This window comes from Dethiosulfatibacter aminovorans DSM 17477, from assembly GCF_900142005.1.
Taxonomy (GTDB): Bacteria; Bacillota; Clostridia; order Tissierellales; family Dethiosulfatibacteraceae; genus Dethiosulfatibacter; species Dethiosulfatibacter aminovorans.
This window is the reverse complement of sequence record NZ_FQZL01000007.1, coordinates 57,672-248,233: the sequence shown is the minus strand read 5'-3', so window position 1 is coordinate 248,233 and position 190,562 is coordinate 57,672. Positions and strand designations below refer to the sequence as shown.

The window sequence follows — 190,562 nt, the reverse complement described above, 5'->3', positions numbered from 1 at the left end:
AGGAGCTGTCCCTAGTACGAGAGGACCGGGATGGACAAACCGCTGGTGTATCAGTTGTTCCGCCAGGAGCATAGCTGAGTAGCTAAGTTTGGAAGTGATAAGCGCTGAAGGCATCTAAGCGCGAAGCATCCCTTAAGATAAGATTTCCCATCCTTTATGGAGTAAGACCCCAGGAAGACCACCTGGTTGATAGGTCGCAGGTGTAAGCGCAGTAATGTGTTCAGCTGAGCGATACTAATAGGTCGAGGTCTTGACCAGAAATATTTTCTTTCTTGTGTAGTTTTGAAGGTTCTATACCTTTTATATATAAAATAAGCAAAGTAATTTGCTTAGAGATCTGGTGACAATAGCGAAGAGGTCACACCTGTTCCCATACCGAACACAGAAGTTAAGCTCTTCAGCGCTGATGATACTTGGTGGGTGACTGCCTGGGAAAGTAGGACGTCGCCGGTTCTGAAAAAAGAAACATCGCAGGATGTTTCTTTTTAATTGATTATCTCTTTTTAGAAAATATTATTTCAATCAAATTTGTTAACTTCAAGTAAAAAAACGTTGAATTAATATTTCTTTTATGTTAATATACTTTATGGACATGCGGATGTGCCGGAATTGGCAGACGGGCTAGATTCAGGTTCTAGTGTCTTAACAGGCGTATGGGTTCGACTCCCTTCATCCGCACCAACTCCTTAAAAAACGTTGGGATTTCAACGATGAGAATAGAAGAGAATAAATATTAACCACTATTTAACCACTAGGTTTTTGTGAAGAGAAATTAACCACTTAGGTGGTTATTTTTATTTTATGAAAAGATTCAGTTTGTCGATTGCTTTCTGCTTTTGGTCCTGGTCCACATGGGTATAGATCTTTGCTGTAGTGTTTATGTCAGTATGTCCCATAAGTACGCTGGCGGTTTTAATAGGTACTCCTTCTTCGGCCAGCAGGGTGCAGAATGTGTGCCTCAATGCGTGGAAATTGGTACCTGATATATTTACTTTGTCCTGATAATCTCTCCAGCGAGAGGTCAATCTGTCAGCTCTGAGTGCTGTGCAAGTGTTAGATGTAAATAGAAGATTATCGTTAGAAAATGGCAGGCCTTGTTTCAGATGCTTAAGCTTCTCCTGATTTATATGCTTCTTCATGTAATTTACCAGGTTTACAGGCAATGGAACTATTCTGTTGCTTTCTTTGGTTTTCGGATTGTTAACAACTACCTGTATTTTATCATCAACCTTCATCCTTCTGAGGCTCTTGTTTACATCAATCAGCCTGTTGTCCAGGTCCAGATCACCGTGGGTTAGTGCACATATTTCTCCCTGGCGTAGACCGGTGAAAAGCGCAAACACATATATTAGAAGATTATCATTATCCTTGAAGTCGACCATGAGCTGGTCTATGTCCGTTTTGGTTAAGAATTCTTTCTTCCTTGTTTTTTCATGTACCGGTCTGGTGATAGAATCCATAGGATTGTGGATAACCAGGCGTTCCTTTTTGCAATATTTGTAGAAAGATGTGAATAAAAGGTAGACGCGCATAGCTATATGGCTGCTATCTATGTTATTGAGGTGCTTTTGTATGTCTATACTTTTGACAGATAAGAGCTTGTTACTGTAGAATTCAGCACTTTTGATGTGTAGCCTATGTTGTATCTCGTACCTATTGTATGAGGAAATTGCGAGTGTAGGGCGTAGCACGATCTCAAACCAGTTCTCAAACATCTTTTCAAATGTAACCTTATCATAGTCTACACCAAGGCCTCTTTTTATACCTTCTAGGTACTTGTCCCTTTTCTCTTCTGCTTCTTTCTTGCTGGATCCGTAGAAAGCTTTCATGATGTTTTTGCCTTCCTTGTTCATTCCAACTTTTGCTCTAACACGGTAGTAATTATTGTTGTTAATGGTCGTATTAGTTTTCTTTGCCATTGATTTCATCTCCTTTTTTATTCATTAATATCTCACTCCTATCTTTTCTACTGCTCTGCCATAAGCTTGCATAAGGGAGCTTCCTTTCTTGTAAGAGCTTTCAGGGTATCTTTTATTCCATATTTCCAAAGCGTTGTTCCAATATTGATTGGTACCGGTTTTCTCACCTGTCTTACTTCGCTTCTCTGGCGGTTGTCCAAGTTCCTGTACAAGCTGCAGGATTTGTTGCTGTTTATTAGTTACTTTATTTGTCCTTAGAGTATGTAATGCCATCCTATTTTCTCTATAAATGCTGCGTAGCTCATCAAGCGATAGATCTGAAGTATTGATTGTAATGGTAATCGTAGAACGTTTTAATGTCTTGCAGCCAACAAGAGGCATGCCTTTAATCGAAGTTTGTACCTGGTATCGATAAAGTATTGGTTTTAAGCCAGCAAGAATATAAAGAGGAACTTCATTTTCAGGAAAGCCAGTAGCAGCAGCAATATATTCAGAGTGTTTAATCAGCTTATCAAGTGTTTCATCAAAATCAGAATATATTGAATACGTTTCTTTAGTGACATTATTATAGATGGGGAAAACAGTGAACTTATCATCTCGCTTCATGTATAAGTGGTTTTTATCTTGTGATTCCTTTTCTAATATTTTGTTATTTGTTCTCTTAAGCCAGTCTTCTGCTTCTTTTATAGATTTGAATGGCACTTTTTTAGAACCGAATAGATCCTTACGAACATATTCAATGTGTGGCTGGATTTGCGAGAGTATCGTATCTCTGGTAGTAGGATCGACATTATCTGTTCTTTTCCTTTTGTCCTCATTCAATTCAGCCAAGTGTTTCGCTGTTTTTAAGCATGATTTATAACGCTCTTCTTCACTTATATCATCATGTATACCTGATTCAATCATACGCCGAAAGCAACTAATGAATTCTCCTTTTAAGTCATTTCCATACGATTGTTCCTTTACTTCTTCTGAATTGTTCCAAAAATCTTCAATCCAGCTTCTTGCATTATCAATCATTTGATTTTGTATATTTGTCATAAATCCTCCAACTTTCAAGTAATATTAGTTGCGCGCAACTTATAGTTTTATATTATCATAGTCTTAAGAACAAGTCAAGTTGAAGAAAAGAAAGGATGTTGTGAATTATGAAAGTACATGGGAAGATGTTTTCAAACAATCTTAAAGAAATCAGAGAGAGAAAAAAAATAACGCAATTCGAACTCAGCAAAAAAGCAAATGTAACCCCAGCTGATATTAGTAGAATAGAAAATGGTAAAATATATGCTTATCCTGGCTGGAGAAAACGGATTTCAGATGCACTTGAGGTGGAAACGTCGGCGATTTGGGATGACGAGAGGTGAATGTATGAGTATTAAATGGATCAGTATACCAGAATATATGAAAGAGACCGGTTTAAGCCGTGATAATGTTAAAAAGCTTATTGAACAGGAAAGGCTTATATGTGTCATAACTGAGGGCGGTCAAACAAGGATTAAGATGGAAGACAATACCGAATTCATCGAACTAAAGGAAGAACTCAAGACACAGAGACAAATGCTTGAAGAATTATCTCAACATTTAGGGTTGGGGAAAAAATAACAGATGTCCCTAAAAAAATATATAGAAAAAGGGAGGTGTAAATGGCTTGAATGCTTATAATAGCTTTAAAAACATACCTGAAGAACTAAAAATGCGCCCACAGTGGGTCCTTTGGAAACTGGAAACAGTAAAAGGTAAAGAAACAAAAATACCATACCAAATAAATGGCTGGAAAGCATCAACAACTAGACCTAGAGACTGGACGACCTTTGAAAAAGCATTGGTAGCCCTAAATAATTGGAAATATAGTGGTCTGGGTTTTGTTTTCTCCGGTGACGATCCATATATAGGAGTTGACTTGGATCACATCGTTGCTGAAACCGGAGTTTTTTCAAAGGAAGCTTTAGAAATAATTCAGAAGCTTGACAGCTATACGGAATTTTCCCAAAGTAAAACCGGAGCGCACATCATTTTAAAGGCAAAAAACACTCTTGGTAGCGGGCGCAAGTCAAAGGACAAGATGCTGGAAGTATACTCAGAAAAGAGATTTTTCGTCATGACAGGCAATATTGTGCCTGAAACTCGAAAGGAAATAATCGAATGCCAGGAGGCTTTTGATAAACTGGCATATAAATACTTAACTTCAAAGCAGAAGCCGAAAAAGCCTGTGATTTCACGAAGCAATCTAGAGGACAGAGTCATTATTGGAAAATTAGAAAAAAATCCAAAATTTAATGCCCTCTATTATCATGGCGATTTGTCATCATACAGAGATGACTGGTCAGCTGCTGATATGGCGCTTTGTAATCTGATTGCTTTCTACACAGAAGATACTGCTCAAGTTGACAGTATCTTCAGGAAATCGGCATTGTATCGTGAGAAGTGGGACCGTGAAGACTATCGACAGCGGACTATTGATAAAGCTTTCGCAAACCGGACGGCTTGTTATGACCCGTACCATGGACGTAATACAGATACAGAAGATTTTAATGATCTTAGCGATAAACCAGAAATTAAACAGTTGCCTTTTTTGGTACTGAAGAATATAAATAAGCCAGATAATGGGCTTAAGGTAGATGTAGCACGACTAGCAATTTACATGAAAAATGTTTACCGAGTCAAAATACATAACGGGATATTTCGATCTTGGCGTAAAAATTATTATGCTAGTATGGATGATATAAAAGTTCTGATTTATGAAGCAATACCGGAGCTTTATAGGAATCCCAGGGATATAAAAGCTTGCGAGGAGCTTTTACGGATGGACGGTACTATTATATTGAAGGACCAGGATCTTGCACCTCCGAAGTATTTTCTATTTTTAAATGGAGTTCTGAATATTGAAAATATGGAATTTTATCCACATGGGTCTGAAAATGTAAAAAATCTAATATTCATATACTGCGTGGATTTTAATTGGAATCCTAATGTAGAAGACGATGTTCTTGTCGATAAATTCTTTGAAGATATTACAGGAGGGAAAGATGAAGATACGAATTTTTTATATCAAGTTCTTGGAGTTGCTATGTCAAATTATCGAGATTTCAAAAACATTCTCTATTTTAGCGGCGAGAAAGATTCGGGAAAAAGCCAGTTTATGCATGTTGTTGAAAAGTTACTTAAAAACCCCGACGGTTCGGCAGATTATTCATCAATTGGTTTAAAGACATTGACTGATGAAAATTCGAAGGAATTCTTTCAGATAGCAGGAAAACGTGCAAACATCTGCGGAGAAACACCGGAACTTAATATAACTAATGACGTACTGCTAAAACAGCTTTCAGGGGGAGACACAGTAACGGCTAATCGAAAATTTCTGCCTCCGGTGTCTTTTGTAAACAGGGCGATGTTAATATTCTCTGGAAACCGCGTTCCTAAATTTTTCGTTGGAGACAAATCGGCGATTGCGGATCGTTTAATGGTTTACGAATTTAAACAGGCAATACCGAAGTCGCGGCAGATCAAGAACATTTACAAACAATTTGATTTTGAATATATCATAAAAAAATCCATAGATAATCTCAAGTTGTTTGTTGATAGTAACCAGGAATTTTTACAGATTTCTGAACTTTCATCGAATAGGGAAAGGCTACTTAAGGATTCGGATTTTATCTACAAATTCTACAAGGAAGCTTGTATATCGACAGAAAACAGAGAAGACCGATATTCGTCGGAAGATCTATGGAAATGCTTTCTTGGTTTCCTCGTAGAAGAAGGGCACATTGAGCGAAATGCCTTAGGCAAACCTGATATTCAGAGACTTAAAGTGAAAAAGCACAATTTCATAACAGAGATGAAAAGACTTCACGGTGAAAGTAATTACGCTAGAAACGTTTCATATAAAGGTGGAACAGCGACTTGCCTGCTTGGTTTACAAGTCATTAGGACAGGAGAAGACACAACAGGCAAGACGTCAATGTAATTGACAAGATATTTTGATTTCTACTTTTATAAATGTAGATTCTACACTTCTTTTTCTGTAAGTGTAGAGGGCATAGGTAAGAAATATCAAAGGCTTGAGGATAAATTCTACACTTCTACACTTCTATTCTGTATTATTAAATATATTATATATGTGTGTATATGTGTTTATTGTTTAGAATATCATTTAGAAATGTAGAAATGTAGAATTTTAATAAAAATGCTGTGATATTAAGGGCTAGAGTTTCTACGTTTGTGTTTTAAGAAGGGTAGAATCTAAAGAAGTAGTGTAGAATTAAAGGAGGTAAATTGACTATGTCAAGCAAACTAAATAGACTTTGTGCTTATCCATGGTGTAGTAAGATTGTGGAGAGCGGATATTGTGATAAGCATGCTAAGGCAAAGAGACAGGCAAGTGATAGGTTATTAGGGGCGTTGTACAGTAGGGTGCATAATAAATGGTGGCAGAAGTATAGGGTTGTATTTATACAGCGAAATCCTCTTTGTATCAGATTTAGTGCTGAGGATATAAACAGTATCGACAACCGTAGTCGACCATATTTGCATGGGCAAGAGGTTTTAATCTTTGGGTTAATGAATATGCCCTAAAAAGTCGGAAAAGATGCCTTATTAAGAATATAGAGGGGTGGACTGGCACAAATAGAGGGATAGCTCAGTCAGTAGAGTGTCCATGGCGATTTGCACGTGTCTTGTCGGTGAGATGCGTCATTAAAAGGAGGAATAATGGAAAGAGTTGTCGTTGATTTGCGCACAGGAGAGGTTATGAAAATATTACAGGACGGTGATAGTAGTATGAAAAAAAACTCAATTGAGTATTTAGACAATTTTGATACCTGGGAAAAAGAAAACTGCTACAAGGCAAACATTGACGAGCTTAAAAAAGTCACGAAGGAATTAACAGTCAGAGAAGCCGGCGTTCTTATGAAGATAAGTCCATATGTAAGCTATATAGATTGTATGTTGATGCATCCTGATGGAAAAGAGATAAACCTTGATTCTTTGTCAACTATTACCGGAGTCTCAAGGGCAACAGTCGCGAGGATCATGGAAAGCCTTATCAAGAAAGATATTATATATAAGGGCCGTAAATCTAGGAATGTAATATACCTTGTCAATCCATGGCTGTTTGTTAAGGGTGATTATGTCAATAAGGTATTAAAAACGATGTTTAAAAATTACAAAATACGAGTGCTTAACAAAAAATGGAAAGACCTTTAAGACATTTAAGTATGTATCGAATAAGACAAAGCATAAAAGGCACAAATATGGAAGGAGGATTACTATGCCGAGAAAACTGAAGAGCTTATGTGCCTATCCTGGATGTAATAAGATAAAGATATGAACCATAAAAGGGGATGGGTATATAAAAATCCATCCCAAATATGACGGAAAAATAATTTCATAAGGCAGTAATTTCATACTGGGACCATGCGGTTTATTACATATAACAGATGTTTTTTATGGGAATTTATGTACCCTACAAGAGTATATTTTCATAACTTGTTGTAGATAGGAAAAATAGTTGAAAAAAATGTATGATCTAATGAATTCTCAACCGGTTAAAAGTGATAGAACTGTTAGTATAATTGGGATGGGGAGGGGGGAGCAAATAGCTGGAGGAAAAGGCTAATTGAGCGAGGCTGCTCAATCGCACGAAATTTTTTCCCTAAACGGTAATTTTTAAAAATATAGGAGGTATATTATGGCAAGACCATCAAAATCTATAGAATTAGTTGAAGGACATCGTACAAAAGCTGAGATAGAAAAAAGACAGCAAGCTGAAAAGGCATTGCTCACAAATGTAGAAATGAAGGAATGGCCGACAACGAAAGCGGATCCTGTAGCACACAATCATTTTTTAAGAATCAGCGAACTGTTTAAGGCAATAGAGAAAAATGACGCATTATCAGAACCAACGTTCAACAGATATTGTTTGATGTTGTCGGAATGTGAAGGTTATGAAGTCCGGGATAAGAAACTGAAAGTGATTATTGACGATTTGGAAAGAAGATGGCAGGGTGAGATGGAGTATGCTGAATACATAAAAATGGTAATCAACTTGAACAAGCAGATCCAAACCAATGACCGACTTCTAATGAGTAAGAGAAGACTATTGCTTAGTATCGAGAAAGAAAGCCTTATGACTTTAGCTTCGCAGTTAAGATCAATACCGAAGAAGGAGGATGAAGATTACAAATTAGATCCTATGTATCAATTATTGAATACATAGAATCAAGAGTATAAAGGTGAGACATAAGGAGAAATTATAAAGAGTCTTATAAGCGAATTTATATTAACAAAACCAGAACAGTGTGATGACCCGAGCAAGTCGTAAAAAGGCTCAATTTTTGCGATAATATTTTAGATATGTTTCCACAAATAGGACATTTACGTTAATATTGATTTTTATATTTGTAGGTTTGTTGATAACGAACCCACTACATAGAGCATAACGACATTCAATAGCTTACTATGAAGGAAATATTGGAACTAACTTAGCTTTGCTGTGGAGTATATTAGAGAACGTCCGGTATAGAAAATTTTTTGTTTATCAACAAACTAAGACTTTTTACCTTTTGCTTCTGTATGGGAGGTTAGTGATCTAAGGATGCAGAAACGTGTTTTGTTTCCAATCGCCTTTACTATATTTGTACATAAAATTTGCATCAATACAAACCTATTGATGTTAAGGGATTTTGTTATTCTTTGAGGTTAGACAAGGTTGGAATATCTGAAGATTAACAACATAATGATAATAATTTTGTACCTATGTGCATTTTTTGTATGTGGGTGCATACTTTTTGGTGATAATATTTTAATACGATTTTCATACGGGATCTATGTTGAAAGTGTTAGTGTTCTTCGAAGGAGTTGATGTGGTTGGGTTGGTGGTTTGATTAGAATATAAATAAGAATTTATCCTCTTGTAGAAAAAGCAAGAGGATTTTTTATGTTTAGATGTTTTAGTGAATGCTATAATTGTGTTCATATGATATTCGAGAACATAAGAACCGATACTGCAAGATAAACAAAATAGCGGGGGTTAGGTCGGTGTGCTTTTTATTTTGGTGTTTAAAGAAAGTGAATGAAAAGGTACGAAATAGTTCTAAATTCAAGAATTGAAGTACATAAGTGTTTGCTAGAGACTGGAAAGATCAATAAGATAAATGCAGAAATAGTAAGGCGGGTACTTGATCATATAGTAGTTGGGGATGATGGGGAGATAAAGGTAGTGTTTTTAAGTGGGGCAGAAGTTAAGATTGGAGATTAGACCGTAGGGGTTTTGCTTATTGATGAGTATGAGCCTCTACGGTTATTTTTTATTTGGAGCAATTGTTAAATAAATCTTTGATTTCTGTTGAAAAATAGTTGGTAGGAGTATAATTGTGTTAGGTGAGTATTTGGAAATGAGATTATTGGGTTTTGGCTTGTTTTTTATCATTGTTGCAAATGCAGTGAAAATAGGAGTGACAGCATTACAAGAGTTCAAAGATGAATTAGCAGTGGAATTTGATATGCGGAAGAAAGAATAGTTTCTCGCAAAACACAGTATAGAGAAGTGTTAAAACGAAATGTTGGTAAAGAATGAGAAACAGCGAAACAATTACAAATTCAGTAATCAGGTTTGCAAATAAATTGAAAGATTATTAAAATGAAGATTTGTCGAAAAATATAAAAAAATATAAAATTTTAGAAAAAAAGTATAAAATTTTAGAAAAGAGTATGAAGTTTTATGCTTTTTTTCTATTTTTTGTGGGAAATCATCAAATTTCGTTGATAAAAATGGAAAAAGAGTTGGCATGATTTTTGCTTTAATTTAATTAGTAATTAAAAAAGGAAAAGGAGGGAAATGGTTCCTACATTTTTCGGAACCATTCAAAAATCAAAAATGAAAGAAGTAGTAATTATTGATGGATTGCGTACTGCCTTTGGAAGGATGGGAGGAACGCTAAAAGATGTTACGTCTGTTGAATTGGCAGGAAATACAATCAAAGCGCTTTGTGATAAAACAGGTATTTTAAAAAAATGGAAAGTAGATTCCGTTTTTGCAGGTAGTGCTTTTGGAGATGTGAATACCAATAATTTTGCAAGATATGCATCAATGTTGGCGGGATTGCCGTATGAAACATCAGCATCTTTTATAGAAATGCAATGCGGTTCTTCTATTGCATGTATAAATAATGCAGCTTTACAAATTCAAGCTGGACTTATTGATGTAGCAATTTGTGGTGGTGCAGAATCTCATAGTCAGACATATTATAAGTTCCCAACTACGCTACAACCATACAAGGGTATCGCACCTACAGCAGCCATGAGTCGATTAGCACCGGAGGATATAGACAATATTAGTATGATTGAAGTATCGGACCTAATGGCAAAAACATGGGACATTACAAGAGAACAATGTGATGAATTTGCCTTGAGAAGCCAGAATTTAGCCGCAAAGGCCATCGAAGAAGGCTATTTCATAGATGAAATTACGCCAATTGAAATTCACCCAAAAAAGGGAACTCCGATTATATTCGACACAGATGAACACCCAAGAGGAAAAACCGATTTAGCAAAGCTGGAAAAACTAAAGCCAATAATGGACGGAGGTGTTACGACTGCAGGAAATTCATCAGGAAGAAATGATGGAGCAGCCTTTGTGTTGATGATGAGTGCAGAAAAGGCTGCCGAACTTGGATATAAACCCATAGCAAAATGGATTATGGGCGCAGATATAGGTGTGGATCCGAAAGTGATGGGCATCGGAGCAGCTTATTCAAATTGTAAGATTTTAGACAAGATGAATCTAAAGATAAACGATGTAGATGTTTATGAATGTAACGAAGCGTTTGCTGCGCAGAACTTGAGCGTAATCAAGCAGATGGAAAATATGACTGGCGAAAAGATGAATATGGACAGTTGGAACCCCAACGGCGGAGCCATTGCTTTTGGACATCCAAATGGAGCCTCCGGTGCAAGAATTTGTATATTCACTATGAATGAACTTGCTAGAAGAGGTGCAAAATATGGTATGTTCTCATCCTGCTGCGGTGGAGGATTAGGAGTATCTTGCTTAATTGAAAATACTTATGAAAGATAGGGGGAAAAAATGAAAAAAGTAGCAGTTATTGGCGCAGGTATGATGGGCAGAGAAATCGCTATCGTTTTTGCAAAAGCTGGATACCAGACAGCCATTGTAGATGCAACCCTGGAACTTGCGTTTCAGGCAAAAGATAAACAGGCAGGGATTTTGGACAGGGAAATCAAAAAGGGTAGATTAGAAGCAGACAGGAAACAAGAAATTTTAGCGAGAATTACACCAATCGCTGATAAAAAACTTTTGGCTGATTATGACTATATTACCGAGGCAATCCCAGAAATTTATGAATTTAAAGAAGGATTATTTAAAGAATTGGACGAAATCTGTAAGCCAGAGACCATATTCCTTACAAATACATCAACCTTCTCAGTGACAAAGCTGTCTCTGGCCGTAAAAAGAGAACGAAAAGCAAGATTCCTTGGAACACATTATTTCTCACCGGCATCAGTTATGAAGCTTGTAGAAGTAATTCCAGGACATCTTTGTGAAGACGAAATCGTAGAAGATGTGATTGCTTTAATGACAGAGATGGGAAAAGAAGCCGTTAGAGTAAACGATGTAACAGGATTTGTGGTCAATAGAATCTATCATGCAATTATGATTGAATCCCTGAAGTTGCTGGAAGAAGGGGTTGCAAATGTAGAGGATATTGATAGAGCATGTAAATTTGGCATGGGTCATCCAACAGGGCCTTTTGAGCTATATGACAACACTGCATTAGACTTAAATCTGCAAGTTCAGACAGAGCTTTTTGAAAACTATGGAGAACGCTTTAGACCAGGAAATCTTCTAGGAAAAAAAGTAAATGCAGGGCAACTTGGAAGAAAAGTAGGGGAAGGTTTCTATGTTTGGACAGACAATAAGAAATCAGGTATTGCAAAATAGCATGTGTTTTAAGAAAGAGGAAAAGAAAAATGGATTATTCAAAAATATATTTTAAAAAAGATAATTCAGTTATGAAAGTTGTCTTTAATAACCCAGAGAAATTAAATGCATTAACCGCAGAATTCATCAAAGAAATGAATTGTTTGCTGGACGAAATTGAAGCGGATGAAAACCTGCAAGTGATAATTCTTACTGGCGAGGGCAAGGCTTTTATTGCTGGAGCAGATATTTCAGCAATGAAAACTATGACACCGGCAGAAGCAATAAAATATGCTTCAGATACAACTGAGATATATAGGAGAATGGAGGAAAGCAAGAAAATATTTATTGCAGCAATCAATGGATATGCATTAGGAGGGGGATGTGAGTTAGCTTTAGCGTGTGATTTAAGAATTGCATCAATGAAGGCAAAATTTGGACTTCCGGAAACAGGATTGGGTATTTTCCCTGGAGGTGGAGGAACGCAAAGATTGCCTAGACTAATAGGAATGGCAAGAGCAAAAGAGCTGGTTTATACAGGAAAAACCATTTCAGCCAGCAAAGCTTACGAAATAGGGCTCGTAAACGAAGTTATTGAACATGATGAACTTATGCATGAGGCAGAAAATCTCGCATTTGTTATTTTGAAAAATAGCAAAAGCGGGGTGAGCCTGGCTAAGGAATCCCTTAATAAGGGTATGCAGATGGACATTGTTTCAGCTATAAACCTTGAAAAAAATTTATTTGGATTATGTTTTGCAACAGAAGATCAAAAAGTGAGAATGTCAGCTTTCTTTGAAAAAAAGAATGCAAAATCTAAGTAAAACAACGAAATGGAGAAGAAAATGAGTTATACAATCAATGAACTATACGTCGGGCAATCTAGCAGCTTCTCAAAAACTATTACAGAGTCGGATGTATATCTTTTCGCAGGAATCACGGGAGATTTCAATCCAGCACACTTGAATGCAGAGTATGCGAAAAATACTGCATTTCAAGAAAGGATTGTACATGGTATGTTATCCGCAAGTATGATATCGACAATATTGGGGACAGGATTGCCGGGGGAAGGCACAATTTATACAGGACAGGAAATCAAATTCTTATCGCCGGTATACTTTGGTGACACAATTACCGTGACGGCAGAAGTAAAAGAAATTATATCTGAAAGGAATCGTGTCATTCTTCACACATATGCAGTTAATCAAGATGGAAAGACTGTTTTAGATGGTGAAGCAACGGTAATGCCCCCAAAGACAAAACAATGATACCTATAATTTAAAATTTACATGAAGAAATGAAAGGATAGTTTGAAATGAATGGAAAAAAGACAATGAAGGATGGAAATAACTATTGCCTAGAGTACTCAACATTTGAGTGCGAAAAGCAAGGAGCAATCTTAACGGTTAAATTAACTAATCCTGAGAAGCTCAATGCCTTAACAGCAGTTTTCTTAAAAGAGTTCAGCGATATGGTTGATTTTATTGCTTTGGATGATGAAATTCTAGTTGTAACTATAACAGGGCAGGGCAAGGTATTTATTGCAGGCGCCGATGTGGAGTTAATGAGCACAATGAATCCAAAGGAAGCCGCCTTATATGCATATAACACAACTGAAATGTATCGCAAGATGGAAAATGTAGATAAGATTTTTATTGCATCTATTAACGGATATACATTTGGGGGAGGTCTTGTGGTCGCTTGTATTTGCGATTTGAGAGTAGCCTCAACCAAGGCTACATTTGGATATCCTGAAGTCGGCCTTGGGATTTTTCCAGGCGGTTGCGGAACAGTTAAATTATCTCGTCTTATTGGTATTGGTAAAGCAAAGGAACTTAGTTATACAGGTAGGAGAATTAGTGCAGAGGAAGCTTACAGAATAGGTTTATTAAATGTTATAACTGAACCAGAAAATCTAAAAGAAGAAACCGATAAGCTGGCACAGGAAATCGTTAAAAACAGTAAAAGTGCAGTAAGGCTTGTTAAGGAAGCCTACAATTACGGTGCTGACTTACCAGAGGATGTTGCAGTTAATCAGGAAAAGAATCTATTTGCGATGTGCTTTGCGACAGAAGACCAGAAGGAAGGCATGAGAGCATTCTTGGAAAAAAGACCTCCAAACTTTAAATAATAGAAAGATTTGAAAGGAGAAGGAAAATGAAAAAAAAGGGACTAATCTTAAACAGAAAGAATTGGCGAGACGTCTATAAAGATAAGATTATTACTACTGAAGAAGCCGCTAAAATAATTAATAACGGTGACAAAATAGTCGTACAACAGACACACCTGATTTCTCAGGGAATCCTGGATGCAGTTGCAGCAAGGGCACATGAACTGAAAGATGTTGAATTCTTTGGTTCTACAACAGTTGGCAGAGCAGATTATTTGAAACCTGAGTACAAGGATAGCTTTAAATATAGGTGTATTTTTCTGGATGTAAACTCCAGAATCGCGTATCCGGAGGGAAGAGCATCTTTAGTTCCATGCCATTACTCACAGTTAAATAAATACCTGGAGCAAGTATTTAAACCAAATGTCTTAATAGTAACATTGTCACAACCTGACGAAAATGGAATGACTTCAATGTCACTGAACGTTGACTATACGGAAAAATGTATTGAGTTATGTGATGTTATTATTGGCCAAATCAATCCATATGCACCAAAGACAGTTGGGAGTGAAATTTCTTTGGATAAGATTACTTGGCTTGTTGAACACGCAGAGCCGTTGCCTGAACTTCCACCTGGAAAAATGACAGAGGTAGAAGAAGCTATCGGAAGCTATATTGCACCATACATCCATGATAGAGACTGTATTCAAGTGGGCATCGGAGGTGTTCCGGATGCTGTTTTAGCAAGCTTATATGATAAAAAGGATTTAGGTGTACATTCAGAAGTATTTGGTGATGGAATTGTTGATCTTTATGAAAGAGGTATTATCAATGGCAAGTACAAACAGCTCGATGTAGGTAAAATTGTAGCCAACTGTGTATATGGTACTCGTAAAGTAATAGATTTTGTTGATAATAATCCTGATGTAATGCTTAAGTCAGTAGAATATACAAACAATCCTTATATTATCTCACAAAATGACAATATGGTTTCTATTAATGCTGCTCTCCAACTTGACCTGTTTGGACAAATAGTAGCTGATACCCTAAATGGAAAACCATATAGCGGAATCGGCGGGCAAGTGGATTTCGTCCGTGGTGCAACAATGTCTAAAAATGGAAGATCTTTCATAACCCTTCCATCCACAGCTAAAAAAGGTCAAGCGTCTCGTATCATTCCAGCATTACCGGCAGGAACTCCGGTTACAACATCCAGATATGATGTACAGTATGTTGTAACCGAATTTGGCGCTGTAAACCTTTGGGGACTAAGCACTAGAGATCGTGCGGAAGCGATTATTAGTATTGCGCATCCCGATTTTAAGGAGGAATTAAGAGCCCAAGCAAAACAAATTGGACTTGTTTTATAGGCAATATAAAAGTTTTATTGTTTAGTATAAAAATATTTCATGATTTAGGAGGGGAAAAATGAAAACTAACAAATTTGATTTCACAGGAAAAGTGGCAGTAGTAACCGGTGCATCCCGTGGTTTAGGAAAGTCTTTTGCCATGGCATTAGCTGAGGCTGGAGCAAATATTTGCATTGTAAATACAAGAATTGAAACAGGAACTGCTGCTGCGGAAGAAATTGCTGCAAAGTATGGTGTTAAAACTATGGCGGTTCAAGCGGATGCTTCCAATTATGAGCAAATAAACGCTATGGCAAAACAAGTAGTCGAAAAGTTTGGAAGAATAGACATTTGCGTTGCTAATGCAGGAATAGCAACTCGTGCAGCTGGAAAAGATATTGATCCTGACGAATGGAGACGCATTATTGATGTAAACTTAACAGGTGTATTCTTTACAAATCAAGCTGTCGGAAGAATAATGATTGAACAGAATGCTGGAACAATCATTAATCTCGGCTCCATTCGTGCGCATACAGCAAGTCATCCCCATACAGGTTGCGTTTATCCTGCAGCGAAGGCAGGTGTTATCATGTTGACAAAGAGCTTAGCAAAAGAGTGGGCTCCATACAATGTAAGAGTAAACGCAATTTCGCCAGGTTATATGAAAACGGAGATCATTCAAGATGTAGCCGATAAGGCTGATGAATTGAGCGCGGGGACTGCTATGGGAAGAATTGGAGAGCCGGAAGAGCTTCAAACTGCATTGCTTTATTTGGCTAGTGATTATAGTAGCTTCACAACAGGTACAGAAGTTTTAGTTGATGGCGGATTTATGACATTCTAAAATTTTATAAGAGAAATATGTTTATCTATGTGAAAGAAAGGTATCTTCAAACCACCAAATAGATCAACAATATTTTCTGCAATTTGCTTAGTTATGTCGACATTATTGTTTTATCACCTATATATAAGGGTGTGACGACACTAACAGAAACCTTTTAATAGTATATAATGATTAGCTGGTATTGTAGCAGAACTATTAATGGTTTTTAAAATTACAACGGTTCCAGAATATTTTAGAAATAAGAACCATAACCCTTTCTTAAAAATTCTGGAACCATTTATTATTATCGCAACCATGACAGTATATTTAATTGAGCAGATGAAAGTCGGCGATATATTTGTGAAAAGATTTTGGTTAATATACAGTGATTATGTAAATATTCTTGAAGCAGTGATGACAGGTGATTTAGGCGTGTTGTATTATTATATCTGTTAGCAAACTTATCATCATATGGTTCTACTGTATTTACCATTCTTATTTCTTTTATCTTTTGCATAGTGGCATACGTGAATGCATTTATATTTTGATAAAGAATTGCAATTGAACATAATCGTCAATTATGAGCTGATGAAATAAATAAAGATGAATCAAATTTTCATGTGATTTCATAAATCGAAGTGACAAGACCACTATCATAAGTGACGATTTGTTGGATTTAGCAAAGATATATTTATTGAATAAAAGAGGTGAAAATATGAATTGGGAAAAGAACTACATGTCAAAACTGGTTACTGCGGATGAGGCTGTTAAGTACATTCCCTCAAATTGCAGAGTGGTTTTGGGGCATGCAGTTGCAGAACCTTTTAAGCTGGTGGAGGCAATGGTTAAAAACAAGAAAAATTTTGAGAATGTGGAAATAGTACATATGGTGACTTTGGGGAAGGGAGAGTACACAAAGCCTGAGATGGATGGTCATTTCAGAGATAACACCCTCTTTGTTGGAGGCAGCACCAATGAAGTGGTAAATCTGGGATGTGCAGATTATACTCCATGTTTTTTTTCGGAGGTACCTAAGCTTTTCAGGGAAGGCTATATGGATGTGGATGTTGCCTTGTTGCATTTGAGCAGACCCGGTGAAAATGGATATTGCAGCTATGGTGTCTCTGTGGATTACACTAAGCCTGCAGCTGAAGTTGCAAGGATTGTAATAGCTGAAGTGAACGACAAGATGCCAAGAACCCTTGGAGACTCCTTCATTCATGTGTCAGACATAGACCTTATAGTTGAAACTTCATACGATCTTGTGGAACTGCAGTTACCAAAAATTGATGAAATCGAAAAGTCAATCGGTGAGAACTGCGCCAAGCTTATAGAGGACGGAGATACCCTTCAGCTTGGAATAGGATCCATACACGATGCAGTCCTAATGTTTTTAAAAGACAAGAAGGACCTAGGAATCCATTCCGAAATGATCTCCGACGGAGTTGTGGATCTTGTAGAATCAGGAGCTGTAAACAACAAGAAGAAGACACTACACAAGAACAAGATAGTTGTGACATTTTTGATGGGGTCTAAAAAGCTTTATGATTTTGTGGATAACAATGAGGATGTTGAATTTTATCCTGTTGACTATGTTAATGATCCAAAAGTCATAATGCAAAATGACAACATGATATCAATCAATTCATGCATACAGGTGGACTTCATGGGACAGGCCGTATCGGAAAGCACAGGTTTTAAGCAGTTCAGTGGTGTCGGCGGACAGGTTGATTACGTTCGGGGTGCAGCCATGGCAAATGGAGGAAAGTCCATCATAGCAATGCCCTCAACGGCTTCAGGGGGAAAGTTTTCAAGAATAGTACCTTTGATTACTGAAGGCAGTGCTTTAACAACTTCAAGAAATGATGTCCATTATGTAGTTACAGAGTATGGAATTGCCAACCTAAAGGGTAAGACGCTTAAAAACAGGGCAAAAGCACTCATTGAAATTGCGCATCCGGACTTCAGGGATGAGTTGCAGAAACAGTTTGAAGATATGTTTTAATGTTGATAACTCCTAACAAGTTATTATATACAATATCAGAGACAAAAGCCCGCAATCCAGAAGCGGGCTTTTGTACATTCAATTTTAAAAATTTCGGATTTTATATAAAGCCACTGTCGAAAGCAGCATGATCAAGGAAATCGCTGTTAAAGAACGATATATTTCTGTTAATTCCTAATCTATTAGGAATAATAGCGAACATGGACTTTAGTACAGGTAAGAAAACTTGTTTGAAGCGGGTGAATTTAGAAGTATCTGAAACTTTTAGAAAATAACAAAACTCTCTAAGTTACTTGGAAAAGGTAAGGAATCAAATAAGAGTGAGTCTTCAGAAATGGAAAGATGCTTTGTAGAATAATAGTCCACTTAATCTTGTAATTACGAGGTTTCCAGTGGGAGCGGAAGTTTGTTCCGGAAAGTAATCGGAATAAATATCTGCCGAAGGAAGCTGAGTTTGTGTTATCATACCTGTAATATAAATTTTTTTGGGATTTTATATCAGATGATTTTAATAATCCATAATAAGGTGAGGTATTAAGTTTTGCCATTGTACAAAAGTTCTTCATTTTACGAGTTGTTGCGTTTAGAAAAACGCATAATTTTTTAGAGAGAGAGGGAAAAAATTCCCCCTCATAATTGGGTTTTTATTTAGAAAATAACTATATTACCTCAATTTTGACATGTTGAGTATCACAATTTTCTGCACTGATAGTCACCAAAATTTCGCCTGGGTTCATTCCAGAACGTACAACTGCTAAGAGACGTCCGCGATAAGTCGTAAATTCAACATCATAATAATTTTCCAAAGATTTAGGATGAGCACTTCCAAATCCCTGTAATGTACCCTCGCCTTCTACTTTTATAGAGACTAATTTCTCTGCACCAGCATTTAATCTTCCTTTGTGGTCTACGATACCAATTTCAAGAAATGCAACATCACATCCGCCAGATTTTAGTTTTTCCCCTTCCACATGAACTGCAATATGTGTATCATCTACTGCACTTCTTAATACAAACTCTTCACCATTACTATCTACAACTTTCAATTCACCTGGCTCGTAAAGCGTTTCGAAAATTGCACATGCCGTAAGCTCTTCACCTGTCTTTTTCTTACCAACTGATTTCCCGTTCAGAAACAATTCCACTTCTTCAGCAGGTGATAAAACTTCAATAGTGACAGGTTTATTCTCACAATCTTTCCATGTCCAATTCGCATGTGCATCTGAAATCCAAGCCCAATTGGTTTTGTAAATTTTCTCCCTATAATGCTTAGGATCTCTTACTGCAATATATGGTTTCATGCGTCTTCCCCAGATCATTTCTCTCCAATAAGAAATTGTTTTTCTATCACCGATAATGTCTATCGCGCCACTGCAGGCAAGTCTCCACGGCCATTTAGCATAGAAATCAAGTTCGCCAAATTCTTCATAGTCTGTTCTTCCAACACCTGCTTCGCCAAGATAATCCCAAGCACTCCAACAAAAATCACCTAAGACATGATTGTACTTATTGGTATACTCCCATGTTTTTTCTAAATCCAACATTGTGCATTCTGTAGCCATTAAGATGCGATTTGGGTATTTTTCAGTATCATGTTCGTAACGATTTAACGCATAATTGTATCCAAAAACATCTAACTCATTTACACCCTCTTCGAGTCTTTCATCAATACGCGGATCCAAGGAAAGCATATTTAACATTTCACCAAAATTGTTCATTGTAGAATTTACTTCAGCTTTTGAATCTAGAGGATTATTTGCCATTAATTCAGCCATGTTTTCAATAACAATCAACATCATGTTAACATCATTGGTTATATATCGGGTTGTATCAAAGCTTTGAACAGTATCTTTCATCTTTTTAATAAGTCTTTTATCAATACGGTTTGCAATCTGGGGATTTTCACATCCAAGAGAATACATGATTACACTAGGATGATTGTAATCTCGTTTAACCATATTCATTAGATCTATCTCCCAAAATAAATCAAATCTACTTCCATAATCAAAATCTACTTTGACATTGTTAAAGACATCCGTAAATTCGTCTATTACTAAAAGACCTAATTCATCACAAGCCTCGAGCATCGCTCTACTCATTGGATGTGCACCCGAACGTAGTGCATTAAATCCTGCTTCTTTCAATTTTCGAACTCGTCGGTACTCTGCACGATCAAATGTAGCAGTACCAACCACACCATTATCATGATGAACGCAGCCTCCACGTAACTTTATTGTTTCACCATTTATTCTTAAGCCATGATCAATGTCTAACTGAATTTTTCGAATGCCAAAACGCGTCTCATACTCATCTATTATTTCTTCACCTATAGTTACAATTGTTTTGCAACTATATAAGTACGGCGTATCAGTATTCCACATTTTAGGTTTTCGAACGTACAATCTTTGCTTTAATGTTGTGTTTTCATTACCAAGTATTGTAATTGGAGCTTTGTCTGATGTAATCATATTTCCATCTGCATCATAAATAGTATGTAAGACAGTACAAGAAACCAATTTGGCACCTATATGATTTAACGGTGTTTCTATGTTAATTACTGCTAAATCCTGCTCTACATCTGTAGGCGTGATTTTTGTTCCTTCACAAGCAATGTAAAGCTGATTTCCCATCATGATATTGATATCTCTATAAATCCCGCCACCAGTGTACCAACGTCCACTCCGGCCTTCATTTTTTACCACTACAATAATCTTATTAGTTTTTCCAAAAAAGACAAAATCTGTCAAATTTAAATAATAATTACCATATCCATAGTTGCATCTTCCAACAAAAGATTCATTGACATAGACAAATGCATCTTGATAAACACCTTCAAACTCCATCCAAATCACTTTATCTGAATCTTCTTCAGATAATTCAAATTCTTTAGTATAGTTGTAGTTCTGCCCTTTATAAAATCCCAAAGAAGCTCCCTCTTTAGAATTTTTTCTTTCAGTCAAAATCATTGCATCATGCGGAAGAGTCACCGATTTCGGTTCGATATCTGACCCGATTCCAAATAAATGGTCCATTGAAGTTCCAGTACCGATTCCAAATACCCAGTTTTCATTAAAAAGTTTTCTTTTCATATTAGATACCTCTTTTCTAATTATTTTATTTTTTGTTTCTAACTGCCCAAAGTATTATACTGATTAAGAAAAATTACCAAGATCAGGTGCAATAAAAATGTAATAATGTAAAAGGTACAGCGTTGAGGGTATATATTTTTATGCCCTCAATGCTGAAATTACTACACTATTTATATAAAATGTTACAAAAATTGAAACCACAATTTTTATAATAAAATTCCTAATTTTCGAATACCATAAACATTCTTTCTGGGAGTATTGATTTCATATTTTTCTCATAAATAAAATTCACCTTACCAAGATGTCTGTTCATTTCTTCTAATAATATCTATCTGACAAGCTTCATTTAGATCAGTAAAGTTTGCATTATAACTTGCAACTCGAACAAGAAGTCCTTTATGCTTTTCCGGATGTACCATTGCATCTCTTAAAATATCTGTAGAAATAATGTTAAACTGTATTTCAAACATATCCAAATCTCTGCATGATTTGATAAATGACACAAATCGATTGATATCCTCATCAGTCTCTACTAATTGTGGGGAGATTCTTTGATTTAAGCAATTACCTAAAGCATTTCTATGAATTGGCAATTTTACATTTGAAAGAATTACAGCAGATGGTCCTAAACGGTCTGCTCCCATGGATGGAGAACTTGTATCAGACAATGGCTCTCCATCTTTTCTACCATTCGGAAGAGCTCCTGTTATTCCGCCCAATGCTGTTGGACTAGAAGAAACAATAGATGAACAAACATATTTACCACCATATCTTGGAAGCAAATCTTTTTTACCATTGATATACTCTATGCTATCACACCATACATCCATCACATAAGCAGCAAAGCTATCGGCATAGTCATCATCATTACCGTATTTTTCTACATCATTCATACACATTTGACGAAGTTCTTCATAGCCTTCCCAGTTATTCTTAAGAGCATCTAATAACTGGTCCCACTCAATATTCTTTTCTTTATATACCAAAGTATCGACAGCGGAAAGTGAATCGGCTGCGTGTGCTAAACCAGCATACCAAATTCCAAAACTATTTTCCCAACATCCACCTTCAATAAGGTCCTTGCCTTTATCAATTGGACCATCCAACAAAATAGAACTGAATGGTGCATGCATATGATCTGCTTGAGCATTCATCTGGACCGTAACACTTTTTGCCACGAGCTCCATCCACCAGAACATTTGCTCCTCGAAAGCGTTTTTGAATTGTTCCATCGATTTGAAGGATTGAGGCTCTCCTGTTTGCGGTCCTAACTGTTCACCAGTGAGTGCACATTTTCCATTATGAATAGTTAATTCTAGCACTTTCGGTACATTTATAATGGAGCAATATGAATGACACATTGTAATATGTGGCAAGAAAGATTCTGTACACCCTGTCGCAACATAGTCTCGCAACTCTTCAATTGGAGCCTCTGGATATGCAACTTTTAGGCATTCCATTTCTTTTTTGTCAAAGAAAAATTTTGGCTTTCCTCTACCTAAACGAACAACTTCAGTTGCTCTTCTTATAAATTTATCATCTGTGCCTTCGTAAATTCGGATACCAATATCTGGATGTTGTAATCCCACCTGTTCTTCTGCATCTAAAACTAGGTAACTAACTTCGTTAACAGCATCTTCTCCTGTTCTTGTCTGTCCACCGATATTAATCTGAGTTGCAAGAGCAAAACCCATCTGAGTGCTTGTATTTGCAAAATTATATAATTCGACGTGTTGATTTGCCTTAACTAAAAATAATTCCATCAATTCCAAAGCAGATTCTCTAGACATTGTTTTATCTTCTAAAATGGTTTTTTGATAGAAAGGCATCATATACTGATCAAAACGCCCCCAACCATTTGATACATTTCGCACATCGCAGAACATAATTACGTATATCATAAAAACAGACTGCAAAGCTTCATGCCATGTTTCAGCAGGTTCTGCTGGAACCTTGGCACAAATTCTTGAAATTTCTAACAATTCTTGTTTGCGTTTTTCGTCTTTTTCAACTTCTGCCTGTTCCTTTGCCAATTTAGAATATCGTTTTGAATAATCAATGGCTGCATCTATTGAAATCAAAGCAGCTTCATAAAAATCTAAACGTTTTTGTTTATTATTCAGAACGTAATCTTTTTCAATTTTTTCTTTATGCCATAAAACCTCTTCTCTGATTCCTTTCAAACCAATCTGAAGTACTTTATTATAGTTATGAACCTGATGTCCACTATCTGTCTGAATCATCAAGTTTGTACAATTTGGTATTGTTGGGGTTTTAGAAACCATTGGACAAGTTTTTTCTCTCACATAATCTTCCATAAGTTCATTCAAAACTAGATTCTGATAAGAATGCTTCTTGAAAAACGGGATAATGACATTCCTCAATTCTTTTCGAGTTTCATCTGGAATAATGAGCTTATCAAACTCTCTTATAGCGTAGTCCATCACAGGATCATCTAATTCTTGATCCACAAAATCAACATATAGTTCTCCCACAAAAGGTGCATAACGAACTCCCTTTGAGATATTCCCTACTAATAATTCATCTGGATTAATGTAAATAGTCTTTTTCTTTAAATAATTCGCAAAAGTTCTAGCTCGCTTAATCACTTGAGCTTCTTCCTTGTTTTCGTTGATAATATCCATTTCTACATAAGCATGTTCCAAGTCGATTCTCGGAATTGTAGATAATGTCAGGTCTATTGCATCCTTAACCCTCTTGGAATACGATTTTTTCAACTTTTCTTCCCATGTGCCGACATTTATTGCACTCATTCAATGTACCTTCCTTTCATTTAATATTCCTTTCTTCTTAATAATCCTAACTTCTAAATAATCTTATATGGTAATTTATAGCTATCCATAACCTCCTTTATAAAATTTAATGTTTTTATTTCCAATTTCAGGTCTGAATTCAAAGGATATTCCAGGCCTAATTTTGCATAACGGTTTGTACCATAATGATGTAATGGTATTATGTGAATTTCTTTCAAAGAGCCTAATTGTTTTGCGACTTTACATATTCCATTTATGTGTTCAGCATCATCATTACATCCAGGAATAATGGGGCAACGCAAATAAAGATCAATTCCGTAATTGTCAACTTTTTTTAAGTTCGTAAAAATTATTGAATTATCTACACCTGTATATTCCTTATGTTTTTGTGAATTGATTTGTTTTAAATCCCATAAAAAGAAGTCAACAAATGGGAGAACTTTCAAAAGATTCTTCCAAGGTACGTATCCTGTAGTATCAATCCCAATAGATATACCATTTGATTTTAATATTTTAAATAGACCTATCATCGAATCATTGACACGATATAATGGTTCTCCACCTGAAAAAGTAACACCACCATCTGAGTTTTTAAAAAACACTTTATCTCTTAGTATGATTTTTGCTAATTCTTCTGAAGTGTAATGCTTTCCTATGATAGTCAATGCATTAGCTTGACATGCAGTCACACAGTCTAAAGTATTTTTACACTTTTCCCAGCAAAGAGTTGTCACCCCATTTTGTATAGTAATCGCACCCTGCTCGCATTTTTCTATACACTTCCCGCATTGAATACATTTTACTGGGTCAAACATTATTTGAGGATTTTCTAATTGAGATTCGGGTGTTGAACACCAAATGCAACTCAATGGGCATCCTTTTAAATGCACCATTGTGCGTAATCCTGGTCCATTTTTAGTCGCAAATTTTGATATTTCAAATACATTTAAGGTACTCACAATATGTTTATCACTCCTTTATTCTGCGCTATATACATTGTTTGGTTGCAAATATTATGCCAAATCTTACACCCTGATTTTCAACTCTTTTAGAAATCTTATTAATGTTTTTTCTATTTTTTTAGAAAAACACTATAAAAAAATAGAATTTAATTGAGGGTGGACGAGCCAAGTTGAATATAAGATTGTATTTTGGTGCAAAAAAATAGCGAGATGGTAAAAACCAATTCGCTATAATAGTTAATTATCGATATCTTTTTAAAATATTTATCTCTTATTTATCTATATCTTCTGTTTTTGTTAAGTTATAATCTTTTAGCTTTTGATATAATCCCGATTGATGGACTTCCAATAACTGAGCAGCCTTTTTTATATCCCAATTGATCATATTAAAGACTTTTTCTAAATATGCTCGTTCCATATCTTTAATTGCACTTTTTAAAGGAAGTATTTCTCTTTCTTGGTTATCAATGAAATATTCTTGAAACATGATATCAGTAGAAAGTAGGCTATTTTGAGATATAAGCACAGTGCGTTCAATGAGATTTCTCAATTCTCTGATATTTCCAGGCCAAGAATACTCCTTCATTTTCTTACGTAAACTAGTTGAAAACATTTTATCAGTTCCATATTTTTTGTTATATTCTTTTAGAAATTTCGATGCAAGTGGTTCAATATCAGCTTTTCGATGACGAAGTGGAGGAATAAACAGTGGTAATACATTTAATCGATAATATAAGTCCTCTCGGAATTTTCCTTCTTTTACCATTTGTTTCAAATCCCTATTTGTAGCACATAGAATTCTCGGATTTACGTTAATTGTTTTACTTCCACCGACTCTTGTAATCTGTTTATTCTCTAGAACGCGAAGAATTTTTGCCTGAATTTTCAAAGATAGTTCTCCAATTTCATCTAAAAACAATGTACCGCCATCTGCTGCTTCAAAATATCCAATTTTACCTTTGTTATTTGCTCCTGTGAAGGAACCAGGTTCATATCCGAAGAATTCTGATTCGGCAATTTCTTCTGGTATAGCAGCACAATTGATTGCAAGAAAAGCGTCATCACTCTGATTACTACATTTATGGATGTAATTTGCAAGAACCTCTTTTCCACACCCGGATTCTCCGTATATAAGAATAGTGCCGTTTGTCGGTGCGATTCTTTTCGCTATACTTAGGAGATTTTTCATCTCTTCACTTTCTGCAATTATAGATAAATCGGAAGAAATATATTCTTTAATGATAGTAAGCATAGTTTTTCGTTCATCATTTACCCACTCTAAAAAAGCATCCATCTTATCATTATTCTGTCCAAAAGAATAAACATACTCTACTGTACCATCCGGATTTAACTCTGGTACGGAATAGATATACATACCTTCTTGCTTGTAATTCTGACAATATAAGTTTACTTGCTCCCCAGTTTCGAGCGCATGCAAACCAGCACTCTCTGTCATTACGCCCTGTTCTATTAAATGATAATAATTGGATTGTAATAATTTTTCCTTTGCTATTCCTAATGTTTCTGCTGCAAAATCATTAGCATATAAGACATCAGCATTTTTGTCTATGATGACGACAGTTCCAGAGTAATGTTCTAAAGCCTTTCGATATAAATCATTTTTTTGAGTATTCGACATAATATATTCACCTCGATTTTAATATTATCATCATATTCTAATATTTTCAATAGACTTTCTAAAATTTTAGACTATAAATCACCTTTTTCCATAAATAGCATCAATTATTCTGATAATTACGCATGAAAGTGTATGGCATGATACTTGCATTATAAAATATTAAATCTATTAATGCTGCTAAAAAAAGCAACCGATTGGAGGACATTATGATGATCAATTATAACTCAAAGTACATTAGCAAGATTCCTGACATCGATTCTGAAGGAAGAGCTGCGAAAGAATATATCCAGTTTTATCGGGATATCGGAAAAGCTTTCTCAGATCCTACTTTGGATATGGCAGAATACCGAAGACTTTTTGAAAAATGGGGTGACTGTAGCAAAGAACCCGGGCAAGTAGACTACATCGATACATCAATAGATGGTGTCAAATGTTTGTGGGCCGTTCCACATAAGTGTGCTGATGATAAAGTCATTATTTGCATACATGGTGGAGGTTATATTTATGGAAATAGATTTTCGCACAGAAAATCTTATGCTCACTTAGCGAAGAAATCAGGGTGCAAAGGACTCATTGTAGACTATAGAAACACTCCTGAAAATGCTTGGCCAGCTCCAGTAGAAGATGTTATCAAAGTTTATAAGTGGCTGTTGGCAAATAATTATAAACCGGAAAATATAGCCATAACTGGAGATTCATGTGGTGGCGCAATGGCACTTACTATACCGCTTTATCTTAAGGAACAAAATTTGCCTATGTTAGCAGCATCAATGCCGATTTGTCCTTGGTGTGATACTATGGCAACTACTCCAATTTATAACCATAATGATAAGGATGTTATGAACACAAAGGAAAGTGTTATATCTTTTGGTATGAGTCTCAAAGATGATGGTTTAGATGTTGAAGATCCACATTTAGCACCAATTCATCTTACGGCAGAACAAATGAAAGGTTTTCCACCTATCTATATTCAGGTTGGAGGTTATGAAAATTTTGTAGATGAATCGGTTATTGTTGCTGATACTGCTTATAAGGCTGGGTTAGATATAAAATTGGATATAGTTGGACATATGCAACACAGCTTTACACAATTAGCTGGAAGCTGTAAGGATGCTGATATTGCTATTGATCGATACGCTGCATGGATAAAACCAATTCTAAAGGTAGAATAAATCTCTGGGAGGATATTATTGTGAACTATTTTTCGATAGAAGAAAATATGAATGGAAAAATTGCATTTGTTACCGGTGGAACCAGTGGTATTGGAAAGACCTGTGTAGAAATGTTTTGTGAAGTTGGCATGAATGTAGTTACCATTGGACGTAGGAATTTACTAGGCAAAAAACTTGAGGAGGATATCAACTCAAAAGGTAAAGGAATTTGTAAGTTTTTAGAATGTGATGTATGTGACGTTAATCGTTTACAAGAAGTTGTTGATGAAACGGTAAAAATATTTGGGAGAATAGATGTCCTTGTTAATTGTGCAGGGATTAATCCTCTTCAAGCAAGGATTGATGAATGGTCAGAAGATGATTTAGACAATATAATCAACGTAAATCTAAAATCCTATCTACTTGCAAGTAAATATGCGATGCCTTATCTCCGTGCATCAAAGGGTAGTATTGTTAATATTGGTAGCGTTCATGGAACGACCTCTGTACAGGGCGCTGTAGGATATGATGCAACAAAAGGTGCTATTGATTCCATAACACGAACAATGGCAATTGATGAAGCATTAAATGGTGTTCGAGTAAACAATGTTAAGCCAGGCTTAATTTCAACTGAAATGCTTGATACATTTGTAGAACAACAATCTGATCCTAAAAGTTACATTAAATGGAATAATGAAATCCAATGGATGGGAAGAGCTGGAAAACCTGAAGAAGTTGCTTATGCTGTATTATTTCTTGCTAGTGATCAAGCTAGCTTTATTACCGGTGCTGAATTGTTTGTTTCTGGCGGCTATGAATATGGAGAAGGGAAAAAAATATTAAATCCTTTTACTAAATGGGATGACCCAAACATTCAATAAAAACCAAAATAAATTTCTTAAAAATTGATTATTCGAATGGTTGAATATTTTAACGGTGTCAAGACTTTAATTAATATTTGATGATAGTTGAGTGATTAAGTCAAGGACTATATCCTTGCTAAAACGAATCAATTGTTCTAACCAAATTATCGCTGCTTGAAAATTATTGAATATTTCAAGTATTATTGCGTGAAAATAAGTAATTCAAATAAACAAAATTAATAAAATATTATATGGAGGTAAATAAATGAATACTAATGAAAAATCTCTTAAAGGTTTCAGGGTGGTAGCAATACTAATGATCTTTTTACAATTATGCAACATGATTGCATATTTATCACCGGCAATTTTGATGGGTGATATTATTGAATCACTAAATATTGATTATACAGTTGCTGGTTTTACAATTACAATTGTTGTAGCAATGTGTGGTGTATGTATGTTTATAGGTAGCTTCGTTCAAGACCACATTGGAACATGGAATACGATTTTTATTTCCCTGATCTTAATAGCTGCAGGTAATTTGCTGACTGCTACATCGACAACTATACTTGTCCTAATGGTTGGACGCGCGGTACTAGGCATTGGTTATGGCTTCAGTCAAACCTCCGCTATTCCAAACATAACCTACTGGTTCAAGGGAAAAGCACAGACGTACATGATTACTATAAACCTTATTGTAACCAGTATTGGTCTTTCACTTGCATATTTGCTTCCTGGCTGGATTAAAACAGCTTTTGGCAGTTGGGAGAGCGTTTACTATGTAATTGCAGTTTTTGCAGCGATTGTTACAGTGCTTTGGTTCATTGCAGGTAAATTATTGCATGCTCCTGGCTTTCCTGAGCGTAAGATGGCAGAGCCAGGGAAGCAGAAAGCGCACGGACAGAGTTCGCTCTTCAAGGCAATTCGCGTAAAACAATACTGGGCAATAACAATTATCTGTGTTTTTATGATGTTTATTAATGTTGTAAACGGTACCTATATGCCCACAATCCTTACTATAGAAAGAGGCTTTTTGCCTGAGATGGCAGTAACCGTAACAAGTATCGTATGCTTTGTTGGCATGTTCGGTTCAATGCTTGGTGGTTTCATAGCCACGCAGACTGGTCGACGAAAGCCAATTATGATTGCAAGTATTTCGATTATGTGGGTGAGTTTGTTTGGGATGCTCATTGCAAATAACACAGTTCTACTTATTGTTGCCGCATCAATCTTCGGTATGTCTGCTATGATGTTTTACCCGCCTCTTACGAGTATGGTAATCGAGACTCAACCTGATTACTCGATTCTTGGCGGTGCTTTTGCACTAACAAATGGTGTAGGTATGATTATATCTCTATTCATACCATCTATTTTCACTAAGCTTTCAGTAGTTACTGGAAGCATGACATCCGCATTTAAAATCTTGTCCGTTATTCTTTTTATTGCTCTTTCGATCGCATTTGCTTTGAAAGAGACGGGTCAAAAAGTTAAGGCAGAAACTGAAATTAGTGAAATATCATAGTACAAAATCATTTAAATCATGTATCTTACGTGACTATTTTTTAAAATATTAATATTACTCTTTGTATTACGAGTTATATGAATTATATATTAGCAAAGAAGGTAGAGAATACAAACCGAGAAGAAACTTTCTTCAGACATCCTATCATAGTCAAGTAGAACTTGCTCCTCTAAGGAGGTATAAATTACTCAACTTCAACAAATTTCAAGAATTATCAAAAGGGATAGGCGCTAAAAAATCAGTGCCTATCTCTTATCTTATTTTCATTATTATGCCCGAATTATTAATAGAAACATAAAAACTAGAAAATTTCATATTGAGTAACATGTTGAATCACAACGTTTCTTACGTTCTATGAAATTCTTATGAATTGTTCTAGGTTAAATAATCTGTTTTTTTACGCATGCATTATGAGGATTCAATTGAATAATGATACAATTAAATTTGATGAAATAGAAGATGAAATTTGTGTTGAATGTATTTTTGATATGGAAATGCAATTGGAAAATAAAATTCATAATGCTTATTTAATTATGACGAATGATGAAGTTATACATTTGCTTACAGAAATAATTAGACAACTCACTTGTTAGAACTACAAATAGTATCACCATATTTTGTAGATAAGCTAACAGTTGAAGAAATTTGCGAAGTAATGAATATTGCTACACCTGATATGTTTTAGCATATTCAGGTGTATTATTAAATATTAACGTTAGAATTGAAAGGAGTTAACGATGGTTTATAATGAACATATAATAAGGAATGGAATTTCAGAATTAAAGAATTCCGAACTATTACTTAGTAGTTTGGATAGAAAAATAAATGATAGCAACACAGATGAATTTTACCTGTTAGCAATTGAAATTGCTAACTTTAATGAAATAAAAAGATACCTTGGTTATTCATATGGCGAAAAATCAATGCAGTATGTTATAGAAAGAGCAAAGGAAATATTCAAAGGATGTGAGTTGTTCTCGGTATATACAAGTGAAGTTTTTATAATTCTTGACGGCATTAGTCTAGAGGAAGCCTACAAAAAAGCAAAGAAACTCATTGGATATTCAAAAATTCCCGTCTTTATTAAAGAAATACCATTAGATGTAAAGATAAACTGTGGCATTGTGAATTATCCATCTGATGGTACAACTTCTGATGTCTTATATCAAAATATTGGAAGGACATTATCACAATGCACTCAAAACAATGGAGAAATATCCATATACAATGAAAATATTACTAAAAAAGTAAAGAGTGACTATATTACAAAGTTGAAATTGTATAGTGCAATAAAGAAAAATGAGTTAAGATTGGTATACTTGCCCAAGTATTGTATTAGAACACAGAAGATAGTAGGTGCTGAGGCTCTATTGAGATGGGATAATATTGACATGAATATAGCTGAAGTTATTGACATCATAGAGCGTAGCAACCTTATAACTCAGCTTACCAGATGGGTTACAAAAAAAGTGATTGAGCAGATGGAGGAATGGATTACAGCAGGTCTTTATACAAAAGTATCGATTAATGTATCACCTAAGGATCTTGAAAATGATGAGTATTTCGATTTTTTAGTAGAATGTATTGAGAATTCAACAGTTGAAGCAAATATGCTTGAGATTGAAATAACAGAAAGGTGTGTATTGGAGAATCAGAAGTCTATAATTGAATTGTTAGGTAAAATGAAGGAATATGGATTTGATATTTCTATAGATGATTTCGGTACAGGATATAATTCCTTTAAAAACTTTTTTACTTTGCCTTATCACAACATCAAAATCGATAAATCTATAATTGAAGATCTTTACAGTGTCGAGAACCTTGCCTTGGTAAAAGAAACTATAAACATATCAAACAAAATGGGTATCGAAGTCATTGCTGAAGGAGTTGAGAAAGAGACAGAGTACAATTTACTTAATGGACTTGGTTGTAACCTAATTCAGGGTTACTACATAAGTAAACCTATTAGTCCAGTTGAATATAAATATATGCTTGTAAAGTATATTGAAGATGTCTGTTAAGATACAGAAATGTATTCATATAAATTTCATAGAACCGAAGAAACGTTATTAATTCAACATTTAACTAAAAAGGTAACGTCCAATAGTGGGTGAAGTAAATCTTCATCTAATTATTAGATTGAAGACAATTGGAAGTACATGTCAATATACGATTGATAACTCCTAATGATATAATATTCAAAAATAAGAGCTAGCCATTCTAAAAGCTGGCTTTTGTTTTAATTACTGACTTGTTAGAGTTTTACAATTGGCATTTTATGAAACCGTTGAAAAATGTGTAAAAAACATTTATGGCATGTTTTGAATGATGATTATTTGGCTTCTACCACCTCTCTAAATAAATCCTAATTGAGAATGAATTCAGTATGATTATTAATTTTAGGCATGCTGATTTTTTATGTGGAAAAGAAGGGTTAATCACCTAGATAAATTTAGATTTATCGGGGAGCTTGTCCTGATGCAATGTAGTCATATGCAATTTCTGATTTGTTATTGTGGATGTATATGATTAGTGGTACAATAGTTATTGGGATATGTTGAAAACGGGGTTGAAGTAGTATTAATATTCTTTAGTGGTATAGTCGCCCTGTTCAGAAATGAGCGGGGTTTTGTTTTTGATATAAAAATAGATTAATGAGTGGAATTTCAACTTATGACATAATAGTAATTTCCGCTTCATTATACGTAGTAAAGTATAGTGATGAATTGGAAAAGTAATGTAATGATAAATCATTTTATCAATAATAAATAATACAAATGGGAGGTAAGTGCGTGAAGTTACAAATTTTGCATTTGAGTGATTTACATATTGATGGATTAAATGCTGCACATGAAATTAAGGTGGATAAAATAGAGAATGCATTGAATTCCACAGAAAATGCAGATGAATTCATAGTTTTAATGAGTGGTGATTTGGCAGCCAACGGAAAAAATTATGAATATAAATGTGTGGGAAGTTTGTTGGGGGCAATATTCAAAAGATTTGGAAGAGGTAAGTTTTATGGAAAACATTTTGAATTTGTGTGTACTCCAGGAAATCATGACATGAATTTTAATCAATTGACTAGAGGATATAAAGAAATTACGGAAGCTACAGAAAGTGATAGTTTAAGCGCTATAATCAATAAAGACATTGACGCAATGGATGCTTTTTGGAAATTCTCTAAAGATAGAAAATGTTTTGTAGATAATAAAAGTGTATCAAAACAGGTATTTGAATATGATAAACATAGAGTGGGATTCATTATGGTTAATAGTGCTCCACTCTCATTATTGGGTGGAAATGCTCAAGATATGGGTATACATTATTTGACAGAAGATCAATTAAAAGAGATAGAAGATGCTACAGAAGCAGAGATTAACATTCTTGTAATGCATCACAGTATAGAATGGTTTACAAGTTCCTGTAAAGAAAGATTGAGAAGTATAATTTCAAGAAAATATGCTCTTTTGCTGACAGGTCATGAGCATGAGCCAGTTGGAGAAAGTAGAATGATTAATGTAAATGGAAGTATTCAATGTGTTCAGGGAAATGCATTACGTGGATATAGTAAAGAAGGTAATGGATTTTGTGAAGTAACTATGGATTTAGCTGAAAACACAATGAAGGCACAATCATTCATATGGGAAGAGGATTTATACATTTCTAAGACAATATTAAACAGCAATATAAAGAAAACATTTCATGGAGATATTCAGATTTCACCTGAATTTTTAACTGAATTAGAATATGATAATAATAAAAATAGAATTGATGAGTATTTCGTATTCCCGAGCTTAACATATAACATATATACTGAAGCAGAAGAGATTGAAAAGCACGATATTGAAAGAGAAGAGGAATTAATAGAACTTATTGAAACAAATAATAGAATAGTTATTAGAGGTGAACAAAAGTCAGGGAAGACAATATTGGCAAGGAAAATATTTCAGAAACTATTTTATTTAGGAAAAACTCCATTATTGTTAACCGCTAGTGAAATAACAAAACTGAAAATGAGTAAGGCAGTATTGAATGCTTTCAATGAACAATATTTATCAGAAAAGAATGCATATGAAAGATTTTTACAATTACCAAAGGGGAAAAAAGTAGTATTGTTAGATGAGGCTGATTTGATTAACAAAAAAACTTTCAACAGATTGATGCAGTATCTTGAAAATAACTTTAGTACAATTATTGTTTTTTGCGAAGAAAAGATAAATTTTGACATCCGAAATCAAGTAGTAGATGCTCTAGTGGATGAAAAAACTATACAAATGTCAATAAAACCGTTCTTGTATCTTAAGAGAAAGGAATTAATTAGTAATGTTTTACATAACGGCTCTAGTGGTATTGAAAATATTGATAAAGAAGTAAGAAAAATTAATGAGTTGATTAATGTGCAAGTTAAGTATTTCAATTTAAGTCCAGAATTCATAATTCACTTTGTTCGTCAATACGAAAAAGATTATCGATTTCAGTTTTCATCAGGAATGAATGTTTTTAATATTGTTTATGAAAGTTCAATAAAAAACAAAATTATTAACAATTCGAAAAGTATTAACCCAACACTGGTGCTGAATGTATTACGTGAACTTGCATATTATATGCATTTTAATAAAATTCAGTTTGTGAAGTATGAAGAAATTTTAAATGTTATTAAAGAATACAATGAAGCATATAGGCAAAATATCAGTGTTCGATTATTTGTTGACGCTGCATTGAATTCAAAGATACTGGTTGAAACAGTTAATGAGTTTAGATTTAAAGATCATGCTTTAGTGGCATATTTTGTTGCTCAAGCGTTAAATCAAAAATATAATCATGGAGAGCATATAGATGACAATTTGGATTCGCTATTAAAAAATTTATGCTTTAGTATAAATAGCGACATAGTTTTATTTTTAGCACTTATTACTAACAATCCCAAATTTATTAATGTAATAATTGAAGGTGCAAAAAATCATTTTAACGAGCAAGAAGAATTAAGTTTTGATAAGGAGAATGTTAAATTTCTTTTGAATACTAATATTCCAGTCAAAAAAACATTACCTACAGAAGAAGAAAGGATAGAGAGAGAAGCTTTAATTACAAAACAAGAGGAGGAGGTTCGTCTTTCAGATTTAATAGAATTAGTAAATGAATATGATTATACAGAAGATGATTTGCTTAAAATTGAGAATCAAGTTATGATATCTTTTAAATATTTGGAAATTTTATCTAAAGCATTGCCTGCATTTTGCCAAAATATGAAGGTGAATCAACAAGATAGACTTGTAGAATTAATTTACAAATGCCCAAATCAATTTTTATTCATGTTGTTAAAAGATATCGGTGAGAATTTTGATGAATTTACGCAAATGCTTTATGATGATGTATCTGAATTAAGACGTGAAAAGAATATAGCTAAAGTTAATATTGAAAGCGTTAAGCAGATGGTAGAACAGATTTCATCAGGGCTAGTAGTTACACTATATCAATTTATTGCAGGCATAAGCGTTTCAGAACAGAGTATTAGTGCATTAAATGCCTTTGATTATAAAGAAAATTCAAATTATCAATTAATGAATTTAATTATGCAATCATCATCTGATAATGTAAATTTGTTCTCTAGAAGAGCTCAAAAACTTGATAAAGAATTAGATAAAAAACTTGAAAAATCTATAATAAAGTATGCTGTTAGGAATTTCTTTCTTAGAAATAATGTAGAGATATATGGAGAAGCACAATCCTTATTAGATCACTTTTTTAGGGGACAATATAAACAAAAAATAAAGATGGAAATGGTGAAAAAAAGACTAACTGACAACTAAATATCTTTCAGTAAGCTTCTATAAATAATGAGAGGCATCGGTACCCATTAAAATGATAGTATGAGTTATTTGTAATCGAACATTTGGAGGATGGAATTACCCATATAAATTGAAAGCTGTATTGTGTTTTTTAAAAAAACTATTAACAGAATTAATAAATAAATTGAAATGGAAGGTAAAATGGGATCATATTGCGAATTATCAATCAATGGAATTGAACTTTATGCAAATAAAAATTATTTCGATGAAGTAATTTTGAATATGTTTTCACCTAATGAAATAGTAACTGAGAGAATAGAAATAGATGGTGAATTTATAGACATTCATTTATTAAGAACAACCGTAAAAAAAGCAAAAAGACGTTTTGAAATATTAGGTTGCAGTGAAAAGAAATTAAAAGAGTATTTTGTTAAAGGCGTTGATTATATGAAATATGAATATGACTCCTCTAAAATTGATTTAAATAAATTAGATCCAATAGAATTAGAAGAATTTAATTACTATAAACAATTAACCTTTGATAATTATAATGATGCTATAAAAAAAGTATTAAGTTATGAAAATTTGGACTATTATGAAACTGGAATTTTCAATAAATTTATAGAATTAGAGACTAACATATTAACGAAACATATAATTAATAAATTAAAAAGTGGCCACTATCTTAATCCCTTTTTTTGGAATGGTATTTATGAAAATGAAGAACATATAATAAATCCCATGCTAGATTTATATATTTGTTTATTTAATTCAAAAGAACAATATATTGTAGAATTTGATTTGACAAGTATAATAAACGGAGGTTGGATTGAAGAATCAGATATAACTAATTATTATAAAAATTTTGATAATACTACAATAATAATGGCGGAAGGAAAAACAGATATTAAAGTAATTTCAAAAAGTCTTGAAATATTATATCCAGAATATAAACACCTGTATTCATTTTTTGATTTTGAAAATTCAAAATCTGAAGGAAGTGCATCCAACTTAACAAGAATAATAAAAGCATTTTCCGCAGCAAAGATATATAATAATAGAATTATTGCAATTTTTGATAATGACACAGCCGCTGAAGTAGAAGTTCAACACCTAAAAGATATTCGACTTCCGAGTAATATTTTGATAATGAAATTACCAATACTTGATTTTTGTAAACTATACCCAACTATTGGACCAACTGGAAATGCAGATATTGATATTAATAATTTAGCGGTGAGCATAGAATTATTTTTTGGAGATGATATCATAAAAACTGATACAAAATATTCTCCGATTTTATGGTCTAATTACGTACATAAATTAAAAAGATATCAAGGAAGTATTTCAAATAAAGATGAAGTAATTAAAAAAATGTATGAAAAACTAAATAATCCTAATCCTGAAAAACAGGATTGGAGTAAATTAGTGATACTTTGGGAATCTATTTTTAAACAAAAGTTTTAAAGCCCTGGTGCCTGTTCAATGACTTTTTGAGTTGTTTTGTCATACCATTAATTGAAAAGCTTCATGGAAATTGTTTATTAGATTTAAACGAACAAGTTAGTTTATAATCGTTATTATAATTTAAATAAGGATGAGGTAGAATTATGAGTTTAAAGTATAAGGATCTAGTTAATAAATCAGATGATGAGATTATCAAATTGTATGATGAAACTGCTCTACATACAAGTGTTGGGTTGAATTATTTTACAGCTGAATTAGAAAGGCGTAGTAATGACAAGAAGGATAAAGTCATGATTAAGTGTACTAAACAGATAACTATAATGACTTTTGTTATGACAATTGCAACATTAGTTAATGTATACATCGCTATTATCAAATGATACCGTGTACTAATAGTAGATAGTATACTGGTGATGTTTACTACCTCCACGACAAATTGAAATTTAGATGAAAATAAGCTTTTAAAGCAAATTGTATCTAAATATCCGAAGAGAGAACAGATGCAGGTATTAGAGTTAATACTTGAGGATATTAAATGATATAAATTTTAATTATTGATGCGAGGCTACGGATTGTAATAATATTTAAATTATTGCTATTAGAAAATTATGGAGAGAATAATGCTTTATTCTAACAAAGATGATATTAAAAACTGTAAAGAAATTGTTCGCAGCGAGATAAAGAATCGAGGATTAGATCAACTTAATGGGATTATAGAAATAATTGTTGAAGACATTATGAATATTACATATGCAAAAGGTGGAGGGTATTCAAAAGACACGCTCAAGTCTTTTGCAGAAGTTTACTTTGATGAATACATGTATAGTAATTTATTATAGTATCAATTTACTAAGAGGATGTATTTACATTCCATAATAGATAGTAGATAGTGATTCGCGATACAATTATTATAACGAAGGAAGTGGCTAAATACGAAGATGCATTTAACCACTTTTTAACCATTGGGTTTTATATAGAAGCAATTAGGACAAATAGTATTCGCTTTATATATGTTGAAATATCAACAAATTTGAATGTTTGACAATCTCTTAATATGGAATGTTCGACTCCCTTCATCCGCACCAAAGAATGAGCATCTTCTACAAATAGTAGGAGATGCTTATTTATTTACAATAAATGGAGTCGAACGACGAAGAGCGCCGACCGAATAGGGAGGAAAAAGCGATGAGACCGGCCCTGAGAGTGAAGCGCAGCGAAACGGCGGAGGACTCCCTTCATCCGCACCAAGAAATCAGTATCCTAATCTCAATGATCAGGATACTTTTTTATTGCACAAAAAGGAGTCGGACGACGAAATAAATACGACCTATTCGACCGCGAGCGAACGCAATCGAAAATATAGTATAATTGAAAATATAATAATTTGAATTATATTATATAGGATGCAGTGAAACAATACATCAAGAAGTGATTATATCTTTCAATTATGGTAAAATGAATATATCTAGTTGTAAAACATAAATCCTTAACATATGAAAGGTGTGCAATTATGGGAAACAGCAGAAAAATTAGAAATATCTTCATGATAAACATCATAGCAGTATTCATGGGACAGTTCTACATAGGGCCGTCGAGCACAGGCTTCAGGCTGACCCTTGCAGTCCTTTTCATGTCGCTGTTCCTTTTGTATTTCAGGGACTACAGCATAATGGCCATTACTCTGTCAATAGGTGTTTCGACCTTCCTTTTCAGGTCTGTAATATATTTTCTGGGTCATGATGCACCTTGCCGGGCAGTTCTGATGCTGTACCTTCCGGTTATTTCATATTACCTTTTCTTCGGTGTGCTCTTCAAGGTACTTGCCATAAGAAAGATTGCAGGCAACCCTGTAAGCCTTTTTCTCAATCTGTGGATATGTGATGCCATACCCAATATCATAGAAGCGTCGTTAAGGAAATCCTGGCAGAGCGTTTCCTTCAACGAGCTCATAATAACCATAGTACTTGTAGGTCTTGTGCGTACCTTTATTATAGTAGTGGTATACAATGTGGGGAATAGGTACATTTCCAGACTTCAAAGGAATGAGAGGGAAAAATACTACAGGGAAATCATCATATTCATTTCAAAGCTGAAAACTGAGCTTTTCCTGTTGAAGAAGTCAAGGCAGGATATAGAAGATGCGGTATCATATGTACACAATCATTACGATTCCATTGAGGACGAGGAAGTCAAGGGTCCCCTCCTTAAGGTGGCAAAGGATCTCCATGAGATAAAAAAGGACTATCTCAGGGTAATTGCAGGAATGAACAGCATATTCACCATGGATTCCAAGGAAAGGTATATGAGTATAAAGGACATATTGTCAATTGTGAAAGACAACCTTGAAAAGCTCAGCGCTGAAAGGAACAAGAAAATTGTTGTCAGCACGAATTACGATAAAATATTTCTGACATCGGAGTACTACACGCTGATTTCAATGCTCAACAACCTTACCGTCAACAGTCTTGATGCCATATCTTCATTCGGTGCCATAGACATTAAGTGTCGGATGGATGAGGGCTGCATAACAATGGAAGTTAGGGACACGGGAGAAGGAATCAAACAGGAGAAGCTGGAGCTCATATTCGATACGGGCTACACCACGAAATACAACAAGGAAACGGGGGAAATGTCGACTGGATTGGGACTTTCCCATATTAAGAGCCTTATGGATGAATATTACGGAGGCACAGTGGAAGTGGAATCTGAAAAGGGAAAGGGTACCTGTTTTATTCTGAAATTCCCGAAGGATAAAATAATGAAAGAAGGTGGCTAGATGAACAGCATTTGCATAGTGGATGATGATTCCAGCATCGTTAATATTCTAAAGGATATAATCACAGATCATTTTGATGATGTTACTATATATACGGCACAATCAGGTGCTGAAGCAATTGAGACCATCAATGAACATAGACCCGACATACTTTTGCTTGACTATCTAATGCCTGATTATGACGGTCTTCAGGTCTTGAGGAATATAAAGCCTGAAAGCAGGCCTTTAGTAATCATGATATCGGAAGTCTCGGACAAGCAGATGATTGGCAAGGCCTATGATGAAAAGATATCTTTCTTCATTACAAAGCCTATAAATGTAATAGAGGTTGTTTCGGTTCTAAAAAAGGTTATGGAGCACTACAATCTAAGAGTAGCCTTCAGCCAGTTCGAATCGGTAATCAAGGGAATAAAGAAGCCGGAGGTTGTCAAATCTAGAGGAAAGAACGATGTTCAAAAGCTTAAGTCTTTATACAGCAAGCTTGGCCTTTCGGGGACCAGCGGATACGACGACTTGATCCAGGCGGTCATCTGGGCGAAGAACCAGAATGATGACTATACCTTGATGGAGCTATACATGGCTCTCTTGGAAGATGAAGAGGACCAGAACCTCTATGCCCTTAAGAAAAGGATAAGACGGATAGTAACCAAGGCCTTTAAGTCCATGGCGGCTCTTGGCATAGAAGACAACTTGAATCCTGTATATGACGAATATGCCCTTCAGCTTTTCGACTACGGCGAGCTGAGGAAGGAAATGCAGTACCAGCAGGGTCTTGGAAAAGACCAGGGAAAGATAAACATCAAACAGTTCATTGAAAGCAGCATAGTATTGATTCAGGAGATGCAATAATCGGCGATATAATGAATATTTGTCTTTATTTGTCTCTTTGTGTCTCAATCTGTCTTGTTCCTCCTAAAATAAGCTAACGATATTTTGAGGAGGAATTTTTTAATGAAGAAATTGCAACTAACAACTAAAATTTTTATCGGACTTATACTTGGTGTCATCGTTGGAATGCTGCTTCAGGGTAATCCCGACATAGCAGTGAAATTTATAAAGCCATTCGGAACTCTATTCCTGAATCTGATCAAGATGATCATCGTTCCCTTGGTATTCTCGTCTCTAATAGTAGGAGCAGCCAGCATAGGCGACCCGAAATCGCTGGGACGAATTGGAGGAAAAACACTTGGCTACTATATGGTTACAACGGCAATAGCCGTAACAATAGGCCTTGTTCTATCAAAGGTGTTCACTCCTGGCGCGGGACTAACAATACCTGTAGATGCAACTGCTGAAGCGGTTGAAGCACCGGCACTTGTTGATACATTGATCAATATCATACCAAAGAACCCTCTTCAGGGAATAGTAAGCGGAAACATCCTTCAGGTAATTGCATTTGCACTGTTCATGGGAATCGGATGTACTGCCCTTCCTGATGATAAGTCAAAGCCTTTCATAGCTTTCTTCGACAGTGTTGCTGAAATCATGTACAAGATAACTGCATTCATAATGATGCTTGCACCTTTCGGCGTATTTGCACTTATAGTGCCTGTTGTTGCCACTTACGGACTTGATGTATTGCTTCCCCTTGCCAAGGTAATTGTAGTTGTATACATTGGATGCATCCTTCATGCATTAATCACTTATTCAACTGCTGTCAAGCTGTTTGCTAAAATCGGTGTTTCCAAGTTCTTCAAGGGAATCGCACCTGCTGCAGTAACAGCCTTCAGTACTACGAGTTCTTCGGGAACACTACCTGTTACAATAAGTTCGACAAGAGAAAACCTGGGTGTATCTGAAAGGATATCATCATTTGTACTTCCTCTTGGAGCGACAATCAACATGGACGGAACAGCTCTTTATCAGGGTGTATGCGCACTTTTCCTTGCACAGGTATATGGAATCGATTTGACACTTGGCCAGATGATGACTATCGTATTGACTGCAACACTGGGATCAATCGGTACTGCAGGGGTACCGGGAGCAGGATTCATCATGCTTACACTTGTACTTCAGTCGGTAGGACTTCCACTTGAAGGTCTTGTATTGATTGGCGGAATCGACAGAATACTGGATATGGCTAGAGCATCACTGAATGTAATAGGAGATGCTTCTTGTGCAGTGGTTGTAGCTGCAACTGAAAACGAAATAGACTTTGATTTGGCATCCGAAAAGGTTGCACTGGCTGAATAATCATGGAACCCATCATAGGCATCATAGGAGGAATGGGGCCAAAGGCAACACTGGATTTTTACGGAAAGCTCCTGAAAAATTTTGGAGCCACTACTGACCAGGGGCACCCTCGCGTACTCATTGACAGCAATACAAAGGTTCCCGATCGAACGACATATATTCTTAATGGAGGACAGAATCCTCTGCCTGAGCTTGTAAAATCCGCCAAGGTTTTGATAGATGGCGGAGCGACCATACTTGCAATGCCCTGCAATACTGCCCATTATTTCTATACGGGGATAGTGGAGGCTATTGACAACGAAAGCATAACCTTTATTCACATGATTGATGAAACCGGAAGATACCTTAAGAGAAACAATATTGACAGGGTGCTTCTATTGGCAACCCAGGGTACATATTCCACCAATCTGTATCAGAAGGCTCTTAAAAACCATGAAATCGAAGTTGTGGTGCCAAATGAATCGATACAGAATGATTTGATGAAAATGATCTATGACCTTAAAAAGGGCAGGGACAGATTCGAAAAGGAAGAGCTTGTACATATAATTGAAGAAGCAAGGAGACTGGAACTCAAGGGAATAGTCCTTGGATGCACGGAACTGCCTCTGATCTTCGAATCGGCGGGAATGTCCGACCAGGCAGTGGATGCAACAAGTGTACTGGTTCAGGCAACCATAGATGAATTCTACAAAAAATCAATGACCGTCAAAAAAATTTAAATCTGCAGTCGGCAAAGATAATCCCCCATCATGATTCATATAAAAATTGTGCCGACTGATAATCAGGCTGCGGAAAACATGGAAACGTGTTTTCCGCAGCTTTTTGTCTTTAAACTCTTGAAACAATGTTTCTAAAAAAGCCAAACTTATGTTGACATTTGGCTGTGATGCAGTAAAATGTAGATAAGGTTGCCAGTAGAGCAGCTGTAAAAAATCAAATTTTCAATAAAATTCAAGAGGTATAAGAAAATGATAAAGAGACCGGCATGGGTTGAGGTGAATCTGGACAATGTAGTCCACAATCTCAACGAAGTGAAAAGAGTTGTAAAAGAAGGTACAAAGATATGTCCCGTAATAAAGGCTGATGCCTACAAGCAGGGAGTAATGGAGATAGCGAAGACATATATTGACGAAGGCGTTGATATGCTTGCAGTGGCAGTTCTTGATGAAGCACTGGAAATCAGGAAGGAACTTAAGGATATTCCGGTTCTGGTTCTTGGATATACTCCCGAGGAAGCTTACGGGCTTGCAATTGAAAACGATATCATCCTGACCATTTATACATATGAACAGGGTGTGAAAATTAATGAAAAATGTGAAGAATTGGATAGATATGCAGCTCTTCATATCAAGGTTGAGACCGGAATGAACAGGTTGGGATTCCTTCCTACAGAAAAGAGCAGGGACGAGATACTGGAGCTTAAGAAGCTTCAAAGGCTTGGAATTGAAGGCATATACACCCATATGGCAAGGGCCGATGAATTTGACAAGACTATAGCAAAAAGCCAGCAGAAGAGATTTAATGATTTCTATGACATGCTTGTTGACAAGGGTCTTGAAATACCGACGAGGCATATTTCAAACAGTGCTTCAATTATAGATCTTCCGGATTTCAACTATGAAATGGTAAGGCCGGGCATAATGCTTACTGGACTCTATCCTTCAGATGAGGTGGATAGGTCTGATGTGAAGCTTAAACAGACAATCACTCTAAGGGCAAAGATAGCTCTTGTGAAGACGATAGAAATGGGTGAAGGAATCAGCTACGGTCACACGTTTGTCACCCACAAGGAAATGAAGGTGGGAACATTACCTCTCGGATACGCTGACGGCTTTTCAAGACTTCTTTCTGGAAAGATGGAAGTTTCCGTCAATGGTGTGAGGTGCAGGATTCTGGGACGAATCTGCATGGACCAGTGCGTCGTTGACCTTACGGACGTGCCGGATGCCAGGATAGGCGACGAGGTGATCATCTACGACGACAACAGGGCAAACGGCCTCAACATAGACCAGGTGGCAGAGCTTCTCGGCACAATAAACTACGAGATAGTCACAATGCTTGACAGAAGGCTTCCAAGGGTTTATACGAGGAATGGAGAGGAAGTTGGACTTAGGAATTATCTGGTGTAGCTGAGATTAATCAAAAATAATGAAATGGAAACCGGGTTGGGCATGATTTTAGCATGCTCCGTCCGGTTTTTTTATTTGTGGACTTCTATGTAGAAACTAAAACAAACCCTGGGAACATCAATGAAGTCGATTTGCAAATACAAATATGGTATAATAAACAGAAAAACATCAGGAGGAGACTATGGGAATAACAGCTGCTTTTTTTGATATAGATGGAACCCTTTACAGGGAGGGGCTAATAACCGCTACCTTCAAGAAGCTTGTGAAGTCGGAACTCATTGACCAGCACAGGTGGTTCAACGAGGTAAAGGAGAAATACGACAAGTGGGACAAGAGAAGGGGAAACTATGACGACTATCTTCTCAAGATAGCCGAGATATACATGGATGCAACCATAGGACTCCACAGATCACAGATTGAATTCATAGCCAAGAAGGTCGTTGAGCAGAATGGAGACAGGGTATACAAATATACGAGGGACAGGATACGCTGGCACAAGGACATGGGTCACAAGGTCATTACAATATCGGGTTCCCCCGAGGAGCTAGTGAAGGAAATGGCAGAGATGCACGGCTTCCACGACTATATAGGAACAAAATACGAAAAGGACGAAAACGACTGCTTTACTGGCAAGATAATGCCAATGTGGGACAGCAAAAACAAGATACATGCCATTGAGGATTTCATTGAAAAATATGACATTGACCTGTCAAAATCCTACGCCTACGGAGATACGGCAGGGGACTACTCCATGCTTTCAATAGTAGGACATCCCACGGCTGTAAACCCCACCAAGGAGCTCCTTTCAAAGCTGAGGTCCAACGAGGAAACAAGGGACAAGACCGACATAGTAGTGGAGAGGAAGGACATGGTTTATCGCCTTGATTTCACCAAGGTTGATTTTTGAAAATAGTACAAAAATAATTAAATATAGTCAAGTAATACAAAACGCTGAAAAGAATTATGGATTTTAGTGAGGTCTCGACTTGGAGGCTCGAAAATTATCATTATTAAATCGCGAATTTTTGTGCCGACGGAGTAGGGAACTAAAATCCATAATTCTTTGGTACGACTTGAATCAATCCGTATATACCATTGTGAAATAGCTCGTCGTCCCTTCCTTTCCCGGGTAAACATATTCAGCCGAATTTTTGTTCTCCAGAAGGTGTTTGCGGCATCCCAAAGAATCCACATAGGTGAGAAATGCCATGAGGGTCTCGGGAGAATCGAGGTTGTCGTTTGAGTATCTTGATATCTTTTCGAAATCCCTGTCGCAAATTGAACTGAAGGTTTCAACGTCCCGGAGGCATGCCTCCCTGTATGACAGATAGTGGCTGAAGTCTATGGAGGCCAGCAACAGAGTGTTTTCAGAATCCAGTGTTTCTGCAAGAAGATTGCCGAAATCAGTGGATTCTTTTATTGTGAGGGTTGTGGGCAGGGCTATTGTGTTGATTTTTGCATCTGGGAAATAATACTTTATAAACGGAATCAGTGCCGAGTTTGAATGTTCCGTCTCCATGAAGGTATTGTCGACCTTGACAAGGGGATGCTTTTTCAGAGTTTCATTATAGTCTTCATTTACTTGAACCTCACCGAATGGTGTAAGCCATGTATTGTCTGAAATGAAAATTGTATTGCCGTTTCTTGAACTGTGGTCTGGACCTATTATCACTATGTTTTCATATTGATTGGAGGAAACAGACTTGAACAGATTGTGGATAATATCCGATGCAAGAAGATGATGTGTGGATAACATTCCTCTTGCATTTGTGAAAATTTCTTCTTCGGAAATGTCTTTGCTGTTTTCCAGACCCATATAAAAGAGATCCAGGTCGAAGGGGATGCAATTGTTGTATTCCTGAGATTCATAGGTGATTTCAGGCATGTCTGTTTCTCCGTGACCTCTAGTGTCGTAGTCAGGAAATAGAACGGCTGCAGAAATAATGACTGCGGAAATTATTAAAACGATTTTTCTTTTCATAAGATCGATCACCCCTCTTGAACAACTCAATCAATATATTACAAAAAAGTCACAATTCATATATACCCATGAAACTTAAAACTATAACTAAATAGGACAAAGCAGCTACTCTGCGTCATCCAGTACACAGCGACTGTATGGAGACAGTAGAGAAGAAGATTGTCCAGGAAGCTATAAAAAAAGACGGGAATCGAGATCCCCGCCTTCTGTGACATGGCACCATGCGATTAACCGCACAATGTCCTGTCCCCAGTACTATTTTACCATATTTGGCATCCAATTGCATGTATGCTTCTACTTGGCAGTTCAGGAAAGCCTTTATTTTCTTCGTATTTAACGCAGCAAAGCTGTTTACTGGATAGTCAGTGTCACCTGTTCTGTGAAGTTCACTCCTTCGTGTCCCAGTCTTGTTATGACTGCGTGGTCCGAGGTGTATGTTCCCGGCATTACAGCCTGGACATAGTAGACAAGGGGCTTGGCACCATTATGACTGTAGTAGTACATGACTATTTTCTGTTCCTGAAGTTCGTGCCATCCGCCTTCGGACTTGATGAACCTGAAGCCTGCAGGTATGAAGTCGGTGATTTCGTAGGCACTGTCTTCCATTATATAAGCTGTTGGACGTATTGTAACCTTTATAAGGTCCGACTGGCTGAATTCTGAGCTTTCTATGCCGTCCAAGGTATAGGTCCTTTCTATCTCGAAGTCCCCTGTCCTGTTTTCCTCAAGGTCTTCAACGCCGCCAAGGGCATATACGTTGACTCCCATGTTTCCAATCACTTCAATCACTTCCATGTTTTCCAGATCTTCTGCAGTTATTGTAAGGGTTGCCGTCTCGAAGCCGAAGATTTCAACAGTTTCCTTCTTGTCTCCGTATTTTACGGTGGCTTTTCCCGTAAGTCCCTTTATTTCCTCCGTATCCATTATGTCCCTGTTCTCGATGTAGGTGATTTCCTCAAGATATGCAATTTCATATTTTGAAGGATTTTCATATATGTGGTTGAAGAGAAGGTCTCCGGTATCATAGTCTCCCAGCTTTGCTGAAAGTGTTGCCAGAAGTCCTGTACCCGTATAGTTGAGTCCCATGTCTTCATCTATTGAAATTTCCAGTTGTCCGTCTGTCGATACGGTTTCTGCCACTACTGAGTCATAGACTTCCTTTGCTCTTGTAATGTCTCCCAGTGATTCCAGACCAAGGGCCAGCACTATTCTGTCAAGGCTAGACAGGTCTTCGTTGTCCAGAAGGTCGTAGATGCTTATCAACACAGGCTCGTTCATTGTGGACAGTCCGGCCAGAGAATCGACTACGCTGTGGATATCCGACTCGCTGTCCCTTAGAATGCCGTTGAAATATCCCTTCAAAGGCTCCACGTTGAAGTAGCTGCTCTTCATTAAGGCTATCCTCGCACTCATGAATGAGTCGCTGTCGGAATATGGAAGAAGCCTTATGCCTCCGTCATAGTTCTGGTATCTTCCCGTTGCAACCTCCCAGAGGTCGATGTCCTTCTCGAAATTCTCCTTGATGAATTTTCTTGCCTCCATTCCCGCAAGTATCTGGTCTATTCGTTTCCCCGAACTGTATCTGAGGTCCAGCAGGCACTTGTAGTAGTTCGACTCGTTTTCGTTGAAGAAGGTTACTTTGGCGTTTGAGTATACCTCATCGAAGATTGTGTCCTCGGTGAGGTCGAAGTATTCCTGGTTGTCGAAATAGACAGTGGTGTCCACCACTTCGAAATGTTCCTCCATGGCGTCAGTATAGCTTATTCCTTTGGCGTAGGATGTTATTGTATAGCTACCCTTTTCAAGCTCTCCAAGGGATATGTTGGTATAGTCTCCCACCAGGCCGTCCTTTTGTATTTCCCTGGTGCTTTCCTCTCCGTCCTTCTGCAGGACCACCTTGAATGACACCTCTTCACCCTTCTTCGTTTCATCACCGAATATTCTGAGACTTATGGAGGGCTTGTCTCCCGTTATGAACACCTTGCTCAGTATGGTAGATACGTGGAAGGGAAGTCTCGAGTTGACGTTCAGCCATCCCGTAGATGCTTCCATCTTGTCGTTCACTCCCTGGTAGGTTATCCTCCATGACGTGAGGTTGTCGGGTAGGTTAAAGTCTATGGTTCCTACACCATTATCATCCGTTGAGAGCGTCATGAAGGTTGCCGTATCCTTGAACTCGCTTCTTACGTAGTAGGCAGCCTCGTCTCCTCCCATTTCAGCACCCATTGCCATCCTCATGTCGTTCATTGGATTTTCGGATGACACGAATTCCCTTACTATTCCCGTGCCGTATACGCTTGCGTAGATATCGGCCAGCATGTCTGCAGTCTGTGAATAAAGGTCGAAATAAGCTTCATCCACTATGCTGAGGTTGACATCGGCAGGATATGGGTTGCCCTCTGCATCTGTCGTCTTCACTGAAAGTTTCACATTGTCGCCGGGACCGTAGTCCTTTTTGTCAGAGACAACCTCTATGCCCAGCTCCCTTTCAGAATAATCGTAACTGATGTTTATTGGATATGAAGTCTTGCGCATCAATCCCTCATTGGAATAGATTGCCTGGATCATGATGTTTGGGAGGAATACCTCTTCGAAAATGAATTCTCCGCTGGTCTTGTCAATGATTTCATAATCCAGCAGGCCGTCCTTGAGATACATGACCATCATCTTGTCGTTCTTTCCGTCTTCCACCATTCCGTCATTGTCCAGGTAGTATTTTACGACATCTCCAAGGGCATATCTGTAGTCGTCATCATCAACCTTAAGTGCATAGAATGGATTGAAGTCAACAGTCTGCAGCCTTCTGAAATAGCTGAAACTTGTTTTTTCAACTATCTTTCCGCTGTTGTCCTCGTAGGTGGCTTCCACCTTGAAGGAATTTTCCGAATCTATTGTGTATGGCATTTCGAGGATGTATTTGCCGTCGACTATGTCCACATACCTGTCCTCGACTATCTTGTCGTGTTTGATGTATTCGTATTTACGTCTTGTCACCTTGTTGATATAGTCGTAGTATTTTCCCGTTTCGACTCTTTCATACCACGTTTCAGTGACAACAACCTTCACCTGGCCGCTCAAGGGTTTTCCCCTCATGTCTTCGTAGTTGAAGCCGTAGTCCGTGCTGTACTTGTCCGAGTCAAGCTCGTGAAGCAGAAGAGTGAGCTGGGGCAGATCCCTTTCGTCGTCGTACTCGAGCTCAAGCATCTTGTCCTTCGGCAGGAAGGTGAAGTAGTCGTAGTCGGTAATGCGGTAGTCTTCAGCATTTGTGTTGTATATTTCCATTCTTCCGTAGGCAGGTCTCCATGATGTGGTGCTCATGGTCGGAGTCAAGGTTATCGATGCATTTCCGTTTTCGTCGGTTACAAGCCTACCTGAAGTATAGCTGTCAAGGTTCATGTTGTAGGTGAATTCCATCCCGGGAACCGGTGTGCCGTCGAAGAAGCCTGCATCAACGTTGAAGGTTATCTTTTCTCCTGCAGGGATGTAGTCCTTGTCGAATTTACCATCGACCTTGTATATGGGCTTGGTGTATTCGTTTATGTAGAACTCCTTCCTCAGAACCAGGGTGTCCCCGTCCTCCACCAGCAGGTTGTACCATCCGGGAGTAAGATCCTCCCATGAGAAGCTTTCAGTGAATGTTCCCGTATTTGTGATACTTACATTCTTGCTGTCCAGGAGGTAGCTGCCGTTTACGTTTGAATACATGCTTACCTTGTATTTGCCGCTGCCTGACACCTTTGGCTTTATATAGCCGTAGAGGTTAAGCTGGTCAGTAGGAAGATAGGTGGACCTGTCGGTGAAAAGATATTTCCAGTAGTCGTTTGAAGCCTGCGAATATACAGGTCCAGGCTCACGTATTCCGTCATATTCCATATAGTATGGATAGAATGACCTCACGGACCTCATTACAAAGGTCGGGTATCCAGCTGCATCTATGGTTGCATAGTCGATGTATGCATCATCATCGTCCTCATATCCGAAGGATGTAGTTCCGTCCCTTCCAGTTTTCCCCGAGAACTCATCATTTACAGTTATTTCTGCATCTGCAACTGCTTCATTGGTGTTGCAGTCAAGGGTCCAGAAGAAATGATCCTCTTCGAACTTGCCGTTGTAGACAAGGAGGCCGTTTACATGGATATAGGTGAAGTAGCTGTGTTCCTTGTAGCTGATCCTTGCCAGATAGTAGCCCTGGTCAAGGTCTTCGGGTATGTCGAAGGAATGCATGGTGTACCAGCCTATCTCCGTTTGCTGGGGTTTTGATGTGAAGGATGCCACAGACTCCAGATAGTCCGGAACCTGCTTGTCGAAGCCCTCGTAGACATTGTCAAATGAGAATGTTTCATCGTATTTCCTAAGGTCCCTCATGAAGTCTTCACTGGTCTTGAAGGCGTAGATATCCACATTGTAGCCGTATCCAACTGCATCCCTGTAGACATTTGCTTCAATAAAATGGTTCTGTCTGGTGGTAAAATAGTTCACTACACTGCTTATGCTGAGGAGTGTGTTTCTTTCGGTGGATACGGTCGTGAAGGAGAAAACATAGTCCTCCTGCAGCTCAAGCCGGCTGTCCTTGACCCTTGCACCGGCCTTTACGGTTACCGTATAGGTGGTATCCATGGAGAGGTTGACCTCGGGAACGAAAATCATGGAATAGCCGTTCTGTGTGAAGGTTCCCTCAGCTTCAGGCTGTATTTCAAAGGATTCTTCAAAGTTTTCGATATTCTTGTGTGAGAACATGATCTCTATTCCTGAATTTACAGGGATATAGGTGGACTTGTTCCCTGGAATTGATCCGATAACCTTGAGTTCCTTCTTTGTCTGAAAGGCCCAGGACAAGTCGTAGCTGTTTTCTTCATCTGTAAGGGATACCCTGTATATGGCATCCTTTTTCAGTTCCTTGTCGGGCTTTATTGCAAATTCCTTGTCCGATGTCTTTTCTATTTCAAAGTTTATTTCCGGGGAAATATTTATGGAATTCTTTAGAAAATCTACAGTCACAGTATTTTTTGATTTCACTATGAATTCCGTATTTGTGGCAATTCCTGTGGAATCGGAGTCGGAAGCGTAAACTGCAAAATCCCATTCTCCCAGGTCGCCTATGGTGCCTGTTTCTCCCGGGGCCTGACCTTTCGGGCCGCAGGATGTTATGACCATTGCCAGACACAGCAGTATTGCAATAACTTTAATTTTCAAAACAATCACCTCTTCTAAATATTGTTTAACATTACAGGAAAGTTAAATATGCATAACCCTTTGAAACATTGGAGTTATGCTGATAAAGAAATTTTCTTCGCGTCTTGATAAAGTCAAAATAAATACAATCCATATAAAAATAGACGATAAACATGTAAGTTTTGTTCCGGTGGTTCATTTTCCGCCTTTCATGATTATATACAGTAGAAACCTCCATGGGGAAACATGGAGGCTCAACTGGAGGATTATGATGAAAAAATCTAAATAGATAAGTGGTATTCAGTTAATTGATGTTAAGACTGCCTGAAGTGGTCGAAACCGTTATCTGGTAGGTCCCGTTACCTCTTTCTGCAGTGACATTCCTGTTGGTAATCTTTTCAATGCTTAAGTCGGCATTGGAATTGAAATCTCCGCTTACTGTCTTGAATGAAAGCCTGTAGTCGGGATCTCCGCCTATCCTTATTGCTACATCGCCTGAAACTGTAGACATGTCTATGTTTCCTCGCAAATTGTCAAGATTGAGGTCCAGGTCCCCTGAAGTCGAGCTTAAATCAATTTCATCAGCCTGCCCTGAAAAATTTATTGACCCCGATACGGAGGTGGAATCGACTTCCGTTCCTGAGAAATTGTAAATATCTGTCTTTCCCGAAGTCGTGTTCAGGTTTGCATTATTTGCATTTACGCTGTTAAGATTCAGATCTCCGCTTACAGATGAAAGTTCCAGGCTGTCAGATGTTATGTTGTTCATGAAAATGCTTCCGGATACCGCAGACAGGTTTAGTTCTTCAAGCGTCAGGCTTTCTGTCGAAATGAGTCCTGAAATTGTAGTGCATTTGATGTCGTTTATATATTTTTCAGGCACTTCTATTCCCAGGATCAGTTCATTCTTGTCGATCTTCATATTGTGCATTGTTTCCTGTGTCTTGATTGTGACTGAGTCGCCGGAATTTTCCACAATGAGCTTTGGCTCGTAGTTTGCAGTCAGTGTCCCGGTCAGAGTGACCATAAACTCGTCTGCCTGTGTAGGTGCAATGTTCACTTCCTTCACTGAAGCTTCAATTTCTATGGATTCTATTGAACTGTAGCTGAAGGAATTGCTTTCGTCCAGATTGTAAGTTTTGTAGATGATTTTGTTGATAGGATTGATTGACCAGATGCATCCTGTTGAGATGAGAGAAATTATGAGAATGATAGCCAGGAGCAAATAAAGTTTTCTTTCTTTCATGAGTACACCCCGTTTATATCTTTCTTTGAATTAAATATACGCAGTTGACGTATCTTTTCCCATATGATACACCCCGGAGATAAAGCGGTGATTAGCCGATTATTAGAAATGCATTAAACTAAACTTTAATTTATTCGAATCACTTAATATATATTTATTATACCATGAAATCAAAGTTTTTCTTTATTATTTTCAACAAAAAGGTTATAATATCTATTTGGAGAGAATACCTCGGGATTTTTTGTCCAGAGAGGTTTAAATATAAATGACAGATAAGGAAGCGACAAAGTCGCGTCAATGGTGTAAACCATTGTCAAACGCGTAGAAAGTCTACATTAAACGCATAAATCCAACGCTTGAAGGATTTATGCACGTTAAGATTTTCTTAAGCTGAATGAAATGCAGCTGAAAAAACCAATACGATATGTTTGAAGACGTATTTCAGACATGAAACAAGGAGTAAAAAAGTGATAACAGTAACTAATGTAGGATTGAGCTTTGGAGGGCAGCAGCTCTTCAAGGATGTAGACCTTAAGTTTACGCCGGGCAACTGCTACGGTGTAATAGGAGCAAACGGAGCAGGTAAATCAACATTCCTGAAGATTCTTTCAGGAGTCATAAGTCCTGGAACGGGAGAAGTAAGTATAACTCCAGGAGAAAGACTGGCAGTCCTCAAGCAGGACCATTATGAATATGACGAATTCAATGTAATCGAAACTGTAATAATGGGTCACAAGAGACTGTATGACATTATGAAGGAAAAAGATGCCATCTACATGAAGGAAGACTTTTCCGATGAAGACGGAGTGAAGGCTGCTGAGCTTGAAGGTGAGTTTGCGGAGCTTAACGGATGGGAAGCTGAAACCGATGCGGAGAAGCTTCTTATGGGTCTTGGTGTGGAAAAGGAAAACTACGGCAAGAACATGGAAGATATAGCAGCTGCAGACAAGGTGAAGGTTCTTCTGGCACAGTCGCTCTTCGGAAACCCCGACATTCTTCTTATGGACGAGCCTACCAACCACCTGGACTTCAGAGCAATAAACTGGCTTGAGAACTTCCTCCTGGAATACGAGAAGACTGTAATAGTTGTATCCCACGACAGGCACTTCCTCAACAAGATATGTACCCACATGGTTGACATAGACTTCAAGAAGGCGAAGATGTATGTAGGAAACTACGACTTCTGGTACCAGTCAAGCCAGCTTGCGGCAAAGCTTCTCAAGGACCAGAACAAGAAGAAGGAAGAGAAGATGAAGGAGCTTCAAAATTTCATCGCAAGGTTCAGTTCCAATGCATCAAAGGCCAAGCAGGCGACTTCGAGAAAGAAACTTCTTGAGAAAATCACTCTTGACGACATACAGCCCTCATCCAGGAGATATCCGTTTGTTGGATTTACACCTGATAGGGAGGCAGGCAAGGACATCCTTGCTGTTGAAGGACTTTCAAAGACTATTGACGGAGAGAAGGTTCTTGACAATATTTCCTTCACTGTGAACAAGGGAGAAAAGATAATCATCCTGAGCAAGAACGAGGCTGCAAGAACGGCACTTTTCAAGATACTCATGGGTGAAATGGAGCCTGATGCAGGTACCTTCAAGTGGGGAGTGACAACAAAAAGGGACTACCTGCCAAAGGACAACAGCGAGTACTTTGAAGGAGTTACAATGAACCTGATTGACTGGCTGAGGCAGTATTCCGAAGAGAAATCGGAAGCATTCATCAGGGGATTCCTTGGAAAGATGCTTTTCTCGGAGCAGGAGCCCATGAAGGAAGCCAATGTGCTTTCAGGAGGAGAAAAGGTAAGATGCATGTTCTCCAAGCTAATGGTTTCCGGAGCCAATGTGATAATACTTGACGAGCCTACAAACCACCTTGACCTTGAGTCGATCCAGGCTGTGAACGACGGTCTTGTGGCATTCAAGGGAACAATGCTTTTCACGTCCCACGACCACAGGTTCATAAACACCATAGCAACAAGGATAATAGAGCTTACTCCATCAGGGGTATACGATACGCTTAATTCTTTTGACGATTATCTTGAAGATGAAGGGCTTCAAAAGAAGATAGACCAGATGTACAAATAGACAAGGCAATGGGGACAGGCTCCTTTGTCTGAAGACCATTATGAAATCAGGCCGGACGCTATTATGTGTCCGGCCTTACTTGATGTGCATCGCGTCTATGGCTATGCAATTACTGTATACTGGATGATACGGTGCAGCTGTTTGTTCTAGTCTTCATCTTGTAAATATGATATCATAAATTCAGGACACTATCTGTTGCAAGGCTATTGCGATATGGCTGCTGTATCTTGTCTATCGTTACCTTGTCACTGTATAAAACGGGAAAGTGTTGTTCAAAACCCCTTGAACCATTGGTGTTTTGATTTATTATGAGGAAAAAATGACTATAAAAGATATTGAAAATATATTTGAAAAGACAAGTCCATACATGTACAGAATCCTGAGGACCGCTGACATACTCAAATGGCAGGAGGAGAATTCTGAAAATGAACATATAGGTGTTCTTGATTTTTCCGAGTTGGAAGGTTTTGAGGGAGTTCTCATTGCGGCCCTTGAATACAATCCCCAGGAGCCGGAACTTCCCGAGGGATGCATGTCCATTTCCCCCTACTACTATTTCTCAAACAGGTACTATATGAAGCTAAGCAATGATCTTAGGCCTGCGGAGGACAGAGGTGAAATAAGGATACTGAGGAATTCTCCCCTCAAGGTGCTGGCGAATATATCGGGACTTGGATATTATGGAAAGAACAGCATAATTCACAATGGTGAATTCGGCAGCTCAATGTTTCTTTACGGTGTGGGAATAAATGTTGAAGAGAATGAGAGCATTGAATGGAATGGAATAAACAATGTATTTTCGGACTGCGGAAGCTGCAGGAGGTGCATTGAAGCATGCCCAACGGGGGCTCTTGATGAAAGCGGACTGCTGAACCGTGGGAAATGCATAAGAAACTATATGCTTGAAGGAACCCAAGTACCGGAGGAAATCGGAAAAAAGATGGGGAAGAGGCTTCTGGGTTGCGACGTCTGCAGGAATGTCTGCCCCAAGAACAACAGACTATCTGCAAGGGAGAGGATGCCCGACTACGACAGGGAGATCTTTCTCATAAGGAACTATCTTGACAACAGGGAAAAAGGCCTCAAGAGATTCATAAATCCCTTGTCGGAATGGATAGGAAGGAACTATGCCAGGACTAAGAGGGTCCTCTACCAGTGTGAGATAATAGACGGGAATGACAAAGATGTTTGAATACGGAAAACAGGGTTTGAGAATAAAGATAGCGAATGATATGGCTGAGGAGAAGACTTATGGATACGAATATTGCAGGAAGACTGATACTCATAGCTTTGCTTACTCTTGTCAATGCATTCTTTGCATCCGCAGAGATGGCAATAGTTTCCGTGAACAAAAACAAGATGCAGCTGGAATGGGAACAGAAGGGTAACAGGAAGGCAAAACGCCTTGTCGAAATGCTAGAAAGCCCCAGCGGATTTCTCGCCACCATTCAGGTGGGAATAACACTGGCAGGTTTCTTTTCAAGCGCCTTTGCGGCAACGGGCATATCAGTTAAGCTTGCTCCTGCAATGAACAGATTAAACATTCCATACAGCTCCCAGCTGTCAATCATAATCGTGACGGTGCTGCTGTCGTATTTCATGCTTGTATTCGGGGAACTTGTGCCAAAGAGACTTGCACTTCACAGGACGGAGGAGATAGCACTCTTCTCGTCAAGATATGTTGAAATGCTGTCGAAGATAGCAAAACCTTTCGTTTTCATACTCACAAAGTCGACGAATCTGGTTTCCGGAATCTTCGGTGCAGGGGAAGGAGAGGAAGATGAGAACATTTCAGAAGACGAAATCAGGCTTCTTCTCAAGAAGGGACTGCTCCAGGGAAACATCAAGTATATGGAAAAGAAGATGATAGACAATGTCTTCCAGTTCAACGATACAACGGCAGGAGAAGCCATGACTTCAAAGGTGGATGTCTTCATGGTGGATGTTGAAATGGAGATCAAGGATATAATGAAGATGATGCCTCCGGAGACATATTCAAGGATACCGGTCTATGAAAATCACAGGGACAATATCATAGGAATACTGCTCCTTAAGGACGTATTGATAAACATCATGGATGAAGAGACCGACGATCCAAAAATAAGGGATATCATCCACAAGCCCTTCATTGTAGAGGATACCCTTCCCGTAAACAGGCTCTTCATGAGGATGCAGAGGACAGGCAACCATATGGCCGTAATTGCAAACCATGAAGGGACCATAACTGGCATCATAACCATTGAAGACCTGATCGAGGAGATAATGGGAGAGATTGAGGACGAGTTCGACTAGTGATGAATAGAGAAAATATGGACAAAAAAATCTCCCATATATGACAGCCAGTTTGTCATATATGGGAATTTTTTATATTTTATATATGGAGGGTATAATATGAATTATTTTTCGTTTTCATCGACCCAGCATTTTGCATCAATTACTGAGTCAAGATTTGGTATGCAAATGTTTGTATCCGCTTCCATCCTGCACATGCTCTGCAGTGCATCGGGAGGGTTGCAGCTGATATTTATATTCTTATTGTTTTTCACAATATTCACTTCCTAAAGTTTTTCTTTCGAAACTTAATAAATGCTTTCTTGCTTATATTATACATTAAATGATAATGATTGTCAAATGAGAAGATATTAACACAATCTTTGGTTGAAAAATACAGGTGTTTGTATTAATATTAAGGTATGATTTTTTGGAAGCTTACGTGGATAACGCAGCGATGCTGCTTATTAGGAGGTAGAAATGAGTATAGAAAGTGTAAAGAAACAGTTTGAAGAGGAAAATCTTCCTCTTGAAGTTATAGAGATGGATACGTCAACGGCAACGGTGGAGCTTGCTGCACAGGCTCTTGGCGTGGAGCCGGCAAGGATTGCAAAGACCATGGCAATAAGGCTCAAGGAAAAGGATATTCTACTTTTGGCAAAGGGCGACCTTAAGCTTGACAACAGGAAATTCAAGGACCAGTTCAAGCAGAAGGCGAAATTTGTTGGATTTGAAGATGTCCAGGAAGCGACTGGACACCCCGTCGGAGGAGTATGTCCCTTCGGACTGGAAAAGGACCTTGAGGTTTATCTGGACGAATCACTTAAGGTGTTCGACTATGTGTACCCGGCAGGAGGAGGACCCAATACTGCAGTGAAGATTGATGTGGACTACCTGGCCCAGGTGACAAATGGTTCATGGGTTGACGTGTGCAAGTAAATGGGTGATAAATATATTGCCATAATGGCAAGCCACAGGAAAAACAAATTCACTGAAAAATATCTGGACAAGTATATTGAAGAGCTTGTGGAAGACGGTAACGAGGTTGAGAAGATAAGCCTTCGAGACTATGACATAGGAATATGCAAAGCCTGCGGATACTGCGGCAGAAACTACGGTAAATGCTGCGTTGAAGACGACATGCAGGTCCTTTATGAAAAGCTGAGAAAATACAGGAATTTCATATTTGCTTCCCCTGTGTATTTCAACACAGTAAGTTCACTGGCAAAGATATTCATAGACAGGTGCCAGATGTTGTTCGAATGCAAGTATAATTACAGAAAGCCCTGGTCGGATTCCGAAGAAAAGGGTCGGGGAATCATCCTGTCCGTAGCCGGAGCATGTGAATACGAAAACCAGTTCAAGGGGAGTGAAATCATACTTGATGCATTCTTCAAGAATTTGAATGTTGAGATAGTGGAGCATATAAAAATCTGCGAGACGGATTTCAAATAAACAGTCTGGGGGTAGAGATGGAAAAATTGAATTACTACAAGCTGCTGTCCAAGCAGTACCGAAACATAGACGAAGTGAGCAGGGAAATCATCAATCTGAGCGCAATACTTAGCCTGCCCAAGGGAACGGAGCATTTCCTTACGGATATACACGGTGAATATGAAGCTTTTTCACATGTGGTGAGAAATGCTTCGGGAACTGTTAAGAGAAAGATAGAGGAAACATTCGGGGATTCAATACCTGTCGAGGACCAGGAAATACTTGCATCACTGGTTTACTATCCAAAGGAGAAGCTCGTTTTTCTCATGAAGAATGGCATTGTCGATGAGAAGTGGTACAGGACGACAATCTATCATCTCATACTTCTATTGAGAAATGCAGGCTACAAGTATACCAGGTCCAAGGTGAGAAAATCTCTGCCGGAGAACTTCGCCTATATAATCGAGGAACTTGTACAGGAGAAGGAAGTACTTGAATCAAAGAAGAACTATTACAAGGAAATCATCAAGACAATCATAAGGACTGAAAAGGCCAATGACTTTATTGTCGCCCTTGCAGATTCAATAAGGAGGCTTGTGGTTGACAGGCTTCATCTGGTGGGAGACATTTACGACAGAGGACCTGGAGCCCACCTCATAATGGACGACTTGTTGAAGCATCACAATGTGGATATCCAATGGGGAAACCATGATATTATATGGATGGGTGCGGCTGCAGGTTCAAGAGCATGCATAGCCAATGTTCTTAGGATATGTCTTAGGTATGGAAACCTGGAGACTTTACAGGACGGCTATGGTATAAACCTTTTGCCCCTTGCACAGTTTGCGGCGGATACCTACAGGAACGATCCTGTTGAATGCTTCCAACCGAGAGTCAAGACAGGTCACGCCTTCAAGGAAAGGGACCTGGAGCTTATGGGCAAGATGCAAAAGGCTATTGCAATAATCCAGTTCAAGCTTGAAGGACAAATAATAAAGAGACAGCCAAGCTTCAAGATGGAGGACAGGCTGCTTCTCGACAAGATGTCCAAGGACAGGAAGACGGTTACAATAGACGGACGGGAATATGAAATGAAGGATTCCTTCTTCCCTACTGTATACTATGACGAGCCCTATGAGCTGACAGATGAAGAGAACGAGGTTATGGAACAGCTTCTCATAAACTTCAAGCATTCCGACAAGCTTCAGAAGCATGCTGAATTCCTGTATTCAAAGGGAAGCATATACCTTGCATGCAACGACAATCTCCTTTACCACGGATGTATTCCATTTACCAGGGAAGGACAGTTTGACACCTTTGAAATGAACGGCAGGGTGTATTCGGGAAAAGCCCTTTGTGACTATTTTGATGAAAGAATAAGGGATGCATTCTTCAATCAGGGACTGGACAGCAATTTCTTCAACAGAAACATGGTCTGGTATGCATGGTGCGGTGAAAACTCTCCTCTTTTCGGAAAAAGCAAGATGGCTACTTTCGAAAGGTATTTTATAGATGAAAAGGAGACCCACAAGGAAGAGCAGAATGCCTACTATCTGTTCAGGGATGATGTTGAAAAATGCAATATGATCCTTGAAGAATTCGGGTTGAATGCTGAAAGAGGAAGGATAATAAACGGACATGTTCCGGTAAAGACAATGAAGGGTGAAAACCCTGTAAAGGCAAAGGGAAAGATGTTTGTAATCGACGGCGGGTTTTCAAAGGCCTACCAGAAGACTACTGGAATTGCGGGATATACCCTCATATTCAATTCCCAGGCCATGATACTTGTCTCCCACGAACCCTTTGAGGACCATAAGGTGACAATAAAGAAGAACGAGGACATGGTTCCCCAGGAGGTCTATGTAAAGAAGGAGCATAAGAGGCTTCTTGTCGAGGATACTGACAAGGGAAGAGACATGAAAGCCACCATCCAGATACTCAACGAGCTCCTTGATGCCTACAGAAAGGGTCTCATAGAGCAGAGATTCTAGCAAAAACAACTTGTACCCGGGATGCAGATAATGTATAATAAAGCAAAATTAACAAGTTTTACGGTACCATATTGGTAAATAGGGAAAGAGGTGTGAATCCTCTACAGCCCCCGCTGCTGTGAATAGGTTATGCTTTTCAGAACCACTGTTCCTCGGAACGGGAAGGGAAAAGATGAGAGCCTTAAGTCAGAAGACCTGCCTTGAAACGAAAGATTAAACATTCTTCGGAGGGAAGGTTGGCTATTTGCGTGAATAATAGGACACCTTTGGGTGTCCTTTTTTTGCTGCTGCAGCTAGCGGCACAACAATTTAAATATAGGTAAGCGTGATTGTTGATACCTATTGGTCACGACCTTACTGTAACTTGAAATTACCTTGGCAAGGGTCGTGGTTGCCAACTTTGGTTTGAAAAACTACCGTTTAGCGATTGTTAAGAAAGAGGATAGATAATGGAAAAAATAGGATTGAAAAAAATATATGCAGCAATGGTGCTTATGGTTGCGATGGTTTTCCTCATGAGGGTTCCTATTGAAGCAGGCGTCAATGGAATAAAGAAGGTGTTGCCCAAGATTGCTGAAATCGAATTTGAAGACAGTGACGGAAGGGTCATACTCATGGATGATGCTGCAAGGAGGATAATATCCCTTGAAACGAGCCATACACAAAATCTTTACAGCCTGGGAGCGGGGCACCTTCTGGTGGGCGTCGGATATCAGGAAGTATACCCACTTGAAATAGGGGGGCTGGAAAAATTCAACCTGGAAAAGGATGCGGAAGGGATTATATCTGCAAATCCGGATCTTGTACTTATCACTCCCGAAATAAGAAGGCTTTACAGGGACCAGACAGACATCCTGTTGAGAAGCGGAATAAATGTGGTATCCCTCTATCCGGAAAGGCTTGAGGATCTTGGTGGATATTTGAAAAAACTCGGAATGACTGTGGGGCTTGAGAAAAAATCTGAACTGCTGTTTGACGAAATAATGGATTCCCTTGAAAGGGAGAAGGTCGGTGCAGAAGTCGGCAAGTCCGCATCCTTCGAATCAAGCGATATGGAGATGCTCCTGCTCGAGGATTCTTCCGTTGAAGCATCCATGATGAATTATGCCGGAGGCATCTATGAAGAAGACACTTTGAATGCAGACATATACTTCACCCAGACGGGATTCAAGGACCTTGGAGGAAGTCTCAGGGCTGTATATGAAAGGAAGGACTCAGAAGATATAAAGGCTGTCAGAAAAGGGAAGGTATACGAAATAAGCAAGTCTATTTCCTCTCCGACAATGATGATGCCAAAGGGAGTCAGGGAAATGAAAAGACTGTTGGATCCCGAAGAATACAGATCAATAGACTACCTGTCGGATGAGAGCACCTTGACAAGGGAAGTTCTTGCTGAAATGATTGTTACATATGCAGGCATGCAGATATTCTATCCCGACTACAGTTATTTTTCCGAGGAAAGAAGCAGGTATTACGGTGATTTTGAAGATGTGAAGCCCGACCATGAATACTTTGAATATGTAGAGACTGCCGTCGGAAGAGGAATACTTGATTATGATTTCACATCCAGGGGAATGTTCTTCAATCCCGATGAAGCAGTTACAAGGGAAGATTTTGCTGAAGCAATATGGATGATGAAAAGTGATTTTGAGAAAGTAAGAGAAGTTGAGATAGAGGACCTTGGACAGTGTCAAAGCCCGAGGATTGTTGAAAGACTTGTGGAGGCAGGAGTGTTTGAAACAGAGGGCAATAACTTCAACCCGGATGGGGAAGTAACCTGTTGCCAGGCAGTGGAAATATTTGAAAAAATTGGTGGAATAAATGATTAGGCTTGAAAAGATAAACAAATCATACGGCGGAAAATTCAAACTGGAAGACTTTGACCTGCAGATAGACAGGGGGAAGTTTGTTTCCCTCCTTGGTCCAAACGGAGCGGGGAAAACGACGATTATAAGAACCATAATGGGTCTTTTGACTCCAGACTCGGGAAGGGTCTATATCGAAGGGGAACAATATACAAAGGACAGCACTGAAATAAAGAGCAAGCTGGGACTTGTATCACAGCATCTCAACCTTGACAAGGAGCTTACCATTTATCAGAATATGGTTTTCGCAGGCAGGCTTTACAAGCTTGACAAGGCGTATATGAAGGAAAGAATAGAATACCTTTTTGAAAAGTTCGGCCTCCAGGACCACAGGAAGAAAAAGGTAGGCCAGCTGTCAGGGGGAATGAAGAGAAAGCTCATGATAGCAAAAGCAATAATCCACGAGCCAAAGGTCTTGTTTTTGGACGAGCCTACCGTGGGGATAGATCTTGTTTCCAGGAAGGAAATTTGGACGGAGCTCATAAGGCTTAAGAAGGAAGGGACAACAATCCTTCTTACAACCCATTATATTGACGAGGCTGAAAATCTTAGCGACGAGGTGATTCTCATAGATAATGCAAAACTCTACTCCCAGTCCAAGCCGTCCCAGCTGATAGACAATCTAGGGAAGGTAACCCTCCAGTGGAGAAACTCGGACTATGAGGAGAAGTACAGCTACCACAGGGATCTTGAATCCGCCAGGGAAGAGGGCCAAAACCTTCAAGACAACTTTACAATCAGGAACACAACTCTTGAGGATGTTTTCTACAATTTTACAAAGAAGAAGGTGATTTGATGGAAATGACAGCTATACTATGGCGTGAATGGATGTTCTTCAAGAGTCGGTTCACAAAGATTACAAGTTCACAGCTCATATCACCACTGCTGTACCTTGTGACATTCGGACTAGGTTTTGGAAAGGTCATCGATCTTGGAGAATATTCATACTTTCATTATCTGGCCCCCGGAATAGCAGCTATGACATCCATGAGGTCTGCTTACTCAGGAGTATCCGTAAGGGTTAGCATGTCAAGGCTCCAGGAGAAAAGCTTTGAGAATTATATAATTTCACCAATAAAAACCAAAAACATCGCACTTGGATATATAGTTGCAGGATCCCTTAGGGGAATGTATGCAGCCATGCTTCTAATGGCTGTTGCATTCATTGCAGGAAGCAGGATACTGAATCCGGGAATATTCTTCCTTTCCATGGCTATGAACACACTGGTGTTTTCAGCACTTGGATTTTTCACGGCTGCATCAATAGACACCCACTACGATCTCAACAGGTTTTCTACCTACGTAATTACACCCATGTCCTTCCTTTGCGGAACATTCTTTGACGTGGACGGACTGCCTGCAGTCATGAGAAACATAATTGAGATTATGCCCCTTACCCATTCCGTAAGGCTTATGAGGGCTGCGGCTTTCGGAAGGAATACCTACTGGTTCTCGGTTGTCGTTCTTCTGGTCTACATACTGGTGCTCACTATCATGTCCATAAGGATATGCTACGATGAAGGAAGGATATAATGAAAATAGCGCTTTGCGACAGAGAATCCGTGTTTAATGATATAAACATGAATTTTCGTACAATGAAGGATGCAATAAAGGAAGCATGCAGAAATCATGCTGACATAGTGGTTTTTCCCGAGTCCTTTCTGACAGGATATTCATCAAATCCTGAAAACATATGCACCATATCCGAGGATTCGGACATAATAAGGGAAATAATAAATGAATGCAGAAAAAGTGAAATCAGCATAATTTTCGGCTTCAACGAAGTGGACAGGAAGCACAGATACATCTCCACCCTTGTCTACGACAGTTATGAAGACAAAACAGACAAATATAGAAAGACCCATCTCGGCTTGAGAGAATCTCTGATCTTCGAAGAAGGGAATGAAATAGGAAATGTGAGGATAGACAATATCAAGGTAGGCATAAACCTGTGCCTTGAGTTGCATATTCCCGAGCTCTTTCTTCACCAGGCTTTGGAAGGGGCCTATATAGCCTTCATCCTGAGTGCCTCTCCGGGAGCATGCGGAAGCAGAAGGTCGATGTGGCACAAGACACTTCCTGCAAGAGGAAATGACAATGCAATGATAGTCATGGCTCTCAATTCCTATGGGTATACGGAGAAGGGAGCAAAACTTGAAGGTGGTGCTGCAGTGGTAAGCTCAAAAGGTGAATTCATATACGAAAACTATGAGGGGAACAAGATTCACTTTGTGGAATTGGATTTTGATGGTCTGGTAAAAAGAAGGAACTCAAAAAAACTCAACTATCCATTGAGAAGAAGAAAAGACTTATTTTAACAATTAAAGGAGATTTTATGAAACTGTACAGTATTGGAGTAGGGCCTGGAAACAAAGAGGATGTAACCGTAAGAGCGGCAAGGATACTTGGGGAAAGCCCAGTGGTTTTCGTTCCGGTAAAGAAGCCTGGAGAAAAGAGCTTTGCCTATGAAATAGCAAGGGAGTATATAAACGAGGAAGCTGAAATCGTGGAGCTGTGCTTCCCGATGAACTACGATATGGAAGAGCTCAACAGGAACTGGAAGGAAAATGCAGTGATAGTAAGGGAGAAGCTGGAAGAGACGGAAACGGGAGCCTTTATAGTAATTGGAGACGTAACAATGTACAGCACCTATATGTACATAGACGATGCCATCAAGGCCGAAGGAGTTGAAGTTGAACTTGTGCCGGGAATCACTTCATACTCGAAGGTTGCATCCCTTCTTGGACTTCCACTGGCAAAGTGGGAGGAAGGACTTGCAATAGTTCCCGCCTCAAGAGATTCGGACTTTGATCTTGACGAAATATTCGAGAAGTTCCAGAATATTGTTGTGATGAAACCTTCCCACAATCCCGACAACATAGTGAAGAACCTCAAGAAGCACAACCTTGAAGACAAGTTCAGCCTGATCTACAAGGCCGGGACCGAAGAGCAGAAGGTCTACACCAAGATTGAGGAGATTGAGAACAAGATTCCTTATCTGTCTACTATGCTTGTTAAGAAGAAGTAGAAAAAACAAAAGGGTCAGAAAGCGGTTTTGCTGCGTTATCCAGGTCACGATTCATGTGACCATCACGGATATTCAAACAGTGCAGGAAAGTATCATTAAATTCATATTACCAACGTTACAAGGTAATATGAATTTAATGATACTTTCCTAAACTAGACGGTTCTTTTTGTTTTTTGGAATCATATGATGAGAAGCACCGGCGAGCCCTTATTGAAATGGACGGCCGGTGCTTTTATTGTTGTTTTTCTTTTGAATAGTCCTGGAAATAGGATTACACAGCTCTTCTGTTTTTCATAATCCTTCCCATGAGAAGGTCTATCCTGTTGAGAGCCTCCATGATATTCTCTTCGGAATTTGCGTAGGAGAGCCTCAGATATCCCTTTCCATTGTCTCCGAAGGATGCTCCGTCAAGGAGGGCGACTCCCGATTCTTCAAGTATGGTGGAAGCCAGCTCGCTGCTTTCAAGCCCTGTAGATTTAATGTTGGCAAATGCGTAGAACGCACCTGCAGTCTTCATGCAGCTGAATCCCTTTATGGAATTGAGACCTTCAACAACCAGGTCCCTTCTCTTCATGAATTCGCCCCTCATCCTGTCAACCTCGTCCTGAGGTCCCTTGAGGGCTTCAATTCCTGCCACCTGTACAAATGTCGACGTGCATGAATTGCAGTTAATCTGCAGTTTTGTCATCTCTTCTGCAAGTACCGGATTCATGATGCCGTAACCGAGCCTCCATCCAGTCATTGCATAGGACTTGGAGAAGCTGTCCGCCACTATTACCCTGTCCTTGACCGATGCTATGGATGCTATGGACTTTGTAGTTCCTTCATATATAAGCCTGTCGTATATCTCGTCTGAAAAAACGTATATGTTTTTATTCTCTATTAGCTCTGCAATCCTGTCAATGTCCTCTGGAGGCAAAACGCCACCTGTGGGATTTCCCGGTGAATTTATTATTATGAGCTTTGTCCTGTCGGATATCTTGGATTCCAGCTCGTCAAGGTCGAAGCTGTACCCCTTCTCTTCAATAATATTTACAGGAACGGGTATTCCTCCCGTGTATTTGATCATGGACCTGTAGGCAGGGTATCCCGGGTCTGGATATATGACCTCATCTCCCGGATTGACAAGACACATGAGGGTGAAGAAAATCATGGACTTTCCACCGGGAGTCACTACGATTTCGCTGGTATCGGTATCGATGTTCTTGTACTGCTTTGCGTAGTCTGCTATTGCTTCCCTGAAGGGCATGTAGCCCTGGGCAGGTGAATAGAAAGTGAGTCCGTCGTCTATAGCCTTCTTTCCAGCCTCCCTTATTTTCATAGGAGTTGGGAAGTCCGGTTCTCCCACTTCAAAGTGTTTTATATCCATTCCCTTCGCCTCGAGCTCCCTCGCCTTTGCCAGTACTGCAAAGGCCGCTTCCCCTTCCAGTTTGTCCATTCTATCTGCCATAAATAGATTCTTCATATATATACCTCTCAAGTTAATAAAAAATATCGGATAAGTGTCCAAGATGCGCGTACGTGCCATAATATAATACTACGTGCTGCTATGCCGTTTTGTTAATATATCATTATAAGGGATAATTTTTGAATGTAAAGAAAAAAATTATTATGTAGCGGATAATTTTTGTTGGGCAAACACAAACGCATGTCTATGCATGAAACACATACAATTAATGGAAAAAGGAGGCGTGGATCTATAAAATACAAATCGCTGGGATATTGACAGATGTGCCTGATTCGCAAACAAAATGAGATTATTAATCTTTGCCAGTACATAGAATATTTAGGATATTTGATTAAATAGATAGTAAATAGTATAATGTATTGTATTAATGTTGGAATTTTGATTATTTATACAATGAAATTGAGAGAGGTTCAACCATGAGAAGGAACTATTATAAGATTCTGAGTAAAATATCAAATGCAATTATTTTAACGGATACTGATGGAAATGTGCTTTATATTAACAAGTCAGCCGAAAAACTATTGAAATTCATTGATAAATCGAGTTTGGAATCGATATATGATATTGATCCGATATTTGATTCGGATGTGATAGTTGCTAATAATCTAATAAAGAGAACAATAAATTTTAGCAATATTAAAGCTGATGCCGATATAATTTCAAATCAAATTAATGATGTTGAAACGGAAATAATCTATGTCTTTGAAGAGCATCCATTAACATCTGTTATTGCTGATACAATAATAAACTGTATTGATGATGTAGTAGGTGTTATAAGCAAAGATGGAATATATGAAATGGGTAATAGAACTACTGAAAAAATCCTCGATATTGATGTGGATGATTATATAGGTAAAAGTGTGGGTGATTTTGCAAATGATAGAATGATAAGCAAACCCATTGTAGAAGAAGTTTTAAACTCCAAAAAAACAGTTAAGAGAAATCTAGAATATTTGAATGGTAGAGTAATAACTTTTACCGGCATACCAATATTTAATGAATCTGGAGAATTAAAGAGAACGGTTTTAACAGGAAGAGACGTGTCCGAACTGGTAAAATTGAAGGAAGATTTGAAAGAAACGCAGATACTTAAAAACCAATATCGTGCACAGCTTCAGGAATTAAGTGAAAACAAGAATGTATCAAGGATTGTATATACAAGTGACATTATTGAGAAACTGCTTGATGTGGCGAGGCGTGCATCAAAAACTGATTCATCTGTTTTTATTACAGGTGAGTCGGGATCAGGCAAGGAGGAAATTGCAAAATTCATACATGAGAGCAGTACTAGATCGGATAAACCATTCATAGCAATTAATTGTGCAGCAATACCTTCTGAGCTGCTTGAATCTGAGTTGTTCGGGTATGAAGAAGGAGCTTTTACAGGAGCAAAAAAAGGTGGAAAAAGAGGTCTTTTTGAAGAGGCGAACGGAGGGACAGTCTTTCTTGATGAAATTGGAGAATTGCCTGTTCCAATGCAGAGTAAAATGCTAAGGGTATTGCAGGAAAAAGGTTTTATGCGTATCGGAGGTAATCAATTAATTAGTGTAGATGTTAGATATATTTGTGCAACAAATCTATCAAAAGAGGAGCTGGCGGATAAAGGAAAATTCAGACAGGATTTGTTTTACAGACTTAGTGTAATACCGCTAAGAGTTCCTTCTCTTAAAGAGAGAAAAGAAGATATAGTGCCTCTTGTCAATTATTTTCTAAAGCTTAGCAATGCAAAGTTTGACAGGAATGTAAAAATTTCCAAGGAAGTCGTTAAAAAACTATATGGATATAGTTGGCCGGGAAATGTCAGGGAACTGAAAAATATTGTTGAAAGACTTGTAATTCTGTCAGATAAAGATATTGTAAATATTGAAGATATCGATTATTTAATACAATTTGATAAAGATTTAAAGTCTATTGATGAAGGAAATATCAGAATAGATAAGTTGATGGATTTAGGCGAAGCTCACAAGATGATTGATGAACTGATGATCAGTAAAGCTCTCAAGGAGTGTGGAACAGTAACTGAAGCAGCAAGATTACTTGGAATCGCTCCATCTACGATACACAGAAAAATAAAAAAAGGTTATAATTTGAAATAATTACACACCAACGGCCTTGCAGGTTGCAACTTTAAGTTGCAACCTGCAAGGCCGTTTTTTTTATTAGTGTTCTAAAAATATTGATTTATAGCGTTTTTTTGACGGTGGAAAATTGGCATAGATATTGCTTGTTTAATAAATAAATATATTAAAGGAGTTTGAATAAATGATAAGAACGATTGAAGATATTTTAAATGCTCTTAAAGATACTGATAAGACAAGAATATCTGTTGCTGCAGCACAAGACAAGACAGTATTAAAAGCAGTATATGAAGCGTACTGCAGAAATATAGCGGATTTCATTCTGGTTGGTGATGAAGACAAGATAAAGGATGCACTAGCAGAGCTGGGAATTGACAAGGATAATTTTGAAATTATTAATGTTGAAGGAGGTCTGCAGGAGCAGGCTGAAAAGGCAGTAGAGCTTGTCAGTGTTGGAGAAGCTCAAGTTTTAATGAAGGGATTGCTGGATACGTCTATTCTTCTCAAGGCTCTTCTTAAGAAGGAATATGGATTAAGAACAGGGAGGACTATGAGTATAACTGGTATATTCGAATCTCCATATTATCATAAGCTTTTTATGATCACTGATCCTGCAATAAATATCAAACCAGACTTGTTGCAAAAGAAACAGATAATAGAGAATGCCGTTGAGTTTTCTGAAAATATAGGCATTGAAAATCCAAAAGTGGCGGTATTGTGTGCAAAAGAAAATGTTGACGAGAAAATGCCTGAAACAATTGATGCAAGGGAATTGGTGGCTATGAACAGGAGTGGGGAAATACAGAATTGCATAATAGACGGACCTTTGGCATTTGACAATGTTATAAGTAAAGAAGCTGCAATTCACAAGGGAATAGAAAGTGATGTTGCAGGGGATGTTGACATTATTCTAGTGCCAGATCTTGTATGTGGAAATTCTTTGTATAAGTCTCTTGCGTATCTGAGTGAAGTCAAAATGGCGGGTGTCCTACTTGGAGCTAAAGTTCCGGTAATTATAACTTCAAGAGCTGATAGTAAAGAATCAAAGCTGAATTCAATAGCTTTGGCTGCCATGGCAGGTCAAAAATTTAAATCATATAAAGGAGTATAGAAATGGGACTTAAAATTTTAGCGATAAATCCAGGATCAACATCAACAAAGTTTGGAGTTTATAGTAATGAGGAACTTGTATTTGAAAAGACGCTTCGACATGACGTTGAGGAACTTAAAAATTTTGAGAAGATAATAGACCAACTTGATTTCAGGAAAAATTCGATATTAAATTGCTTATCAGAAGCGAAAATTGAATTAAGTGAACTTGATGCAGTAGTAGGTCGAGGTGGTGCGATGGAGCCTGTTCTTGGAGGAACCTATGAAGTCAACGAAAGAATGTTGACTGATACTCGAGTTGCACGAAGAGGTGAACATGCATCAAATCTTGGAGCTCACATAGCTAAAGATATTGCTGGTATATATGGTATACCGTCATTCATAGTAGATCCTCCTGCGGTTGATGAAATGTGTGATCTGGCAAGAATTACAGGTGTTGACGGATTTGAACGAGAAAGCAAGTTTCATGCTTTGAATCAGAAAGCTGTTGCTAAAAGGTTTTCCAAGGAAATTGAGAAAGATTATGATAGCTTAAACTTGATAGTTGCTCACTTGGGTGGTGGTATATCAGTTGGAGCACATGAAAAAGGTAAAATTATAGACGTGAATGATGCATTTACCGGAGATGGTCCATTTTCACCTGAAAGAGCAGGAGGTCTTCCGACCAATGTAGTCATGAAACTATGTCTTTCTGGAAAGTATTCAAAAAATGATATAGTAAAAATGCTTGTTGGTAAAGGTGGCTATGTATCATATCTGGGAACCAATGATGGCAGAAAGGTATCAGAAATGATTGACGCAGGAGATGAAAAAGCCAAATTGATATACGAAGCAATGGCTTATCAGATAGCAAAATCAATAGCATCGAATGCAGCTGTATTAAAGGGAAATGTAGACGCAATTATTATTACTGGTGGATTGGCCTATGACGAAAGGTTTGTTGAAACTATCAAGGAAAGAATCAATTTTATTGCGCCTATAATAGTGTATCCTGGCGAGGATGAGCTTCTGGCATTGACACAGGGAGCATTGAGGGTTTTAAGAAAAGAAGAAGAAGTTAAAGTTTATTAATAGGAGTTGTAGATTTAATGGAGTTTTTTCAGATATTAGATATTCTTACAAATGCTGTAATCATGGTCGATCATGAAGGTTATGCTATGCATGTAAACAGTTCTGCTAAGAGATTACTGAAAAGCGTAGGCAAATCCGATATTGGTCATATTTCGGAAATTGATCCTGATTTTGCAGAAATGGATTATGAAGATAACAACATACGGAAAAGTCTTTTTTTTAGAAATCTGAGTATTAGTGTTAGCATAATCAGAAAAAGAGATATTTTTAATGGAATACTCTACATTTTTGAAGAAACTCCCTCTACATCTGCTATTATTGGAACAATTCTGGATTGTGTTGATGATGTTGTTGGAATTGTTAATAAAGAAGGCATATATGAAAAGTGTAACATCATGGCTGAAAAAATTCTCGGCATATGCGAAAAAGATTATGTGGGTAGGGATTTTGAAGAATTTGAGAAAAGAGAGCTTCAAAGTGTCCCTATTGTAGGGGAAGTGCTAAAGAAAGAAAAAAAGATACAGAAAAATGTCGAGTATTTAAATGGAAGGTCAATAACATATACGGGAATACCAATATTTAATGACTCAGGAGAGCTTACGAGGATGGTTGTTACGGGAAGGGATGTATCAGACTTGGTTAGGCTTAAAGGTGAACTCAAGCAGGCTCAAGACATGGAAATTGAATATTATACTGAATTGCAGGAATTGAAGGAACAACGGAGACACAAGAAAAGAGAAGAGGAAGTTATTCATTCAAGTCTTAGTATGGAAAAGCTGTTGAATATAGCAAAAAGAGCGGCGAATACGGATTCATCAGTATTTATTACTGGAGAATCGGGTGTTGGTAAAGAAGTAATTGCAAAGCACATACATAAGAATAGTGATAGAAAAGACAAGGCTTTTATAGCAATTAATTGTGCTGCAATCCCATCGGAATTACTGGAGTCAGAGTTTTTTGGCTATGAAGAGGGAGCCTTTACGGGAGCAAAGAAGGGTGGTAAAAAGGGTTTATTCGAGGAGGCGAACGGAGGGACAATTTTCCTTGATGAAATTGGAGAGTTGCCTTTGTCAATGCAGAGTAAATTGCTGAGGGTTATTCAGGAAAATGGATTTATGAGAATAGGGGGAAACAAGATAATTCCGGTAGATGTAAGGTACATCAGTGCAACAAATATTGCCAGAGAAGACTTGGCAAGCAAGGAAAAATTCAGACAGGACTTGTATTACCGTTTAAGCGTAGTACCCTTGAGAATACCTCCTTTGCGGGACAGGAAATCCGATATTTTCCCTCTTGCCTATCATTTTTTAAAATTAAATAATGCAAAATATGATAGAGATGTGAAAATCACAAGTGATGTCATGGAGAAATTCCATATATATAGCTGGCCTGGTAATGTCAGAGAATTGAAAAATGTAATTGAAAGGATGGTAATTCTATCCAGCAGGGATGTAGTAAGCATAGATGATTTAGACAACTTGATACAACTGGATACTTATGATGATAGTAGAAAAAATGGAATAATAAGCATTAATGGTTTAATTGAGTTGAATAAAGCTTATAGAATGGTTGATGAAATAATGATAAGCAGTGCCATAGATCAATTTGGTACTATAGCTGAAGCTGCTAAGCAGCTCGGGATTGCACCATCTACAATTCACAGAAAGGTTTCTAAAGGATATAATTTCAATATATGAAAGACCTGATTGAAAGTAGCAACTTCCTAAATTTCGGTGTTTTGATGAATTTTGGGAAGTTTTTTATTTCTGGAATATGTGAGTACTTGTAGGGGTATTTTGTGTTTTCAAATATATAAGCCTATGAATAATTGGAAAATAAAATATATATATAGCTGAAAACAGCATGGAAATTTTAAAGACACACAAAATTGACATATCTTCTGCATTGTTGCAGGATTTGCTTAAGGAAAACAACCTGAAAAGTGAAGATGTGGATTGTGTGGTCTTGACAGGGACCGGAAGGAATTTTTCAACAATATAGCAGAAACTTGGGACAAAATATCCGAGCCGGATGACAGTATAATGAACCGTATTTTTGATTATGCATCCATAGAGCAATCAAGCAAGGTCCTTGATGTCGGCACGGCATCAAAACTGACGGAGAAGATGAGCTGTAACGGGAAATTGCTCATAGCACATTCCATGGGAAGAGATCAATTGAATAATATTCATACAAGAAAAGGAAGAGCTGTTTCCAGGGATATGCTTGAAGCGGTTGGTTACTACAAGGATTTCGAAACTTTTATAGAAGAAGAAGTCAAGCAACAGGTTAAGTGCGGTCAGTCTGAAGATTTCAAGGAAGGTGTAACTGCTTTTATAGAAAAGAGGAAGGATATTGCCTTTGAGAAGAAAAGGTTTTGTGTATTTGCAAAAGAATACAGGATAGAATAGGAGTGAAAAAGAATGGGACATTCAGTAAATGCAAAAGAAATGATTTATCACGCACTGGCTGAGAGGCTAAGCAAGGCGCCTGAGGGTGCAAAGATCAACGGGGAGTTTATGGCGCTGCTCCATAACTTGTATTTGGATGGAGAGGCAAAGGTTGCCAGTAAGTTCCCGATGGTTCCGATGACACTTGACAAAATTGCAGCATTGACTGACATGGAAGAGGACAAACTTGAAGATATGTTGAAAGATATGTCATACAGAGGTCTTGTAATAGATATTCCGCGTAGAGGAGAAGTTTACTATATGCTTACTCCATTTGTAATTGGTTTTTTTGAATATACATTTATGAGAACCGGTGAAGCAGTTGAAATGAAGGAACTTGCAGAGTTATTTGAGAAGTATTTTAACAGTGAAGGCTTATATGAAACAATTGCCGGTAAAGATACAAAGATTATGCGTACCTTGGTGTATGAAAATGTTATGCCTCTAGCAGTGGAGACGGAAGTACTTGATTATGAAAGGGCAATGGAAATAATTCGTCAGTCAGGAGGAGGCTCAATATCAACATGTTCATGCCGGCACCAGGCATCACATTTAGGTACTGCATGCGATGCACCGCAGGAGGTGTGTATATCCTTGGGGAGAGCTGCGAAGTGGCTTATTAGCAAGAACCTAGCAAGACCTGCAACGGTTGGTGAATTGCTGGAGGTCCTTGAAGAGACACAAAAACTCGGACTTGTTCATCTTTGCGACAATGTAATGGACAACCCAACATATATATGCAGTTGCTGCAGTTGCTGCTGTCATTTGCTTAGAGGTGTAAATGAGAAAAACATCATGGCATTCCACCCCAGTAATTTCATTGCGGACCTGGAAAGGGAAAAATGTGTGAATTGTGGTCTTTGTGTTACTAAATGTCCGGTTGACGCTATCAAGATGACTTTGGTGGAAGATGTTGAGATACCTGTGGTTAATGAGGATCTCTGCATAGGATGCGGAGTATGTGCGCACTTCTGTCCTACGGATGCCATGGTTATGTTTCAACGATCAGAACTTCATATTCCACCGAAAGACATTAAGGAAAAACTCAAAAGACTGGCAGTAGAAAACAAGAGGATGTAACTGTGCAGAATTTCTTGCAAATAAAATACTGGGGAATCCAAAATAATAAATAGATTAGCAGAGACTACTATGTAATAAAGATGACAAAGGGCTTGCATGTTGCAATCATAAATTGCAACATGCAAGCCCTTTGTTTGGAAAGCGTTTTTTAGAACGTTGGAATTTCAAGGATTTAATATATGAAAATCTTGGCATGAGATTTGCACTAGATATATGCAGTTGGAAAAATAATCTATACACATAATGGAGGTTGATTCAGTGAATAGTAAGAAAATGAAGGAAGGTACAATACGGGCTGCGGCAAGGGCGCTTATGAAGGCAACAGGTCTTACTGATGAACAAATAAGTAAGCCGCTTATTGGTATCGCAAATTCGGTTACCAACATAGTACCGGGACATATGCATCTCAAGCAAATTGGAGAAGCTGTTTCTCAAGGGATTTTAATGGCGGGAGGAACGCCTATGGAATTTAATGCAATTGCTGTATGCGACGGAATGGCCAATGGAAATGAAGGTATGAAATGGTCGTTGCCAAGCAGAGAAGTTATAGCGGATTCGATAGAAATCATGGTTACAGCTCACCAGCTTGATGCTGTTGTTATGGTTACCGGATGTGACAAGATTACTCCTGGTATGCTTATGGCTGCGGCAAGGCTGGATATACCGGCCATAATAGTGAACGGCGGGCCTATGATGGCCGGCAGATTTAGGGGTAAAGATGTGGATGCTGTTGCAATTGGAGATTATATTGGAATGGCACTGACAGGTAGATGCAGTCCGGACGATTTGGAGGAAATAGAAAACGAAGCCTGTCCGGGATGCGGAAGCTGCGCAGGGATGTTTACAGCAAATTCCATGGGATGCATGACTGAAGTACTTGGTATGGCTTTACCTGGCAATGGTACTGTACCGGCTGTTCATGCAAAAAGGCTAAGACTTGCCAAAGAATCGGGCAAGAGAATAGTAGAGATGTTCCATGAAGATTTAAAACCATCGGATATTTTGACAAAACAGACATTCATTGATGCAATTGCGGTTGATATGCTCGTTGGATGTTCGACTAATACCGCGCTTCACCTTCCGGCAATTGCCCATGAGCTTGGGATCGAGATTTCCATAGACGAGTTTGACAAGGCGAGCAAGGAAATTCCGAATATTTGTCATTTGTCACCTTCTGGAAATCATTATATACAGGATTTTGATGAAGCTGGAGGCATGTCTGCCTTGATAAATCTGGCCATAGAGAGTAGATATGTTGAAGGAATTACAAAATCAGTTACCGGTAAAACCGTTAAAGAGAATGTAAAAGGGTGTAGAGTTTTAAATGAAGATGTGATCAGGCCGTTGGACAATCCATTTGTTAAAGACGGGGGACTTGCGGTCCTATGGGGAAACCTTGCGCCTGAAGGAGCGGTTGTTAAAACTGCGGCTGTAGCTCCTGAAATCTATGAATTCAAGGGAAAAGCCAGAGTATTTAATTCCGAAACTGATGCATCCATTGCGGTACAAAAGGGATTGATTGAAAAAGGAGATTTTATTGTTATTAGATACGAAGGCCCCAAAGGCGGACCCGGAATGCAGGAAATGGTAATGATAACTGCAATGCTTGGCGGATCAGGGTTAGGAAAAGATGTTGCACTCGTTACGGATGGGCGTTTTTCAGGAGCCAGTGCCGGTGCTTCCATAGGACATGTATCTCCTGAAGCGGCTGTTGGAGGACCCTTGGCTCTGGTAGAGGAAGGTGACATAATTGAATACGACATTCCCAACAGATTCATTAATCTACTCGTATCTGAAGATGTTCTTGCTGAAAGAAAGAAAAATTGGGTTTGTCCACAGCCTAAAATTACTTCGGGTTATTTGGCAAGATATGCAAAGCTGGTTGGTCCTACGACAAAGGGTGCTGTACTTAGTTAATTGCTTATGATAAGGAGGATTTTATATGAAGATTAATTTGAACCAAAACTGCTGGTACGGTGATGAAAAAGTGCAAATCGACTTTCCGGAGGATTGGGAAGTTGAATACCATGGACTTGAAGGGGATGCCTGCAGTGAGTTGAGCGATGAACAGATCAGGGAGAAAATTAATAGTCCCTATGGAATGAAAAGTCTGGCTGAGCTGGCTCGTGACAGGAAAGAAGTTGCAATAGTATTTGATGACATAAGCAGGGGGACACCTGTAAAAAAAATTGCAGAAATAGTTCTTGAAGAGCTTCATGCAGCAGGTATTTCTGAAAAAAATGTGAGATTCATATGCGCCCTTGGAACCCATGGTGCTCATACAAGAATAGATTTTGAGAAAAAGCTGGGGAGTGACATTGTGAGAAAATATCCTGTTTTCAATCACAATTCATATGAAAATTGTGTTGAAATAGGAAGGACAAAAAGAGATTTCCCGGTACTTATCAATGAAGAGTTCATGAAATGTGATTTAAAAATAGGCATAGGGGCTGTAACACCGCACCCTTTCAATGGATTTGGTGGTGGAGGAAAGATGTTGTTTCCTGGAATCGCCTCAATTGATACGATTCAGCAGAATCATGCAACTGCAGTGGACAGCCTGGAAAAATCAGGTATAAATCCTATAACGGGCATGGGCAACATTAACAACAGGGGAATGCGTGAAGAAATTGAAGAAATGACTAAAATGGTCGGTGAATTCTTCAAGATTGATGTTATCTACAATTCGAAATTGGAAATTGTAGACCTATATGCAGGGGATGCTGTAGAGGAATACTATGCAAGCATTGACAGTGCCAAGAAATTGTATGGAACAAGCAGACCCAAGGAAAAAGATGTGGTTGTTGTCAATGCTAACGCAAAGGCAAACGAAGCTGCCATAGCATTGTTTTTCGGAGCCATGGGTGTGTCCGGTAAAGGCGGGGACCTTGTATTGGTCAACCACACTCCAACAGGTCAGATAACGCATTATTTATTTGGTGCATTCGGAAAGACTACAGGTGGAAGGATGTGGAGCAGACTTCCGGTAGAACTTCCCCATATTAACAGAATTATATATTATACACCGTATCCCGACTATTCCAGTGCAATGTGGTTCGGTGATCCTGAAAGAATCACATGGGCAACAACTTGGCAGGAAGTAATGGACATAATTGGAGACAATGGAAAAGGAACAAAGGTTTCGGTTATTGCAGACGGTACAATTCAATATTACAAAGAGAATAACGATTAATGGAATGTGGTGTCAGAGAATTCTTTTTCAAGGTCAAGGATGGTGGAAAACATATTATGTTAAAGAAGAAATTTAATGACATCTCGCATTATAGCGAGATGATGGATGGGAAAAGAGTATTTGTATATATAGGGGAATCGGGAAGTGGAAAGTCAGAACTGGCTATTAATGCAGCCATGAGTTTTGTTGAATTAACCGGGAAAGAAGTTCATTTTTTTGACATGGACCAGACCAAGCCTTTATTCAGGTCAAGGGAAGTTAAAGAACTGATGATGGAAAAGGGCATTAAGTTTCATTGCATGGAGCAGTTTCAAGAAACTCCAATTGTGCCACATGCTGTCAACGAAATGATAATGAACAAGGACAATATAGTTGTTTTGGATGTTGGTGGAAATAGTACGGGAGCAATAAGCCTTGGCCAGTTTTCACATATATTGAACATGGATAATGTTAAAACATTTTTTGTAATCAACTATTTCAGACCATTTTCCAGAGACAAGAACAGCATTATTGCCACAATTGACCAGATAAAGAATGCATCAAAAATAAGAAAGGTAGAATTGATATGCAATCCGAATGTTGGAAAGTCCACCATCTTTGAATTTTTTAAGGAAGGTTATGAAAAAACAGATTCAATGCTGTATGAAATGGGTTGTGAAATGGACTATCTGGCTGTCCCGGAGTGGCTTTACAAGGAAGCCGAGAAGATAGCTCCAGGGAAAAAAGTTTTAAAAATCAAGCAATTTATTGAATATGCATGGATTTAATTACAAAGGAGGTGAAAGAATGGCAAAGGTAGACATTAATTCAAACTATTGCAAAGCTTGTAAACTTTGTGTTATTGCATGTCCTAAAGATGTGTTGAGAATTGGAAGCAAAAGCAATAGCATGGGATATCAGTATATTGAAGTAGATGAAAGCAAGCAATGTATAGGATGCAAAATGTGTGCAGTTACCTGTCCGGAAGCTGCAATTGAAGTGTTCAAGTAAGAAAGTGAAGAAGCGAATAAAATGAAATCAGAGCTAAAAAACAGTAACCATTAGGAGGAAAAATATGGAAATGCGTTTTATGAAGGGCAATGAAGCTATTGCAGAAGCAGCTGTGAGAGCTGGCTGCAGATTCTTTGCCGGTTACCCTATAACGCCACAAAATGAAATTCCGGAATATATGTCTAGAAGACTTCCGGAGGTAGATGGAACCTTTGTACAGGGTGAAAGTGAAGTGGCATCTATAAATATGATTTTTGGAGCAGCGGCAACTGGAACAAGAGCTATGACATCATCATCCAGTCCGGGAATAAGCTTGAAATCCGAAGGTATATCATATCTGGCAGGAGCAGAGCTTCCTGCAGTAATAGTTAATGTAATGCGTGGTGGACCGGGTCTGGGACAGATAACACCAGCACAGACTGATTATCTTCAGGCAACAAAAGCAGCTGGACATGGAGGGTTCAAGATGATTGTTTTGGCACCTTCAACAATTCAGGAGGCTGTAGATCTGACATACAAGGCTTTTGACTATGCAGAGCGAGATAAAAACCCTGTCATGATTGCATCTGACGGATGTATAGGAGCTATGATGGAACCTGTCGTATTGCCGGAATTCAAAGAGCCCCCTGCCTATAATTTTGCAGGAAGGGCCAAGTTCAACCCTAACTATAAGTCAGTTTCTTCAAGTGAGAACTTTGAAGCAGCACAGGAAGTGTTCAACAAGAAACTTGCTGATATGTATGAAGACTGGAATAAAAATGATGCACTTTTTGAAGAGTATATGACTGAAGATGCAGAGTATATAATAGCTTCATATGGAATCAGCGCCAGAGTTTCTAAAACGGCGATAAAGACATTGAGAAAAGAAGGTATAAAAATAGGTCTTGTTAGACCGATTACATTAAGTCCTTTCCCTTACGAAGCATATGCCAAATTGGACAGTTCAAAGGTGAAAAGAATTATAGATGTTGAAATGGCAATACCTGCTCAAATGATAGATGATGTCAAGATTGCTGTTGAAGGAAGAATTCCGGTGAGTTCTTATGGTAGAACTGGAGGAAATATAATCACGGATGATAATATCATCGATGGCGTAATGAATATTATAGGCAAGGAAGGTGGAAAATAATGGAAAAAGTATACAGCAGACCTAAATCAATGACTGAAAGGCCTACTTCCTATTGTCCTGGCTGTTTGCATGGAGTAGTGACAAAGTTGATTGCTGAAATAGTGGATGAACTTGAAATTAGTGACGATACTGTTGGGGTATTGCCTGTGGGTTGTTCGACTTTGGGATTGTTTCACTTCAACCTGGAAGCTATAAGTGCAGCTCACGGAAGAGCTCCAGCAATAGCTACAGGTTTTAAAAGATGTGCACCCGACAAGGTAGTTTTCACATATCAGGGAGATGGGGACCTGGCTTCCATTGGTATGGCGGAAATAATGCACTGTGCAAATAGAGGTGAAAATGTAACTACTATTTTTGTGAACAACAGCATATACGGAATGACCGGAGGACAAATGGCTCCAACTACACTGGTCGGACAGAAGGCTACTACATGTCTAACAGGAAGAAATCCTGAAGATGCGGGATTCCCTATGAAAATGTGTGAAATCATTTCTCAGCTCGACGCACCGGTGTATGTAGCAAGATTTTCGCTTGATTCACCTGCAAACATATTGAAGGCTAAAAAAGGAATGAAGAAAGCATTTGAGCTTCAAATGGAAGGAAAAGGATACACATTTATTGAACTTTTGTCGAATTGTCCTACAAACTGGGGAATGACGGCAGAGGATTCCATCCAGTGGATGAGAGACAATACGATGAAGGAATTCCCATTGGGAGAATTTAAAGTGCCTGAGGAGTGTGAATAATATGGAGAACAAACTGTTGATAGCAGGATTCGGAGGACAGGGAGTAATGGTAATAGGTCAACTCCTGGGCTATGCTGCTTGTAGTGCAGGCAAGCAGGCTACATTCCTTCCTACATATGGTCCGGAACAGAGAGGTGGTACGGCAAACTGTACAGTTGTAATCTCTGACGAAGAGATTGGAGCGCCCTATACTGACAGTATAGATGTTCTTATTGCAATGAATGCACCTTCTCTTAAAAAGTTTCTACCAAAAGTAAAGCAGGGTGGAGTAGTGCTAGTAAATGAATCAATGTGCGATGAAAAAATAGACAGGGACGATGTTGAAGGATACTATATACCTGCAGTTGATATTGCAAATGAAATAGGATCGCAAAAGGTTGCAAATATTGTAATGCTGGGTGCATACTTGAACAAATCGGGTTCCCTTACAGAAGAACAAATGATGGATACCGTCAAGGTCAAGTTGGGAAAGAGACCGGAATTGCTGGAATATAACAGAATTGCAATCAGAAAAGGTATTGAATTCACATCGTAATTGGTTTCTCTGTTAAAAATGTAGTAATATGGTTGGCTCATAAACGTTATTGTGAGCCAGCGTAGTTATAACAAATAAGATAATAGAAAGGATTACTTTAGATGAGTTATGATATAAAAAAAGTAGCAGTTTTGGGTTCAGGCGTCATGGGCGCCGGAATTGCAGCCCACGTTGCAGGAGCAGGTATACCTGTATGTCTGCTTGACATAGTTCCTAACAAGCTAAATGAGAAGGAAGAAGCAAAAGGACTCACCCTTGAAAGCCCGGTTGTAAGAAACCGCATTGCACAGGCAGGAAAGGACAAGGTCCTGAATCCCAAGGCAAGGGCCATATACGACAAGGATTTCGGAGACATGATAGAGGTTGGAAACCTAAGGGACAATATGGACATGCTGGGCGATTGCGACTGGATCATAGAAGTAATAGTTGAAAACCTCGACATCAAGAAGAATCTCATGAAGCAGATAGGAGAACACAGAAAACCGGGATCCATAGTAACTACAAACACTTCGGGAGTTTCCGTAAACAGGATATCAGAAGACATGCCTCTTGAGTTCAGGCAGCATTTTCTTGGAACGCATTTCTTCAATCCTCCAAGATACATGAACCTGTTTGAGCTGATCCCCGGAGAAGATACATTGCCGTCACTTTTCGAATTCATGAGTGAATTCGGAACAAGAAGACTTGGCAAGGGCGTTGTCGTTGCAAAGGACACGCCGAACTTCATAGGAAACAGGATCGGAACCTATTCGGTTGTCAACGTAATAAGCCTGATGGAAAAATACGGATACGACATTCCAAAGATTGACCAGCTGACAGGACCGATAATGGGAAGACCGAAAACTGCCACATTCAGAACTGTAGACATGGTAGGACTTGACATACTGCAGCACGTTGCTCAAAACGTAGTGGACAATGTAGATGATGAAGCTGAAAGAAAAAGATTTGAAGTGCCGGAATTCTTCAAGGAACTTGTAACCATGGGCCACCTTGGAGACAAGACAAGAAAAGGATTCTACCAAAAGGTGAAGACTGAAAAAGGAAAGCAGACGCTGGTATGGGACATCGCAAAAAAAGAATATGTAGCTTTCGTTCCTGAGAAGAGTGAAGTTGTGGAAGCTGCAAAAAAAGAGAAAAACAGCTTGAAGGCATTGATAAGCGGAGAAAAGGACGAAAACCAGTTTGCCTGGGAAGCTATCAAGAACGTGCTTCTTTACAGTGCAGGCAGGGTACCTGAAATAGCAGACGACTACAAGGAAATTGACAATGCCATGAAATGGGGATTCAACTGGAAAAAGGGTCCCTTCCAGATCTGGGATTCAATAGGATTTGAAGAGTCTGTTGAAAGGATGAAAAAAGAAGGGGAAACGATACCTTCGTGGATAGAGGAAAGGATTTCAGCAGGAGAAAAGAGCTTCTACAGTGAAGAAAGCATCGAAACACCTTATATCAGAATAGCATCGCCGAAAAACAAAACTGTTCTCGACAACGGAGATGCATCACTTGTGGACATTGGTGACGGAGTGCTTTGCCTTGAGTTCAAGTCAAAGGGAAATACAGTCACTGATAGAGTTATAGACACGATACACCGTTCCATTGAAATTGTTGAAAAAGACTATAATGGAATGGTTGTTGGAAACCAGGGAGGCAACTTTTCTGCAGGAGCAAACTTGGCATCTATAGGTCAGATGATTGCCGGTAACAAGTGGAAAGAATTGGAAGATTTGGTTTATAGATTCCAGAAAGCAAACATGGCACTTAAATATTGCAGAAAGCCTGTTGTTGCAGCACCATATGGAATGACTCTAGGTGGAGGAGCCGAGATAGCAATGCACACTCATGCAATAGCAGCCCATGCAGAAACTTATATGGGTCTTGTTGAAGTAGGGGTTGGACTTGTACCTGGTGGAGGAGGAAACAAGGAGCTTCTTATCAGAAATACGGAAAATCTTGGTAAAGTCAATCTTGGAGAACTGACAGGACATGTAAAGAAGACCTGGGAGACCATAGCTATGGCAAAGGTATCAGGTAGCGCCCATGAAGCTGTAAGGAATGGACTTGTGAGAAAGTCGGACAGGGTTGTAATGAGCAGGGACTATCTCATAGACGAAGCAAAGGACAGTGTTCTCTATCTTCATGAAGGCGGATTCAGACCCCTGCAGAGGAAACCTTTGAAGGTTGTTGGAACCAACGGGAAAGCGGCAATCCAGTATGTAATTGAATTCATGAAGGAAGGCGGATTCATATCTGAATACGATGCATACATTGCAGACAAGATAGCTCACATATTGACAGGTGGAAATGTTCCTGCAGGATCATATGTATCGGAAGAATATATGCTTGAGATTGAGAAGGAAGCCTTTGTAAGCCTTTGCGGAGAAGAAAAGACTCAGCAGAGAATTGAATACATGCTGAAAAAGGGCAAACCACTTAGGAACTAACGGAGGCGGATAAAATGAAAGAAGCAGTTATAGTAGCTTATGGACGTTCTGCAGTCGGCAGGGCTCCAAAGGGGAAACTGAAATATACAAGACCGGAGGATGTAGCGGCGCAGGTAGTGCAGGGTGTACTTGCAAAGGTGCCGGAGTTTGATCCTTCAAGCATAGATGATGTAATAATGGGATGTGCATTCCCGGAAGCAGAGCAGGGAATGAATATAGCAAAAATAATAGCCCAGAGAGTCGGGTTACCAATAGATGTGCCGGGACAGACTGTAAACAGGTTCTGTTCATCTGGACTTCAGGCCATAGCCACAGCTGCAAACGCCATAATGGCCGGTCAGGCAGAGGTTATGCTAGCAGGCGGAGTCGAGTTTATGAGCACGGTACCAATGGGAGGGAATGTAATTGCCCCCAATCCCTATTTGATGGAAAATTATCCCGAATCATACGTCAGTATGGGACACACGGCTGAAAATGTTGCGGACATATATGGTATCACAAGGGAAATGCAGGATGAATTTTCTGTTGAAAGTCACAGGAAATCTTCAATAGCCCAGGAAGAAGGTAAATTCGTAGATGAGATAATACCGGTAAAAGCCTTAAGACCAGTTTCAAATGAAAAGGGTGAAGTTGCAGGTACTGAAACCTTCATGTTCGATAAAGATGAAGGAATAAGAAAAGCAACTACGATGGAGACATTGGGAAGATTGAGGCCGGTATTCAAAAACAAGGGAAGCGTAACTGCAGGAAATTCTTCACAGATGAGCGACGGAGCTGCAGCAGTACTTCTCATGTCAAGGGAAAAGGCGGAAGAGCTTGGAATCAAGCCGATAGCCGTGTTCAGATCCTTTGCTGTGGCAGGAGTTGCCCCTGAACTCATGGGAATAGGACCGGTGAAAGCTATTCCAAAGGCTTTGAAAATAGCTGGTCTGAAGGTGGAAGATATAGACCTGATAGAATTGAACGAAGCATTTGCATCACAGTCACTGGCATGCATCAACGAGCTCGGTCTTGACAAGGACATAGTCAACGTAAACGGAGGAGCCATATCACTTGGTCATCCCCTGGGATGTACGGGATCATTCCTTACTGCAAAGCTGCTTTCCGAGATGAAGAGAAGAAATAGCAGATATGGTCTTGTGAGCATGTGCATAGGCGGCGGAATGGGTGCTGCAGGCGTGTTTGAAATGATTCAGTAATTATATCGCTAGATTATTAAAATAATATGAGGAGATGAAAGTGTGGAAAAGGTTAAAAATTTGTTATTGAATCCGAGTGAATATGATGTAAAACATGCTGATGAGAAGACGCATGACATCATGATCAAGACCATGGAATTTTTTGAAGACAAGGGACTGCAGTCAATAAGAGAAGACAACAAACTTTATATTTGGCAGGAGGACTGGATCAAATTCCAGAAGAAGAACGGTATTTATTCTACAATGCTCACCGCTAAGGGATATGGTGATGAAGATTCACGATTTGATTTATCAAGAATATGTGAGATGAGTGAAATACTGTCATTTTATGGTGCAGGATACCAGTATCCTTATCAAGTATCTCTTCTTGGAGTTGGACCTGTATGGATGGGTGACAATGAAGAACAGAAGAATGAGCTGGCTGAACAACTTAGAGAAGGGCACTTGTTTGCTTTCGGTATGTCTGAAAAAACACATGGGGCTGATCTTTATGCAAACGAAGCGACAATTAGACCGACTGAAAACGGAAAATATGTGGCAAACGGAAATAAGTACTATATTGGAAATGCACACATAGCAAAAAAGGTAGCTACCTTGGGTAAAAACAGCGAAACAGGTGAATGGACTTATTGGGTCGTAGACAGTGGACACAGACATTATAATTATGTCAAGGACATTGAAACACCAGCTCTTAACCAGGCAAGAGTTGGAGAATATGAAATGATAGAATATCCAATAACCGACAGGGACATATTGAAGGTTGGAGATGAAGCGTTTGCAGATGGACTGTCCACAGTCAATATCGGGAAGTTCCAATTGGGATTTTCGTCAACTGGAATAGGGACTCATGCATTCTGGGAAGCCATAACCCATGCCAACAGGCGTGAACTATATGGCATGAAAGTCACTGATTTCCCTCATATAAAAGCATTCTTGTCAGAATCTTTTGTAAGGTTGAATGCAATGAAGCTTTATGCTTTGAGGAGTCTTGATTATTTCAGATCGATGTCGGATGATGACAGGAGATATCTGCTGTTCAACCCTATACAGAAAATGAAGGTAACAACACAGGGATCTGATGTAGTCAGACTTCTAATGGACGTTGTATGTGCCAAAGGGTATGAAAATGAGAACTTCCTTTCAGATGCCTATGTTACTATGGATTATATCTTCAGGCTTGAAGGAACGGCTCACGTAAACATGGCTCTTGTACTCAAATTTGTGAAGAATTATTTTTTTGGAAACGAGAAATACGAAGACATACCTGTTAGAAATGATGCGAGTGATGATTCGAATGTTTTTAAGCAAAGAATGGGAGGACTGTCAAAAGTTAAATTTGATGATTACAGGAAAGCTTATGAAGGTGTCGAAATCACAAACGTAAAGAAATTTGCTGAACAAGTAGAGTTGTTCAAAAATATGATGGCAGAAGCCCCGGTAGACCAATCACTTCTTAAAAACATGGACTACATGCTTAACATTGGTGAAATATTTACGATGATAGTCTATGCACAATTGGCACTTGAAGGTGCAAAGCTCAGAAATGTGGATGAAGAACTAATAAACCAGATATTTGGATATTTTATCAAGGATATTAACAAATATGCATTAAACCAGTTGAATGGCCAGATTAACACTGAGAAGCAGGAAGAATACCTTAGAGAAATATCAATGTTGAAGCCTGAAATCGATAAAGCGAGAGATGAAAAATTCTGGAAGGAATATGTTCAGATTCATGATGGAGCTTATGTTATGAATGGAGCAGTAATTGGAAGAGAATGATAGACTGAATTGTATTTTGCATAATTTATAATAAAATAATACAGCTTGAATTTCGAACTTGGCTAGTATTAGATACTTATTTCAATGTTCGGGATTCAAGCAGATTAAATAATATTAGGAGGAATAATGAATATATTAAAAAGAATTAATAAAATTCCTGGTGGCCTCATGGTAGTTCCTTTGTTTCTGGCAGCTGGAATAAATACTTTTTTTCCGAATGCATTGAAAATAGGTTCAATGACTTCAGCTTTATTTTCGCCAGCCGGGATAGGAACATTAATAGGTGCGGCACTGTTCTTTACAGGAACACAACTAAAAATAAAAGAAGCTCCTGAAATCATTAAAAGGGGTGGAGTTCTCTTAATTGCCAAGTTCCTTGCGGGATTTCTTTTGGGACTTTTGGTGGAAAAGGTTTTCGGAGAGGCAGGACTCTTTGGCATATCAACTCTTGCAATATTCAGTGCAGTAACAAACAGCAATGCTGGAATGTATGTGGCTCTGGCAGCAGAATACGGGGATGAAAAGGATATAGGAGCGGTAAGCCTTTTGGCCTTAAATGATGGACCATTCCTTACAATGATTGCAATTGGAGCTTCAGGTGCTGCACATATTCCTTTAATGAGTATTTTTGCAACGATATTGCCAATGCTTATAGGAGTTATATTAGGTAATCTAGATCACGATATATCTGATTTTTTTAAGCCGGGTATTATGATAATGGTTCCAATGTTCTCTTTTGCATTGGGTTCGTCAATCAACTACACACAAATTATCGTTGCAGGTCCTACTGGTTTGCTACTTGGTGCTTTAACTCTTGTAGTCAGTGGAGGGATTGCCATTCTGGCTGACAGATTTATCAACAAACGGCCAGGTTATGCGGGTGCGGCTGTATCGACAGCTGCTGCGAATTCTGTTGCAACACCTGCGACTATAGCGGTTGTAGTGCCGGCATTTGCGGATATTGTACCTGTTGCAACAGCTCAGATTGCAGCTGCAGTAATTTTTACGGCAATAGTTTCGCCTTTCTTTACAGCATTTATAGCGAGGAAGTATGGTTGTCCTAAGATGGCTAAAAATGAAACAACCGTATAATCTTTAGATTTGAATTAATCAATTACAAATAGGAGGAATTCATGTTAGGAACAGTAGGGATTTTAGCAGGTATTGTATTATTAATTTATATGGTTTATATTGGATGGGGGTTGTTTCCGGTATCACTTGTTGCATCAGCGGTTATACTCTTGACCAATAGGATTGGATTATGGGATGGATTGAGTGTTAATTACGCTCAGGGATTTACTTCATTTATTGGTACGTATTTTCTGATATTTATCTTTGGTTCCATATTTGGGCAATTAATGAAGGATAGTGGTTCTGCAGAATCAATTGCATTTAAGATAATTGGAAGTGTAGGAAAGAAAAAAGCTTTGCTAGCAACTGTTTTGGCAACATCGATACTGTCTTTTGGTGGGATAGCTACATTTATTATTATATTTACAATGTTCCCAATTGCAAAGATCATGTTTGAACAAGCTAAACTTCCAAAGAAACTTATCGCAGCCGCCATTGGATTGGGAGCAGGAACATATACCCTGGGTGCATTACCGTATTCCCCTTCGCTACAAAACATAATACCAACAAAGGTGTTAGGAACAGATGTGGCTGCGGCTCCTTTGCTTGGAGTAATTGCAGGCATCCTATTGTTTGCTTTTGGTTATATATATCTTGAGAGACAAGCGAGAAAAGAATTGGCTAAAATTACTAGTGATGATGTAGTCATTACCGACGACTCAGAAAAGAGTGAAGATCTGGATCTGAAAAAAAGCGATTTGCCTAATTGGGGTCTTGCAATTCTTCCGATTTTGATTGTTATTGGAACACTGATAGCTTTGAAAGGAAGAATAACTCCAATTTACAGTCTTGATATTGCATTGCTGCTGGGTGTCACAAGTACTTATCTATTGAACATAAAAAGATATGATGATTTTATGAAAAGCTTGAATACTGGGGCAAATAACTGTATCATGGCTTTGATGACGGCTGCGTCGGTGATTGGATTTGCTGCAGTTGTTAGAAGTGTACCGGGATTTGAGAAATTTCTGGATTTTGTGCTTAATATCAATCTTCACCCATACATGTCTGTTGCAATAGGAATAAACATTATTGCAGGAATCGTCGGATCAGCTACAGGAGGCATACAGATATTCATGGAAACCATGGGTCCCCACTATCTTGAAATGGGTGTAAACCCTGAAGTTCTTCATAGAATCGGAACTCTTGCATGCGGTGGATTGGATTCGCTTCCTCATTGTTCAAGTGTTGTAATTGCTTTTATGGTGATGGGAGTTACACACAAGGAAGCATACAAGGATTTTGGAGTAATTACTGTATTGATTCCTATTGTCGTTACTATTATAAGTGTTGGATTGGCTATAGTATTGTATTAAGATAATTGAAATTGAAGAACACCTTTAAAAGGGTGTTTTTCAATTTTAAAAGGTAGATATTTGAATGTGAATAATTGGATGAGGGCTTGCACCTTGCAACTTGAGAGTTGCAAGGTGCAACTGATTTTCGGTGGCTTTTCACTATCGACTGATTGAATTGTTGAAACACCATTGTTTGTAAATTGGCATAAATATTGCAGTATAACTAGTAGCAATATAAATAAAATAATAGGAGTGTTAAAAAATGCAATTTGAACTAATTACAACTTTTGGATGGTTGTCATTGATGATGGTCGTGGGAAGTATATTAAGAGCAAAGGTTAAACTGTTACAAAAATCGTTGGTACCTACTTCGATTATTGGAGGCGTTGCAGGGTTGATTCTAGTTAATTTGGGGTTGATAAAAGTTGATTTCAGGCTACTATCTCAAATAGTATTTCATCTGTTTGTTATATCATTCATAGCGATTGGATTAATGGATGGACATGCCAACAATGAAGGTCAGGAAAAGGTTAAACTGACTAAGAATCCAATGTTTAAAGGAGCCTTTGCGATGGCTTGTATGTTCCAAGGCATATTCTGTGTTCAGTCAGTACTTGGATATGGTGTTATCAAGGGACTTAACATTGCAGGATTGACTTCTGCATTGCCCGTTTACGGATTGCTGACGCCTACAGGAATGGCATTGGGTCCGGGACAGGCTTCGGTTGCAGGATCGATATTTGCAGCAGCAGGTCTTGAAAAAGGTGTGGCAGTCGGTCTTGCCTTCGCTGCAGTAGGATTTCTTGGATGCTTTCTAGTAGGCATACCGGTAGCGAACTACGGTATAAGAAAAGGTTTGGCTAAAGGTGCAGGCCATTTGTCTGATGAATTTTTATCTGGAATTATAAAGAGGGAATCTGAAAAAGAGTCTGCCGGAGAAATAACATTCCATTCTGCAAATGTTGAAACATTTAGCATTCATTTTGGAATAATAATGATATGCTATTTGATGGCGTATTACATGGTTCAGGGAATTGTAATGTTTGTGCCGGCTCAAGTGGGAGCAGCACTGGTAGGTACAATGTTTATTTTCGGACTGGTGTCTGCAACAATTTGTAAAAAAGTAATCAAAACAACCAATACAGATCATTTGGTAAATCCTGATTTGATGAAGAGGATAGCAGGATGGGCAATTGATTTTATGGTTTTAACTACAATCATGGCGGTACAGGTTGAAACTTTGGGTGAATACTTAATTCCGATTATAATAGTATTTATTATAGCGTTACCTGTAACGGGGATTATAATGTATCACTTCGGTAGAAGAATAGGTGGAGATATAGATTTTGAAAGAACACTTGGGATATTCGGTGTTGCTACAGGTACAATGAATACAGGATTACTTCTGTTGAGAATGGTTGACCCTGACTATAAAACAGATGCTTCAAAAGAACTTGCACTTCATATACTTATTAACGACACGATTCTAGGGGGAGTTCCTTTGGTATTTGTAGGATTGGGACCAGCGATGTTTGGATGGACCCACGGCTTTACATTGATTGTAATGTCAGGGCTTGCTCTTATGTTCTTTGCATTAATACCGATTTTCAAATTATACAATAAACCAACATTTTCAATATTCGGGGACAGAAAGCAGAAAAATGAGCAAGAATTAGTGATTAAATAGTTTATTCGACATATTAATTAATTTCAGGAGGAAGATAATGCCAACTGTTGCAGATAAAATATACATTGGTAAAATTTTAACACTTGATGAAAACAACATGTATCCAGAAGCGGTATCGATAAAGGATGGAAAAATTCTGGAAGCAGGTACACTGGAAGAGGTTTTTTCGTCAAAAGGTGAATATACAGAGATAGTGGAGATTAAAGAGGGTGTTCTTGCACCGGCATTCATTGATGCCCATGGACATTTCGGAATAGAAGTATTGGTTGCAGGCTGGATTGATATACAAGCACCTCCATATGGAGAGTGTTCTGACATTGACTCGATTATAGCCAAATTAAAAAAAGAAATTGAGGTCAAAAGAATCGAACCAGGTGATTGGGTAGTAGGATTCGGTTACTATAATGACGAATTGAAAGAGAAAAGGCATCCGAATAGATATGACTTGGATATGATATCTAAGAATCATCCCATCGTCATTTGGCACGCCAGCCTTCATTTCTGTGCATGCAATTCAAAAGCGCTTGAAATGATGGGACTTGACAATAATACTGAAAATCCCTACGGAGGGGAATTCTGCAGGGATGAAGCAGGTGAATTAACCGGTGTTTGTATTGGAACTGCTAGATATAAGGTGGTTGCCAGCCTTCCTCAGCTGACTATGGAAAAGAAGATTGAGAATCTTAAGAAAGCAGAAGATTTGTACTTCAAATACGGTGTGACAACTATCCAGGACGGAGGAACAAGACCCGATGATGTTGCACTCTTCAAATATGCCATGGAAAGAGATGTATTTAGGGCTGATATTGTCTGTTACCCTATGATAGATAGGGAGAATATTGTTGAAAACAGTGGAATACCTGTGAATGAATACAAAAACCGGGTTAAGATAGGCGGAATAAAGATGGTGGCAGATGGTGGGTTTGCTGGAACAGTAAAATTAAGCAAGCCGTACAATGTAGTTGAAGATGGAAAACCTGCAGATTATACAGGGCTGATGTACGAGACTAGAGAAAACATGGATGAATTTTTAAAATACGGTTTTGAGAATGATATAGCAACTATGATACATGCAAGTGGAGATGCTTGTATAGATATGGTTTTGGATTCATATGAAGAGCAATCAGCAAAGCTGAATGTAGATTTGAATAAAAGAAGAGATATATTGCTGCATTATACATTCCCGAGACTTGAACAGGCGGATAGAGTAGGAAGATTGAAAATGTTCCCATCGCTTCTTTCTCCCAGAGTGTACTTTGCACGCCAGAAGGACATAGATAGGTATGGAGAAGAACGATTTAGTAGAATGTGTCCTTCAAGTCAATTTGTGGAAAAAGGAATGAGGTTTAGTCTACATATGGATGCCCCTATGTACCCACCACATATTATGCCAATAATGCATGGTGCAGTCAATAGAAAATCAATTGAAGGCATAGATATAGGAAGTGAATACAGGATATCAGCACTGGATGCATTGAAAGCGGTCACAATAAATGCGGCATATCAGTATAGAGAGGAAAACATTAAGGGAACAATCGAAAAAGGGAAGATGGCAGATTTAGTAATTCTTAACAAGAATCCACTTGAAGTGGAACAGATGGATATAATTAACATTGAAGTTTTGGAAACAATAAAAGAAGGAGTTACTGTATTCAAAGCATAGGATTTGATTTCGGAACTAAGCAAAAGGCAAAGCATTCGGAAGAAAGAGCTTTGCCTTTTTCTACTTCCTCTCGTTGAACCATACCCCGGTGAATACCAGAAGCACCCCAATGAGCTTTCTGAAGTTGAATGAGTCAAAGATGAAGTAGTCAACTATAGTGCTCATTATGGTCTGTCCCATGAAAGGCAGCAGTACCAGATAGATAGCGGGAAGCCGCGAGCTTATGTGGTTGTATATTAGTATGACAAAAAGCCCGAAGAAGAATCCAAGATATTTGTAGGGAGGCACATGGACAATGACCGGGGATACCGATTCGGATCCGAAGACCATAAGGACAGCAAGTGCTACAACCGTTCCTATTCCGAAATTCAAAAGGGAAGTCTTGTAGGTTCCAACCTTGAGGGTCAACTGGCCGTTGAGGACGGGGCTCACCACAATCATTACTCCCATTATTACTGCTAAAATATAATACATATTTACTCCTTTCTTAGCTGAACATGATGAATATTCCTGCCAGGATGAAGGAGTATCCTATTAGGTTCTTCTTCCTGAAGGGCACCTTCTCCATTCCGAAGAGGCCGAATTCATCTATTGCAAGGGATATGAGGACTTGGCCAACCAGGTTGAACACGATGAGGAAGGTTGCTCCTATGTTTGCTATGCAGGCGGAGGCGATCATGACTGTCCCTGCACTCATGACACCGGGCAGGTAGTACTTTGCTTCCAGGCGTCCCATTCTGAACTTGTTTTTGTCCAAGGCAACATAGATGAAAAACATGAAGACCAGGGAAAGAACGTGGTGGACTGCAGATGTCCAGTATACGGAAGTGCTGCCGGTGAGCATTCCGTTGAAGGTGTTCATTATGACTATGAAAAATCCGTTTATGAAAATCATTAGTTTGTTCATTGCATATTAATTCCTTTCTTCTATTATGTTACGTTCCGCAATTATGGATAACAATTCCCTACTCCGTCGTCCCATGAATCTATAATTGATGTTGTTGATTCAAGGTCCTCCAAGTCGAGACCTCACTGTTATCCATAATTGCTCCACCTGTAGTATTGGCAACAATAATTATTTTGATGTTTATATGATATATATTTTTTCATTCATATAACATGACATATGTCATGTTATAATAAAAATATACATGGTTAAGTATAATGGTTCTGGAGGAGATATGGAATACATTAATGATAAAAAACTTTTGGGAAAATATTTTGATGAATACGGCCTTGACGAGCTCCTTACTCCCAAGGCCAGGGACATGGCCGAAATGGTAAGGTTCAGTCCCGGTGAGGAAATATTGAGTACGGATGAAACTCTGGAAAGTTATTATATATTCGTGGAGGGAAGATTGAAGGTTTACTCCATCCAGGAAAACGGAAGGTATCTGCTGTTGAAGTTCTACAGCGGATTCGATACCCTCGGCGATATCGAACTTATAAGCGGAATGAAAATAAGCAGCACGGTGGTAGCCGTAAAGGAATCGATTCTCATAAGGATCCCGGCTGCAAGGCTCAAGGCGCTTGTATACAACCATCCGCCTTTCCTGAGGTACTCGGTTGAAAACCTGGGGAAAAAGCTTCACGACCTGTCCAAACACAGCGCACACAACCTTTTGTATCCCCTGAGAAACAGGCTTGCAAGTTTTATCTATGTACAGCTGGAGGACAGTGAGTTGGTGATGCCGGACAAGCTTGTGGACGTTGCGGAATACCTGGGAACAACCTACAGGCATTTGAGCAGGGAGCTCAATTCCCTGGAGAGGGAGGGTGTCGTGTGCAGAAAGGGCAGAAGAATAAAGGTGCTTGACAGGTCAAAGCTGGAGGAGTTGGCAGGGAATATATATTGAAAAAATTAAATGACAATATTGTCATTTGTTTGCAGAAAAAAATGAATTGCTTTATAATATAGGTATAGATTCATCTATTGGATAATTTCATAATTTAGATTATTTTTTGTTTGACACAATGTGTTTGGCTCGGGATTTTTCATTTAATGCGATCAGGTCGTTTTGTTTAATCGGGGAGGGGAACATGTTGTGTCATTTTGTTTATAATTTTTTTGACAATCGTTTAACTACCGTTCAGCTATCGCTTGGCTATCGTTAACAAAGAGGAGGATGAAATTGAAAAAAGGAAAATTCCTGAATTCAGAAATCACAAAGGTTATTTGCGACATGGGACATACGGATGAAATTACGATAGGAGATGCAGGGCTTCCAACACCTGAGGGTGTCAAGAAAATAGACCTGGCCTTGCGGGAAGGATTGCCGTCATTCCTTGAAGTGCTTGAACTTGTACGGGAAGAGATGGAGATTGAAAAAGTGGTACTTGCAGCTGAAATCATCAAGAACAACCACGATATTTATGAAGCTGTAATGAAAATGTTTGAAAATGCAGAAATAGAATTGATTGAACATGAGGATTTCAAAAGGAGAACGGAGTCTTCCAAGGCCTTCATAAGGACCGGAGAATGCACTCCGTATGCCAATATTATACTTAAGTCAGGAGTAATATTCTAGTGAGATGATTTCAGTTCTTTCTTGTGTGTGAGTTGAGAGATTTAGTAATAAGTGTTCATTTTATCAATAGGTTTGCTTTTATAATGAAATTGTTATAGGAAGGTGATGTAATGCCTGAAAAAATCCTGGAAATGATTGGCGTGCACAAGGAATTTCCGGGAGTCAAAGCCCTGGATGACGTGCATTTGAACGTTTACAAAAAAAAGGTGATGGCTCTTCTTGGAGAAAACGGTGCAGGCAAGTCCACACTCATGAAAATTCTTTCAGGAGTGTATCAGAGGACGGAAGGAAAGATTCTCTACAAGGGAGAAGAGGTGGAATTCAAGAATCCCAGGGAAGCGCAAAAAAGCGGAATAGCAATAATTCATCAGGAGCTCAATCTGGTTTCCGAGCTTTCCATAGGAGAAAACATATTTCTGGGCAGGGAGCCCCGGAAATACGGCAATATAATAGACTGGAACAAGCTTTACGAAGATGCGGAAGCATTGCTTAAACAACTCAACATAACGGAAAACCCACGAAGAAAAATCAAGAATCTGAGCATAGGCAAGAAACAGATGGTTGAAATAGCAAAGGCCTTGTCACTGGATGCGGAAGTGATCATCATGGACGAACCGACAGATGCTTTGACAGATACTGAAACAGAAAGTCTTTTCAAGATAATCGAAACACTCATCGAAAAAGATAAAAGCATAGTATATATTTCCCACAGGCTTAAAGAAATATTTCAAATGTGTGACTATGTGACAGTTCTTAGAGACGGACAATTCATATCCGAAAATCCAGTTAAAGAAATCGACGAAGACAAGTTAATAGAAATGATGGTAGGAAGAAAGCTTGAGGAACAGTATCCATATCTGGAAAGGGAATTCGGTGATGCCTTGCTCAAGGTAAAAAAAATCAGCAACGACTATGTAAATGACGTATCATTCGAAGTCAGGGCAGGAGAAATACTCGGTGTTGCAGGACTTATGGGAGCGGGAAGGACGGAGCTTGCAAAGTCCATCTACGGAACCATCAAGATAGACAAGGGAACCGTATACCTTGAGCACCATGCGTTGAAGATAAAGTCGGAACACGATGCCCTAAATTCAGGCATAGCCTATGTTTCGGAGGACAGGAAGAAGGATGGTCTTGTTCTTGGCTTGAGCGTAAGGGAAAACATAAGTCTTTCGGCGCTGAAGGAGATATCGAAATACCATGTCATCAACAAATCAATGGAAAAGAAGGAAGCTGAATTTTATGTTGAGAAGATGTCAATAAAGACACCTTCACTGAGACAGAGGGTGAAGAACTTAAGCGGAGGTAACCAGCAGAAGGTCAGCATTGCAAAGACTCTCCTCACGAAACCAAAGGTTTTGATACTTGACGAGCCCACAAGGGGCGTTGACGTTGGAGCCAAGAAGGAAATTTACGAGCTTATCAACGAATTCAAGAGTCAGGGAATGGGCATAATGCTGATATCTTCTGAAATCCCTGAAATTCTGGGCATATGCGACAGGGTCATGGTAATGCATGAGGGAGAGGTATCTGGTTTTATTGACAGAAAGGATGCCGACCAGGAAAAAATCATGAGGCTTGCCGTAGGAATAAGGGAGGATGATAGATAATGGACAGCAAATCAAAAAAAAGGATCATTGAAAACGATAGGGACTACAAGTATTACTTGAGAAAATACCAGTCCGTAGTGGGTCTTGTTCTCTTTTCTCTGATTATTTCACTTCTTGAAAGAAGGTTCCTTACTGTTGGAAATATCTTCAATGTCTTCAGGCAGACGTCCATAAATGCTGTAATTGCAACAGGTATGACCTTTGTAATCCTGACGGGAGGAATCGACCTTTCTGTAGGATCCACACTGGCATTTTCCAGTGCAGTAGGAGCATATTTACTTGGAAGCGGGATGAATACGCCTCTTGCTGTTGTAATAACATTGGCTGTTGGACTTGCAATAGGAATGTCAACGGGCATAATCATATCCAAGGCAAAACTTCAGCCTTTTATAGTCACCCTGGCCATGATGACAATATTCAGGGGAGCTACCCTTGTGTTTACCCAGGGAAGGCCAATCAGCACAGGTTATGAAAAAAATGCAGAACTTTTTTCGAGTATAGGTACAGGAAGTTTGTTTGGAATTCCCACACCGATAATAATAATGATCCTGATATTTGCCATAGCGTTTTTCATACTGAGGAATACAACCATAGGACGATATGTGTACTCGGTAGGTGGAAACGAGGAGGCGACAAAGCTTTCAGGTATAAATGTCGACAAGATAAAGATATTCGTATATGGAACAAGCGGGCTTCTTGCCGCACTTGCAGGAATAATAGTGACTGCAAGACTGTCATCGGCACAGCCTACGGCAGGAGCAGGATATGAGCTTGATGCCATCGCTGCAGTTGTACTTGGAGGTACATCCCTGGCAGGAGGTATAGGATCGATTTTCGGTACCGTAATAGGTGCACTGATAATAGGTATTCTCAACAATGCCTTGAATCTGCTGGATGTAAGCTCATACTACCAGCAGCTGGCAAAGGGGCTTGTCATTCTCATAGCTGTGCTCCTTGACAGGAAAGAAAAATAGGTAAAGAAGGCATTTGTCATGAAGATTCATGAGAAGAAATACGATTATGTAATAGTGGGAAGCGGAACGGCAGGAGCCACCCTTGCAAGAGAACTAGGCGGGAAAAACCACAGTATTCTCATTATTGAAAAAGGAACTCGCGAGGAGAAATACGGAAGCTTTGCCGACTCCCTGAGGTATTTCGATCTTCATAAAATAACGCATAGGCCCATCAAGTCGAAGGAAGGGCTGATAATATACAGAACCATAATGGCAGGAGGAAGTGGATTCGTATCTGCCGGGAATTTTGTCAGAAGCATGGAGGTTGAGTTCAAGGATCTGGGCATTGATCTGACCGAGGAGTTTGTGGAAACGGAAAAGGAGCTGAAGGTGGCTCCAATCCACGAGGACCTGATTTCGGATGGAGGCTGGGCCATAGCCGAGGCTGCAAATGATCTTGGCTATAATATGAAGCTAATGCCCAAGGCCATTAGTCCCGGGAAATGCATAAAATGCGGCAACTGTACCCTGGGCTGCACAACCGGAGCCAAATGGACGCCTTTGGTCTACCTTGAGGAGGCTTTGGAACGCGGTGTTGAGATAATGTACAATGCATCGGCGGAAAAGGTCTTTGAAGAAAAGGGCACTGCAAAGGGAGTCGTTGTCCACAAGGGAAGGAAGGAGATCCTTGTAAGGGCCGGCAAGGTCATTATTTCCGCCGGAGGAATAGGAACCCCACTCATTCTGCAAAGGTCTGGAATATGGAATGCAGGCAGCAGCCTCTTTGTTGATACCTTTGTAATGGTTTACGGGATGCACAATGAGTTAAGCCTTGCCCGCGAACCTCAGATGTCCATGGTATGCACCAGGTTCTACAACAGCGACGGATTCATACTGTCCCCCCATGTCTCCCATCCAAGACTGCTCAAGTATATTGAAGCGGGAACCGTGGGATTCATGATGGACGACAGCAGAACCCTGGGCATAATGACAAAGATAAGGGATGAAAACTTGGGCAGGATCTATCCCAACGGCAGGATACTCAAGACGGTAACGAGAAGGGACAGGGGTAAGATAATAAAGGGAACCGACCTGGCTGTGGAGATACTCTTGAAGACGGGGGTCAAACCCAGAACCCTTGTGAAAACCAATCCTGCAGGAGCACATCCCGGAGGTACGGCAGCCATGGGCGAAATTGTGGATTATAATTTTGAAACGAAAATCAGCAACCTCTTCGTATGTGATGCAAGCGTGTTTCCAAAATCACCGGGCTTGCCCCCTATGGAAACCATCATGGCACTCGCGAAAAAACTGGCCAAGAAAATCGGTTAAAGTGAAATTCTCAGGACTTTTGTCCTTTGAATAATCGGTCATCAGAAACATTCCGGCCGATCAAATAAAATAGTTGCAGCAGGGGCTGCAAGAATTTAAGGAGGAGAACATGAGAAAAGTATTATCATTGGTATTGGTGCTCGTACTGGTACTGGCTGTATTTGCCGGATGCCAGCCCAAGCAGGAGGAACCTGCAGAGGGAGGAGCAAAAGTAGGCTTGATCGTATCGACTCTCAACAATCCTTTCTTTGTAACTCTTAAGGATGGAGCAGAAGCAAAAGCGGCAGAGCTGGGTCTTGAACTTACGGTTCTTGATTCTGAGAACGACTCGGCAAAGGAACTTGCAAGAATGGAAGACCTTATTACCAAGGGAGTTGATGTTATACTCATCAATCCTACAGACTCCGATGCTGTCGGAAATGCAATCAAGGCTGCCAACGATGCGGGAATACCTGTAATAACCCTGGACAGGGGAGCGAATGCTGGCGAGGTTGTAACACACATAGCTTCAGACAACGTATCAGGAGGAAAGATGGCAGGTGAGTTCATAGTCGAGCAGCTTGGCGGAAAAGGCAAGGTGGTTGAACTTGAAGGTATAGCTGGAACATCTGCGGCAAGAGACAGGGGCCAGGGATTCAACGCCGCCCTTGAAGGAACCGATGTGGAAGTAGTGGCAAAACAGGTTGCAGACTTCGACAGGACCAAGGGACTTTCAGTTATGGAAAACATCCTTCAGGCACAGCCTGAGATCGATGCCGTGTTTGCACACAACGATGAAATGGCACTTGGAGCCCAGAAGGCAGTAGAAGCTTCAGGTAGAGACATTCTAATAGTTGGCTTCGACGCCACAGACGATGCAGTCAAGGCAGTTGGGGAAGGCAAGATGGCGGCAACAGTTGCCCAGCAGCCTTCAATGATAGGATCACTAGGAGTGGAAGCTGCACAGAGCGTAATAAATGGAGAAGCACTTGATGAGTTCGTACCGGTAGACCTGATGCTGGTCAAATAAGTTTGCAAAAAGAATTTTCCGAAAATCAGACAGTAGAGATTGTTCCTACTGTCTGATTTTTTAATGAAAAAATTTCTTATATCAAAAAACAAAAAGAACCGTCCCTTTTGTTTTTTGAACGGTTCTACCGGTTGCTATTTGTGTATGGCCTTACCGTATATGTCAAGTATTCCTTCGTGTACAGCTTCTGCAGTGGTCGGATGGGCATAGATTACTTCCGATGCATCCTTTTGGGATGTTCCGTTTTCTATCATGTTGGTGATGATTGAAATCAGGTCCGATGCATGTGGACCTATGATGCTTCCGCCGATAGCCTTGTCGCTTGTCTTGTCGTAAATTATCTTTACAAAACCTTCAGGCTCCCCGGCGGTGAGGGCTTTTCCGTTTCCGGCAAAGTTGAATTTACCGATGGCGATTTCGACACCAAGGTTTTTTGCTTCCTTTTCACTGTATCCTGTAACTGCTATCTCAGGTATTGTGAATATTGCCGAAGGCACATTGTTGTACTTCATCTCATGTGATTCACCCAGGATATTCTTGACTGCAGTGAAGCCCTGGTGGGAGGCTACGTGGGCCAGCTGCATCCTTCCATTGAGGTCTCCAATAGCGTAGACATTTTCTGCCGAGGTCTCCATCTTGTCGTTGACCTTCACAGCATTTTTTCTTTCGTTAAGGTCAATTCCAAGTTTTTCCCAGTCGACACCTTCAAGATTTGCAACCCTTCCTACACACATGAGTACCTTTTCTGATACAACAAACCTGGATTCGTCATTTTTGACAAATTTGGTTATGAGTTTATCATCTTCCGTTTTTATAATTTCATCTGCTCTTGAACTTGTATATATTGTAATGCCTTTTTCTATAGCTTCATTGTAGATTACCTCTCTTACATCATCATCTATTATGTTGATTATTTCATCAAGGAACTCAACAATTGTAACCTTTGTTCCAAATGAAGAGAATACGAAGGCGAATTCCATTCCAATAACTCCGCCGCCTATTATGGTAAGGGATTCAGGAATCTCTTCTATGTCGAGAAGCTCCTTGTTTGTGAGTACGCCATCAAGATTTGAACCTGGTATATTGATTTTCATTGCCTGGGATCCCATGGCAAGTATGAGGTTTTTGGTGTTTATTGTGAGGTCCTCTTTCTTGTTCTTCACCTTAATGCAGTTCGCTGATTCAATTTTGGCTTCACCCATTACGGTCCTTACCTTGTTTGAAGACAGAAGATACTCGATTCCCCCTCCAAGGGTTTCGACTATACTGTTTTTTCTTTCCAGTACTTTTTTCATATCGACTGAAAGGTTTGATGAAAAGATTCCGAATTCTTCGGATTTCTTCATTTCGCTGAAGAGTGACGCAGACTTTACAAATGCCTTAGTAGGAATGCATCCCCAGTTCAGGCAGGTGCCGCCCAGTTTCTCCCTTTCGATTATTACTGTATCAAGACCTTCCTTTGCTGCAGATATGGCAGCTTCGTAACCTCCCGGACCAGCTCCTATGACTACAAGATCAACGTCAAGAGTTTCAACCTTGGCTTTTGCAAGACCGAAGCTGTAGGCAGCTTTCTTGGCTTCAGCTTTCTTTCCGTCGACAGTGAAGAGCTTGTCTCCGATGGAAACTTCCTGTCCCGCTTCAACCAAAATTTCTGTAATGGTACCATCGTATTCAGATGTTATGTCAACTGCAGACTTTGAAGTTTCTATAGTCAGAAGTGTATCTCCCGATTTAACACTATCACCTTTTTTAACTTCTATGCATCCAATGACACCCTTTCTGTCATGACCCTTAATTTTTGTTAATAATATATCCATTTTTCACCTCTTTAAATAGTCAAAGAGGCAGATTATCCGCCTCTTTTGTAAGTCTTGTAAAGTCAATTACGCAAAGTCAGGTGCAAATTCGTCCACACATTCCTTCAACAGAGTAACACTGTATGCCATTGCAGGTCCGCCGCCGAATGCAACGGAAACCATGGCAGCTTCCATAATTTCTTCTTTTGAAGCCCCTGCCTCCAAAGCTTTGTATGAATGGTATACAATACAGTATTCACATCTGTTGTATATGCCGATTGCAACACTCATAAGCTCTTTGGTCTTAAGGTCAATAGTTTTTGGTTCATAACATGCACCAAGTAAATTCATAAAAGCGCCAACTTCTTCCCCGTTAGTATGTCCGACTGCTTCCAATCCATTAACAAAATCATTCAATTTCTTTCTTACATCAGCCATAGGCTACCTCCAAAAAATATAAAATTGCGCATGCAATAATTAGCATAGCATGCATTTTGTACAGTATACCAATTGATGAATAAATTGTCAATAAATTCACAAATAAACATATGCCCTTTTTGCCTTTGGTGCGTTCATTATTGCAAGGGATTACGCATTTTCGACTTTCTTAGACTATCAAAAAAAGAACTGCCCTAGGGCAGTTACTGTATTGTTATGAGTTATATTCTATTTTATGGGAGTAGCACCAATAATATTGTCAAGCATCTTGTCCATAACCTTTTGGAATATTTCAAGTTCCTCCGGTGATATGTCCCTTACCAGGTCATCGTTGAACTTGTCACCGTAGGGAAGTAGTTTCTCTATTGTCTTGTTTCCCTTTTCAGTAAGTTTTATGATTATCTCCCTTTTGCTTTCAGGATTGATATATCTTTCAGAAAGTCCGTTGTTCTCCATCCTGTCCGGCAGTCTTGTCACTGTAGACGGCTTGAGATTCATCATTGTAGCAAGCTGAACCTGCTTCATTTCCTTGTATTTATTGATATAGTACATTGCTATCCATTGGATCCTTGTTACATCCGTACCCTTTAACCTTCGACCGAAGGCTTCCGAAATAACTTTCATGTTATTGTCGGCTACATAGAATACTCATTTATCAAGATTGAATTTTGTCACTATCATTACCTCCAGTACATTGATGATACTATAATACCATATTTTATCAGATAATTTAACCATGTCAAAGAAAAAATAAGGAATAAATATTCATATGCTGTGCAAAGTACAGGAAGCAGCGGTTGTAGTATTGGATTAAAAAAAGTATAATTGTTGTAAAGAATAGCATACAGAAGGAGGATAAAATGTCTAAGATAAACAGTATAATCAAGTATTTATCAGTAATTGGAATAGTCTTTTCGATTTATCTCGTAGTGAGGGAGCTTTTGGATAAGGGATATTGTCCCGATTTTTTTGGTACTCCGGCCTGCTGGCTGGTGCTTCTTGCATATGTGCTTGTGTTTCTGTCGACACTCATGAAGAAGGGAAAGAGCATACTCTTTTATCCCGGGGCACTTCTAGGGGTAATACTGGCTGTGAATTTTTCTGCAAGACAGTTGTTTTCAATAGAAGATTGTCCTCAGATAGTTGATGTACCTTTATGCTATGTGTCATTCATTATCTTTGCAGTCATGATCCTTTTGTTCATATTGCAAAGGAAAATGGGAAAAAGAAAAAAGGCAGCTAAAGATGCTGAAGAATGATTATTTCCCTTGATTTTATGGCAGATTACTGATATCGTCTATATGAATCAGATGATGTAGTTAAAGCTCCTAAGATGCTTTGTACCAGCTTAGGAAAGTTATATGTACAGGAGAAACGATGAGTATATTAAATGTAGAAAATGTAAATCACGATTTTGGCGGAAGAAAAATACTGGAAGAGGTTACCTTCAGGCTTCTTAAGGGAGAGCACGTAGGCCTTGTTGGAGCAAACGGGGAAGGGAAATCCACACTTCTCAACATAATCACGGGAGAGCTTATGCCCGACTCGGGAAAGGTTGAATGGTGCAACAGGATAACAACGGGATACCTGGACCAGCATACCGTACTTCAAAAGGGAATGACTATCAGGGAAGTCCTCAGAACGGCCTTCAACCACATGTTCGAGCTGGAGGCTGAAGTAATGGAAATCTATGACAGGATGGGAGATGCCTCGGAAGAAGAGCTTAACAAGATGATGGAAGACGTTGCTGAGATCCAGCACGAGCTTGAACACAACGGGTTCTATACCATAGATGCAAAAATTGAAACTGTTGCCAAGGGTCTAGGTCTTGGGGATATAGGACTTGACAAGGACGTGGCCGACCTCAGCGGAGGGCAGAGGACGAAGGTTCTACTGGTCAAGCTGTTGCTTGAAAGTCCAATGATACTGATCCTTGACGAGCCTACCAACTATCTTGACCACGAGCATATAGAATGGCTCAAGAGATACCTTAACGACTATGAGAACAGCTTCATACTGGTATCGCACGATGTTGAGTTTCTAAACAGCGTAATAAATGTAGTACTTCATCTCGAAAATTCGGAACTCAACAGGTACAAGGGCGACTATGACAATTTCATGAGGATGAACGAACTTAAGAAAAGACAGATTGAGCAGGCATATGAAAAGCAGCAGAAGGAAATTGAAAAGCTTGAAACCTTCATAGCCAAAAACAAGGCGAGGGTCGCAACGACAAATATGGCGAAATCCAGACAGAAGAAACTAGACAAGATGGACAAGATTGAGCTTGCAAGGGAAAAGATAAAGCCTGAATTCCATTTCAAGGAAGCCAGGGCTTCAAGCAGGTATCTCTTCAAGACTGAGGATCTTGTAATCGGTTACGACGAGCCGCTGACGGGTAAGCTTAAAATTGAACTTGAAAGAGGACAGAAGGTTGCAATCAAGGGAGTCAACGGACTTGGAAAGTCCACCCTTTTAAAGACAATACTGGGAGCACTTAAACCCTATTCTGGAAATGTCGAGAAGGGAGACTATATATTCCCCGGATATTTCGAGCAGGAATCATCGGAAGACAACCAGAAGACTGCCCTTCAGGCAATCTGGGACCTTTTCCCGTCCATGACAAACGGAGAGGTAAGGGCCGCTCTAGCAAAATGCGGCTTGACAAATGAACATATAGAAAGCAAGATGATGGTTCTCAGCGGAGGGGAAAATGCCAAGGTAAGGCTTTGCAAGCTCATGCTAAGGGAAGTGAACTGGCTGGTTCTTGACGAGCCTACCAACCACCTTGACGTTGCAGCCAAGGATTCATTGAAACAGGCCCTCAAGGAATTCAAGGGAACGATTCTTCTTGTAAGTCACGACCCGTTGTTCTATGAAGACTGGGTTACAGACATCTGGAATGTGGAGGATTGGACAACCAAAATAGTATGATTACATATGGCAGTTTCGTGCAAATATCCTGATTTGTTCCCTACTCAATTCAGCATGACAATCTGAATTTTATAAGGATGATTGTTACGCTTCAATTCGAGACCTCACAAACCAGGATATTTACACTATAGGTTTCATGGCTTTATCTGCACATGTAATAATACTGTTTAAATTTTCTGCGACACATTTGCCTTTAGATGAAAAAGTGAGTATAATATTTTTAATAGAGACAAAATACTATTAGTGGGGTGAAATCATGTATCCATTGAAATTCAAAAGTATTTACAAGGAAAAGATTTGGGGTGGAAGAAGGCTTGAAGCTTACAGGGACGACCTTCCTCCAAACAAGAATATAGGGGAAAGCTGGGACCTGGCTTGTCACGACTATGGCGACAGTGTTGTTGAAAACGGAGAATATGCAGGAAAGACAATAAGCCAGCTCATCAGTGAACATAGAAATGAACTTCTGGGAGCAAAGATAGATTCGGAGCAGTTTCCCTTGAGCGTAAAGATAATAACTGCAGACGAGAAACTGTCAATTCAGGTCCATCCTTCAGAAGACTATGTGAAGAAGATGAACTTCCTTGGTGGAAGAACGGAGGCATGGTATGTAATTGATGCGGATCCAGGGGCATATCTATACCTTGGCATCAGGAACTGCACAAGGGAAGAGTTCAGAAAGGCACTGGACGATGATACCTATGAGAAATGCATCAACAAGGTTGAAGTGAAGGCCGGAGACATGTTTTATGTGAAAAGCGGACTTCTTCACTGCATAGGAGGAGGGATAACCCTTCTGGAAGTCCATGAAAATTTCGAAAAGGAATTCAGGATTTTCGACTACAACAGGGGGAGGGATCTTGACCTGAAAGAGGCTCTTGATGTCCTTGATTTTGAAACCGAAGACATAGCAAGCGACTACAGGCTTATAACCTATAAGGGGAACAACATCAAGGAATACAATCTTCCTGCCAACTTCAACATAGAAGTCTACAATGTCCAGGAATCGATGCACCAGACTTCTGACAGGAACAGGTTCCACATATTCACCTGTGTCAAGGGAGAAGGTGAGATTGTCCATCTCAAGGGAAGGGAAAAAATTGCCACAGGCGATTCCTACCTTATACCGGCAGCCCTTGGCCGATATGAGTTGGAAGGCGAAATGACATTGGTGAAGAGCTATGTACCAATTTAAGGAAATTAGACAATAACTGTTATTGTCGTTGATAAATAATTGAAAGCCAGGCTATGCCTGGCTTTTATAACCCCCAGAATCGTTGGTTTCACACGATTTATTGTAATGGAGATTATCGGATGGATGAGATAACTGAAAAAGATATTGAATATTTAAGGAAATTATTGCCTGGCATCATTGGAAAAATAAAGGAAACTGCATATTCAGCAGGAAGGATAATACTTGAAATATATGAAGGGGACTTCGTTGTGGAATACAAGAATGACAATTCTCCTCTCACTATGGCCGACAAGAAGGCTAATGAATATATTGTCGAAGTACTTGAGAAGGAATTCCCGGATATGGCCATACTAGCAGAGGAATCGGCCGATAATTCCGAAAGGCTCTTAAACGACTGGTGCTGGATAGTGGATCCTTTAGACGGAACAAAGGAATTTGTGAAGAGAAACGGCGAATTCACCGTGAATATTGCCCTTTCCTGCAAGGGAAAGTCCGTTCTTGGTGTTGTCTATGTTCCCGTATGGGACGAGATGTACTGGGGATACAGGGGTGGAGGAGCCTTCTACAGATACGGGTGCAGGGAATTTTATGAGGGTTGTGGCCCGCATTATGAAGATATGGAATTGACAGGAGAGAAGATCCATGTTTCAGACAGGGTGGACAACCTCATAATGCTTCACAGCAGGTCCCACAAGACGAGCATAATAGACGACCTTGTAGAGAGGAACAGCGACAAGATAAAGAGCATCAAATGTGCAGGGTCTTCATTGAAGGGGTGCCTTATAGCAAAGGGTGAAGGGGATATCTATTACAGGTACGGCCCGACCATGGAGTGGGATACTGCTGCAATGCAGTGCATAGTGGAAGAAGCGGGAGGAATGTTGAGGCAGATGGATGATTCTGAGATGACCTACAACAGGCGTGACAGTCTCAACAGCAAAGGGTTTTATATTCTCAATTCCATTGAAAACAGGCTGAAGCTTCAATAGCTTGACACGTTGAAAAAATAATATTCCAGGTTTATTTATATGATGATTTAGTATATACTTTTAAAGTCAGCGTATAAAATCAAAAAATAGGAAATTGCTCTGGAGATAAAAATATGGACAAGAAAAGATTAATATACATACCTCTACTTTTAACTCTTTTTACGGTGTTATTAATAAATATCACCACATATCACATAAGCAAAAACATATACATGAACCAGCTTGAAGATTATGCTGAAAACCTTGCAACAATGCTTTCCCGAAAAATAAGCGACAACAGCGAAAGCCTGGACAGGATTATTGGAATAGTGGATGAAAAAATGATAGGTATAGGCAGGGAAGTTTTTAGGAACAGGGATAACATAGACAGCCAATACCTGAAGGAGGCATGTAAAAACCATAACCTTACAGGCCTTTATCTGTATGATAGTGAAGGAAGGACCGTCTATTCATCCGATGATAGCCTGACGGGATGGAAATCCGAAAAGGGAGACCCCATTGATATGTTTTCAAGGTCTGAGGAACCGGTATTGGTGGAGGATATACGGAAGTCCCTGGACGGAGATGAATATATAAAATCGATTTTTGTCAGAGGTGACAATGGGGAATTTGTGCAGATAGTGATAAATGCAGAACACATACGCAGCCTTGTGGAAAAATACACATACCAGGCTGCTCTTGACGATTTCACCAGGGACGAACATGTACTTTATGGATATGTATTGAATGTGGAACCAGGAAGCTTTCCCGGGAACCTCGACATAGGAGAACATGCGGTATCCGGTGATTTCTCCCACATGGACGCCCTTGAGGTTACGGTGCCCCTGAGACATGGAGGAAAGATTGTCGGCAATATAATCCTGGGAGTAAGCCTTGAATATGCCAGAACAAGCATGTATATGGTTTGTCTGAATGTGGTTGCACTATGCTGCGGATGGATATTGATATTTTACCGGATGGTAGGGAAAAAGCTGATATCATCCCTCAACGAGCTTGACAGGAATCTTAAGCTTATAAATGTTGGTGAACATGCAGCCATCATGATGCCTGAAGATAAAAAAAGCGTGTTTGTCGGCATCTATGGGACTATAAACAACATGCTGCACAAAATTTACGAATACAACGAAAAAGTTAAAAAGCTAGACAAAAAGTTTTTTTTGGCATTGAGGGAATCGGGGACGGTATACTGGGAATATGATTCGATGAAAAAGAAACTTGCGTTTCCATACGGAGACGTGCTGAAAAGCAGCCATGTGAATGGGGGATGCGATGAAATTGCAATTTCCGAGATATTGAAGGACGGCATGGTTGACTCGGTATATGAAAGGATTTCAAGAAGAATCAGCGAGTCCGGCAGTAAAACCCAATTCGTGGAGAGACTGGGAATGAAAGATGGAAAGGAAGCCTGGATTTACCTTGCCATTATGAAGAACGTGGAAGAGGAAAAAGGGCTCTACAGCGGCATCTGCATTGACATTTCAGGGTTGAAGGAGCAGGAAAAGCATATCTACGACCTTGCATACAAAGACGATATAACATCCCTGCACAACAGAAGATACTTCAATGAAAAGTTCAAGGAGAAATTGCTGAAAAACCATTCGGGAACTGTAGTCATGATTGACATAGACTCGTTCTATGAAATGAATAATGTAAGAGGAATGTGTTTTGGAGATGAGGTTTTGAGGGTTGTCGGCAACCTGATAGAATTCTGCAGTGGAAAAGGGTCGTTTGTGTCGAGACTTGGTGAAGACGAGTTTGCAGTCCTCATGGCAAATGACGGTGAAAAGGTAAATGGGTTTCTGCAATGCATAAAGGAGAAGTTTGGAAGGAATATTTTGATCGGAGGCGAACCTGTGAAATTGAATCTGAGCATCGGAGTAACATCATTCGGAGCGGATTCTCATAATGATGAAAGGATTCTGAATGAAGCCGACCTCGCCATGAAAAGTGCAAAACAAAGCAGCAGGAACATTACCAACTACAGGTATTTTAGACAGCATATGCTCGGTGATATCATCGAAATAAATAAAATCAGCGAACTGTTGAATCATTCCATTGAAAATGACGGATTAAGGCTTTTGTACCAGCCTCAAATCAATTCTGCCACAGGCAGTGCAGACGGCTTTGAAGCTCTCTTGAGGCTCATGGACGTCAACATAAGCCCACCTGATTTCATAAGCGTAGCAGAGGGAAGAGGAATGATCAACATCATAGGAAGATGGGTGTTTGAGGAAGCTGCAAGACAGATTTCAGAGTGGAAGAGGAAAGGATTTGCGGTGAAGCCGGTAGCTGTCAATATGTCGGTAAGGCAGATTGACGACAATGGCTTTGTAGAATTCATGGAGAAAACACTGGAGGGATATGGTGTTGAACCGGAATATATTGAAATTGAGATTACGGAGAATCTTCTCTTTGAAGACACAAAGAGAGCTGTTGTATTTCTAAACAAAATCAAGGATATAGGAGTGAGCCTTGCCCTTGATGACTTTGGAAGCGGATTTTCCTCCATCAGCTATCTTACCAGGTTTCCCGTTGACAAGATAAAATATGACAAGTCACTGGTAGATCAATATGCAAACATCGACAAGTGCAGCGTTATACAAAAGCTGAACCTCCTTGCCGGGGAATTCAATATCAAGACTCTGGCAGAGGGCGTTGAAACGCGTGAACAATTCGAGCTGCTGAGGGATGCCGGATGCCATGCGATCCAGGGATACTATTTCAGCAAGCCGCTTGAACCTGAAGACGTAGAAAAAAACTTCCTGAAAGGCGCCGGGGATATGATTTTTTGAAAAGGGAATTGAATCATATGACCGAAAAAGATTGAAATTCAAAAGAGGCGACAGTATAATAAGTCTATTGAACAATTGTTGACTATACAAATATTGGAGATAATATGGTTAAGGAACTTTTTTTTGGACTCATCTATAACACTTCACTGCTTCTCGTCCTAAGCATGCTTTATTCATCCCTCACATTGAGGTTAAAGGAAAATGACAGGAGGATATGCTTCTTATCGGGAGTGGTAATAGGAATCGTAGGCATTGGAATAATGACTCATCCCATTCCTCTTGTCGATGGGATTTTCTTTGATACCAGATCAATATTGATAAGCTCCACAGGTCTGTTCTTCGGATTCGGACCTACTTTTATTGCTACGTTGATTACAAGTGCATACAGACTTCACCTCGGAGGAATAGGTGCTCCAACGGGAGTGCTGGTCATCGTAACATCTGCAGCCATAGGCCTTTTGTGGAGAAAATTCAGGTTTGAAAAACTGACAAACTCCGACAAGCGGTTACCTGTGATTGAGTTTTACCTTATGGGAATGGTTACTCATATAGCAATGCTTCTTGAGATGCTTACTTTAGGTGCAATTTCTACTTTTGTTCTTAGGGCTATATTCCTTCCTGTAATAATAATTTATCCCATAGGGTCCCTTATGATAGGGATTATACTGAAGTGCCAATTCGGCAATAAAAAGACCCAGGACGAGATACAATACAATGAAAACAAGTACAGAACACTGGTGGACGAGATGAATCAGAGCCTTCTCCTCGTAGAGGTTGTGAGGAATGGAGATGGTGCCATAGAAAATCTCAGGGCTTTGGATGCCAACAGTAATTTTTATAGAATGACCGGAACGACCAGCAGGGCAGTAGAGGGAGAAGGTCTTCCACATATTATGGGAGCAAAAGATAAAGGTTTTTTTGTGAAGCTTGCAGAGCAGGTATTGGAAAAGGACTCCTATACGGAAGAATATTTTATGGAATCATTCGGAAAGTATTTTGAATTCCATTCCTACAAGACAAGGGAAGACCAGTTTGCAATGCTTATAAATGATATAACCAAGAGAAAGGAACTTGAAAAATCCATACTTGAAAGTGAAAACAGATACAGGAGTCTTTTCAACAACAACCTTGCAGTTATGCTACTGGTGGATTCCCGGTCAGACAAGATCGTTGATGCAAATCCTTCAGCCTGCAGCTTTTACATGCATACCCTCGAAGAGCTCAGGAACATGAAAATTTCAGACATCAATATACTGTCGGAGAAGGAGATAGATCATGAAAAGTCACTTGCTGTCATTGAAGGCAGAAAGCACTGCAATTTCATCCACAAGCTGTCCAATGGAGAAGCAAGGGATGTTGAAGTATATTCCGGTCCGATTGAAATTGGAGGGGAAAAGCTCATATACTCCATTATTCACGATGTAACGGAAAAGGTAAGAAGGCAAAAGGAAATAGAATACCTGAGCTTCCATGACCAGCTTACGGGACTCTATAACAGACGGTATTTCGAGGAAGAACTTAACAGGCTTGATGTAAAAAGGAACCTTCCACTTTCCCTGATAATGGCAGACTTAAACGGTCTTAAGCTTGTCAACGATGCCTTTGGACATGCCATGGGGGACAAGTTGCTTGTATCTTCGGCAGAAATCATAAAATCCGTTTGCAGGGAAGATGACATAATATCAAGAGTAGGCGGGGACGAGATGGTAATTCTGCTTCCCAACACGGGACGGAAGCAGGCTTATAGAATAATCGAAAGAATCAGGGAAATTGCGGAAAAATCGAAATTTGACGATTTCAACATATCCATTTCTTTCGGCTTATCAACGAAAACAGAAAAGGATCAGGTTATGGAGACCGTATACAAGGAAGCTGAAGACAACATGTACAAGAACAAGCTCTTTGAAAGCAAGAAGATGAAGGGCAATATGATAGACACCATAGTAAATGCACTATATGAAAAGAGTCCCAGGGAAAAGAACCATTCCGAAAGGGTCAGCCGGCTTTGTGGTCAAATGGGTATTGCCTTGGACCTTAGCCGTGACGAGATAAATGAGCTTAAGTCAACAGCACTCCTTCATGACATTGGGAAGGTGGCCCTTGATGATGCCATCCTTAACAGGAAGGTAAGGATTACTAAAGCAGATGATGCTCAGATGATGCGTCATCCTGACATTGGCTACAACATACTGAGCTCCGTAAACAACTTGTCAATAATTGCAGAGAATGTACTTGCCCATCACGAGAGATGGGACGGAAGGGGATATCCCAAGGGTCTCAAGGGCGAAGAAATTCCATACATTGCGAGGATAATAGCACTGGCGGATGCCTATGACAAGATGACCGATTATGAAAGACACAGGAGGCCTATGACCGGTGATGAGGCCGCTGAGGAAATCAGAAGATGCAGTGGAACACAGTTTGATCCGGTACTGGCTGCAATATTCATTGAAAAGGTCCTGAAAAAGGACAGTAAGGATGCAGTTTAATACCAATAATAACAATCGTGAATTCAATATCTTTAATTTAAGAATTATCAGCTAACCGTAGATTCGAAATCTGCGGTTTTTTATAGACGTGGAAAGTTTAAAATACTTAGCCATTTTATGTATCCTTGAGCTTTATTTTTAAAATCAGTGGATTAAGTTGCCGGTAGCATTCAAGACTCATATACCATAATCAATATCATACATACAGAAAAAACTGTTTTCATCTGAACAGAGGCTTTCTAATGAAATAATTGCAAACAGCATAAATGAGATTACGGAGAAGCCTACAGGAGCTTTAAGGTTATAGCAAATTCTGGTGAAATGCAAAGATATATTGATAATTACAATGTTGAAAACAGGCATGAACTGGAACAGCTTTTTTACAGAATGGGAAAAAACATTGATGATATTGACCAGATAAGGTTTTTAAGCCTTGAAGGTATGGAACAAATCAGGGTTAATGTGGAGAAGGGATTAGATCCTTTTGTTGTTGCTGAAAATCAATTGCAGGACAAATCAAAGAGGGATTATTTTTTACAAGCAAAGAAAAACAGCGAGATGATTTGTTTTTTGCTTCTGGTTGCAATAATCTTCTTTTACTTCATGATGGAAAATGGGGAAAACCTGTCAATAAACAAGATAATTGCAGATACAACCAATGATGGAGTCATTATAACAGACAGGAGAAACAGGATAATTTTTGTAAATGACGCCTACAAGGATATTACAGGCTTTGATTTTGAAGATGTAAAAGGCAAGAACCCTGCTGAATTCAAATCGGGACGCCATGGAGAAAGTTTGGAAGGGGAAGATATATCCCGATATGCTTACAATTGAAATAACTGAAACCATCCTCATGAAAAACGTTGAAGATATCAACGGCATATTATTGAAACTTAGGAAAGAAGGTATCGATAGATGATTTCGGAACGGGATTTTCCTCCCTGTCATATCTCAAAAATCTGGAAACTGATGAGCTGAAAATAGACAGGAGTTTCATAAAGGACTTTCCGGAGACCGATGACGGAAGTATTGCAAAGTACATATCCATAATGGCCGGCGGGCTAGGTCTTAAGACGGTGGCCGAGGGAGCAGAGACGAAGTAACAGGTTTGTTTTCTGGAAGAGATTGGATGTTCATATATACAGGGATACTACTACAGCAAACCCCTTCCGGCAGATGGATTTATTGAATATGTCCTCGGAGCTTATTATCATCCAAGTCAAGCGAAAGTGTTAGATTAATAAAGTTTTGAATGACAATCTACATTATGGTATTCTAATAATGAATGGATTTGGGTAAATAATGAACGGAAAATATTTTCAATGATTCGAATACTCATCTACATGCTTAAAAGGAGGGGTCTATGAAAAGGAAGTTTGTTTTTTTAGTGGCAGCGGTTGCAGTTTTAGAAATGATTGCAGCAATTTCATGCAGTGGAGTTGATTCTAAGCAAGAGGATCAAGGGAAAGATACAATAAGATATGGAACTACGGGCCAATATCCCCCATTTTCATATTATAGAGATGGAAAAGTTAGCGGATTCAGCCCATATCTTACCGAAATTATTTTTAACCGTGGTGGATATGATGTTGAACATATCATTGACGACTGGGACACCATATACAAGGGTCTTGTCAACGGAAGTATTGACATGGCGGGACTTGTTAGTGTAAGTGATGAGAGTAAAAAAGAGGTGTTTTTTTCAAAGCCCCTGTTCACCACCAGTATCTCCATATATGCCAGGCATGATTCGGAAAAATATAGAATTGATAACTTAAAGGACTTGAAGGTTGGCGTTATGACCAGCTACTATACCAGGGAGATACTCGACAACATTATGGGAACTGAGCAATACCACGGATACAAGGATCTAGGTGCAATGATATCGGATCTTGAATCTGGAAGGATAGATGTTATTTTCGAGAACCAGCAGCTGATAGATAATTATCTTATCATGGAAGGGAAGAAAGGACAAATACGGGCAGTACGGACCAACCTCTATCCAACAGAAATGGCATATGCTGTAAGCATTGAGAACAGTGAGCTTTTAGACTTTATCAACATGAGGATTGATGGATTAGTAAAAAGCGGTATATTTGAGGAATTATACATGAGCTACTTCTACAGCCATTCCGACGAATATGTCAGGTCGAGAAACATGAGGATTGGCCTTTTTGCCATTGCTGTCCTTTTAATTGTTTTTGTTGGTGTATTCACAATGGACAGAACAATAAAAATGCTAAGGAAAAAAATTGAAAAGGATAGGATTTCAAGCCCCTTTACGGGTCTTTACAATGCAAGCAAACTCTTGCCTGACCTTGACAGAATGGTAGAGAGGGGAGAAGAGTTTTATATAAATGTCATAAAGTGCAATAATCTTGAGGCTATAAGCAAGTACATAGACAACAAGGTAGTGAAAAAGATAGTTGAACAAATCATCAAAAGCTTTAAGCGGGAATTTTCTGAAATAGAACTTTATTCCATAAACTTCGATGAATTTATATTCCATTACAGGGAAAGCAGCAGAGGAAATACGAGCGACAGAGTGAAAAAATGGGTTGAAGAAATGTCCTTACCTGTAAAAATTGAAGATTACTCCTTCAGGATTCAGATGAAGACAGGGATTTTTCATTACCAGGGTGGAAAATCCAGCGGCATGGAAATACTTAACAAGGCGAGGATAGCAACAGATAACGGAGACCTGCACGAATCAGGAATATTTTACTATGATTCAGTATCTGAAAAAAAAGGCAGGCTTTTTCATGAAGTATCCGCTGACCTTTCGGATGCAATAAAAAGAAACGAATTTTTCCTGGTATACCAGCCTGTAATCGACATTAATCAAAATGAAATATCAGGGGCCGAAGTACTACTCAGGTGGGACAGGGGCAAGCGGGAAAATGTAGGCCCCGGAATCTTTGTGGATATTGCCGAAAGGATTGGTCTTGTCAAGGAAATATCAAAGTGGGTCATTGAAAGTAATTTTGATCAAACGAGCATTTGGAGGGACAAGGGATTGAAAATAAGGTCGGCAGTCAACCTGACCTCAACAGAAATCCTGGATGATGACTTCAGGGCCTGGGTCAAGGACATCATAGATGAAAAAGGCTATGACAGGAATGACTATACCATAGAATTAACAGAAAGAATGTTGTCCGGAAACAATAAAAGACTTAAGGATGTCCTGACCGGCCTAAGGGAAATGGGATACAGGGTTGCAATAGACGACTTCGGTACAGGATACAATTCCCTTTTGACTATCGGAGAGATCCCCTTTGACATCATAAAGATAGACAAATACTTCATAGACCGTTTGGAAGAGCCAGAGATAATGACAATAGTAAAGCATATAATCCATACCGCCCACGAATTGGGGGGCAAGGTTGTTGCCGAAGGGGTGGAAAGAAGGGAGCAGTTGCACATTCTAAGAAGGATGGATTGCGACCTTTACCAGGGATTTTATTTCAGCAGGCCCTTGCTGCCGGAAGATTTTGTTGACTACTGCAAGGATTTTGACATTGGCAGGTATTGCAGGGGGTGAAATCGAACCTTACCGGATCAGATTCGAATCATAGGTCGATGCATTCTACTGGAATAAACCGATTTTTATTGAAAAAATGACAGAAAGGAAATAAAATATATAGGAATACATTCAAGGCATGATTTTTGAAAAAATAAAATATGAGGAGTATTTCCATGTTTAGAAGAAAGACATATATAAGAGTTAATTGTGAAGGTTTCATAGATTCAGTAAACCATGGAGCAGAGATATTCTGGGGATTTGACAAGAGTAAACTTCTTAACAGGCACTATATGGACCTTTTCAAGGATCCTGAATCATTGGTTGGGAATATAGAGCTTTCACTCAAGTCTGGTATGTTTGAAAGAAAGGACGTACCATGCATGGACCCTATGAATATGGAGTTCAATGCCGATGTCAAGGCTATAAAGCTGGATGCTGAAAATTCATTTTATACATTCCTTTCTTTGGAAAAGGTTGGACTTCCTGATGGATTTAATGATGAAATTGATAATATCTTCATAGACAGCCTCTTGAAGGATGCTGCAAAGGCCGACACCAGGGGAGAAATGGAAACCGCTATAGCTAGACTCAGAGAAGAGCTAAAGGATGCAACTTCCCAGCTTGTACATACGGAAAGAATGACGGCCCTTGGGGAACTTACTTCAAGCATAGCCCACGAACTCAACCAACCCCTCAACAATATGAAGCTTGTGAGTCAGGACATATTGAGGGATATTAAGAAGGAAAGGCTGGATCTGGAAACACTGCCTTCCAGTATGGGAATAATTGTGGAGCAGATAGGCAGGATGGCTGAAATAATAGACCATATGAGGATTTTCACCAGGAAGATTGACAGTGAAATGCCCATGGAAAAGATTCAGATAGAAGTTCCCTTCAACAATATTTTTCTTCTCATAGGCCAACAGCTCAAGGTCCATGATATTGATGTTTTAAAGGATTTAGCAAAGGGTTTGCCTTGTGTTTTTGCAAACTCAGTGGCTCTCGAGCAGGTTTTTACAAACATATTAATCAATGCCAGGAGTGCCGTTGAGAATTACAGATCCCATGACAGGTCAATCAAGGTAAAGACCTTCATGGAAGGCCAAGAAGTTGGAATATCAATAGAGAACAATGGTGGCAAGATTCCCGATGAAATAAGGGAAAAAATATTTGAACCCTTTTTCACTACTAAGGATCCCGGCGAGGGTACAGGACTTGGTCTTAGCATATCATCAAGGATCGTAAAGGAACATGGTGGCAGGATAATCCTTGAATCAGAGGATGACTGGACCAGATTCACAGTATTATTGCCTGCTGCTATTTGATAACAGTATTCAGTATTTAAAGATAAATAGTATTAAAAACGACCTTGCTATAAATAGTTGTGAAGCTCTATCTGACCTGAAAGACAGGTGCCCGATAATTTATTATTATGGTCGTTTTTAATGTATTTGATTGGGTATAAAATCTTAAAGGATTTTAAGAGATTAGCATCAATTTATTACTATTTATTGATTTTATCTTTTGTTAGTGTTACAATAACACCATTAAATAAGTAATTAGTCTTTATTTTTGATCGACTTGTTAATTTAAAAAGGCAAACTGTCTGAAAAGACAGGACGCAAAGCCAATGGGCCTAAGCATCTCGTACGGCAGCCGGCTGCTTTTATTTTCGATACATCAACAAGCGGGACTTTTTTTTGTGCCTAAAATTTGTTGTAGTGTCAAGTTTGCACTTTTGATTTTATAGTTGGTCTTTATGCGGGAGGAAATATGATAGATATTAAGGTACTGCTTATAGAGGACGATGACATCGCAAGAGAGAGATTGAAAAACATAATCAAGAAGGAAGGATACAAGGTGTGCACCGCTTCAAACGGGGTGGAGGGACTTGAAGTTTTCAGGTCTGAAAAGCCCGACTTGGTGGTAACAGACGTAAAGATGCCTAAAATGGACGGAATGGAAGTCACTAGGAGGATAAAGAGCCTTTCTCCTGAAACGGGAATAGTTCTAATAACAGGCCACGGCAGCATGGACATGGTGATTGAGGCACTAAGGGGAGGGGCAACGGACTATATCAAAAAGCCCATAAATGTGGATGAAATGCTCTTGAGTCTTGGAAGGGCAACTGAATTCGTACTGAAAAAGAGAAACAGGATGATTAAAAAAAGCATACTCGTGGTAGAGGATAACGACAAGTCCAGGGAAACACTCGTCAGAGTATTTGCCAAGGAAGGATACGAGGTTTACCAGGCAGCAGACGGCATTGAGGCTGTCAGGATTTTTTTTGAAAGAAAAATAGATGTCGTCCTTCTTGATATAAAGCTTCCCGGCAAGGACGGCCTTGATGTATTAAAAGAGATCAGTGGAACTTCAAGGTATTTCGAGACCATAGTAATGAGCGGCTACGGGGATGAGGTTATGGCGGTTGAAGCCATGAGAAACGGTGCCATGAACTTCATCAGGAAGCCAATAGACCTGGAGCAGCTTCTTGTGTCGGTACAGAAGGCCTACGAGAAGCTAAATCTCCAAAGAGCCTACTACTATGCAGAAAGGGAGATAGATATCTCCCGTCAGATAATAGATAAGATATCCCTTGACAGGGACATAGAATTAAGGTTTCCAATAAGGGTTGAAAGGGATTTTTTCATGTCTACACTCGACGACCTTTCATCACTAAACAAGAGATATTTCACAGTAGACAAGGACATGAAGGTTGGATATGTCAGCAGTAACTTCCTGGACAGAAATCATTTTAAGCCGCAGATTCTCAAATCTCTTATGGTATCTGATTTCGGTACTTCAATGAGTAATACTGACAAGCTTGAGTCAAGTCTTACAGGTTTTCTATGTGATGGTGAAAGACTGACTATGGAATACCCTATAGGGGAAAACCAGGCCATGAATTTCTACAAAGTATACCTCTATGCCAAAGGCAGCAGCAGTGCAGTTGCCCTTGGATCATATAGAGTGGATATATAAATGGGCATGAGGGTATTGATTGTGGATGATGATATCCACATATGCAGGGAGCTTGAGACTGATATTTCAAGGAGTCACATGAAGACTCATTCAGCCTTGAGTATAGATGATGCAAGAAAAATACTGAAAAGTGAAGATATAGACATAGTGATCCTTGATGTGTACCTGAATGGCGAAAACAGCATAGGTTTTGTCAGTGAGGTCAAGGGAAAATACAGCAGCTGTGAAGTTATAATAATGACAGGATTCAGTACCCAGGACCTTGCAGTTGAAGCACTGAGAAAAGGTGCAATTGATTATCTTGAAAAACCTCTGGACATGAAGATCCTTAATACGGCTTTGGGAAGGGCCATGGACAAGATAAAAAGGGAAAAGGAGATGGACTTCAAGCATACAATACTACTTGCCGACGACGATGTCCATCTCACTGAAAATCTATCAAGGATCCTTTCAAAGGAAGGCTATGAGGTCCTGACTGCAAATGACGGAAAAACGGGATACGACATAATCAACTCCAAAAAGGTGGATGTTATGATATGCGACATGGAGATGCCTGTCATGAGTGGAATGGAACTTATGGAAAAGGTGAAGAGAAACTTCGGTGATACGGAAGTCATAATGATGACGGGATTCGGAGATGAAAGCCTTGCCATAGAAGCTCTCAGGAAGGGAGCCATAAATTATCTGAGAAAGCCCATAGACCTTGAGGAGCTCCTAATATCAATAGAAAAGGCTGCGGAGCGGATAATGTTGTACAGAAACAGGCTTTACAGGAGCAGGGAGCTAAAAATAAATGCAGAGATAGTGTCAAAGATAAACCTTGAGCTTGAGAGGCGGATAGAGGAGAGAACAAGCGAGATTACAATGATTCAGAGTCAGCTTTTCCAGACATCCAAGCTTGCTACCCTGGGAGAGATGGCAGCTGGACTAGCCCATGAGCTCAACCAGCCCCTTACGGGCATATCCCTGACTACAGGCAATATGAAAATGCTGGCGAAAAGGGGATTGCTTGAAGAAAATGCCTTGCTTGAATCCCTTTCGACTATAGAAGGTTTGGTCAAGAGGATGTCGAAAATAATCGTCCATATAAGGACCTTTGCCAGACAGGATGTCCAGAAATTCGTAGTAATGGATGTAAACGAAAGCCTTGACAATGCAATGAGTTTGATGGCGGAACAGATCAGGTTGAATGACATAGAGATGTCGGTCAAAAAAACTGAAAATCTTCCCCAGGTCATGGGGGAGCCCTACCAGATAGAACAGGTATTGATAAATGTTATAGCAAATGCCAAGGATGCAGTTAACGAAAAGGAATCAATTCTATCAGGAAAAATAAAGGGATACGGCAAGAAGATAGGAATAGAAACGGCTTGCGAGAACGGATGGATCAAAATAGACATAAGGGATAATGGGATTGGGATGGATGAGAAGACCAAAGAGAAATTTTTCGAACCATTTTATACAACCAAGGAAGTAGGAAAGGCTACAGGCCTTGGAATGTCAATCAGCTATGGCATAATGAAGGGCCATAGTGGAAGGATTGACGTAGACAGCTCTGAGGACAAGGGGACATGCATATCCATTAAGCTCAAGCCTTACATGGAGGATTAAATGACTAAAGTATTGGTGATAGATGATGAGTCAATCATAAGGGACACGCTGAAAAGCATGCTGGAACTAGACGGCTTTGAGGTAAGGACCGGATTCGACGGACTGGACGGACTTGAAATAGTAAAGTCGGAGTGGGGAGAAAGTCTTGATGTAATAGTCCTTGATATAAAGATGCCGAGGATGGATGGAATAGAGGTATTGAGAGAGATAAAGTCATTCAATCCGGAACTGGAAGTGATAATGACAACTGGCCATGGAGCAGTTGAATCAGCCATCGATGCCATGCGTATTGGTGCGTTTGACTATATTAATAAGCCCATGGAGTATGAGGAGCTTGCCATTTCCATAGACCGGGCCGCAAGTGTCAGAAACGAACGAAAAAACAGGATGATAGCCGAAAACGCCCTCAAGGAAAGTGAAGAGAAATACAGGGCTGTTGTGGAAGGGGCAAGCGACGGTATACTTATTGCGAGTGAATACAGGCTGATATATGGAAATCCTACATTTTTCAGCATGAGCGGCTATGACCAGGATGAAATTGAAAGTCTGCTTCTTAGTGATATTTTTTCCTGTGAGAAAAATGACTGCATTCATGGGATAAAAAACGGGTCTTCCATTCTAATGAAGTGCGTGGACGGTAAAGGCATATATGTTGAAATAAAGACAAACTCAATTAAATATATGGGACAGGAGTGTACTCTGTATATATTAAGGGACGTGACAGAAAGGATAAAGGCAGAAGAAAAGATAAGATACCTGAGTTATTACGATAATCTGACCGGTGTATACAACAGGACATACTTCGAGGACAAGTGGAATCAGCTTGAGAAGAACCCGGTACTTCCATCAACCCTGATAATTGCAGACCTAAACGGACTTAAGATTGCCAACGACGGATTCGGTCACACCACAGGTGACGAAGTTTTGAGGAAGGCTGCCGCCTTGCTCAAGGAATCCTGCGGTAAGGATGATATAGTTGCAAGGCTTGGCGGTGATGAGTTCGCTCTATTGATGATGGGTACGGGAGAAGAGGAAGCACAACGGAAAATAGAGAAAATAAATAAGAATGCCGGTAGGGTTTCTGGACTGCCACTTGACATTAGTATTTCCATGGGTTATGCAACGATGAATAACAGTTTTGTAGACTTCGGTACACTTTTCACGAGTGCCGAAGAGATGATGTACAGGAATAAACTGATATCTGGCGATAGTGTTAGAAACAGCATTCTAAACACTTTTATCAATACGCTTCATGAAAAGAGCATAGAAACCCAGGAGCATTGTGGCAGGATGCAGGACCTTTGCAGGAAGATGGGAAGGAAGATGTCTCTGCCTGGTCAAAAGATAGACGAACTTGTCCTCCTAGCGGCCCTTCACGACATAGGCAAAATCGCCATAGCAAATGAAATCCTGACAAAGAAAGTCAGGCTCACTGATGAGGAAATGGACCAGATAAAAAAACATGCAGAGGTGGGATTCAGGATAACCAGTTCCTGCCAGGAAGTAGCCCATATATCGAATTTCATACTTTGTCATCATGAAAGATGGGATGGTAGCGGCTATCCTCAGGGGCTCAAAGGCGAGGAAATTCCTTTTGAATCTCGAATCATATCAATTGTTGACGCCTTCGATGTAATGATAAACGACAGACCCTACAGGACAGGGATTGAAGTTGAGGATGCAATAAAGGAACTTGTCAGGTGTGGAGGATCACAGTTCGACCCCAAACTTATAGGTGTTTTCGTTGAGATGATTTCCGAACAAAGATCAAGCAGAAATATTTATGCATGAATCGTTAAAGCTTGATTGTGATTCATAAGATGGCAAATAAAGGTTTTCAGTTCCTCTTTAATGTAATATCAAAGTGTTTAAACTATTGACGAAGCATAGGATTTGGTAGTAGAATTTAGAGATACATGGCATCAGGCCATGAAAAAAGTTGCTACAGAAGGAGTATTGAGTGCAATCTGAAATATTAGAGCTTCTTGACAAATACATTAGGGTGACAGAACTGCAGTACAGACAGGCAAACAAGTCTGAAGAGGATTTTGACATGGAGGAACTGGAGAGACTCATCGAAGAAAGGGGCAAGATACTTAAAAGAATCGAAGTGGTAAAGCAATACCTCACCGATGAAGACCTGAAGTCAATAGCCCTTAAGATAGAGAAGATGAAACGTCTCGATGACAGAAACATAAAAGCCTTCAAGGAACATTCAAAAAGAATCAGGGTTCTACTGGACGACATAAAAAAAAGAAAAAAGAATCTCGAAGCCTACAGGAAAAACCTGTAGGTTTTTCTGTGTATTTTTTTTACCGCCAGCAAGGCTTGAAAAATAAAAAAGCCATCCAGAGAAATAAAAATCTGGATGGTTTTACAAGTTTACTGTATATCCATATCGCAGAACAGCAAACCTGCACATCCGGGGCCGGCATGTGTTCCCACTACGGCACCGATTGGTGCCTCGAGGATTTCTCCCACCTTGAAGTTTTCAAGGAGTACTGTCTTTATCTTGTCACCGAAGGCCTGGTCGTTTGAGTTTACTATGAAGACTGTCTTGTTTGAAAGGTCGAATTGTGAACTGTATAGCCAGTCCATTATATACTTGATGCCCTTTGCCCTTCCACGCACCTTTGTTACGGTTTCCACCACTCCGTTGACCTGTATTATGGGCTTCACGTTCAAAAGCCCTCCTATTGCTCCCTGAACAGCTGAAAGTCTTCCTCCCTTTACGAGATACTCGAGGGTATCTATTATAAACATGGTTTTCATGTTTTCGACCATCTTTTTAAGCAGTTCCATTATTTCGGCGGCACTTTTGCCTTTTTCAGCCATTTTTGCAGCTTCTATGGACATGAGGGTCGTCATGGCGGTTACTCCTCTTGAATCCAGGATATGGATCTTGTCGGATTTTATCATGTCCTGGGCTATTTTTGCAGATGAGTAGGTGCCGCTTAGATCCGATGAAATGAATATTCCAATGACCTCGTCTCCCTCATCGAGAATCTCATTGAAAATGTCAACAAACTCTCCCGGATTCACCTGAGAAGTTGTTGGAAGTTCCTTGGCTGTAGCAAGCTTTTTGTAGAATTCCTCGTTTGTAAGCTCCACTCCGTCAAGAAAGGATTCTTCACCGAAATTCACCCTTAAGGGTGCTATCTTAATATTGTATTTCTTTGCAATTTCTTTGGGCATATCACTGGTACTGTCTGTGACTATTCTAATGGCCATTGATTGTCCTCCGTTTTATAGTTTATATTTCTTCCTGAAATAGCTGTCGACATTGAAAAGAGCCTTTATCAATACCCTTTCCTGCTCAGGTTCCAGGTTTGAAAGTGTAGTGGTAACCAAGTCGTGATGGAACTCGTCGTGGGTGGCAAGTGCCTTTTCACCCTTTTCCGTAAGGCTTATTACGACCTTTCGCTTGTCATTTGCAGACTTTCCCCTTTTGACATATCCCTTCTTTACAAGGTTGTCAACTCCGGTAGTGAGGGTTCCCTGGGTTATGTTCAGGGACTTGGCTGTTTCGGACATTGTCCTTTCACGGTTGCTTCCTATTATTTCAATTGTATGGAATTCGGTCATTGTAAGGTCTTCAAATTCGCCTGTGCAGAGGCATTTCTCCTCTATCTTCATTACATCGTTGAAGAGCTTTACAAGTACCTTGTTTATTGAATCACGCTTAGTATTCATATATCTCACCTTGAAATGCTTTGATAATCAAAGTATATACATGGCAACAGTGTTTGTCAACTCGCTAATAAAAATATAATGTTTTCTTAATAATTGACATGAGCGGGCTTTCACAAGTTTTACAGAAGTTTAACCTTGGGATGACGTAAAATTTGTATTGGGATAATACAATGGACTCAAAGAGAGGTGAATATAATGAAGAGATTGAATATTTGCATTGACATCGATGGAACGTTGACTGAACCCTACTACTGGCTGGCAATGGCCAATGAGCATTTTTCAAAATGTGTAAGGGAAGAGGAAGTAAGGTGTTATGAAATACACAAGACAATGGGCATTGAACTTGACGACTACCTGTATTACTATGAAGTCTACAAGTACGATATTCACAATAATGCAAGGTTGAGGGAGCAGGCGGGAGAATATATAGGCAAGCTTTCTGAATGGCACAGGATACATTTTGTGACGGCAAGGGACAAGGACCTTGAGATGATTACATTTTCTTATCTTTGTAGGCACAATATTCCTTTCAACAGCCTGTATGTTACAGGAAATGCAAACAAGATACAGAATGCACATGATTTGAACTGTGATGTATTTCTGGAGGACAGCATGGACAATGCGGTTCAACTGGCTAGAGCAGGCTACAAGGTGATACTGATGGATGCAGGATACAATCAATGTCCGGAGGAAGAGCTTCATTCTTTGATAGTGAGGGTTCACACCTGGGAAGAAGCATATGAGGTCATCCAGGCAATGGCAATGACAAGTCAGGCGATTTCCTAGTCCGGCTTGCAACACATCAATACGAAAAAATCTGAGAAATGAATAGCAACGACGATGACATCCGCTTAAAGGCGGATTTTGTTTTTTGTATTTAATCAAATTTTAATATTTTATTAATGGTTTGCAAAGACAGTTTTGATAGGTTATAGTTATAAAGATGATTCATAAGTTTTGGCTTTTGGATCTCACTGATGAAATATATTATTGGAGGTATCGTTATGGCTACCATATTTGCCGTACTATTGATGTTTATGTTCTTCGGAATGGCTATAAAAATAAGTTTTTTCCTGTTCAAGGTTTTCTTCGTGTTCATAGGATTTTTGCTTCTGCTGGTTGCACTGCCTATGGTTGTACTGCCTGTATTCGTGGTTGTTGGAATATTCGCACTGGCCATATTCGGATTGTTGACCTTGATAGGTAGATTGATTTTCTGATATAAGAAAATGGGCTAGGTTAATATTAATGAGAGAGACGGTTTCTGTATTGAATATATGGAACCGTTTTTTGATATTTCTGTGAATTGGGAACTGTTCCAAAAAACAAAAGGGACGGTTCTTTTTGTTTTTTGAGTTGAAGATGAAGGGTTGCACCAATCTGTTATATCGATATATCGATAAATATTGAAAATTTATCGATATATCGATATAATTACATAAGGATATTTTATCTTGAAACAAATTTCGTCATTATTTATTCAAAAATGTATCCAGTTGAGGCATTCCGGATACTTCATTTGAAAAATAAACTCAACTAAAGTCACGAAATAAAACTGGGAGGGGAGCATAGTGAACATAAATGAATACCTGAAAAACAGGAACATTAAAATATCAGATATAAGCAAGTCCTGCAATATACCTTATGCCACAATACACGGGGGATTCGACAATCCCGATTCCATAAAGACAGCCAATCTTAAGAAGATAGCAGATTTTTTGGAAATCGGCATGGATGAACTATATGATCTGTTGCAATCTGATGAGACCAGTCTTTTGACTGTATTACTGGACCAGAAGAGATCGAAGCTGAAGGGCAACATATATCACTTCACCCAGATAAAGTTTACTTACAACACAAACCATATTGAGGGAAGCAGGCTCTCTGAGGAAGAGACCAGGTTTATATTTGAAACAAATACACTGCTTAGTGAAGGGAGAATGGTTGAGAATATAGACGATATAATTGAGACGTCAAATCACTTCTATCTGTTTGATTTGATGCTTGAGGAAGTCAAGAAGCCGCTTACCGAGGATTTGATTAAGAGATATCATGGAATTCTAAAGAACGGCACTGCCGATGCAAGGAAGGAATGGTTCAATATAGGTGAATACAAGAAGTTGCCAAATGAAGTGGGCGGAAAGGAAACCGTAAAGCCAAAGGGAGTGCCCAAAGAGATGAAGAGACTACTTGACTGGTACAATGGACTTCCAGAGGTATATTTTGATGATATTCTAGAATTCCACTACAGGTTTGAGAGCATTCATCCTTTCCAGGACGGTAACGGACGCATAGGTCGTTTGATAATGTTCAGGGAATGCTTGAAGTATGATATCGTCCCATTCATCATTGAAGACGAGTTAAAGCTTTTCTATTACAGGGGTTTGTCCGAATATGAGAGTGAGAAGGGATATTTGAGGGATACCTGCCTGTCAATGCAGGATAGATATGAAGATACTATTAAGAGATTTCTTGGAGATTTGCTGGATTGTTAAGAAATAATTATAATTAAATATTATTAAAAACAGGGCTGTTCGGAAAATCCGGACAGCCTTAAAATATTTTAGGGAGAACGAATGCTGCTTTTTTCTTTCTCTGCATCATTATAGCTTCTACTATAACTGTCGCTCTTATTCTGTTGAACATGATGTTTGTTCAAAAAATACAAAAGGGATGGTTACTTTTGTGTTTTTTAGCTGTAATGAATGTAAATATTAAAATTCGAGGAGCCGCAGCCCTTCGAATTATATTTTACTTCATTTCTTTGAAGGTGTCTATATCGATGGTCTTGATGCTGCTGCCTGACATCTAATGTTGCTGCAATTACTGGTGTTCAGCTGATATATTATCAAAATGATTTTATAGATGATGTGTATTTGGTTATTACGAGAATGCACTATTTATGTAATTAAATATAAAAAACTTGACAGAGTCACAATCATGAGTTAAGATTGTAATATACAACAGTTGGAACATACAACAATTGAAATATTCAATGCGCATGCCTGTTTATGTGAAAATAATGATCTCTAAACAAATAGATTGATTGTAAGTTAATGCTTTAAAAGAACAATGATAGCTTTATGGAAAGGAGTGTTTGAAATCAAACCAATAATAGGTATAACTGCCAATTATGTATTGAATGATAAACCTGGTACAAGTGTTGGTGTAGGTGGAAACAATCAAAAGTGGCATATGTTGGCGGATGATTATGTAAAAGCAGTTGAGGATGCCGGGGGGATACCAATAATATTGCCTGTCTTGCAGGGTATTCAAAATGTTGATCTTCTTTTGAAAAATATTGACGGATTGGTCTTCTCGGGTGGTTGTGATGTTTCACCGGTACTGTGTGGAGAAGATTCACATAAGAAAATTGGAGAGCTTTGCTACTACAGAGATTTGCAGGAAATTGAGCTTGCAAGATATTTGATGGATGAAACTGATATTCCAATTCTTGGCATCTGCAGGGGAATGCAGTTGATGAATATTGCAAGGGGTGGAAACCTTATTCAGCACATAGATGAAGACAAGTATGGGAAACATTTTTTTGGTAATCAGAACATGTGCATGCCTGTTCACCTAGTTACAACAGTCAAGGGATCCAGAATACGTGAAATAGCTGGAGAGGAAATAAAAGTGAACTCATATCATCATCAAAGTGTAAATGAACTAGGTGGCGGATTCAGTGTTGTTGCACAGGATTCCAACGGAATCATTGAAGCCATTGAATTTGACAAAAGAAACGCATTCACATTGGCGGTACAATGGCATCCGGAAGGTATATATACAACAGTATCAGAGCACAGAAGTATATTTAGAACCCTTGTTGATGAAGCAAGAAAAAAAGGAGGAAAACAATGATTGATTCAAAGGAAATTGCTGCAATTGAAGAAGAGATGATTGAAAACTACAAAATTCTTCATAAAAACCCTGAGCTCGGCTTTGAGGAATATGAAACTTCAAAATTTATTCTGAAGAAATTATCGGAATACGGAATTGAAGGAAGGCAGATTGCTCATACAGGTGTTGTGGCTACAATTGAAGGTGATAAGCCGGGGAAAACAGTGGCTATCAGAGCGGATATGGATGCATTGGCATTGACTGAAGAAGCAAAGGTGGATTACAAGTCACAAAAGGATGGATTGATGCACGCTTGTGGCCACGATGCACATGTGGCTATGCTCCTTGGAGCGGCAAAATATCTGGCAAGGAACGGGGATAAGTTTTGCGGGAATGTGAGACTGATTTTCCAGCCGGCAGAAGAAGGAGCCAGACCAGATGCCTTTAAGGTGGCCATAGAGAATGGAGCCAGCGAGCTTGGAGGCGCGGCATCGATGATCAAACATGGCGCCCTCGAAGGAGTTGATGCATGTTTTGCCCTTCACGTCATGTCCAATATGGAAAAGGGAGTGTTTGGAATCAACAGAGGCCGTGCAATGGCATCAAGCGATGTGTTTGAGCTTGATATTCTAGGGAAAGGTGGCCATGGATCGGCACCTGACTCGGCGATTGATCCTGTGGGAGCATTGAGTGCAATACTGGCAGCCTTTAATCAATTTCCGTCAAGAGAGCTCTCGGCACTTAATACCTGTGTATTGTCGGTGGGTACAATAAATACAGATTCCTCATGGAATATCATTCCTGATAAGATCAAGGTTACTGGTGGTGTAAGAACCTTTGATAATGAGTTGAGGGAAGTGGTCTTCCAACGCCTTCCGGAAATTGCCGAAGGAATCTGCAAGGCTCACAGGTGCAAGGCTGAATTTAGCAGAATCAAAGGGTACAGTCCAACGATTAATGATGTGGAAATAGCGGAGAGAATGGTGGATGTTGCCGGCAGCTGTTTTGGTGAAGAAAACGTATACATTTCCGATGTGCCGCTTATGGGATCTGAAGACGTAGGATACTATTTTCAGGAAATCCCGGGAGCCCTGGGCTGGCTGGGAGTGAAAGAATCGAGCATAGAACCCGTAGTGGCGCACAATCCTCGATTCAGGATTGACCTGGGAGCCCTTAAAAGCGGAGTGGTGTTTCATGTAAACATGGCAATGAATTATTTGAACAACTGAATTTAAAATATATTAATTGAGGGAGAAAAATTTATGGATTTAATGACTATACTTAATAGCAGCCTCTTGTATATCTTAGTTGCTGTTTCACTATTAATCATTTTTGGTATTTGTGTGTTTTTCTATATCCGGGGGAGAAGAAGAGCCTTTGAACTTGGAGTTTCACCTGAGGTCTTTAAGTCGTCTATGAAGGGAGCTGCTATTTTTTCAATTGTGCCGTCAATTGCAATAATAATTGGATTGATTTCTTTGTCCCCCCTTTTAGGAGTACCATGGCCTTGGTTTAGACTGTCTGTTGTGGGATCTCTCGGATATGAATTGATGTCGGGTGACTTGGCAGCAAAAGGAGCAGGTTTTGAATCATTGTCGGCCTTCAGTTCCAGCAATGATATGGAATCACTGGGTGCAATAATGTTCGTTATGAGTATCTGCATTATGACAGGTATGGTGTGCAATGTATTGTTTCTTAAGAAGATTCATTCAAATGCAACCAGGATCGGATCAAAACAGAATCCTTTTACAGCTTTAGCGTTGAGTTGTCTCGTGATTGCCATGATGGCAGTAATGCTGCCAATGCAACTGGTAATTAGTCCAGCTCATGCATTGACGGCAGGAACCAGTGCAATAGTAACATATGTCCTCAGCTATGCGGCAAGGAAATACAATATTAAATGGCTGCCTGATTTTATCATGTCGTTTGCCCTTGTAATTGGAATGGTGTCAGGAGTGCTGTGGAGCAGCTTGCTCATATAATGAAAGAGAGGAATGTGATCATGAAAAGAAGAACATATTTAGAAGGAACGTATTTTTATGGTGTAATCGCTACACTGATTTCAATGATGCTAATGCTTGGAATACCGGCAATCATATGCTCAATCTACGATATATGGCCTACCTTTGCACAGGTATTTGCCGTGGCTGGTCCACTGCTGGCAATGTATGTGCCCTCGGTTGCGGCTGAAGTAGTAAGCTTCACTCCAATCACAGGTACTGCCGGATACATAGCATCAATTACAGGCAATGTAATGAATATTAAATTCCCATGTGCACTGAGTGCCATGGAAGCGACGGAAGCCACACCAAGTACTGAAAAAGGCGATGTTATCTCTATGTGCGCAATGTGCATATCTGGTATGGTTACGATGGTTGTTGTAGCTGTTGGAGTAGTTATGCTTGTTCCGTTGGCACCTGTTTTGACGACACCTTTCGTAACTACAGCCACAAACTATGTGATGCCTGCCCTGTTTGGCAGCATGGCCTTGACCGCTTTTTTAAGCAAGAACGCCGGAAACTATACTGTTAAAGGAAAGATAAAGATTGCAATACTCCCAATGATGGTTGTTCTGTTGGTTCATACTTTTATCATGAGCTTGTCAAGATATGTAGGATTTGTGATGCTTGTGATTATGCCTTTTACAGTTTTCTGTGCATACGTGATGTATAAAAAAGGTTGGGTAGAGGTAAAGGACAAAAATTCAAAGGGAAAATGTGTCAAGGCAAATTAAGAAGGCTTGAATGCTTTGGAAATGTGATGTTTTGGCTATGGTAATTGAAAGTATTGAGGCATTTAAGATTCTGATGCATAGGGCGTTTGGATGCAATGTCTTGTTGATGAAAGTGAGTGAGCAGGCTGGCGCTCACTTTTATTTTTAAAGTAAAAATTTATTGAAGGAGCTTGACTGCTTTATCAAAGCGTTAGTGCTTGAATCAATATGGATATGGGATTAATGCAAGGGTGGAATGGCAGTTCAGGAAAGGAAAAAGATATTTTATGGAATTAGCTAAAAGTAACAAAAATTACAAATATTACGGGTGGTATGTTGTGTTTCTGAATGCATTAATTGGATGTACTCTTTCAGCTGGATTTCCCCAGTCATCTATGACGATTCCGTTTTTATCTGATAGGATGAATGTTTCTCAGGAACTATTATTGACAGCTGATACGGTGAAAACAGCAGGCATTGTCATGGCAATGTTTTTATCAGGATTTGCTTATAGAAAATACGGGTCAGTCAAGACGTTCCTGTTCAGCATGTTGTCTGCCGTAGTTCCCCTGGTCGTCATTCCATACGTCAGATATATACCATTTCTGTTCATGTTGAAGTTCATACAAGGATTTTCGTCCATCATATACCCTGTATTTCTCATAATAATCATGGATTGGATTCCTGAAAATAGGATTGGTCTGTCAACTGCAGTTTTCAACGGTATTTTTTACGGAGGAGCTGGAATAGGAGCAACCTTTGCGGGATTCGTCATCAGCAGATTCGGCTGGGTTGAATCATATTTCACTTTGGCACTGGTTCAGGTTGCAGTGTCATCAATATGGCTTTTGACAGTTAGGGAAAGGGATGGGAAGATGCCAGCAAATCATGTGAGGAATCACCATGTTCCTTTGACAAAGCTCATGGCTAAGCCTGTTGTATGGTTGTTGGCTTTAGGTTTTTTGAGTACGACATGGTCGGTACAGGTGATTTCCGTGGATATGCCCTTGTTTGCTTCATATTTGGGTTTTGATGAAATGGAGACCGGAAAAATAATGTCTGCAGCAACCATGGGAATTTTTTTTGCCTGTGCGGTTTCAGGCAATATATCGGATATTGCTTCACGGAAAAGCGTAAGCAAACTTGATTCAAGAACAGCCGTCTTTTCAATAGGGTGTTTGATAGTGATTATTTCTGTTGCAGTGATTTTAATATCTAATCTCAATAACTTCCTTGTTTTTTACTTTGCAGTACTTCTATTCTCATTTGGCGCAGCCTGGGGATTGGGATCCTTCTACTCTATATTACCGGAGATATTTAATGAGGAAACCCTGCCGGTGGCAACTGGCTTCATTGGAGGGTGTGGTGATATAGGAATGGTTAGTGCACCGGTTATTGTAGGAGTATTATTTGGCGCTAAGGGGTTATGGAGCATGGCTTGGGGTATTTGTGCCTTGATCGGAGTGTTGAGCTTTTCAGCTTGCCTGATGATAATAAAATTAAGAAAATGGAGATAAGGAAATGAATATTAATAAAAAATTCAAGTACTATAGATGGCTTATATGGGGAATTCTCGTTTCAGCATATGTCATTTCACAATTTCATAGAAATGCCATAGGGGTGTTAAGAGAAGACCTGATGATTGAATTTGGACTTTCGAGTACCCTGTTTGCATCTTTGGCTGCAACATATTCCTATTCGTATATGATCATGCAGATACCTACAGGTTTGCTCGCAGACTCCCTGGGTGCAAAGAAGACCGTTACCATTGGCTCCATAGTTGCAGGAATAGGCTCATTTACCATGGGATTTGCACCGAACGTGGTTGTTCTGTTTATGGGAAGATTATTGGTTGGACTGGGAGTATCTGTTATATTTGTATGTATTTTGAAAACTCAGTCCCAATGGTTCAGCGCAAGTGAATTCGGAACTATGGCCGGGCTGACTCTTTTCATAGGAGGTTTGGGAGGAGTATTGGCTCAAACTCCCTTGACCGTGATGGTATCGATGTTTTCATGGAGGTTTTCTTTTGGAGTCATGGGTATTACAGGGTTGATTATCGCATTGTTATGTCACGTATTTGTCAGAAACAAACCTTCTGACATGGGGTTGCCTTCATTTGAGGCGCTCGAGGGAAACACTTCAAATGATTCAAATGTTGGAAAATCGTTTTTAATGAAAGGCCTGGCAGTAGTTTTGAGAAATCCAAATACATGGGCAGCTATCATCACGTTTTCAGGATTTACGGCAGCATTGAGTTCTTTCTCAGCAGTATGGGGGCGTTCATATATGGTTGACGTATATGGCATATCTAAAGTAGATGCTTCAAACTATATAATGATAGTAGTACTGGGACTTGCATTGGGAAGTGTAGCAATAGGGAAATTATCAGATACCATAAAAAAAGAGAAAACTACCTATGATAATTTTTGGATTAGTAAATATTGTTTGCTGGGGTATCATTGTGTTTGTCAACGGTGGCAAACCACCGATTGACATCATGGTGCCGTTGCTGTTCCTGCTTGGATTTTCATGCTCCATATTCGTACTTGGAATTGCATCTTCAAAGGAACTCAATCCACCTGAAACAGCAGGAGTTTCCACTTCCTGTGTAAACATAGGAGGATTTATCGGGCCATCTATCCTACCGCCAATGCTTGGGAAGGTGTTTGATGTGTATAGCAGTACCTTACCATCAGTAATGGTCTACCATATGGCATTTAAATACTGCTTAATTGCTACTTTAATTGGATTTGCTGCAATGCTTTTTATAAAGGAAACCAACTGCAGGAATGTCTATAGGCAAAATGATTCAGTAATCAGGAATGCTAGCGCAGCAAATAATTAGGGCTGAGCTCCGAGATACAGTATAAACTAAGAATCCAGTAAAATAATTGCTTTACTGGATTCTTCTGCATGCTATCCTATATTATCTTCCAAACGTTCCAGGAATGATTTGAACTGCTCTAATTCATTCTGATCAAAAATTTCTAGAGATTTTTCCCAGAATTCCATTTGAAGTCCTTCATTTTTCTCCAAGAGTTCCTTTCCATCTTCAGTAAGATAAAGTTTAAAGTTTCTTCTGTTTGATTCATCCACTATCCTATAAATCAAATTTCTGTCTTCCAGAATCCTCAGATTTTTTGATATGGCTCCTGTATCAATATACAGTGTATTGGATAAATCTTTTTGGTTTATGCCGCTGTTTCGATGTATTCCAATAATGAGGATTGACTGAGTGGAGGTGAGACCTATTGATTTTAGAAGTTTCTTAATAGGTTCACCTGATTTACGATAAATTAGAGATATATATTTGGCGCATAATTCTACATTGTTTTCAGACATTGCATTTTAGCCTCTTTCATAGATTGGTTTATTAGATATCATAACATATTTTATACAGATGCAAAACATATCTTTAGAATTTTACAATAAAAATAAAGCGGATATCTCCGAAATGGAATATCCGCTTTAAGACAATTACTTCATTTCCTCAAATGTGTCTATATTAAAGGTCCTTATATCGTCGTCAAGGATATAGTAGAGATAGTCGTCTATGTACAGCAGTCTCTTCACGTCCGATGCGTAGACACCTTCGCTGGAGATTTTTTCAAGAACTACAAGCTTGCCGTTTTCGTTGGCTTCCACCACCACTGCACCGTTGAAATATGAATATTCATACTTGTCCGTATAGGTGCTTAGGCGTGCATCGAATGCAAGCATGTCTTTTCCTGGATTCAGCATGAGTGCCTTGTGGTTGTTCAATACCTCTGCATAGCTTCCGCTGTCTCCAAGGATGAGGCTGTTTATTTCCTCTGGCCTTCCCTTATACGACACATCGAATATTGAAAGCTTGATTCCTCGCTGTCTTCCGGTATCTTCGTCAACATCCCTTCCTATTCCGAGAAGTGTGTTTTCTCCGATAGGATGCAGGTAGTTCGAGAATCCGGGAACCTTAAGCTCACCGGTGATTTCAGGATCTTTAGGGTTCGACAGGTCAATTACAAACAAGGGGTCAATCTGCCTGAATGTAACTATATATCCCTTGTCTCCCATGAATCTTGCTGAATAAAGTCTTTCGCCGGGGGCTATGTCTTCGATGGATCCTATTTCATTCATGTTCCTGTCAAGGATAAAGAGTGAGTTTGTGCTGCCGTTGTTCCATCCCGATGTCGCCACCCTGAGGTTATTCTTGTATTCATCCATTGAGAACTGGTTGAGGATTGTTCCTTCAATAAGCCCTCCTCCTGCAAATCCCACCTTCATTCCATCTACTGAAAATCTTGCAATATTCGTAATCTGTCCCCAGTTCCTGCTGTAGTCGGTGTTTGCAATATAGAGGTTGTCATTGCTCATGTATACTGTTCTTCCACTTCCAAGGAATGAATTGATTGAAGCAGGAGTTTCCTCGTCTTCAATGTCTATGGCTGCCACTATTAGGTAGTTGTTTTCGCTTCTCCTTGGACAGTACATCACCTTGTCATAGGAAATCTGTCGGAACTCCTCATCTACCGCACTGTCCTTGTACATAGGAAGGATGATGTCATCGTATCCGTAATATACATACTTGTTTACGATGAGATAGAGGGTGTCGTCCTTTTTCCTGCTCGAAAGCAGGGACCCTTCGAGATCCACTTCCTTCATGAGTTCAGCCTCTCCACTGTTCGATATTGAATACACTCCGCAATAGACGTAGGTGGTGTCCTGTCTGTAGGGCATAACCTCTATTGAAATCATGCCATCCGTTTCAGGTATTCCGACATCGGGAATGGGTTGTATCCAGTTGTTGAATCGGTTCCTGGTTCCCAGTACAACAAGCCTTCCCTCGCTTACATAAAGGTCCGAGAAGCTTGTATATTCTCCCGTATTTGAGTCCACTGTTGATTCTATTTCGTCGACGAGTACGGGGATGCCCTTTCTTGCATCATAGATCTTAACGGACTTTGAAGTCGCCACATATATGAATTTACCGTCGGTTTTTACAATATCTGATTCGTTTACACCCTCAACCTGTTCGTTGGTGGATGAATAATCACCCTCGGCGGAAGATTCAGCAGATGGTGCTTCTGCAGCTTCATTGGTTGATTTTTCAGAATCCGTAGCCTGTGTCGGCATATCGGAAACGCCTTCCTCCATAATCATGTCGTCCCTGTAATAGTATTCCTCCATGGTACCCAAAATAGACTTGAGTTCATCAAGTGAGGTGACCTGGAGAGCCTGGCCGATCTTGGCCTTTATTCCTTCGACTGTCTTTTCATCGAGGTCAATTTCTTCGTTACCTACTGTAATTACCCTATCGCTGTATCCAACGGTTTTTCCGAGAACCTTTTCGCAGATTACCCGAAGGGGAACCATTGTCCTGTCGTTCATTATGAGCGATTCAGTGTCGAAGACCACGGTGCCAAGACTTTTACCGTCGACTTCTATCCTGTAGTGGTTTTTGTCTATGGGGAAAATATAGTTCTTTCCGTCATAGGAGATTATAGCCTCCCGGTCCACGGCATTGTAGGATACCTCGCCCCCGAAATGTTCCGCCAGAGCCCGCAGTGGAATCAGCGTCCTGTCCTTGTGGATTACGGGGACCACATTCGGATTGTCCGGATCAAGTGATTTCATATCCTCGCCGTCCAGTATGAGAGGACTGCCCAGATGAAGCGCAATGGTGCCCGGTACAATCAGAGGATCTGCCTCTTCTCCCAGAGCAGGAACAATCATGGTGCTCATCAGCAATAGTACCAATACAGATAAAACAAGCCTTTTCATTGATTTCTCCTCCTGGTTTTAAGCAAAAGTGAAGTTGAGTTTATTCACGAAATAGAAAGTGTATAGACGATTCAACTGTACACTGAATATGGAGTGAATAAGAACGAAACTCGCTTTTGATTAAAACATCCATATTTTTTATAGCAAAACATAGTTGAGTTTATTTCCTCAAATAGAATATCCGGAATTCTTCAACTGGATACTCTATTTGGATAAATAACAATGAAACTTGTAAAGAAATAAAACATTCATATATATTATATCATAGTTTTATGCAAAAGCTTAAAGTTGAGTTGATTCTTGAAATAAGGAGCGTCTGGACGGTTCAACTGGACGCGGAATATTGAAAGAATCAGGACGAAACTAGATTTTGCATAAAACCACCTTTATGAAAACAAAAGCTTAAAGTTGAGTTGATTCTTGAAATAAGGAGCGTCTGGATGGGGTATATTAATTTAGACGAAGAAATGCATATTAAGTTCAAGGAATAATGAAAATATTATGATGTAATCTAGAAAATGCAACACTGATACTTTAACTACAGGATCTTGAAAATATTGATCTCGATATAATGAAGATTAATTATCAGAACTGTATAAAAAATGCTATTTTGATGGTATAATTAGAATATAATCACAGGTCGGCTCAGAGAAGCCGCTATCTGAAAATACTGACATAAAACCGGCCTAAAGGGCTGGTTTTTTTGCAGTTTACCAGTTATTGGATTACAGGGAGGCTGAAATGATCATACTGTCTATAATTGGATATATTCTTCTCCTTATCTTAGTTCTAATAGCATTTGTCATCCTCATACCCTACACCTATTATGCAGAGGCTGAAAGGTATGAAGGGGTAAAGGCAAGGGGGATTGTTTCCTGGCTCTTTGGAGGACTTAAGGTATTCATATTGAAGGAACAGGATGAGGAGATTAATGTCAGGATAAGGTTTTTGGGATTGGAAAAAAGCATGGACACTAAGAATGGTGATGACAAGGATAAGAAAAAAGATGACAAAGAATTGAAAAAGAAAGAAAAGGAGACCAAGAAGAAAAAATCAGTCAGATTAGAATATTTCAAGAAGGAATTGATAAAAAAGGTTTTGTCGGCAGTGAAAAAGCTGTTGAAACATCTTTGGCCCAATATGGTCACGATGAGGATAAAGGCAGGCTTTGACAATCCAATGTATACAGGGTACCTGTGCGCCTTGTACAGCCAGGACTATATGCTGCCGGAAAAATACGACATAAGACTGGAGCCGGTCTTTGACGAAGGCATATTGGAGGGGGAAGGATCCATTGAAGGGAGAATATGGCTTGCATACATTCTGGCAGTGGCGTTGGGCTTGGTGTTTACAAAACCCGTGAGGAAGATACTCTTTTCGAAGAAATGACATATGGTTGAATAAATTCATGCAATATGGAGTGTTCGGATGCTTAGTCTGAACACTGAATATTGAACGAATAAATAAAGAAGGAGGCATAAACAATGGCAGAATTCAATATCAAGGACAATGTAAACAATGTTTTCGAGAAGCTTCAAAGTTTCATGAAGACGGATACCGTTGTAGGCGAACCGGTTCAGATTGGCGAGGTTACAATCGTTCCATTCATCGAGATCAACTTCGGACTGGGAACAGGCGGAGGTGGCGGCACCGACAAGGAAGCCAAAGGAGAAGGTGGAGGACTTGGAAGCGGAGGCAAGATTTCCGTTTCATCGGTTCTGGTAATCAAGGGAGACCATGTTGAAATGATGCCTATCAAGAAATCGTCAAGTATCGACAAGCTTATCGAGATGGTTCCCGAAATCATGGAAAAGGTTGATTTGAAGAAGAAGGAAGAGGAAGCAGAAGAATAGACAATGGAATTAGACGGAGAAATCAATTCACATGTCAGGCTCCGCCGGTACCGATTTATTTCGGATGGCGGGGCTGTTTTTTGTTTAATTGAAAATTATAAGCTATGGTTATATTTGGAGGATATTATGGAAATTAAGAGATATGAAGGAACTGGAAGAATGAGCCGTGCCGTTGTACATGGGAATACAATATACCTTTGCGGACAGACCTGTGGAGATGTTGAAGACATAAAGGGGCAGACAAAGGTTGTACTTGAGAAGATTGAGAATCTTCTTAATGAATATGGATCGGACAAGAACCACATATTGTCAACTACAATCTACTTGAAGGACATGTCAATGTTTCAGGAAATGAACGAAGTATGGGACGCATGGGTGAATGAAGGCAATGAACCTGCAAGGGCATGCGTTGAGGCGAAAATGGCAAGGGAGTCACTTCTTGTGGAAATGACTGTAATTGCAGCGTTGAAGTAGCAGAAATCAAAAAAACAGTTGACAATCGCGTCAATAAGATTTAAGATAGTATGAAAATATAAAACTGTAACTTATCACGAGAGGTGGAGGGAATGGCCCTTAGAAACCTCGGCAACCTACGCATATGCGCAAGGTGCCAATTCCAACAGTGAAAACTGGAAGATAAGAAGATTATGGAATTTGAGCCGCTTCTTATTTAGGAGCGGCTTTTTGCATCTTAGTGAAGTAAGCTACAGTACAGGAGGATGAAATGAAAAACTACAAAATTGAAACTCAATGTGTACAGGGTACCTACAAGCCTGAGTCTGGAGACCCAAGAGTGCTTCCAATAGCTCAGAGCACAACTTATCGGTACTACGATTCAGACGATGTGGCAGACCTGTTTGACCTTAAGTCTGCCACACACATGTATTCAAGAATATCCAATCCTACAGTTGCAGAGCTTGAAAACAAGATGGCCCTTCTTGAAGGAGGAGTAGGTGCGGTTGCAGCTTCGTCGGGACAGGCAGCTTCAACCCTTGCTTTCCTGAACATCTGCCAGGCAGGAGACCACATAGTTGCATCTTCAACCATATATGGAGGAACATTCAACCTTTTTGCTGTAACCCTCAAGAAGATGGGCATAGAGGCGACATTCATAAATCCCGACTCCAGCTGTGATGAAATAGTGGCAGCTGCAAAGGAAAATACAAAGGCTCTTTTTGCCGAGACGATAGCAAATCCAGGCTTGAACATCCTCGACTTCGAAAAATTCAGCAAGGCGGCAAAGATTATGGATGTACCTTTCATAGTGGATAATACCCTTGCTACGCCGGTACTGTGCAGACCTTTGGAACACGGAGCGGACATAGTCATACATTCGACAACAAAATACACCGACGGACATGCTACCAGTGTCGGAGGAGTTGTAATAGACGGAGGAACATTCAACTGGGACAACGGCAAGTTCCCGGAGCTGGTCGAGCCCGATCCTAGCTATCACGGAATACAGTATGTGAAGGATTTTGGACCTGCAGCCTATATCACAAAGGCAAGGGTTCAGATGCTCAGGGACTATGGAATGACAATGAGTCCTTTCAATGCCTTCCTTTTCCACCTGGGTCTGGAAACACTCCATGTAAGAATGGAAAGACACTGTGAAAATGCACTTAAGCTTGCCAGGTTCCTCAAGGGACACGAAGGAGTGAGCTGGGTCAACTATCCACTTCTTGAAGATTGCGATTCATATGATCTTGCAAAGAAATACCTTCCAAAGGGAGCAAGCGGAATACTGACATTCGGAATAAAAGGAGGAAACCAGGCAGGCAAGGAACTTATCAAGCACATGGACCTCACAGCACTTGTTGTACACATTGGAGACCTTAGAACAAGCATACTCCACCCTGCAAGCACAACCCACAGACAACTTACGGAAGAACAGCAGATAGCAGCAGGAGTGCTTCCCGATCTTATCAGGGTGTCCATAGGAATCGAAAACATAGACGACATAATCGCAGATTTCGACAAGGCCATTAAAGCCGTAGCGAAGTAAGGAGGTTACTTTCATGCCCATTGTAATACCAAAAAAATTGCCGGCATATTATGTATTAAAGGAAGAGAACGTATTTGTAATGTATGATTCAAGAGCCTACAGCCAGGACATAAGGCCTCTTGAAATCGTGATAGTGAATCTGATGCCAACAAAGGTCGAGACTGAAACCCAGCTAATAAGGATGCTTGCCAATACGCCTCTCCAGGTCAATCTTCATCTTGTGAACATGAGCAGTCACGAATCGAAGAATACCAAGCAGGAGCATCTTACAACCTTTTATGAAACCTTTGACGATATCAAGCACAAGAAATTCGATGGAATGATAATAACAGGAGCACCGGTTGAAACACTTCCCTATGAAGAGGTCAACTACTGGGAGGAGCTGGTTGAAATCATGGAGTATTCGAAGTCCAATGTATTCAGCACCATTCATCTTTGCTGGGGAGCCCAGGCTGCTCTTTACTATCACTACGGTGTTCAGAGGACGATGCTTGACGAGAAGCTTTTCGGAGTGTTTCTCCATGATGTGGTTGATCCAAAGTCAAGGCTTATGAGGGGATTTGACGACAAGTTCTATGCACCCCATTCCAGGCACACCCAGATAGAAAGAAAGGAATTCGACAAGGTTCCAACCATAGAGATACTGGCTGAGTCGGAAGAGGCGGGAGTGCATATTTCAGCCCTCAAGAACAGAAGACAGATATTTGTTCAGGGACACGGGGAGTATGAGAAATACACCCTGAAGAAGGAATACGACAGGGACGTGGAAAAGGGAATGGACACTGCAGTTCCTGCAAACTACTTCGAGGACGACGATCCTGAAAAGGAAGTCATAATGAAGTGGAAGGGACCTGCCCATATGTTTTTCTCAAACTGGCTGAACTACTGCGTATATCAGGAAACACCTTTTGACATCAATGAAATCGGCCCATTTGACCTTGAAGATTCACCCGAATAGACAATTATTTATAAGATCAAACAATAAAAGAACAAGCACTGCATCGGTTTAAAAACCGGCGGGAAGCTTGTTCTTTTTTTACTAATTTTTAAGAAGTTAAATTTTTCTGCTGTCATAGGCCCAGTGAAGAAGAGCCTGACGTTGTTTTTTTCTGCAGTTCAAGTCCAGGGGAGTACAGTTTTTCCTGATGGCTCCTATGTGCCTGCGCATTGCCTTCCACCGCTTGATCTGTCGGGAATCCTCAAGGGGAATTCTTCTGCCGTAATAGTAACGGCAGTACCACTGAAACCAGCCCCTTGGATCCGCATGGTTTATCCACCCCTTGGCCCTCCAGGTTTCAAGAGGCAGGGAAGCATCCACGCCAAAGTAATTCAATGATATATCTTTTTTAAAGAAGGAAAGCTTGGCATTCTCAAACCATTCCTCCGGGAATTCATTTATGCAGTCGGTCATGTACTTGCCTCCAAAAACGCCCAGTTCAAGCATTTCCTTTGGAGTCAGTTCCGGCTTGAATTCTTCGTCAAAATCCTTGCCTGTTTCCTTGGTGAGGTAATAGTATCCTCTTTGCATTTTATCTTCTATGACTATTTTTTTCTTCATATTCATCACTTCTCCGTTAAAATAATTATATCATGAATCATGGTTATCGTGTGGTATAATCAAAGGGAAGAATGTATGCACAATATAGAGATGCTAATAGTCCAAATATTATTGTAGGGGTGATCTGATGACTGAAAAACCCGTTGTGCTCATAAGCAGATGCATAGAACATGACAACTGCAGATATGATGGCAGTCGCATAAGCAGTCCTTTCATAGACAAGCTTAAAAACCATGTTGAGTTTATAGACATATGTCCTGAAGTGGAAATAGGGCTTTCAATCCCCAGGGAGGCCATACGAATCATAAGAAAAGGTGGTGGAGAAAGGCTTGTATATTCAATGTCCGGTACAGATATTACAGATTCAATGAAGGACTTTTCCAAAGATTTCATAGAAGGCATAAAGGAAAAAGGAATCCATGGAATAGTAATGAAAAGCCGTTCTCCGTCCTGCGGAATAAAGGATGTAAAGATATATAGTGATTTGGGAAAGGCAAATACAATCCCTGAAAAGACCGATGGTTTTTTTGGAAGAGCAGTCAAGGAAAACTTCCCGTGCATTCCCACGGAAGACGAGGGCAGGCTTACCAATTACAATATCAGGGAGCATTTCCTCACCAGGCTTTATGCGAACCTGTATTTTGATGAAGTCATTGAAAGCAACAAGATGAGTGTACTGGTCGATTTTCACAGCAGAAACAAATACCTGCTCATGGCTTATCACCAGATGAATCAAAAAAAACTGGGCAGAATAGTCGCCAACCATGACAACCTTGATGTGGATGAAGTCATATGGGAATATGGAGTGATGCTCAATGAGGCGCTTAAAAAGCCTTTTAGACGGGGCACCAATATAAACATGCTGATGCATCTTCTGGGATATTTCAAAAAGGACCTTTCAAAAGAGGAGAAGGCATACTTTCTTGATATACTCCAGCAATACAGCATGAAAAAAATACCCTTCAGCCTGCCAATAGCGGTAATTCGTTCATGGGTTGTAAGGTTTGACGAGCCTTACTTGAAGAGACAGACCATTTTCAATCCCTATCCCCTGGATATTCTTGATGTTGCGGATTCGGGCAAAGGCATAGATTGAAATGTTCGAATATATAATAATTAATAAATTAACCTTTAAAAGTAAATGAATATTATGTTATAATTCTTGTATAGAAATATCCAGAGGACGGTTGCGAGAGATACCTTAGGTGGTAGCCGAAGGAGAAATGCGGACAGTTTAGCCCATTGGCCGTAGAAACTCTCAGGCAACAGGATCGCAATCTGATGGAACTCTGAAGAGACTGCTGGAGCAGCACCGAAGGGGAATATAAAACTCTCAGGTAAAGGAACAGAGGTTGTGAGGCAGATAATTGTCTTGCGACCTTTTTTTGTACCCTGGACCGACAAGACACAATAAGAGGAGATGGATGTAGTGGATAAACTGAAGAGAACACCCCTTTATGAGAGTCATCTGAAGCTCAAGGGCAGGATGGTGGAATTCGGCGGATGGGAGATGCCTGTCCAGTATTCAGGTCTTGTTGAAGAGCACAATGCCGTGAGGAACGGTGTTGGAATTTTTGATGTTTCCCATATGGGAGAGGTGGAAGTACGTGGCAAGGATGCGAAGAGGTTTGTGCAACATATAATCACAAATGACGTGGACAGAATCGGCAAAAATGAGATACAGTACGCCGTCATGTGTTATGAAAACGGCGGGGTGGTTGATGACACACTTGTCTACAAAAGGGATGAGGACAGCTATCTCATCATTATAAATGCAGGCAATATAGACAAGGATGTGGAATGGATGGAAAGGGCTATTTCGGAAATGGAATTCGAAGTGGAATTCAGCCATATTTCCCATGATACAGGTGAGATTGCACTTCAGGGACCTAAGGCGGAAGAACTTCTTCAGAAGTGCGTTGACTTTGACCTTTCAGCTCTCAAGTTTTTCAACTTTGCGGAAGATATAAATATTTTCGGCGTATCGTGTCTGGTGTCAAGGTCGGGATACACGGGAGAGGACGGATTTGAAATTTATGCTTCCTCCGGTGAAATTGAAAAAGTATGGAATGGTCTTCTTGATAAAGGAAGGGAATACAATATACATCCATGCGGGCTTGGAGCAAGGGATACCCTCAGGTTCGAGGCCAACCTGCCCCTTTACGGTCATGAATTGACAGAGGAAATTTCTCCTCTGGAAGCGGGGTACGGATTCTGCGTGAGGCTTGACAAGGAGGAGTTCATTGGCATGGAATCATTGAAGCTTCAGAGGGACCTGGGACTCAAGAGAAAGGTTGTTGGATTCGAGCTTGTTGACAGGGGAATAGCAAGAGCCGGTTATGAGGTTCTCGATGAAGAAGGAGAAATCATAGGTCATGTCACAACGGGATACAAGTCCCCTACAGTTGGAAAGTCAATAGGTCTTGCACTTGTTGATGCAGGGCATCTGTCAATTGGCAGTGGATTTTATATACAAATAAGAAAGAAAAGAGTCGGGGCAAAGGTGATATCGAGAAAATTCCTGACAAAAAATTATGCAAGGTAAATTTGAATAGAATCTATTAAATTAAATGAGGTTTTAATCAAAAGTGAGTTTCGTACTTATTCATTCGAGAAACAGTATCGCATTGAAGCATTGCGATACATTTTATCTCATGAATAAACTCAACTATGGCTTTGGCTTAAAACTAAATAAAAAACTAGGAGGATTTGATATGACAGTTAAAGAAGGTTTGTACTACACACAGACTCACGAGTGGGTGAGGGTTGAAGAGGAAGAGGCTTATGTTGGTCTCAGTGATTATGCGCAGCATGCTCTTGGAGACATAGTTTATGTCGAGCTTCCGGAAATCGGTGAAGAGTTTGGTGCGGCAGACAGCTTTGGTGCAATAGAATCCGTAAAGGCTGCCAGCGACATATATCTGCCCCTAAGCGGTGAGGTGATTGAAGTCAATGAAGAGCTTGAGGAGCAGCCAGAGCTCATCAACGAGGACGCCTATGAAAACTGGATAGCTAAGATTAAGGTAAACGATGCAACTGAAGTTGAAGAATTGATGAATCCGGAACAGTATGAAGAATATATCGAAGGACTTGAGGAGGCGGAAGAGGATGAATAAATACATACCTCTAACCCGTGAAGACAGGAAGGTCATGCTCGACAGGATCGGAGTGGAGAGTGTGGATGATCTGTTCGGTGACATACCCGAGGAATTGCAGCTCAAGGGTAGAATGAATATCAACGACTCCATGAGTGAAATGGAAGTAAGAAAGATCATGAGGGAACTGAGCACAAGGAACAAAAACCTCAATGACTATGTGAGCTTTCTGGGAGCAGGGTCCTACGACCATTATATCCCTTCGACTGTCAAACACATATACTCAAGGTCAGAGTTTTATACCTCATATACTCCCTATCAGCCTGAAATAAGCCAGGGAACTCTCCAGTATATATTCGAGTACCAGAGCATGATGGCGGAGCTTACGGGAATGGATGTTATTAATGCATCCATGTATGACGGAGCCACTGCAGCTGCAGAAGCGGCGATAATGGCTGTAAGGATAAAGAAGAAAAACAGGATAGCGGTATCCGCCACCATTCATCCAGAGACTATGAGGGTTCTTGAAACGTATTGCCATTTCAGGGAAATAGAGCTTGTAAAGATTCCGGAAAACAAGGGAAGAACATGCAGCGACAGCCTCGACTGCATAGATGGAGACACTTCTGCTGTAATAGTGCAGAATCCAAATTTCTATGGAATAATTGAAGACGTATCCGAAGTTGAAAAGAGGGTTCATGAAAACAAGGGTCTTTTAATAATGAGTGTGGATCCCATAAGCCTTGGACTTCTCAAGACACCAGGAGAATGGGGAGCGGACATAGTCGTAGGAGAGGGACAGAGTCTTGGAATGACCCAGAGTTTCGGAGGCCCCTACCTTGGATTCATAGGAACGACCACCAAGCTCATGAGGAAGCTTCCAGGAAGAATCTGCGGAATGACGGAAGATGTGGACGGAAAGCCCGGATACGTACTTACCCTTCAGGCAAGGGAACAGCATATAAGAAGGGAAAAGGCAACCTCCAACATCTGCTCCAACCAGAGCCTTTGTGCCCTTATGGCGGTGGCGTATCTGTCCACAATGGGCAAGGAAGGAATAAAAGAAGTTGCAGAACAGTCCATGACAAAGGCAGAATATGCAAAAAGGAAGCTTCTTGAAACCGGAAAATTCAACAAGGTTTATGAAGGACCGTTCTTCAAGGAATTTATGCTGGAATCGAAAATAGAACCTGAAAAGCTCAACGATATACTCTTTGAAAATGGAATGATAGGGCCTCTAAATATGAGCAGGCTAATGGATAACCATGATAACCATGTTCTATTTGCAGTGACCGAAAAGAGGACAAAAGAGGAAATAGACAGACTGGTTGAAATAATCGGGGAGGTGGAATGATGGGGAAATACATCAAACAGATAATAGACCTTTCCAAAAAGGGAAGAAAAGCATACTCACTACCTGAAAATGACGTGGAAATAGACATCACTGAAGAGATGCTTCCTGAAAACCTGAAAAGAAAAATTGAGCCTAGGCTTCCGGAAGTCTATGAAGTGGACGTTATAAGGCACTATACCAACCTTTCAAACAAGAATTTCGGAGTGGATACAGGATTTTATCCGCTGGGTTCATGTACAATGAAATACAATCCCAAGATCAATGAGGACATGGCTTCAATGGAAGGTTTTGTAGCACTTCATCCCTATCAGAATGAAAACCAGGTCCAGGGAGCTCTTGGGCTCATGCATGACCTGGGAGAAAAGCTTTCTGAAATCACCGGCATGGCCGGATATACCCTTCAGCCTGCTGCAGGAGCACATGGCGAGCTTACAGGTCTCATGATAATTAAGAAATACCATGAGATGAGAGGGGATACAAAGAGGAAAAAGGTTATTGTCCCCGATTCGGCCCACGGTACCAACCCTGCAAGTGCAACATCTGTGGGATACGACATAGTGGAAATAAAGTCCGACAAGATGGGAGGCGTTGACCTTGAAGCACTGAAGGAGGCATTGGATGATGAAGTGGCGGGCCTGATGCTTACAAACCCTTCAACACTTGGACTTTTTGAAAAGAACATACTGGAAATATCCAGGCTTGTCCATGAGGCGGGAGGTCTTGTTTACTACGACGGAGCCAATATGAATGCAATCATGGGGAGGGCAAGGCCTGGAGACATGGGGTTTGACATAATCCATCTCAATCTCCACAAGACATTTTCAACTCCTCACGGTGGAGGAGGCCCCGGAGCAGGGCCTGTAGGTGTAAGGGAAGACCTTCTTGAATATCTTCCATACCCCGTAGTTGAAAAGAAAGAAGAAAGCTATATCCTGGACTATGAAAGGCCGAATTCCATAGGAAAGATAATGGGATTCTACGGACAGTTCGGTGTACTGGCAAGAGCCTATACCTACATACTTACCATGGGTGCCGAAGGACTGAAGCTGGCCAGTGAAACTGCGGTGCTGAACGCCAACTATCTCCAAAGCTGTCTCAAGGAACACTACAAGCTTCCCATAGATACCATATGCAAGCACGAATTTGTGCTGACTGGAAGGGACGGTCTGTCGGAGATAAGGACACTGGACATAGCAAAGAGGCTCCTGGACTACGGAGTTCATCCTCCTACCGTGTATTTCCCCCTCATAATAGATGAAGCCATAATGATAGAGCCTACGGAGACTGAAAGCCTTGAAACCCTTGACCATTTCGTTGAAATAATGATAAAGGTGAAGGAAGAGGGAGAAAAGGATCCTGAGATCCTTCACAATGCACCATACAATACCGAGGTGAGAAGACTAGACGAAGTAAAAGCAGCAAGAAAACCTGTACTCAGGTGGTAATAGATTCCTCCTAATGGAAAAGGGTGAGCCATGCAGTTTGCATGGCTCACCCTTTTTGAGAAATTACATTGAAATATGATGCTTACAATGGCAAATTGTTCTTATTGTGTCCCAAATATGCATTCAAATGTTAAGTTTCCATAATATGTCAATAAGTTAATTGACATTTTTGTTACATTTTAATAGAATTTTAGGTATCATCGTTAACTTACGAGTTTTTTGAATTCTGCAGCGCATTTGCGATGCAATTAACGCATATTCAAGAAGGGGTAATTATGAAGAAGCTCATAAACAGAAACTTTGCCCTGTATTCTCTGGGCAGACTTGTTTCTCTTCTGGGAAGCGGTATCCAGAATGTCGCCATTCCGCTTTACATATTGAGGACTACCGGTTCAGGCATGGCAATGGGAATATTTGCCTTTGTAGAGCTATTGCCTCAGTTGTTCCTGATGCCTGTGGGAGGCGTACTGGGAGACAATTACAACAGAAAAAGAATAATGGTATTGTCGGATGTTTTAAGTGGAATTATAGCTGTAATGCTTTTTTTGACTATGCGAGAAGGAAATATAGCCCTTCCGTTGCTCTTCGGCTGCCAGATTCTACTTTCAAGTGTCATGGCTGTTTTCGACACCACTACGGCTGCAATGTTGCCGGAGCTGGTTGGAGAAGACGAGCTTCTGAAGGGAAATTCCATAATTGGAAGCATAGACAGCATGACAAACATAGCAGGTCCCGTAATAGGAGCGGCGCTTTTTGGTATTTTTGGATTGAAGGTAATATTTATTATAAACGGAGTGTCATTCCTTCTGTCGGCAGCAAGTGAAACTCTGATTTCATACAAACCTGAAAAGATAACCCATGAAAATCTTACTGTTGCAAAATCAGTAAGGGACATAAAGGAAGGCTTTGATTTCCTCAAAAAGTCAAAGGGAATCGTATCGCTGATAATGTATGTTTCCGTTGCGAATTTCTTCGGAATAGCAAGTCTGGCTGTAATACTGCCATATATCTTTGTTGAGGGAATAGGCTTTACGGACAACCAGTTTGGAATTCTTCAGGCATCCATTATGGTTGGAATATTCACTGGAAACATGATACTGTCAATTATTGCACACAAGTGTTCCAAGGACAAGATAGTAATACTGGGACTTTCGGCCGAAGCTTTGATATTCTTCGTAATGGGAATATTCTTCTATCCGAGGGTGTTTGAAACTCTCGGCGGACCGGGGCTTAGGCTTATGGGACTTTTCATATTTTTCCTTGTGCTCTTCGGCATATCCAATGCCTTCTTGAGGACAAGTATATTCACCAACATACAGCTTATGATACCAAATGGACTGAGAGCCAGGGTTCTTGCGGCATACAGCTTCAGCATGCAGGTCATTTCGCCTATTGGAGTGTTTGCAGCAGGGGTGGCCCTTGACATGGTCGAATACTATCAGCTGTTCATGTTCTGTACAATAATGATAACCCTTGCTACGGCCGTGTTCTTCCTCAGGGCTCCCCGGGAATCTTTTGATCCGGGTACATTGAGAGTGGAGGAAAACGCATAAGGGAATTGATAATTCAATAGTGATTAAAGGGCTTCTGGTGCAATATCGGGAGCCTGTTTTGTTTATAAATAGTTATTCATAATTATTTCACTGGTTCTGATTAAAATATGAACTTTACTAAGAATTTGGGATATAGGGGGTGTTGTGATGAGAAAAAATTGGATAATAGCATTGACCATATTGATAATATGCCTGATTTCCATCCCTGCCTTTGGGAATGCGGCGTCTCCCTACGAGCGGCCGGACAGTAATGTTGTATTGTTTGACGATGATACGGGCATAGTTCTCCGGGAGGAATGGGTGAAATTCACCATAGACGAGAACAATTGGAATTCCCGGGTGGATGTTATATATGACATTGAGAACGAAGACAGGGATGATCACCATCTCGATATAATGTTTATTGCTCCCTATTTCGACTATGATACCGGGGAGGTATATGTAGATAGATTCGAGGCTGTAGTGGACGGGAATGAAATCACTGAATTTGAAATTAAGGAAGAAGATGATATTCCTGTAAACTGGAATGCAAGATATACCATGGAGATAATGGATCCAGTGGATGACAGGATGCTTGAAAGAAGACTCAGTGACGGTGGACCTGCCAGCAAGGGTGGGAAGGTCGAAGGAATACAATTCTCAATAGACATTGAGAAAGGCCAAAGGAAGACATTGGAAATTTCCTACAAGGCTGAAGAAGGATATTATTCTTTCGATGACGTCGTCAATGATGTATATACCCACCTATATTACTTGACGCCTGCCGAATTTTGGAATGGTGACCCTGTGGTGAATCTTGAGATAGAGTTTCCCAATGGAGGATATGAGGTTCATTCAAGCATAGACCTTGACCAGGTGTCGGATACCATCTACAGTGCCAGACTTGAAGGTCTTCCCGACGAAGAATGGACTTTCAGCTATGTGGATACTACAGGACTTTTTTATGGAACAAACAGAAGGAGCATTCATAATGTTATAACGTGGGGCATAATCACAGCTACTGTCCTGGCGGGAATATATGTCAGAAAGAGGAAAAAATGGAAGGGCAACCTGGTTCTCTTGTTGATCCTTCCTGAGCTGTTCCTCTTCCGTCCGGGCTACGGAATCCTGTATCTCGTGTATTTCCTTTTTGCACCTGTAACTGCCCTGGTACTCTTTATTATATTGGTTATGATGGCCCTAAGGCAATACAATAAGAGGAAGCGTGATCGACGATTATAACAATAAAAATTACAAAACGGAGAAAAACAGATGAGTGTGAGGTCGTGACCAATAGGTATCAACAATATCATTTGAGTTTAATCAAATTGTTGTACCGGTAGCTAAAACTCCAATTCTTCAGGGTGTTTTTGTGTCAAGGTCTTTCGACCTTAAATCATCAAGAAAGATATAATCGACGGAGCAGGGAATACTCATCTGTTTTTCGGAGTGTAACTGGTTGAAACCCTGTCAGATTACTAAGAAAATTGAACAAATAATGGCGAGGTCTCGAATGCGACTATTGCTGCCCTATATCTCAATAACCTTCCCCGTCGTTATCTGGAAATACCTGTCCGGAATCTCTTCCTTGAACTTGTATCCGGCCTTTTCTCCGTTGCAGTGGCAGACTCCGATTTTCTCTATATCGGAATTCTTGAAATATTGGACAGTCTTGTCTATGAAGGCAGATGATGCCACTCCCAGATGGGTGCCGCCAAATACTGCATAAATCTTTTCGTCGTAGAGTTTCTTGACCTTTTCTATTATAGATACCACTCCCGAGTGGGAGCATCCGATAAGCAGTACAAGACCCTTTTCGTACTTCATCACAAGAACAGACTCTCCGGGCATGAAGTCTTTCTTCTCGACTCCGTTTTCTTGACAGAAAAGTCCGCTGTCCTCCATCCTGTATTCGGGATGAAGGGAGAATCCACTTATTACATCAATATTTTCGGATATGGTTTCAATATCTTCCGAGAAAATCGTGTTTACATTCCTTTTTTCTAGATCTTCCCTGCCAAAGGGCATGCCGATATCAACCTTCTTTACGCCGTTGTATTTGTATCTTGGATAGAATACGGACGGGTTTATTATGAGCTTGAAGTCGTTGCCGAAGGTGTCTACATAGGGAATGACTCCTCCCGTGTGGTCGTAGTGGCCGTGGCTCAGCACCATATAGTCTGCATTCTTTATGTCCAGACCAAGCTTCTCAGCATTTTCAAGAAAGTTGTTACCGTCCTTTCCTGTATCGAATATTATCTTTTTGCCGTCATATTCCACAAAGAATGACAGTCCGTGTTCGCATTCAAGATTTGAATCTACAGGTTTTGAATTTTCAATTATTGTTGTGATTTTCATATTGGTCCCCTTGTGATTTTATTTCTCTGCAAATAGGTTAATTGAAATAGGCGGGTGTGTCAAGGGGTTTATGCCCAAAACCTTCGAAGAAAAATGCCTGGAATATCCAGGCATCGAGTAATATCTAATGGGTTACATATTCATAAAGGAGCTTGATTGTGTTTTCGAGTCCTTCCCAGTGTGTCCTTTCCATTCCGTGGGATGCATGTACTCCGGGACCGATCAGCGCTCCCCTTATATTGTTTCCCGAGCGAAGGGCTGCAGATACGTCCGAGCCGTAGTATGGATAGATGTCCACTGCATGGCTGATACCCTTCTTTTCTGCAAGGCCTATGAGCTTATTGGTCATGTCGAAGTCATAGGGACCGCTTGAATCCTTGACGCAGATGGAAACGTCATGTTCCGTACAGGTAAGGTCGTCGCCTATGCATCCCATGTCAACGGCAAGTAGTTCGTCGATGTCTTCGGGAAGATATGAAGCTCCGTGACCAACCTCCTCGAAGTTTGATATTACAATCTTCAGGTTGCATTCCGGAGTGATCTTTTCCCGGTAAATGATTTCTATGAGGCCCAGTATGCAGGAGGTGCCTCCCTTGTCATCTATGTATCTGGACTTGATGAAGCCTTTCTCAGTGACTACGGTCTTGGTGTCCACCGCTATGAAGTCTCCGGCACCTATTCCAAGGGCAAGAACATCTTCCTTGCTTTCTACCTTCTCATCAAGTCGTATTTCCATATTCTTTTCTATCCGTTCCTTTGTTTTAGCGTCGTCGAATACGTGGGCGGCAGGGGAGTTTGAAAGGATTGTTCCCGTATATATCTTTCCCTTTCTAGTTATTATCCTGCAGTATTCTCCGTCAAGTGTTGGAAGAAGATTTCCTCCGATTGAAGTGAATTTCAGATGTCCCTTCTTGGTTACAGACCTTACCATTGCTCCCAATGTATCCACGTGGGCTGAAAGTCCTATTGTATAATTTTTGTTTTTGCCTGGGATTGATATTATTCCTCCACCCTTTTTGTTGTATTGGAAGTCGTAAGCCATTTCATCGGACCACGATTTTATGAGTTCCATCACATTCTTGGTGTATCCGCTGGGACTGTCCGTGTTCAAAAGGGTCTGCAGCTTTTCAAGTACATATTCCCTGTTAATAGTGTAGTCCATTGGTTCCTCCTTGTATCTTGAAAATTATGATTCGGTTCTGTTGTCATCCATACAATGATATCATAAAATGCCTTTGATATCATCAGAAATGATTTTCGAAGTTACTCCAAATTTCATACATAAATAACTATCAATATATTATAATATAGATATGAGAACTTATGGTCCATCGGTGCTTGTCTCCAAAGGAACAGTACTTGAATGATGAATGGACGAAAGAATATTATGGGAGGCTGATATGGGAATTTTTGATTTCATTAAATCACAGTTTATAGAGGTAATAGAATGGACTGACATGGATCAGAACGAGCTTGTTTACAGATTTCCAGTAAAGGGGAAGGAAATAAAGATGGGAGCCCAGCTTACAGTAAGGGCGTCGCAGGTTGCCGTGTTTGTAAACGAGGGACAGATAGCGGATGTTTTCCAGCCCGGCAGGTATGCCCTGACGACTGAGAACATGCCTATACTTACAAAGCTTAAGGCATGGAAATACGGATTCAACTCACCTTTCAAGGCTGAGGTCTACTTTGTAAGCACCAGACAGTTCACAGGACAGAAATGGGGAACCACTAGACCTGTAATGATGAGGGACCAGGACTTCGGTCTTCTGAGACTCAGGGCCTACGGTATATTCTCATACAGGGTCAATGATGCGGAGACCTTCCTCAGGGAGCTTTTCGGAACAAGCGGTTCCTTCAAGACTTCGGATATAAAGGAGCAGTTGACGAGGATGGCGGTATCGTCGCTGTCGGACCTTCTGGCAGAATCACGGATACCCGCCCTTGATTTTTCCATGCACTATGACGAGCTTTCCATGGAGGGAAGACAGAAGCTTCAGTCGAAGTTCAACAGTTACGGCTTCAAGCTTGTTTCCTTCACAATAGAAAACATTTCATTGCCTGAGGATGTGGAGAAGGCAATGGACAAGAGGACATCTATGGGAGTAGTGGGGGACCTTAATGACTTCACCAAATACCAGACTGCAGAGGCCATAAGGGAGGCAGCCAACAACGAAGGAGGAGGCCTTGCAGGAGCCGGTGCAGGAATGGGTGCAGGAGCAGCCATGGCACACAGCATGATGAGTTCAATGAACAGTCAGCAAAGCAGCGGACAGCCACAGGCAGCAAAGGTGAAGTGTGCAAACTGCGGAGCAGCTGTGGATGAAAATGCGAATTTCTGCCCTTCCTGTGGAAACAGGATGAAGATTAATAAGACGGCCTGCATAGAATGTGGAACAATGATAGATGAAGGAACAAAATTCTGTCCCCAGTGCGGAGCAAGCCAAATTGAAAAGATAAAATGTTCAAACTGCGGAGCGGAGCTCAGGCAAGGAACAAAATTCTGTCCGGAATGCGGAACCAAGCAGGAGTAATACATAATATGGCATTTGGAATAAAAGATAAAAAACATGGAAAATACGATGAAAAGACTGAAAGCTGGGATAAGGAAGACCTTGAAGAGACCAGTGACATTCTGGAGGATGAAGACGACGGTGAAATCCATGAGGTGGGCACGGACAAGTTTCCCTGTCCCTCCTGCGGCGGAAACATGGAGTTTTCACCCGACGAGCAGAAGCTTCAATGTCCCTACTGCAAGACTGTCGTCGAAATAGAGAACGAGGAGACCGATGTAAGGGAATACAATCTGAGGGATGCAGAGGAAAAGGCGTCCCACAACTGGGGGGGAGACAAGGTTGTAATCAAATGTTCCAACTGCGGAGGAGCAACGGTTGTTGATTCATCCACAAAGGCAAGGTTCTGTTCTTTCTGCGGATCGTCCCATGTTGTGAAAACTGACGAAAGTGTAGGAATAAAGCCTGAAACAATGATTCCCTTCAAGGTCAACAGGGAAAAGGGGAAAAAGAAATTCAGGAGTTGGATAAATGGAAAGTTCTTTGCGCCTGGAGAATTGAAGAAGGACCAGACACTTGAAAGACTACAGGGAGTATACATTCCCTTCTTCACATATGACTCATCTTCAAACACCGCCTATACTGCAAAAAGGGGAACCCACTATTATACAACGCATACCAGGGTTGTGGATGGAAAGACGGTCACTGAAAGGGTAAGGCATACAAGATGGACAACGGTAAGAGGCATATATTCAAACTACTTTGACGATGTACTTGTAAACGTGTCGAGGCATATTGACGACGATCTAGTAAAAAGGATGGGAGGATACAACCTGAGGAGGCTCCTTCCCTACAAGGCTGAATACATGTCCGGATTCATAGCGGAGAAGTACAGCATATCCCTCAACGACGGATGGTACAAGGCAAAGATGGACATTGACCAAAGCATAGACCAGGGAATAAGAAGGCAAGTCGGCGGAGATGAATTCAGGCTTCTCAACAAGAGTACGGATTACGGTGAAATAAAGTACAAGCATGTGCTCCTGCCCATGTGGATGTCAGCCTACAAGTTCAAGGAAAAGACTTACAAGTTTCTTGTAAACGGCCAGACTGGCAATGTGAGCGGAGAATATCCGAAATCACCATTGAAGATTGCGGGAGTGATATTGACTTTTGTCTTGATAGGTCTTCTGGGATATCTTATATATACGTACAGGTAATAAAATGTTTATTGGATTTAAAAAGGTATGATGGGATTGTTTACGTTTTCCGCACAAAAACCGAAAATTGTATAATTATTTAAAAATACAAGGACTTTGTTAATTTTTAGATTAAAAAGAAAAAAGGGTGAATGCCTTATTAAAATAAGGGTTTGGGACATGAATCCACTCCTTTGCCAAATAAATTAAAAATATTGGACGAAAACATAATTTAATTAAGTTTCGGCGTTGAAAAATTTCGTTTAATAGGTTATAATGTCTATTAGAGGAGACATTATGGCTAAGATAATTATTATACCGGAAAACACAAAAACTAAATCATACAAAAAAATATATAAATATGCACTATCCCACAAACCCGACCATATATTCAAGGTTTGCGTCAACAGCGGAGTAAGACAGCTGAATGAAGTGGAGTGCAGCGGGTTTATGTTTGGAAATAGTGATAGTTGGATTATGAAGGCACTCAACAAGTTGACGGAAAAGGTTAACTTCGTGGAAGATGAAGTCATGTTCTTGTCTGAGGAAATTTATACCAACCAGCTGAAGGTTTGGTTTACAAACTATTCCGCACCTCTGGCCGGAATGTCCAAACAAGAGATAAACCGGACCATCAACAAGACCTTAATGAAGACAGCATAAAAAACAGTGTAGAAATCAGAGTTTCTACACTGTTTGTTTTTTGGAGAATTTTATTTGTACCAATAATCTAAACCACTGAAGGCTCAAGTATGAGATTGCCCTTTGCAAACCTGTCAATGCCAAGGAGACTTACATCTATGGTAGGTTCCGACTTGGTGATCATCTCTGCTATGACTATGCCTGTCAGAGGTCCGAACATGAAACCGTGGCCGCTGAATCCGATAGCCATGTAGAAATTGTCAAGGCCTTCGGCAGTGCCGTAAACCGGCTGCTTGTCAGGGGTCAGGTTGTAAAGTCCTGCCCATTGTCTTATTACCCGCAGGTTTCCAACTGGAGGAAGTATTGACGTGACAATCTTTGCCATTTCCTCGAGGAACTGCCAGCTTGAAGTTATCCTCAAATCCTTCGGTTCACTTGGATCGCCTCTTCCCATGATGAAGGGGCCTATTGGATTTTGCTGGCAGTATATGTTTTTAGAGAATGACATCACCATTGGTTCCTGAACATGTTCTATTGGTTCCGTTACAAGTATCTGATGCCTTTCCGAGTATATGGGGGTGGAGACTCCCACCATATCGCATACCACCTGGGAATATCCTCCTGCAGCATTCACAAGGGATCCGGCACTTATTGATCCCTTGTCCGTAATGACTTCGGTTACCTTGTTTCCTTCCCTTTTGATTCCGGTGACTTCCGTATAGGTCATGAACTCGACGCCAAGCCTTTTTGCCGCCTTGTAGTATGCGTCAGTAGTGAGGAATGGATCCAGAAAGCCGTCCTTTTGACAGAAGGCTGCTCCCAGCAGTTCATCCGTGTTTAGGTGAGGCACTATTTCCTTTGCCTCCTTTACTGAAACCATCCTTGAAGGTATGTCCAAGGAGTTTTGCAGTTTCACATTCTTCTGGAACTGGTCCATTTCCTTTTCAGTAGTTGCAAGAAGGAGGTAGCCTCCCTGATAGAAGGTTACATCCCTGTTGTATTCCAGTATATCGTTGGCGTGTTCATAAAAATCTATGCTTTGCTTGGCAAGCTTGCAGTTCATTTCGGTACCCCACTGCATTCTTACACCTGCTCCGCATCTTCCTGTGGAACCGCTTGATATGTAGGACTTGTCTATGACCACTATGTTTTTAACACCTTTTTTCGCAAGGTTGTAGGCTATGGAGCAGCCTGAAATCCCTGCTCCTATTATTACGACATCGGCTGTTCTAATCATCCCTTTTCGCCTCCTCTGCAATGAGGTCAAGCTTCACTCCAACGATTGGCGGCCTGTTTGTCTGGAACTGAAGCTCGGTAATGGGTTTTCCAGTGGCCCTTGACAGTTCTCTCAACACTATCTGTCCGCAGGTTTTTCCCTGACAGGGGCCCATGCCTATTCTGGTTATTCTCTTTATTTCTTCGAAGGTATGGTATCCTTCATCTATCAAATCTCTAAGTTCCTTCAAGGTTACATCTGAACATCTGCAAACAATTACATCTTCATTATTCATCCCTTAACCTCCACTTCAATGTTTCTGAATTTGTACAAAAGGTCCCTCGGCACTTCAAGGGTCACAACCAGTGTCCTGTCAAGAGACTTGGATTCAAGTACCTTCACCACCCTTACATCGCAAAGATAGTTACCTTCCCTGTCAAGTCCTCTCACCATCTGATCCTTTTGGGGAACAGGCAGCATTTCATAGGGGATGCTCATATGAATGTATTCCTCGGATTTGGATCCGTCAACCAGCATAATGGCAAGTCCCGGGCATTTTCCAAGGCATACTCCGCACCCGATGCATTTTTCCGGTGACACTTCAGGCAGATTGTTGATGTTATCACCCATGTCTATGGCATGGAAGCGGCATGACGTCACGCAGGGGTTGCAGGGAATCTCCTGGAAGCATTCAATGACTGCAACAGGTCCCTTGTTTATGGTCTCCATTGAAGGAAAGGCCTTCATGATTTGCTCTTCGGTTGCAACTCCGTTGGTTTCAAGCATTGTCGCGCCTCCTTTCGATTTGCTCCACTCCGTCCCTTATATGCTTGCCGACAGGGCCGGACCTCAGGCTGTCAAGCTGGCCTTTGTAGTCCCTTAAAAGTTCATCATTGTTTTTGTGGATATATCCAAGTTTATTGGCTGCATGCAGTCCAGCCAGGTATCCTTCAACCATGGCGGAGCTGGCCTCCTCTATTCCGCTGCTGTCTCCTGCAGTAAATATATTTTCCACCGTGGTTTCATAGTTGTCGTATCTTACTGGAACAAATCCGCTGAGGTTGGGAATGTACTTCATCTCGCAACCAGCCATGGAAAGAAGCTCATTAAGAGGTGAAAGTCCGACGGATATGCACATAACATCAACATCAAGCTCCATTTCAGTTCCGTCTATGGGATTCCATTTGTCGTCAAGCTGGCAGATAACAGCCTTTTCAAGGAAGGTGTCTCCAATAGCCTTGATTACCGTATGTCTTGTCATGATGGGTATGCCCATTCTCCGTATTTTCGAGGCGTGTACATGATATCCTCCGATTTTGGGAGCTGCATCTATTATGGCTTCAACCTTTACACCTGCCTGCATGAGCTGGTAGCTCACTATGAGGCCTATGTTTCCCGCACCTACCATAAGAACTTTGCTGCCGGGTCTTACTCCGTAGACGTTCATAAGAGTCTGGACCGCACCTGCACCGTATATCCCGGGAAGGTCGTTTTTCTCGAAGGCAAGGAATTTTTCCGATGCCCCTGTGGCCACTATTACAGCTTTAGGCTTTATCTTGTAGTATCTTGATTCGTCCTCCAGGAGTGTTATCATTCCGTCTTCATATAGACCAACTACATTTGTGTTTCTAATAATTTCAATATTATTCCTGAATTTTTCCATATTCCCGAACAATATTTCGGGAATGTCTATGCCCCTGGTGGAGGCATACTGCTTTTCCGATCCAAAAAACATGTGGGTCTGTTTTACAAGCTGTCCGCCCAGGTTGTCGTTCCGCTCAATTACTGTTACCTTTGCTCCCGCTGAAGCAGCGCTGATAGCCGCACATAGTCCGGCAGGGCCTCCTCCTACAATTGCAATATCAGTAGTTTTCATTCCAGTCCTCCTTTGCCCTTCTGCGTCTCTACTGTCATTCCCTCTTCCAGCAGAGTTACGCAGGTCTTAACATTGGACTTTCCGTTTACTACCATCAGACAGGAGGAACAGTTGCCTATGGCACAGTAAAATCCTCTGGGCCTTTGCTTGAACAGGCTTTCTCCCAGAACCTTTACGCCTGCTGCATGAAGGGCCGCCGCTACAGTTTCACCTTCATAACCTTCCATTTCCCTGCCGTCGAATGTGAATTTCAGTTTCTTACCTCTTTCAAATTTCAAAATGGGATGTTCATTTATTCTCATGACTGCCTCCATAGTGATATATTTGTGAGTATGATTCCTGCATCTGTTACTTTAAGTATAGCAGATAGGCGTTCCTTGTTCAATGTATGGGGATGGATCGATTAACAAGTGAAACCTAAGTGTTTTGCACCGTTCCACAATTATGTATAACAGCTCCCTACCCCGTTGCTATATCTTCTAGACGCTAGAGAAATGAAGAAGTACAACGCAAATACCTTGAAACCTTGGAGTTTTAGCTACCGGTACAACAATTTGATTATGATTTAATGTTATTGTTGATACCTATTGGTCGAGACCTCGCTGATATTCATAATTGCTTCACTGGTTTACTTATGGTATAATTTACTAAATTAGTAAATTACTAAAACTTTCTAGACTAAAAATGGAGGAAGAAAAATGAAAATACCAACTAAACTGAAGCACAAGCCTGTAATAGTTTCACCGGAATATGACAAAATAGATGGAAGAATAGAAAAATCCGATGCCAAGGGGTTGTCAATAGGTTTGGCACAGTGGAATGACAGGGGAAAGGTGGATGTATCCGCCAAGATCTGGAGATACACGGGGGAGAAGTGGTCTCGCCAGTCAGAAGAGATGCCCCTTCACAGAATCATAGACCTTGCCATACTCATATGCAGGACAAAGCAGCACTTCAAGGATGCATACAAATATGAGAAGCTTTATGATGAAGAAAACACAATGCTCGACAGGATTCCCATACAGGGCGGGGCAATGAACGTGGAAATATGCACAGACAATGAGATGATAGACGAGGACATCAAGCTTGTCAATGACGTACTTGCAAAGGATGACGAGATGCTCAGCGAGAGGCTTGCGAGGCTGGCGGGTATTCTCAGGGAGATGGGATACTAAGAAAGTAAAAAAACTTTCCTGATTCACCATTCCACAATTATGTTTAACAGCTCCCTACTCCGTCGTCTATATCTTTCTAGACTCTATAGGGAGGAAGAAGTCCAACGCAAACACCTTGAAACCTTGGTGTTTTAGCTACCGGTACAACAATTTGATTATGATTTAATGTTATTGTTGATACCTATTGGTCGAGACCTCGCTGTTATACATAATTGCTTCATTGGTGTGGCTAATACTGTAAACTATTCAATTCGAATTAAGTATTTATTATTTTCAGTTTTTTTATCCGGTACTGGAGGGTCTGCCTGGGTACGTCAAGTATCTCGGCGGACCTTGTTATATTGTTGTCCGTCTTTTTGAGGGCAAGTTCGATCATCTTCTTTTCCGTATCCTCAAGGGTCTTCTTGAGTGAGCCTATCTCCTCTATTCTGATATAATCTTCGGAGTCTTTTATGTGCCTGAACTGGTAGGGAAGGTGCTCCTCCCTTATTAGGTCTATGTCATAGATGCTTGCAATTCCCTCTATTGCATGCTCAAGCTCCCTAACGTTTCCGGGCCAGTCGTAGTGCATGAAGATTTCCATCACTTCGTCGGAAAGTCCTGTTATATACTTGTTCATCTCCTTGTTGTACTTGTCTATGAAATATTCGACCAGAAGGGGTATATCGCTGCTCCTGTCCTTAAGCTCCGGTACGATGAGGGTGATTACGTTTAGCCTGTAGAACAGGTCCTTTCTCATCTTTCCCGAGTTGAGAATGTCCTCTATGTCTTCGTTGAAGGCTGCAATTATCCTGACGTTCACATCTATGGTGCTTGTCGCTCCCACCCTTCTGATATTGTTGTTTTGAATGGCTCTGAGGAGTTTGGCCTGAAGTTCCAGGGGCATGGAGTTTATCTCATCCAGGAACAGGGTGCCGCCGTCTGCCATTTCAAAAAGTCCAGGCCTGTTTTCCGCTCCCGTGAAGCTTCCCCTTACAGATCCGAAAAGCATGCTTTCCAGAAGGTTTGCAGGAAGGGCGGCGCAGTTTTGTGCTATGAAAGGCTTTTTCTTTCTCCTGCTGGCATAGTGTATGGCCTGGACGAAAAGTTCCTTTCCTGTTCCGGTCTTTCCTCCTATGAGTACAGGGGAATCGGACTGTGATGCCTTGAATGCCAGGTTCTTAAGCTTAAGCATCTCCTTTGACTGGCCTATGATGTCCACCAGTGTATATTTTTCGCTGTGTCGAATGTTCCTCTTTTCCTTCCTGGGCTTGTACAGCTCGCTTTGGAGGTCTGCAATCTTCTCGGACATCTCCTTCATCTGGGTTATATTCTTTGACACCTCTATTGCACCGATAATCCTATTGTTATGTTTTATGGGAAATGAGGAGTTCATTGTTGTAATCTTGTCTCCCTTGTAGTTTATAAAATCCTGCTGTTCATTGTAGATTGCCTTCATAGTTTCCATGGACTTGATGAGCGTGCTTGTCTCGTTGGACAGGGATGGATAGATTTCTAGAAAATGCCTTCCTATGGCTGTCTGACCCTCGATACCGTCCACGACCCTTGCTGCCTTGTTGTAGTATACTATTTTTCCGTGCTCGTCTATGACCTGTATCCCTTCGTCTATATAGTCCAGAATCTCTATAACGGACTCGTAATATTTATTTTCCATTTTCTCTCCTAGTGTTATATCGCAACTATAGTTGAGTTGAATCAGGTGTTATTTGAAATACAGACGATTTAACTGTATATCAAATGGTACATGATTCAGTACGAAACTTGTTGAGATATAACGCTTCCTTAATGCGTTCTTGCATCTCAACTTTAGTTGAGAAATAACGCTTCATTAATATTCTTTTTATTGTAGTTTTGTGTTATATCGCAACTATAGTTGAGTTGAATCTTGCGTCCCAATGATCGCCCAAAATTCGGCGCATGATGTTGAAAATTGAGCAGTAGATTTTACTGCCCTGTTTTCGTATCTATTCTTGCCGAATCGTGTTAATTTGTTATGCGTATATTCAGCTTGTTCCTTGATTCCTCTTCGCCTCCGAAGGTCATGCTGTACTCCAGATGTATCTCCCCGGTACCGTCTTCCTTGATATTGCAGTTCACTATTGAAGTTCTCAGCAACAGCTCAAAACTGCCGTATTCAGTCATATATTGGCTTCTATTACTTTTTCCTTCCACAAAATCCATGGAGGCGGAATTTGCATCTCCAGACCTTCTGAGTACGATTTTCTTCTTGCCGTCTGTTATGAGGGTAGTTGTGCAGCCTTCCATACCGGAAATCGCCGATTCGTTGTAAGTGTAGTAGTATTCATCTCCGGTGAATTCGAAAACACCGTCCGTCGTAAGTTCCGTAACATGTGGCTTGCTGTTTCCGGTGCTTTGGGCTCCGCTTATTTTCATTTTTACTTTATTCATTATCATTTCCTTTTGAAATATTTGTTCCAGTCTAAGAAAATCAAAAATGCGTAATCCCCTGAAGCATTGGTATTACGCGGTTAAGGATACTTTCTAAGACCTCTTGAAAAATGCTTAAGCATTTTACGCAGCGTAGCTACTATCTTGAATTATATCATATATTTACCATATTTCAACATTAAATATGAAATAAATGCCTAAAAATGGGCGGCTTGTGCCTGTAATTCGGCGAAAACTTGCAATCAAACCATGAAAAGGTTTGCCGATAAATGCAAAAACGTCCATTTTTCAACGTTTTTGTTTTTGTGAAAAACTGGCACGCTAATTGCATTACTTATGAATAAAGAGATGAGTACTAAACTCACATATAAAATTGGTTAATAGCCATACGAAACAACCAGAAGAGTTGGTATATTTTAAAGGGAAACTAAAGGAGGAAGTTATGAGCAAGAAGCTGAATCTTGAAAAGTCATTGAAACTTTTCGAAGAAGGTAAGAAATTATCGCCGGGCGGAGTCATGGGAATCAGAAGACCGTACAATTTCGTTGAAGGGGAGTATCCCATATATATAGAAAGAGGATACGGCGGACACATAGTTGATGTTGACGGAAACGACTACATAGACATGCTTTGTGCCTACGGACCAATAATACTCGGCTATGATGAGAAGGAAATAAACGAGGCAGCCATCAAGCAGATGGAAAAAGGCTTTTGCTTCAGTCTTGTACAGGAAATTCAGAATGAGCTTCAGAAGAAGCTTATAGAGCTTATACCAAGTGCCGAAATGGTGGTTCTTGCCAAGACGGGCTCCGACGTTACTGGAATAGCAACCAGGATAGCAAGGGGACATTCGGGAAAGGACATAATACTTAGATGCGGCTACCACGGATGGCACGACTGGTGTGTTGAAAATCCCGGCGGAGTGCCAAAGGCAGTGAAGGAACTGACAAAGGAATTCCACTACGGAGACCTTGAAGAACTTGAGAAGCTATTGGAGGAAAACAAGGACAACACCGCCTGTATTATAATCACTCCTGTTGGACATCCCGGAGCGGCACCGATAATCCCGCCGCCGGACGGATATCTACAGGGGGTAAGGGACCTTGCAGACAAATATAACGTAATACTTATATTCGATGAAATAAGGACCGGATTCAGAGTGGCGATGGGCGGAGCTCAGGAAAGATACGGAGTGATTCCCGACATGTCAGTATTCGGCAAGGCCCTTGCAAACGGATATCCAATAAGCGCATGTGTAGGAAAAGCGGAAATCATGAAGACAATGGAAAAGGATGTATTCATATCATCCACATTCTTCCCCAACAGCCTTGAAATGGCAGCGGCCCTCAAGTGTCTGGAGATCCTCGAAAGAGAAAAGGTTACAGATGTAATGTGGGAAAGGGGAACATGGTACCTGGAAGAGCTCCACAAGATCATGGATGAGCTTGGAGCACCGGTGACGGTGTCGGGAATACCGCCAATGCCCTATGTGACATTTGACAAGGTGGACGACCACTACAAGGAAAGAAGGACCATGTTCTACACGGAAACAATAAGAAGAGGGCTCTTCATTCAGCCCTACCACCACTGGTACATAGCACACAGACATACTGACGAGGACCTTAAGTCATCCCTTAAGTCCATAAGGGAAGCGATGGAAACAACCCTGGCTAAATATCCAGTAAAAATAAAACTGGAGAAATAAATAAAATATAAAAAATTTGGAGGCGTAAAATTATGAAGGCAGTAACATTGAAAAAAGGAAACCCATACGGAACACACAGAGTAATCGAACCTAAGGGAGTATTGCCGCAACCGGCACTCAAGATCGACAACACCATGGAAATTTACGACAATGAAATACTAATAGATGTACAGACTCTTAACGTTGACTCTGCAAGCTTCACACAGATCAAGGACCAGGCGGAAGGCGACGTTGAAAAGATCAAGGAAATAATGATGGGAATCGTTGCTGAAAGAGGAAAGCATCAAAACCCTGTTACAGGATCAGGCGGAATGCTTATAGGAACAGTAAAGGAAATCGGACCTGCAATGGAAGGAAAGACAGACCTTCAGGTTGGGGACAAGATAGCTACCCTTGTATCGCTTTCACTCACTCCCCTTGTAATCGAAGAGATACTTGAAGTAAGGGACAACATAGACCAGGTAGACATCAAGGGACAGGCAATATTGTTTGAAAGCGGAATCTACGCAAAAATACCTACAGACCTTCCTGAGAACCTTGCACTTTCAGTACTTGACGTTGCCGGTGCACCTGCACAGACTGCAAAGCTTGTAAAGCCTGGAGATACCGTGCTTGTAGTTGGAGGAGCAGGAAAATCAGGAATGCTTTGCCTCTACGAAGCAAAGAAGAGAGCAGGAGTTGCAGGAAAGGTTATCTGCATGGCTCACAGAAGCGACTCTCTTGAAAAGGTTAAGAAGCTTGGACTTGCAGACGAGTACATCGTAGGAGATGCAACTGATGCAGTTGGCGTATACAACGAAATAGTTGAGCTTACAGACGGAGAACTTTGCGATGTTGTAATCAACTGCGTAAGCAGACCGAACTGCGAGATGTCAAGCATCCTTTCATGCAAGGACGACGGAACAGTTTACTTCTTCTCAATGGCTACCTCATTCACAAAGGCGGCTCTCGGTGCAGAAGGTGTGGGAAAAGACGTAAACATGATAATAGGAAACGGATACACCAAGAATCACGCTGCAGTTTCTCTTGAGATAATGAGAGAAAGCGAAGGCCTTAGAGAACTTTACAAGAAAATCTACGCATAATCAGGCGACATGGAATAAAAATCATATCTGAGAGCTGGAGATTCTCCGGTTCTCGGAATGTTTAATTTAGAGAAGTCGCAGCGCAGGATACTTAAAATATAAAGGAGAAAAAAATGGCATATTTTAATAAGATAGATTTATGGAAAGATGTAACACAGGCAGAATGGGACGATTGGAAATGGCAGGTGAAAAACAGGATTACAGATGTTGAAACCTTGAAGAAGGTAATAAACATCACCTCACAGGAAGAGGACGACATCAATGCGGTATTGGAGAAGTTCAGAATGGGAATAACTCCATACTATGCTGCACACATGGACAAGGACGACCACAGATGTCCAATCAGGATGCAGGCCGTTCCTACAATAGCTGAAACATTCATCAGCAAGTCCGACATGGTTGACCCTTTGCACGAAGACGGTGATTCTCCGGTTCCGGGACTTACACACAGATATCCGGACAGAGTGCTCCTTCTCTTGACAGACCAGTGTTCAATGTACTGCAGGCACTGTACAAGAAGAAGATTTGCAGGCCAGGCAGACCATGCAATGCCAATGGAAAGAATTGAAAAGGCAATAGACTATATCAGGGAAACACCACAGGTAAGGGACATAGTTCTTTCAGGCGGAGATGCACTGCTTATATCCGACGAGAAGCTCGAGTACATCATCAAGAAGCTCAGGGAAATACCACATGTTGAAATCATAAGGCTTGGAACAAGAACTCCGGTTGTTATGCCTCAAAGAATCACAGATGACCTTTGCAACATGCTTAAGAAGTATCATCCGATCTGGCTGAACACCCACTACAACCATCCAAAGGAAATAACTCCTGAATCAAAGGAAGCAATCAGAAAGCTTGCCGATGCGGGAATACCTCTAGGAAACCAGTCGGTACTTCTAAGGGGAGTAAACGACTGCGTATTCGTAATGAAGGACCTGGTTCACGAGCTTGTTAAAATCAGAGTAAGACCATACTATATCTACCAGTGTGACCTTTCCCTTGGAATATCGCACTTCAGGACTACAGTTGGAAAGGGTATAGAGATAATCGAGGGACTGAGAGGACATACTTCAGGATTTGCAGTGCCTACATTCGTTGTTGACGCACCGGGCGGCGGCGGAAAGATTCCTGTAATGCCTGACTACGTGATGTCGAGAACAACCCACAAGCTGGTGCTAAGAAACTATGAAGGCGTTATAACAACATATACAGAGCCTGCAGAGATGGAAGAACTTGAATGCCAGTGCGATGTATGCCAGGGCAGGAAAACCAGCCACCTTACAGGAGTAGCATCACTGCTTGCAGGTGAAATGCTTAACCTCGAACCAACAAATCTTGAGAGAAGGAACAGGACGGAGAAACTCCATAAGAAGTCCGAAGAGAAGGAACTTGCCAAGCACTAAAATTCAAGTAGGAGGCTGACTATGAGACTGATACACAATCTGAATGAAAAATACACCTCGGTTTCCATCATCGGACTTGCAAAGAATGCAGGTAAGACGGTTACCATGAACTATCTCATAGAGGAAGCCTATGAAGCGGACATTTTACTGGGACTTACCTCCACCGGAAGAGACGGAGAACGGACTGACCTTGTTACGGACACTGACAAGCCTGAGATCTTCGTCTCGGAAGGCACCATCATCGCCACTGCAAAATCAACCCTTGAAATGGGCGATGCAGGACTTGAAATTCTTGAAAGCACGGAATTCACAAGTCCCATGGGCAATATCATAATCTGCAGGGTGAAGGAAGAAGGATGCGTCCAGATAGCAGGTCCGGTGAATTCAAGGGACATGATGAAGGTGAAGGACAGGATGCTGGATTACGGCGCCCAACTTGTACTCATAGACGGAGCAATAGACAGAAAGGCTGTCTCGTCGCCGCTCATTACGGATTCATGCATAGTGTCCACGGGAGCTGTAATAAGCAGGGACATCAAAAAGGTTGTTCTGGAAACAGCATATTTCGTGGAAATCTATTCCCTCCCCAAGGTTGAAGATGAAAGACTCGAGGAACTCAGGGAAAGTTTGGACAGGACATGCATTATAGACAGGGACTACAAGATAGTCTATCCTGAGATCAAGACTGGACTGGGTAGAGGAAAGACGCTGACAACCTATGTGGATGACGATACAAGATACATTTATATAGCGGGAGCGGCAACAAGTTCCATGCTAAGGGACCTGACAAACGGGAATAGGAATTATGAAATAATCATAGAAGACGGAACCAAGGTGTTCTCCGACCGATTCAGCTGGAACGAATTGAGGAGGAAGGGCCTGAGGGTCAAGGTTCTAAACAGCATAAACATAGAAGCTGTAACAGTCAATCCTCTTTCTCCCTACGGATACAGCTTCGACAGCAGCGAACTTACTGAAAGAATAAGTGGATGCCTTAAGGAGATCAAGGTATTTGATGTATTGGCTTTATGAAAAAAGGGGGCGAATGAATGAACTTGCTTGCTGACAAAAAGGTTTATGAAATTCTGAATATGGAGGTTCTCCTGGACAAGATCAATCCCCTTTCACCTTATGGTATGAAGGAAAAAAGGGAGATGAGGTCATACAGACCTGGAGACGAAGAAGCCCTTGAAAGGGAATACGACCTCATGGACTATCTTGAAGTGCATTATACAAGCAAGAAGCTCTTTTCGGTTCTGACCCATGCCAAGGATATTTCCGAATCCATTTACAGGGCTGAGAAGGGAGAGGTTCTGACAACAGTTGAACTTTTCGAGGTGAAAAACTTTTCAATGCTTGTTGAAAAGACGAGAAGCATAATTGAGGAAAACTGTCCCTTTGATGAAATAAGGGCTGAGAGCCTTAAGGACATAGTAAGACTTCTTGATCCCGATGAGGAAGGCCTGAACACTTTTTACATTTATGACAGCTACTCGAAAAAACTGGAATCAATAAAAAAAGAAAAAAACAACCTTAACAGAAAGATTAAGGAAATAAAAACAGAGATCAAGAACAGCCTGAAAAAGGATTATGATGTAAGAATCAATCTGAAGGGAGACATATCCCTCAATAAGACAGAGGCTGAATTGATAGATAAAATGGACAAGGACTCGAGGATTTATCCATCCTCCGAATCAGGAACGGGAATTACATACTCCATAAAAAACACGGCGAAGATCGATGGAATGATAGTGGATATGAACAGCCTGAAGGTTTTGGAAGAAGAGGAAGAGTACAGAATAATGGCAAAACTGTCGGAAAAAATCGGAGAGTGCAGTGATAGATTCTACATTGGCTTCAAGGCAATAGGGAAGATAGATCTGGTCCTGGCAAAATTAAGAGAAGCAAAGGTGACAAGCTCCATACGACCTGAAATAATTAAAGAGCATAAAATAACAATAGATGAAGGGCGTCACCGCAAGACAGAAGAGGCACTCAACAAAAAAAACAAATCCTATGTACCCGTTTCAGTGAAACTGGACAGGCCGGCAACCTGCATTACGGGAGCAAACATGGGTGGAAAGACTGTCAGCCTGAAGATGATCGGGCTTGTGGCTGCGGCTGGGGCCCTGGGACTTCATGTACCCTGCAGGTGTTGCACCATGGGTCTTTCCGAAAACATCTTCATATCCATAGGTGATGAACAGTCCGTTGAGAAGGGGCTTTCCACCTTTGGAGCGGAGATACTGAATATAAAAAGAGCTTTGGAAAAAGCCGATGAAAGATGTCTCATCCTTATAGACGAGCTGGCGGGAGGCACCAATCCTGTTGAAGGATATGCCATAACAAAGAGCATAATAGGCTACCTGGCAGACCGGAACTCAATATCCGTAGTAACCACCCATTTTGACGGCGCTGCAGGTGAGGGCGTACAGAAGCTTCAGGTTGCAGGGCTTAAGGATGCGGACATGGAAGGAATAAGAAGAAATCTGACGGAAAATCCTGAAAAGGGGATGGACATAATAGGCGAAAACATGGATTATCGGCTCATAGCTGCAGATAGCATAAGCCAGGTTCCAAGGGATGCAATAAACATTGCAGAGCTCATGGGACTCCAGGAGGAAATAATTGATTCCGCCAATGAAATTTTGAAAGGAAGTGATATTGTTGAAAAGTAAACTTAACCTAAATCCTGAAATCATAGACAGCGCAAGAAATGCTGCAAAAAACATAGCTCATGAAACACAGGAATTCATAGACAAACATACCACAGTAACAGTGGAAAGGACCGTTGCCAGACTTCTGGGAATCGACGGAGTTGATGAAATAGAGAAGCCTTTGCCAAATGTATTGGTTGACAATATAAAGGAAGGCGGAGGGCTTGCCCAGGGTGCTGCATTCTGGATAGGAAATGCAATGGTCAACACCGGTCTCAGCCCCCAGGAGATTGCTGAAGGAATCAATGCGGGAGAAATAGACATAACAAAGCTTCCCATTGCCGACAGTGAGGAAATCTTCGAAAAGGTAAACGAGATAGCAAAGGAAACAACTGAAAGAATAAAGGCTAACAGGGACAAGAGACAGGAATACCTCGACACCATAGGAGAAGGACCAAAGCCATATCTGTATGTAATAGTCGCAACGGGAAATATATACGAGGACATCGTTCAGGCCCAGGCTGCCGCAAGACAGGGAGCGGACGTTGTTGCAGTAATAAGGACAACGGCCCAGAGTCTTCTTGACTACGTGCCATACGGGCCAACAACTGAAGGGTTCGGCGGAACATACGCCACACAGGAAAACTTCAGGCTCATGAGAAAGGCCCTTGACGAAGTAGGAGAGGAAGTAGGAAGATACATAAGGCTCTGCAACTACTGTTCGGGACTTTGCATGCCTGAGATAGCAGCAATGGGAGCCCTTGAAAGGCTTGACGTAATGCTCAACGATGCACTTTACGGCATACTCTTCAGGGACATCAACATGCAGAGAACAATAGTGGACCAGTATTTCTCAAGAATCATAAACGGATATGCCGGCATCATCATAAACACTGGAGAGGACAACTACCTCACTACTGCAGATGCTGTGGAGGAAGCACATACGGTACTTGCATCACAGTTCATAAACGAGCAGTATGCACTTCTTGCAGGAATTCCCGAGGAGCAGATGGGACTTGGACATGCATTCGAGATGAATCCCAAGATAGAGAACGGATTCCTCATGGAACTTGCACAGGCTCAGATGGCAAGGGAAATATTCCCCAAGGCTCCACTGAAGTACATGCCTCCAACTAAGTTCAAGACAGGAAATATATTCAAGGGACACGTTCAGGATGCGCTGTTCAATCTGATTTCAATCTGGACTGGCCAGGGTATACAGCTTCTTGGAATGCTTACGGAAGCCATCCATACTCCATTCCTCCAGGACAGGATGCTGTCAATAGAGAATGCACAGTATATATTCAACAATGCTAGGGACCTTGGGTCTGAGATAGAATTCAAGGAAGACGGATTGATACAGAAAAGGGCCCAGTCGGTACTTGCAGATGCGGAAAGCATGCTCAAGGACATAGAAAAGGAAGGAATCTTCTCGACAATAATGCAGGGCAAGTTCGGCGGAGTCAAGAGGCCCTTTGACGGCGGAAAGGGTCTGGACGGAGTTGTTGAAAAATCCGATGGATACATAAATCCGTTCGTAGCTCTAATGCTTGGAGGTGAAAAAGAATGTCTGCAGAAGTAATTGAAATGAAAAACGGCAATATAGACCTTACAAAGGTGAAGCCATACGGCGACACACTAAACGACGGAAAGATACAGTTCAGCTTCACATTGCCTGTTCCATACGGAGACGAGGCAGACGAGGCTGCCAGGCAGCTGGCAAAGAAGATGGGCTTTTCGGAGCCAAGCGTTGTTTATTCCTACGACCTTGGGGTAGGCTATACTTTCTTTACAATGTATGGAAACATAAACCACACTGTGGACTATACTGCGATTGAAGTTCCCAAGGTTGATGTGGAATTCATGGACAAGTATGGTGTTGAAGACTATATCAAGGAAAACATAAAGAGAGACGTGGTTATCATCGGAGCATGTACGGGATCGGACGCCCATACGGTGGGAATAGACGCCATCATGAATATGAAGGGCTTTGACGGACACTACGGTCTTGAAAGATACAAGGGCATCGAGACACTGAACATGGGAAGCCAGGTGCCAAATGAAGAGCTTGTGGCAAAGGCAATTGAGATGAATGCTGATGCGATACTCGTTTCACAGGTTGTAACCCAGAAGGATGTTCACATTCCAAACCTTACACAGCTTGTTGAGCTTATGGAGGCGGAAGGAATAAGGGACAAGGTGGTCCTTATCTGCGGAGGACCGAGACTCAGCCATGAACTGGCGCAGGAGCTTGGCTACGATGCGGGATTCGGCCCGGGATCATTCGCAAACCATGTGGCAACCTTCATAGTGAACCAGATAGTTGAAAGAAAACTGGCATAGCGAATTGAATTAAATATTTACAGCGAAAAACCCCTGGGGATCAGGGGTTTTTCTAAAATATATTATTTGGAGGGTGTTATTATATGAGCTGGAGTTTAGTCCAGTAGGGCATCTACCTTGTTGGTGTCATAGCCTACGATCTCGGTTCCGTCTATTACCGTAACGGGAACTCCCATATGACCCATGGCCATGAGCTCTCTTCTCGCATCCATATCGGTGGATACATTCTTTTCAGTAAAGTCAACATTCTTTGATGTCAGGTAATCCTTCATCATTGTGCAATATGGGCATGTGCTGCTTGAATAAACTTTTATATCTTTCATGGTGTACCTCCTAAAGGTTTGTTTTTGGATTTCTTTTATGGCTATATGATACCATAGGGGGGTATGGTATGCAACAGCTTTTCTCCAGATTCTTCCCAAAAAACAAAAGGGACGGTTCTTTTTGTTTTTTGGGAAATTTTGCATTTTAAGATTATTCGAATATAATCCAGTAATATCAATGGTTATGTCTTTAAATATCTGTTTGTTACTATTTTATTGCTTTGAATTGTATTTCAAAAAATCCCAAGGGGATTTTCTAAAAAAGTTGGACCGGGAAAAAGAAATTCAATGCAGTTCATTTTAAAATATTGAAAATTCAACATATGTTCAAGCTATTTTGAAACTTGCAAGGACAGATGTTTGTTTATGGTACCCGTATATGGTATAATGAAGCTATAAAAAACAAAAGGAACCGACTTTTAAAAGGAGGTGCGAAATGCCCAGAAGGAAGAGAAGAGAAAGCTCCACTGGAATATACCATGTCATGGCAAGGGGGAACAACCAGAAATGGATCTTCAAGGATGAACAGGACAAGGGAAAGCTGTACTCCATAATAAAGGAAGTGAAGGAGGAGCATCCATTCAAGATGTATGCCTACTGCATAATGAACAACCACTACCATCTCATGGTAAAGGAGGAAGAGCATCAACTGAATGATTTCATCAAGGTTATCAACCAGAGGTATGCCGCATACTACAACAAAAACAGGCATATAATCGGACACGTATTCCAGGATAGATACAAGAGCCAGCCTGTTGAGGACAATGTGTATTTTCTAGGGCTTTTGAGGTATATCCATCTCAATCCGGTGGAGGCCGGAATTGTACAGGATCCCTACCAGTACAAGTGGTGCAGCTATAAGGAGTATTTCTACGAGACGCCCCTCTTGGTGGATTCCAATTTTGTGAAGAACAATATATGCTATGACAGGGATAATTTCAGGAAGAACTTCATAGCCCTCCACAGGGGGGACGACGAGAATATTTATCTAGACATAGAGGAATCCGTAGATAACAGGAAGGAAAAGATTGCAGAAAGGATTTTCACCAATTTCGAGGGTGTGAATGAAAAGTCCGTAAAGTCACTTAAGGAAATGACATCCATGAGCTACAGGGAAATAGCCAGATACGGCAAGATATCCCTGAACAAGGTCATGAAGCTGCTAAATAGCTGAAAACGGAGATTTAGCATTATTACACAAAAGGATTTCACACAATTGCGAGAAATTCTTTATCTTTTAATTTATGGTAAAGTTATTATTTTGAATCAGTTGGCTATATTGTATTCGTAAAGAAGCTTGGAATCCCTGACACCGTACTGTCCGAGTTTTGAATCCCAGTAGGTGAATTTGCCGTGCCAGTCGGTTCCACCTGTCTTCAGCAGGTCGTTGGCTCTGCAGAAGTCTATGTATTTTCTCATTAGTGTTTCATCGTGGTAGGGGTAGAAGACTTCAACTCCGTTGAGGCCGTGAGGCAGAAGTCGTTCCATTTCTTTAATGTCAGCATTTCCTATCCTTGCCGGATGAGCGAAGGATGATACTCCTCCTGCAGCAGTTATGATTTCAACGGCATCCTCAGGAGCCCAGGGGAAGGCATTGGTCATGGGCATCTTGTATTTGCCGAAGGTGTCGGCAAAGAACTTCGGCCAGTCCTCAAGCTTAAATTGGTAACCGTCGTGTATCATTGATTTCATAAGGTCCGAGAGGTAAATGGCATCCTTGTAGGTCTTGAGTTCCTCCACCCTGTCGGGACTGAAGTCTATGACGCCGTCCTTTTTCAGCCGTGTCATCATCCCAAGGGAGAATTCCCTCAAATGCTTGTTCGTAATATTTATAAAGTCAAGAAGCTGGCTGTTCTTCCAGTCTATCATATAGCCAAGAATATGTATGGACAATCCATTGGAAAAAGTACTGAGTTCTATACCGGGTATTACCTTAATATTTCTTTTCATACCCTTTTTTATTATGTCTTCCACACCCAGAACAGTGTCGTGGTCCGTTAGGGCAAATTCGGAAACATTTCTGCTTTCTGCAATATCAAGAAGCTCGTCTATTGTATCTGTACCATCCGACAAGTTGGAATGGACGTGTAAATCTATCATTTATATCACCTCTGTTGTAGCTTGGGAAAGTTAAAAATACATATGCCTTTCAAGTTGGGATTATGTATTGACTCTTAGAAGAAAGTATATCACATTTTCCCCAAATATGACACCTGACATGATGAAAATTAACCTGTAATTTACCATGAAATCATATATAATTATTATCAGAGATAAAATCAATTAATGGAGAGACAATATGTTTAATCTTTTAACTGAACTTTCAGGCAATTTTGCAATAATACTGATAACTGTAATACTTCTTTCAAATCAGAAAATCTTCAAGCAGATGCTGCTGAAGGAAGAGACAAACCTTAGAGAAAGGGTGTTCATGGCAGTCCTCTTTGGAGGGCTGGGCATATTTGCAACCTATACGGGAGTCAACATAAAGGGGGCAATTGCAAACACAAGGGAACTGTCGGTGATATTCGGTGGATTGCTGGGCGGACCCTTTGTGGGAATTGGAGCAGGATTGATAGCGGGAATACACAGATACCTATTCGACCCCCATGGAATCTCGTCCCTTCCCTGTGCCATCACAACAGTATTTGGAGGTTTTTTTGCAGGATATATTTACATAAGGACAGAATATTACGAACGATGGAAATACGGTATCATGGCTGGAATAGTCGTTGTTACATTGAACATGGGTCTGGTTCTCCTGATGTCAAAGCCTTTTGAACTTGCATTCGACATAGTCAAGACCATATTGGTTCCCATGGAGTTTTTCAATACACTTGGAATAGCCATACTTCTGCTGATAACCGAGAACATATTCAAGGAAAAGGACCTCATGGCAGCAAAGCAGTCGGCAATGGCCCTTGATATTGCAGACAAAACACTGCCCTATTTTCTTAATCCCGACAATCAGTCATATTCGGAAATATGCAAGATAATTGAAGAGTCCACTGAGGCCGACTGTGTTCTTATGACCGGAAAGGACAGGGTCCTGGCTTCTTCCAGGGAATTCGGGGATAATCAGTATGAATTGTATCAGAGAATAATAGAGGACATAGGAAAAGACTTTGAATCTGAAAAAGTTGCGCAGATAAACAGGCTTGACAAGACATACGGCGCAACAAAATACAAGACTCTTGTTGCTTCTCCCTTCTATGAAGAGGGCAAGATTCTTGGAGAGCTTGTCATAATGTACAAGGGAAACCAGGTCATGGGATACAAGGAGGAGGTTCTTGTTGAAAGACTGTCAAATCTTCTTTCCACCCAGTTTGAGCTGATCAAGATTGAAAAGCTTAAAAGGGAGGCTTCAAGGTCTGAAATAAAGGCGCTTCAAACCCAGATCAATCCCCATTTTCTCTTCAATGCTCTAAATACAGTCGTATCCATGGTGAGATTGGATCCTGACAAGGCAAGGGACTTGATAATAAACCTCTCGGATTTTCTAAGATACAATATAGAAAGCTCCCTGAAACTTATAGACATAAGCGAGGAAATAGGTCATGTGAAATCATATGTAGGAATAGAGCAGGCTAGGTTCGGCGATCGGGTCAACATTGAGTATTATGTGGATGAAAATGTTGACATAAAGATACCCATGTTCATAATTCAGCCCCTGGTAGAAAACTCAATCAAGCATGGGATGAGGGCCAATACAACTGCCGAGGAAAATAGAAAAATCACCATAAAGGTATCTGCATACAAGGATAATTTCAATTCTGCAGTTGTTTCCGTCGAGGATGACGGCATAGGTATTTCCCGGGAAATAATCAGCAAGCTTGAGAGCGATACAATGAATGAAAAGAAAATAGGCCTTCTGAACGTACACAACAGGCTTAAACTAATATACGGTTCGGGTCTGGTAATTGAAAGGCTGGAAAAGGGAACCAGGATATCATTCAGGATATACCATGATAAAAACGAAGAATTCATTAGAACGGGGGAAAAGTATGAACTGTTTAATAATAGATGATGAAAAGCCTTCAAGGGAGGAACTCAGATATTTCATAGAAAACCATTCCTCCATAGAGATTGCAGGAGAATTTGAGAACTCCATTCAGGCGCTTAAGTTCCTGCAGGACAGCAGGGATATTGATGTCATATTCCTGGACATCAACATGCCCAATCTTGACGGAATGGAGCTTGCTAGGATAATCCACAGGTTTGAGGTGAGGCCGGAGCTTGTCTTCGTTACAGCATACAGGGACTATGCCCTGGATGCATTTCAGGTTGAAGCTTTCGATTATCTTCTCAAACCCTACTCCAGGGAGAGGATTACGGGCCTACTTAACAAACTTGAAGAAAGAGTCGGAAAGGCAAGGTCTGCAGGGGAAGTCAAATCAGCAAGGAAACCGGAAGAGGTGAAGGCAAGCGACGATGGCGGCAAAACCAGGAAGCTGTCCTTCACAAATGGAGAGAAGATACTTGTTCTAAACTTTGATGAGATTTCATGTATTAAGGCCAATGAAAGAAAGGTTGAAGTGTCCTACGGAGACGGCGAGTCCTTCACCGCAAACTACAAGATCTCGGAACTTGAGGACAAGCTTGACGATGAAATTTTCTTCAAGAGCCACAGGTCATATATCGTAAATGTGGAAAAGATAAAAGAGATTGAGATGTGGTTCAACAACACCTATATGCTTACCATAGAGGGGATGGACGAAAAAATTCCCGTAAGCAGAAGCTATGTGAAGGAATTCAAGAAGTTAATGAAGATATGAGAAGATGCAGACACGCATCTTCTTTTTTTATGCATCTCATGCAGCGGAATAGGCCTATGTATGCATTTCATGCAGAGATGTGTGCATCTCGTGCAGAAATCCACAACAAACGACAAGATAGTGCTAAAATGCAGTCATGAAGGAGGTCTTTATGGAGTATAAAACTTATCTTGAAAACGTTTCTGAGAAGCTCAGTGCAAATTTCGATTTAATGGACAATATGAAATTAGGAAATATTGAATTTGAGCTTGCAGCCAAATCACATATAAGAAATGAAAAATATATTGCTACAAAGCAGACTGTGCTTTATGCATATGAAAACAACGAATACTGCTTCTTCAAGACGGTGGAAGATGTAAGCTTCAAGGAAGTGGACAGGGTATTCAGTACCATCAGGAAGTCGGCTGAAGATTTTGTAGAGCCTAGTGAAGAGCACATGACAACAACATTTACAGGAATCATAGTGACGCAAAAGCCGGTGGATGAGGAAACCTTGGAGAAAGTAAAAAAGCTTAAGTATCAAAAATCCTTCAAGTTCGGACTACACGGCTGGATTTCCATAAGGCTCATTATAGTAGAGCTTGAGTCGGGCAAGGTGACCACAAGCCGCGAGGCAAAAAAGGTGGCAAGATTTTATGAACCGCATGAAGGCAAGAAAAGAGATGGAAAATCGACTGTTTTGAAGGCCATCGGAAAAATGCCATTAGTCAAGCTTCTGTCATATACCAAATGATGATTCAAGTGCCGAAAGGCCTTTGAACATAAAAATTTTAATAGGAGGCAAATATGTCTTTATTTCTAGTTTTAATCGCAATAGTTATATTTTTAATTGCTTACGTTACATACGGAGCATGGCTTTCCAAGAAATGGGGAGTTGATCTGTCAAAAACCACACCGGCACATGAACTGGCTGACGGTGTCGACTATGTACCGGCAAAGGCGCCTGTGCTCCTTGGCCATCACTTTGCATCTATAGCAGGTGCGGGCCCAATTGTAGGACCTATAGCGGCTGCCATGTTCGGATGGCTTCCGGTATTCCTATGGATTATCGTAGGATCAATATTTTTCGGTGGTGTACATGACTACGGTTCGCTTTTCGCATCCGTAAGACATGAAGGAAAATCAGTTGGACACATAATAGAAAAGAATGTTGGAGAATCAGGAAAGAAGCTTTTCTCAATATTTGCATGGCTTACACTTCTTCTGGTAATAGCAGCCTTTGCCAATGTAATTGTTAAAACCTTCGTAGCTGTACCTGCAGTTGCGACTACATCGCTTCTTTTCATAATCCTTGCAATAGCATTTGGATTTTCTGTAAATAGAATGAATGTACCTTTGGGTATGGCAACGGTTGTTGGCGTAGTTCTATTGATAGGATGCATATGGTTTGGACTCAACAACCCCATAGTACTTTCCTTCAACGCATGGTATGTAATTACACTTGTCTACATTTTCATAGCATCAGTGGCACCGGTTTGGATTCTTCTACAGCCAAGGGATTACCTGAATTCCTACCTGCTTTATGCAATGATAGGTGGAGCGGTTCTTGGACTTATTGTGTACAGACCAGGTCTTGAGCTTCCTGCAGTAACAGGATTCAATGTAAACGGAAGCCTTATGTTCCCCATACTTTTCGTAACAGTTGCATGTGGAGCGATTTCAGGATTCCACTCGCTGGTATCTTCAGGTACGACTTCCAAACAGGTCGACAGGGAAGGGGATACAAAGCTCATAGGTTACGGATCAATGCTTATAGAAGGTGTATTGGCAGTAATCGCACTTATTACAGCTGGATACATCGGAGCAGACAAGCTGGCGGAACTTGCATCGGCAGGTGGAGCAACAAACGTATTTGCAGATGGAGTTGGACAATTCATGACTGGTTTCGGATTGGCAAAGGATGTTGGTAAATCATTCGTCGCTCTTGCAATTTCAGCATTTGCACTTACATCACTTGATACGGGAACAAGAATCGGAAGATTCATATTCCAGGAATTCTTTGACAACTCTGATTCAGCAACAGGAAAGGAAAGCAATGCCCTTCTTACAAACAAATTCTTTGCAACTCTTGTAACCGTAGCCCTGGGAGGACTACTGGGAGTTGCTGGATATACAAAGGTATGGCCGATATTCGGTTCTGCAAACCAGCTTCTTGCAGCAATAGCATTGATGACTGTTGCAACCTGGTTGAAGAATCAGGGAAAAGACTACAAGATGTTTTCAATACCAATGGTGTTCATGTTTGTAGTAACATTCTTTGCTCTGATACTGCTGGTTAAGAGCAATATTGCAAGTGGAAATTACATCCTGGTAGTTATAGGCGCCATACTGTTTGTACTTGCCATAGTACTGGCCAAGCAATCATGGTCTGTGCTTACATCAAAGTCACCCGTTGACAGAACAGGCAGCAAAGCCAACTAACATAAGCAATTAATTTGAAACAGGTAAGATCTAAATAAAATCCCTTGAAACTTTGGAATTTTGTTTAAGTCTTACTGAAAGGAAGTTTGAATATGAATATAACACTTACGGACAAGGCGAAAAAATATCTTGAAAAAAAGAATATGGTAACAGTTACTGTAGACTTGTTTGTTGCAGGATGTTGTATTGAAATAGGAGAACCTACCGTGACGGCAGGAGAACCCCTGGAAAGCGTGGATAAATTCGACAGGTTTGAAATTGACGGATATACTGTATACCTCTTCAAGGGAGCAGACGTGAAGAAGAAGGGACTTGTCATAACGGCTAAAAAATTTCTGGGTATACAGTCCCTGGAAGTAACGGGACTCAGACTGCTGTAAAAAACGAAACAACTTAATTTTACAATAAAAACAGGACCCTTTCCAGGGTCCTGTTTTTATTAAAAGAGCAGGGAAAAACAAAAGGAAACGACCCTTTTGTTGACTCTTTGGTTTCTTGGAAAAGGTGTTTCAAAAAAATATATAAATAACTTGAAACACTGTTTCAAGAATGATATAATGAGGGTACAGACTGGAGGTGACGAATTGAAGGAAGAATATAATTATATAACCATGATAGAAAGAGCAGTAAGTGTTATGGAGGCAATATTCGAATCGCACAAGGCACTGGGTGTTTCGGAAATATCTCAGGAGTTGGATCTTCCAAAGGCTACAGTTTACAGGATTCTCATCACCCTGGCAAAGGGAGGGCTTGTAACAAAGATGCACGGCACCGAGAAATATACTCTTGGAGGCAAGTTCATCAAATACAGCGAGAGAGTAAAAGAAGACATCAACATACATTCCGTGGCTAAACCATATATGGAAGAGCTGGCAAACGAGCTTGAAGAAACCGTGAATATTGCAATCGACTATGAAAATGCAGCTCTTATAATTGAAAGAGTCAGGGGGGAACAGACATCCCTGGTATCCAAGTTGATACCCGTTGCACCATACAACTGCTCTTCATCGGGAAAGGTATTTCTTTCACACAAGTCGGAAGACGAGATCAAGGAGTATTTCAGCAAGGGGAAAGCGAAGAAGAGAACGATCAAGTCTGTATGTAAATTTGAAGATTTTATGCAGCAAAGAAAATCGATTCTGGAAGACGGATACTCCGTCGATGACGAGGAATATGATTACGGATTATACTGTATGGGAAGGCCGGTTTTCGGCATCAATGGTGAAATATTAGCGGTAATAAGCGTCACAGGACCTAAAAGCAGACTTCAATACAGAGGACTGGACATGATAAAAGAAAGATTGTTTTATACCGTGAAGCGAATTGAAGAGGAAGTAAAGGACCTGGGAATAACTGAATAAATATACAATAGCTGTATAAATATAAAAAGTTCTTGACATTTGAAATGCTGTTTCATAATATATAAGTATAAAGATGAAAGAGGTGTATTTATGAAACCAATAAACGTTACAAATGAAATAGGAAACTTGAAGAAAGTATTGTTGCACAGACCAGGACAGGAACTTGAGAACCTTATGCCTGAATATCTTGAAAGACTTCTTTTTGACGATATCCCATATTTGAAGATAGCACAGGAAGAGCACGATGCATTTGCCAGGATATTGAAGGATAACGGAGTAGAGGTTGTTTATCTGGAGGATCTTGCAGCTGAATCAATTGGAGACTGTGATGTGAAGAAGATGCTCATCAGGGAATACCTCCATGAGGCAGGAGTATGGAACGAAAAAAGACTTGAGGTTCTAATGGACTACTTCCTGCAGTTTGACAAGAGAGTCCTTATAGACAAGATGATGGCAGGACTCAGAAAGACTGAACTTACAAATTTCACAAAAAGAGGATTGAAGGACTATTTGGACAACGACTATCCGTTCATAATAGACCCAATGCCCAACCTTTATTTCACAAGGGACCCCTTTGCCTCAATAGCAGACGGAATATCTCTTCACAAGATGAGGACATCAACAAGAAACAGGGAAACACTTTTTACGAAATATATCATCAAGCATCATCCTGATTTTGCAGACTACAATATACCGTTGTGGTACGACCGGGATGACAGATTCGCCCTTGAAGGCGGAGACATCCTGATACTTGATAAAAACACAATAGCAATAGGAATATCTCAGAGAACAGATCCTTCGGCAATAGAGATATGTGCTGACAGGATTCTTAGGGCGGAAAACGACTTCGATACAGTTCTTGCCTTCGACATACCAAAGACAAGGTCATTCATGCACCTTGACACGGTGTTCACAATGGTTGACAGGGACAAGTTCACAATACATCCGAACATCCAGGGTGGCATTACAGTTTACGCACTTACCCTTGATGAAGGAAAGATAAGAATCGACGAGGAAAATGACACCCTTGAAAACATTCTCTGCAAGCATTTGAATCTGAACAACGTAGAGCTTATCAAGTGCGGCGGCAACAGCCCCATAGATGCCGCCAGGGAGCAGTGGAACGACGGATCAAACACATTGGCCATAAAACCTGGCGAAGTTGTGGTCTATTCAAGAAACTATGTAACAAATAAGATATTGGAAGAAAGAGGAGTAAAGACTCATGTAATTCCAAGTTCGGAATTGTCTAGAGGCCGCGGTGGTCCAAGATGCATGAGCATGCCTCTGGTGAGAGACGACCTTTAACAGGACACAGCAATGAAATTGCGGTAGACACGAAGTGGATAGTGTCCATAGGGAAAGTAACCTTTGAAATAAATCAAAATACCAACGCATCAAGGGATTTTGAACAAGACTTTCCCGGGACAGAGGACACAGCAATGAAATTGCGGTAGACACGAAGTGGATAGTGTTTCTTTGCTTTAGTGAACTGTTATTGAATTAAATAAATTAATGATGCCACTGAGTGGCTAAATAATGGAGGAAAAAATGCCAGTAAATTTAAAAGGAAGAAACTTTATCACACTTAAGGACTTCACACCGGAAGAAATCAGATTCATGCTTGACCTGTCAATGGATCTTAAGAGAAAGAAAAGAGCAGGAATCAAGAACGACCTTCTTAAAGGAAAGAACGTAGTACTTCTTTTCGAAAAGACTTCTACAAGAACCAGATGTGCTTTCGAAGTGGCTGCTTTCGACGAGGGAGCAAATGTTACATTCCTGACTCAGTCTCAAATGGGCAAGAAAGAGACTATCGAAGATACTGCAAAGGTTCTCGGAAGATTCTACGATGGAATCGAGTTCAGGGGATTCAAGCAGGAAACTGTTGATGATCTTGCTGCACACGCTGGAGTACCTGTATGGAACGGTCTTACAGACCTTTACCACCCGACTCAGATCCTTGCAGATTTCCTGACTGTTGAAGAGCACATCGCAAAGCCTCTTAACAAGGTTAAGTTCGTATACGTTGGAGATGCTAGAAACAACATGGGTAACTCTTTGATGATAGGTGCTGCCAAGATGGGTATGCATTTCGTAGGAGTTGCACCAAAAGAGCTTTTCCCTTCAGAAGAACTTGTTGCTGAAATGAGAGAAGTTGCTAAAGAGACTGGAGCCGTAATCGAGCTTACTGACAATATTGCAGAAGGTGTCAAGGACGCTGATGTAATCTACACTGATGTTTGGGTGTCAATGGGTGAAGAGGATCAGTTCGAAGAGAGAATCAAGCTTCTTGAGCCATACAGAGTAGACATGGACATGGTTAAGGCAACTGGAAATCCTGATATGATATTCCTTCACTGTCTACCTGCATTCCACGACAACAAGACTACTGTTGGAGCGGAAATCGAAGAGAAGTTCGGACTTAAGGAAATGGAAGTATCTGATGAAGTATTCAGAAGCAAGTACTCGAAAGTATTCGATGAAGCAGAAAACAGAATGCATACAATAAAGGCCGTTATGGTCGCAACTATGGCATAAGCAACGCACCACGTTCCAAGGTGCTTTACAAGATGGGTTTTCCTGAGCTGGAAGGCCCATTGCAAAACCATAACTATATCAGAAGTGCTGTGTGATGGCAAAACACACAGCCTAACAAGAGGAAAACGATTTCATTAACGAAAAGTAAATTTAGGAGGCAAATTATGAATAAGATACCTAAGGTGGTTATCGCCCTTGGCGGAAACGCACTACAAGAAAAAGGAAGACCGGCAACCTCGGAAGAACAATTAAAAGTTGTTGCTCAGACTTGTGAAGTGCTGGCTGACATAAGCTCACACGGATATGAAATGGCAATCGTACACGGAAACGGACCACAGGTTGGAAGAATACTTCTTGCATCTGAGGCGGCAAAGGATGTAACTCCTCCAATGCCTTTTGACGTTTGCGGAGCGATGAGCCAGGGATACATCGGATACCACATCCAGCAAAGCTTGAAGAAGGCTCTTAGAATGAGAGACAGGGACCTTCCCGTTACAACTATCCTTACGCAGGTTGCTGTTGACAAGGACGATGAGGCATTCCAGAATCCTAGAAAGCCAATAGGTCCTTTCTACACTGAAGAAGAAGCAAAAGCAATAGCTGAAGAAAAAGGCTATACAATGAAAGAAGACGCAGGAAGAGGATGGAGAAGAGTTGTACCTTCACCAATGCCACAGAAAATCGTTGAGGTTGATACTCTTGGAAGACTGTGGAACTCTACTATTGTTATCATGTGCGGCGGCGGCGGAATCCCTGTAGTGGAAGACGGCCAGGGCGGATACGAGGGCGTGGCTGCAGTTATCGACAAGGACCTTGCTGCTGAAAAGCTTGCAGAGTCAATCGATGCTGATGTATTGCTTATCCTTACAGAGGTTGAGCAGGTTGCAATCAACTTCAACAAGCCCGACCAGAAGAACCTTGACCAGCTTACCTGCGACGAAGCAAGAAAGTACATGGAAGAAGGACACTTCGCTCCTGGAAGCATGCTTCCAAAGGTAAAGGCTGCTGTAATGTTTGCAGACTCAAAACCGGGAAGAAAGGCCGTAATCACTTCACTTGCACAAGCTGAGAATGCACTTCATGGAAAGACAGGAACAACTATAGTAGCGAAGAAACTTTCAGAAGTATAAGAATACGAACCTAAGATAATCAAAATAATCCATAAAATACAAAAATACAACCAACTACTTAGCGGCTCTGCCGCGCAAACTGCGTAGAAAGTATCCTTACATGCAAAACACCAATGTTTTGGGGTGTTATGCTTATCACAACTTTCTTAAGCTAGAAAAAAGCCCCTTTGCGATGTACAGCCGCTCGGGAGCTTTTTTTTACTGTCCAAGAACCTCCAGCGCCTTCTCAAGCTGCAGGTCAACACTCGTATCCACCGAGTAATTGTCCAGTGTTGTCTTAAGCGTATCCTGTGTAGTGAAGTCCAGTATTCCGTAAGGATAGAGTCCCTTGTCGGACTGGAACTGTGCTATCTGCTTCTTCAGGTTCTCATCGAAGATGCCGTCTGGACCGCTGACTGGATAGCCGAGAATTTTTAAAATCTTTTCGGAAGCCAGTACGTCAAGTCCTACAATTCCGACATCGGGCTTTCTTTTCTTGTCGAACTCGGGGATATCCGATGTATCCATTTCAGAAAGAGGTTTTTTGTTTTCAATGATTATGTCAGGGGTTATTCCTACTCCGTGAACATGGTTTCTTCCGGCTGTCAGGTATTCTGCAGTGGTAAGCTTCATTGCACTGCCGTCCTTAAGAGGATAAAGTGACTGTACAACTCCCTTTCCGAAGGTTGTAGTTCCGATTATTGTTCCTGCATCCCTGTCCTGGACTGCTCCTGCAAATATTTCAGATGCACTTGCACTTCCTTCATTTACCAGTACGGCGAGCTCGAAATTTTGCACCTGAAGGCTGCTGGTGTACTCCGTTTCTTCCCCGTTTGCCTTTATTACATATGCAAGGGGACCTGCAGGAACGAAAAGGTCAAGAGTGTTCAGTACTTCGCTCAAGCTTCCACCCGGATTGTTCCTAAGGTCTATTACAAGCTTTTCAACACCTGCATCCATGAAAGATTCCATGTGTTCGGCTATGAGTTCCAAGGTGTTGGAGTTGAATTGCGTGATTTTCAGGTATCCAATATTGTCTTCCATTATCTCGGAAAATACTGAGCTTATTACTATGTTGTCCCTGACTACGGGTATGTTGATTATTTCTCCGTTCCTGTCTATTCCCAGGATTACAGTTGTGCCTACAGGGCCTCTGATCATGCTGGCTGCTTCGTCTGTGGTGTATCCCTTTATGTCCACACCGTCAACATATCTGATTATATCCTTGGCCATTAGGCCGGCTTTTTCTGCCGGAGACTCATGGAGGGGGGTCACAACTCTTATGAAGTCGTTTTCGTTAATTATCTGTATACCCACACCGGTGAATTCTCCAGACATGTCTGTTGTGAACTCCTTGTATTCTTCTGCAGTGAAGAATACGCTGTAATCATCCAGATTTTCAAACATGCCCTTGTAGAGTCCTTCAAGGATATCTTCGTAGGATACGTCGTAAAGATAGTTTTCCTTTACGAATTCAGCAACCAACTTCATGAATTCAACATCATCGCTGAAAAGTTCTTCTTCCGTCATTTCAACTCCATCTATGGATTCCGTTGCAAAAGCCAAAGTTGAAAACATCATGGAAAATATAAGTACTAAAGCTATCAGTTTGTTTTTCATATATACCGCCTTTTATATTTATATTTGGGGATATTCCGTGCCATTTTGTTCTAATCAAAAAAATATCTCCGTACAATATTATATTAGACGGAAGTGGAATAAGCAAAGTTTCATTTCATTATTGCAAAAAAAATTACAATTTATTGCATACTTAGGGTCGGCGCTGTTCCGATTGAATTGATATAACAACAGGTGTATAATGGAAATAGGACTATATTACTGCAATGACGGCATGGAAACGACTGGTTCAAAAGTTTGATAAATTTTGAAAGGAGTGTTTTTATGGGTAGAAAGGCGATAGAAATTATCGATCTTGATGTTGAAATGCTTATTGAGAAGCTTAACATGGCTCTTGCAGAGGAGTGGCTTGCCTACTATCAGTACTGGATTGGGGCAAGACTAATGGAAGGTCCCATGCGCAACGAGGTGGAAGCTGAACTTCTAATTCATGCAAACGAGGAGCTTGGCCATGCAGTGCTGGTTGCCGACAGGATAATCCAGCTTGGAGGAACTCCAATCACGCATCCCCAGAAATGGATGGAGAAGGCAGGATGCAGTTACGAGGAACCCTTGGACCCATACGTAGAAGTAATACTCAATCAAAACCTGGAAGGGGAAAGATGTGCCATAGCCAGATACAATGAAATTGCAGAAATAACCAACGGCAGGGACCATGCTACACATCAGATGGCAACACAGATACTCAATGACGAGCTTGAGCACGAAGAGGATATTGAAGCATTCATAGCCGATATCCAGAGACTCAAGGATGACATAAGAAAAATAAGGCTTGAAGTGTAAGAAGATATGAAAAAAGATATCAGCGAACCTCAAAAAGAGAGCTGATATCTTTTTTTGATTTTTGGCATTTCTAAGAAAACACTGTATGAATGCGAGGTCTCGACTTGGAGATGCGATAATTTTCCTTATAAATAATGAATTATCGTATCGACGGAGTAGGGAGTATTTATACTGTGTTTTCTAACATTAGAGTTCCTTTAAATTCGGCTTTCAAATTCAATTATCATTGAATTTCTTGAAAACTGATGTTTCCAGGACAAGCTTTACCAGTATGCCGAAGAAGGATCCCAGAATGTCAATTAAGATATCACTGACCAAAGGAGTTCTTCCGGGGACAAACATTTGGTGAAATTCATCTGTCAAAGCGAATATAATGCAGATCAACATTGCTGCCCCAAGTCTTTTTGAACGGGACAGTTTACCCCTCAGCAATGATAATACGAGGATTCCAAGTATGAAATACATAAGGAAATGTCCGGTTTTTCTGATGAAGTTACTGAAGTATATAATATCAAAATCACTTGGGAGGGCAATTTTTTCAATCAACCTGAATATTATGTTATTAATTCTATTGCTTAATTCATATGAATCCAATGCAACCTGTGATGATAAAAAATATATCAACATCATCCACAAGATGACAGTGGTCCACAAAGCTGTATTTCTTGTTTTTTTGACTTTTTTTCTTTTCATGATTTATCCTCATATTAATGTGTCGGTATAGGTTAGTCATGATTTTATTTTTGAAATATTTTTTCTTACCTTATTATATCAAATTAGATTCTTCTTGTTTAGTTAATCCATGAGGATATCAGGGAAAACTTTTGAATCTGGTGCAACTATTGAAAATGCTGTATGTTTAAGAGGAAGAAGAATAGAGTTTGATTGTATGGATAAACGATGATTCAACTTGCGAATACTAGTTTGTTTTCAAGCCTGATTAGTCAAACTAACGTTCTCTTTACAATATAAAAATGTGGGTATATAATTTATATATACCTTCATTTTTAAAAAGTTTTTTAGACTAAACATATGAAAACCCACTTATAAAACCTACTTAATTAAACCTACGGTAAAAACCCCTGCTCAATAAAACCATTCAAAAAACTTGCTATAATACCCTAATTGTAGTACAGAAAATACCTACGAGTATATTGTCCATTCAAACTATTTCACCAGCGATTGTATAAATTACCATATAAGGAGAATGGTATGAAAAGAGGATTGGCAACAGTTTCTCTCATCGTGGAGGATATAGTCCTTATGATGATTTCCATATATGCGTCCTTCATGCTGAGATTCGGAGGAGAGGTCCCCGCTTTATACGTGGAGATCCTGAGAAATCTGATAGTCGGCATAATATTCATAAAACTCATAATTCTATACTTTTTCAAACTCTACAAGTGCCTTTGGGCATATGCATCCATTGATGAGCTTATAAATATAGTGAAGGGGGTAGTTTTTGCAAACGCCGCCTTCCTGGTTCTTGCCTTTTTCATTGGGATAAACATTCCAAGGAGTGTATTCCTGCTCATTACTGTATTTGATATGGCTTTCTTGGGTGGTACAAGGTTGTCTTATAGGATTTATAGTAGATACAAGACCTATGGACATACCCGCAGAAAGAAAAAGAAAAAGCGGATAATGATAATAGGAGGAGGAGTTGCGGGTACTATGACCATCAGAGAGCTAAGGAGCAGAAGCTATGAACTGGGAGAGCCCGTAGTAATTATTGATGATGACCCCATGAAGAAGGGAAAAACTGTAAACAACATACCGGTTGCGGGAAACAGATACGACATTGAACGCATAGCGGAATGCAAGGAGATAGACGAGATAATCATAGCCATGCCTTCTGTTTCAAGGAGGGAAATAAAGAATATAATAGAGGAATGCAAAAAGACGAAATGCAAGCTTTTGATACTACCGGGGGTATATGAAATAATAAATGGAAAGGTTAATATTTCAAATATCAGGGAGGTACAGATTGAGGATTTGTTGGGAAGAGAAGAGATAAGTCTCAATACCGAAGATATAAAAGAATTCATCAGAAACAAAAGAGTTATGATTACTGGAGGATGCGGTTCCATAGGATTTGAGCTTGCAAAACAGATAGCGAAAAACAAACCGGCCAAGCTTATCCTTGTTGACATAAATGAAAATGGACTTTATGATGTGCAACATGAACTTGACTGGCAGTACAACAAGGAAAAAACTACACTGGATTTTGTTGCCAAGATGGGTTCAATCAGGGATGAGGACAGACTGAATTACCTTTTCAAGGCCTATAGACCTGAAATCGTTTTCCATGCGGCTGCCCATAAACATGTACCCATGATGGAAGATAATCCCCATGAGGCTATCAAGAATAATATATTCGGGACACTTAACCTTGTCAGGATAGCAGACAAATACAAGGTAGAAAAATTCGTTCAGATTTCAACTGACAAGGCTGTGAACCCGACAAATATCATGGGTGCGACCAAGAGGATATGCGAGCTGATCATCAGGACATACGATGCCGGGAGTGATACGGAATTTGCCGCAGTGCGTTTCGGCAACGTACTTGGAAGCAACGGAAGTGTAATACCCCTGTTCAAGAAGCAGATTGAGAAAGGCGGGCCTGTAACGGTGACTCATTCCGAGATAATCAGGTACTTCATGACAATACCGGAAGCATCCCTGCTGGTGCTCCAGGCGGGAGCGATGGCGAAAGGAGGAGAGATATTCATTCTGGATATGGGTGAACCTGTAAAGATACTTACCCTTGCAGAGGATCTTATAAAGCTTTCAGGATTCATACCCTACGAAGACATAAATATTGAAATAACAGGACTTAGACCTGGTGAAAAGATTTTCGAGGAACTCCTCTTGAATGAAGAAGGAATAAATCAGACATTGCACGATAAGATATACATAGGGAAACCATGCTTGGTGGAAATGAACTACCTCACCCACCAGCTCGACAAACTGAAGGACAGTATAGATAGCCAAAATGTTGAGAGTCTCAAAAAAGTACTGCAAGTACTGGTTCCCGAATATAATCCTGAGAGTATGGGAGTAGAAAGAAAAGTAGTGGAATTCAAAAATGGGAGCAGGGACATATTGAAAAAGAGATGAACCAGAGTTCAAATTGGAGATGAAATTTGTGATTGTTTTAGGTAGGAAACACATATCTTTTTCTCCTCCGGATATATCCCGGGAGGAAATTGATGAAGTTGAAAATGTTCTTAAATCAGGGTGGATAACTACAGGACCGAAAACAAAGGAATTCGAAAGGAAAATAGCCGAATACATTGGAGTAAGCAAAGCCGTATGTCTTAATTCCGCCACGGCCGCCATGGAGCTGACACTACGGATATTAGGCAT

Annotated in this window: 159 protein-coding genes, 1 tRNA gene, 2 rRNA genes, 1 pseudogene and 4 riboswitches (1 of these 167 only partly in view); of the genes and pseudogenes, 129 read left to right on the top strand and 34 right to left on the bottom strand. The window is 40.2% G+C overall.

What is annotated here, in order from left to right:
- The 3 genes from BUB05_RS06325 to BUB05_RS06315 form a co-directional block, all read left to right on the top strand.
- A 23S ribosomal RNA gene (locus BUB05_RS06325) occupies window positions 1-258 on the top strand; the annotation flags it as partial.
- Window positions 259-336: 78 nt separating this feature from the next.
- Window positions 337-453: ribosomal RNA gene (gene rrf / locus BUB05_RS06320) — 5S ribosomal RNA — on the top strand.
- Window positions 454-594: 141 nt separating this feature from the next.
- Window positions 595-681: transfer RNA gene (locus tag BUB05_RS06315), tRNA-Leu, on the top strand.
- Window positions 682-794: 113 nt separating this feature from the next.
- Here BUB05_RS06315 and BUB05_RS06310 read toward each other — a convergent pair.
- Both BUB05_RS06310 and BUB05_RS06305 read right to left on the bottom strand, forming a co-directional pair.
- On the bottom strand, window positions 795-1,919 hold the full coding sequence (locus BUB05_RS06310; RefSeq protein WP_073048725.1) for a tyrosine-type recombinase/integrase: 1,125 nt from the start codon (window positions 1,917-1,919) through the stop codon (window positions 795-797).
- A gap of 24 nt (window positions 1,920-1,943) precedes the next feature.
- A complete protein-coding gene (locus BUB05_RS06305) occupies window positions 1,944-2,960 on the bottom strand; it encodes a hypothetical protein (RefSeq protein ID WP_073048723.1) in 1,017 nt (338 codons plus the stop codon).
- A gap of 107 nt (window positions 2,961-3,067) precedes the next feature.
- On the opposite strand from BUB05_RS06305, the gene BUB05_RS06300 reads away from it, so the two are divergent.
- From BUB05_RS06300 to BUB05_RS06225, 15 genes are all read left to right on the top strand, one after another.
- Window positions 3,068-3,283: a helix-turn-helix domain-containing protein gene (locus BUB05_RS06300; protein ID WP_073048720.1), complete on the top strand. Its 216-nt coding sequence runs from the start codon at window positions 3,068-3,070 to the stop codon at window positions 3,281-3,283.
- A gap of 4 nt (window positions 3,284-3,287) precedes the next feature.
- Window positions 3,288-3,521, top strand: coding sequence for a hypothetical protein (locus tag BUB05_RS06295; RefSeq protein ID WP_073048718.1), 234 nt, complete (start codon window positions 3,288-3,290; stop codon window positions 3,519-3,521).
- 46 nt (window positions 3,522-3,567) lie between these two features.
- Window positions 3,568-5,883, top strand: a complete 2,316-nt coding sequence (locus tag BUB05_RS06290) for a phage NrS-1 polymerase family protein (RefSeq protein WP_073048716.1) — start codon at window positions 3,568-3,570, stop codon at window positions 5,881-5,883.
- A 743-nt stretch (window positions 5,884-6,626) separates the two neighbouring features.
- Complete coding sequence (locus BUB05_RS06280; protein ID WP_073048712.1) at window positions 6,627-7,121, top strand: hypothetical protein; 495 nt, start codon at window positions 6,627-6,629, stop codon at window positions 7,119-7,121.
- A gap of 484 nt (window positions 7,122-7,605) precedes the next feature.
- On the top strand, window positions 7,606-8,133 hold the full coding sequence (locus BUB05_RS06275; protein ID WP_073048710.1) for a hypothetical protein: 528 nt from the start codon (window positions 7,606-7,608) through the stop codon (window positions 8,131-8,133).
- Between the two features lie 855 nt (window positions 8,134-8,988).
- The gene (locus BUB05_RS06270) at window positions 8,989-9,174 is read left to right on the top strand and encodes a hypothetical protein (protein WP_073048708.1); all 186 of its coding nucleotides are present in this window, start codon (window positions 8,989-8,991) and stop codon (window positions 9,172-9,174) included.
- A 115-nt stretch (window positions 9,175-9,289) separates the two neighbouring features.
- Complete coding sequence (locus BUB05_RS18650) at window positions 9,290-9,436, top strand: hypothetical protein (RefSeq protein ID WP_175548521.1); 147 nt, start codon at window positions 9,290-9,292, stop codon at window positions 9,434-9,436.
- Between the two features lie 317 nt (window positions 9,437-9,753).
- Window positions 9,754-10,992 carry a thiolase family protein gene (locus BUB05_RS06265; protein ID WP_094762758.1) on the top strand — a complete coding sequence of 413 codons (1,239 nt, stop codon included), beginning with the start codon at window positions 9,754-9,756 and terminating at the stop codon, window positions 10,990-10,992.
- Between the two features lie 9 nt (window positions 10,993-11,001).
- A complete protein-coding gene (locus tag BUB05_RS06260; RefSeq protein ID WP_073048706.1) occupies window positions 11,002-11,877 on the top strand; it encodes a 3-hydroxyacyl-CoA dehydrogenase family protein in 876 nt (291 codons plus the stop codon).
- A 29-nt stretch (window positions 11,878-11,906) separates the two neighbouring features.
- Entirely contained in the window at window positions 11,907-12,680 is a 774-nt protein-coding gene (locus BUB05_RS06255) for an enoyl-CoA hydratase-related protein (RefSeq protein WP_073048704.1), read from the top strand.
- 21 nt (window positions 12,681-12,701) lie between these two features.
- Window positions 12,702-13,124 (top strand): MaoC family dehydratase, encoded by a 423-nt coding sequence (locus BUB05_RS06250; protein ID WP_073048702.1) that lies wholly within the window; start codon window positions 12,702-12,704, stop codon window positions 13,122-13,124.
- A 47-nt stretch (window positions 13,125-13,171) separates the two neighbouring features.
- Window positions 13,172-13,987: an enoyl-CoA hydratase/isomerase family protein gene (locus BUB05_RS06245; RefSeq protein ID WP_245819760.1), complete on the top strand. Its 816-nt coding sequence runs from the start codon at window positions 13,172-13,174 to the stop codon at window positions 13,985-13,987.
- A gap of 26 nt (window positions 13,988-14,013) precedes the next feature.
- On the top strand, window positions 14,014-15,336 hold the full coding sequence (locus BUB05_RS06240; protein ID WP_073048700.1) for an acetyl-CoA hydrolase/transferase family protein: 1,323 nt from the start codon (window positions 14,014-14,016) through the stop codon (window positions 15,334-15,336).
- A 58-nt stretch (window positions 15,337-15,394) separates the two neighbouring features.
- On the top strand, window positions 15,395-16,159 hold the full coding sequence (locus BUB05_RS06235; RefSeq protein ID WP_073048698.1) for an SDR family NAD(P)-dependent oxidoreductase: 765 nt from the start codon (window positions 15,395-15,397) through the stop codon (window positions 16,157-16,159).
- A gap of 694 nt (window positions 16,160-16,853) precedes the next feature.
- A complete protein-coding gene (locus BUB05_RS06225; protein ID WP_073048694.1) occupies window positions 16,854-18,143 on the top strand; it encodes an acetyl-CoA hydrolase/transferase family protein in 1,290 nt (429 codons plus the stop codon).
- A 659-nt stretch (window positions 18,144-18,802) separates the two neighbouring features.
- On the opposite strand, the gene BUB05_RS06220 is transcribed toward BUB05_RS06225, so the two are convergent.
- The 4 genes from BUB05_RS06220 to BUB05_RS06205 form a co-directional block, all read right to left on the bottom strand.
- Window positions 18,803-21,232 (bottom strand): glycoside hydrolase family 2 TIM barrel-domain containing protein, encoded by a 2,430-nt coding sequence (locus BUB05_RS06220; protein ID WP_073048692.1) that lies wholly within the window; start codon window positions 21,230-21,232, stop codon window positions 18,803-18,805.
- Window positions 21,233-21,525: 293 nt separating this feature from the next.
- Window positions 21,526-24,006 carry a pyruvate formate lyase family protein gene (locus tag BUB05_RS06215; RefSeq protein WP_073048690.1) on the bottom strand — a complete coding sequence of 827 codons (2,481 nt, stop codon included), beginning with the start codon at window positions 24,004-24,006 and terminating at the stop codon, window positions 21,526-21,528.
- A 53-nt stretch (window positions 24,007-24,059) separates the two neighbouring features.
- A complete protein-coding gene (locus tag BUB05_RS06210; protein WP_175548520.1) occupies window positions 24,060-24,965 on the bottom strand; it encodes a glycyl-radical enzyme activating protein in 906 nt (301 codons plus the stop codon).
- A 274-nt stretch (window positions 24,966-25,239) separates the two neighbouring features.
- On the bottom strand, window positions 25,240-26,607 hold the full coding sequence (locus BUB05_RS06205) for a sigma-54 interaction domain-containing protein (protein WP_073048686.1): 1,368 nt from the start codon (window positions 26,605-26,607) through the stop codon (window positions 25,240-25,242).
- 206 nt (window positions 26,608-26,813) lie between these two features.
- Here BUB05_RS06205 and BUB05_RS06200 point away from each other — a divergent pair, with 206 nt between their 5' ends.
- The 13 genes from BUB05_RS06200 to BUB05_RS06135 all read left to right on the top strand — a co-directional run bounded on the left by BUB05_RS06200 (window position 26,814) and on the right by BUB05_RS06135 (window position 45,407).
- Window positions 26,814-27,779: an alpha/beta hydrolase gene (locus BUB05_RS06200; RefSeq protein ID WP_094762757.1), complete on the top strand. Its 966-nt coding sequence runs from the start codon at window positions 26,814-26,816 to the stop codon at window positions 27,777-27,779.
- Window positions 27,780-27,799: 20 nt separating this feature from the next.
- A complete protein-coding gene (locus tag BUB05_RS06195) occupies window positions 27,800-28,639 on the top strand; it encodes an SDR family NAD(P)-dependent oxidoreductase (protein WP_175548519.1) in 840 nt (279 codons plus the stop codon).
- A gap of 247 nt (window positions 28,640-28,886) precedes the next feature.
- Complete coding sequence (locus tag BUB05_RS06190; RefSeq protein WP_073048682.1) at window positions 28,887-30,143, top strand: MFS transporter; 1,257 nt, start codon at window positions 28,887-28,889, stop codon at window positions 30,141-30,143.
- A 737-nt stretch (window positions 30,144-30,880) separates the two neighbouring features.
- Complete coding sequence (locus BUB05_RS06185) at window positions 30,881-32,164, top strand: EAL domain-containing protein (protein ID WP_073048680.1); 1,284 nt, start codon at window positions 30,881-30,883, stop codon at window positions 32,162-32,164.
- 771 nt (window positions 32,165-32,935) lie between these two features.
- On the top strand, window positions 32,936-35,956 hold the full coding sequence (locus BUB05_RS06180) for an STAND family AAA ATPase (protein WP_073048678.1): 3,021 nt from the start codon (window positions 32,936-32,938) through the stop codon (window positions 35,954-35,956).
- A gap of 180 nt (window positions 35,957-36,136) precedes the next feature.
- Window positions 36,137-37,402 (top strand): HEPN/Toprim-associated domain-containing protein, encoded by a 1,266-nt coding sequence (locus BUB05_RS06175; RefSeq protein WP_073048676.1) that lies wholly within the window; start codon window positions 36,137-36,139, stop codon window positions 37,400-37,402.
- Between the two features lie 620 nt (window positions 37,403-38,022).
- Window positions 38,023-38,241: a hypothetical protein gene (locus BUB05_RS06165; RefSeq protein WP_094762755.1), complete on the top strand. Its 219-nt coding sequence runs from the start codon at window positions 38,023-38,025 to the stop codon at window positions 38,239-38,241.
- A 671-nt stretch (window positions 38,242-38,912) separates the two neighbouring features.
- Window positions 38,913-40,178 (top strand): ATP-binding protein, encoded by a 1,266-nt coding sequence (locus BUB05_RS06160; protein WP_073048672.1) that lies wholly within the window; start codon window positions 38,913-38,915, stop codon window positions 40,176-40,178.
- Entirely contained in the window at window positions 40,179-41,027 is an 849-nt protein-coding gene (locus tag BUB05_RS06155) for a DNA-binding domain-containing protein (RefSeq protein WP_073048670.1), read from the top strand.
- 102 nt (window positions 41,028-41,129) lie between these two features.
- Window positions 41,130-42,371, top strand: a complete 1,242-nt coding sequence (locus BUB05_RS06150; protein WP_073048668.1) for a dicarboxylate/amino acid:cation symporter — start codon at window positions 41,130-41,132, stop codon at window positions 42,369-42,371.
- 2 nt (window positions 42,372-42,373) lie between these two features.
- Window positions 42,374-43,090 carry a cysteate racemase gene (gene cuyB, locus BUB05_RS06145; RefSeq protein WP_073048666.1) on the top strand — a complete coding sequence of 239 codons (717 nt, stop codon included), beginning with the start codon at window positions 42,374-42,376 and terminating at the stop codon, window positions 43,088-43,090.
- Window positions 43,091-43,339: 249 nt separating this feature from the next.
- Window positions 43,340-44,500: an alanine racemase gene (alr, locus tag BUB05_RS06140; RefSeq protein ID WP_073048664.1), complete on the top strand. Its 1,161-nt coding sequence runs from the start codon at window positions 43,340-43,342 to the stop codon at window positions 44,498-44,500.
- A 181-nt stretch (window positions 44,501-44,681) separates the two neighbouring features.
- The gene (locus BUB05_RS06135; protein WP_073048662.1) at window positions 44,682-45,407 is read left to right on the top strand and encodes an HAD-IB family hydrolase; all 726 of its coding nucleotides are present in this window, start codon (window positions 44,682-44,684) and stop codon (window positions 45,405-45,407) included.
- A gap of 171 nt (window positions 45,408-45,578) precedes the next feature.
- On the opposite strand, the gene amrB is transcribed toward BUB05_RS06135, so the two are convergent.
- The 3 genes from amrB to BUB05_RS06120 all read right to left on the bottom strand — a co-directional run bounded on the left by amrB (window position 45,579) and on the right by BUB05_RS06120 (window position 52,899).
- Window positions 45,579-46,481 (bottom strand): AmmeMemoRadiSam system protein B, encoded by a 903-nt coding sequence (gene amrB / locus BUB05_RS06130; protein WP_073048660.1) that lies wholly within the window; start codon window positions 46,479-46,481, stop codon window positions 45,579-45,581.
- Window positions 46,482-46,832: 351 nt separating this feature from the next.
- Entirely contained in the window at window positions 46,833-51,674 is a 4,842-nt protein-coding gene (locus BUB05_RS06125) for an Ig-like domain-containing alpha-2-macroglobulin family protein (RefSeq protein ID WP_073048658.1), read from the bottom strand.
- Window positions 51,675-51,957: 283 nt separating this feature from the next.
- On the bottom strand, window positions 51,958-52,899 hold the full coding sequence (locus BUB05_RS06120) for a DUF4097 family beta strand repeat-containing protein (protein WP_073048656.1): 942 nt from the start codon (window positions 52,897-52,899) through the stop codon (window positions 51,958-51,960).
- Between the two features lie 467 nt (window positions 52,900-53,366).
- Between BUB05_RS06120 and BUB05_RS06115 the strand changes: the two genes are divergently transcribed.
- The 3 genes from BUB05_RS06115 to BUB05_RS06105 all read left to right on the top strand — a co-directional run bounded on the left by BUB05_RS06115 (window position 53,367) and on the right by BUB05_RS06105 (window position 57,275).
- Window positions 53,367-54,983, top strand: coding sequence for an ABC-F family ATP-binding cassette domain-containing protein (locus BUB05_RS06115; RefSeq protein WP_073048654.1), 1,617 nt, complete (start codon window positions 53,367-53,369; stop codon window positions 54,981-54,983).
- A 319-nt stretch (window positions 54,984-55,302) separates the two neighbouring features.
- A complete protein-coding gene (locus BUB05_RS06110) occupies window positions 55,303-56,175 on the top strand; it encodes a 4Fe-4S double cluster binding domain-containing protein (protein ID WP_073048652.1) in 873 nt (290 codons plus the stop codon).
- 59 nt (window positions 56,176-56,234) lie between these two features.
- On the top strand, window positions 56,235-57,275 hold the full coding sequence (locus BUB05_RS06105; RefSeq protein ID WP_073048650.1) for a hemolysin family protein: 1,041 nt from the start codon (window positions 56,235-56,237) through the stop codon (window positions 57,273-57,275).
- A gap of 104 nt (window positions 57,276-57,379) precedes the next feature.
- Here BUB05_RS06105 and BUB05_RS18435 read toward each other — a convergent pair whose 3' ends face one another.
- On the bottom strand, window positions 57,380-57,529 hold the full coding sequence (locus BUB05_RS18435) for a CDIF630_02480 family spore surface protein (RefSeq protein WP_094762753.1): 150 nt from the start codon (window positions 57,527-57,529) through the stop codon (window positions 57,380-57,382).
- Between the two features lie 205 nt (window positions 57,530-57,734).
- Here BUB05_RS18435 and BUB05_RS06095 point away from each other — a divergent pair, with 205 nt between their 5' ends.
- The 8 genes from BUB05_RS06095 to cobI all read left to right on the top strand — a co-directional run bounded on the left by BUB05_RS06095 (window position 57,735) and on the right by cobI (window position 65,572).
- A complete protein-coding gene (locus BUB05_RS06095) occupies window positions 57,735-58,193 on the top strand; it encodes a YbaK/EbsC family protein (protein WP_073048648.1) in 459 nt (152 codons plus the stop codon).
- Window positions 58,194-58,709 carry a flavodoxin family protein gene (locus BUB05_RS06090; RefSeq protein WP_073048646.1) on the top strand — a complete coding sequence of 172 codons (516 nt, stop codon included), beginning with the start codon at window positions 58,194-58,196 and terminating at the stop codon, window positions 58,707-58,709.
- Between the two features lie 17 nt (window positions 58,710-58,726).
- Entirely contained in the window at window positions 58,727-60,679 is a 1,953-nt protein-coding gene (locus BUB05_RS06085) for a fructose-1,6-bisphosphatase (RefSeq protein ID WP_073048644.1), read from the top strand.
- A 44-nt stretch (window positions 60,680-60,723) separates the two neighbouring features.
- Window positions 60,724-60,896, top strand: a riboswitch (cobalamin riboswitch).
- Window positions 60,897-61,128: 232 nt separating this feature from the next.
- A complete protein-coding gene (locus BUB05_RS06080; RefSeq protein ID WP_073048642.1) occupies window positions 61,129-62,508 on the top strand; it encodes an S-layer homology domain-containing protein in 1,380 nt (459 codons plus the stop codon).
- Window positions 62,501-63,340 (top strand): ABC transporter ATP-binding protein, encoded by an 840-nt coding sequence (locus BUB05_RS06075; protein WP_073048640.1) that lies wholly within the window; start codon window positions 62,501-62,503, stop codon window positions 63,338-63,340. The genes BUB05_RS06080 and BUB05_RS06075 overlap by 8 nt, the downstream gene beginning before the upstream one ends.
- Window positions 63,340-64,077, top strand: coding sequence for an ABC transporter permease (locus BUB05_RS06070; RefSeq protein WP_073048638.1), 738 nt, complete (start codon window positions 63,340-63,342; stop codon window positions 64,075-64,077). Before BUB05_RS06075 ends, BUB05_RS06070 begins: the two co-directional genes overlap by 1 nt.
- Window positions 64,077-64,862 carry a carbon-nitrogen hydrolase family protein gene (locus BUB05_RS06065; RefSeq protein ID WP_073048636.1) on the top strand — a complete coding sequence of 262 codons (786 nt, stop codon included), beginning with the start codon at window positions 64,077-64,079 and terminating at the stop codon, window positions 64,860-64,862. Before BUB05_RS06070 ends, BUB05_RS06065 begins: the two co-directional genes overlap by 1 nt.
- A gap of 17 nt (window positions 64,863-64,879) precedes the next feature.
- A complete protein-coding gene (gene cobI, locus BUB05_RS06060) occupies window positions 64,880-65,572 on the top strand; it encodes a precorrin-2 C(20)-methyltransferase (protein ID WP_094762752.1) in 693 nt (230 codons plus the stop codon).
- 271 nt (window positions 65,573-65,843) lie between these two features.
- Here the strand turns inward: cobI and BUB05_RS06055 are convergent, their stop codons facing one another.
- Window positions 65,844-67,037, bottom strand: a complete 1,194-nt coding sequence (locus BUB05_RS06055; protein ID WP_073048632.1) for a pyridoxal phosphate-dependent aminotransferase — start codon at window positions 67,035-67,037, stop codon at window positions 65,844-65,846.
- Between the two features lie 419 nt (window positions 67,038-67,456).
- On the opposite strand from BUB05_RS06055, the gene BUB05_RS06050 reads away from it, so the two are divergent.
- From BUB05_RS06050 to BUB05_RS05955, 21 genes are all read left to right on the top strand, one after another.
- Window positions 67,457-69,136: a sigma 54-interacting transcriptional regulator gene (locus BUB05_RS06050; protein ID WP_073048630.1), complete on the top strand. Its 1,680-nt coding sequence runs from the start codon at window positions 67,457-67,459 to the stop codon at window positions 69,134-69,136.
- Between the two features lie 166 nt (window positions 69,137-69,302).
- Window positions 69,303-70,229, top strand: coding sequence for a bifunctional enoyl-CoA hydratase/phosphate acetyltransferase (locus BUB05_RS06045; protein ID WP_073048628.1), 927 nt, complete (start codon window positions 69,303-69,305; stop codon window positions 70,227-70,229).
- A gap of 2 nt (window positions 70,230-70,231) precedes the next feature.
- Window positions 70,232-71,299, top strand: coding sequence for a butyrate kinase (gene buk / locus BUB05_RS06040; RefSeq protein ID WP_073048626.1), 1,068 nt, complete (start codon window positions 70,232-70,234; stop codon window positions 71,297-71,299).
- 17 nt (window positions 71,300-71,316) lie between these two features.
- Window positions 71,317-72,996, top strand: a complete 1,680-nt coding sequence (locus tag BUB05_RS06035) for a sigma-54 interaction domain-containing protein (protein WP_073048623.1) — start codon at window positions 71,317-71,319, stop codon at window positions 72,994-72,996.
- 166 nt (window positions 72,997-73,162) lie between these two features.
- Entirely contained in the window at window positions 73,163-73,300 is a 138-nt protein-coding gene (locus BUB05_RS18645; protein ID WP_175548518.1) for a hypothetical protein, read from the top strand.
- Window positions 73,301-73,341: 41 nt separating this feature from the next.
- Window positions 73,342-73,710 carry a hypothetical protein gene (locus tag BUB05_RS06030; protein WP_139257945.1) on the top strand — a complete coding sequence of 123 codons (369 nt, stop codon included), beginning with the start codon at window positions 73,342-73,344 and terminating at the stop codon, window positions 73,708-73,710.
- Between the two features lie 12 nt (window positions 73,711-73,722).
- Window positions 73,723-74,829: a 4Fe-4S binding protein gene (locus BUB05_RS06025; protein WP_073048619.1), complete on the top strand. Its 1,107-nt coding sequence runs from the start codon at window positions 73,723-73,725 to the stop codon at window positions 74,827-74,829.
- A gap of 258 nt (window positions 74,830-75,087) precedes the next feature.
- The gene (ilvD, locus tag BUB05_RS06020) at window positions 75,088-76,746 is read left to right on the top strand and encodes a dihydroxy-acid dehydratase (RefSeq protein WP_175548517.1); all 1,659 of its coding nucleotides are present in this window, start codon (window positions 75,088-75,090) and stop codon (window positions 76,744-76,746) included.
- A 25-nt stretch (window positions 76,747-76,771) separates the two neighbouring features.
- The gene (locus tag BUB05_RS06015; RefSeq protein WP_073048615.1) at window positions 76,772-78,022 is read left to right on the top strand and encodes a lactate racemase domain-containing protein; all 1,251 of its coding nucleotides are present in this window, start codon (window positions 76,772-76,774) and stop codon (window positions 78,020-78,022) included.
- Window positions 78,023-78,078: 56 nt separating this feature from the next.
- Window positions 78,079-78,789, top strand: coding sequence for a hypothetical protein (locus BUB05_RS06010; RefSeq protein WP_139257943.1), 711 nt, complete (start codon window positions 78,079-78,081; stop codon window positions 78,787-78,789).
- A 19-nt stretch (window positions 78,790-78,808) separates the two neighbouring features.
- Window positions 78,809-79,012, top strand: a complete 204-nt coding sequence (locus BUB05_RS06005; RefSeq protein ID WP_073048611.1) for a 4Fe-4S dicluster domain-containing protein — start codon at window positions 78,809-78,811, stop codon at window positions 79,010-79,012.
- 64 nt (window positions 79,013-79,076) lie between these two features.
- Window positions 79,077-80,141 (top strand): 3-methyl-2-oxobutanoate dehydrogenase subunit VorB, encoded by a 1,065-nt coding sequence (vorB, locus tag BUB05_RS06000; protein WP_073048609.1) that lies wholly within the window; start codon window positions 79,077-79,079, stop codon window positions 80,139-80,141.
- Complete coding sequence (locus BUB05_RS05995) at window positions 80,141-80,887, top strand: thiamine pyrophosphate-dependent enzyme (RefSeq protein ID WP_073048607.1); 747 nt, start codon at window positions 80,141-80,143, stop codon at window positions 80,885-80,887. Before vorB ends, BUB05_RS05995 begins: the two co-directional genes overlap by 1 nt.
- A 1-nt stretch (window position 80,888) precedes the next feature.
- Window positions 80,889-81,422, top strand: coding sequence for a 2-oxoacid:ferredoxin oxidoreductase subunit gamma family protein (locus BUB05_RS05990; RefSeq protein WP_073048605.1), 534 nt, complete (start codon window positions 80,889-80,891; stop codon window positions 81,420-81,422).
- A 101-nt stretch (window positions 81,423-81,523) separates the two neighbouring features.
- On the top strand, window positions 81,524-83,863 hold the full coding sequence (locus BUB05_RS05985) for a 3-hydroxyacyl-CoA dehydrogenase/enoyl-CoA hydratase family protein (protein WP_073048602.1): 2,340 nt from the start codon (window positions 81,524-81,526) through the stop codon (window positions 83,861-83,863).
- A gap of 14 nt (window positions 83,864-83,877) precedes the next feature.
- Window positions 83,878-85,062: an acetyl-CoA C-acyltransferase gene (locus BUB05_RS05980; protein WP_073048600.1), complete on the top strand. Its 1,185-nt coding sequence runs from the start codon at window positions 83,878-83,880 to the stop codon at window positions 85,060-85,062.
- A gap of 42 nt (window positions 85,063-85,104) precedes the next feature.
- The gene (locus BUB05_RS05975) at window positions 85,105-86,844 is read left to right on the top strand and encodes an acyl-CoA dehydrogenase family protein (protein WP_073048598.1); all 1,740 of its coding nucleotides are present in this window, start codon (window positions 85,105-85,107) and stop codon (window positions 86,842-86,844) included.
- Window positions 86,845-86,970: 126 nt separating this feature from the next.
- Window positions 86,971-87,936, top strand: a complete 966-nt coding sequence (locus BUB05_RS05970) for a 2-keto-3-deoxygluconate permease (RefSeq protein WP_073048596.1) — start codon at window positions 86,971-86,973, stop codon at window positions 87,934-87,936.
- A 41-nt stretch (window positions 87,937-87,977) separates the two neighbouring features.
- Complete coding sequence (locus BUB05_RS05965) at window positions 87,978-89,291, top strand: GntP family permease (RefSeq protein WP_073048593.1); 1,314 nt, start codon at window positions 87,978-87,980, stop codon at window positions 89,289-89,291.
- 244 nt (window positions 89,292-89,535) lie between these two features.
- On the top strand, window positions 89,536-90,960 hold the full coding sequence (locus BUB05_RS05960; RefSeq protein WP_073048592.1) for a sodium/glutamate symporter: 1,425 nt from the start codon (window positions 89,536-89,538) through the stop codon (window positions 90,958-90,960).
- 37 nt (window positions 90,961-90,997) lie between these two features.
- Window positions 90,998-92,623, top strand: a complete 1,626-nt coding sequence (locus BUB05_RS05955) for an amidohydrolase (protein ID WP_073048590.1) — start codon at window positions 90,998-91,000, stop codon at window positions 92,621-92,623.
- A gap of 60 nt (window positions 92,624-92,683) precedes the next feature.
- Here BUB05_RS05955 and BUB05_RS05950 read toward each other — a convergent pair whose 3' ends face one another.
- Window positions 92,684-93,097, bottom strand: coding sequence for a DMT family transporter (locus tag BUB05_RS05950; protein WP_073048589.1), 414 nt, complete (start codon window positions 93,095-93,097; stop codon window positions 92,684-92,686).
- A gap of 13 nt (window positions 93,098-93,110) precedes the next feature.
- The gene (locus tag BUB05_RS05945) at window positions 93,111-93,530 is read right to left on the bottom strand and encodes a DMT family transporter (protein WP_073048587.1); all 420 of its coding nucleotides are present in this window, start codon (window positions 93,528-93,530) and stop codon (window positions 93,111-93,113) included.
- A 274-nt stretch (window positions 93,531-93,804) separates the two neighbouring features.
- Between BUB05_RS05945 and BUB05_RS05940 the strand changes: the two genes are divergently transcribed.
- From BUB05_RS05940 to rbsB, 6 genes are all read left to right on the top strand, one after another.
- Window positions 93,805-94,479, top strand: coding sequence for a Crp/Fnr family transcriptional regulator (locus tag BUB05_RS05940; protein ID WP_073048584.1), 675 nt, complete (start codon window positions 93,805-93,807; stop codon window positions 94,477-94,479).
- Window positions 94,480-94,755: 276 nt separating this feature from the next.
- The gene (gene rbsD, locus BUB05_RS05935) at window positions 94,756-95,151 is read left to right on the top strand and encodes a D-ribose pyranase (RefSeq protein WP_073048582.1); all 396 of its coding nucleotides are present in this window, start codon (window positions 94,756-94,758) and stop codon (window positions 95,149-95,151) included.
- A gap of 110 nt (window positions 95,152-95,261) precedes the next feature.
- Entirely contained in the window at window positions 95,262-96,761 is a 1,500-nt protein-coding gene (rbsA, locus tag BUB05_RS05930; protein WP_073048576.1) for a ribose ABC transporter ATP-binding protein RbsA, read from the top strand.
- Window positions 96,761-97,735, top strand: coding sequence for a ribose ABC transporter permease (rbsC, locus tag BUB05_RS05925; RefSeq protein ID WP_073048571.1), 975 nt, complete (start codon window positions 96,761-96,763; stop codon window positions 97,733-97,735). The genes rbsA and rbsC overlap by 1 nt, the downstream gene beginning before the upstream one ends.
- A gap of 18 nt (window positions 97,736-97,753) precedes the next feature.
- Complete coding sequence (locus BUB05_RS05920) at window positions 97,754-99,046, top strand: GMC family oxidoreductase N-terminal domain-containing protein (protein ID WP_073048569.1); 1,293 nt, start codon at window positions 97,754-97,756, stop codon at window positions 99,044-99,046.
- A gap of 109 nt (window positions 99,047-99,155) precedes the next feature.
- On the top strand, window positions 99,156-100,055 hold the full coding sequence (gene rbsB, locus BUB05_RS05915) for a ribose ABC transporter substrate-binding protein RbsB (RefSeq protein ID WP_073048567.1): 900 nt from the start codon (window positions 99,156-99,158) through the stop codon (window positions 100,053-100,055).
- Between the two features lie 134 nt (window positions 100,056-100,189).
- Here the strand turns inward: rbsB and lpdA are convergent, their stop codons facing one another.
- The 3 genes from lpdA to BUB05_RS05900 form a co-directional block, all read right to left on the bottom strand.
- On the bottom strand, window positions 100,190-101,872 hold the full coding sequence (lpdA, locus tag BUB05_RS05910) for a dihydrolipoyl dehydrogenase (RefSeq protein ID WP_073048565.1): 1,683 nt from the start codon (window positions 101,870-101,872) through the stop codon (window positions 100,190-100,192).
- Window positions 101,873-101,938: 66 nt separating this feature from the next.
- Window positions 101,939-102,289 (bottom strand): carboxymuconolactone decarboxylase family protein, encoded by a 351-nt coding sequence (locus BUB05_RS05905; RefSeq protein WP_073048555.1) that lies wholly within the window; start codon window positions 102,287-102,289, stop codon window positions 101,939-101,941.
- 228 nt (window positions 102,290-102,517) lie between these two features.
- Window positions 102,518-102,913, bottom strand: coding sequence for a MarR family winged helix-turn-helix transcriptional regulator (locus BUB05_RS05900; protein ID WP_073048553.1), 396 nt, complete (start codon window positions 102,911-102,913; stop codon window positions 102,518-102,520).
- A gap of 236 nt (window positions 102,914-103,149) precedes the next feature.
- Here BUB05_RS05900 and BUB05_RS05895 point away from each other — a divergent pair, with 236 nt between their 5' ends.
- The 14 genes and pseudogenes from BUB05_RS05895 to BUB05_RS05830 all read left to right on the top strand — a co-directional run bounded on the left by BUB05_RS05895 (window position 103,150) and on the right by BUB05_RS05830 (window position 123,100).
- On the top strand, window positions 103,150-103,548 hold the full coding sequence (locus BUB05_RS05895) for a hypothetical protein (RefSeq protein ID WP_073048550.1): 399 nt from the start codon (window positions 103,150-103,152) through the stop codon (window positions 103,546-103,548).
- Between the two features lie 118 nt (window positions 103,549-103,666).
- Complete coding sequence (locus BUB05_RS05890; RefSeq protein WP_073048547.1) at window positions 103,667-105,223, top strand: ABC-F family ATP-binding cassette domain-containing protein; 1,557 nt, start codon at window positions 103,667-103,669, stop codon at window positions 105,221-105,223.
- Window positions 105,224-105,479: 256 nt separating this feature from the next.
- Window positions 105,480-106,418 carry a type I phosphomannose isomerase catalytic subunit gene (locus tag BUB05_RS05885; protein ID WP_073048544.1) on the top strand — a complete coding sequence of 313 codons (939 nt, stop codon included), beginning with the start codon at window positions 105,480-105,482 and terminating at the stop codon, window positions 106,416-106,418.
- 119 nt (window positions 106,419-106,537) lie between these two features.
- Window positions 106,538-107,407 (top strand): 3'(2'),5'-bisphosphate nucleotidase CysQ family protein, encoded by an 870-nt coding sequence (locus BUB05_RS05880; RefSeq protein ID WP_073048541.1) that lies wholly within the window; start codon window positions 106,538-106,540, stop codon window positions 107,405-107,407.
- 113 nt (window positions 107,408-107,520) lie between these two features.
- Window positions 107,521-110,199, top strand: a complete 2,679-nt coding sequence (locus BUB05_RS05875) for a putative bifunctional diguanylate cyclase/phosphodiesterase (protein ID WP_073048539.1) — start codon at window positions 107,521-107,523, stop codon at window positions 110,197-110,199.
- A 104-nt stretch (window positions 110,200-110,303) separates the two neighbouring features.
- Window positions 110,304-112,688 carry a diguanylate cyclase domain-containing protein gene (locus tag BUB05_RS05870; protein ID WP_073048536.1) on the top strand — a complete coding sequence of 795 codons (2,385 nt, stop codon included), beginning with the start codon at window positions 110,304-110,306 and terminating at the stop codon, window positions 112,686-112,688.
- Between the two features lie 303 nt (window positions 112,689-112,991).
- Complete coding sequence (locus BUB05_RS05865) at window positions 112,992-113,525, top strand: PAS domain S-box protein (protein ID WP_425430039.1); 534 nt, start codon at window positions 112,992-112,994, stop codon at window positions 113,523-113,525.
- Between the two features lie 71 nt (window positions 113,526-113,596).
- A pseudogene (locus BUB05_RS18985) lies at window positions 113,597-113,794 on the top strand (EAL domain-containing protein); the annotation flags it as partial.
- Between the two features lie 260 nt (window positions 113,795-114,054).
- Complete coding sequence (locus BUB05_RS05855; RefSeq protein ID WP_073048530.1) at window positions 114,055-116,232, top strand: EAL domain-containing protein; 2,178 nt, start codon at window positions 114,055-114,057, stop codon at window positions 116,230-116,232.
- Window positions 116,233-116,387: 155 nt separating this feature from the next.
- Window positions 116,388-117,539 (top strand): sensor histidine kinase, encoded by a 1,152-nt coding sequence (locus BUB05_RS05850; RefSeq protein WP_073048528.1) that lies wholly within the window; start codon window positions 116,388-116,390, stop codon window positions 117,537-117,539.
- 261 nt (window positions 117,540-117,800) lie between these two features.
- A riboswitch (cyclic di-GMP riboswitch) is annotated at window positions 117,801-117,882 on the top strand.
- Window positions 117,883-117,987: 105 nt separating this feature from the next.
- Window positions 117,988-119,196 (top strand): response regulator, encoded by a 1,209-nt coding sequence (locus tag BUB05_RS05845; protein ID WP_073048525.1) that lies wholly within the window; start codon window positions 117,988-117,990, stop codon window positions 119,194-119,196.
- Window positions 119,197-120,807 carry a hybrid sensor histidine kinase/response regulator gene (locus BUB05_RS05840; protein ID WP_073048524.1) on the top strand — a complete coding sequence of 537 codons (1,611 nt, stop codon included), beginning with the start codon at window positions 119,197-119,199 and terminating at the stop codon, window positions 120,805-120,807.
- Window positions 120,808-122,598: an HD domain-containing phosphohydrolase gene (locus BUB05_RS05835; RefSeq protein WP_073048521.1), complete on the top strand. Its 1,791-nt coding sequence runs from the start codon at window positions 120,808-120,810 to the stop codon at window positions 122,596-122,598. It begins immediately after the preceding gene.
- 169 nt (window positions 122,599-122,767) lie between these two features.
- The gene (locus tag BUB05_RS05830) at window positions 122,768-123,100 is read left to right on the top strand and encodes a hypothetical protein (RefSeq protein WP_073048518.1); all 333 of its coding nucleotides are present in this window, start codon (window positions 122,768-122,770) and stop codon (window positions 123,098-123,100) included.
- An 89-nt stretch (window positions 123,101-123,189) separates the two neighbouring features.
- On the opposite strand, the gene BUB05_RS05825 is transcribed toward BUB05_RS05830, so the two are convergent.
- Window positions 123,190-124,038 carry a DegV family protein gene (locus BUB05_RS05825; RefSeq protein WP_073048516.1) on the bottom strand — a complete coding sequence of 283 codons (849 nt, stop codon included), beginning with the start codon at window positions 124,036-124,038 and terminating at the stop codon, window positions 123,190-123,192.
- A 15-nt stretch (window positions 124,039-124,053) separates the two neighbouring features.
- Window positions 124,054-124,500, bottom strand: coding sequence for a MarR family winged helix-turn-helix transcriptional regulator (locus BUB05_RS05820; protein WP_073048513.1), 447 nt, complete (start codon window positions 124,498-124,500; stop codon window positions 124,054-124,056).
- A gap of 195 nt (window positions 124,501-124,695) precedes the next feature.
- On the opposite strand from BUB05_RS05820, the gene BUB05_RS05815 reads away from it, so the two are divergent.
- From BUB05_RS05815 to BUB05_RS18430, 10 genes are all read left to right on the top strand, one after another.
- The gene (locus BUB05_RS05815) at window positions 124,696-125,286 is read left to right on the top strand and encodes a 5' nucleotidase, NT5C type (RefSeq protein WP_073048511.1); all 591 of its coding nucleotides are present in this window, start codon (window positions 124,696-124,698) and stop codon (window positions 125,284-125,286) included.
- 218 nt (window positions 125,287-125,504) lie between these two features.
- On the top strand, window positions 125,505-125,720 hold the full coding sequence (locus tag BUB05_RS05810) for a hypothetical protein (protein ID WP_073048509.1): 216 nt from the start codon (window positions 125,505-125,507) through the stop codon (window positions 125,718-125,720).
- A gap of 351 nt (window positions 125,721-126,071) precedes the next feature.
- Window positions 126,072-126,995 carry a Fic family protein gene (locus BUB05_RS05805; protein WP_175548515.1) on the top strand — a complete coding sequence of 308 codons (924 nt, stop codon included), beginning with the start codon at window positions 126,072-126,074 and terminating at the stop codon, window positions 126,993-126,995.
- 598 nt (window positions 126,996-127,593) lie between these two features.
- Entirely contained in the window at window positions 127,594-128,361 is a 768-nt protein-coding gene (locus tag BUB05_RS05800; protein WP_175548514.1) for a gamma-glutamyl-gamma-aminobutyrate hydrolase family protein, read from the top strand.
- On the top strand, window positions 128,358-129,569 hold the full coding sequence (locus tag BUB05_RS05795; protein ID WP_073048507.1) for a M20 metallopeptidase family protein: 1,212 nt from the start codon (window positions 128,358-128,360) through the stop codon (window positions 129,567-129,569). The genes BUB05_RS05800 and BUB05_RS05795 overlap by 4 nt, the downstream gene beginning before the upstream one ends.
- A 33-nt stretch (window positions 129,570-129,602) precedes the next feature.
- Window positions 129,603-130,322 (top strand): DUF5058 family protein, encoded by a 720-nt coding sequence (locus tag BUB05_RS05790; RefSeq protein WP_073048505.1) that lies wholly within the window; start codon window positions 129,603-129,605, stop codon window positions 130,320-130,322.
- Window positions 130,323-130,342: 20 nt separating this feature from the next.
- Entirely contained in the window at window positions 130,343-131,074 is a 732-nt protein-coding gene (locus BUB05_RS05785; protein WP_073048746.1) for a hypothetical protein, read from the top strand.
- A gap of 317 nt (window positions 131,075-131,391) precedes the next feature.
- Complete coding sequence (locus tag BUB05_RS05780) at window positions 131,392-132,570, top strand: MFS transporter (protein ID WP_175548513.1); 1,179 nt, start codon at window positions 131,392-131,394, stop codon at window positions 132,568-132,570.
- A 4-nt stretch (window positions 132,571-132,574) separates the two neighbouring features.
- Window positions 132,575-133,549 (top strand): MFS transporter, encoded by a 975-nt coding sequence (locus BUB05_RS05775; protein ID WP_094762748.1) that lies wholly within the window; start codon window positions 132,575-132,577, stop codon window positions 133,547-133,549.
- On the top strand, window positions 133,518-133,901 hold the full coding sequence (locus BUB05_RS18430) for an MFS transporter (RefSeq protein ID WP_175548512.1): 384 nt from the start codon (window positions 133,518-133,520) through the stop codon (window positions 133,899-133,901). The genes BUB05_RS05775 and BUB05_RS18430 overlap by 32 nt, the downstream gene beginning before the upstream one ends.
- 71 nt (window positions 133,902-133,972) lie before the next feature.
- Here BUB05_RS18430 and BUB05_RS05770 read toward each other — a convergent pair whose 3' ends face one another.
- Together BUB05_RS05770 and BUB05_RS05765 are read right to left on the bottom strand one after the other, a co-directional pair.
- Window positions 133,973-134,398 carry a MarR family winged helix-turn-helix transcriptional regulator gene (locus tag BUB05_RS05770; protein ID WP_073048501.1) on the bottom strand — a complete coding sequence of 142 codons (426 nt, stop codon included), beginning with the start codon at window positions 134,396-134,398 and terminating at the stop codon, window positions 133,973-133,975.
- Window positions 134,399-134,533: 135 nt separating this feature from the next.
- Window positions 134,534-136,816, bottom strand: coding sequence for a beta-propeller domain-containing protein (locus BUB05_RS05765; RefSeq protein ID WP_073048499.1), 2,283 nt, complete (start codon window positions 136,814-136,816; stop codon window positions 134,534-134,536).
- Window positions 136,817-137,557: 741 nt separating this feature from the next.
- Here BUB05_RS05765 and BUB05_RS05760 point away from each other — a divergent pair.
- The 5 genes from BUB05_RS05760 (at window position 137,558) to metA (ending at window position 141,632) form a co-directional block, all read left to right on the top strand.
- Window positions 137,558-138,205 (top strand): DUF2953 domain-containing protein, encoded by a 648-nt coding sequence (locus BUB05_RS05760; RefSeq protein WP_073048497.1) that lies wholly within the window; start codon window positions 137,558-137,560, stop codon window positions 138,203-138,205.
- 95 nt (window positions 138,206-138,300) lie between these two features.
- Window positions 138,301-138,669, top strand: a complete 369-nt coding sequence (locus tag BUB05_RS05755; protein ID WP_073048494.1) for a GerW family sporulation protein — start codon at window positions 138,301-138,303, stop codon at window positions 138,667-138,669.
- Window positions 138,670-138,795: 126 nt separating this feature from the next.
- Window positions 138,796-139,143: a RidA family protein gene (locus BUB05_RS05750; protein WP_073048491.1), complete on the top strand. Its 348-nt coding sequence runs from the start codon at window positions 138,796-138,798 to the stop codon at window positions 139,141-139,143.
- A 68-nt stretch (window positions 139,144-139,211) separates the two neighbouring features.
- A riboswitch (SAM riboswitch) is annotated at window positions 139,212-139,312 on the top strand.
- Window positions 139,313-139,393: 81 nt separating this feature from the next.
- Window positions 139,394-140,674, top strand: a complete 1,281-nt coding sequence (locus BUB05_RS05745) for an O-acetylhomoserine aminocarboxypropyltransferase/cysteine synthase family protein (RefSeq protein WP_073048488.1) — start codon at window positions 139,394-139,396, stop codon at window positions 140,672-140,674.
- Between the two features lie 13 nt (window positions 140,675-140,687).
- Window positions 140,688-141,632: a homoserine O-acetyltransferase MetA gene (metA, locus tag BUB05_RS05740; RefSeq protein WP_073048486.1), complete on the top strand. Its 945-nt coding sequence runs from the start codon at window positions 140,688-140,690 to the stop codon at window positions 141,630-141,632.
- Between the two features lie 96 nt (window positions 141,633-141,728).
- On the opposite strand, the gene BUB05_RS05735 is transcribed toward metA, so the two are convergent.
- Window positions 141,729-142,232: a hypothetical protein gene (locus BUB05_RS05735; protein WP_073048744.1), complete on the bottom strand. Its 504-nt coding sequence runs from the start codon at window positions 142,230-142,232 to the stop codon at window positions 141,729-141,731.
- A gap of 127 nt (window positions 142,233-142,359) precedes the next feature.
- On the opposite strand from BUB05_RS05735, the gene BUB05_RS05730 reads away from it, so the two are divergent.
- The 7 genes from BUB05_RS05730 (at window position 142,360) to BUB05_RS05700 (ending at window position 150,900) form a co-directional block, all read left to right on the top strand.
- The gene (locus BUB05_RS05730) at window positions 142,360-143,328 is read left to right on the top strand and encodes a YbgA family protein (RefSeq protein WP_073048484.1); all 969 of its coding nucleotides are present in this window, start codon (window positions 142,360-142,362) and stop codon (window positions 143,326-143,328) included.
- Window positions 143,329-143,412: 84 nt separating this feature from the next.
- Window positions 143,413-143,516, top strand: a riboswitch (glycine riboswitch).
- Between the two features lie 145 nt (window positions 143,517-143,661).
- The gene (gene gcvT / locus BUB05_RS05725; RefSeq protein ID WP_073048742.1) at window positions 143,662-144,777 is read left to right on the top strand and encodes a glycine cleavage system aminomethyltransferase GcvT; all 1,116 of its coding nucleotides are present in this window, start codon (window positions 143,662-143,664) and stop codon (window positions 144,775-144,777) included.
- Between the two features lie 169 nt (window positions 144,778-144,946).
- Window positions 144,947-145,348 carry a glycine cleavage system protein GcvH gene (gene gcvH, locus BUB05_RS05720; protein WP_073048481.1) on the top strand — a complete coding sequence of 134 codons (402 nt, stop codon included), beginning with the start codon at window positions 144,947-144,949 and terminating at the stop codon, window positions 145,346-145,348.
- Window positions 145,341-146,681 (top strand): aminomethyl-transferring glycine dehydrogenase subunit GcvPA, encoded by a 1,341-nt coding sequence (gene gcvPA / locus BUB05_RS05715; RefSeq protein ID WP_073048479.1) that lies wholly within the window; start codon window positions 145,341-145,343, stop codon window positions 146,679-146,681. Before gcvH ends, gcvPA begins: the two co-directional genes overlap by 8 nt.
- The gene (gene gcvPB, locus BUB05_RS05710) at window positions 146,678-148,126 is read left to right on the top strand and encodes an aminomethyl-transferring glycine dehydrogenase subunit GcvPB (protein WP_175548510.1); all 1,449 of its coding nucleotides are present in this window, start codon (window positions 146,678-146,680) and stop codon (window positions 148,124-148,126) included. Before gcvPA ends, gcvPB begins: the two co-directional genes overlap by 4 nt.
- Before the next feature lie 275 nt (window positions 148,127-148,401).
- Entirely contained in the window at window positions 148,402-149,679 is a 1,278-nt protein-coding gene (locus BUB05_RS05705) for an MFS transporter (protein ID WP_073048475.1), read from the top strand.
- Window positions 149,680-149,826: 147 nt separating this feature from the next.
- Window positions 149,827-150,900, top strand: a complete 1,074-nt coding sequence (locus BUB05_RS05700; protein ID WP_073048472.1) for a hypothetical protein — start codon at window positions 149,827-149,829, stop codon at window positions 150,898-150,900.
- A 288-nt stretch (window positions 150,901-151,188) separates the two neighbouring features.
- Here BUB05_RS05700 and BUB05_RS05695 read toward each other — a convergent pair whose 3' ends face one another.
- Both BUB05_RS05695 and BUB05_RS05690 read right to left on the bottom strand, forming a co-directional pair.
- Window positions 151,189-152,016, bottom strand: coding sequence for an MBL fold metallo-hydrolase (locus BUB05_RS05695; protein WP_073048469.1), 828 nt, complete (start codon window positions 152,014-152,016; stop codon window positions 151,189-151,191).
- Between the two features lie 124 nt (window positions 152,017-152,140).
- Window positions 152,141-153,178: a M42 family metallopeptidase gene (locus BUB05_RS05690; protein ID WP_073048466.1), complete on the bottom strand. Its 1,038-nt coding sequence runs from the start codon at window positions 153,176-153,178 to the stop codon at window positions 152,141-152,143.
- Between the two features lie 238 nt (window positions 153,179-153,416).
- Between BUB05_RS05690 and BUB05_RS05685 the strand changes: the two genes are divergently transcribed.
- From BUB05_RS05685 to BUB05_RS05675, 3 genes are all read left to right on the top strand, one after another.
- On the top strand, window positions 153,417-154,550 hold the full coding sequence (locus BUB05_RS05685; protein WP_073048464.1) for an SPFH domain-containing protein: 1,134 nt from the start codon (window positions 153,417-153,419) through the stop codon (window positions 154,548-154,550).
- Between the two features lie 8 nt (window positions 154,551-154,558).
- Window positions 154,559-155,749: a TFIIB-type zinc ribbon-containing protein gene (locus tag BUB05_RS05680; RefSeq protein WP_094762745.1), complete on the top strand. Its 1,191-nt coding sequence runs from the start codon at window positions 154,559-154,561 to the stop codon at window positions 155,747-155,749.
- Between the two features lie 276 nt (window positions 155,750-156,025).
- Window positions 156,026-156,391 carry a hypothetical protein gene (locus tag BUB05_RS05675; protein ID WP_073048461.1) on the top strand — a complete coding sequence of 122 codons (366 nt, stop codon included), beginning with the start codon at window positions 156,026-156,028 and terminating at the stop codon, window positions 156,389-156,391.
- Window positions 156,392-156,458: 67 nt separating this feature from the next.
- Here BUB05_RS05675 and BUB05_RS05670 read toward each other — a convergent pair whose 3' ends face one another.
- The 5 genes from BUB05_RS05670 to BUB05_RS05650 are packed head-to-tail and all read right to left on the bottom strand — an operon-like array spanning window position 156,459 to window position 159,764.
- The gene (locus tag BUB05_RS05670; RefSeq protein WP_073048458.1) at window positions 156,459-157,607 is read right to left on the bottom strand and encodes an NAD(P)/FAD-dependent oxidoreductase; all 1,149 of its coding nucleotides are present in this window, start codon (window positions 157,605-157,607) and stop codon (window positions 156,459-156,461) included.
- Window positions 157,600-157,881 (bottom strand): (2Fe-2S)-binding protein, encoded by a 282-nt coding sequence (locus tag BUB05_RS05665; RefSeq protein WP_073048455.1) that lies wholly within the window; start codon window positions 157,879-157,881, stop codon window positions 157,600-157,602. Before BUB05_RS05665 ends, BUB05_RS05670 begins: the two co-directional genes overlap by 8 nt.
- On the bottom strand, window positions 157,878-158,372 hold the full coding sequence (locus BUB05_RS05660; RefSeq protein WP_073048453.1) for an ATP-binding protein: 495 nt from the start codon (window positions 158,370-158,372) through the stop codon (window positions 157,878-157,880). The genes BUB05_RS05665 and BUB05_RS05660 overlap by 4 nt, the downstream gene beginning before the upstream one ends.
- Entirely contained in the window at window positions 158,365-159,462 is a 1,098-nt protein-coding gene (locus tag BUB05_RS05655) for an NAD(P)/FAD-dependent oxidoreductase (RefSeq protein WP_073048450.1), read from the bottom strand. Before BUB05_RS05655 ends, BUB05_RS05660 begins: the two co-directional genes overlap by 8 nt.
- Entirely contained in the window at window positions 159,459-159,764 is a 306-nt protein-coding gene (locus tag BUB05_RS05650; RefSeq protein WP_073048447.1) for a (2Fe-2S)-binding protein, read from the bottom strand. The genes BUB05_RS05655 and BUB05_RS05650 overlap by 4 nt, the downstream gene beginning before the upstream one ends.
- A 396-nt stretch (window positions 159,765-160,160) precedes the next feature.
- Here BUB05_RS05650 and BUB05_RS05645 point away from each other — a divergent pair, with 396 nt between their 5' ends.
- A complete protein-coding gene (locus tag BUB05_RS05645) occupies window positions 160,161-160,637 on the top strand; it encodes a DUF6530 family protein (RefSeq protein ID WP_073048445.1) in 477 nt (158 codons plus the stop codon).
- Window positions 160,638-160,893: 256 nt separating this feature from the next.
- Here BUB05_RS05645 and BUB05_RS05640 read toward each other — a convergent pair whose 3' ends face one another.
- Together BUB05_RS05640 and BUB05_RS05635 are read right to left on the bottom strand one after the other, a co-directional pair.
- Window positions 160,894-162,291: a sigma-54 interaction domain-containing protein gene (locus tag BUB05_RS05640; RefSeq protein ID WP_073048442.1), complete on the bottom strand. Its 1,398-nt coding sequence runs from the start codon at window positions 162,289-162,291 to the stop codon at window positions 160,894-160,896.
- A gap of 329 nt (window positions 162,292-162,620) precedes the next feature.
- Complete coding sequence (locus BUB05_RS05635) at window positions 162,621-163,046, bottom strand: YwiB family protein (protein WP_073048440.1); 426 nt, start codon at window positions 163,044-163,046, stop codon at window positions 162,621-162,623.
- 442 nt (window positions 163,047-163,488) lie between these two features.
- On the opposite strand from BUB05_RS05635, the gene BUB05_RS05630 reads away from it, so the two are divergent.
- The 7 genes from BUB05_RS05630 (at window position 163,489) to kamE (ending at window position 172,242) form a co-directional block, all read left to right on the top strand.
- The gene (locus BUB05_RS05630) at window positions 163,489-164,751 is read left to right on the top strand and encodes an aspartate aminotransferase family protein (protein WP_073048437.1); all 1,263 of its coding nucleotides are present in this window, start codon (window positions 163,489-163,491) and stop codon (window positions 164,749-164,751) included.
- A gap of 32 nt (window positions 164,752-164,783) precedes the next feature.
- Entirely contained in the window at window positions 164,784-165,836 is a 1,053-nt protein-coding gene (gene kdd / locus BUB05_RS05625) for an L-erythro-3,5-diaminohexanoate dehydrogenase (RefSeq protein WP_073048434.1), read from the top strand.
- A gap of 113 nt (window positions 165,837-165,949) precedes the next feature.
- The gene (gene kamA / locus BUB05_RS05620; RefSeq protein ID WP_073048431.1) at window positions 165,950-167,242 is read left to right on the top strand and encodes a lysine 2,3-aminomutase; all 1,293 of its coding nucleotides are present in this window, start codon (window positions 165,950-165,952) and stop codon (window positions 167,240-167,242) included.
- Window positions 167,243-167,263: 21 nt separating this feature from the next.
- Complete coding sequence (gene kamB / locus BUB05_RS05615) at window positions 167,264-168,274, top strand: lysine 5,6-aminomutase reactivase subunit KamB (RefSeq protein WP_073048428.1); 1,011 nt, start codon at window positions 167,264-167,266, stop codon at window positions 168,272-168,274.
- Window positions 168,275-168,291: 17 nt separating this feature from the next.
- Window positions 168,292-169,920 (top strand): lysine 5,6-aminomutase reactivase ATPase KamC, encoded by a 1,629-nt coding sequence (kamC, locus tag BUB05_RS05610; protein WP_073048426.1) that lies wholly within the window; start codon window positions 168,292-168,294, stop codon window positions 169,918-169,920.
- Window positions 169,910-171,481, top strand: a complete 1,572-nt coding sequence (gene kamD / locus BUB05_RS05605; protein WP_073048738.1) for a lysine 5,6-aminomutase subunit alpha — start codon at window positions 169,910-169,912, stop codon at window positions 171,479-171,481. Before kamC ends, kamD begins: the two co-directional genes overlap by 11 nt.
- A complete protein-coding gene (gene kamE / locus BUB05_RS05600) occupies window positions 171,466-172,242 on the top strand; it encodes a lysine 5,6-aminomutase subunit beta (protein WP_073048423.1) in 777 nt (258 codons plus the stop codon). The genes kamD and kamE overlap by 16 nt, the downstream gene beginning before the upstream one ends.
- 95 nt (window positions 172,243-172,337) lie before the next feature.
- Here kamE and BUB05_RS05595 read toward each other — a convergent pair whose 3' ends face one another.
- Window positions 172,338-172,565: a glutaredoxin family protein gene (locus tag BUB05_RS05595; RefSeq protein WP_073048421.1), complete on the bottom strand. Its 228-nt coding sequence runs from the start codon at window positions 172,563-172,565 to the stop codon at window positions 172,338-172,340.
- A 436-nt stretch (window positions 172,566-173,001) separates the two neighbouring features.
- Here BUB05_RS05595 and BUB05_RS05590 point away from each other — a divergent pair, with 436 nt between their 5' ends.
- Window positions 173,002-173,739, top strand: coding sequence for a transposase (locus tag BUB05_RS05590; RefSeq protein WP_073048418.1), 738 nt, complete (start codon window positions 173,002-173,004; stop codon window positions 173,737-173,739).
- 92 nt (window positions 173,740-173,831) lie between these two features.
- On the opposite strand, the gene BUB05_RS05585 is transcribed toward BUB05_RS05590, so the two are convergent.
- Window positions 173,832-174,665, bottom strand: a complete 834-nt coding sequence (locus BUB05_RS05585; RefSeq protein ID WP_073048415.1) for a PHP domain-containing protein — start codon at window positions 174,663-174,665, stop codon at window positions 173,832-173,834.
- 199 nt (window positions 174,666-174,864) lie between these two features.
- Between BUB05_RS05585 and BUB05_RS05580 the strand changes: the two genes are divergently transcribed.
- The 9 genes from BUB05_RS05580 to arcC all read left to right on the top strand — a co-directional run bounded on the left by BUB05_RS05580 (window position 174,865) and on the right by arcC (window position 184,793).
- Window positions 174,865-176,592 (top strand): LytS/YhcK type 5TM receptor domain-containing protein, encoded by a 1,728-nt coding sequence (locus tag BUB05_RS05580; protein WP_073048412.1) that lies wholly within the window; start codon window positions 174,865-174,867, stop codon window positions 176,590-176,592.
- On the top strand, window positions 176,570-177,340 hold the full coding sequence (locus BUB05_RS05575; RefSeq protein WP_073048409.1) for a LytR/AlgR family response regulator transcription factor: 771 nt from the start codon (window positions 176,570-176,572) through the stop codon (window positions 177,338-177,340). The genes BUB05_RS05580 and BUB05_RS05575 overlap by 23 nt, the downstream gene beginning before the upstream one ends.
- Before the next feature lie 151 nt (window positions 177,341-177,491).
- A complete protein-coding gene (locus tag BUB05_RS05570) occupies window positions 177,492-178,073 on the top strand; it encodes a DUF8052 family protein (protein WP_073048407.1) in 582 nt (193 codons plus the stop codon).
- A gap of 53 nt (window positions 178,074-178,126) precedes the next feature.
- Entirely contained in the window at window positions 178,127-179,761 is a 1,635-nt protein-coding gene (locus tag BUB05_RS05565; protein WP_073048404.1) for a carbon starvation CstA family protein, read from the top strand.
- Between the two features lie 92 nt (window positions 179,762-179,853).
- Entirely contained in the window at window positions 179,854-180,141 is a 288-nt protein-coding gene (locus tag BUB05_RS05560; RefSeq protein WP_073048401.1) for a CC/Se motif family (seleno)protein, read from the top strand.
- A gap of 204 nt (window positions 180,142-180,345) precedes the next feature.
- Window positions 180,346-181,122, top strand: coding sequence for an IclR family transcriptional regulator (locus BUB05_RS05555; protein WP_175548509.1), 777 nt, complete (start codon window positions 180,346-180,348; stop codon window positions 181,120-181,122).
- 90 nt (window positions 181,123-181,212) lie between these two features.
- Complete coding sequence (gene arcA, locus BUB05_RS05550) at window positions 181,213-182,430, top strand: arginine deiminase (protein WP_073048395.1); 1,218 nt, start codon at window positions 181,213-181,215, stop codon at window positions 182,428-182,430.
- A gap of 243 nt (window positions 182,431-182,673) precedes the next feature.
- On the top strand, window positions 182,674-183,663 hold the full coding sequence (argF, locus tag BUB05_RS05545; protein WP_073048392.1) for an ornithine carbamoyltransferase: 990 nt from the start codon (window positions 182,674-182,676) through the stop codon (window positions 183,661-183,663).
- A gap of 164 nt (window positions 183,664-183,827) precedes the next feature.
- Window positions 183,828-184,793, top strand: a complete 966-nt coding sequence (arcC, locus tag BUB05_RS05540; protein WP_094762743.1) for a carbamate kinase — start codon at window positions 183,828-183,830, stop codon at window positions 184,791-184,793.
- 198 nt (window positions 184,794-184,991) lie between these two features.
- Here the strand turns inward: arcC and BUB05_RS05535 are convergent, their stop codons facing one another.
- Window positions 184,992-186,392: a S41 family peptidase gene (locus BUB05_RS05535; RefSeq protein ID WP_073048390.1), complete on the bottom strand. Its 1,401-nt coding sequence runs from the start codon at window positions 186,390-186,392 to the stop codon at window positions 184,992-184,994.
- Between the two features lie 282 nt (window positions 186,393-186,674).
- On the opposite strand from BUB05_RS05535, the gene BUB05_RS05530 reads away from it, so the two are divergent.
- Complete coding sequence (locus BUB05_RS05530) at window positions 186,675-187,193, top strand: ferritin-like domain-containing protein (protein WP_073048387.1); 519 nt, start codon at window positions 186,675-186,677, stop codon at window positions 187,191-187,193.
- A gap of 216 nt (window positions 187,194-187,409) precedes the next feature.
- Here the strand turns inward: BUB05_RS05530 and BUB05_RS05525 are convergent, their stop codons facing one another.
- A complete protein-coding gene (locus tag BUB05_RS05525) occupies window positions 187,410-187,886 on the bottom strand; it encodes a VanZ family protein (protein WP_073048385.1) in 477 nt (158 codons plus the stop codon).
- A 519-nt stretch (window positions 187,887-188,405) separates the two neighbouring features.
- On the opposite strand from BUB05_RS05525, the gene BUB05_RS05520 reads away from it, so the two are divergent.
- Both BUB05_RS05520 and BUB05_RS05515 read left to right on the top strand, forming a co-directional pair.
- Entirely contained in the window at window positions 188,406-190,313 is a 1,908-nt protein-coding gene (locus BUB05_RS05520) for a polysaccharide biosynthesis protein (RefSeq protein ID WP_073048382.1), read from the top strand.
- A 28-nt stretch (window positions 190,314-190,341) separates the two neighbouring features.
- On the top strand, window positions 190,342-190,562 hold the 5' portion of the coding sequence (locus BUB05_RS05515) for a DegT/DnrJ/EryC1/StrS family aminotransferase (protein WP_245819759.1). The gene runs 1,009 nt beyond the window's last position; only the first 221 of its 1,230 coding nucleotides appear in the window; it begins with the start codon at window positions 190,342-190,344; its stop codon lies off the right edge, out of view.

What these genes read in the sequence shown, in the direction of transcription:
- BUB05_RS06310 (WP_073048725.1), bottom strand. Translation starts at nt 1,919, where the DNA reads ATGGCAAAGAAAACTAATACGACCATTAACAACAATAATTACTACCGT.
- BUB05_RS06305 (WP_073048723.1), bottom strand. Translation starts at nt 2,960, where the DNA reads ATGACAAATATACAAAATCAAATGATTGATAATGCAAGAAGCTGGATT.
- BUB05_RS06300 (WP_073048720.1), top strand. Translation starts at nt 3,068, where the DNA reads ATGAAAGTACATGGGAAGATGTTTTCAAACAATCTTAAAGAAATCAGA.
- BUB05_RS06295 (WP_073048718.1), top strand. Translation starts at nt 3,288, where the DNA reads ATGAGTATTAAATGGATCAGTATACCAGAATATATGAAAGAGACCGGT.
- BUB05_RS06280 (WP_073048712.1), top strand. Translation starts at nt 6,627, where the DNA reads ATGGAAAGAGTTGTCGTTGATTTGCGCACAGGAGAGGTTATGAAAATA.
- BUB05_RS06275 (WP_073048710.1), top strand. Translation starts at nt 7,606, where the DNA reads ATGGCAAGACCATCAAAATCTATAGAATTAGTTGAAGGACATCGTACA.
- BUB05_RS06270 (WP_073048708.1), top strand. Translation starts at nt 8,989, where the DNA reads ATGAAAAGGTACGAAATAGTTCTAAATTCAAGAATTGAAGTACATAAG.
- BUB05_RS06265 (WP_094762758.1), top strand. Translation starts at nt 9,754, where the DNA reads ATGGTTCCTACATTTTTCGGAACCATTCAAAAATCAAAAATGAAAGAA.
- BUB05_RS06260 (WP_073048706.1), top strand. Translation starts at nt 11,002, where the DNA reads ATGAAAAAAGTAGCAGTTATTGGCGCAGGTATGATGGGCAGAGAAATC.
- BUB05_RS06255 (WP_073048704.1), top strand. Translation starts at nt 11,907, where the DNA reads ATGGATTATTCAAAAATATATTTTAAAAAAGATAATTCAGTTATGAAA.
- BUB05_RS06250 (WP_073048702.1), top strand. Translation starts at nt 12,702, where the DNA reads ATGAGTTATACAATCAATGAACTATACGTCGGGCAATCTAGCAGCTTC.
- BUB05_RS06245 (WP_245819760.1), top strand. Translation starts at nt 13,172, where the DNA reads ATGAATGGAAAAAAGACAATGAAGGATGGAAATAACTATTGCCTAGAG.
- BUB05_RS06240 (WP_073048700.1), top strand. Translation starts at nt 14,014, where the DNA reads ATGAAAAAAAAGGGACTAATCTTAAACAGAAAGAATTGGCGAGACGTC.
- BUB05_RS06235 (WP_073048698.1), top strand. Translation starts at nt 15,395, where the DNA reads ATGAAAACTAACAAATTTGATTTCACAGGAAAAGTGGCAGTAGTAACC.
- BUB05_RS06225 (WP_073048694.1), top strand. Translation starts at nt 16,854, where the DNA reads ATGAATTGGGAAAAGAACTACATGTCAAAACTGGTTACTGCGGATGAG.
- BUB05_RS06220 (WP_073048692.1), bottom strand. Translation starts at nt 21,232, where the DNA reads ATGAAAAGAAAACTTTTTAATGAAAACTGGGTATTTGGAATCGGTACT.
- BUB05_RS06215 (WP_073048690.1), bottom strand. Translation starts at nt 24,006, where the DNA reads ATGAGTGCAATAAATGTCGGCACATGGGAAGAAAAGTTGAAAAAATCG.
- BUB05_RS06205 (WP_073048686.1), bottom strand. Translation starts at nt 26,607, where the DNA reads ATGTCGAATACTCAAAAAAATGATTTATATCGAAAGGCTTTAGAACAT.
- BUB05_RS06200 (WP_094762757.1), top strand. Translation starts at nt 26,814, where the DNA reads ATGATGATCAATTATAACTCAAAGTACATTAGCAAGATTCCTGACATC.
- BUB05_RS06190 (WP_073048682.1), top strand. Translation starts at nt 28,887, where the DNA reads ATGAATACTAATGAAAAATCTCTTAAAGGTTTCAGGGTGGTAGCAATA.
- BUB05_RS06185 (WP_073048680.1), top strand. Translation starts at nt 30,881, where the DNA reads ATGGTTTATAATGAACATATAATAAGGAATGGAATTTCAGAATTAAAG.
- BUB05_RS06175 (WP_073048676.1), top strand. Translation starts at nt 36,137, where the DNA reads ATGGGATCATATTGCGAATTATCAATCAATGGAATTGAACTTTATGCA.
- BUB05_RS06165 (WP_094762755.1), top strand. Translation starts at nt 38,023, where the DNA reads ATGCTTTATTCTAACAAAGATGATATTAAAAACTGTAAAGAAATTGTT.
- BUB05_RS06160 (WP_073048672.1), top strand. Translation starts at nt 38,913, where the DNA reads ATGGGAAACAGCAGAAAAATTAGAAATATCTTCATGATAAACATCATA.
- BUB05_RS06155 (WP_073048670.1), top strand. Translation starts at nt 40,179, where the DNA reads ATGAACAGCATTTGCATAGTGGATGATGATTCCAGCATCGTTAATATT.
- BUB05_RS06150 (WP_073048668.1), top strand. Translation starts at nt 41,130, where the DNA reads ATGAAGAAATTGCAACTAACAACTAAAATTTTTATCGGACTTATACTT.
- cuyB (WP_073048666.1), top strand. Translation starts at nt 42,374, where the DNA reads ATGGAACCCATCATAGGCATCATAGGAGGAATGGGGCCAAAGGCAACA.
- alr (WP_073048664.1), top strand. Translation starts at nt 43,340, where the DNA reads ATGATAAAGAGACCGGCATGGGTTGAGGTGAATCTGGACAATGTAGTC.
- BUB05_RS06135 (WP_073048662.1), top strand. Translation starts at nt 44,682, where the DNA reads ATGGGAATAACAGCTGCTTTTTTTGATATAGATGGAACCCTTTACAGG.
- amrB (WP_073048660.1), bottom strand. Translation starts at nt 46,481, where the DNA reads ATGAAAAGAAAAATCGTTTTAATAATTTCCGCAGTCATTATTTCTGCA.
- BUB05_RS06120 (WP_073048656.1), bottom strand. Translation starts at nt 52,899, where the DNA reads ATGAAAGAAAGAAAACTTTATTTGCTCCTGGCTATCATTCTCATAATT.
- BUB05_RS06110 (WP_073048652.1), top strand. Translation starts at nt 55,303, where the DNA reads ATGACTATAAAAGATATTGAAAATATATTTGAAAAGACAAGTCCATAC.
- BUB05_RS06105 (WP_073048650.1), top strand. Translation starts at nt 56,235, where the DNA reads ATGGATACGAATATTGCAGGAAGACTGATACTCATAGCTTTGCTTACT.
- BUB05_RS06095 (WP_073048648.1), top strand. Translation starts at nt 57,735, where the DNA reads ATGAGTATAGAAAGTGTAAAGAAACAGTTTGAAGAGGAAAATCTTCCT.
- BUB05_RS06090 (WP_073048646.1), top strand. Translation starts at nt 58,194, where the DNA reads ATGGGTGATAAATATATTGCCATAATGGCAAGCCACAGGAAAAACAAA.
- BUB05_RS06085 (WP_073048644.1), top strand. Translation starts at nt 58,727, where the DNA reads ATGGAAAAATTGAATTACTACAAGCTGCTGTCCAAGCAGTACCGAAAC.
- BUB05_RS06080 (WP_073048642.1), top strand. Translation starts at nt 61,129, where the DNA reads ATGGAAAAAATAGGATTGAAAAAAATATATGCAGCAATGGTGCTTATG.
- BUB05_RS06075 (WP_073048640.1), top strand. Translation starts at nt 62,501, where the DNA reads ATGATTAGGCTTGAAAAGATAAACAAATCATACGGCGGAAAATTCAAA.
- BUB05_RS06070 (WP_073048638.1), top strand. Translation starts at nt 63,340, where the DNA reads ATGGAAATGACAGCTATACTATGGCGTGAATGGATGTTCTTCAAGAGT.
- BUB05_RS06065 (WP_073048636.1), top strand. Translation starts at nt 64,077, where the DNA reads ATGAAAATAGCGCTTTGCGACAGAGAATCCGTGTTTAATGATATAAAC.
- cobI (WP_094762752.1), top strand. Translation starts at nt 64,880, where the DNA reads ATGAAACTGTACAGTATTGGAGTAGGGCCTGGAAACAAAGAGGATGTA.
- BUB05_RS06055 (WP_073048632.1), bottom strand. Translation starts at nt 67,037, where the DNA reads ATGAAGAATCTATTTATGGCAGATAGAATGGACAAACTGGAAGGGGAA.
- BUB05_RS06050 (WP_073048630.1), top strand. Translation starts at nt 67,457, where the DNA reads ATGAGAAGGAACTATTATAAGATTCTGAGTAAAATATCAAATGCAATT.
- BUB05_RS06045 (WP_073048628.1), top strand. Translation starts at nt 69,303, where the DNA reads ATGATAAGAACGATTGAAGATATTTTAAATGCTCTTAAAGATACTGAT.
- buk (WP_073048626.1), top strand. Translation starts at nt 70,232, where the DNA reads ATGGGACTTAAAATTTTAGCGATAAATCCAGGATCAACATCAACAAAG.
- BUB05_RS06035 (WP_073048623.1), top strand. Translation starts at nt 71,317, where the DNA reads ATGGAGTTTTTTCAGATATTAGATATTCTTACAAATGCTGTAATCATG.
- BUB05_RS18645 (WP_175548518.1), top strand. Translation starts at nt 73,163, where the DNA reads ATGGAAATTTTAAAGACACACAAAATTGACATATCTTCTGCATTGTTG.
- BUB05_RS06030 (WP_139257945.1), top strand. Translation starts at nt 73,342, where the DNA reads ATGAACCGTATTTTTGATTATGCATCCATAGAGCAATCAAGCAAGGTC.
- BUB05_RS06025 (WP_073048619.1), top strand. Translation starts at nt 73,723, where the DNA reads ATGGGACATTCAGTAAATGCAAAAGAAATGATTTATCACGCACTGGCT.
- BUB05_RS06015 (WP_073048615.1), top strand. Translation starts at nt 76,772, where the DNA reads ATGAAGATTAATTTGAACCAAAACTGCTGGTACGGTGATGAAAAAGTG.
- BUB05_RS06010 (WP_139257943.1), top strand. Translation starts at nt 78,079, where the DNA reads ATGTTAAAGAAGAAATTTAATGACATCTCGCATTATAGCGAGATGATG.
- BUB05_RS06005 (WP_073048611.1), top strand. Translation starts at nt 78,809, where the DNA reads ATGGCAAAGGTAGACATTAATTCAAACTATTGCAAAGCTTGTAAACTT.
- vorB (WP_073048609.1), top strand. Translation starts at nt 79,077, where the DNA reads ATGGAAATGCGTTTTATGAAGGGCAATGAAGCTATTGCAGAAGCAGCT.
- BUB05_RS05995 (WP_073048607.1), top strand. Translation starts at nt 80,141, where the DNA reads ATGGAAAAAGTATACAGCAGACCTAAATCAATGACTGAAAGGCCTACT.
- BUB05_RS05990 (WP_073048605.1), top strand. Translation starts at nt 80,889, where the DNA reads ATGGAGAACAAACTGTTGATAGCAGGATTCGGAGGACAGGGAGTAATG.
- BUB05_RS05985 (WP_073048602.1), top strand. Translation starts at nt 81,524, where the DNA reads ATGAGTTATGATATAAAAAAAGTAGCAGTTTTGGGTTCAGGCGTCATG.
- BUB05_RS05980 (WP_073048600.1), top strand. Translation starts at nt 83,878, where the DNA reads ATGAAAGAAGCAGTTATAGTAGCTTATGGACGTTCTGCAGTCGGCAGG.
- BUB05_RS05970 (WP_073048596.1), top strand. Translation starts at nt 86,971, where the DNA reads ATGAATATATTAAAAAGAATTAATAAAATTCCTGGTGGCCTCATGGTA.
- BUB05_RS05965 (WP_073048593.1), top strand. Translation starts at nt 87,978, where the DNA reads ATGTTAGGAACAGTAGGGATTTTAGCAGGTATTGTATTATTAATTTAT.
- BUB05_RS05960 (WP_073048592.1), top strand. Translation starts at nt 89,536, where the DNA reads ATGCAATTTGAACTAATTACAACTTTTGGATGGTTGTCATTGATGATG.
- BUB05_RS05955 (WP_073048590.1), top strand. Translation starts at nt 90,998, where the DNA reads ATGCCAACTGTTGCAGATAAAATATACATTGGTAAAATTTTAACACTT.
- BUB05_RS05950 (WP_073048589.1), bottom strand. Translation starts at nt 93,097, where the DNA reads ATGTATTATATTTTAGCAGTAATAATGGGAGTAATGATTGTGGTGAGC.
- BUB05_RS05945 (WP_073048587.1), bottom strand. Translation starts at nt 93,530, where the DNA reads ATGAACAAACTAATGATTTTCATAAACGGATTTTTCATAGTCATAATG.
- BUB05_RS05940 (WP_073048584.1), top strand. Translation starts at nt 93,805, where the DNA reads ATGGAATACATTAATGATAAAAAACTTTTGGGAAAATATTTTGATGAA.
- rbsA (WP_073048576.1), top strand. Translation starts at nt 95,262, where the DNA reads ATGCCTGAAAAAATCCTGGAAATGATTGGCGTGCACAAGGAATTTCCG.
- rbsC (WP_073048571.1), top strand. Translation starts at nt 96,761, where the DNA reads ATGGACAGCAAATCAAAAAAAAGGATCATTGAAAACGATAGGGACTAC.
- BUB05_RS05920 (WP_073048569.1), top strand. Translation starts at nt 97,754, where the DNA reads ATGAAGATTCATGAGAAGAAATACGATTATGTAATAGTGGGAAGCGGA.
- rbsB (WP_073048567.1), top strand. Translation starts at nt 99,156, where the DNA reads ATGAGAAAAGTATTATCATTGGTATTGGTGCTCGTACTGGTACTGGCT.
- lpdA (WP_073048565.1), bottom strand. Translation starts at nt 101,872, where the DNA reads ATGGATATATTATTAACAAAAATTAAGGGTCATGACAGAAAGGGTGTC.
- BUB05_RS05905 (WP_073048555.1), bottom strand. Translation starts at nt 102,289, where the DNA reads ATGGCTGATGTAAGAAAGAAATTGAATGATTTTGTTAATGGATTGGAA.
- BUB05_RS05900 (WP_073048553.1), bottom strand. Translation starts at nt 102,913, where the DNA reads ATGAAAGTTATTTCGGAAGCCTTCGGTCGAAGGTTAAAGGGTACGGAT.
- BUB05_RS05895 (WP_073048550.1), top strand. Translation starts at nt 103,150, where the DNA reads ATGTCTAAGATAAACAGTATAATCAAGTATTTATCAGTAATTGGAATA.
- BUB05_RS05890 (WP_073048547.1), top strand. Translation starts at nt 103,667, where the DNA reads ATGAGTATATTAAATGTAGAAAATGTAAATCACGATTTTGGCGGAAGA.
- BUB05_RS05885 (WP_073048544.1), top strand. Translation starts at nt 105,480, where the DNA reads ATGTATCCATTGAAATTCAAAAGTATTTACAAGGAAAAGATTTGGGGT.
- BUB05_RS05880 (WP_073048541.1), top strand. Translation starts at nt 106,538, where the DNA reads ATGGATGAGATAACTGAAAAAGATATTGAATATTTAAGGAAATTATTG.
- BUB05_RS05875 (WP_073048539.1), top strand. Translation starts at nt 107,521, where the DNA reads ATGGACAAGAAAAGATTAATATACATACCTCTACTTTTAACTCTTTTT.
- BUB05_RS05870 (WP_073048536.1), top strand. Translation starts at nt 110,304, where the DNA reads ATGGTTAAGGAACTTTTTTTTGGACTCATCTATAACACTTCACTGCTT.
- BUB05_RS05855 (WP_073048530.1), top strand. Translation starts at nt 114,055, where the DNA reads ATGAAAAGGAAGTTTGTTTTTTTAGTGGCAGCGGTTGCAGTTTTAGAA.
- BUB05_RS05850 (WP_073048528.1), top strand. Translation starts at nt 116,388, where the DNA reads ATGTTTAGAAGAAAGACATATATAAGAGTTAATTGTGAAGGTTTCATA.
- BUB05_RS05845 (WP_073048525.1), top strand. Translation starts at nt 117,988, where the DNA reads ATGATAGATATTAAGGTACTGCTTATAGAGGACGATGACATCGCAAGA.
- BUB05_RS05840 (WP_073048524.1), top strand. Translation starts at nt 119,197, where the DNA reads ATGGGCATGAGGGTATTGATTGTGGATGATGATATCCACATATGCAGG.
- BUB05_RS05835 (WP_073048521.1), top strand. Translation starts at nt 120,808, where the DNA reads ATGACTAAAGTATTGGTGATAGATGATGAGTCAATCATAAGGGACACG.
- BUB05_RS05825 (WP_073048516.1), bottom strand. Translation starts at nt 124,038, where the DNA reads ATGGCCATTAGAATAGTCACAGACAGTACCAGTGATATGCCCAAAGAA.
- BUB05_RS05820 (WP_073048513.1), bottom strand. Translation starts at nt 124,500, where the DNA reads ATGAATACTAAGCGTGATTCAATAAACAAGGTACTTGTAAAGCTCTTC.
- BUB05_RS05815 (WP_073048511.1), top strand. Translation starts at nt 124,696, where the DNA reads ATGAAGAGATTGAATATTTGCATTGACATCGATGGAACGTTGACTGAA.
- BUB05_RS05810 (WP_073048509.1), top strand. Translation starts at nt 125,505, where the DNA reads ATGGCTACCATATTTGCCGTACTATTGATGTTTATGTTCTTCGGAATG.
- BUB05_RS05795 (WP_073048507.1), top strand. Translation starts at nt 128,358, where the DNA reads ATGATTGATTCAAAGGAAATTGCTGCAATTGAAGAAGAGATGATTGAA.
- BUB05_RS05790 (WP_073048505.1), top strand. Translation starts at nt 129,603, where the DNA reads ATGGATTTAATGACTATACTTAATAGCAGCCTCTTGTATATCTTAGTT.
- BUB05_RS05785 (WP_073048746.1), top strand. Translation starts at nt 130,343, where the DNA reads ATGAAAAGAAGAACATATTTAGAAGGAACGTATTTTTATGGTGTAATC.
- BUB05_RS05775 (WP_094762748.1), top strand. Translation starts at nt 132,575, where the DNA reads ATGAATATTAATAAAAAATTCAAGTACTATAGATGGCTTATATGGGGA.
- BUB05_RS05770 (WP_073048501.1), bottom strand. Translation starts at nt 134,398, where the DNA reads ATGTCTGAAAACAATGTAGAATTATGCGCCAAATATATATCTCTAATT.
- BUB05_RS05765 (WP_073048499.1), bottom strand. Translation starts at nt 136,816, where the DNA reads ATGAAAAGGCTTGTTTTATCTGTATTGGTACTATTGCTGATGAGCACC.
- BUB05_RS05760 (WP_073048497.1), top strand. Translation starts at nt 137,558, where the DNA reads ATGATCATACTGTCTATAATTGGATATATTCTTCTCCTTATCTTAGTT.
- BUB05_RS05755 (WP_073048494.1), top strand. Translation starts at nt 138,301, where the DNA reads ATGGCAGAATTCAATATCAAGGACAATGTAAACAATGTTTTCGAGAAG.
- BUB05_RS05750 (WP_073048491.1), top strand. Translation starts at nt 138,796, where the DNA reads ATGGAAATTAAGAGATATGAAGGAACTGGAAGAATGAGCCGTGCCGTT.
- BUB05_RS05745 (WP_073048488.1), top strand. Translation starts at nt 139,394, where the DNA reads ATGAAAAACTACAAAATTGAAACTCAATGTGTACAGGGTACCTACAAG.
- metA (WP_073048486.1), top strand. Translation starts at nt 140,688, where the DNA reads ATGCCCATTGTAATACCAAAAAAATTGCCGGCATATTATGTATTAAAG.
- BUB05_RS05735 (WP_073048744.1), bottom strand. Translation starts at nt 142,232, where the DNA reads ATGAAGAAAAAAATAGTCATAGAAGATAAAATGCAAAGAGGATACTAT.
- BUB05_RS05730 (WP_073048484.1), top strand. Translation starts at nt 142,360, where the DNA reads ATGACTGAAAAACCCGTTGTGCTCATAAGCAGATGCATAGAACATGAC.
- gcvH (WP_073048481.1), top strand. Translation starts at nt 144,947, where the DNA reads ATGACAGTTAAAGAAGGTTTGTACTACACACAGACTCACGAGTGGGTG.
- gcvPA (WP_073048479.1), top strand. Translation starts at nt 145,341, where the DNA reads ATGAATAAATACATACCTCTAACCCGTGAAGACAGGAAGGTCATGCTC.
- gcvPB (WP_175548510.1), top strand. Translation starts at nt 146,678, where the DNA reads ATGATGGGGAAATACATCAAACAGATAATAGACCTTTCCAAAAAGGGA.
- BUB05_RS05705 (WP_073048475.1), top strand. Translation starts at nt 148,402, where the DNA reads ATGAAGAAGCTCATAAACAGAAACTTTGCCCTGTATTCTCTGGGCAGA.
- BUB05_RS05700 (WP_073048472.1), top strand. Translation starts at nt 149,827, where the DNA reads ATGAGAAAAAATTGGATAATAGCATTGACCATATTGATAATATGCCTG.
- BUB05_RS05695 (WP_073048469.1), bottom strand. Translation starts at nt 152,016, where the DNA reads ATGAAAATCACAACAATAATTGAAAATTCAAAACCTGTAGATTCAAAT.
- BUB05_RS05690 (WP_073048466.1), bottom strand. Translation starts at nt 153,178, where the DNA reads ATGGACTACACTATTAACAGGGAATATGTACTTGAAAAGCTGCAGACC.
- BUB05_RS05685 (WP_073048464.1), top strand. Translation starts at nt 153,417, where the DNA reads ATGGGAATTTTTGATTTCATTAAATCACAGTTTATAGAGGTAATAGAA.
- BUB05_RS05680 (WP_094762745.1), top strand. Translation starts at nt 154,559, where the DNA reads ATGGCATTTGGAATAAAAGATAAAAAACATGGAAAATACGATGAAAAG.
- BUB05_RS05675 (WP_073048461.1), top strand. Translation starts at nt 156,026, where the DNA reads ATGGCTAAGATAATTATTATACCGGAAAACACAAAAACTAAATCATAC.
- BUB05_RS05670 (WP_073048458.1), bottom strand. Translation starts at nt 157,607, where the DNA reads ATGATTAGAACAGCCGATGTCGTAATAATAGGAGCAGGGATTTCAGGC.
- BUB05_RS05665 (WP_073048455.1), bottom strand. Translation starts at nt 157,881, where the DNA reads ATGAATAATGAAGATGTAATTGTTTGCAGATGTTCAGATGTAACCTTG.
- BUB05_RS05660 (WP_073048453.1), bottom strand. Translation starts at nt 158,372, where the DNA reads ATGCTTGAAACCAACGGAGTTGCAACCGAAGAGCAAATCATGAAGGCC.
- BUB05_RS05655 (WP_073048450.1), bottom strand. Translation starts at nt 159,462, where the DNA reads ATGAAAACTACTGATATTGCAATTGTAGGAGGAGGCCCTGCCGGACTA.
- BUB05_RS05650 (WP_073048447.1), bottom strand. Translation starts at nt 159,764, where the DNA reads ATGAGAATAAATGAACATCCCATTTTGAAATTTGAAAGAGGTAAGAAA.
- BUB05_RS05645 (WP_073048445.1), top strand. Translation starts at nt 160,161, where the DNA reads ATGAAAATACCAACTAAACTGAAGCACAAGCCTGTAATAGTTTCACCG.
- BUB05_RS05640 (WP_073048442.1), bottom strand. Translation starts at nt 162,291, where the DNA reads ATGGAAAATAAATATTACGAGTCCGTTATAGAGATTCTGGACTATATA.
- BUB05_RS05635 (WP_073048440.1), bottom strand. Translation starts at nt 163,046, where the DNA reads ATGAATAAAGTAAAAATGAAAATAAGCGGAGCCCAAAGCACCGGAAAC.
- BUB05_RS05630 (WP_073048437.1), top strand. Translation starts at nt 163,489, where the DNA reads ATGAGCAAGAAGCTGAATCTTGAAAAGTCATTGAAACTTTTCGAAGAA.
- kdd (WP_073048434.1), top strand. Translation starts at nt 164,784, where the DNA reads ATGAAGGCAGTAACATTGAAAAAAGGAAACCCATACGGAACACACAGA.
- kamA (WP_073048431.1), top strand. Translation starts at nt 165,950, where the DNA reads ATGGCATATTTTAATAAGATAGATTTATGGAAAGATGTAACACAGGCA.
- kamB (WP_073048428.1), top strand. Translation starts at nt 167,264, where the DNA reads ATGAGACTGATACACAATCTGAATGAAAAATACACCTCGGTTTCCATC.
- kamC (WP_073048426.1), top strand. Translation starts at nt 168,292, where the DNA reads ATGAACTTGCTTGCTGACAAAAAGGTTTATGAAATTCTGAATATGGAG.
- kamE (WP_073048423.1), top strand. Translation starts at nt 171,466, where the DNA reads ATGTCTGCAGAAGTAATTGAAATGAAAAACGGCAATATAGACCTTACA.
- BUB05_RS05595 (WP_073048421.1), bottom strand. Translation starts at nt 172,565, where the DNA reads ATGAAAGATATAAAAGTTTATTCAAGCAGCACATGCCCATATTGCACA.
- BUB05_RS05590 (WP_073048418.1), top strand. Translation starts at nt 173,002, where the DNA reads ATGCCCAGAAGGAAGAGAAGAGAAAGCTCCACTGGAATATACCATGTC.
- BUB05_RS05585 (WP_073048415.1), bottom strand. Translation starts at nt 174,665, where the DNA reads ATGATAGATTTACACGTCCATTCCAACTTGTCGGATGGTACAGATACA.
- BUB05_RS05580 (WP_073048412.1), top strand. Translation starts at nt 174,865, where the DNA reads ATGTTTAATCTTTTAACTGAACTTTCAGGCAATTTTGCAATAATACTG.
- BUB05_RS05575 (WP_073048409.1), top strand. Translation starts at nt 176,570, where the DNA reads ATGAACTGTTTAATAATAGATGATGAAAAGCCTTCAAGGGAGGAACTC.
- BUB05_RS05570 (WP_073048407.1), top strand. Translation starts at nt 177,492, where the DNA reads ATGGAGTATAAAACTTATCTTGAAAACGTTTCTGAGAAGCTCAGTGCA.
- BUB05_RS05565 (WP_073048404.1), top strand. Translation starts at nt 178,127, where the DNA reads ATGTCTTTATTTCTAGTTTTAATCGCAATAGTTATATTTTTAATTGCT.
- BUB05_RS05560 (WP_073048401.1), top strand. Translation starts at nt 179,854, where the DNA reads ATGAATATAACACTTACGGACAAGGCGAAAAAATATCTTGAAAAAAAG.
- arcA (WP_073048395.1), top strand. Translation starts at nt 181,213, where the DNA reads ATGAAACCAATAAACGTTACAAATGAAATAGGAAACTTGAAGAAAGTA.
- argF (WP_073048392.1), top strand. Translation starts at nt 182,674, where the DNA reads ATGCCAGTAAATTTAAAAGGAAGAAACTTTATCACACTTAAGGACTTC.
- arcC (WP_094762743.1), top strand. Translation starts at nt 183,828, where the DNA reads ATGAATAAGATACCTAAGGTGGTTATCGCCCTTGGCGGAAACGCACTA.
- BUB05_RS05535 (WP_073048390.1), bottom strand. Translation starts at nt 186,392, where the DNA reads ATGAAAAACAAACTGATAGCTTTAGTACTTATATTTTCCATGATGTTT.
- BUB05_RS05530 (WP_073048387.1), top strand. Translation starts at nt 186,675, where the DNA reads ATGGGTAGAAAGGCGATAGAAATTATCGATCTTGATGTTGAAATGCTT.
- BUB05_RS05525 (WP_073048385.1), bottom strand. Translation starts at nt 187,886, where the DNA reads ATGAAAAGAAAAAAAGTCAAAAAAACAAGAAATACAGCTTTGTGGACC.
- BUB05_RS05520 (WP_073048382.1), top strand. Translation starts at nt 188,406, where the DNA reads ATGAAAAGAGGATTGGCAACAGTTTCTCTCATCGTGGAGGATATAGTC.